At 63.5% G+C, this 224,340-nt stretch carries 227 protein-coding genes and 6 tRNA genes (2 of these 233 running past the window's edge); 145 read left to right on the plus strand and 88 right to left on the minus strand.

From position 1 onward, the window contains the following. Positions 1-207, minus strand: the 5' end (the start) of a protein-coding gene (locus LK12_RS08170) for a replicative DNA helicase (protein ID WP_039281928.1). 1,308 nt of this gene lie to the left of the window's left edge; 207 of the gene's 1,515 nt are visible here — the first part of the coding sequence; the start codon lies at positions 205-207; the stop codon falls past the left edge of the window. Between the two features lie 143 nt (positions 208-350). On the opposite strand from LK12_RS08170, the gene LK12_RS08175 reads away from it, so the two are divergent. The 3 genes from LK12_RS08175 (at position 351) to LK12_RS08185 (ending at position 1,997) form a co-directional block, all read left to right on the plus strand. Next, complete coding sequence (locus LK12_RS08175; RefSeq protein WP_039284961.1) at positions 351-833, plus strand: UPF0262 family protein; 483 nt, start codon at positions 351-353, stop codon at positions 831-833. 100 nt (positions 834-933) lie between these two features. Then, positions 934-1,569, plus strand: coding sequence for a glycoside hydrolase family 25 protein (locus LK12_RS08180; protein WP_407938134.1), 636 nt, complete (start codon positions 934-936; stop codon positions 1,567-1,569). Further along, a complete protein-coding gene (locus LK12_RS08185) occupies positions 1,566-1,997 on the plus strand; it encodes a cytidine deaminase (protein WP_039281931.1) in 432 nt (143 codons plus the stop codon). The genes LK12_RS08180 and LK12_RS08185 overlap by 4 nt, the downstream gene beginning before the upstream one ends. A gap of 40 nt (positions 1,998-2,037) precedes the next feature. Here LK12_RS08185 and LK12_RS08190 read toward each other — a convergent pair whose 3' ends face one another. The 3 genes from LK12_RS08190 to LK12_RS08200 form a co-directional block, all read right to left on the minus strand. Beyond that, entirely contained in the window at positions 2,038-3,189 is a 1,152-nt protein-coding gene (locus LK12_RS08190; RefSeq protein ID WP_039281933.1) for a M14 family metallopeptidase, read from the minus strand. Further along, on the minus strand, positions 3,186-3,809 hold the full coding sequence (locus LK12_RS08195; protein ID WP_197063499.1) for a DUF4136 domain-containing protein: 624 nt from the start codon (positions 3,807-3,809) through the stop codon (positions 3,186-3,188). The genes LK12_RS08190 and LK12_RS08195 overlap by 4 nt, the downstream gene beginning before the upstream one ends. Before the next feature lie 78 nt (positions 3,810-3,887). Continuing rightward, positions 3,888-4,607 carry a DUF4136 domain-containing protein gene (locus LK12_RS08200; RefSeq protein WP_039281935.1) on the minus strand — a complete coding sequence of 240 codons (720 nt, stop codon included), beginning with the start codon at positions 4,605-4,607 and terminating at the stop codon, positions 3,888-3,890. Between the two features lie 198 nt (positions 4,608-4,805). Between LK12_RS08200 and ykgO the strand changes: the two genes are divergently transcribed. From ykgO to LK12_RS08240, 8 genes are all read left to right on the plus strand, one after another. Continuing rightward, entirely contained in the window at positions 4,806-4,931 is a 126-nt protein-coding gene (gene ykgO / locus LK12_RS08205; protein ID WP_004210176.1) for a type B 50S ribosomal protein L36, read from the plus strand. Positions 4,932-5,027: 96 nt separating this feature from the next. Next, entirely contained in the window at positions 5,028-5,639 is a 612-nt protein-coding gene (locus LK12_RS08210; RefSeq protein WP_039281959.1) for an HAD-IA family hydrolase, read from the plus strand. Between the two features lie 151 nt (positions 5,640-5,790). Then, positions 5,791-7,227, plus strand: coding sequence for a circularly permuted type 2 ATP-grasp protein (locus LK12_RS08215; RefSeq protein ID WP_039281962.1), 1,437 nt, complete (start codon positions 5,791-5,793; stop codon positions 7,225-7,227). Beyond that, positions 7,227-8,177 carry an alpha-E domain-containing protein gene (locus LK12_RS08220; protein WP_039281965.1) on the plus strand — a complete coding sequence of 317 codons (951 nt, stop codon included), beginning with the start codon at positions 7,227-7,229 and terminating at the stop codon, positions 8,175-8,177. Before LK12_RS08215 ends, LK12_RS08220 begins: the two co-directional genes overlap by 1 nt. Before the next feature lie 13 nt (positions 8,178-8,190). After that, entirely contained in the window at positions 8,191-9,054 is an 864-nt protein-coding gene (locus tag LK12_RS08225; RefSeq protein WP_039281967.1) for a transglutaminase family protein, read from the plus strand. Between the two features lie 47 nt (positions 9,055-9,101). Next, the gene (locus LK12_RS08230) at positions 9,102-9,866 is read left to right on the plus strand and encodes a peptidase (RefSeq protein ID WP_039281970.1); all 765 of its coding nucleotides are present in this window, start codon (positions 9,102-9,104) and stop codon (positions 9,864-9,866) included. Positions 9,867-9,966: 100 nt separating this feature from the next. Beyond that, complete coding sequence (locus LK12_RS08235) at positions 9,967-11,226, plus strand: cytochrome P450 (protein ID WP_197063500.1); 1,260 nt, start codon at positions 9,967-9,969, stop codon at positions 11,224-11,226. Between the two features lie 14 nt (positions 11,227-11,240). Beyond that, the gene (locus LK12_RS08240; protein WP_156135432.1) at positions 11,241-12,431 is read left to right on the plus strand and encodes an acyl-CoA dehydrogenase family protein; all 1,191 of its coding nucleotides are present in this window, start codon (positions 11,241-11,243) and stop codon (positions 12,429-12,431) included. Positions 12,432-12,434: 3 nt separating this feature from the next. Here the strand turns inward: LK12_RS08240 and LK12_RS08245 are convergent, their stop codons facing one another. The 3 genes from LK12_RS08245 to LK12_RS08255 all read right to left on the minus strand — a co-directional run bounded on the left by LK12_RS08245 (position 12,435) and on the right by LK12_RS08255 (position 14,803). Further along, entirely contained in the window at positions 12,435-12,893 is a 459-nt protein-coding gene (locus LK12_RS08245; protein WP_039281974.1) for a nuclear transport factor 2 family protein, read from the minus strand. A gap of 4 nt (positions 12,894-12,897) precedes the next feature. Continuing rightward, positions 12,898-13,398 carry a nitroreductase/quinone reductase family protein gene (locus LK12_RS08250; RefSeq protein WP_052223282.1) on the minus strand — a complete coding sequence of 167 codons (501 nt, stop codon included), beginning with the start codon at positions 13,396-13,398 and terminating at the stop codon, positions 12,898-12,900. 118 nt (positions 13,399-13,516) lie between these two features. Continuing rightward, positions 13,517-14,803 carry a cytochrome P450 gene (locus LK12_RS08255; protein WP_039284972.1) on the minus strand — a complete coding sequence of 429 codons (1,287 nt, stop codon included), beginning with the start codon at positions 14,801-14,803 and terminating at the stop codon, positions 13,517-13,519. A 177-nt stretch (positions 14,804-14,980) separates the two neighbouring features. Here LK12_RS08255 and LK12_RS08260 point away from each other — a divergent pair, with 177 nt between their 5' ends. Together LK12_RS08260 and LK12_RS23790 are read left to right on the plus strand one after the other, a co-directional pair. Further along, positions 14,981-16,249, plus strand: a complete 1,269-nt coding sequence (locus LK12_RS08260; protein WP_039281976.1) for an amidohydrolase family protein — start codon at positions 14,981-14,983, stop codon at positions 16,247-16,249. A gap of 217 nt (positions 16,250-16,466) precedes the next feature. Next, on the plus strand, positions 16,467-16,907 hold the full coding sequence (locus LK12_RS23790; protein WP_156135433.1) for a hypothetical protein: 441 nt from the start codon (positions 16,467-16,469) through the stop codon (positions 16,905-16,907). 2 nt (positions 16,908-16,909) lie between these two features. Here the strand turns inward: LK12_RS23790 and LK12_RS08270 are convergent, their stop codons facing one another. Beyond that, positions 16,910-17,575 carry an extensin family protein gene (locus tag LK12_RS08270; RefSeq protein ID WP_039281980.1) on the minus strand — a complete coding sequence of 222 codons (666 nt, stop codon included), beginning with the start codon at positions 17,573-17,575 and terminating at the stop codon, positions 16,910-16,912. A 207-nt stretch (positions 17,576-17,782) separates the two neighbouring features. Here LK12_RS08270 and LK12_RS08275 point away from each other — a divergent pair, with 207 nt between their 5' ends. The 4 genes from LK12_RS08275 (at position 17,783) to LK12_RS08290 (ending at position 22,385) form a co-directional block, all read left to right on the plus strand. Further along, complete coding sequence (locus LK12_RS08275) at positions 17,783-18,916, plus strand: phosphoserine transaminase (protein ID WP_039281982.1); 1,134 nt, start codon at positions 17,783-17,785, stop codon at positions 18,914-18,916. Positions 18,917-19,029: 113 nt separating this feature from the next. Continuing rightward, positions 19,030-20,619, plus strand: a complete 1,590-nt coding sequence (gene serA / locus LK12_RS08280) for a phosphoglycerate dehydrogenase (protein ID WP_039281985.1) — start codon at positions 19,030-19,032, stop codon at positions 20,617-20,619. Positions 20,620-20,697: 78 nt separating this feature from the next. Further along, positions 20,698-21,822, plus strand: a complete 1,125-nt coding sequence (locus LK12_RS08285; RefSeq protein ID WP_039284976.1) for an ATP phosphoribosyltransferase regulatory subunit — start codon at positions 20,698-20,700, stop codon at positions 21,820-21,822. A gap of 62 nt (positions 21,823-21,884) precedes the next feature. Beyond that, positions 21,885-22,385, plus strand: coding sequence for a nuclear transport factor 2 family protein (locus tag LK12_RS08290; protein WP_039281988.1), 501 nt, complete (start codon positions 21,885-21,887; stop codon positions 22,383-22,385). 3 nt (positions 22,386-22,388) lie between these two features. Here LK12_RS08290 and LK12_RS08295 read toward each other — a convergent pair whose 3' ends face one another. Beyond that, a complete protein-coding gene (locus tag LK12_RS08295; RefSeq protein WP_052223284.1) occupies positions 22,389-23,252 on the minus strand; it encodes an alpha/beta hydrolase in 864 nt (287 codons plus the stop codon). A 190-nt stretch (positions 23,253-23,442) separates the two neighbouring features. Between LK12_RS08295 and LK12_RS08300 the strand changes: the two genes are divergently transcribed. Together LK12_RS08300 and LK12_RS08305 are read left to right on the plus strand one after the other, a co-directional pair. Continuing rightward, a complete protein-coding gene (locus tag LK12_RS08300; protein ID WP_039281991.1) occupies positions 23,443-24,732 on the plus strand; it encodes an adenylosuccinate synthase in 1,290 nt (429 codons plus the stop codon). Positions 24,733-24,736: 4 nt separating this feature from the next. Then, on the plus strand, positions 24,737-25,237 hold the full coding sequence (locus LK12_RS08305; RefSeq protein WP_039281993.1) for a L,D-transpeptidase family protein: 501 nt from the start codon (positions 24,737-24,739) through the stop codon (positions 25,235-25,237). Between the two features lie 159 nt (positions 25,238-25,396). Here LK12_RS08305 and LK12_RS08310 read toward each other — a convergent pair whose 3' ends face one another. Then, positions 25,397-25,642, minus strand: coding sequence for a hypothetical protein (locus LK12_RS08310; protein WP_156135434.1), 246 nt, complete (start codon positions 25,640-25,642; stop codon positions 25,397-25,399). 236 nt (positions 25,643-25,878) lie between these two features. Between LK12_RS08310 and LK12_RS08315 the strand changes: the two genes are divergently transcribed. Beyond that, a complete protein-coding gene (locus LK12_RS08315) occupies positions 25,879-26,145 on the plus strand; it encodes a hypothetical protein (RefSeq protein ID WP_039284981.1) in 267 nt (88 codons plus the stop codon). Positions 26,146-26,178: 33 nt separating this feature from the next. On the opposite strand, the gene LK12_RS24175 is transcribed toward LK12_RS08315, so the two are convergent. After that, complete coding sequence (locus LK12_RS24175; protein ID WP_082010433.1) at positions 26,179-26,346, minus strand: DUF1674 domain-containing protein; 168 nt, start codon at positions 26,344-26,346, stop codon at positions 26,179-26,181. Positions 26,347-26,400: 54 nt separating this feature from the next. Between LK12_RS24175 and LK12_RS08325 the strand changes: the two genes are divergently transcribed. Beyond that, entirely contained in the window at positions 26,401-27,636 is a 1,236-nt protein-coding gene (locus tag LK12_RS08325) for an RsmB/NOP family class I SAM-dependent RNA methyltransferase (RefSeq protein WP_039281996.1), read from the plus strand. Here LK12_RS08325 and msrA read toward each other — a convergent pair. Beyond that, complete coding sequence (gene msrA / locus LK12_RS08330; RefSeq protein ID WP_039281999.1) at positions 27,633-28,160, minus strand: peptide-methionine (S)-S-oxide reductase MsrA; 528 nt, start codon at positions 28,158-28,160, stop codon at positions 27,633-27,635. The two genes, LK12_RS08325 and msrA, sit on opposite strands and share 4 nt — an antisense overlap. A gap of 120 nt (positions 28,161-28,280) precedes the next feature. On the opposite strand from msrA, the gene LK12_RS08335 reads away from it, so the two are divergent. The 6 genes from LK12_RS08335 to LK12_RS08360 all read left to right on the plus strand — a co-directional run bounded on the left by LK12_RS08335 (position 28,281) and on the right by LK12_RS08360 (position 32,404). Then, positions 28,281-29,132: a class I SAM-dependent methyltransferase gene (locus LK12_RS08335; protein WP_039282001.1), complete on the plus strand. Its 852-nt coding sequence runs from the start codon at positions 28,281-28,283 to the stop codon at positions 29,130-29,132. A 14-nt stretch (positions 29,133-29,146) separates the two neighbouring features. Further along, a complete protein-coding gene (gene aguB / locus LK12_RS08340) occupies positions 29,147-29,998 on the plus strand; it encodes an N-carbamoylputrescine amidase (protein ID WP_039282004.1) in 852 nt (283 codons plus the stop codon). Positions 29,999-30,011: 13 nt separating this feature from the next. Further along, the gene (gene folK, locus LK12_RS08345) at positions 30,012-30,521 is read left to right on the plus strand and encodes a 2-amino-4-hydroxy-6-hydroxymethyldihydropteridine diphosphokinase (protein ID WP_039282013.1); all 510 of its coding nucleotides are present in this window, start codon (positions 30,012-30,014) and stop codon (positions 30,519-30,521) included. Positions 30,522-30,546: 25 nt separating this feature from the next. Beyond that, positions 30,547-30,622 (plus strand) — tRNA-Lys (locus LK12_RS08350). A gap of 133 nt (positions 30,623-30,755) precedes the next feature. After that, complete coding sequence (locus LK12_RS08355) at positions 30,756-31,733, plus strand: DUF7065 domain-containing protein (protein WP_039282017.1); 978 nt, start codon at positions 30,756-30,758, stop codon at positions 31,731-31,733. Next, positions 31,730-32,404 (plus strand): phosphotransferase-like protein, encoded by a 675-nt coding sequence (locus LK12_RS08360; protein ID WP_197063501.1) that lies wholly within the window; start codon positions 31,730-31,732, stop codon positions 32,402-32,404. Before LK12_RS08355 ends, LK12_RS08360 begins: the two co-directional genes overlap by 4 nt. Positions 32,405-32,467: 63 nt before the next feature. On the opposite strand, the gene LK12_RS08365 is transcribed toward LK12_RS08360, so the two are convergent. Next, the gene (locus LK12_RS08365) at positions 32,468-33,262 is read right to left on the minus strand and encodes an SDR family oxidoreductase (RefSeq protein WP_039282023.1); all 795 of its coding nucleotides are present in this window, start codon (positions 33,260-33,262) and stop codon (positions 32,468-32,470) included. A 276-nt stretch (positions 33,263-33,538) separates the two neighbouring features. Here LK12_RS08365 and LK12_RS08370 point away from each other — a divergent pair, with 276 nt between their 5' ends. From LK12_RS08370 to LK12_RS08390, 5 genes are all read left to right on the plus strand, one after another. Beyond that, positions 33,539-34,717: an FAS1-like dehydratase domain-containing protein gene (locus tag LK12_RS08370; protein WP_039282026.1), complete on the plus strand. Its 1,179-nt coding sequence runs from the start codon at positions 33,539-33,541 to the stop codon at positions 34,715-34,717. Positions 34,718-34,792: 75 nt separating this feature from the next. Further along, positions 34,793-35,299, plus strand: a complete 507-nt coding sequence (locus LK12_RS08375; RefSeq protein ID WP_052223285.1) for a nuclear transport factor 2 family protein — start codon at positions 34,793-34,795, stop codon at positions 35,297-35,299. Further along, positions 35,299-35,766: a pyridoxamine 5'-phosphate oxidase family protein gene (locus tag LK12_RS08380; RefSeq protein ID WP_039282028.1), complete on the plus strand. Its 468-nt coding sequence runs from the start codon at positions 35,299-35,301 to the stop codon at positions 35,764-35,766. The genes LK12_RS08375 and LK12_RS08380 overlap by 1 nt, the downstream gene beginning before the upstream one ends. A gap of 60 nt (positions 35,767-35,826) precedes the next feature. Continuing rightward, positions 35,827-37,602: a sensor domain-containing diguanylate cyclase gene (locus tag LK12_RS08385; protein ID WP_039282031.1), complete on the plus strand. Its 1,776-nt coding sequence runs from the start codon at positions 35,827-35,829 to the stop codon at positions 37,600-37,602. Positions 37,603-37,775: 173 nt separating this feature from the next. Then, entirely contained in the window at positions 37,776-38,825 is a 1,050-nt protein-coding gene (locus LK12_RS08390; protein WP_039282034.1) for an NAD(P)H-dependent amine dehydrogenase family protein, read from the plus strand. Here the strand turns inward: LK12_RS08390 and LK12_RS08395 are convergent. Both LK12_RS08395 and rlmN read right to left on the minus strand, forming a co-directional pair. Beyond that, positions 38,822-39,604, minus strand: coding sequence for an enoyl-CoA hydratase-related protein (locus tag LK12_RS08395; protein ID WP_039282037.1), 783 nt, complete (start codon positions 39,602-39,604; stop codon positions 38,822-38,824). The two genes, LK12_RS08390 and LK12_RS08395, sit on opposite strands and share 4 nt — an antisense overlap. 145 nt (positions 39,605-39,749) lie before the next feature. Further along, positions 39,750-41,012, minus strand: a complete 1,263-nt coding sequence (rlmN, locus tag LK12_RS08400) for a 23S rRNA (adenine(2503)-C(2))-methyltransferase RlmN (protein WP_039282040.1) — start codon at positions 41,010-41,012, stop codon at positions 39,750-39,752. A gap of 260 nt (positions 41,013-41,272) precedes the next feature. On the opposite strand from rlmN, the gene LK12_RS08405 reads away from it, so the two are divergent. Continuing rightward, complete coding sequence (locus LK12_RS08405) at positions 41,273-41,941, plus strand: outer membrane protein (RefSeq protein ID WP_039282043.1); 669 nt, start codon at positions 41,273-41,275, stop codon at positions 41,939-41,941. Positions 41,942-42,002: 61 nt separating this feature from the next. On the opposite strand, the gene LK12_RS08410 is transcribed toward LK12_RS08405, so the two are convergent. Next, positions 42,003-42,446, minus strand: a complete 444-nt coding sequence (locus LK12_RS08410; RefSeq protein ID WP_231568294.1) for a hypothetical protein — start codon at positions 42,444-42,446, stop codon at positions 42,003-42,005. Positions 42,447-42,562: 116 nt separating this feature from the next. Continuing rightward, on the minus strand, positions 42,563-43,543 hold the full coding sequence (locus LK12_RS08415; protein ID WP_082010499.1) for a TauD/TfdA dioxygenase family protein: 981 nt from the start codon (positions 43,541-43,543) through the stop codon (positions 42,563-42,565). 237 nt (positions 43,544-43,780) lie between these two features. Here LK12_RS08415 and sthA point away from each other — a divergent pair, with 237 nt between their 5' ends. Continuing rightward, the gene (gene sthA, locus LK12_RS08420) at positions 43,781-45,175 is read left to right on the plus strand and encodes a Si-specific NAD(P)(+) transhydrogenase (protein ID WP_039282128.1); all 1,395 of its coding nucleotides are present in this window, start codon (positions 43,781-43,783) and stop codon (positions 45,173-45,175) included. Positions 45,176-45,187: 12 nt separating this feature from the next. On the opposite strand, the gene LK12_RS08425 is transcribed toward sthA, so the two are convergent. The 3 genes from LK12_RS08425 to greB form a co-directional block, all read right to left on the minus strand. Next, complete coding sequence (locus LK12_RS08425; protein WP_039282130.1) at positions 45,188-45,394, minus strand: hypothetical protein; 207 nt, start codon at positions 45,392-45,394, stop codon at positions 45,188-45,190. Positions 45,395-45,489: 95 nt separating this feature from the next. Beyond that, complete coding sequence (locus tag LK12_RS08430; RefSeq protein ID WP_039282133.1) at positions 45,490-46,869, minus strand: aromatic ring-hydroxylating oxygenase subunit alpha; 1,380 nt, start codon at positions 46,867-46,869, stop codon at positions 45,490-45,492. A 109-nt stretch (positions 46,870-46,978) separates the two neighbouring features. After that, the gene (gene greB, locus LK12_RS08435; protein WP_039282136.1) at positions 46,979-47,464 is read right to left on the minus strand and encodes a transcription elongation factor GreB; all 486 of its coding nucleotides are present in this window, start codon (positions 47,462-47,464) and stop codon (positions 46,979-46,981) included. Positions 47,465-47,592: 128 nt separating this feature from the next. Here greB and LK12_RS08440 point away from each other — a divergent pair, with 128 nt between their 5' ends. Continuing rightward, positions 47,593-48,969: a glycoside hydrolase family 27 protein gene (locus LK12_RS08440; RefSeq protein ID WP_039282138.1), complete on the plus strand. Its 1,377-nt coding sequence runs from the start codon at positions 47,593-47,595 to the stop codon at positions 48,967-48,969. A gap of 13 nt (positions 48,970-48,982) precedes the next feature. Here the strand turns inward: LK12_RS08440 and LK12_RS08445 are convergent, their stop codons facing one another. Further along, positions 48,983-50,950 (minus strand): lytic transglycosylase domain-containing protein, encoded by a 1,968-nt coding sequence (locus LK12_RS08445; RefSeq protein WP_039282141.1) that lies wholly within the window; start codon positions 50,948-50,950, stop codon positions 48,983-48,985. A 103-nt stretch (positions 50,951-51,053) separates the two neighbouring features. On the opposite strand from LK12_RS08445, the gene dapA reads away from it, so the two are divergent. Next, positions 51,054-51,935: a 4-hydroxy-tetrahydrodipicolinate synthase gene (dapA, locus tag LK12_RS08450; protein WP_039282144.1), complete on the plus strand. Its 882-nt coding sequence runs from the start codon at positions 51,054-51,056 to the stop codon at positions 51,933-51,935. 18 nt (positions 51,936-51,953) lie between these two features. Here dapA and LK12_RS08455 read toward each other — a convergent pair whose 3' ends face one another. Then, positions 51,954-53,888 (minus strand): alpha/beta hydrolase family protein, encoded by a 1,935-nt coding sequence (locus LK12_RS08455; protein ID WP_039282148.1) that lies wholly within the window; start codon positions 53,886-53,888, stop codon positions 51,954-51,956. 228 nt (positions 53,889-54,116) lie between these two features. Here LK12_RS08455 and LK12_RS08460 point away from each other — a divergent pair, with 228 nt between their 5' ends. From LK12_RS08460 to recA, 5 genes are all read left to right on the plus strand, one after another. Beyond that, complete coding sequence (locus tag LK12_RS08460; protein ID WP_052223286.1) at positions 54,117-54,548, plus strand: nuclear transport factor 2 family protein; 432 nt, start codon at positions 54,117-54,119, stop codon at positions 54,546-54,548. 78 nt (positions 54,549-54,626) lie between these two features. Next, positions 54,627-55,109: an SsrA-binding protein SmpB gene (smpB, locus tag LK12_RS08465; RefSeq protein WP_039282151.1), complete on the plus strand. Its 483-nt coding sequence runs from the start codon at positions 54,627-54,629 to the stop codon at positions 55,107-55,109. Further along, a complete protein-coding gene (locus LK12_RS08470) occupies positions 55,106-55,708 on the plus strand; it encodes a DUF2062 domain-containing protein (RefSeq protein ID WP_039282153.1) in 603 nt (200 codons plus the stop codon). The genes smpB and LK12_RS08470 overlap by 4 nt, the downstream gene beginning before the upstream one ends. Further along, entirely contained in the window at positions 55,705-58,122 is a 2,418-nt protein-coding gene (locus LK12_RS08475) for a hybrid sensor histidine kinase/response regulator (RefSeq protein ID WP_039282156.1), read from the plus strand. The genes LK12_RS08470 and LK12_RS08475 overlap by 4 nt, the downstream gene beginning before the upstream one ends. 123 nt (positions 58,123-58,245) lie before the next feature. Beyond that, positions 58,246-59,316 carry a recombinase RecA gene (gene recA, locus LK12_RS08480; protein ID WP_039282158.1) on the plus strand — a complete coding sequence of 357 codons (1,071 nt, stop codon included), beginning with the start codon at positions 58,246-58,248 and terminating at the stop codon, positions 59,314-59,316. Between the two features lie 84 nt (positions 59,317-59,400). Here the strand turns inward: recA and LK12_RS08485 are convergent, their stop codons facing one another. Then, a complete protein-coding gene (locus LK12_RS08485; RefSeq protein ID WP_039282160.1) occupies positions 59,401-60,099 on the minus strand; it encodes a glutathione S-transferase in 699 nt (232 codons plus the stop codon). 167 nt (positions 60,100-60,266) lie between these two features. Here LK12_RS08485 and alaS point away from each other — a divergent pair, with 167 nt between their 5' ends. Both alaS and LK12_RS08495 read left to right on the plus strand, forming a co-directional pair. Further along, positions 60,267-62,915 carry an alanine--tRNA ligase gene (gene alaS, locus LK12_RS08490; protein WP_039284990.1) on the plus strand — a complete coding sequence of 883 codons (2,649 nt, stop codon included), beginning with the start codon at positions 60,267-60,269 and terminating at the stop codon, positions 62,913-62,915. A 35-nt stretch (positions 62,916-62,950) separates the two neighbouring features. After that, positions 62,951-63,883, plus strand: coding sequence for a glutaminase (locus tag LK12_RS08495; protein ID WP_039282163.1), 933 nt, complete (start codon positions 62,951-62,953; stop codon positions 63,881-63,883). Here the strand turns inward: LK12_RS08495 and LK12_RS08500 are convergent, their stop codons facing one another. Continuing rightward, positions 63,884-65,665, minus strand: coding sequence for a cation:proton antiporter domain-containing protein (locus LK12_RS08500; protein WP_039282166.1), 1,782 nt, complete (start codon positions 65,663-65,665; stop codon positions 63,884-63,886). It abuts the gene before it with no gap. A 137-nt stretch (positions 65,666-65,802) separates the two neighbouring features. Here LK12_RS08500 and LK12_RS08505 point away from each other — a divergent pair, with 137 nt between their 5' ends. The 4 genes from LK12_RS08505 to ligA all read left to right on the plus strand — a co-directional run bounded on the left by LK12_RS08505 (position 65,803) and on the right by ligA (position 70,853). After that, entirely contained in the window at positions 65,803-66,600 is a 798-nt protein-coding gene (locus LK12_RS08505; RefSeq protein WP_039282168.1) for an outer membrane protein assembly factor BamD, read from the plus strand. 160 nt (positions 66,601-66,760) lie between these two features. Continuing rightward, the gene (locus tag LK12_RS24610; protein ID WP_156135435.1) at positions 66,761-66,931 is read left to right on the plus strand and encodes a hypothetical protein; all 171 of its coding nucleotides are present in this window, start codon (positions 66,761-66,763) and stop codon (positions 66,929-66,931) included. A gap of 78 nt (positions 66,932-67,009) precedes the next feature. After that, complete coding sequence (gene recN / locus LK12_RS08510; protein WP_039282171.1) at positions 67,010-68,674, plus strand: DNA repair protein RecN; 1,665 nt, start codon at positions 67,010-67,012, stop codon at positions 68,672-68,674. An 88-nt stretch (positions 68,675-68,762) separates the two neighbouring features. Beyond that, complete coding sequence (gene ligA / locus LK12_RS08515; protein WP_052223406.1) at positions 68,763-70,853, plus strand: NAD-dependent DNA ligase LigA; 2,091 nt, start codon at positions 68,763-68,765, stop codon at positions 70,851-70,853. A gap of 59 nt (positions 70,854-70,912) precedes the next feature. Here the strand turns inward: ligA and sciP are convergent, their stop codons facing one another. Further along, complete coding sequence (gene sciP, locus LK12_RS08520; RefSeq protein ID WP_039282179.1) at positions 70,913-71,215, minus strand: CtrA inhibitor SciP; 303 nt, start codon at positions 71,213-71,215, stop codon at positions 70,913-70,915. A 223-nt stretch (positions 71,216-71,438) separates the two neighbouring features. Here sciP and LK12_RS08525 point away from each other — a divergent pair, with 223 nt between their 5' ends. Further along, positions 71,439-71,726 carry a PilZ domain-containing protein gene (locus LK12_RS08525; protein WP_231568295.1) on the plus strand — a complete coding sequence of 96 codons (288 nt, stop codon included), beginning with the start codon at positions 71,439-71,441 and terminating at the stop codon, positions 71,724-71,726. Positions 71,727-71,733: 7 nt separating this feature from the next. Here the strand turns inward: LK12_RS08525 and LK12_RS08530 are convergent, their stop codons facing one another. Both LK12_RS08530 and bla read right to left on the minus strand, forming a co-directional pair. After that, on the minus strand, positions 71,734-72,636 hold the full coding sequence (locus tag LK12_RS08530; RefSeq protein ID WP_039282185.1) for a 50S ribosomal protein L11 methyltransferase: 903 nt from the start codon (positions 72,634-72,636) through the stop codon (positions 71,734-71,736). Next, on the minus strand, positions 72,633-73,544 hold the full coding sequence (gene bla / locus LK12_RS08535) for a subclass B3 metallo-beta-lactamase (protein ID WP_052223287.1): 912 nt from the start codon (positions 73,542-73,544) through the stop codon (positions 72,633-72,635). The genes LK12_RS08530 and bla overlap by 4 nt, the downstream gene beginning before the upstream one ends. Before the next feature lie 151 nt (positions 73,545-73,695). Here bla and sdhC point away from each other — a divergent pair, with 151 nt between their 5' ends. The 6 genes from sdhC to LK12_RS08565 all read left to right on the plus strand — a co-directional run bounded on the left by sdhC (position 73,696) and on the right by LK12_RS08565 (position 80,826). Then, entirely contained in the window at positions 73,696-74,091 is a 396-nt protein-coding gene (gene sdhC, locus LK12_RS08540; RefSeq protein ID WP_039282190.1) for a succinate dehydrogenase, cytochrome b556 subunit, read from the plus strand. A 12-nt stretch (positions 74,092-74,103) separates the two neighbouring features. Further along, a complete protein-coding gene (gene sdhD / locus LK12_RS08545; RefSeq protein WP_039282193.1) occupies positions 74,104-74,490 on the plus strand; it encodes a succinate dehydrogenase, hydrophobic membrane anchor protein in 387 nt (128 codons plus the stop codon). Continuing rightward, on the plus strand, positions 74,490-76,298 hold the full coding sequence (gene sdhA, locus LK12_RS08550) for a succinate dehydrogenase flavoprotein subunit (RefSeq protein ID WP_039282197.1): 1,809 nt from the start codon (positions 74,490-74,492) through the stop codon (positions 76,296-76,298). Before sdhD ends, sdhA begins: the two co-directional genes overlap by 1 nt. Positions 76,299-76,526: 228 nt before the next feature. Continuing rightward, positions 76,527-76,925: a BlaI/MecI/CopY family transcriptional regulator gene (locus LK12_RS08555; protein ID WP_039282200.1), complete on the plus strand. Its 399-nt coding sequence runs from the start codon at positions 76,527-76,529 to the stop codon at positions 76,923-76,925. Then, positions 76,922-78,604, plus strand: a complete 1,683-nt coding sequence (locus LK12_RS08560; RefSeq protein ID WP_039282203.1) for a M56 family metallopeptidase — start codon at positions 76,922-76,924, stop codon at positions 78,602-78,604. The genes LK12_RS08555 and LK12_RS08560 overlap by 4 nt, the downstream gene beginning before the upstream one ends. Before the next feature lie 125 nt (positions 78,605-78,729). After that, positions 78,730-80,826 carry an oxidoreductase gene (locus LK12_RS08565; RefSeq protein ID WP_039282206.1) on the plus strand — a complete coding sequence of 699 codons (2,097 nt, stop codon included), beginning with the start codon at positions 78,730-78,732 and terminating at the stop codon, positions 80,824-80,826. A 25-nt stretch (positions 80,827-80,851) separates the two neighbouring features. Here the strand turns inward: LK12_RS08565 and LK12_RS08570 are convergent, their stop codons facing one another. The 3 genes from LK12_RS08570 to ypfJ all read right to left on the minus strand — a co-directional run bounded on the left by LK12_RS08570 (position 80,852) and on the right by ypfJ (position 83,633). Beyond that, complete coding sequence (locus tag LK12_RS08570; RefSeq protein ID WP_039282209.1) at positions 80,852-82,000, minus strand: alpha-hydroxy acid oxidase; 1,149 nt, start codon at positions 81,998-82,000, stop codon at positions 80,852-80,854. 40 nt (positions 82,001-82,040) lie between these two features. Then, a complete protein-coding gene (locus tag LK12_RS08575; protein WP_039282213.1) occupies positions 82,041-82,700 on the minus strand; it encodes a hypothetical protein in 660 nt (219 codons plus the stop codon). Between the two features lie 63 nt (positions 82,701-82,763). Beyond that, positions 82,764-83,633 (minus strand): KPN_02809 family neutral zinc metallopeptidase, encoded by an 870-nt coding sequence (gene ypfJ / locus LK12_RS08580; RefSeq protein WP_039282216.1) that lies wholly within the window; start codon positions 83,631-83,633, stop codon positions 82,764-82,766. Between the two features lie 239 nt (positions 83,634-83,872). On the opposite strand from ypfJ, the gene LK12_RS08585 reads away from it, so the two are divergent. The 4 genes from LK12_RS08585 (at position 83,873) to LK12_RS08600 (ending at position 88,805) form a co-directional block, all read left to right on the plus strand. Further along, entirely contained in the window at positions 83,873-85,348 is a 1,476-nt protein-coding gene (locus tag LK12_RS08585) for a M20/M25/M40 family metallo-hydrolase (RefSeq protein ID WP_039282220.1), read from the plus strand. Positions 85,349-85,459: 111 nt separating this feature from the next. Next, positions 85,460-86,917 (plus strand): IMP dehydrogenase, encoded by a 1,458-nt coding sequence (gene guaB / locus LK12_RS08590; RefSeq protein WP_039282222.1) that lies wholly within the window; start codon positions 85,460-85,462, stop codon positions 86,915-86,917. A gap of 156 nt (positions 86,918-87,073) precedes the next feature. Beyond that, positions 87,074-88,246 carry an RsmB/NOP family class I SAM-dependent RNA methyltransferase gene (locus LK12_RS08595; RefSeq protein ID WP_039282225.1) on the plus strand — a complete coding sequence of 391 codons (1,173 nt, stop codon included), beginning with the start codon at positions 87,074-87,076 and terminating at the stop codon, positions 88,244-88,246. A gap of 13 nt (positions 88,247-88,259) precedes the next feature. Further along, a complete protein-coding gene (locus LK12_RS08600) occupies positions 88,260-88,805 on the plus strand; it encodes a tetratricopeptide repeat protein (protein ID WP_039282228.1) in 546 nt (181 codons plus the stop codon). A 34-nt stretch (positions 88,806-88,839) separates the two neighbouring features. On the opposite strand, the gene LK12_RS24615 is transcribed toward LK12_RS08600, so the two are convergent. Further along, on the minus strand, positions 88,840-89,244 hold the full coding sequence (locus tag LK12_RS24615) for a hypothetical protein (RefSeq protein ID WP_156135436.1): 405 nt from the start codon (positions 89,242-89,244) through the stop codon (positions 88,840-88,842). Between the two features lie 329 nt (positions 89,245-89,573). Continuing rightward, on the minus strand, positions 89,574-90,056 hold the full coding sequence (locus LK12_RS08605; RefSeq protein WP_039282230.1) for an RNA pyrophosphohydrolase: 483 nt from the start codon (positions 90,054-90,056) through the stop codon (positions 89,574-89,576). A gap of 243 nt (positions 90,057-90,299) precedes the next feature. Between LK12_RS08605 and LK12_RS08610 the strand changes: the two genes are divergently transcribed. From LK12_RS08610 to LK12_RS08620, 3 genes are read left to right on the plus strand one after another with little or no spacing between them, the layout of a single operon-like run. Further along, entirely contained in the window at positions 90,300-92,246 is a 1,947-nt protein-coding gene (locus tag LK12_RS08610) for a 2-oxoacid:acceptor oxidoreductase subunit alpha (protein WP_039284994.1), read from the plus strand. Positions 92,247-92,249: 3 nt separating this feature from the next. After that, the gene (locus LK12_RS08615; RefSeq protein WP_039282234.1) at positions 92,250-93,293 is read left to right on the plus strand and encodes a 2-oxoacid:ferredoxin oxidoreductase subunit beta; all 1,044 of its coding nucleotides are present in this window, start codon (positions 92,250-92,252) and stop codon (positions 93,291-93,293) included. Positions 93,294-93,317: 24 nt separating this feature from the next. Then, positions 93,318-94,295, plus strand: a complete 978-nt coding sequence (locus LK12_RS08620) for a metal-dependent hydrolase (RefSeq protein WP_039282238.1) — start codon at positions 93,318-93,320, stop codon at positions 94,293-94,295. Here LK12_RS08620 and LK12_RS08625 read toward each other — a convergent pair. Then, entirely contained in the window at positions 94,243-94,998 is a 756-nt protein-coding gene (locus LK12_RS08625) for a phosphatase PAP2 family protein (RefSeq protein ID WP_052223288.1), read from the minus strand. The two genes, LK12_RS08620 and LK12_RS08625, sit on opposite strands and share 53 nt — an antisense overlap. A gap of 40 nt (positions 94,999-95,038) precedes the next feature. Between LK12_RS08625 and LK12_RS08630 the strand changes: the two genes are divergently transcribed. Then, the gene (locus LK12_RS08630) at positions 95,039-96,412 is read left to right on the plus strand and encodes a cryptochrome/photolyase family protein (protein ID WP_039282242.1); all 1,374 of its coding nucleotides are present in this window, start codon (positions 95,039-95,041) and stop codon (positions 96,410-96,412) included. Between the two features lie 101 nt (positions 96,413-96,513). After that, positions 96,514-97,809: an SAM-dependent methyltransferase gene (locus LK12_RS08635; RefSeq protein WP_039282244.1), complete on the plus strand. Its 1,296-nt coding sequence runs from the start codon at positions 96,514-96,516 to the stop codon at positions 97,807-97,809. A 7-nt stretch (positions 97,810-97,816) separates the two neighbouring features. On the opposite strand, the gene LK12_RS08640 is transcribed toward LK12_RS08635, so the two are convergent. The 3 genes from LK12_RS08640 to purF all read right to left on the minus strand — a co-directional run bounded on the left by LK12_RS08640 (position 97,817) and on the right by purF (position 100,421). Beyond that, positions 97,817-98,161, minus strand: coding sequence for a PilZ domain-containing protein (locus LK12_RS08640; protein ID WP_039285000.1), 345 nt, complete (start codon positions 98,159-98,161; stop codon positions 97,817-97,819). Positions 98,162-98,244: 83 nt separating this feature from the next. Further along, positions 98,245-98,964: an SDR family NAD(P)-dependent oxidoreductase gene (locus LK12_RS08645; RefSeq protein ID WP_039285003.1), complete on the minus strand. Its 720-nt coding sequence runs from the start codon at positions 98,962-98,964 to the stop codon at positions 98,245-98,247. An 8-nt stretch (positions 98,965-98,972) separates the two neighbouring features. After that, a complete protein-coding gene (gene purF, locus LK12_RS08650) occupies positions 98,973-100,421 on the minus strand; it encodes an amidophosphoribosyltransferase (protein ID WP_039282247.1) in 1,449 nt (482 codons plus the stop codon). 268 nt (positions 100,422-100,689) lie between these two features. Between purF and LK12_RS08655 the strand changes: the two genes are divergently transcribed. From LK12_RS08655 to LK12_RS08675, 5 genes are all read left to right on the plus strand, one after another. After that, positions 100,690-101,931 carry a lipoprotein-releasing ABC transporter permease subunit gene (locus LK12_RS08655; RefSeq protein ID WP_039285006.1) on the plus strand — a complete coding sequence of 414 codons (1,242 nt, stop codon included), beginning with the start codon at positions 100,690-100,692 and terminating at the stop codon, positions 101,929-101,931. Beyond that, positions 101,924-102,625, plus strand: coding sequence for an ABC transporter ATP-binding protein (locus tag LK12_RS08660; RefSeq protein ID WP_039282251.1), 702 nt, complete (start codon positions 101,924-101,926; stop codon positions 102,623-102,625). Before LK12_RS08655 ends, LK12_RS08660 begins: the two co-directional genes overlap by 8 nt. 83 nt (positions 102,626-102,708) lie before the next feature. After that, positions 102,709-102,993, plus strand: coding sequence for a hypothetical protein (locus LK12_RS08665; protein WP_039282254.1), 285 nt, complete (start codon positions 102,709-102,711; stop codon positions 102,991-102,993). 34 nt (positions 102,994-103,027) lie between these two features. Next, positions 103,028-103,615 (plus strand): hypothetical protein, encoded by a 588-nt coding sequence (locus LK12_RS08670; protein ID WP_407938135.1) that lies wholly within the window; start codon positions 103,028-103,030, stop codon positions 103,613-103,615. Further along, on the plus strand, positions 103,612-104,091 hold the full coding sequence (locus tag LK12_RS08675; protein WP_039282256.1) for a glutathione peroxidase: 480 nt from the start codon (positions 103,612-103,614) through the stop codon (positions 104,089-104,091). Before LK12_RS08670 ends, LK12_RS08675 begins: the two co-directional genes overlap by 4 nt. Before the next feature lie 21 nt (positions 104,092-104,112). Here the strand turns inward: LK12_RS08675 and LK12_RS08680 are convergent, their stop codons facing one another. Continuing rightward, positions 104,113-105,276 (minus strand): Yip1 family protein, encoded by a 1,164-nt coding sequence (locus LK12_RS08680; RefSeq protein WP_039282257.1) that lies wholly within the window; start codon positions 105,274-105,276, stop codon positions 104,113-104,115. A 175-nt stretch (positions 105,277-105,451) separates the two neighbouring features. Between LK12_RS08680 and dnaE the strand changes: the two genes are divergently transcribed. Both dnaE and LK12_RS08690 read left to right on the plus strand, forming a co-directional pair. Continuing rightward, a complete protein-coding gene (gene dnaE / locus LK12_RS08685; RefSeq protein ID WP_039282259.1) occupies positions 105,452-109,057 on the plus strand; it encodes a DNA polymerase III subunit alpha in 3,606 nt (1,201 codons plus the stop codon). 234 nt (positions 109,058-109,291) lie between these two features. Further along, complete coding sequence (locus LK12_RS08690) at positions 109,292-110,890, plus strand: long-chain fatty acid--CoA ligase (RefSeq protein WP_039282261.1); 1,599 nt, start codon at positions 109,292-109,294, stop codon at positions 110,888-110,890. Between the two features lie 45 nt (positions 110,891-110,935). Here the strand turns inward: LK12_RS08690 and LK12_RS08695 are convergent, their stop codons facing one another. The 4 genes from LK12_RS08695 to LK12_RS08710 all read right to left on the minus strand — a co-directional run bounded on the left by LK12_RS08695 (position 110,936) and on the right by LK12_RS08710 (position 115,543). Continuing rightward, a complete protein-coding gene (locus LK12_RS08695) occupies positions 110,936-111,214 on the minus strand; it encodes a hypothetical protein (protein ID WP_039282264.1) in 279 nt (92 codons plus the stop codon). A gap of 90 nt (positions 111,215-111,304) precedes the next feature. Next, positions 111,305-112,120 (minus strand): enoyl-CoA hydratase/isomerase family protein, encoded by an 816-nt coding sequence (locus tag LK12_RS08700; RefSeq protein ID WP_039282266.1) that lies wholly within the window; start codon positions 112,118-112,120, stop codon positions 111,305-111,307. Between the two features lie 150 nt (positions 112,121-112,270). Then, positions 112,271-114,157 carry an acyltransferase family protein gene (locus tag LK12_RS08705; RefSeq protein WP_197063503.1) on the minus strand — a complete coding sequence of 629 codons (1,887 nt, stop codon included), beginning with the start codon at positions 114,155-114,157 and terminating at the stop codon, positions 112,271-112,273. A gap of 315 nt (positions 114,158-114,472) precedes the next feature. Then, positions 114,473-115,543: a PA0069 family radical SAM protein gene (locus tag LK12_RS08710; protein WP_039285012.1), complete on the minus strand. Its 1,071-nt coding sequence runs from the start codon at positions 115,541-115,543 to the stop codon at positions 114,473-114,475. Between the two features lie 125 nt (positions 115,544-115,668). On the opposite strand from LK12_RS08710, the gene LK12_RS08715 reads away from it, so the two are divergent. From LK12_RS08715 to LK12_RS08730, 4 genes are all read left to right on the plus strand, one after another. Further along, positions 115,669-116,259 (plus strand): TetR/AcrR family transcriptional regulator, encoded by a 591-nt coding sequence (locus LK12_RS08715; RefSeq protein ID WP_039282268.1) that lies wholly within the window; start codon positions 115,669-115,671, stop codon positions 116,257-116,259. Positions 116,260-116,347: 88 nt separating this feature from the next. Next, entirely contained in the window at positions 116,348-117,199 is an 852-nt protein-coding gene (locus LK12_RS08720) for a TauD/TfdA dioxygenase family protein (RefSeq protein ID WP_039282271.1), read from the plus strand. Positions 117,200-117,467: 268 nt separating this feature from the next. Beyond that, positions 117,468-118,310, plus strand: coding sequence for a TauD/TfdA dioxygenase family protein (locus LK12_RS08725; protein ID WP_039282274.1), 843 nt, complete (start codon positions 117,468-117,470; stop codon positions 118,308-118,310). 187 nt (positions 118,311-118,497) lie between these two features. Next, complete coding sequence (locus tag LK12_RS08730) at positions 118,498-119,538, plus strand: transporter substrate-binding domain-containing protein (protein ID WP_231568297.1); 1,041 nt, start codon at positions 118,498-118,500, stop codon at positions 119,536-119,538. Here LK12_RS08730 and LK12_RS08735 read toward each other — a convergent pair. After that, on the minus strand, positions 119,535-120,635 hold the full coding sequence (locus LK12_RS08735) for an NAD(P)/FAD-dependent oxidoreductase (RefSeq protein ID WP_039282278.1): 1,101 nt from the start codon (positions 120,633-120,635) through the stop codon (positions 119,535-119,537). The genes LK12_RS08730 and LK12_RS08735 overlap by 4 nt on opposite strands. A 234-nt stretch (positions 120,636-120,869) precedes the next feature. Between LK12_RS08735 and LK12_RS08740 the strand changes: the two genes are divergently transcribed. The 3 genes from LK12_RS08740 (at position 120,870) to LK12_RS08750 (ending at position 123,322) form a co-directional block, all read left to right on the plus strand. Beyond that, positions 120,870-121,967, plus strand: a complete 1,098-nt coding sequence (locus tag LK12_RS08740) for an acyltransferase family protein (RefSeq protein ID WP_039282280.1) — start codon at positions 120,870-120,872, stop codon at positions 121,965-121,967. Positions 121,968-122,162: 195 nt separating this feature from the next. Beyond that, positions 122,163-122,573, plus strand: coding sequence for a DUF302 domain-containing protein (locus LK12_RS08745; RefSeq protein ID WP_039282282.1), 411 nt, complete (start codon positions 122,163-122,165; stop codon positions 122,571-122,573). Continuing rightward, a complete protein-coding gene (locus LK12_RS08750) occupies positions 122,570-123,322 on the plus strand; it encodes an MBL fold metallo-hydrolase (RefSeq protein ID WP_039282285.1) in 753 nt (250 codons plus the stop codon). Before LK12_RS08745 ends, LK12_RS08750 begins: the two co-directional genes overlap by 4 nt. 20 nt (positions 123,323-123,342) lie before the next feature. On the opposite strand, the gene LK12_RS08755 is transcribed toward LK12_RS08750, so the two are convergent. The 3 genes from LK12_RS08755 to LK12_RS08765 form a co-directional block, all read right to left on the minus strand. Further along, the gene (locus LK12_RS08755; protein WP_231568298.1) at positions 123,343-124,725 is read right to left on the minus strand and encodes a mechanosensitive ion channel family protein; all 1,383 of its coding nucleotides are present in this window, start codon (positions 124,723-124,725) and stop codon (positions 123,343-123,345) included. 242 nt (positions 124,726-124,967) lie between these two features. Continuing rightward, the gene (locus LK12_RS08760) at positions 124,968-125,636 is read right to left on the minus strand and encodes a hypothetical protein (protein WP_039282287.1); all 669 of its coding nucleotides are present in this window, start codon (positions 125,634-125,636) and stop codon (positions 124,968-124,970) included. Positions 125,637-126,042: 406 nt separating this feature from the next. Beyond that, a complete protein-coding gene (locus LK12_RS08765) occupies positions 126,043-127,272 on the minus strand; it encodes an NADP-dependent isocitrate dehydrogenase (protein WP_039282289.1) in 1,230 nt (409 codons plus the stop codon). Positions 127,273-127,407: 135 nt separating this feature from the next. On the opposite strand from LK12_RS08765, the gene LK12_RS08770 reads away from it, so the two are divergent. Then, positions 127,408-128,169, plus strand: coding sequence for a crotonase/enoyl-CoA hydratase family protein (locus LK12_RS08770; protein ID WP_039282292.1), 762 nt, complete (start codon positions 127,408-127,410; stop codon positions 128,167-128,169). A 62-nt stretch (positions 128,170-128,231) separates the two neighbouring features. On the opposite strand, the gene LK12_RS08775 is transcribed toward LK12_RS08770, so the two are convergent. Beyond that, positions 128,232-128,306 (minus strand) — tRNA-Val (locus LK12_RS08775). Positions 128,307-128,405: 99 nt separating this feature from the next. After that, on the minus strand, positions 128,406-128,780 hold the full coding sequence (gene cpdR, locus LK12_RS08780) for a cell cycle two-component system response regulator CpdR (RefSeq protein ID WP_039282294.1): 375 nt from the start codon (positions 128,778-128,780) through the stop codon (positions 128,406-128,408). Positions 128,781-128,930: 150 nt separating this feature from the next. Between cpdR and LK12_RS08785 the strand changes: the two genes are divergently transcribed. Next, positions 128,931-129,884: an N-formylglutamate amidohydrolase gene (locus LK12_RS08785; RefSeq protein WP_039282297.1), complete on the plus strand. Its 954-nt coding sequence runs from the start codon at positions 128,931-128,933 to the stop codon at positions 129,882-129,884. Positions 129,885-130,160: 276 nt separating this feature from the next. Here LK12_RS08785 and LK12_RS08790 read toward each other — a convergent pair whose 3' ends face one another. Both LK12_RS08790 and LK12_RS08795 read right to left on the minus strand, forming a co-directional pair. Further along, positions 130,161-130,931 carry a SapC family protein gene (locus LK12_RS08790; protein WP_039282300.1) on the minus strand — a complete coding sequence of 257 codons (771 nt, stop codon included), beginning with the start codon at positions 130,929-130,931 and terminating at the stop codon, positions 130,161-130,163. A 113-nt stretch (positions 130,932-131,044) separates the two neighbouring features. Next, positions 131,045-132,466: an FAD-binding oxidoreductase gene (locus LK12_RS08795; RefSeq protein WP_039282302.1), complete on the minus strand. Its 1,422-nt coding sequence runs from the start codon at positions 132,464-132,466 to the stop codon at positions 131,045-131,047. Positions 132,467-132,744: 278 nt separating this feature from the next. Between LK12_RS08795 and LK12_RS08800 the strand changes: the two genes are divergently transcribed. From LK12_RS08800 to LK12_RS23795, 3 genes are all read left to right on the plus strand, one after another. Continuing rightward, positions 132,745-133,194, plus strand: coding sequence for a hypothetical protein (locus LK12_RS08800; RefSeq protein ID WP_231568299.1), 450 nt, complete (start codon positions 132,745-132,747; stop codon positions 133,192-133,194). Positions 133,195-133,347: 153 nt separating this feature from the next. Further along, positions 133,348-134,694 (plus strand): DEAD/DEAH box helicase, encoded by a 1,347-nt coding sequence (locus tag LK12_RS08805; RefSeq protein WP_039282308.1) that lies wholly within the window; start codon positions 133,348-133,350, stop codon positions 134,692-134,694. Between the two features lie 46 nt (positions 134,695-134,740). Next, positions 134,741-135,553 carry a sugar phosphate isomerase/epimerase family protein gene (locus tag LK12_RS23795; RefSeq protein WP_082010439.1) on the plus strand — a complete coding sequence of 271 codons (813 nt, stop codon included), beginning with the start codon at positions 134,741-134,743 and terminating at the stop codon, positions 135,551-135,553. Here the strand turns inward: LK12_RS23795 and LK12_RS08815 are convergent. Then, the gene (locus tag LK12_RS08815; protein WP_039282311.1) at positions 135,550-137,850 is read right to left on the minus strand and encodes an ATP-dependent helicase; all 2,301 of its coding nucleotides are present in this window, start codon (positions 137,848-137,850) and stop codon (positions 135,550-135,552) included. The two genes, LK12_RS23795 and LK12_RS08815, sit on opposite strands and share 4 nt — an antisense overlap. 120 nt (positions 137,851-137,970) lie before the next feature. Here LK12_RS08815 and LK12_RS08820 point away from each other — a divergent pair, with 120 nt between their 5' ends. Then, positions 137,971-138,603, plus strand: coding sequence for a hypothetical protein (locus tag LK12_RS08820; RefSeq protein ID WP_039282313.1), 633 nt, complete (start codon positions 137,971-137,973; stop codon positions 138,601-138,603). A gap of 164 nt (positions 138,604-138,767) precedes the next feature. Next, complete coding sequence (locus LK12_RS24620; protein ID WP_156135438.1) at positions 138,768-139,031, plus strand: hypothetical protein; 264 nt, start codon at positions 138,768-138,770, stop codon at positions 139,029-139,031. A 67-nt stretch (positions 139,032-139,098) separates the two neighbouring features. Here the strand turns inward: LK12_RS24620 and rsmD are convergent, their stop codons facing one another. Both rsmD and LK12_RS08830 read right to left on the minus strand, forming a co-directional pair. Then, positions 139,099-139,644: a 16S rRNA (guanine(966)-N(2))-methyltransferase RsmD gene (gene rsmD / locus LK12_RS08825; protein WP_039282315.1), complete on the minus strand. Its 546-nt coding sequence runs from the start codon at positions 139,642-139,644 to the stop codon at positions 139,099-139,101. A 20-nt stretch (positions 139,645-139,664) separates the two neighbouring features. Further along, positions 139,665-140,597 (minus strand): pseudouridine synthase, encoded by a 933-nt coding sequence (locus LK12_RS08830; protein ID WP_039285021.1) that lies wholly within the window; start codon positions 140,595-140,597, stop codon positions 139,665-139,667. 126 nt (positions 140,598-140,723) lie between these two features. Here LK12_RS08830 and LK12_RS08835 point away from each other — a divergent pair, with 126 nt between their 5' ends. Further along, the gene (locus tag LK12_RS08835; RefSeq protein WP_039285022.1) at positions 140,724-142,022 is read left to right on the plus strand and encodes an AmpG family muropeptide MFS transporter; all 1,299 of its coding nucleotides are present in this window, start codon (positions 140,724-140,726) and stop codon (positions 142,020-142,022) included. Here the strand turns inward: LK12_RS08835 and LK12_RS08840 are convergent. From LK12_RS08840 to trpB, 3 genes are read right to left on the minus strand one after another with little or no spacing between them, the layout of a single operon-like run. Continuing rightward, complete coding sequence (locus tag LK12_RS08840) at positions 142,019-143,347, minus strand: bifunctional folylpolyglutamate synthase/dihydrofolate synthase (RefSeq protein WP_039282317.1); 1,329 nt, start codon at positions 143,345-143,347, stop codon at positions 142,019-142,021. The two genes, LK12_RS08835 and LK12_RS08840, sit on opposite strands and share 4 nt — an antisense overlap. Positions 143,348-143,349: 2 nt before the next feature. Further along, entirely contained in the window at positions 143,350-144,129 is a 780-nt protein-coding gene (gene trpA, locus LK12_RS08845; protein WP_039282320.1) for a tryptophan synthase subunit alpha, read from the minus strand. A gap of 2 nt (positions 144,130-144,131) precedes the next feature. After that, entirely contained in the window at positions 144,132-145,373 is a 1,242-nt protein-coding gene (gene trpB, locus LK12_RS08850; protein WP_039282322.1) for a tryptophan synthase subunit beta, read from the minus strand. Between the two features lie 45 nt (positions 145,374-145,418). Here trpB and LK12_RS25150 point away from each other — a divergent pair, with 45 nt between their 5' ends. Next, a complete protein-coding gene (locus LK12_RS25150) occupies positions 145,419-145,730 on the plus strand; it encodes a hypothetical protein (protein ID WP_231568300.1) in 312 nt (103 codons plus the stop codon). Between the two features lie 58 nt (positions 145,731-145,788). Here the strand turns inward: LK12_RS25150 and LK12_RS08855 are convergent, their stop codons facing one another. Continuing rightward, positions 145,789-146,430 carry a phosphoribosylanthranilate isomerase gene (locus LK12_RS08855; RefSeq protein WP_039282324.1) on the minus strand — a complete coding sequence of 214 codons (642 nt, stop codon included), beginning with the start codon at positions 146,428-146,430 and terminating at the stop codon, positions 145,789-145,791. 51 nt (positions 146,431-146,481) lie between these two features. Here LK12_RS08855 and LK12_RS08860 point away from each other — a divergent pair, with 51 nt between their 5' ends. Then, complete coding sequence (locus LK12_RS08860; protein WP_039282327.1) at positions 146,482-146,904, plus strand: DUF4019 domain-containing protein; 423 nt, start codon at positions 146,482-146,484, stop codon at positions 146,902-146,904. A 1-nt stretch (position 146,905) separates the two neighbouring features. Here LK12_RS08860 and LK12_RS08865 read toward each other — a convergent pair whose 3' ends face one another. From LK12_RS08865 to radC, 7 genes are all read right to left on the minus strand, one after another. After that, positions 146,906-147,664 (minus strand): SIMPL domain-containing protein, encoded by a 759-nt coding sequence (locus LK12_RS08865; protein WP_039282330.1) that lies wholly within the window; start codon positions 147,662-147,664, stop codon positions 146,906-146,908. 80 nt (positions 147,665-147,744) lie between these two features. Continuing rightward, a complete protein-coding gene (pyrF, locus tag LK12_RS08870; protein ID WP_039282333.1) occupies positions 147,745-148,422 on the minus strand; it encodes an orotidine-5'-phosphate decarboxylase in 678 nt (225 codons plus the stop codon). Positions 148,423-148,426: 4 nt separating this feature from the next. Beyond that, on the minus strand, positions 148,427-148,780 hold the full coding sequence (locus LK12_RS08875) for a lipopolysaccharide assembly protein LapA domain-containing protein (RefSeq protein WP_039282337.1): 354 nt from the start codon (positions 148,778-148,780) through the stop codon (positions 148,427-148,429). Positions 148,781-148,857: 77 nt separating this feature from the next. Next, on the minus strand, positions 148,858-150,171 hold the full coding sequence (purB, locus tag LK12_RS08880; RefSeq protein ID WP_039282340.1) for an adenylosuccinate lyase: 1,314 nt from the start codon (positions 150,169-150,171) through the stop codon (positions 148,858-148,860). A 97-nt stretch (positions 150,172-150,268) separates the two neighbouring features. Further along, positions 150,269-152,062 carry an SLC13 family permease gene (locus tag LK12_RS08885; protein ID WP_039282343.1) on the minus strand — a complete coding sequence of 598 codons (1,794 nt, stop codon included), beginning with the start codon at positions 152,060-152,062 and terminating at the stop codon, positions 150,269-150,271. Positions 152,063-152,220: 158 nt separating this feature from the next. After that, entirely contained in the window at positions 152,221-152,955 is a 735-nt protein-coding gene (locus tag LK12_RS08890; protein ID WP_039282345.1) for an NRDE family protein, read from the minus strand. Then, entirely contained in the window at positions 152,955-153,689 is a 735-nt protein-coding gene (gene radC / locus LK12_RS08895; RefSeq protein WP_039282348.1) for a RadC family protein, read from the minus strand. The genes LK12_RS08890 and radC overlap by 1 nt, the downstream gene beginning before the upstream one ends. A 53-nt stretch (positions 153,690-153,742) precedes the next feature. On the opposite strand from radC, the gene LK12_RS08900 reads away from it, so the two are divergent. The 9 genes from LK12_RS08900 (at position 153,743) to LK12_RS08940 (ending at position 160,878) form a co-directional block, all read left to right on the plus strand. Further along, positions 153,743-156,952, plus strand: a complete 3,210-nt coding sequence (locus tag LK12_RS08900) for an intermembrane phospholipid transport protein YdbH family protein (protein WP_039285024.1) — start codon at positions 153,743-153,745, stop codon at positions 156,950-156,952. Then, complete coding sequence (locus tag LK12_RS24180) at positions 156,949-157,254, plus strand: YnbE family lipoprotein (protein ID WP_039282351.1); 306 nt, start codon at positions 156,949-156,951, stop codon at positions 157,252-157,254. Before LK12_RS08900 ends, LK12_RS24180 begins: the two co-directional genes overlap by 4 nt. Then, entirely contained in the window at positions 157,254-157,655 is a 402-nt protein-coding gene (locus LK12_RS08910; protein WP_231568301.1) for a YdbL family protein, read from the plus strand. The genes LK12_RS24180 and LK12_RS08910 overlap by 1 nt, the downstream gene beginning before the upstream one ends. A gap of 285 nt (positions 157,656-157,940) precedes the next feature. After that, positions 157,941-158,261: an AtpZ/AtpI family protein gene (locus tag LK12_RS08915; protein WP_039282354.1), complete on the plus strand. Its 321-nt coding sequence runs from the start codon at positions 157,941-157,943 to the stop codon at positions 158,259-158,261. Positions 158,262-158,315: 54 nt separating this feature from the next. After that, positions 158,316-159,101, plus strand: a complete 786-nt coding sequence (locus tag LK12_RS08920; protein WP_039282356.1) for a F0F1 ATP synthase subunit A — start codon at positions 158,316-158,318, stop codon at positions 159,099-159,101. Between the two features lie 39 nt (positions 159,102-159,140). Next, positions 159,141-159,365 (plus strand): F0F1 ATP synthase subunit C, encoded by a 225-nt coding sequence (locus tag LK12_RS08925; RefSeq protein ID WP_008833283.1) that lies wholly within the window; start codon positions 159,141-159,143, stop codon positions 159,363-159,365. 102 nt (positions 159,366-159,467) lie between these two features. Further along, entirely contained in the window at positions 159,468-159,962 is a 495-nt protein-coding gene (locus LK12_RS08930) for a F0F1 ATP synthase subunit B family protein (protein WP_039282365.1), read from the plus strand. Next, positions 159,955-160,533, plus strand: coding sequence for a F0F1 ATP synthase subunit B family protein (locus LK12_RS08935; RefSeq protein WP_082010440.1), 579 nt, complete (start codon positions 159,955-159,957; stop codon positions 160,531-160,533). Before LK12_RS08930 ends, LK12_RS08935 begins: the two co-directional genes overlap by 8 nt. A 156-nt stretch (positions 160,534-160,689) precedes the next feature. Next, the gene (locus LK12_RS08940) at positions 160,690-160,878 is read left to right on the plus strand and encodes a flagellar FlbD family protein (protein WP_039282368.1); all 189 of its coding nucleotides are present in this window, start codon (positions 160,690-160,692) and stop codon (positions 160,876-160,878) included. On the opposite strand, the gene gloB is transcribed toward LK12_RS08940, so the two are convergent. From gloB to aroA, 5 genes are all read right to left on the minus strand, one after another. Further along, positions 160,875-161,633: a hydroxyacylglutathione hydrolase gene (gene gloB / locus LK12_RS08945; protein ID WP_039282371.1), complete on the minus strand. Its 759-nt coding sequence runs from the start codon at positions 161,631-161,633 to the stop codon at positions 160,875-160,877. The genes LK12_RS08940 and gloB overlap by 4 nt on opposite strands. Before the next feature lie 116 nt (positions 161,634-161,749). Continuing rightward, entirely contained in the window at positions 161,750-163,450 is a 1,701-nt protein-coding gene (rpsA, locus tag LK12_RS08950) for a 30S ribosomal protein S1 (protein ID WP_039282374.1), read from the minus strand. Between the two features lie 234 nt (positions 163,451-163,684). After that, entirely contained in the window at positions 163,685-164,314 is a 630-nt protein-coding gene (locus LK12_RS08955; RefSeq protein ID WP_039282377.1) for a (d)CMP kinase, read from the minus strand. Further along, positions 164,311-164,610: a CBU_0592 family membrane protein gene (locus tag LK12_RS08960; protein WP_156135482.1), complete on the minus strand. Its 300-nt coding sequence runs from the start codon at positions 164,608-164,610 to the stop codon at positions 164,311-164,313. Before LK12_RS08960 ends, LK12_RS08955 begins: the two co-directional genes overlap by 4 nt. Beyond that, positions 164,610-165,926 carry a 3-phosphoshikimate 1-carboxyvinyltransferase gene (gene aroA / locus LK12_RS08965; RefSeq protein WP_039285032.1) on the minus strand — a complete coding sequence of 439 codons (1,317 nt, stop codon included), beginning with the start codon at positions 165,924-165,926 and terminating at the stop codon, positions 164,610-164,612. Before aroA ends, LK12_RS08960 begins: the two co-directional genes overlap by 1 nt. A 205-nt stretch (positions 165,927-166,131) precedes the next feature. Here aroA and LK12_RS08970 point away from each other — a divergent pair, with 205 nt between their 5' ends. The 5 genes from LK12_RS08970 to rimM all read left to right on the plus strand — a co-directional run bounded on the left by LK12_RS08970 (position 166,132) and on the right by rimM (position 169,308). Next, positions 166,132-166,452, plus strand: coding sequence for an FYDLN acid domain-containing protein (locus LK12_RS08970; RefSeq protein ID WP_039282383.1), 321 nt, complete (start codon positions 166,132-166,134; stop codon positions 166,450-166,452). A gap of 144 nt (positions 166,453-166,596) precedes the next feature. After that, positions 166,597-166,672: transfer RNA gene (locus tag LK12_RS08975), tRNA-Ala, on the plus strand. 177 nt (positions 166,673-166,849) lie between these two features. After that, positions 166,850-168,310, plus strand: coding sequence for a signal recognition particle protein (gene ffh / locus LK12_RS08980; RefSeq protein ID WP_039282386.1), 1,461 nt, complete (start codon positions 166,850-166,852; stop codon positions 168,308-168,310). A gap of 29 nt (positions 168,311-168,339) precedes the next feature. After that, positions 168,340-168,783, plus strand: a complete 444-nt coding sequence (gene rpsP, locus LK12_RS08985; protein ID WP_039282389.1) for a 30S ribosomal protein S16 — start codon at positions 168,340-168,342, stop codon at positions 168,781-168,783. Between the two features lie 18 nt (positions 168,784-168,801). Next, on the plus strand, positions 168,802-169,308 hold the full coding sequence (gene rimM, locus LK12_RS08990; protein ID WP_039282392.1) for a ribosome maturation factor RimM: 507 nt from the start codon (positions 168,802-168,804) through the stop codon (positions 169,306-169,308). A 74-nt stretch (positions 169,309-169,382) separates the two neighbouring features. Here rimM and LK12_RS08995 read toward each other — a convergent pair whose 3' ends face one another. Further along, positions 169,383-169,619 (minus strand): hypothetical protein, encoded by a 237-nt coding sequence (locus tag LK12_RS08995; RefSeq protein WP_039282395.1) that lies wholly within the window; start codon positions 169,617-169,619, stop codon positions 169,383-169,385. Between the two features lie 107 nt (positions 169,620-169,726). Here LK12_RS08995 and LK12_RS09000 point away from each other — a divergent pair, with 107 nt between their 5' ends. The 4 genes from LK12_RS09000 (at position 169,727) to LK12_RS09015 (ending at position 172,478) form a co-directional block, all read left to right on the plus strand. Continuing rightward, positions 169,727-170,641 carry a LysR substrate-binding domain-containing protein gene (locus LK12_RS09000; protein ID WP_039282397.1) on the plus strand — a complete coding sequence of 305 codons (915 nt, stop codon included), beginning with the start codon at positions 169,727-169,729 and terminating at the stop codon, positions 170,639-170,641. Between the two features lie 55 nt (positions 170,642-170,696). Beyond that, positions 170,697-171,443: a tRNA (guanosine(37)-N1)-methyltransferase TrmD gene (gene trmD, locus LK12_RS09005; protein WP_039282399.1), complete on the plus strand. Its 747-nt coding sequence runs from the start codon at positions 170,697-170,699 to the stop codon at positions 171,441-171,443. Beyond that, the gene (gene rplS / locus LK12_RS09010; RefSeq protein WP_039282401.1) at positions 171,440-171,811 is read left to right on the plus strand and encodes a 50S ribosomal protein L19; all 372 of its coding nucleotides are present in this window, start codon (positions 171,440-171,442) and stop codon (positions 171,809-171,811) included. Before trmD ends, rplS begins: the two co-directional genes overlap by 4 nt. A gap of 394 nt (positions 171,812-172,205) precedes the next feature. Continuing rightward, on the plus strand, positions 172,206-172,478 hold the full coding sequence (locus LK12_RS09015; protein WP_039282403.1) for an HU family DNA-binding protein: 273 nt from the start codon (positions 172,206-172,208) through the stop codon (positions 172,476-172,478). Positions 172,479-172,591: 113 nt separating this feature from the next. Here LK12_RS09015 and LK12_RS09020 read toward each other — a convergent pair whose 3' ends face one another. Both LK12_RS09020 and LK12_RS09025 read right to left on the minus strand, forming a co-directional pair. Beyond that, on the minus strand, positions 172,592-173,431 hold the full coding sequence (locus LK12_RS09020; protein WP_039282405.1) for a hypothetical protein: 840 nt from the start codon (positions 173,429-173,431) through the stop codon (positions 172,592-172,594). A 40-nt stretch (positions 173,432-173,471) separates the two neighbouring features. Further along, on the minus strand, positions 173,472-174,290 hold the full coding sequence (locus LK12_RS09025; RefSeq protein ID WP_039282408.1) for a TrmH family RNA methyltransferase: 819 nt from the start codon (positions 174,288-174,290) through the stop codon (positions 173,472-173,474). Positions 174,291-174,459: 169 nt separating this feature from the next. Between LK12_RS09025 and LK12_RS09030 the strand changes: the two genes are divergently transcribed. From LK12_RS09030 to rpmE, 17 genes are all read left to right on the plus strand, one after another. After that, positions 174,460-174,545: transfer RNA gene (locus LK12_RS09030), tRNA-Tyr, on the plus strand. Between the two features lie 90 nt (positions 174,546-174,635). Beyond that, positions 174,636-175,385, plus strand: a complete 750-nt coding sequence (locus LK12_RS09035) for a phosphatidylserine decarboxylase (protein ID WP_039285034.1) — start codon at positions 174,636-174,638, stop codon at positions 175,383-175,385. Positions 175,386-175,471: 86 nt separating this feature from the next. After that, complete coding sequence (pssA, locus tag LK12_RS09040; RefSeq protein ID WP_082010501.1) at positions 175,472-176,254, plus strand: CDP-diacylglycerol--serine O-phosphatidyltransferase; 783 nt, start codon at positions 175,472-175,474, stop codon at positions 176,252-176,254. A 268-nt stretch (positions 176,255-176,522) separates the two neighbouring features. Then, positions 176,523-177,059 carry a VOC family protein gene (locus LK12_RS09045; protein ID WP_331454134.1) on the plus strand — a complete coding sequence of 179 codons (537 nt, stop codon included), beginning with the start codon at positions 176,523-176,525 and terminating at the stop codon, positions 177,057-177,059. A 710-nt stretch (positions 177,060-177,769) separates the two neighbouring features. Then, complete coding sequence (gene rpsB / locus LK12_RS09050; RefSeq protein ID WP_039282417.1) at positions 177,770-178,522, plus strand: 30S ribosomal protein S2; 753 nt, start codon at positions 177,770-177,772, stop codon at positions 178,520-178,522. Positions 178,523-178,636: 114 nt separating this feature from the next. Continuing rightward, entirely contained in the window at positions 178,637-179,560 is a 924-nt protein-coding gene (gene tsf / locus LK12_RS09055) for a translation elongation factor Ts (RefSeq protein WP_039282419.1), read from the plus strand. A 203-nt stretch (positions 179,561-179,763) separates the two neighbouring features. Further along, positions 179,764-180,306, plus strand: coding sequence for a carboxymuconolactone decarboxylase family protein (locus tag LK12_RS09060; RefSeq protein ID WP_039282422.1), 543 nt, complete (start codon positions 179,764-179,766; stop codon positions 180,304-180,306). A gap of 216 nt (positions 180,307-180,522) precedes the next feature. Further along, positions 180,523-181,245, plus strand: coding sequence for a UMP kinase (gene pyrH / locus LK12_RS09065; protein ID WP_039282426.1), 723 nt, complete (start codon positions 180,523-180,525; stop codon positions 181,243-181,245). Between the two features lie 3 nt (positions 181,246-181,248). Next, complete coding sequence (frr, locus tag LK12_RS09070; RefSeq protein ID WP_039282429.1) at positions 181,249-181,806, plus strand: ribosome recycling factor; 558 nt, start codon at positions 181,249-181,251, stop codon at positions 181,804-181,806. A gap of 34 nt (positions 181,807-181,840) precedes the next feature. After that, positions 181,841-182,527, plus strand: a complete 687-nt coding sequence (gene uppS, locus LK12_RS09075) for a polyprenyl diphosphate synthase (protein WP_039282432.1) — start codon at positions 181,841-181,843, stop codon at positions 182,525-182,527. Between the two features lie 33 nt (positions 182,528-182,560). Next, complete coding sequence (locus LK12_RS09080) at positions 182,561-183,319, plus strand: phosphatidate cytidylyltransferase (protein ID WP_039282437.1); 759 nt, start codon at positions 182,561-182,563, stop codon at positions 183,317-183,319. After that, positions 183,316-184,476 carry a 1-deoxy-D-xylulose-5-phosphate reductoisomerase gene (locus LK12_RS09085; protein WP_197063504.1) on the plus strand — a complete coding sequence of 387 codons (1,161 nt, stop codon included), beginning with the start codon at positions 183,316-183,318 and terminating at the stop codon, positions 184,474-184,476. Before LK12_RS09080 ends, LK12_RS09085 begins: the two co-directional genes overlap by 4 nt. A gap of 1 nt (position 184,477) precedes the next feature. Continuing rightward, positions 184,478-185,863 carry an RIP metalloprotease RseP gene (rseP, locus tag LK12_RS09090; protein ID WP_039282442.1) on the plus strand — a complete coding sequence of 462 codons (1,386 nt, stop codon included), beginning with the start codon at positions 184,478-184,480 and terminating at the stop codon, positions 185,861-185,863. 158 nt (positions 185,864-186,021) lie between these two features. Further along, complete coding sequence (bamA, locus tag LK12_RS09095; RefSeq protein ID WP_039282446.1) at positions 186,022-188,691, plus strand: outer membrane protein assembly factor BamA; 2,670 nt, start codon at positions 186,022-186,024, stop codon at positions 188,689-188,691. Between the two features lie 8 nt (positions 188,692-188,699). Then, complete coding sequence (locus tag LK12_RS09100) at positions 188,700-189,392, plus strand: OmpH family outer membrane protein (RefSeq protein ID WP_231568302.1); 693 nt, start codon at positions 188,700-188,702, stop codon at positions 189,390-189,392. A 19-nt stretch (positions 189,393-189,411) separates the two neighbouring features. Then, positions 189,412-189,864: a 3-hydroxyacyl-ACP dehydratase FabZ gene (gene fabZ, locus LK12_RS09105; protein ID WP_039282452.1), complete on the plus strand. Its 453-nt coding sequence runs from the start codon at positions 189,412-189,414 to the stop codon at positions 189,862-189,864. 124 nt (positions 189,865-189,988) lie between these two features. Further along, positions 189,989-190,216 carry a 50S ribosomal protein L31 gene (rpmE, locus tag LK12_RS09110; protein WP_039282456.1) on the plus strand — a complete coding sequence of 76 codons (228 nt, stop codon included), beginning with the start codon at positions 189,989-189,991 and terminating at the stop codon, positions 190,214-190,216. Between the two features lie 58 nt (positions 190,217-190,274). On the opposite strand, the gene LK12_RS24915 is transcribed toward rpmE, so the two are convergent. After that, the gene (locus tag LK12_RS24915; protein WP_039282460.1) at positions 190,275-190,622 is read right to left on the minus strand and encodes a PilZ domain-containing protein; all 348 of its coding nucleotides are present in this window, start codon (positions 190,620-190,622) and stop codon (positions 190,275-190,277) included. Between the two features lie 265 nt (positions 190,623-190,887). Between LK12_RS24915 and LK12_RS09120 the strand changes: the two genes are divergently transcribed. Beyond that, positions 190,888-191,436 carry a superoxide dismutase family protein gene (locus LK12_RS09120; RefSeq protein ID WP_039282465.1) on the plus strand — a complete coding sequence of 183 codons (549 nt, stop codon included), beginning with the start codon at positions 190,888-190,890 and terminating at the stop codon, positions 191,434-191,436. Positions 191,437-191,469: 33 nt separating this feature from the next. Here LK12_RS09120 and LK12_RS09125 read toward each other — a convergent pair whose 3' ends face one another. Beyond that, positions 191,470-192,102, minus strand: coding sequence for a prolyl hydroxylase family protein (locus LK12_RS09125; protein WP_039285038.1), 633 nt, complete (start codon positions 192,100-192,102; stop codon positions 191,470-191,472). Between the two features lie 178 nt (positions 192,103-192,280). Here LK12_RS09125 and LK12_RS09130 point away from each other — a divergent pair. From LK12_RS09130 to LK12_RS09165, 9 genes are all read left to right on the plus strand, one after another. Further along, a tRNA-His gene (locus LK12_RS09130) sits at positions 192,281-192,357 on the plus strand. Positions 192,358-192,464: 107 nt separating this feature from the next. After that, positions 192,465-193,196, plus strand: coding sequence for a heme ABC transporter permease CcmC (gene ccmC, locus LK12_RS09135; protein WP_039282468.1), 732 nt, complete (start codon positions 192,465-192,467; stop codon positions 193,194-193,196). Then, positions 193,196-193,336: a hypothetical protein gene (locus tag LK12_RS24920; RefSeq protein ID WP_197063505.1), complete on the plus strand. Its 141-nt coding sequence runs from the start codon at positions 193,196-193,198 to the stop codon at positions 193,334-193,336. The genes ccmC and LK12_RS24920 overlap by 1 nt, the downstream gene beginning before the upstream one ends. A gap of 2 nt (positions 193,337-193,338) precedes the next feature. Beyond that, a complete protein-coding gene (gene ccmE / locus LK12_RS09140) occupies positions 193,339-193,791 on the plus strand; it encodes a cytochrome c maturation protein CcmE (protein WP_039282470.1) in 453 nt (150 codons plus the stop codon). After that, positions 193,788-195,752, plus strand: a complete 1,965-nt coding sequence (locus LK12_RS09145; RefSeq protein ID WP_039282473.1) for a heme lyase CcmF/NrfE family subunit — start codon at positions 193,788-193,790, stop codon at positions 195,750-195,752. Before ccmE ends, LK12_RS09145 begins: the two co-directional genes overlap by 4 nt. Continuing rightward, positions 195,749-196,303: a DsbE family thiol:disulfide interchange protein gene (locus tag LK12_RS09150; protein WP_039282476.1), complete on the plus strand. Its 555-nt coding sequence runs from the start codon at positions 195,749-195,751 to the stop codon at positions 196,301-196,303. The genes LK12_RS09145 and LK12_RS09150 overlap by 4 nt, the downstream gene beginning before the upstream one ends. Beyond that, positions 196,300-196,734 (plus strand): cytochrome c-type biogenesis protein, encoded by a 435-nt coding sequence (locus LK12_RS09155; RefSeq protein ID WP_039282481.1) that lies wholly within the window; start codon positions 196,300-196,302, stop codon positions 196,732-196,734. The genes LK12_RS09150 and LK12_RS09155 overlap by 4 nt, the downstream gene beginning before the upstream one ends. Further along, entirely contained in the window at positions 196,731-197,393 is a 663-nt protein-coding gene (locus LK12_RS09160) for a tetratricopeptide repeat protein (protein ID WP_039282484.1), read from the plus strand. The genes LK12_RS09155 and LK12_RS09160 overlap by 4 nt, the downstream gene beginning before the upstream one ends. Before the next feature lie 115 nt (positions 197,394-197,508). Beyond that, a complete protein-coding gene (locus LK12_RS09165) occupies positions 197,509-199,476 on the plus strand; it encodes a potassium transporter Kup (RefSeq protein ID WP_039282487.1) in 1,968 nt (655 codons plus the stop codon). Here LK12_RS09165 and LK12_RS09170 read toward each other — a convergent pair. Next, positions 199,473-199,868 carry a nuclear transport factor 2 family protein gene (locus LK12_RS09170; protein WP_039282491.1) on the minus strand — a complete coding sequence of 132 codons (396 nt, stop codon included), beginning with the start codon at positions 199,866-199,868 and terminating at the stop codon, positions 199,473-199,475. The two genes, LK12_RS09165 and LK12_RS09170, sit on opposite strands and share 4 nt — an antisense overlap. Before the next feature lie 99 nt (positions 199,869-199,967). Here LK12_RS09170 and LK12_RS09175 point away from each other — a divergent pair, with 99 nt between their 5' ends. Together LK12_RS09175 and LK12_RS09180 are read left to right on the plus strand one after the other, a co-directional pair. Then, positions 199,968-200,924, plus strand: a complete 957-nt coding sequence (locus LK12_RS09175; RefSeq protein WP_039282494.1) for a TIGR03557 family F420-dependent LLM class oxidoreductase — start codon at positions 199,968-199,970, stop codon at positions 200,922-200,924. Positions 200,925-201,027: 103 nt separating this feature from the next. Continuing rightward, a complete protein-coding gene (locus tag LK12_RS09180; RefSeq protein ID WP_039282496.1) occupies positions 201,028-201,249 on the plus strand; it encodes a YrhK family protein in 222 nt (73 codons plus the stop codon). Here the strand turns inward: LK12_RS09180 and LK12_RS09185 are convergent. The 7 genes from LK12_RS09185 to LK12_RS09215 all read right to left on the minus strand — a co-directional run bounded on the left by LK12_RS09185 (position 201,246) and on the right by LK12_RS09215 (position 208,996). Then, complete coding sequence (locus tag LK12_RS09185; RefSeq protein ID WP_039285040.1) at positions 201,246-201,899, minus strand: inner membrane-spanning protein YciB; 654 nt, start codon at positions 201,897-201,899, stop codon at positions 201,246-201,248. The genes LK12_RS09180 and LK12_RS09185 overlap by 4 nt on opposite strands. Positions 201,900-201,910: 11 nt before the next feature. Continuing rightward, positions 201,911-202,879 (minus strand): signal recognition particle-docking protein FtsY, encoded by a 969-nt coding sequence (gene ftsY, locus LK12_RS09190; RefSeq protein ID WP_039282499.1) that lies wholly within the window; start codon positions 202,877-202,879, stop codon positions 201,911-201,913. Further along, positions 202,876-204,054: a MiaB/RimO family radical SAM methylthiotransferase gene (locus tag LK12_RS09195; RefSeq protein ID WP_039282503.1), complete on the minus strand. Its 1,179-nt coding sequence runs from the start codon at positions 204,052-204,054 to the stop codon at positions 202,876-202,878. Before LK12_RS09195 ends, ftsY begins: the two co-directional genes overlap by 4 nt. Then, positions 204,051-204,881 (minus strand): diaminopimelate epimerase, encoded by an 831-nt coding sequence (gene dapF, locus LK12_RS09200; RefSeq protein WP_039285042.1) that lies wholly within the window; start codon positions 204,879-204,881, stop codon positions 204,051-204,053. The genes LK12_RS09195 and dapF overlap by 4 nt, the downstream gene beginning before the upstream one ends. Positions 204,882-205,037: 156 nt before the next feature. Continuing rightward, complete coding sequence (locus tag LK12_RS09205) at positions 205,038-206,105, minus strand: hypothetical protein (RefSeq protein ID WP_039282507.1); 1,068 nt, start codon at positions 206,103-206,105, stop codon at positions 205,038-205,040. Between the two features lie 95 nt (positions 206,106-206,200). Continuing rightward, complete coding sequence (locus LK12_RS09210; RefSeq protein WP_231568303.1) at positions 206,201-207,922, minus strand: putative bifunctional diguanylate cyclase/phosphodiesterase; 1,722 nt, start codon at positions 207,920-207,922, stop codon at positions 206,201-206,203. Between the two features lie 138 nt (positions 207,923-208,060). Next, complete coding sequence (locus LK12_RS09215; RefSeq protein ID WP_039282510.1) at positions 208,061-208,996, minus strand: isopenicillin N synthase family dioxygenase; 936 nt, start codon at positions 208,994-208,996, stop codon at positions 208,061-208,063. An 81-nt stretch (positions 208,997-209,077) separates the two neighbouring features. Here LK12_RS09215 and LK12_RS09220 point away from each other — a divergent pair, with 81 nt between their 5' ends. The 3 genes from LK12_RS09220 to LK12_RS09230 all read left to right on the plus strand — a co-directional run bounded on the left by LK12_RS09220 (position 209,078) and on the right by LK12_RS09230 (position 210,218). After that, complete coding sequence (locus tag LK12_RS09220; protein WP_039282514.1) at positions 209,078-209,491, plus strand: EVE domain-containing protein; 414 nt, start codon at positions 209,078-209,080, stop codon at positions 209,489-209,491. A 127-nt stretch (positions 209,492-209,618) separates the two neighbouring features. Then, positions 209,619-209,801, plus strand: coding sequence for a CsbD family protein (locus tag LK12_RS09225; protein WP_039282516.1), 183 nt, complete (start codon positions 209,619-209,621; stop codon positions 209,799-209,801). 198 nt (positions 209,802-209,999) lie between these two features. Then, complete coding sequence (locus LK12_RS09230; RefSeq protein ID WP_231568304.1) at positions 210,000-210,218, plus strand: hypothetical protein; 219 nt, start codon at positions 210,000-210,002, stop codon at positions 210,216-210,218. A 6-nt stretch (positions 210,219-210,224) separates the two neighbouring features. On the opposite strand, the gene LK12_RS09235 is transcribed toward LK12_RS09230, so the two are convergent. Then, the gene (locus tag LK12_RS09235; RefSeq protein WP_039282521.1) at positions 210,225-211,538 is read right to left on the minus strand and encodes an MFS transporter; all 1,314 of its coding nucleotides are present in this window, start codon (positions 211,536-211,538) and stop codon (positions 210,225-210,227) included. Between the two features lie 118 nt (positions 211,539-211,656). On the opposite strand from LK12_RS09235, the gene pgsA reads away from it, so the two are divergent. Further along, positions 211,657-212,250, plus strand: a complete 594-nt coding sequence (gene pgsA, locus LK12_RS09240) for a CDP-diacylglycerol--glycerol-3-phosphate 3-phosphatidyltransferase (protein WP_039282524.1) — start codon at positions 211,657-211,659, stop codon at positions 212,248-212,250. Positions 212,251-212,269: 19 nt separating this feature from the next. Here the strand turns inward: pgsA and LK12_RS09245 are convergent, their stop codons facing one another. The 4 genes from LK12_RS09245 to LK12_RS09260 all read right to left on the minus strand — a co-directional run bounded on the left by LK12_RS09245 (position 212,270) and on the right by LK12_RS09260 (position 215,192). Further along, positions 212,270-212,776, minus strand: coding sequence for a GNAT family N-acetyltransferase (locus LK12_RS09245; RefSeq protein WP_039282527.1), 507 nt, complete (start codon positions 212,774-212,776; stop codon positions 212,270-212,272). Continuing rightward, the gene (locus LK12_RS09250) at positions 212,776-213,672 is read right to left on the minus strand and encodes a hydrogen peroxide-inducible genes activator (protein ID WP_039282531.1); all 897 of its coding nucleotides are present in this window, start codon (positions 213,670-213,672) and stop codon (positions 212,776-212,778) included. The genes LK12_RS09245 and LK12_RS09250 overlap by 1 nt, the downstream gene beginning before the upstream one ends. Next, the gene (gene rnd, locus LK12_RS09255) at positions 213,669-214,892 is read right to left on the minus strand and encodes a ribonuclease D (protein WP_039282534.1); all 1,224 of its coding nucleotides are present in this window, start codon (positions 214,890-214,892) and stop codon (positions 213,669-213,671) included. Before rnd ends, LK12_RS09250 begins: the two co-directional genes overlap by 4 nt. 72 nt (positions 214,893-214,964) lie before the next feature. Continuing rightward, the gene (locus LK12_RS09260; protein ID WP_039282537.1) at positions 214,965-215,192 is read right to left on the minus strand and encodes a hypothetical protein; all 228 of its coding nucleotides are present in this window, start codon (positions 215,190-215,192) and stop codon (positions 214,965-214,967) included. Positions 215,193-215,373: 181 nt separating this feature from the next. Between LK12_RS09260 and aspS the strand changes: the two genes are divergently transcribed. The 6 genes from aspS to LK12_RS09290 all read left to right on the plus strand — a co-directional run bounded on the left by aspS (position 215,374) and on the right by LK12_RS09290 (position 221,628). Then, the gene (gene aspS, locus LK12_RS09265; protein ID WP_039285047.1) at positions 215,374-217,200 is read left to right on the plus strand and encodes an aspartate--tRNA ligase; all 1,827 of its coding nucleotides are present in this window, start codon (positions 215,374-215,376) and stop codon (positions 217,198-217,200) included. Positions 217,201-217,336: 136 nt separating this feature from the next. Continuing rightward, positions 217,337-217,573, plus strand: coding sequence for an acyl carrier protein (locus LK12_RS09270; RefSeq protein ID WP_039282540.1), 237 nt, complete (start codon positions 217,337-217,339; stop codon positions 217,571-217,573). A gap of 128 nt (positions 217,574-217,701) precedes the next feature. Further along, the gene (fabF, locus tag LK12_RS09275) at positions 217,702-218,964 is read left to right on the plus strand and encodes a beta-ketoacyl-ACP synthase II (RefSeq protein WP_039282545.1); all 1,263 of its coding nucleotides are present in this window, start codon (positions 217,702-217,704) and stop codon (positions 218,962-218,964) included. Between the two features lie 15 nt (positions 218,965-218,979). Continuing rightward, positions 218,980-219,954 (plus strand): endolytic transglycosylase MltG, encoded by a 975-nt coding sequence (gene mltG / locus LK12_RS09280; RefSeq protein WP_039282549.1) that lies wholly within the window; start codon positions 218,980-218,982, stop codon positions 219,952-219,954. After that, entirely contained in the window at positions 219,951-220,499 is a 549-nt protein-coding gene (locus tag LK12_RS09285; RefSeq protein WP_231568305.1) for a 2'-5' RNA ligase family protein, read from the plus strand. Before mltG ends, LK12_RS09285 begins: the two co-directional genes overlap by 4 nt. Before the next feature lie 607 nt (positions 220,500-221,106). Further along, a complete protein-coding gene (locus LK12_RS09290) occupies positions 221,107-221,628 on the plus strand; it encodes a fasciclin domain-containing protein (protein WP_039282554.1) in 522 nt (173 codons plus the stop codon). Positions 221,629-221,820: 192 nt separating this feature from the next. Here the strand turns inward: LK12_RS09290 and LK12_RS09295 are convergent. Then, positions 221,821-221,897, minus strand: a tRNA-Met gene (locus LK12_RS09295). Positions 221,898-222,047: 150 nt separating this feature from the next. After that, positions 222,048-224,036: a BCCT family transporter gene (locus LK12_RS09300; RefSeq protein WP_052223296.1), complete on the minus strand. Its 1,989-nt coding sequence runs from the start codon at positions 224,034-224,036 to the stop codon at positions 222,048-222,050. Positions 224,037-224,138: 102 nt separating this feature from the next. Here LK12_RS09300 and LK12_RS09305 point away from each other — a divergent pair, with 102 nt between their 5' ends. Continuing rightward, positions 224,139-224,340, plus strand: partial view of a TorF family putative porin gene (locus LK12_RS09305; RefSeq protein ID WP_039282557.1) — the beginning only. Its footprint extends 698 nt past the window's final position; the window shows 202 of its 900 coding nt (coding positions 1-202); it begins with the start codon at positions 224,139-224,141; its stop codon lies beyond the right edge, outside the window.

A 224,340-nucleotide genomic window follows, 5' to 3' on the forward strand; every position in this document is an offset into this window, starting at 1 on the left:
GCGGTCGAGCAGGTTGAGGATGCGCTCGTAGATGCGGGCATGGACGGGCTCGAAGAAATGCTGCGGTCCAAGCTGGGTCTGCAGTTCCTCGATTACGCGGTTGTCGATCAGCACTGCGCCCAGAAACGCGGCTTCCGCCTCCACGTTCGAAGGAAGGGTACGCGCTTCGGATTCGGCAGTTTTTACGAGAAGGTCTTGCTGAGCCATAAGCGCGGTACCATGGTCTCGCCGGCCCGCACTCGCAAGCATGACGTGCGCCGATTTTATTCCACAGCTTGTGGATGGTGACGGGTCGCCCGTTCGTCGGGCTTGCCCGGGCGTGCTGCAAGCGCGTAAAGGCGGTGCGCATCATGGCGGACCCGCGCATCACCCATATCGAACTCGACGACGCGACCATTCTGTGGCGCAACGCCGATATCGAGCAGGAACGCCGTATCGCCATCTTCGACCTGATCGAAGACAACGTTTTCAAGCCCGTTCGCACTTTCGAAGCCGGTCACGAAGGCCCCTACCGCCTGCGGCTGTCCGTACGCGACGGGCGGCTGTCGATGGAGATCGCCAGCGAGCAGGGCGAACCACTGGAAACCCTTGTGCTGGGGCTGGCGCGCTTTCGCCGCCCGATCCGCGAGTATTTTGCGATCTGCGAGAGCTACTACCAGGCGATTCGCAAGTCGACGCCACAGGAGATCGAGACCATCGACATGGCCCGCCGGGGCGTCCACAACGAGGCAGCGGAATTGCTGCTGGAGCGGCTGGAGGGCAAGGTCGAGACGGACTTTCCTACGGCCAGGCGGCTGTTTACGCTGATCTGCGTCCTGCATATCCGCGGCTGAGGAGGGGGAATTGGCTCGGGGAGCTACCAGGGGCCGCAAGGCAGCAAGGATGCGCGGCGCTACCAGGCTGCGAATCCTGGGTCTTCTATTACTCATTGCGATGGTCTCCGGTGCATGGGGCTGGTGGCAATGGCACCACTGGTTGCCGGATCGCGGCACGTTTCCCGTGCAGGGCGTGGAGATCGGTGCAGACGATGGGGCGGTGAATTGGGCTTCGCTCAAGGCCATCGGCGCGGACTTTGCCTATATCGATGCCAGTGCCAGTGCATTCGCCCGCGATCCGCGCTTCGTCGAAAACTTCGATGCCGCGCGCGCGGCAAACATGCAGGTCGGAGCCGTCCACCGCTACGACCCCTGCCAGCCGGCCGAAAAGCAGGCGGCCAACTTCGTGACCACCGTCCCGCGCGATGCGTCCCTGCTTCCTCCCGTGGTTGAACTCGACATGCTGGCGGACGACTGCCCCGTGCGTGTCAGCGATGCCAAGGTGGAAAGCGAACTGATGACCTTCCTCAATCAGGTCGAGACTCATGCCGGCAAGCCGGTGATCCTCAAGGTCACTTCGCGCTTCGAGGATCGTTACGGCATCGCGCACAAGCTCGACCGCAACCTTTGGCTGGTCCGCGACCGCTTCATGCCCGCCTATGCCGGAAGGCCATGGACACTGTGGACTGCCAATACGAGCCTTGCCAACGAGATTGCGCAGGATGGATTGCGCTGGATAGTGGTGCAACCATGAACGAGAGCCAGCGAGATGCCCTGATAGCCGCGGCTCGCGAGGCCGCCGCCGGGGCCTATGCGCCGTACTCGCACTTCCATGTGGGCGCGGCCTTGCTCATGGCGGATGGTTCCATCGTCACCGGCGCCAATGTCGAGAATGCCAGCTACGGCCTCGCCCTGTGCGCCGAGACGGTCGCAGTCGCCAAGGTCCTCTCGGCGCCCGAGCGAGGCGCGCTCGAGGCCGTGGCAGTGACCGGAGGCGCCGCGGGTGCACCGGGCGAGGGAGCAACGGTGACGCCATGCGGACGCTGCCGTCAGATACTCAACGAAGTGGCGCAGTTGGGCGGCACCGATCCGGTAATCTGGTGCGACGGTGCGGAAGGCGTGTTGGAAATGCGCCTGTCGCACCTGCTGCCCTATGCATTCGGCCCGGCGAACCTCGACTGAGGCGTGACCTCGACAAGGCCAACCTGGCGCAAGCCCGCAATCAGGACCGCGCGCCGCTCTCGCGTTCGATAAGCCATTCAAGCAGTGCCCCCATGCAATCGCGGCCGAGTTGCTGCGAGCGCTCCGGGCTCCAGGCCTGCCGGCGGTCTGCTGCGGGATCGTGGTCCTTGAACGGCATTTCCAGCGTCATCGAGACACAGCCGAAACGTTCGGCCAGCTGGTTGGTCGACATCGCGAGGTTGCCCTTGCCCGGTCGCGCGACAGGATATCCCAGTTTGGTCTGGAAATCGGGCGTGCGCCGTTCCAGCAGATCGGCGAAGCGATTGTAGCCGGCGAGCTGCTCGTCCTTGAGCGAGGGAATGCCTTCGAAGCCGGCCAGGAATACCGCCGGAATCGCCTCGTCGCCATGAACGTCCATGGCGAAATCCACGCCGCTCTCGTCCATGGCATTGCGGATGGCCAGGACTTCGGGGGATTTTTCGGGGGTAGGGGTGTCCCATTCGCGGTTGAGGTTCGTACCCGCCGCATTGGTACGCAGATGGCCGCGCTTCGAACCGTCGGGATTGGCGTTTGGAACCACGTGCAGACGGCAACGGCGGCGCAATTCGCGTGCTGTCGAACTGGTGCGGTCGGTCAGGAGCTCGAGCGCGCCTTCCATCCACCATTCGGCCATCGATTCGCCGGGATGCTGGCGGGCATAGAGCCAAACCTGTGTTTGTCCCGCCCCCATTTCCAGGCAGTCGATCGGCTGGCCATCGAGCGTCGTGCCGAGGCAGCGATAGTCCACGCTGCTGGCACTGGCCATTCGGGCGACGAGGTCGTGGTGACGCTCCATCGAGTAGGGCGCGAAATAGGCGAACCAGGCGAGGTTGCCCGTGGGCTTGTAGCGGATCGTCAGCGAACCGCCGTCGCGCCCTTCGTCCCAATGGCTTTCCGCGCGGCCCCAGAATTGCCGGTCTTCCGATACGCAGGCGTTGTAGCCGGACCACCCCATCGGATAGGCCGAACCGTTGAGGCCTGTGATCACGAGCGTGATCGCCCGCCCCTTCGCGCCGCTGACGCGGAAATGGAACCACTGGAAGAAGTCGGAGTTGCGATCGCGCCGGATGGCAAGGCGGGCGGTTGTATCGTCGATGGAGAGGACTTCGATGTTGCCGGAATCGAAAGTTGCGCAGATCTGGATATCGTTCATTTCACCAGGATAGTTTCGCCGGACTCGCCCGGAAACCCCTTGAACAGGGCTTCCGTCATTTTCGCTGCACCCAGCGGCGTCTGTGCCAATGGCGAATCGGCGCGGACAGTGAAGCTGGCACGGCCTTCCCACAGGTGCCTTCCGCTGGCGCGTTCCATGATGGTGACCGCGATCTTCGTATCCACCTGCTCGGGCGGCGGTCCGGACAGATCTATGCCGACCCCGACGCCCACGCCTGATCCGTAGCTACCGGTGCTGCCGCCGACGCCCACCGAAACCGGGTTCGATCCGCGTTGCGGCTGATAGCGGTGGCGCTCCAGGCTCAGCACTGCGACCTGTTCGCCCGTGTCTTGTCCGGGGATTGGCTCGCTGTAGCCCAGCCGTGTCAATTCACGCATGACGGCATTGGCATAAGTGCGAAATTCCATGTCGTCGGCTTGTCCCTCGGCCGGTTCGACGTGGATGGTTCCCCCGCCCAGCATCGCGACATCCGGCGCGTGGAAGCGCGTGACCTCGACCGGCCCCACGGGAGAAACGCAACCGGGCAGAGCCACGGTGGCGGCAAGCGCCAGCAGGCTGAATGCCTTGCCGGAAAGACGCAGGAACGGGCGGTAAGTCATTGCATCCTCTCCAGTGCCGACGCGTAGCAGACATCTCGCGCCGGTGTGGCCCCTGCTTCAAGCGGATGCAAGCACTGCTCAACCCATCGGTGCGTCTGCGGGAACGACGCTACCCGCCCTTGGGAAGTCGTCGAAGAGGGTGTCGGCGAGTTTTCCAGCGATACGCGCGTCATTCCAGTCCTCGTCACCTTCGCGCGTTGCTATGCTCGCATAGCCTTCCCAGAGCACCTTTCCGCTCGCCTTGTCGGTGATGCGGGCATCGAGCCGGGTCGAGATCAGGGCCGGGCGGGGTTTGGAAAGGTCCACGTTGACGGCAAGGCCGTAGGCGGAGCCACGCGTGCCGACCGACATCGCTGCACTGCCGCTTACGGGATTCTTCTTTTCCTCGGCAGGGGCGAGGACCCGCCGGGCTATCTTCAGCGTCACCAGTTGGGCGTTTGCATCTCCCGAATGCCGGGTCTCGTACCCGGCGCCGATCAGTGCATCGACGATCGCCGCCTCGTAGGCGGCGCGCCGGCTCTCCTCGACCCAAGGGCCGTCGCCGGATTCGGATTGGACGGTGACGGGGCCCTGGCCGAGTCGTTCAGCCGCCCCTGCGACGACGAAGCGGCTGACATCGACGCGGCCTTCGCGTGGATCGCGATGGCGGCTGTCGGCGGCCGGTGCACGCATCGGGCTGTCCCAACCGGGGGAACGCCAGCCGGAGCCCCAGGGCCTTTCTTGCGCTTGCGCGAACGAGGGGACGAACAGCATGGTGGCCATGGCGGCGGTGAAGGCCGCATGTTTGAGCAATGTCATGAGTTTTATCGTTCTGTCCGAAAGTCGTGGTGTCGCGCCCGAATACAGCTTATGCGCCCGTTCGATTGCGGGCAGATGAATGAAGCCTTCGAATCCCGGTTTTCGGCTTCCCGCGCTTGACTTCGCAGGCCTGTGAGACTAACGGCCCCACTTCGAATTTCCGGCGGTCGGAAACCGCCCAGACAAACGAGACATACGATGAAGATTCGCAATAGCCTCAAGTCGCTCAAGGGTCGTCACCGCGATAACCGCGTGATCCGTCGTCGCGGCCGTACCTACGTCATCAACAAGACCAACCGCCGCTTCAAGGCGCGCCAGGGCTGATTCGGTTCGCCCATCCCCGTCGGAAACGGCGGGGATTCCAGGCGGACGGGCCATTGCGATGACGATCAGGCCCCCGCCATTCGCGGGGGTCTTGTCATGTCTGCCATTCGAGCTGTCGTTTTCGACGTGGGGCGAGTGCTTGTCCAGTGGGACATGCGCTGCCTGTTCGCCAAGCTGATCGACGATCCCGAGCGGCTCGACTGGTTCTGCAGCACGGTCGTAACCGAGGAGTGGCACTTCCAGCATGATGCCGGCCGCGACCTCGACGAGATGGTGGCGGAACGCAAAGCCGAATTTCCCGGGCACGACGACCTGATCGACGCCTACGCCACGCGCTTTCTCGAAACGATACCCGGCAATGTCTCCGGCAGCCACGAGATCGTGCGCGATCTGGCGGACCGAAAGATTCCGCTGTTCGCCATAACCAACTTCGCCAGTACGTTCTGGCGCCAGTTCCGCGCCACCGAACCGCTTTTCGACATGTTCGGCGACATCGTGGTTTCCGGGGACGAGAAGCTGGCGAAGCCCGATGCCAGGATTTTCGACCTTGCCGCGCGTCGCTTCGGGCATGAGCCCGGCGACATGCTGTTCATCGACGACAATGCCGCGAACGTCGCCGCCGCGCGGGACCTTGGCTGGCACGTGCATCACTTCGAGGATGCGGGTCGTCTTCGCGCGGACCTGCAGGCCCGCGGGCTGCTCGGTTAGGCGGGCGGCAAACTGCCTTCGGCGAAAGGTCGAAGAGTGAAATGGTCCGTTTCCATCGAAATTGTGCGCCGGCATTTTCTTTCGCAGTTGCAGCGTAAGTGCTTGGCAAGTCCCTTTCCATGTTGCATCACATGGTCAAACGGGAGTCACGATGACGGCTACGAGCACGAAGAATTTCGACGAAATGCTCAACGAGGACGGGTCTGTCCGCCCCGCCTATGCCGATTTCTGTAATTGGTACGATTCCCAGGACAAGAACTGGCTCAAGCGTCAGGATGCCGAGGCCGAACGTTTCTTTCGTCGCATCGGAATTACTTTCAACGTCTACGGAGACGAGGCCGCCGAGGAGCGGTTGATTCCGTTCGACATGATCCCGCGGATCATCACGGCGCGCGAATGGCGCAAGCTGACACGCGGGATCGAGCAACGGGTGAGGGCGCTCAACGCCTTCCTCCAGGATCTCTACCATCGCCAGGAAATCATTCGCTCCGGTCGCCTGCCCATGCAGGCGCTGCGCAACAATGATGCTTTCCTGACGCAGATGATCGGCTTCACGCCGCCGGGCGGCGTCTATACGCACATTGTCGGCATCGATCTGGTTCGCACCGGTCCCGACGAATTCATGGTTCTCGAAGACAATGCCCGTACGCCCTCCGGCGTGTCGTACATGCTCGAGAACCGCGAGACGATGATGGCGATGTTTCCGGAGCTGTTCACGCAGGTCCCGGTGTGCCCTGTCTCCGATTATCCGCGCCGTCTTGCCCGCTCGCTGCGGGCCTGCGCGCCGCCGGCCTACCAAGGGGGCAAGCGCCCCGTCGTGGCCGTGCTCACGCCCGGCATCTTCAATTCCGCCTACTTCGAACATGCCTTCCTGGCCGACCAGATGGGTGCGGAACTGGTAGAGGGGAAGGACCTTCGCGTGGTCGATGGGCGCGTGGCGATGCGCACGACCACCGGGTACAAGGCCATCGACGTGATCTATCGCCGCGTCGACGACGACTACCTCGACCCGCTCAGCTTCAATCCGAATTCGATCCTCGGTGTGGCCGGAATCATGGATGTCTATCGCGCGGGCGGCATCACCATTGCAAACGCTCCCGGCACCGGCATTGCCGACGACAAGGCGATCTACAGCTACATGCCCGAGATCGTCGAATTCTATACTGGTGAAAAGCCGATCCTCAACAACGTGCCGACATGGCGCTGTTCGGAGCCGGATGCCCTGGCCTATGTCCTCGACAACCTGAGCGACCTGGTGGTGAAGGAAGTCCACGGTTCGGGCGGCTACGGCATGCTGATAGGCCCGACCTCTTCAAAGAAGGAATTGGCCGCGTTCGAGGCCAAGTTGCGCGCCAAGCCGGAAAACTACATCGCCCAGCCCACGCTGTCGCTGTCGACCGTGCCCATCTTCAGGGATTCGGAATTGGCCCCGCGACATGTCGACTTGCGGCCCTTCGTTCTCGTTTCGCCGGAAGGCATCGACATCACGCCGGGCGGCTTGACCCGCGTTGCGCTCAAGAAGGGGTCGCTGGTCGTCAATTCGTCGCAGGGCGGCGGCACCAAGGACACCTGGGTACTGGACGAGTAATGCTGGGAAGAGCTGCCAACGGCGTCTACTGGATGAACCGCTACCTCGAGCGGGCGGAGAACACGGCGCGCCTGATTGACGTGGGGTTCCACCTTGCACTTACGCGCGGCGGCGAACGTCCGTCGGCGGAAGAGGAATGGAAATCGGTTCTGACCACCACTGGCCAGGTCGATGCCTATAGTGAGCTCTATTCCGATTTTTCCGGTCCGCAGGTGTTCAACTACCTGCTGCGCGACAAGGAAAATCCCGGCTCGGTTCTGCAGATGATCGATCTTGCCCGCACCAATGCCCGGGTGGTGCGGACCAGCATCACCAATTCGGTATGGGAAGCGACCAACGAAGGCTGGATGACGCTGCACGACCTGATGTCCCGGCCAGTACGGGAAAGCAATCTGGGCGAAGTGCTTTCCGCCATCCGCAGGCAGGCCATGCTGGTGCGCGGGGCGATGGAAAGCACGATGCTGCGCAATGAGGTGTTCAACTTCGCACGCATCGGCACCTTCATCGAGCGTGCCGACAATACGGCGCGCATCCTCGACGTAAAGTACTACGTGCTGCTCCCCTCGGTGGCCTGGGTCGGTTCGAGCCTCGATAACGTGCAGTGGGATACGCTGCTGCGCTCGGTGGCGGGAAACCGGGCCTACACCTGGCTCAACCCCGGCTCGATGGATCCCAAGGAGATCGCCCGCTTTCTGATCCTCGACGGGCAGTTCCCGCGCAGCCTGGTGTTCTGCTATGAAAAGCTGCGCAGCAACATGGCCGGGCTGGCCAAGGAATACGGCCATGAGGTTTCCGCCCACGAACTGCTGCGCGATGCCGGGGCCAGGTTGCACCAGATCACGATAGACGACATTTTCGAAGGTGGGCTGCACGAATTTTTGCAGGGCGTCATCGGCAAGACCATCGAGATCGGCAACGCCATCGCCGCCGACTACCGTTTCATCGAATAGGACCGGCTTACCCGTGCTTCTGACCGTAAAACACACCACGCACTACAGCTTTGCCGAGAAGGTTTATCACGGCCTGCAGCGGCTGCGGTTGAAGCCGAAATCCACCCATGGCCAGGAAGTCCTGGAATGGCGCATGGATCTGGTCGGCGCCAAGCCGGAGGCGGATTACGACGATCAGCATTTCAATCACACTGATCTGGTTTCGATCGAGCCCGGCGGACGCGAGGTCGTCGTCACTTGCCACGGAACGGTGCGCACCATCGACAACAACGGGGTCATGGGTACGCACAGCGGGCACATGCCCCTGTGGTGTTTCCTGCGGCCGACGCCGCTAACCCGCGCGGGTAACCGCGTGCGACAGCTGGTGGCATCGATCGATGCCGATCGCGAGAACACCCTCGATTTCCTCCATGCCCTGACGCGGGCGATCGGGGAGCAGGTGGAATATGTTCCCGGCACGACCGATGCCTCGACGACTGCCGAACAGGCGCTGACAGCGGGCCAGGGGGTGTGCCAGGATCACGCGCACATCTTTATCAGCGCCGGGCGCCTGCTCGACATTCCGATGCGCTACGTCGGGGGCTACCTGAAGATGGACGGACTCGTGGAGCAGGAGGCCGGTCATGGCTGGGCTGAGGCGCACGTGCCGGGGCTGGGCTGGGTCGGTTTCGACATTTCCAACGCCATTTGCCCCGATGAACGGTATATTCGCGTAGCCACCGGTTGTGACTATAGCGAGGCCGCCCCTGTAACGGGTATCGCCATGGGAGCTGGGGAAACCAGCCTCGATGTCCATTTGTCGGTCGACGAGAAACTGGTAGGAACGCAGAAGCAGTCCTCCGGCGGAGGCGGGCAACAACAGGCTCAGGGCGGCTGAGAGCCGCTTCCGCGCCGTAAGACGGGTTTGCAGGGGCTAGGTTTGCAATGACCTATTGCGTTGGCATGATGCTGGATCGCGGTCTCGTTCTGATGAGCGACACCCGCACCAACTCCGGCGTCGATAACATCTCCACTTTCCGGAAGATGTATCATTGGGAAATTCCCGGTGAGCGCATCATCGCCGTGATGACCGCCGGCAACCTTGCCACGACGCAGGCCGTGATCAGCCAGCTCGAGGAACGCAACAAGGCCCCTTCGGAGCGCAACAATTCGTTGCTCGAAGCGGATACGATGTTTCAGGTTGCGACGATCGTCGGCAACCTGCTGCAGGACACAATCTCCTCGCGCGCGGCCGATTCGGGGCAGAGCGCGGCGGCAGGTACATTCAATGCCACGATGATCGTGGCGGGCCAGATTGCCGGCATGGAGCCGCGTCTTTTCCTGATCTACCCCGAAGGCAACTTCATCGAAGCGAGCTTCGACACGCCCTTCTTCCAGATTGGCGAGACCAAGTACGGCCGTCCGATCCTGATCCGCGGTTACGATCGCGCGATGACGTTCGAAGCGGCGGTCAAGCTGATGACGGTCTCTTTCGATTCGACTCTCAAGGCCAACCTGTCGGTCGGCCTGCCGCTCGATCTTCTGGTGATCCAGCGCGACACGTTCACACCGCTCCACGAACGGCGGATCGATGGTACCGATCCCTACTTCCAGGCGGTATCGACCGGTTGGGGCGAGGCTCTGAGGCAGGCACTGGATGCTCTGCCGGACTACCAGATGGAGCAGGCCCTGCAGGCCGCCGCCGAATAAACAAACCGTTTGCGTGACGCACGCAACGGGGCGGTTCAGTGTTCCAGTCCTGACACTTTGTCTCCGTTGTACTTGTGATACACTGCGGCTCGTTGCGTGCATGCCGGCAAGCGGCAGTACGGTGGAGAGGGCTGCGCAGATGCAGGACATTACCGAACTCGATCTTTATTTTCTCGACTGGAACGCGCCGGGGTTCGCCGCCAATCCCTGGCCGGAATTCGAAAAGGCGCGGGAACGGCACCCCTGGCTGGCACGCACCGACCAGGGCTACGCGGTGTTCGATCTCAGGGCGATCCGTGAGCTCATGGTGCGCGACGATTCGCTGCGGCCTTCCTTCGACGGCATCGTCGATATCATGGAATGCCGTGGCTCGCCCTGGGGGCGCTTTGCCGAGGAACAGATGATTGCGCTGCCCGATCGGGAGCATCGCTTTCTGCGCGATACCTTCGCGCGCAAGTTCACGCCGCGCTATGCCAATCAGCTGCGCCCGATCATGCGCGAGACGATGGAGCGGCTGCTGGCCGATTGGGCGCCGCGCGAGAAGATCGATTTCGAGGAGTTCGCCTCCTACTACCCCATCGCGGTGACCGCGCAGATGGTGGGGGCGCCGCTTTCGGTAATCCCGGGCCTGCGCAAGTCGATGGAGACGATGGGCCTTGCCTTTTCCATGGACAAGACTCGCGTGCCTGACCTCGATGCCGCTTTCGAACATCTCGATGCCTTCGCGCACGACCTGCTGGCCAAACGCCGAGCAGAACCGCGAGAAGGAGCCGATGCGGACTTGCTCGACATGCTGATCGAAGCCGGTGCGCAAGGGAATGTCAGTGACCGGCAACTGGCCGATCTCATCATCTTCCTGTTCGTCGCGGGCTACGACACCTCGAAGAACGTGCTCACCTACATGATGCACCTGATGATCGAAAATCCTTCGATCTATGAGCGGTGTGCCAAGGATCTCGAATATTGCCGCCGCGTGGTCGAAGAGACGCTGCGAGTGTTCAATCCCAGTTCGGCGTTCCGGGCGACCACGAGCGACATCGAATACCGCGACGTGCGCATTCCCGCCGGCACCATGCTGTTCTTCAATCTCAACGTGGCGGGCCACGACGCGAGTCTTTTCGCCGATCCCGACCGCTTCGATCCTGACCGGCCGATCGTCGCCGAAAACCGGCACGTGGCATTCGGAATGGGCAAGCACATGTGTCTGGGACAGTACATTGCCCGTGCTCAGTTGCAGGAAGGCATCCATCTGGTTGCCCAGCACATGCGCGCGCCGCATGCTGACGGTGAGCCGGGCTGGCGGCCGTTCCCCGGCGTGTGGGGGATCAAGGGCCTGCCGATAGAATTCACACCGGCCTGAAGAGAGGAACCGAAATGGCAACCGTAATGGCGGAACCGGTGGAATCGCGCCCGGACGAGACGTGGCTTGAACGCATTCGCGCAATGGGGCCCGAGATCGACGCGGCGGCATCTGCGCACGAGACCGACAATGAACTCGATCCGCAAGTCGTGCGCATGATGGATGAGGCAGGTGTCTTCGCCATGATGGCGCCGCGCGAAGTTGGTGGCGCCGAAGCGCACCCTTCCGACCTGATCGATGTGATCGCGGAGCTCTCCTACTGGGACGGGTCTGCCGGCTGGTATGCCCATGCGGTGATGACAGGTGGTGCGGTGGCCGGCGCCTACCTCGGCGAAGGCGCCATGCCCGCGATCTTTCCTGACGGGCGCTATGCCCATGTCGCCGGGCAGGCAGCCCCGACCGGCAAGGCTGTGCGGGAAGGGGACGGCTATCGCATTTCGGGCCGCTATTCGTTCGGCTCGGGCAGCCCGCACGCGCAGTTCCTCGTAGGCGGTTATCTTCTGCAGGAGGGCGGCAAGCCGGTCATGAACGGGGCAGGGCAGCCGGTCATGCTCATCGGCATCGCCCCGCGCGAGACGGTTACCTTCATGGGCAACTGGGATGTGATGGGCCTGCGCGGCACCGGGTCCTACGATTACGTCGTGAACGAGCAGGTGCTGCACGAGGACTTCGTCCACAACACCAGTGCACCGGTGCAGCGGCGCGGCGGTACACTCTACCAGATGGGTTTCATGGCGCTGCCGTGTATTTCCCACGGCGCGTTCGCGATCGGCGCTACGCGCCGCGTGCTGGATGAATGGAAGGCCTTTGCCGCCAACCGCCGCCGTCCCGACGGCTCCACCATGAGCGATACCGCCACCTACCATCGCGACATCGCCATGGCCGAAGCCGATGCCCGCGCGGCCGAAGCCTACCTGCGTTCGACCTTCGACAAGATTTTCGATGCTGCGGGGACAGGAGCAGTTCCGGATCACCTGCGCCTCGACGGGCGGCTTGCGACCAGCCACGCCTACGTCGTTGCGATGCGCATAGCCCAGACGGCTTACGCCGCCTGCACGACGACGGTTCTCCGCAACGGCCATCCCCTCCAGCGCGCCTTCCGCGACATCTGCGCAGGCAACGCGCACTTCCTGACGGCGGAACAGTCGATCATCGATGCCGGAGCGGTGATAGCCGAAGTGGACGGCGCCGCACTGGTGTTCTGACGCCTAGAGGACAATGCGGTTGCGGAGCGTCTGCTCGTATCGCAGTCGCGTAAGGTGCACGGAGGTGAACCGCCATTGGCCGTCTTCGCGGCGATAGGTCTCGTGATAGTGGCCGTAGCCGCGGATCAGCGAATGGCCGTAGTCGACGATATCCTCCATCGCCCAGATTCCCCGCGCCTCGTTCTCGCCGACGACCTCGATTTCATAGGTGTGGCCGTGGTGGACGGTCTGCGCGACCACGTTCGGGGAGGAAACGTGGTCGCCGATGGCCTTGCGCCCTTCCAGCCGGGCTGATGGCGTGCGTTCGTCGGGAACGGGGACGGCGAGGTCGAATTCCAGCCAGGCATCCTCGGTGAATAGGCCCACGAAAGTGTCCCAGTCCTTGGTGTCGAAGGCGCGGAAATAGCGCGCCTTGAGCGCACGTATCGCGTCCCTGGCCAGCAGTTGCTCGATTTCGGTCATCGTTTCACGCCGCGTCTCTGGGAAACGGTGCGATCTCCGCAGTCGGCGAGAGCATGACGATGGGAATGGCGCGTCCCTCCGACGCGTTCTGGTAGTCCGCGTAGGGCGGATAGAGATGCTCCATGTAGGCCCAGACGGCGTCGCGTTCCGCGCCATCCGGTTCTCGCCAGCTGACTTCGAAAGCCTGCGTGGCGACTTGCATCCGTGCGCTTGGCCGCGCCGTGAGGTTGAGGTACCAGGCGGGATGCTCGGGGGCGCCGCCCTTGCTTGCCACTACCACCCATTCGTCGCCATAGATGCCGTAGATGAGCGGAGTGATGAAGCTGCGCCCGGACTTCCTGCCCGTCGTGCCCAGAAGCAGCGAGGGCAGAAGTCCGCGCGCGCCGGCGTGCCTGAAATCGACGATGTGCCCCATGGCGCCGCCTGAGCTCAGGTAAAGTGCCCGATGCTCGTTCACGAAATCCTGCGTTCGGGCGAGTAACTGCTCGGTGCCCTCGAAAGCCATTGTACCTCTCCCACGGTTTCCCGGCGAACCTCTGCGCCCACGGGCAACAAATCAAGCGCAGGAGGCGCGCGACCTTCAGTCCCGGACGGCAATGTGTTGGTGCAAAATCCGGCGGGAGCTAACGGTTCTGCACGTCCCACACGATCGGCAGGTTGCGGATCGAGAGCAGGCCCGGATACACGCTGGTATCGGCGCCCGGCTTCACCCGAAATTCGCCCGGAATCTTCTCGAACCACTTTTCCAGCAGGATGCGCAGTTCGCGTCGGGCGAGGTGGCCGCCCAGGCACGAGTGGACGCCGCCGACCAGCGTGAAGTGGCGGTTGCCCTTGCGGGTCGGGTCGAATTCGCGCGGGTTCTCGAAACGGGCTGGGTCGAAGTTGCCAGCTGGATTGAGGCAGGAAAAGCTGTCGCCCTTCTTCACCTGAATGCCGTGCCACTCGAAGTCCTTGGTCGCGGTGCGCGCCGAGGAAAGGATCGGCTGGGTGCGCAGGAATTCCTCGACCGCACCGTTGATCAGTGCCGGGTGTTCGCGAAGCTGCCGCTGCAGTTCGGGCTGCAGCGCCATGCGGCGGAACATCTGCGAGATCGTGGCCGCGACCGTATCGAGCCCGCCGAGCCAGAGGAACCAGACCATGCCGATCTTCTCGTCCTCGGTGAAGCGGCGTCCCTGGATCTTGCCGTGCACGATCGAACTGGTCAGGAACTCGTCGGGGTTCTTTTCCTTCTCGGCGATGAAGCTGCGCAGGAATTTCAGCACGCTCGAGAGCGCCCACTGCATCTTCTCGAGATTGCCCGAGTGCAGGATGTTCCATTCCCATTCGAGGAAGTCGTCGAACATCTCCTTGGGAAAGCCCATCATGCCCATGAAGATTCGCACCGGGAACACGCGGGCGAAGTCCCAGGCCATGTCGACCTCGCCCTTGTCGGCGATCTCGTCGATCATCTCGTCGAGCACCGCGCGGATGGTCGGTTCCATGACCCGGGTGATTGTGGCGGGGCCAAGGAACTGGGTGAGGAACAGGCGGTACTTCGAATGTTCGGGAGGGTCGATCGCCAACGGGATCGAGGGGAAGGTCTCGCCGATCAGGCGCTGGAATTCGGCCGTGCCCTTGTTCGAGAAATGCTCGTTGTCGGTATAGACGCGGTTGATGTCTTCGTAGTGGGTAACGACCCAGTTGCCGCGCTGGCCGCCGCTGATCGCGCCAAGGCCCTGTCGGCTCGGCGGGTTGAACAGCAGACGGGGAATTTCCGGTCCGGCCAGCCAGCCGCAGGGCTCGTAGGGATCCACGAGGTCGTTGGGGATCGAACCCATTGCGAAGGTGAGGTCGACAATCCGGTCCTTCGGCACGTTGTCGGGTGCGTCGAAGTCTACTCTAATGTCGTCAAGCGTCGGTGTTTGTGGCATCATCATCTCCCAGGTCCGAACATGCCCAAGCCGAAACCGGCAGGCAAGGACAGCGGACGCGTTGCAGTACTTGGGCGTTCCGCACGGGCGATTCATCGTGTCCGCGTTGGTCAACGCGATTGAATTACGTCGGCCCGGTTGCGAAATGAGACCCATTAATTTTTCGGGAGATTCTCAATGGCCGATGCAGACAGCAAGGAAATGCAGGAGTCCGCACGGAAATACTGGTCCGCTGAAGGGTATACCAAGGGCGGCGTTATCCGTGAGGTTGACTATTCGACCCAGTCGGGCGGGCTCGACCCCTCGCTCAAGGGTATCAAGATCGTCGATACCGACACCCACATCGTCGAACCGCCGACGCTGTTCACCGACCGCGCGCCGGCCGGCTACAAGGACAAGATGCCCTATGTGAAGCGCGATGCCGACGGCGTCGACCGCTGGTACATCGGCGACCGCAACTGCGGCACGCTGGGCGGCAACGTGATCCGCAAGGACAATAACAAGCTGCTCGGGCGACTGTCGTTCCCGACTCTGGAAGAGAGCCATGCCGGTGGTCACGAGATCGCGCCGCGTCTGGCCGCGATGGACGACATGGGCGTTTACGCGCAGATCTGCTTCCAGAACTCGGGCATCACCCAGGCCGGCATGCTGATGACGCTGGGCGATAACGATCTCGCTTTGCAGATCATGAAAACCTACAACGATTTCAATGCCGACTGGCAAAAGGAATCGGGCGAGCGTCTGTTCCCGATGGCGCACCTGCCGTTCTGGGACAAGGCCGAGCTTGAGAAGGAGGCCCGTCGCTGCATCGATATGGGCCTGCGCGGTTTCGTGCTGCCCGACACGCCGGAGCGCGTGGGCGTGCCCAGCTTCTATCACGACTACTGGACGCCGTTCCTCGAGATGATCGATGCGGAGGGCATTCCGCTCAACTTCCACCTCAATGCCGCGATCGACCCGAACACGCTCACCTGGGAAGGCTTCCAGTTCGAGCAGATCCTCTCGGTGGTCGCGACGATGTTCTCGATCGGCAACGCCGCTACGCTCGGCAACTGGATGGTGTCGGGCCGGCTCGACCAGCACCCGAATCTCAAGATCGGCTTGATCGAAAGCGGCATGGGCTGGGTGCCTTTCGCGGTCGAGGCGCTCGAGCACCAGTTCCAGGAAATGCTGCCCTCCAAGCGCGATGTGCTCAAGAAGCAGCCCTGGGACTATTTCCGCGATCACTTCATGTGCACCTTCTGGTTCGAGAAGGTGGCGCCCAAGCTGCTGCTGGAAACCATCGGCGTCGACAACGTGATGTTCGAAACCGACTTCCCGCACCCCACCTCGCTCTATCCGGGCGTGCAAGCGCACATCAAGAATGTGCTCGGCGGCTACGACTACGAAGTGAAGAAGAAGGTCCTGCAGGACAACGCGGCGCGCTTCTACAAGCTGCCGTTCTGATAATCGCCCGCTCCCGCGTGGGACGGGCGTAGTGAAACGGCCCCGGAAAGCTCACCCGGCTTTCCGGGGCTTCGCGACTCCTGTCGCGGATCAAAAACATGTGCACAGGTTTGGCTGGTTGCCTAACCGCCCCGCCGCAACCTGATAGAAAGCGCTCAATACCGCGAAAAAAGGGCGGGGGGTCGCGCAAGGCATGTTGGAAGGGTTTTTCAAAGGGTTGAACCGCATCGGCACCAAGCCGGTTACGGACGAATCCGTATTCGCGGGGCTGATGGTCCTGTTGCAGGGTCGGCAGACCTATCCGCTCGACTTGGTGGGGACCGGCCGCCGACAGGCGGAAATTTCCGCTATCCTGAAGCGGAGGTGTCGGAGCGAACGGCGGCACCGGGCTCTTGCGGTGCTGACGATTGATCCGCATGTGGCGCCGGGGCGACCGAATGTGGCGGCCCTGATCGAAGGCGCGCCGGTCGGGTACCTGCCCGGGTACCTGGCAACCCAGTACCGGGAGTGGCTGAAGTCCTGGAGTTTGTGTCGGGCCAGTGTCCATTGCCGCGCGCTCCTGCACATGGACCGGGTCGTGAGTGGCGGGGCACCGGGCGAATACCGGGTCAAGCTGGATATCGAAATGCCGTTCAGGATGACGACGATTCAGGCCTGATCTCAGCGACAGAAATTCCCACCGTCGGCCTCGAGATGGAAATGGTTGGCATGGGCCGAGTTGTAGTCGGGGCCCAGGGTGGTGCCGAACCGCTTGCAAGCGCTCGCGTGCACGATACGCAGAAACTGTCGTTCTGCGCGCGTGCCGTTGTTCCAGTCGTCGAGGACCGTGATGCGCCGACCATCGGCCAGGACGAAGGCGGAAACGTCGATGGCATTGGCGGTGGCATGGCCGGAACGGCGATTGGTACCGGCGACATTGCGGCAGTTGTAGCTTCCGAAGGTTTCTATTCTCACGACGCGGCTGCCGAGGATTTGTTCGGCGGCGCGGTCAACACCGTAGCGTGCCCAGGCGGCAAAAGTGCTCGCCATGTCGCATGTCACCGGGCCGAGATTGGTGAGACCGAGCGAGGCGCTGTCGCTGTGCAGGCTGGAGAGGCGGACGGTATCCACGTTGGTGCAGCCTGAACCGAAGTACTGGTCCGGCAGCGGCGTGAATGTGGCCTGCTGGGCGCCGAGTTCGGAGAGGCATTGCCGGAACTCCGGGCGCGGACTGAAGGCCGTGGTGGACTGGCGGACCGTCTGGCGGCGCGGGGCCTGCGCCTGCGGAATGTCGATGCAAGCGCTCAGCATGGAAACCAGAGGCAGGATGAGCAGGTATCTGCGCATGCCCGCAAATCTACCCAAGGAATGGTTAACAGAATCTGTCGGCAACTGCTTAACCAATTCCTAATCGGACCGAACCGTCGCGCGCCGCGCGGCATTCGTCCCGCCGTTGCCGAGAGTGCACATTGACAAAAATCCCCACGTCTCTAGATGCGGCTCCGGGCCACGCGGTCCCAACGCCGCGCGAGCTCTCTGCAAGGAGAGTCTTAAATGACTGATATTACGGTACCGGCGCGCAAGCCTGCGCGTCCGCATTTCTCGTCCGGTCCCTGCGCCAAGCCGCCGGGCTATTCCCCTGAAAAACTCGCCACCGATTCGCTGGGCCGTTCGCACCGCGCCAAGATCGGCAAGTCGCGCCTTGCGTACTGCATCGACCTGATGCGCGAAGTGCTGCAACTGCCCGACACCCACCGCATCGGCATCGTGCCCGGTTCGGACACCGGCGCCTTCGAGATGGCCATGTGGACCATGCTCGGCGCTCGTCCGGTAACGACGCTGGCCTGGGAAAGCTTCGGCGAAGGCTGGGTGACCGATGCCGTAAAGCAGCTCAAGCTCGATCCGACGGTCCTGCGCGCCGACTACGGCCAGCTTCCGGATCTGGGCCAGGTCGACTGGTCGAACGACGTTCTCTTCACGTGGAACGGCACCACCTCGGGCGTGCGCGTTCCCAATGGCGACTGGATTGCCGAGGACCGCGAGGGTCTCTCCTTCGCCGATGCCACCAGCGCCGTGTTCGCCTACGACATTCCGTGGGACAAGATCGATGTCGCCACCTTCTCGTGGCAGAAGGTGCTGGGCGGCGAGGGCGGCCATGGCGTGCTCATCCTCGGGCCCCGCGCGGTCGAACGCCTTGAAAGCTACACCCCGTCCTGGCCGCTGCCGAAGGTCTTCCGCCTTACCAAGGGCGGCAAGCTGACCGAAGGCGTGTTCAAGGGCGAGACGATCAACACCCCCTCGATGCTCGCTGTCGAGGATGCGATCTGCGCGCTCGAATGGGCGAAGTCGCTGGGCGGCCTCGAAGGCCTCAAGGCGCGTTCCGACGCGAATGCCGCGGCTCTCGACACAATCGTGAGCGAGCGCGACTGGCTTGGCCATCTCGCTGCCGATCCGGCCAGCCGTTCGAAGACTTCTGTCTGCCTCACCGTCGAAGGTGCGGACACCGACTTCATCAAGAAGTTCGCTGCCGTTCTGGACAAGGAAGGCGCGGCCTACGACATCGCCGGTTATCGCGACGCGCCAGCAGGCCTGCGCATCTGGTGCGGCGCGACGGTCGACACGGCCGATATCGAAGCGCTCGGCCCCTGGCTCGACTACGCCTACGCCACCGTCAAGGCTGCCGCCTGAAGTTGAACCGTCATCCCAGCGAAGGCTGGGATCGCGGGGCGCCTTGCGCGACACATCGCGTAAAACGCCTGCGATCCTGACCTTCGTCAGGATGACGAATTGAGAGATTCGTCATGACCACCAAGCCCAAAGTCCTCATTTCCGACAAGATGGACCCCAATGCCGCGCGCATCTTCGAAATCCGCGGCTGCGACGTCGACGTCATCACCGGTGAGACGCCGGAACAGCTCATCGCCCGCATCGGTGACTACGATGGCCTTGCCATCCGTTCCTCGACCAAGGTGACGCAGGAAGTCCTCGACGCGGCCACCAACCTCAAGGTCATCGGCCGCGCCGGCATCGGTGTCGACAACGTCGACATTCCCGCCGCCTCCTCGAAGGGCGTGGTGGTGATGAACACGCCGTTCGGCAACTCGATCACCACCGCAGAGCACGCCATTGCGATGATGTTCGCGCTCGCGCGTCAGATCCCCGAAGCCAATGCGCGCACGCAGGCCGGCGAATGGCCGAAGAACGCCTTCATGGGCGTGGAAGTGACCGGCAAGACGCTGGGCCTGATCGGTGCCGGCAATATCGGCTCGATCGTCGCCAGTCGCGCGCTGGGCCTGAAGATGAAGGTCGTCGCCTTCGATCCGTTCCTCACGCCCGAGCGCGCGGTGGAAATGGGCGTGGAGAAGGCCGATCTCGACACGCTGCTCGAGAAGGCGGATTTCATCACGTTGCATACGCCGCTGACCGACCAGACCCGCAACATCCTCAGCCGTGAAAACCTTGGCAAGACCAAGAAGGGCGTGCGCATCGTCAACTGCGCGCGTGGCGGCCTGGTCGACGAAGCCGCGCTCAAGGACCTGCTCGACTCTGGCCACATCGCCGGTGCCGCGCTCGACGTGTTCCAGACCGAGCCTGCCAAGGATTCGCCGCTGTTCGGCACGCCCGGCTTCATCTGCACGCCGCACCTGGGCGCCTCGACCAACGAGGCCCAGGTCAACGTCGCACTGCAGGTGGCCGAGCAGATGGCCGATTACCTCGTCAACGGCGGCGTTACCAACGCGCTCAACATGCCGTCGCTCTCCGCCGAGGAAGCGCCCAAGCTGCGGCCTTACATGAAGCTTGCCGAGCAGCTCGGCTCGATGGTCGGCCAGCTCACCCGCGACTCGGTTCCGCGGATCTCGATCCACACCGAAGGCGCTGCTGCCGAGCTCAACATGAAGCCGATGGTCGCTGCCGTCCTTTCCGGGTTCCTGCGCGTGCAGTCGGATTCGGTGAACATGGTCAATGCGCCGTATCTCGCCAAGGAGCGCGGGCTCGAAGTGCGCGAGGTCAAGACCGAGCGCGAGGGCGACTACCACACGCTGATCCGAGTCTCGGTAAAGACCGAGGCCGGTGAGCGCTCGGTCGCGGGCACGCTGTTCAACAATTCCGAACCGCGCCTGATCGAGATGTTCGGCGTCAAGGTCGAAGCGGAACTCTGCGGTCACATGATGTACATCGTCAATGAGGACGCACCCGGCTTCATCGGCCGTATCGGTACACTGCTGGGCGAAAACGCCATCAACATCGGGACCTTCAACCTCGGCCGCCGAGAAGCCGGCGGCGAGGCGGTGCTGCTGCTGTCGGTAGATGGCGAGGTGCCTGAAAGCGTGCTCAAGCAGGCGTGCGAACTGCCGGGCGTGAAGACGGTCAAGGCGCTGGGCTTCGCCTGACGCCCAGACAACGGTATCGGCGAGGTGAAGCCGCACCAATCGACTTCGCCCGCCGATGCCGTTATGGGCCCTGCCATCATGCCGGATACAGATCGCGACCTTTTGCCCGAGGGGCTGTGTGACCGCCTGCCGCAGCAGGCCTGGGCTTCCCAGCAGGTGCGCCGTGTGGCGCACGATGTACTTGCCAGCCACGGCTACGAGCGTGTGGAAACGCCGCTGCTCGAATTCGAGAAGTCGCTCGCGAGCCGCATGGCAGGCGTACAGGTGCGCCGCATGTTCCGCTTCGTCGATCCGGCTTCGCTGCGCCAGCTGGCGCTGCGTTCGGACATCACCGCGCAGGTGGCGCGCATCGCGGCGACCGGGTTGGCGCATGCGCCGCGCCCGTTGCGCCTTTCCTATTCGGGGCCGGTCGCGATCATCAAGGGCGACGGTCTTGATCCGGCCCGCGAGCGGTTGCAGATCGGGGCCGAACTGATCGGTACCGATTCCGTCGCTGCCGCTGCCGAGATCGTCGAAGTCGCCATCGAGGCCCTTCAGGCGGCGGGCGCGACCGGGGTTTCGGTCGACTTCACGCTGCCCGATCTCGTCGATACGCTCAGCGCGGAAGCATTGCCTCTCGCGGGGAGCCAGATCGAGGCGGTGCGCAAGATGCTCGATGCCAAGGATGCAGGCGGTCTGGTCGATTCCGGCGGCGCTGCCTACCTGCCTTTGCTGTACGCGGTCGGCCCATTCGACAGCGCTATCCAGCGGCTGGCCGAATTCGATGTCGACGACGTACTGGCGAGCCGCATCGCCGGGCTTCGCGAGATTGCCGGCCGCGTGGGCGGCAAGGCGCGGCTGACGCTGGATCCGTCCGAACGCCATGGTTTCGAATACCAGTCGTGGTTCGGTTTCACGATCTATGCCGAGGGGCTTTCGGGCAGCCTTGGAAGAGGCGGGGCCTACCGCATTCTCGGCCGCGCCGGCGAGGAGCCCGAGCCGGCGACGGGCTTTTCGCTTTATCCCGATCCGCTGGTCGAGGCTCTGGCAGCAGAGGCGGAAGGACCGAAACGACTGTTCCTTCCGCTCGGCCACGATCCGCAGGTGGCCGCGCGGCAGCGTGCGATCGGCTGGGCCACGGTGGCTGCGCTAAGCGAAAGCGACGATCCGATCTCGCTAGGATGCTCGCACCGCCTCGAGAACGGGGAAGCTATCCCGCTCTAGATGCGGGCTGTTCCTGACTGATTTTAGTTGGCACACTCCGCTCGGGAGAGAGGAGGACCATCATGCCCCAGTTCGCCGCTGCCGAAGCCGGCATAAGGCAATTGCATGCCCGCTATGCCGAGGCCGTGTGGCGCAAGGATCTCGATGCGTTCGGGGATTGCTTCGCCGATGAATGCGAGTGGCGCATCGCCGGCAACGTGTTGGAAGGCAGGGAAGGCATCGTCGCGGCATTCGCCGGCATCATCGACGATGCGCAACGCGTTTTCATGACCTTCCAGATCCCGATCATTTCGCTCGAAGGCACCAGCCGTGCCAGCGGGCGCACGATGGTAAGCGAGCAGTGCCGCTGGAAGAACGGACGCGCGAACCTCACGTTGGGCCGCTACTTCGAGGACTTCGTGCGCGATGACGACCGCTGGCGTTTTACCTGGCGGCTCTACCAGGTGCTCTACGCCGGGCCTCCCGATCTTTCCGGCACCTACTACGACGAGCCCGATTTCGGTGCGCCGCCGGTGATGCCGCCGCGCGATGCCATGCCGGCACCGACGCGCCGGCCCGCCTGACGTTCACTCGAGGATTTTCGCCAGCCAGCGGTCCACCACGGCCGTTGCCGGATAGTCGGGATTGCCCAGTTCCCGGTTGATCTTGGCATGACCGCGCAGCCCTTTGCCCGCAAACGTGTGGCGCTCCACCTGTGCACCCGCCTTGCGCAGTGCCGTTTCAAACTCGCGGGCTTGCGCGATCCCATCCTCGCGCTCCACGTGAAGCAGCAGAAACGCGGGCGCGTTGGGCTTGGCAGCCTGCATGCTGGGCGACAGGTCCCGCTGGCGCTGCGGTGCCTGCCCGAAGGCCTGCAGATACGTGGCGCGCATGAAGCGCCCGCTCTGGGCGATCTGGCGCGGTACGTCGTAGGCGGCGCCGTCGATCGGCACGATCCCGGCAATGTCGGCATAGGAGAGGCCTGCCTTGCGCAGATATTGCGGATCGGTGCCGACCAGCGCGGCAAGATGGGCCCCGGCACTGTGCCCCATCAGCACGACTTTGCCGCGGGCGATGCCGAGTCGATGCGAAGGGGCGAGCAGGGCGGCCAGGGCGTCGGCCACGTCCTGCGCCTGCTGTTCCACCGTGAAGTCGGGGACGAGGCGATAGTTGATCGTGGCGAAGGCATAGCCCTCGCCGGTGAAGTGCGGGGCCTTCCAGCGTCCGGTTGCATTTCCCTTGTCGCCCCGCTTCCAGCCGCCGCCGTGAACGAAGACGATGAGCGGAGCAGGACCCGCCGTTCCGCGTGCACGGGTGAAGTCGAGCTGCTGAAGGGCATCGGTACCGTAGGCAATGGTTTCGGTCTGCGACTGCCCGGGCGCGGCAGCGACCTGCGGAACGCTCAGAGCGATGGAAGCGGCGACTGCCAGGGCTGTAGCGGGACGAGGCATTAGGAGGCTCCGTGTCCTGATCGATCTCATCCGATATCGGCGACGTGGTGGCTCCGGGCAATGTTGAAGTTGTAGCGGCCCGATTCAGTGCAATGATATTGCCACAAATCGTCACCCGCGCCTTGCCCTTGCCGCCGTAGTCCCCTAGGGCGCGCGGCGGACTTCAAAACAGCAGTGAAAGCATCAAACGTTGGCCAACGTAACCGTTATCGGCGCCCAGTGGGGCGATGAGGGCAAGGGCAAGATCGTCGACTGGCTGGCAAGCCGCGCCGACGCCGTGGTGCGTTTCCAGGGCGGCCATAATGCCGGCCATACGCTCGTCGTCGGCGAGCAGGTCTACAAGCTCTCGCTGCTGCCTTCGGGCATCGTTACCGGCACGCTTTCGATCATCGGCAACGGGGTCGTGCTCGATCCCTGGCATCTCAAGTCCGAGGTCGAAAAGCTGCGCGGGCAGGGCGTCGAAATCAATGCCGACAACTTCGCGATTGCCGATAACTGCCCGTTGATCCTGCCCGTTCACCGCGAGCTGGACGGTCTGCGCGAGGCGGCTGCCGGCGCCGGCAAGATCGGCACGACCGGCCGCGGCATTGGTCCGGCCTACGAGGACAAGGTGGGGCGGCGCGCGATTCGCGTGTGCGATCTGGCGCACCTCGATGCGCTGGAACCGCAGCTTGATCGTCTTTGCGCCCATCACGATGCCCTGCGGGCGGGCTTCGGCCAGCCCAAGATCGACCGCGACTCGCTGCTCAAGGAGCTGGCCAAGATCGCGCCGTTCGTGCTGCAGTTCGCGCAGCCGACCTGGCGCCGTCTCAACAAGGTGAAGAAGGCGGGCGCGCGCATCCTTTTCGAAGGCGCGCAGGGCGTGCTGCTCGACGTCGATCACGGCACGTATCCCTTCGTGACCAGCTCGAACACCGTCTCAGGCACGGCTGCCAGTGGTTCGGGGCTCGGCCCTTCGGCCACCGGCTTCGTTCTGGGCATCGTCAAGGCCTATACCACCCGCGTCGGCTCGGGCCCGTTCCCGACGGAACTGGACGACGACACCGGGCAGCGGCTGGGTGAGCGCGGCCACGAATTCGGCACCGTGACCGGGCGCAAGCGCCGCTGTGGCTGGTTCGATGCGGTGCTGACGCGCCAGTCCTGCGCGATCTCGGGCGTGACCGGCATTGCGCTGACCAAGCTCGACGTGCTCGACGGATTCGAGAAAGTGAAGATCTGCACGGGCTACCGCCTCAACGGCAAGATCCTCGACTACTTCCCCAGCCACGCCGCCGATCAGGCCAATGTCGAGCCGATCTACGAGGAAATGGACGGCTGGAGCGGCACGACCGCCGGTGCCCGTTCATGGGCGGATCTTCCGGCACAGGCGATCAAGTACATCCAGCGCGTGCAGGAACTGATCGAAACCCCGGTCGCGCTGGTTTCCACCAGCCCCGAGCGCGAGGACACCATCCTCGTGCGCGATCCTTTCGCGGACTGATACGATGCGGTGGGGCGCGAAACTGGTCCCGCTGCTCCTGCCGCTCATGCTCGGCGCGGCTCAACCGGCCGCGCGGCTGACGCTGCCGCTGATCGACTTCGTGCGCATCGACAAGTCTGACAGGACGCTGGCCCTCTATGCCGAGGGGCAGTTGGTCCATGTCATCGATGGCATCCAACTGGGCGGGGCGCCCGTCGGCCCCAAGCGTTTCGAGGGCGACCAGCGGACTCCTGAAGGTCTCTACGAGATCGATTGGGCCAATCCGAACAGCAGCTACTACCTGTCGCTCCACATTTCCTACCCCAACGCCGCCGACGTGGCCTATGCCGAATCGTTCGGAAGATCTGCGGGCGGCATGATCATGATCCACGGCCAGCCCAACGCGCTGCCGGTCGGGCGCATACCCGGGGACTGGACCGACGGCTGCATCGCCGTGTCGAACGAGGAAATCGAAGCTCTGTGGGAAAGCGTTCCCGACGGAACGCCGATCGAGATCGTGGCCTAACCGGCAAATCCGGTCGGAAAGGGCCGAGTTGCGGAGGCAGCAGGCAAGCCATCTCCATTCTCCCACGGCAGGATGTCGCGGAAGTTCAGGCATGTCATCGATGGATGAGACAGGGTCATATCGAGTGCGGGGAGTGTCGGGGCGGCACCCGAAGCGTATTTAACCGGCTACCTTCCAGACGCCGTCATCCTCGCGCTGCAGTGCGCCCAGACGCTTCTGGCCTTGCCACAGGATCGCCTTCCTCCCGGTCCTTTCATTTTCCAGGATATAGAATGCTTGGTGAGCATCATCGGCCGTGAATTCAATTCTTTTCGGTTCTCCGAAACCGTCCTCGTCGAGTGTGATCGTAAATAATGGCATGTGGTCGCCTTTCATTTTTAGATTGCCGAAAATTACATAACTCATTTCGATGCATCTATAAAGTTAATCTGAAAAACGGCGTTATTGTAGAACTATGTTCTGTGTTTAATTGTATTAATATTGAGGTATCGTCCAATCTTGACTAGAGCCCATTCTTTCATGAAAATGAGTAGAATGAGTAAGGGATGCTGATTGAGGAGAAGGCCCTCTTTACGCCGGAGGAGCCAATACCTACATTCCCTCTGTCTGTTATCTTGAGTCCTGCCGAGGAGGTGCTTGACGTGAATGGGCTGACTCGCGAGCAACGTTTGCAGATCATGGTGACCGCCGAGGAACTGCAAGTGATCGATGACTGGCGTTTTGCCCGGCGCATGCCGACACGCGCGGCAGCGGTACGCGAACTTCTGAAGCGCGGTCTCGCGGCCGAAGGCTTCATAGAAGCTCTGCCGGGTGAGAAGTCCGAGAGCTTCGGCGTTCTCAAAGGCAATGGTTCGGGCATCGCCGGCGGCGACAGCGGGGAAGATCGGCGCGATCAGCCTGCGAGGTAATTGATCGTCGCGCGCTGCTTGAGCGCCGCCCAATCAAAAATCGATGGCAATGCCCTTTTTAACCCAGTCACCGTAGCGGGTAGGGGAGAGGCCGTCCGGATCCTGCTCGTCCTTCGCCGGCTGCGGCTCGGGCGCCGGGTCGTTGCTCCAGTGTGCAGGCTTCTTGAAGGTCTCGGGGCGTCTGGTGGCACGTTCGGTCATGTCCGCAATGTGGGGTGGGTGGCGGCAAATGGCAATGCGCTGTAGGGGGCGGCGATGGATATTCCCGGTCTTCCCGCGCGCCGCGCCGCGCTCAACCTTATCGATGCGGTTTTGCGGCGTGGCGAGACGCTGGACCAGGCGGCAGGAGTTGCCCTGGCCCGCGTGCGCGGTGACGCCGACCGCGCCCTGACCCGCGCGATCGCCGGTGAGGTCCTGCGCTGGAAGGCCGACCTCGATGCCCTGATCGACAGCGCCACCCGTCAGCGCCTGCCAGACGATGCCAAGCCGCGCGCCGTGCTCGAACTGATGCTGGCGCAAGTGCTGCGGCTGGAAACGCCGGCCCATGCGGTGATCGCCACCGGCCTGCCGCTGCTCGCAGGCGGGCCGCGCCGTCTGGCGCACGGCGTCTTCTCTACCCTGATGAAGCGGCAGGTTTCGCTGCCGGAAGTCCCGACCCTGCCGGCGCCGGTCGCGGAGCGCTGGGGGGATCGGGCGGAGGCCATTGCCGCCGGACTGGCCGCGCCGCCGCCACTCGATCTGGCCTTGCGCGATGCGGCACAAACCGCGCAGTGGGCCGATGGGCTGGGCGGCGTCTCACTGATGCCCGGCCATGTGCGCCTGCCGCGCGGGACGGCCGTCGAGCAACTCGAAGGGTTTCGCGACGGCGCGTGGTGGGTTCAGGATCTGGCGGCAAGCCTGCCGGCGCGGCTGCTCGGTAGCGGGAAGGGAAGGCGCGTCCTCGATCTCTGCGCCGCGCCCGGTGGCAAGACGTTGCAACTTGCAGCGGCGGGGTGGAATGTCACGTCGCTCGACATCAGCAAGCGCCGGCTGGAGCGGCTAAAGGAAAACCTCAAGCGGACCAGCCTTACCGCACACGTGGTACAAGCCGATGCGCTCAAGTGGGAGCCGGAGGCGGCTTTCGATGCCATTCTGCTCGACGCCCCGTGCACGGCGACCGGCACCGCGCGCCGCCACCCGGATGTGCTCCACCGCATCGGACCGCGTCAGATCGCGGAAATGGCTGAACTGCAGGCGGCAATGATAGACCGCGCCGCCGGCTGGCTGAAGCCAGGCGGCACGCTGGTCTATGCCGTATGTTCGCTGGAGCCGGAGGAGGGCGAAGCCATGGCCCGCACCGTCGCGCTCGAGCCCGCACCGGTCGCGGCGGGGGAACTGCCCGAAGGCCTGTTCCCCACGCCCGAAGGCTGGCTGCGCACCGATCCCGGAATGCTGGCCGAAGCGGGCGGGCTGGACGGCTTCTTCATCGCCCGCTGGCGGAAAGCAGGCTAACTTTTCACCTTGGCCTGAAAGCTCTTGCGCAGCTTCATCAGCTTGGGCGGGATCACGGCCAGGCAGTACGGATTGCGCTGGCCTTCGCCTTCCCAGTATTCCTGGTGATAGCCCTCGGCCGGGTACCATGTGGCCGGGCCCTCGATGGTGGTGACGGCCATCGCGCCGTTCTCGGCGTTCCAACGGCCGATCGCGGCTTCCGCCTCTGCATGCTGGGCATCGTCGAGCGGGAAGATGGCCGAGCGGTACTGCGTGCCCACGTCATTGCCCTGCCGGTTGAGCTGCGTCGGATCGTGCGTGCCCATGAACACATCGAGAACTTCGCCATAGCTGATCGTCTGCGGATCGTAGGTGAGCTTCACGGCTTCGGCATGCCCGGTCTGACCGGAGCATACCTGCTTGTATGTGGGATTCTCCACGCTGCCACCGATATAGCCGCTTTCCACGGTCTGCACGCCGATCACGTCGCGAAAAACCGCTTCGGTGCACCAGAAGCATCCGCCTGCCACAATTGCTGTTTCCATTATCTCTCATATCCTTGAGCCGGGGGATTTTGTCGCAAGATAGGTACAACTGTCCGGCTTGTCATTGGGTGCAGGGCGTCTAGTTTCCCATTCAGCCCCCATCTCCGTGGAGACTCGCACATGCGTCGTTTGCTTCTTGCCGTTTCATCCCTGCTTGGCTTGATTGCCGCCCCGATAGCGGCAGCCACGGGAGATTCAGCCCCCGATACCGAAGTGTGCGAGGGCTGCGAGGCCCTGCTGGAACTGGCTGCCGCCAACGACCTGCGCAAGGACGACCGCGCCCGCGACAAATACCGCAATCCCGTGGAAACGCTCTCGTTCATGCGCGTGACCCCGAGCATGAAGGTGGGTGAATACGCCCCCGGTGGCGGCTGGTATTCGCGCATGCTGGCGCTCTACCTGGGGCAGCAGGGGCACCTGACGGGCCTGTATTTCAATCCGGAGGTCGTGCCTTTCGACGGCAGCACGCTGGCGGATCAGGCAGCCGCCTTCCCCAAGAAGGTGACGGAATGGACGGGCATTCCGGAAAGCAGCGTTTCGGGCATGACGCTGGGGGCGATTCCCGACGAGGAAAAGGGCACTTACGACCGGGTGCTCGTCATGCGGATGATGCATAACGTCATGCGCTGGAACATCGCCGACAGCGAGATCAAGGCAATGCGCGACCTGCTCAAGCCCGGCGGCATGCTGGGCATCGTCCAGCACCGCGCCAAGCCGGATGCTCCCTATTCCTATGCCGATGGCGGCCACGGCTACCTGCGTGAAGCCGACATCATCAAGTTCATGGAAGTGAACGGCTTCGAACTGGTCGCGAAATCCGAGATCAATGCCAATCCCAAGGATAGCGCGAACTGGGACGAGGGCGTGTGGACCCTCCCGCCGACTTATGCCCTCAAGGAGCAGGACAAGGCCCAATACGCGGCCATCGGCGAGAGTGACCGGATGACTCTTCTGTTCCGCAAGCGGGACTGATAAGGGCGCGGCCCATGACAGACATTACCGTCGCCGCCCTGCAACTCGCTCTCGGTTCCAACGACGAAGGCGAGAACATCGCCGCTGTTTCCGCTCTGGTCGAGGAAGCGGCAGGCAAGGGCGCGCAAATCGTGCTTCCGCCCGAACTGTTTTCCGGCCCCTACTTCTGCAAGGTCGAGGAGGAGGAGCTTTTTTCGCTCGCCCGCCCGACAACAGAACACCCCTCGGTCCTGGCCATGCAGGCACTGGCCGAAAAGCTGGAAATCGCGATCCCCACCAGCTTCTTCGAGCGCGACGGACATCACTATTACAACACGCTCGCCATGATCGGCCCCGACGGTGCGATCATGGGCACCTACCGCAAGAGCCATATCCCCGACGGCCCCGGCTACGAGGAAAAGTACTACTTCCGCCCGGGCAACGACGGATTCAAGGTCTGGGACCTGTTCGGCAAGCGCATCGGCGTGGGCGTGTGCTGGGACCAGTGGTACCCCGAATGCGCGCGCGTGATGGCGCTGATGGGGGCGGAACTGCTGTTCTATCCCACGGCCATCGGCTCCGAACCCTACGACGCAGACCTCGATACAAGCCGCATGTGGCGCCGCGCGATGATCGGCCACGCGGTATCCAACTGCATGCCGGTGATCGCGGCCAACCGCATCGGCGTGGAGCAGGGGCAGGCCTTCTACGGCCACTCGTTCATCACTGACGAATGGGGCGACTACCTCGCCGATTTCGGCAAGGAGGAGACCGGCGTCCTGACTGCGACCATCGACCTCGCCCGCGCCGCCAAGCACCGCGCCGGCATGGGCTTCTTCCGCGATCGCCGCCCGCAGCTCTACACGCGCATCGCGCAGGACATCTGAGGCAAGACCGACCGTGGCCCGGCATCGCTACCTGATCGCGCTGGGCTCCAACATGCCGCATGGCCGGTACGGGGCGCCGCGAGCGGTGATCGCCGCGGCGCTGCAGGCCCTCGACCGCGGCAAGTCGCGGGTCGTTTCGGCTTCCCGCGTGATCGAAACGCCGCCGCTCGGCCCGTCACGACGCCGCTATGCCAATGCCGTTGCCATGCTGCGCAGCAATCGCGAACCGGACGAGATGCTGCACAAGCTGCAAAAGATCGAACGCAAATTCGGCCGCAGGCGCTGCGGCAGGGCATGGAGCTCGCGCGTGCTCGATCTCGATATCGTCCTGTGGAGCGGCGGCGCCTGGGCCAGCCATGGCGAGGAACCCAGCCTCGTCATACCGCACCCCCTGTTCCGCAAACGAACATTCGTACTGGGCCCCGCAGCGACAATCGCGGGGGACTGGTGCGATCCGCTCAGCGGATTGACGATAAGACAGCTATCAGCCCGCTTGACCAAGCCCCGTCCGGCCCCTAGGTGACGCTTCCACAGCCGTTTTCGGCAAGGGGCCCTTAGCTCAGTCGGTAGAGCAACTGACTTTTAATCAGTAGGTCGCTGGTTCGAACCCAGCAGGGCTCACCACCCCACAATTGCTTCGTCCCGGGCGGTATCGCTGGCTTGAAGCTGCGCAGATGGGTGGTTCGTTCTAATTCTCGCCTTTGCCTATCACTCTTGCAGTCCATAGCGTGGTTTCCCGTGTGATACGGGAGAGAGCATGAGCGCCGAATTGTCCGAAAGTCTCGACCACTTTTATCGCGGCGAGAGCGACGACCTGTACTGGACCGACAGTTCATGGTTTTCCTGGGCTATCCCTGAAAAGGACATCTGCGGTCTCGTCTGGACGCACTTTCGGCCCAACATGAACTGCCTGTGCGGCGGTCCGGCCATGTGGGATCTTTCCGGGCAGCATGTCTGGGAGTTTCCGTTCTTCGATTTCCAGACGATGCGCCGGCTGCCCGAAGGGCGCTACGCGGTGGATTACGACAAGTACGATTTCACCACGCCATGGTCGCTCTCGGTCAAGATGATCGAGCCGCTGCAGACCTATCGCATATCGTACGATCGCGCCGGTTTCAGGCTCGATCTGGAATTCAATGCGATTGCGCCGCCCAACATCATGAACAGGCCGAGCCCCGAACAGCTCAAGAGCGCCTTCAAGCTGCACTTCGAGCAGCCGGGGCGCATTCATGGCTTTGTCGAACTCGAGGGGGAGCGCCATGAGGTGGACACGTTCTCCATCCGCGATGGCGGCCACGGACCGCGGTTCATGGAGATGAGCCCGCCCGGCGGATACGCCTGGTCCACGGCGGACGAGAAGACCGGTTTCCATGTCCTTGCGCCGGGATCGGGGGAGGGGCCGCAATCGAAGGTGATCGGCGGCTATATCCTGCGCGACGGCGTGCTGTCGCCCACTGTGGACGGGGCTCGCCGGGTACTTGAGCGCTCGGGGCCCAGGCCCGAGGTCATCGAGGTCAAGGCGACGGATGAACTGGGGCGGGAACTGCATGCCATCGGGCGAGCGCAGGTGCCGGCCGAGTTCATGCTCTATCCCGACCGTGGGCAGTGGTGGACGCTTTTCAAGTGGGATTACGAAGGGGCGAGTGGGGCTGTCGGCGAGGATCAGGAATACTACGGCATTCACGAGTTCCGCAAATGGCATCGCGCCGGACCCGAAGGATGGGCAAAGCGGTGACGGGGCGCATCCTGCTGCTCACCGGTTCCACCGGGGCCGGCAAGACGACGACCTGCAACCTGCTAGTCGACCAACTCGAGGGGTTCTGGCTGCACTTCGGGATTGATCTGTTTCTGGGCCGCGTGGTGGCGCGCAAGTTCGTTGACGGCGGTTGCTGCTCGCACCAGGGCGTGCACGGGGCCCCCGACGATCCGGCCGATCCGGAAGGGCCGTGGCACCTCGACATGGGCCGCTATGGCCTTGATGCCATCCGCAGCTTTCATCGCATGGCGGCGGCCGCGGTACGTGACGGGCAGAACCTGGTTATCGATCATATCGCCACCGTAGATCCGCCGATACTGCAGGACTGCGCGGAGGTTTTCGCCGGCCTGCCGGTCTATTTCGTCGGCTTGAAGCCGCCGCCCGAAGTCAGCCCGCGCCGGATCGACGCACGCCTGGAAAGCATCGTCGCCTCGCTGGGGCGCGACCACGCCGTGCGCAACAGCGAGGCGAAGAAGCGGGTGGCGCAGTCGCTCTACGCGCAGATATTTGCCCACGATACGTTCGACCTGGTGATCGATACCGCGCGCCACCCGCCCGAGGCGGTCGCCGCGCAGATCATGGCGCAGATGCGTGACTGCCGGGGGCGCGCTTTCCCCGAACTTGCGCGGCGGTTCGCAGATCGGTCTTAGGCACGAAAAAGGGGCCGTGCCCCCCGACACGGCCCCCCGCACTGGGTAATTTCCCCCCGGTGCTTATTTCGGCGGCATGCGTATCGCACCGTCGAGGCGGATGCACTGGCCATTGAAATAGGTGTTGCGCGAAAGCTCCATCACGAGGCTGGCGAACTCTTCCGGCTTGCCGAGGCGGCGCGGGAAGGGAACGGCCTTGCCCAGGCCCTCGAAGACTTCGGGAGCCATGTCCTTGACACGTAGCATCGGCGGCGTTGCGAACGTTCCCGGCATGATCGCGTTGACGCGGATGCCCAGGTCCATGAGGTCGCGAGCCATCGGCAGGACCATGGCGTTCACAGCGCCCTTGCCGCCGCCATAGGCGACCTGGCCGATTTGACCGTCCTGCGCCGCGGCCGAAGAGGTCAGAATGATGCAGCCGCGTTCTCCGTCATCGTTCAGCGGCTCGGCATTGGCCATGCCCAGCGCCGCGATCGAGGCAATGCGGTAGGAGGCGGTGAAGATGCCCTCTGCCGACTTGGCGATCTGCTCCGTCGCGGTGCGCTTGTAGCAGTTGTTCTTCTTGTCCCAGGAGACGGTCTTGCCGCCGCCGGCAACCACGGCGCAGTGCACGACAATGCGTTCTTGGCCGTGGGCCTCGCGCGCCTTGGCGAAACCGGCTTCGACGCTTTCCTCGTCCAGGATGTTCACGTTGCAGAACACACCGCCGATTTCCTTTGCGAATTCCTCGCCGGCTTCCTCGCTGATGTCGAAGATGGCGACTTTCACCCCGGCGTCGGCAAGCGCTTTGGCGCTGGCACGGCCGAGGCCCGAGGCACCGCCGGTGACGATTGCGGCGATGGTGTTGTCGATTTTCACTGGCAAATCTCCCGGATGAGGCGAATCGAATTGGGGGCTTGGCTAGCCCAATCGGCACGCCAATGTCGAAACGCGGATGCTTGCACAGTGCAAGTATCGCCCGAGCGACAGCCTTGGTGCGCCGCTGTTCCGAGACGGCAATCGCGCTTGCACCGATTGACGATGAGCTTGCGCCTACGGGCAGGCAAGCCTTGGATGCTGCGCCGAAACAGCACAGCATTGCTAGGACACACATAGGGCGCGCTTTTAATGTCGCGCCGCGAATTGGAGAGAACCATGGCCGAAGGTGACGTGACTCTGGATACCAGCGATGTCGACAAGTGGGTCGGCAAGCCGATTATCTTCGCGGAGTTCTGGGATCCGTGCAACGCGACCGACATCCGACGCTGGGTCCAGGCGATGGACTACGCCAACCCGCTGCACTGGGACGAGAATTTCGCGCGCAACTCGAAGTTCGGCGGCATCGTCGCGCCGCAGAGCTTCACGGTCGCCATGGACTACGGCCACGGCTGCCACCCTTCGTGCGTGGGCAAGATCCCCGGTTCGCACCTGATCTTCGCGGGTGAGGAATGGTGGTTCTACGGCACGCCCGTCCGTCCCGGCGACAAGCTGACGCAGGAGCGCTCCTTCGCCGGTTACAAGTTGACCGACACGGCTTTCGCCGGCCCCACCATGTTTGCGGACGGCGATACCGTGCACCGCAACCAGCACGGTTCGCTCGTCGCCAAGGAGCGCGCGACCTCGATCCGCTACCTTGTCGACGAGGCGGCCAAGCGGAAGGTCTACGACAAGGAGAACCGTCCGCCCAAGCTCTGGACCAAGGAAGAACTGGACGAAGTCGCCAAGCTGCGCCTCGAATGGATCAAGTCGGGCCGCGACGGCATCTCGCCGCGCTTCGGCGACGTGCAGGTGGGCGACAAGCTGCCGCGCCGCGTGATCGGCCCGCACAGCCGCGTGACTTTCGCGCTGGAATGCCGTGCCCACCGTCAGAATATCTGGGGCACCTGGCGCTGGAACGTGCCTGAAGGCGTCCACGATCCGGCGACCGAGGATGCCGGGTTCGGCGAGGACATGACCTACGACTTCGAGGCCCGCAAAATCGACCCGCGCCACGGCGACGGCTTGTTCCATGGCCCTTCTTCCGGCCACATCAATGCCGAGAAGGGCGAGAAGGTCGGCATGGGCGGCGTCTATGGCTACGGCTCGTCGATGAACGCCTGGCACGTCGATACCATCGCCTACTGGGCCGGCCACGACGGCTATATCTGGCATTCCAAGACGCAGTTCCGCAGCCCCGCGTTCGAGGGCGATGTCACCTACGTCGATTGCGAAGTGATCGACAAGAAGGAGACCTCGGAATTCGGCATGCCGGTGGTTGTCGTCCAGTCGAAGATGACGACGCAGGACGGCTCGACGATCCTCAAGGGCACGGCGACGGTTTCGCTGCCGGTCTGACAGTGCGCGAAAGGCGGGGCCTGATGCCTCGCCGTTCCACCGCACCTCGCCACGCCAATGCGAAAGGGAGAGCGCATGGCCGACCGCGAAGACATTATCGAAGTGCTGAACCTCTACGGGTTCGCCATGGACACCCGCCGCTGGGACCTGTTCGACCGGGTTTTCACGGCCGATTGCGATGTCGACTACGGTCCGACGTCGAGCTGGCAGGACCGCGAGCAGTTCAAGACCGACTTCGGCACCTTTCACGAGCTGTTCGACGCGACCCAGCACGTGATGACCAATCATCTGGTGCAGGTGGACGGCGATACGGCTGCGGCCCATACCTATGGGAGTTGGCGGCTGATCCGCCACGCGGCCGGCGATCCGCCCGTCTGGGACGGCACCGGATACTATGACGATCAGCTTGTGCGGACCCCGGAAGGCTGGCGAGTCGCGAAGCGGACCTGCCGAGTCGTTTTCTGGACGGGCAACCCCAGGGTGCAGACGCCGATGGAGGACATGGTCTTCCAGCTTGACCTCGTGGCGCTTCACACGGAAGCTCGGGAAGACCGTCTCGAATTTCTGAAAGCGATCACCTGATGACCAAGCAACGCGACGCGATCCGCATGTCCGATGACGAGATCGCCGCGTTCCTTGAAGAGCAGCAGAACCTGCAGGTCGCGACAATCGGCAAGGACGGGGCGCCGCACCTCACAACCGTCTGGTTCGTGGTGCACGATGGTCACATACTGTTCGAGACTTACGGCAAGTCGCAGAAGATCGTGAACCTCAAGCGCGACCCGCGCCTCGCCGTGCTGGCGGAGGACGGCAAAACCTACGATACCCTGCGCGGCGTCTCCATCAACGGGACTGCGGAAATCATCGTGGACCAGCCACGCCGTACCGATCTCATGGAGATTCTGCTGGGCCATCACTTTCCCAACGTAACCGCCTCGGAGCTGCGTCTGATGAGCCAGCGCATGGCGGAAAAGCGAGTGGTCGTTTCTGTCACTCCCGTGAAGGTCGTCTCCTGGGATCACACGAAGCTGGCCGGCAAGGGACCGTGAGGCACAGTCCCTGACATAAGCGCAACGCCCTATTAACCGACGCCGTGGCAAAAGTTGGTGATGGTCGCCAAAAATGCCGGCATTGCCGACGCGCTGGAAAAGCGTTGCGACAATGCCATCACTGCTGTCGGAGGGTACTTCCTGCTCGCATGCGGGACGATCCTGCTCACCAGCAATGGACGCAATCATGCGACGATGTGGCCCGCCGATGCGCTGATCCTTGCACTTCTGTTACTGAATACCCGCGCCAATTGGCCCGCCATTCTGGCTGCCGGATGGGCGGCGAATCTCATGGCCAATGCGCTGGCACGCGGATGGGATCCGGGCCTGATTTTCTACGGCGGCATCAACATGGGGCAGACGCTGCTGGCCGCGCTGTTCATCTGCCGCAAGGGGCGACCACAAAACGTGCTCGCGGACAGCGCCACCGCGGTCCGTTTCGTCCTCTATGCGGGGATCGTGGCGCCCGCTCTCGGTGCATTGGCCGGATCGCTGGTCACGGCCTTGATCTTTGCCCAGCCCTTCGGAACCTCCTTCGTGCGCTGGTATGTCAGCAACGCCCTGGGGTTGCTGATCCTGACGCCGTTCCTGATGTCCTTGTTCGACGGCAGTTTCGTGCAGTACTTCAAGGAGCCCGTAAGGGCCGACCGCAAGGAAGTCGTTGGCCTGCACGTGCTGCATGTCGCCGTTACTGGCGCCGTGTTCGCTCAGAACATCGCGCCGACGCTGTTTCTGCCGGTGTCGACCGCGATGGCGCTGTCGTTTCGGCTGGGGCGCCTCGGAGCCATCCTCGGCACTCTGGCCATCGCCGTGATCGGCAGTCTGGCGACGTACCTGGGCCATGGACCGATCTCGCTCGTGCACTCGGGTGTCGATATCCAGGAATTCGTTTTGCAGTTCTACCTTGGCGTGATCCTCGCCACTACGCTGCCGGTCGCCGCGACGGTTTCCTCGCGCGCCCGGGCACTGCAGGATCTTACCGAGCGCGAAGAGGCCCTGCGCCTGATGATGGCCCACTCCTCTGACGGTATCGTCAGCTTCGACATGTCGGGTAAATGTCGCTGGGCAGATGGCCCGCTCGAGGCCTATCTCGGCGTGGAGCCCGGGGCGTTGGTCGGGCGCACGCTCGACGCGCTGTCGCTGCGCGCGCCGGCGCTCGCAGCGCGATTGCTGGAATGCGGCGCGGGCGGCGGCGAAGGTTCATCGTCTATTGAATTCTGTCCCATATTGCGTCCCCACCTGACGCTTGAGGCTTCGTTTGCCACCATGCGGCAAGATGGCAAGCCGGTCGGCACGGTCGTGACCTTGAGCGACGTGACGGGGCGCAAGGCTCGGGAAATTGCGACACGCTCGAAGGCGCAAGTCGACGATCTTACCGGTCTGCTCAATCGCTCCGGGTTCCAGAAGCGTTTGCGCGATGCCCTCGCGGACGAGCGGCGCACGGTCACGCTTGCCTTGGTCGACGTGGACAGCTTCGCTTCCATCAACGACAATTACGGCCATGGCGTGGGCGATGCCGTTCTCTGGGAGATTGCCCGACGTTTGAAAGCCAGTACCCGGACCGACGACGTGCTCGCCCGCCTCGGCGGCGACAGGTTCGCCGTCCTTCTGGGATGCGATCTGGAAACCGGATTGAAGGTCTGCGAGCGCATGGTCGAGACGGTACGCGAAAGTCCGGTGGTCAACGATGGGGCCGTGTCGGTACTGGCTTCGGTCCGGTGCGGTCTGGCTCAACATGCCCGTGACATGCGGCGTGAAGAAATTTTCGATGCTGCCGCGGCGGCGCTCGAGGATCTCAAACGCCGCGGGCGCAACGGTGTCGCCGTGGCGGCCTAGGTCAGGCCGCCTCTGTCATCGCGGCGCCTGATCGCGGAATTGCGTGGCGCTCAGTCTGTACGAGCTGGCAAGTACCGGAGAGCCTGAAGCGGGCCGATCCGGATTGCCCCCATCGCTGAAACGTCCGATCGCTGGCGGGCGGGGTTGTGCCCCGCATGTGGCGGGAGAGGACCATGACCGGGAAGCGGTATCGTATTGCGCAATGGGGGACGGGCAATGTCGGGCGGCGGGCGCTGGCAGCCGTCATCGAACATCCGCTCATGGACCTTGTCGCCCTGCGTGTCTTCTCCGGCGACAAGGCCGGGGTGGATGCGGGTGAGCTTTGCAACAAGGCGCCGACGGGGGTAGTCGCCGATCTCCATGCGGAGACAGTGATCGCTGCCCGGCCGGACTGCGTGATCTATTTGCCGAATCAGGCGGATATCCCGGACATGTGCCGTTTGCTGGAAGCGGGGATCAATATCGCCACGGCTTGCGTGGGCTTCAATCACCGCGACTCTCTGGAACCTGCCGATCGGGCTCGACTCGAGGCGGCATGTGCGAAAGGCGGGGCATCGCTCTATGCCACCGGGTCGAGCCCTGGCTGGATCACCGAACTCGTGCCATTCGCCTTGCTCAACATGCAGCGCCGGCTCGATCGGTTCATCATTACCGACTACGCCGACATGGCCTCACGCGATTCGCCGGACATGCTGGTCAATCGGTTGGGTTTCGGAACCGATCCGGCCACGCGCCCGACTGGCCGTCCTCTCGGCACCGCCACCAGCACTCCGCCGACATTTCGCGCGCTCGCCAGTGCGATCGGCCTGCCGCTCGACGACGTGACGACGACGATCGAATATGCCGTGGCCCGCAAGCCTGCAAAGATTGCCATAGGCACCATAGAGGCGGGGACGATCGGCGCTATCCGAATGGCGGTGAAAGGGTGGCACCGGAAAGAGGAAATCCTCACCCGCTATTCGCTGTGGTACGTTACCCGCGAGACCGAGCCGCAGTGGGAATACCGGGATTCCGGCTGGCGCGTCCAGGTGAAGGGGGATACCTCGCTCGATATCTCGGTAGGCTTCGATGTCACGCCAGAGGACTACCCGGCCTATTCGCCAGGGCTTACGGCCCATCCCGTGATCAATGCCGTGCCCTATGTCTGCGATGCCGCACCTGGAATACTGGAGACGGCAGATCTGCCGATGCTGGTGCCGGACCTCTCGCGAACGAGCGGCTAGCGTGCCTTCCAGACGGGAGGGCGCTTTTCGATAAAGGCTCGGATGCCTTCCCAGCCATCGTCGGAATTGATCCAGCGGCGGAAGGCCGGATGGTCCTCCTGTCCGGCCATGGCGGCCGCCAGTCCGGGTTGATCGATGCTCCATTCGGCGATTGCCTTGGTGGCTCTGACGGCGAGCGGAGCATTGGCGAGTATCTGGGAGCAGATCGCCTCGACTTCTGCTTCCAGGCTCTCGGGAGCCACCATCCTGCTCACAACGCCCATGGCCAGGGCCTCCTCGGCCTCGATGGACTCCCCGGTGAGGAGCGGCAACATCGCCCGCTTCATGCCCACCTGGCGCACGAGCCGATGGATGCCGCCTGCCAGCGCGATCATGCCCCGTCGTGGTTCGGGCAGTCCGAAACGCGCACGGCTGGAGGCAATGATGAGATCGCACGCCAGCGCGAGTTCGAAGCCTCCGCCCAGGCAAAGCCCGTCGACGACGGCGATTACCGGCTTGTCCAGATCGTAGCGTTCGGCCAAGCCGGCATAGCCCGTCTCCGCATAGGGAAGCCCGCGTTCGGGATCGAAAGCGGCCAGATCGCTGCCGACGCAGAATGCGCGCTCGCTGGCGCTGCGCAGGATGCATATGTGCAGGGTCGAATCAGCGGCGAACTTTTCGAAAGCCTCGTGCATGGCGGCATGCATTTCTGCGGTCACGGCGTTCAGCTTGGCCGGCCGGTTCAGCGTTATCGTGAATACCCCGCCATGCGCTTCCACCAGCACGTCTTGTGCGGCCATCCCCTTTTCCCCCGAATCTTGTTTGACACTTGTCTAATCCCGCCGGGGGTGCCTGCGCAATCCCGCAGACCTGCCGGCCAATCGTCACAGCGATCGGAAGGCGGATTTGTCTGCGGCATTCCAGTCTGACAGCGAGAGAAGGGCGTCAGCCCAGCGCCTTTTCCTTTTCGGCATAAAGCCGTTCGAGTTCGGCGCGGCTCTTCTTTTCGGCCGCGGTCTTGAGCTGGCCGCAGGCGGCATCGATGTCGCGGCCGCGCGGGGTGCGCACCGGGGCGGAAATGCCCGCCTCGAAGACGATGTTGGAGAAGGACTTGATCCGCTCGGGGGTCGAGCAGTCGTAGGCGGCGCCCGGCCAGGGGTTGAACGGGATCAGGTTGACCTTGGCCGGCAGCTTGTAGTGCTTGATCAGTCGGACCAGTTCGTGGGCGTCTTCGTCGCTGTCGTTCTTGTCCTTCAGCATCACATACTCGAAGGTGATGCGCCGGGCATTGCTGGCGCCCTTGTAGTCGGCACAAGCCTGCAGCAGTTCCTCGATGCCGTACTTCTTGTTGATCGGCACGATCTCGTCGCGCACGTCCTTGGTCACGGCATGGAGCGAAACCGCGAGGTTGACGCCGATTTCCTCGGCGCAGCGTTCCATCTGCGGAACCACGCCCGACGTGGAGAGGGTAATGCGGCGCTTCGACAGGGCAAGGCCGTCGCCGTCCATCACCAGCTTGAGCGCATCGCGCACATTGTCGAAATTGTAGAGCGGCTCGCCCATGCCCATCATCACGATATTGGTGAGCAGTCGCCCGTCGGCGGAGTAGCCGCCGTCCTCATCGACCAGGTCATCGTCCAGCGCGGCAAGGTCCGCCTGACCGGACTTGGGCCACTCGCCCAGAGAGTCGCGTGCCAGCATGACCTGGCCGACGATTTCGCCTGCGGTCAGGTTGCGCACCAGGCGCATGGTGCCGGTGTGGCAGAAACGGCAGTTGAGCGTGCAGCCCACCTGAGAGGAAACGCAAAGCGTACCCCGGTCCGCATCGGGGATGAAGACCATCTCGAAGTCATGCCCGTCCGCCGTGCGCAGCAGCCACTTCCGGGTGCCGTCGGTGGAATGCTGGGCCTCGACGATCTCCGGGCGGCCGATCACGAAGCGCTCTGCAAGCCAGGGGCGCATGGTCTTGGCGATGTCGGTCATCGCTGCGAAATCGGTGACGCCGCGATGATAGAGCCAGTGGAACACTTGCTTGGCGCGCAGCTTGGCGGCCTTGGTATCGAGTCCGGCTACTTCGAACAGTTCGGCAATGCGCTTCTTGGGCAGACCGATAAGGTCGACGCGGCCATCCTCGCGCGGGGTTACGTCGCGCGGGACGGGCACGGGGTCGATGTGCCCCGGGATCTGCATGAGTTTCGTGTCTGACATGATTGGCGGCCATATAGTGCAAGCCGGGCCATTTCGGAAGGGCGCACGATTGTTACGCGCGATGCGGGTATGCGCGAACGCCGGTTCGGGCCTTTCCGTTCCGACGATCCGGCGCTGCCAGAACGCGTTCCATCGCATGAGTGTGGCAGAAAAACATCAATAATTTCGTTGTGTTAGGTTAATGAAACTCCATTCGATCTTCGCGCATTCCACCGGTCCAAGCGGGCCTCGCCCGCCTATGGAGAAGATTGGAGTAAATCATGAAGAAGATCCTTGTCAGTCTCGCCGCCGGTAGCGCTCTTGCTGCAGTTCCGGCCATGGCACAGGATGCCGGCCCGGCTCAGTCGTTCGACGGCTTTCACGTTGAGGGCCTTGCCGGTTACGACATCACCAAGGCCGGCAGCAGTGTCGACGACGATGCCAACGTCGATAACGACCAGTCGATCGACGGCGCCCTGTTCGGCGTCGGCGCCGGGTACGACTATCGGATGGGCAACGTCGTCATCGGCCCCGAAGCCGAAGTGACCTGGTCGACCGCCAAGACCGAATTCACCAATGGCGATTTCGAGGGTTTCGGCATCGGTAACGTGAAGACCAACCGTGACCTCTATGTCGGTGCGCGGCTGGGCTACGTGGTGACGCCGCGGACCATGGTTTACGCGAAGGGCGGCTATACCAACGCCAAGTTCGACGTGCGCAACGGCGACGGGACGGTTGAGACCAATACCGATATCGATGCCGACGGCTGGCGCATCGGCGCCGGCGTGGAGCAGGCGGTCAGCAACAACGTCTTTGCCAAACTCGAATACCGCTATTCGAACTACGAGAAGGGCGAACTGGACTACACGGGCGACATTCCCGACGGCCAGCGCTTCGACCTCGATCTCGACCGGCACCAGATCGTGGCGGGCGTCGGCGTCCGGTTCTGATCGACCTCATACATACCGGAACAAGCGAAGGGCGGGGCCGCAAGGCCTCGCCCTTTTCGTTTCAGCGCAGTCGGGCGCAGCCGATGGCAGCAGCGTCCATGGCCGACGCCGCGCCCGCCAGTTGCCAGGTGTTGGAGAACCGGCGGCCTTTGGTATCGCGCGAATAGACGGTCAAGCGGGTGGCCGAGCGCATGGCCGCGACGATGGCGGCGTTGTCGCTATCCCCCTTGGGCCAGGCATCGCCGCCACCGCCGGTCAGCTCGATGCGTTCGCCGCCGATCCGCAGGACGATGGGCGCGCCGTCCGCCATCTTGCGCGAGAGGCGGAAGTGCACCTGATTGCGCGCGGAGCGCTTCGGCCACGTGCCGATGGCGGCATAGGGCTGGTAGTCGCGTTGCAGAGTGCTCGGCTCGGCCATGGCAATGGCATAGCACCGCGGCACAAGCGGATCGCGAAAGGCGCCCCAGTCGCCGTATAGGCCGAGGCTGTCGCGGGCCTGGGCCACGCCTGAAAAGGCGGCGGCGCCACAGATGATTGCAATCACACGAGCGAAAGGACCGGGCATGGCCGGTCTATAGGCGGACCATGCCCCTTATGGGAAGCGCGAGCGAAGCCAGCTTGTCAGGCGATCTCGCGTTCGACTTCACCGACCTTCTTGCCGTCCTCGAAGTAGCCGAGACCATAGTCGCCCTTGATCGTCGTACGCAGGGTCTGGCGTTCGTACTTGGCGTCGCAGCCTTCGACGGCATGGAGCATCCGGTGGTTGTCCCAGATCACCATGTCGGTGGGCTTCCACTCGTGCCAGTAGGCGCTGGTGCCTTGCCCGAGACGGTTGATCTCATGGGCGACGTCGTCGAGCAGGCGATCGCCTTCAGGATCCTCGTGGCCTTCAAGACCGACCGCCATCCACGGGCCATAATGCATCACCTTTTCGCCGGTTTCCCGCGTCCATATCGCGGGATGCATCGCGCGCGGAAACTTGGCCGCTTCCTTGAGCAGCTGCGGCGTCGTCGAATGCTCGGTGAGGGGCGTGAAGTTGACGCCGAACTTCATGCGAGAAAGGCGGGTGTCGAGCGTGTAGATGATGTTCTTGCCCTCGAGTGCATCGCGCAGTTCCCGGGGGAACTGGCGATAAAGCTCGATGCCGTCCATGAAGCCTGTCCGGCCGCCGACAGGCGCATTGATCGGGGCACGCAGCACGCCGGCATAGTTGAGTTCGTCGTTGTAGCAATGATCGAAGTGCCACGGCGAGTAGCGGGCGATCACTTCGCCATTCATCTCGACGAGGCCTTCGCCCTTGGCGACATCGTCGCTGGGCACGTAATGCATGTCGATGACGCCCTCGGCATGGTCGCCGGTTTCCTCGTCGCGCGGGGTGGTCGTGGTCGGATGGTCCTTGAGCGGGCCGAAGACCTTGCTGAGTTCCACCTGCATCCGTGCCGTCGGTTCCATGTCGCGGAAAACGATCAGGCCGCGTTGCACAAACAGGTCGCGCAACTGTTTGCGGACCGACTCGTCGGTCAGCGCTTCGCGGTCCAGACCCTCGACAACCGAGCCGAAGCTGAGGTTTTCGTCCAGATCCCTTACGGTAAATCCTGCCATTTCAAACATCCCGTCCATAGTGCGGATGGCTCCTGCCGACACGTGCGGCGGTCCAGCCTGCGGTCAATACTAAGCACGCTCAGCATATTGCCATGCTTGCCGAGCCCCGGCCAAGAGAAAAATTTGGAACGCAGGCATATCCTTGTTGCGTTGCAGCGCGGCACGCCGCACACTCGATGCGCTTGCGGAGGAGAGGGACCGACCGGCCGAAGGCGGGTCAGGCTTCCGGAGGCAGACATGGCGGGGCGTTACGAGTTCGTCGTTATCGGCAGCGGGCCTTCGGGTCGGCGCGCGGCCATTCAGGCTGCGAAACTGGGCAAGTCCGTCCTCGTGATCGAGGGGCGGATGAAAGTGGGCGGGGTGTCGGTGCACACGGGCACGATCCCCTCAAAGACGCTGCGCGAGACTGCGCTGAACCTGTCCGGCTGGCGCGAGCGCGGATTCTACGGCCGATCCTACCGGGTGAAGAAGGAGATCGGCAGTCAGGATCTGTCGATACGGCTGGGCAAGACGCTCGACTATGAAGTCGACGTGCTCGAGCACCAGTTCCTGCGCAACGGCGTTGCAACGATGGCGGGTTTCGCACGCTTCCTCGATCCGAACCGGGTGGTAGTGACTTCGCCCGACAGGAGCGAACTGATCGTGGAGGGCGAACGCTTCCTGATCGCTGTGGGTACGGTGCCGTTCCATCCGGAGAACATCGACTTCACCGATCCCGACATCATGGACAGCGACCAGGTGGTCGACGTCCCGCGCCTGCCGCGTTCGCTCACGGTCGTCGGCGCGGGCGTGATCGGCATCGAATACGCCACGATCTTTTCGGCGCTGGATGTGGCGGTGACGGTGATCGAGCCGCGCAGCAGCTTTCTCGATTTCGTCGACCGCGAAATCATCGACGAATTCGTTCACCAACTGCGCGACCGCGGGGTGACCTTCCGCCTCGGAGTGCCGGTGGAGACGGTCGAACGGGGAAGCGACGGGCGGGTCGTGACCAAGCTCAAGGACGGCCGTGCCGTGCGCACCGAAATGCTGCTTTACTGCGCCGGACGCATGGGCGCCACGAGCGATCTGGGGTTGGAGAAATGCGGATTGACCACCGATGCGCGGGGACGGCTCTCGATCAATCCGGACACCTATCAGACGGACGTCGAACACATCTATGCCGCCGGCGACGTGATCGGTTTTCCGAGCCTGGCCTCCACGTCGATGGAGCAGGGGCGGATCGCCGCCTGCCATGCTTTCGGCCTGCCCTTGCCGCCAGCACCGGCGTTCTTCCCTTACGGCATCTATGCGGTGCCCGAGATCTCGACCGTCGGCATGAGCGAGCAGGAGGTACGCGAACGGGGGATCAATTACGAGACCGGCATTGCCCGCTTCCGCGAGACCTCACGCGGGCATATCATGGGGCTGGAGCAGGGCCTGATGAAGATGATCTTCTCGAACAAGACCCGCCGCCTGCTGGGCGTTCACATCATCGGCGAGGGCGCGACCGAACTCATCCACATCGGGCAGGCGGTGCTTAACCTGAAAGGCACGATCGACTATTTCATCGAGAACACGTTCAACTACCCCACGCTGGCCGAGGCCTACAAGATCGCCGCCCTCGATGCCTGGAACCGCATGGCGCGGTGAAGCCCGGCCAATCTAGTCCTGCTTCTTCTCGTCGCTGAGCCGGACCGCGGTTCGCAGGCGCTTCGCGGTGCTCAGGGCCTTTTCCTGCTCATCACTGGAGCAATCTGCCTCGACCACGTCTTCAAGCCGGTCGGCAGCTTTGTTGATCATGCTTTTGAGTGCCTGGTTCTCGGCCTGTGTGTTGCCCAGCGCATGCCGCAGTTCGCGTTCGGAAGACATCGGAACCCCTCATCCTCGTGTGCCGCCAGCGTACTACACCGGCGGCACAACGCAAAGGTGACGGCCGTTCGATCCTCCGTTTGCGGCCTCTACCGTCAGAGATCCTTGGGATCGCCCGTGCCCATGTAGCGGGCGAGGTTGCGGTGCAGGCTGATTACAGCACCTTCGGCCTTGGGGTTGGGCACGTTGCCGGCATAGCTGCCCATCTTCATGCCCTTCTGCACGGCCGCCATGTTGGAAAAGTCCTGCAGCAGCACGTGCGGGAAGTCCGCCGGATCGGCATATTGCCACTGGGTGTCGGCCTCTTCTCCTTCCGGGTAAAGCTCGTAGACCGCGACTTCGAAGATGCACTTGTCCGGATCGCATCCATAGGGCCGCGCCTGGTAGCAGAGCATGTTGTTCACCGCGTGCCCGATCTGCTGGTTAGGGAAGATCTGCCACGAGGTGCCGCTGGCCGCGACATGAGCGGGATCGACCTCGGGCCAGACCACGCCGCGTTCCGCATCGATCTTGCGCGAGGTTTCCAGCCAGTAGCGCAGCACTTCGGCCGCCGATGTGCCTTCCGGCAGGACTTCCGGCAGCGTCTGCGCCACATCCACCAGCGTCTTGGTGGTGTTGGTGTTGACGCCTTCCCAGGTGTACTTCTGCATCATCGCCGTCGTGGTGCGCGGATCACCCGCGCCGAGGCGCAGCTTGGATGCGTTTTCCTTTGGGCCTTCGCCGGTGTCGTAGCCGATGTGGCTGTGCTTGCCCTGCGGGCGCCCCCAGCCGGTGAAGTCGCCGAACTCGGTGAATTCGGGGTGGGTGCCCGGGACGTGATAGGTCTCGTTGAAGGCCTCGAGCGCGACTTTCCAGTTGCAGTCGAACACCGTCCAGTTGCGCCAGCGCGGGCGCATGTTCTGGAGCTGGAAGGGATCGAGCATGGTCGCCGCCGGCTCCAGATAGTCGCGCAGCGGCTCGGCGTCGGGATCGAGGTTGATCCACACGAAGCCGCCCCAGGTGTCGATGTTCACTTCGCCCAGACGCGTCACGTCGTCGCAGAGCTTGGGGCCCCAGTCTTCCTTCGACTGGATATAGCTGGCCTTGCCGTCCAGCTCGAAAGTCCAGGCGTGGAAGCCGCAGACGAAGTTCATCCGCTTGCCGTGGGCATTGCGCTCGCCCTTGGGCGTGTCGACGAGGCGGCGGCCGCGGTGGGTGCAGACGTTGCGGTACGCCTTGATCTTGCCGTCCGCGCCGTTCGCGGCCTCGCCTTCGGCCACGCGCACGATCAGGACCGAGTCGTCGAGAATTTCGTAGGTGATGTAGCTGCCGACCTCGGGCAGGTCCTCCACGCGGCCTGCCTGAAGCCAGCACTTGCGCCACAGCTTGTCACGCTCGGCGCGGGCATAGTCTTCTGAAATATAGGCTTCTACCGGGATTACGACCGGTTCCGGGGTCGTTTCGGTGGTCGCTTCGACTTTGCTCAGTTCGTTCATCGTTCCGCTCCCGTGCGATGTCGCAAAGTGCCACTAATCAACAGCACTGTTTACTAGAAGCGGTGTACTCCCGTGTCTGCGGACAGAACTTTGATCGAACGCAAAGCTGTCAACTGTGCGGATATTCGATCGCCATCACTTCCCATTCCTTCTCGCCGGAAGGGAGGCGCACGGTCCTCAGGTCGCCGATGGCGGCCCCGCGCAGCGCGCGAGCAAGCGGCGCCCCCCAGCCGATACGACCTGCGGAGGCATCCTGTTCGTCGTCGCCAACGATAGTCACGGTCATGCGCTCGTCGTCCTCGTCGGCCAGTTCGACGGTGGCGCCGAAGAATACCTTGCCGCGCTCTTCCTGATGCGCCGGGTCGATCACGCGCAGCTTCTTCATCCGGCGTGCGAGGTGCGCCAGTTCGCGGTCGATCTCGCGCATGCGCTTGCGGCCATAGAGGTAGTCGCCGTTTTCCGAACGGTCGCCGTTGCCAGCAGCCCAGGAAACGATCTCCACGATTTCCGGGCGCTCCGTGCCCAACAGATGATCGTAGCGGGCGCGCAGCGCGGCCATGCCGGCGGGGGTTATCGGAGGACCTGCAGGTTTCATCGCGGCGTGTTTAGGGCGCGAGGGCAGGGCAGCCAAGGCTCGTCGCGTCTGCTCGACACTTCCGCAAGGTTGCATACCCTTTATTTGTCCGACAAATAAGGGGTGCCTTGGAGTTGAGGATACTGATTATGGCCATATCGCGTCGCAACATCCTGCTTGCCGCTGCTGCGGCGCCCGTCGCCACCTTGCCGCTTGCAGGGCCGGCTGAGGCCGCCAGCGGGAAAACGGGCGGGGCCCCTGCCGCAAATGCTGCCGGGCTCGCGCTGAAACCGCCGATGGGATGGAACAGCTGGAACAGTTTTGCCGGGACGATCGACGAGACGCAGGCGTTGGAGACCGCAGCAATCATGCGCGACCGCCTGCTACCCAGCGGCTACGACACCTTTACTGTCGACATCCAGTGGTACGAGCCGGAGGCAAAGGGCTACACCTACAACACGCACCCGGTGCCCTCGCTCGATGCGTATGGTCGGTTGACCCCGGCCCCCAACCGCTTCCCCTCCGCAGCCGACGGCAAGGGTTTCGCCCCCTTGGCCGAGAAGGTCCACGCCATGGGCATGAAGTTCGGCATCCACGTGATGCGCGGCATCGCTCGCCGGGCGGTGGAACTCAACCTGCCGATTCTGGGGACCGACCTTCGCGCCGCGGACATCGCGGATACAACGAGCACCTGCGCCTGGAATCCCGATATGTACGGCGTCGACATGCGCAAACCCGGCGCCCAGGAATACTACGACGGCCTGTTCCGCCTCTATGCTGCGTGGGGCGTGGACTTCGTCAAGATGGACGACATGAGCCGCCCCTATGACGCCCACGCGCCGGAGATCGAGGCCGCGGCCCAGGCGATCAGCCGTTGCGGAAGGCCCATCGTACTCAGCCTTTCGCCAGGGGAAACGCCGCTCCTGCGCGGCGATCATGTCCGCCGGCATGCACAGATGTGGCGGATTTCAGATGATTTCTGGGATGACTGGTCGCTGCTGGAAGCCCAGTTCACCCGGCTGGAGAACTGGACACCCTATCGGGCACCTGGCTCATGGCCCGATGCCGACATGTTGCCGCTCGGCCGTCTGGCGCTGGGCGACCGCGACACGCGCTTCACAACGGACGAGCAGCGCACCCTTATGACGCTGTGGTCGATCGCCCGTTCCCCGCTGATCATGGGCGGCGACCTGCGCTATCTCGACAAACCGACGCTGGACCTGCTGACCAATCCGGGTGTGCTGGCGGTGAACCAGGCGAGTACCGGCAATTGCCCCCACTATGTCGAGGATGGGATGAAGGCCTGGTCCGCTTGGAGCGAAGACGGCAGCGACCGCTATCTCGCCTTGTTCAACGTCACCGACGAGGCCCGTGAATGCGGAATTGCCTTGCGGCAACTGGGCATGGCGGGGCCTGTAGCGGTCTACGACGTCTGGCAGGGCGCCGAAATCGGCAACGAGGCGGAGAGGGTATCCAGCCGCCTCGCACCGCACGCATCGGCACTCTACCGTCTGCGGCGGACCTAAACCGTAATAAGGCCTAGCCGGGTTGCCGCTTGCCGGGCATCAGATGGGTGAGCTTGTTCGGGCCGCGGTAGTTCGACTTGTCCGGATATATCTCCTCGTAGACCACGGCGTTTTCCAGCACGCGCTGAACGTAGTTCTTGGTCTCGTAGATCGGGATCCGCTCGATCCAGTCGATCCAGTCGACGGCGCCGGTGCGCGGATCGCCGTTGGCGCGCAGCCACTTGTTCACGTTGCCCGGCCCGGCATTGTAGGCCGCCACGGCCAGCGGCGTGGCGCCGCCATAATAATCCATCATGCGGCCGAAATACCCGTCGCCCAGTCGGATGTTGTAGGTAGCGTCGTTGGTGAGGTCCGAAAGGCTATAACCCAGGCCCATCTTGCCGGCCTGCTCGCGTGCAGTTGCCGGCATGAGCTGCATCAGGCCGCGCGCGCCAGCGTGACTCATTGCATTCTGCGCAAACTGGCTTTCCTGGCGGGTCAGAGCATGGACCATGGTCCAGTTCGTGCCCGGTGGCGTCGGGATCAGCGGATAGGATATTTCGCCGAATTCGCCGAACCCGTCTTCATGCGCGCTCTGGCCGAGGATGACCGCCAGGTCGCGGCGGCCGATCTCCTGCGCAAGGTCCGCCACGAGCACGTGATCGGCCTCGGTCTCCGCCTGATCGGCAATCTCCCGGAAGAATTGCACGGCGGTTCGCCAATCTCCATCGCGCGCGACATCGCGCACGGCATCGACGATCGGCCGCTCCATGAAGGCCTTGCGTTCGGCCTTGGTCGGCACCGCCTTGGGCGAGGTGTCGAGGTTGGGAATGGGGCGCTTCAGTCTCTCGAGCGACAGTTGGCCGTAGAAATACTGCGGATATTGCGCCGCCATTTCGAAATAGCGGTTGGCCTCGGCAGTGTCGCCTGCCTTGGCCAGCGCGCGCCCGGCCCAGTAGAACCCCTTGGAGCGCGTTCCCGGCGTCTGTGCCGCCGCGCCGTAGCGATAGAACAGGGGCGCCGCCCGGCGCGGGTCCTGCTGTTCCCACAAGGCCTTGGTTCCGCCCAGCCAGACAAGCGAGGTGTAATCGTCGCGCAGGCGATAGGACATCTGGCTGATATCGGTGCCGGGCGCAAAGGCGTCGTCGATCGAACTGGCGATCTTTACCGCGCTCTCGGTGCTGGCCCCGCGGGCGGCCGTAAGCAGCTCCTTCACCCACTTTTCCGGATCGAGCACCGGCTCGCTCAGCAGGGGACGGTTGGCCAACAGGGTTATCTCGCCCGGCAAGTTGCCTGAACGCCGCGCCTGAACGGCGCGGTTGTAGACGTAGCCGGGATCCGACGCGACATGCGACGGCAGCGAGAGGCCCAGACTGCCCGGCGCCGAACCCTGCAACAATGCCAGCCGCTCCATGAACACATTGCGCTTCGCGCCGGAGACGAACGATATCTGGCGCTCCGCCTGCTGCGTCTCGCCCTGCCAGAGCAGGGCATTCATCCGGGCGTCGTGATCGGCCGGAGTCAGCACGTCGCGATAGAGCGACAGCAGCGTCGCTTCGGCATTCGGCGTCAGGCTGCCCCCACGCCATGCGGCGACGGCCTTGTCGCGGGCATCGAATCGGCGCACCGCGGCAAGCGCGGTGGCATAGCGTCCGGCCGCTTCACTGGTCAGCGGCGGATAGCGATCGAAGAAGGCGATGACCGTCGAGGGATCGGGTGATTCGCTGAGCAACGCTTTTTCCGCGAATCCGCGAATCTTCTCTTCGCGCGGATAGCCGGGGTAGGTGAGCAGGAAGCTGGCATAGGCCGAAAAGCCCATGCGATCATTGGCAACAAGCTGCTGCCAGCGGTCCACGGACTGGTGCACGGAAAGATCGTGCGACTGCATGGCGCGTGCACGCGCAACGTCCCATTGACGGCCATCTTCGCCCCAGGCCGGTGCTCCGAGGCTGATAAGGGAAACCGTCAGAAGCAGGGGAGAGACACGCAACATACTGGACATTGTGGAAGAAGGCTCCTTATCAGGCGCTGAACGTACTGGTCGATCCGGTGGGGCGAGGTCTCCGCTGGGGCCGGGTAATTGAATGTCAGCAGAGGTAAAGTCCATGTTCTCGGGGTCCATTCCGGCGCTTGTCACACCGTTTCGCGATGGCGCTTTCGACGAGCAGGCGTTTCGTCGTCTTGTCGATTGGCAAATTGAATGCGGCTCCTCGGCGCTGGTTCCCTGCGGTACGACCGGTGAGAATTCGACGCTTTCCAACGCCGAACATCACCGGGTGATCGAAGTCTGCATCGAACAAGCGGCGGGCCGCGTCCCTGTGATAGCGGGATGCGGAAGTAACGATACCATGAACGCGCTTCTCCACATGAATTTTTCGAAGAAGTCGGGCGCCGCTGCCGCATTGGTCGTTGCACCTTACTATAACAAGCCGAGCCAGGAAGGGTTGCTGGCCCACTTCTCCTATCTCGCCGAAAACAATGATCTGCCAATCATTTTGTATAACGTGCCGGGCCGGACCGTTACGGACTTGCGGCCGGAGACGGTCTGTGAACTGGCCCGCCGCTTTCCCGATACCTTCGTCGGCATCAAGGATGCCAGCGGAGACCTGGCACGGGTGACCGATCACCGCCGGGGCATCGGCAAGGACTTCTGCCAGCTGTCCGGCGACGACGAACTGGCCCTGCCGTTCAGTGCCGCCGGCGGAGTGGGCTGCATTTCGGTGACGGCGAATGTCGCGCCCAAGCTCTGCGCCGAGTTCCAGGCGGCCTGCGCGGCAAACGACCTGACGCTGGCGCGCGAGATCAACGACAAGCTCTACCCGCTCCATTACGCCATGTTCGAGGACAGCTCGCCGGGGCCGTGCAAGTACGCGCTGGCGCAGGTTCACGACTGGATCGAGAACGAACTGCGCCTGCCGCTGGTCCCCTGCAACGACGCTGCGCGCAAGGCCGTCGACGAAGCGCTGGTACACGCCGGGTTGCTCTAGGGCGCGACGCCCGGCGGATCACTTCGCCGGATTGTGCTTCTGGACGAAGGCCATGGTGGCCTGGAGCATTTCCTTGCGCGTTTCGGCACGCGAGAGCCAATGGTCCTCCTCCTTCAGCGTTACCAGCTGATAGGGCTTGCCTGCGTCCTTGAGTGAATCCGCCATCGCGGTGCTCTGGCGATAGGGTACGACCGTATCGTCCTTGCCGTGGATCAGCAGGATCGGCGCGTCGGCCTCACTTGCGTGCTTGCGTGGGGAGACGTCGTCGTAATGCTTGGGATCGCCCAGTTCCTCTTGCCAGAAATGGCGCGTCATGTGTGATCGGCCGCTTTCCCTGACCCGGGCATCGAAGAACATGTCTACGTCCGCAACCGGCGCCACAGCCACGACGCAGCGGTATATCCCGTGCTGGAGCGTGACGCCCGCCAGAGCGGCATAGCCGCCGTAGCTGGCGCCGACGATGCACGCCCGTTTCGGATCGGCGATCCCGCGCTTCACGAGTTCGGCCAGTCCGTCCGAGATGTCCGTCTGCATCTTGCGGCCCCATTCGCCGTAGCTGGCATTGCGCAGGGCATCGCCGCGCCCGGTCGAACCCCGGAAATTTGGCTGGAACACGGCATATCCCCGCGATGCGAATGCCTGAGCCCACCAGTCGAATCCGACTTCGTCGGCGGCGTGCGGGCCGCCATGCGGGAGCAGTATGACGGGCAGGTTCTTTGCTTCGCGTCCCGGCGGCAGGGTCAGCACGCCGTCCAGTGCGAGGCCATCGCTCGCGCTGTAGTCGACGCGGGAGATGGCCCCCACGTCCTTGCCCCAGATCAGGGGGCGTTCATCACCGATGGGATCGGCGCGGTGGTTGGCGACATCCACGAGGAACCAGGTGCCGCTGTCGCCATTGCCGTCGACCCGCAGGACCACCTTGGTAAAACCGCTGGTCCAGTCCATCAGGCGCGCGTTGCGGCCCGGGAAGGCACGAAATATGCGGCTGATGGCCGATTGTGCCGCCGGGTCGAACACTACCGTCTCGCCACTCTCATCGGCCTTGCGGTAGCCGAGCAAGCGGCCGGTCTCATGGTCGATGTAGAGCCGCTCGACCGGGACGTCCGCGAGGAATTCCGTTGGCGTGCCACCAGCCAGGGGGACCTCGAACCAGCGGTCGACTTCCTTATCGTCCCTGATTGAGTAGATGACGGTCGCGTTGTCCTTTCCGAAGCAGATCAGGCTTACGTTTCCATTCGGATCGACACCGCGTGCAAGTTCGTCCCCGCGGACGTTCTCGATGCTCCACTTGCCGTTGGTCTCGTTGATATCGAGCGTGGTTGCCACGGTGCCGACGACATCGACAAGCCAGTCGCGATAGTGGCCTTCACTCGGCGGCGGTGCGACTTGCCGCGGCGTGTTCTCGGGAAGGTCGACCGCGTAGAGCGTCGTCCTGCCGTGCCTGAAGCGCATGTTTCCGCCATATCCCGGATCGAGCGCGATACCGCCGAAGTAGCCGACCGTGCGCCCGTCGATACGGCGGATGCCATAGAAGCCACGGGTAGTGTCGGCGATGGTCCGGCGCCTTGAAAAGACCAGTTCGGGTTTGAAATCGCGGTTCAGGGAGACAATGATTGTGCCTGTCATCTCGTATTTCGAAACCGTGAAGGACGGACCGAGAGACACGGTCGCGGTGTTGGTGACGAGAACGGTCGAATCGTCGGCCCAGGAAACTCCGCGGACCTTCGTGGTACCTGCAGAGGAATTGACCAGCACGTCACCGCTTTCATCGACGACGACCAGGCGCATTTCGCCCTTGATGTTGCGGATCGCGGCGCTCTTGGTGCCATCGGGCGAAAGCGCGATGTCCTCGACGGACGGCAGATCGCCATAGGCTGCCAGTGGGATGGGCTCCTGGACCTTCGCCGCAAGCGTTGCCGGACTGCACACGAGCGCGAACGCGAGCATGCCCATTGCCCGTCGCTTGCATACCCCCACCTGTCTACCCCCCTACTGATTTACCCTGTCGAGGTCATGTTCGGAAAGGTCGCCTGCGACGCAAGTATTTTGCGATGGATTACAGGGAATTAATCGCCGTTCACCGAGCGGTTCAAGCGCCTGTTCCTCGCGATTTGCCTTGGCCTTCGGTCTCGTGAACAGTGTTCTGCAAATACGAATCGATTTGCGGGAGGAGAGAAGACGATGACGAGTTCGGCAGCCGCCACCTGGACTGACCGCGACGCCGTGACCGGCGAATATGCCAAGAAGGTGCTGGCCTATACCGATTGCATCAAGCGCACGGTCGAAAAGGCCAAGGAGCCCGGCTTCGACGAATCGGGATGGGATGAACTGGCCGCCATGCTCGATACGAAAAAATTCCGGCGCGTGGGCAACGACAAGGTCGACATGGGCTGGGACGTCTATCGCGGTCTGCTGATGATGTGGGGGACCACCACCGATTTCTGGGCGGAATTCCATCGCATCAGCGAAGTCGGTGATCGCGTCTATCTGGAATTGACCGAACACAACCATCCGCGCGGAGGCACGGAATCGGTCGTGAATTCCTGCACGGTCTACCAGTTCGACGATGCCGGAAAACTGGTCCACCTGGACATTTACCTGCAGCACGATTGACGCGCGGCTTGCTGCCGACGTCGTTCAGCGAATGGGCCGTTTTCTTTTGGCGCGTGTATCCCTACATGGCCCACCACCATGGCACGTCCGCAACATACGACATTCGACAAGGTCAAGACCGTCGCAGAGAACCGCAAGGCCCGTTTCGACTACCATATCGAGGACAAGTACGAGGCGGGGATTGCGCTGACCGGAACGGAGGTGAAGAGCCTGCGTTTCGGCGAGGGCTCGATCGCCGAATCCTATGCCGAGATCAAGAACGGCGAATGCTGGCTGGTCAATGCCAACGTGCCCGAATTCAGCCACGGCAATCGCTTCAACCACCAGCCCAAGCGGCCGCGCAAGCTGCTCCTGCACGAACGGGAGATCGCCAAGCTGCAAGGCGCGGTGGACCGCAAGGGCATGACGCTGGTGCCCCTGTCGATCTATTTCAACAGCCGCGGCCGCGCGAAGGTCGAACTTGCTCTTGCCAAGGGAAAGAACGCGGCGGACAAGCGGCACACCATCAAGGAGCGCGACTGGAAGCGCGATCAGGCACGGATTCTGCGGGACAATCGATGAGCACGATCTTTACCCGCCTGTCCCGCTGGTTGCACCGCCAGATGCCGACACACGAGCAGCTCGAGGCCAATCGCTTCACGGCATCGATCGCGCGTCGGCAGGAGCTGTTTCGGTTTACCCGTCGATCGGTTCCGCGCGGGGTCGCGGTCGGTCTGCTGGTGGGAATCTTCGCCCTTATTCCGGGCGTGCAGATTGCCGGGGCCGCGCTCCTGTGCGTGCCCTCGCGCGGTAACATCCCGATTGCGGCGGCGATGACGTTCCTTTCGAACCCGGCGACCACGCCACTGATTCTCGCCGCTTCCATCTGGGTGGGCAACCTGCTCGGCTATCACGCCGACCTGTCGACGTTCTATGCGCTCTACGAACGCAGCGCCGGCCTGGCCGACTGGTCGCACTGGTTGCTGTCCGATGCGGCGCCGGCGTTGCTTATCGGTCTCTTCGTGATCTCCACGGTGGCAGCGGCAATCGGATACGTGCTGGCCGCATGGTTCTGGCGCTTCTGGATCGGTCGCAAGCACGTGGCCCGCAGGATGCGCTGGCATCAGCGCCGCGCCGAGGCGCCGCCGCCCGATTCCGCCGGATCGGATACCACCGCATGAAGCCATTGCCGGAGCGGAAAGGGCGCCTGCCCGATGCGATGATCATCGCTCTCGCTCTGTTCGTGAGCGCCATTCTGGTCTGGCTGGTGGCCGGCGATACCGTCCTCACGGCCGTGTTCGTCGCCTCCATGCTGGTGTTTGCCGCGCTGGCGTGGATGATTTCCAGCCGCCGCCGGCCCGCGCCCGAGCCGGAATTCGCACTGCCTGACTGGTCGGTGACGGTCGCCGCCATCGACCGCCCCGATGTGGCCATCTCGGTGACCGATCGGGCGGGACGCCTGACATGCGCCAACGCTGCGCACGAATCGTGGTTCGGTGTCGCTACTGCGCCGCCGCGTCTTCCGGTCGATGCGGCCTCGCTCGAAAGCCTTGCCGATGTGACCCGGACCGCCTGGCGAGACGGCATGGGCCGGGCCGAGGTTGCCGGCACGCACGGCGAGCGATGGCAGGTGGAAGTGGAGCGGTCCGGCCGGGGCGACGACTTTCTGGTCTGGCGCATCGCGCCCGTGGATGCCGTCGACCTCGTGGCCGACCTGGTCGGCCATCTCGACGGCAAGCTCGGGCGGGGGCTCGCGAACGCCGGAATTGCCGCCGCGCTGGTCGATCCCGATGGCATGATCCGCGCTGCCAGTACCGGTTTCGCCTTGCGGGCCACCGGTGACGAACTGGCCGACATGACCGGCCAGGATTTCGTCGCACTGCTCAGCCAGGACGAAGGCGAACGGATCGGCTGGGCGCGCGATGCGGGGCGTGGCACCGCGCTCGTGCTCTATCACGTGCCGGTGGCAGATCCCGATCTGCCGGGAGAACCCGATCCCAACACCACCCCATCGCTCATGCTGGTCGTAGAGGCCGGGCAGGGCATCGGCGCCAGTGCCGGCGGGACCGCTGCGGCCCCGCACCTCGAGGCCTTGCTCAGCCAGTTGCCCCTCGGCCTTGCCATGGCTGATCGTGACGGTCGCCTGCTGTTTGCCAATCCCGCCTTCATGCGGGCAGCCGGGCGCGAGGGCCAGCTGCCGCCGACCTATCCGACCGACCTCGTCGTCAGGGAAGACAAGCGCGCGCTGAGCGAGGCGATCCGCCGTTTCGCGCAGGGGCCTGCCACCGCCGGCGACATCGCCATTCGGCTTGCGGCCCAGCACGACGATCCGGTCTCGCTCAGCCTTGCGGGTGTGCGTGGCCTCGGCGAAGCGGCCGTGCTGCTGGGACTGACCGATACTTCGGAGGAAACACGACTCAAGCGGCAGGTCGCTCAGGCCACCAAGATGCAGGCGGTGGGCCAGCTCGCGGGCGGTGTCGCGCACGATTTCAACAATGTTCTTACCGCGATCCTGGGTACCTGCGACCTCATGCTGATGCGCCATACGCCGGGCGATTCCGACTACGACGACATCCAGCAGATTCGCGCCAATTCGAACCGCGCGGCCTCGCTCACGCGCCAGCTTCTCGCGTTCTCGCGCCAGCAGACGCTGCGGCCCGAAGTGCTGCAGCTTCCCGATGTCGTTGCCGATGTCTCGCAGATGCTGCGCCGCCTGATCGGCGAGAAGATCCAGCTCGTCGTCACCCACGACCGCGATCTCGGCGCGGTGCGCGCGGACCCGACGCAGCTCGAACAGGTCATCGTCAATCTGGCTGTGAACGCACGAGATGCCATGCAGTCGCGCGGAGATGGCTCGGGCAAGCTCACGCTGGCCACGCGCAAGGTCACGACGACCGACGTGCGCGCCATGCGCAGCGAGATCATTCCGGCGGGCGAATATACCGCGCTCATCGTCGAGGATACCGGCGGCGGCATTCCGCCGGAGCATCTCGGCAAGATCTTCGAACCCTTCTTTACCACCAAGGAGCAGGGCAAGGGTACCGGCCTCGGCCTCTCGACGGTCTACGGCATCGTCAAGCAGTCGGGCGGTTTCATCTTCGCCGAAAGCGAAGTGGGCAAGGGCACGCGGTTCATCGTCTACCTGCCGGTCCATCACGTTGCAGCGGGCAGCGCCCCCGAACCGGTGGCGGCCAAGGAGGAACCTGTCCCGAGCAAGTGGGCCGGCGGCGGCCGTATCCTGCTGGTGGAAGACGAGGATCCGGTACGCATGGTGGCCGAACGCGCGCTGTTGCGGCAGGGCTACGAGGTGACCAGCGCGCGCGACGGCGAAGAGGGACTGGTCATGGTCGAGGAGGGCGGCCAGTTCGATCTCGTCGTATCGGACGTGGTCATGCCGTCGCTGGACGGCCCGGCGATGGCCCGCGAGATCCGCAAGCTGGCACCCGAACTGCCCGTGCTGTTCATGTCCGGCTATGCCGAGGAGCAGCTGCGCAAGGAAATCGGCATCGCCAACGCCTGGTTCATGCCCAAGCCCTTCTCCGTGCAGCAGCTTTCCGAGAAGGTCGGCGAGGTCCTGGCCCGCACCGCGAAATAGCGGCCCGAATTAAAATTGGGAAAACTCCCGTTGTTCCCCCCTTGTTCACCGAGAACAAATGCGATACATCGCTTGCCGTGACGTTGACCTTTCCGGTCAGACCGGTAGCAAAGGGGAAGTGAAATGGCTGCTCAGCTCAAGCTGATCCAGGAAGGCAAGGACAAGGATTCGATGGACCGTCAGAAAGCGCTAGAAGCAGCGCTCGCCCAGATCGACCGCGCGTTCGGCAAGGGCTCGGCAATGAAGCTGGGCTCCAAGGAAACGATGCAGGTCGAAGCGATTTCCACCGGTTCGTTGGGGCTGGACATAGCGCTCGGCGTCGGCGGCCTGCCGAAGGGCCGCGTGATCGAAGTTTACGGCCCGGAAAGCTCGGGCAAGACCACGCTGGCACTGCACGTGATTGCCGAAGCGCAGAAGGCCGGCGGCACCGCAGCCTTCATCGATGCCGAGCACGCGCTCGACCCGGTCTATGCCCGCAAGCTGGGCGTCGATATCGATGAACTGATCGTTTCGCAGCCCGACACCGGTGAGCAGGCGCTCGAAATTACCGACACGCTGGTGCGCTCGAACGCGATCGACGTGCTGGTGGTGGACTCGGTTGCCGCGCTGGTCCCCCGTGCCGAGATCGAGGGCGAGATGGGCGACAGCCACGTCGGCCTGCAGGCCCGTCTGATGAGCCAGTCGCTGCGCAAGCTGACCGGTTCGATCAACCGCTCCAAGTGCATGGTGATCTTCATCAACCAGCTGCGCATGAAGATCGGCGTGATGTACGGCAACCCGGAGACGACGACGGGCGGCAATGCGCTCAAGTTCTATGCGTCGGTCCGCCTCGACATCCGCCGCACCGGCCAGATCAAGGACCGCGACGACATCATCGGCAACGCGACCCGCGTAAAGGTGGTGAAGAACAAGGTCGCGCCGCCGTTCAAGCAGGTCGAATTCGACATCATGTACGGCGAGGGCATTTCCAAGATCGGCGAAATCCTCGATCTCGGCGTCAAGGCCGGCATCGTCGAGAAGTCCGGTTCGTGGTTCTCCTACGATTCGATCCGCATCGGGCAGGGCCGCGAAAACGCCAAGACCTACCTGAAGGAAAACCCGGAAGTGTGCGAACGCCTCGAAAAGGCGATCCGCGGCCAGACCGAAGGTCTTTCCGAAGAGATGATGGTGGGCCCGTCGGCCGAGGACGAATAGGCCTTCCATCTGGAAGAAACGGAGACGCCCGGCCCTTGCGCCGGGCGTTTTCCTATCCGGGGCTCGCGTGGATATCGTGCTGGTTCAACCCACGACCGCGCGCAGCGACCTTTCGATTTCGCCGCCGCAATAGCTATCACCGTAATCCTCACGGGCTTGCTGCTGCAGGGCAGCGAGGCGCGCGTCGTTCTGCATGCGTTGGACAAGCGCCGCCGTACAGGGCGCGGTTTCGTCCAGCATCTGCGCGATCGAGGCAAACCGTTCGCCCATGGTGGACCACAAGGTCGCGGTGACAACATCGGCAACGCCGGCCTCGCCGGTGCCCAGCAAAAAGCCCCGGTCCGCTTCCAGGCCATGGCGCTTGCCGGTCACCTCCCAGATCGCCATCCAGCGCTTCAGGCGCGGCAGGAATTCCTCCCACTTTTCCTGCGTCCACATCTCGCGGCCGCCGTCGAGCGTGATTTCGTCGAGCACGTCGTTGGCATCGTTGGTCACTTTGGCGGTCATTGCGCGCGTTTGCGGGTTGCCGGGAATGAGATTCAGGCAGTCTCCCAGATAGAGCGCGATGGCGGGCATCTCGGCGAGGGCGAAGTCGTTGCTCTTGTCGACCAGTACCGGTGGCCCCATGAACGGCACCGGCTGTTCCCGCGGCTCGGCCCCCATTATCTCGCCGATTTCGCCGGCATCATGCTCGATCCATCGCTTTCCGGCGAAGGCGAGAATCGCGCGGATGAATTGGCCGCGAAACGGCGCGGGCCAGTAGTACAGGTCGAATTCGGCCATTGTCGTTCGCTCCTTCCGTACGTTGGAGGTACAACTAGGCAACGGCTGCCCGGCCGATGCGCTCCGCCCCGTGACGTGGGGGCAGGGGCCATTCATCGCAATTCCCGAACAGTCTGACTGCAGCTTGTAGCTTGCCGACCTCGCGTACGTGGCTTATCGGCGCCAACATGCAGACGACGAACGAGATCCGCCGGTCCTTCCTCGATTACTTCGGCTCGCAGGGCCACGATGTGGTGCCAAGTGCACCGCTGGTGCCCTACAACGATCCGACGCTGATGTTCGTGAACGCCGGGATGGTGCCGTTCAAGAACGTCTTCACGGGCCTCGAGAACCGCGCCACGCCGCGGGCGACATCCTCGCAGAAGTGTGTGCGCGCCGGCGGCAAGCACAACGACCTCGACAACGTCGGCTATACCGCGCGCCACCACACCTTCTTCGAGATGCTGGGGAATTTCTCCTTCGGCGACTACTTCAAGGAACAGGCGATCACCCACGCCTGGACCTTGCTGACCAAGGAATGGGGGCTTCCGGTCGAGAAGCTGCTCGTCACCGTCTATCACACCGACGATGAGGCGTTCGACCTGTGGAAGAAGATCGCGGGTCTGCCCGAGAGCAAGATCATCCGCATCCCCACCAAGGACAACTTCTGGGCGATGGGCGATGACGGCCCGTGCGGCCCGTGCTCGGAGATCTTCTTCGATCACGGCGACCACATCTGGGGCGGCCCTCCGGGATCGCCGGAGGAAGACGGCGACCGCTTCATCGAGATCTGGAACCTTGTGTTCATGCAGTTCGAGCAGGAGGCGGGCGAGATCGTCGGAGATCTTCCCAAGCCCTCGATCGACACAGGCATGGGGCTCGAGCGCATTTCCGCCGTCATGCAGGGCGTTCACGACAATTACGACATCGACACCTTCAAGGCGCTGATCGCTGCCTCGGAAAGTCTCACCGGCGTTGCGGCCGAGGGCGATACCCAGGCGAGCCACCGCGTGATTGCCGACCACCTGCGTTCTACCAGCTTCCTGCTCGCCGACGGCGTGCTGCCGTCCAACGAAGGCCGCGGTTACGTCCTGCGCCGCATCATGCGCCGCGCCATGCGCCATGCGCACCTGTTGGGGGCAAAGGATCCGCTGATGCACCGTCTGGTGCCCGCGCTGGTGGCGGAGATGGGCCAGGCCTATCCCGAACTGGGCCGCGCGCAGCCGCTGATCGAGGAAACGCTGGAGCGCGAGGAAGTGCAGTTCCGCCGCACGCTCGCCAATGGCCTCAAGCTGCTCGACGAAGCTACGGGCGGGATGGGCGAGGGCGGCGAACTGCCCGGCGAGACCGCCTTCAAGCTCTACGACACCTATGGCTTCCCCTATGACCTGACCGAAGACGCGCTGCGCTCGCGCGGGATTACGGTCGACAAGGATGGCTTCGATGCCGCGATGGCGCGCCAGAAGGCAGCCGCGCGTGCGGCGTGGAAGGGCTCGGGGCAGGCGGCCGACAGCGAAGTCTGGTTCGACATCGCCGAGCGCGAAGGCGCCAGCGAGTTCACCGGCTACACCTCCACCAGCGGCGAGGGCCGCGTGGTCGCGCTGGTGGTGGACGGCAAGGAAGTCGAATCCGCCAAGGCGGGCGACGAGGTTACCGTGCTGACCAACCAGACGCCTTTCTACGGCGAATCGGGCGGCCAGGTCGGCGATGCCGGCACGATCAGCGGCAAGGGATTGAAGATCGCGATTGCCGACACCTCGAAGCCGCTCGGCCGCCTCCACGCGATGACCGGCAAGGTCGAGGAAGGCGCGATCAAGGTCGGCGACGTCGTCAACCTTGTGGTGGACGTGGAACGCCGCGATGCGATTCGCGCCAACCACTCGGCCACGCACCTGCTCCATGCGGCGCTGCGCAACCGCCTCGGCGATCACGTCACGCAGAAGGGGTCGATGGTCTCCGCCGACCGTCTGCGCTTCGACTTCTCGCACCCCAAGGCGCTGTCTGAAGAGGACATTGCCGCCATCGAAGCAGAAGTGAACGCGGAAATCCGTGCGAACGAGGCGGTGCTGACGCGCCTGATGACGCCCGAGGATGCGATCGAGGCGGGCGCCATGGCGCTGTTCGGCGAGAAGTACGGCGACGAGGTCCGCGTGCTTTCGATGGGGCGCACCTCGGGCGACCGCACCTATTCGGTCGAACTGTGTGGCGGCACGCACGTGCGCGCGACCGGCGACATCGGCGTGTTCCGCATCGTTTCCGAAAGCGCGGTCAGCTCGGGCGTGCGTCGCATCGAGGCGCTGACCGGCGAAGGCGCACGCCAGTGGCTGGTCGGTCGCGAGGATGCGCTGAAGAACGCCGCGGGCCTGCTGCGTACGAATCCCGAGGACGTCGAAACCCGCATCGCCGCGCTGCTCGACGAGCGCAAGAAGCTCGAACGCGAACTGGCCGATGCAAAGAAGGCCCTGGCGCTCGGCGGCGGCGGCGCCGCTGCGTCCGGTCCGGCCGACGAGGACGTCAACGGCGTGACCTTCTCCGGTCAGGTGCTCGAGGGCCTCGATCCCAAGGAATTGCGCGGCCTGCTCGATCAGGCCAAGCAGCGCATGGGCTCGGGCGTCGCGGCGATCGTGGCGGTGAACGAGGGCAAGGCCTCGATCGCCGTCGGCGTGACCGACGATCTCAAGGACAAGGCGAGCGCCGTGGACCTCGTCCGCGCGGGCGTTGCGGCGCTGGGCGGCAAGGGCGGCGGCGGCCGTCCCGACATGGCGCAGGGCGGCGGTCCCGATGGCTCTAAGGGCGCCGAGGCTATTGCAGCGGTGAAGGCGGCGCTGGCAGGGTAAGCTCCCGCGGCCTTCCGCAAGGGGGAGGTTTTCCATTGGGTTCGATTGCCGCCATCGTCGCCGAAATTGCCGAGGAGATGCGCGGTCACGAGCATCGCGGCAAGGTTGCGGACTACATCCCGCCGCTGGCCTGCGTGCCCGATAGCAAGTTCGGCATGGCTGTCGTGCTGCACGACGGAACCGTGCACGTCGCTGGCGATGCCGACGAGCCGTTCTCGATCCAGTCGATCTCCAAGGTTTTCGCGCTGACACTGGCGCTGGGTGCCGTCGGCGACCAGCTCTGGGCCCGGGTCGGCCGCGAGCCATCCGGTTCGGCGTTCAATTCGATTGTCCAGCTCGAGACAGAGCACGGCATCCCGCGCAATCCCTTCATCAATGCCGGCGCGATCGTCGTGTGCGACGTGCTGCTCGGCCGGCTCCAGCCGCGCGAGGCAATCGGGCAGATGCTGCGTTTCGTGCGCATGGTTGCGGGCCACGAGGGCATCGTCATCGACGAAGCCGTGGCGCGGGCAGAGCAGGACACGGGCTTTCGCAACATGGCGCTCGCCAACTACATGCGGGCTTTCGGTAATGTCCATGCGCCGGTGGAACTGGTGCTGGGCACCTACTTCCACTTCTGCGCGCTGAGCATGAGTTGTCGTCAACTGGCGCTGGCCGGGCGCTATCTGATGGACGACGGTCGTACGGAAGGCCATTCGGTGATCTCCGCGCGGCGCGCGCGGCGCATCAATGCGCTGATGATGTCCTGCGGGCACTACGACAATTCCGGAGACTTCGCCTACCGCATCGGCCTGCCCGGAAAATCGGGGGTCGGCGGCGGCATCCTTGCCGTGGCGCCGGGGATCGCCAGCATCGCCGTGTGGTCGCCGGGCCTCAATCCCAGCGGCAATTCGCACCTCGGGCAGCTTGCGCTGGAGCGGCTCGTGCATCGCACCGGCTGGTCCGTGTTCGAGCCGCGCGGCGGGTGATCAGACCTCTTCCGGCTGGCCGAGCTGGCCGGACTTGAGTGCAGGTTTCTCCTTCAGGCCGCCTTGCTCCATGATGATGTCGCGGAACTCGTCGCGCTTCTCGTGGATCGAGGCGATCACCGGGCCCATGGCCACGCCGGTTTCGACGAGGGCCGCTTCGGAAAGCTGCAGCGAGCTTTCCAGGGTCTCCGGAACCGCGTGGGTGGCGCCGGCGCGATAGAGCTGGGCGGCATGGTCGGCATCGCGGGCACGGGCGATTATCGGCAGGTCGGGAAACTGGATCCGCAGCTTCCGCACGATCCGCTGGGCGATGACGGGCTGGTCCATGGTGAGGATCACGGCGGAGGCGTGAGCGGCGCCGAGGCGCAACATGGCGTCCCCCCTGCCGGCATCGCCGAACGTCACGGCATAGCCCCGGCGGCGGCCTTCGGTGACGAAATCGGTGTCGCTGTCGACGGCGATGTAGGACCGGCCATGCTTTACCAGCATGTCGGCCACCAGCCGTCCCACGCGGCCGAAACCGACGATGATCGTGCGCGGCTCGTCGGCGTCTTCCCTGGGCTCGGCCGAGACGTCGATGCTTTCCACCTGCCGGGCCATGATCTTGCCCGCCATCGAAAGCAGCGGGGTGACGGTAAGCCCGATAGCGGTGACGATTTGCCAGAACTGGGCGGTCCCGGACTGGATGAGCTGGGCCGAGGCCGCGGCGGTCAGCACGATCAGCGTCGTTTCGGAAGGGCTCGACATCAGGATCCCCGTCTCCGTCGCGGTGCCGCGTCGCGCGCCCATCAGCCGCAACAGCACGCCCGTGACCGCGGCCTTGAGCAGGATGACGCCGACCGTGGCGACGAGGATCGACCCGAGGTTTTCCCACACTACCTGGATATCGATGCTCATGCCGATGGTGATCAGGAAGACCCCCAGCGCGAGACCCTTGAAGGGTTCGGTGATCTGCTCGACTTCGGAATGGTATTCGGTCTCTGCGATCAGCAGCCCGGCAACCAGCGCCCCGACGATGGGGGAGAGCCCGGTGGCCGCTGTCGCCAGCGACGCAAGAATCACCACCAGCAGACTCGCGGCCAGGAACAGTTCCGGGCTCTTGGTGCGCGCGGCTTGGGCGAAAAGCGGCGGGAGCAGGTAACGGCCGAAGACGAGCAGGGCGATCACTGCGGCGCTGCCCCAGCCGAGCGTGTGCAGGAGGTTGCCCATGCTGTCGCTGTCGGCATGCGGGGCCAGGGCGCCGAGCAGGAAGATGATCGGGACCAGCGCGATGTCTTCGAACAGCAGCATCGAGAGTGCCGCGCGTCCCACCGGGCTCGCGGTATTGGTGATCTTGAGCACGAGCGCGGTCGAGGACAGCGACAGCGCGAGGCCGAGCGCCAGCGCGCCCGCGAACCCCTGGCCGATGGCGGTCAGGATGAAGGTGAGCGAAGAGCCGATGACGATGAGTTCGAGCGAGCCCAGCCCGAAGACCATGCGGCGCATTTCCCACAGGCGGCCGAACGACAGCTCCAGGCCGATCGAGAACAGCAGCAGGATGATGCCGAATTCGGCGAATACCTCCAGCCCGTCGGGATCGGTTATCGTGACGTAGGACAGCCAGGGATGGTCGAAGACGTGGCGCCCCAGGCCGAACGGGCCGACCAGCAGGCCGACGAGAATGAATCCGATCACCGGGGTGATCCGGAAACGGTTGAATACGGGAATCACGATGCCTGCCGCGCCCAGTATGACCAGGGCGTCGGACAGGACGGGGGAATAGAGATCGCTGCTGCCGGCCATGTCCGGTCACTATGGCATGATGCGCGGGTTTGTCATCCGCCGGATTCTACGCTTGGGGAAAGGGCTTGGGGACAGGCGGGGCCTTCCGGTGCAACTTCACTTGGCGTTCAGCATCGTGCTGTCTATAGACCCTCGCCATGTTCGAACGTTCGCGACTGAAAACCGCCCTCCTTGCCGCCGCCACCGGGGCACTCGTTCTCACCGCTGGCTGTGCCGGGCGCGGTGGCAAGAACAAGGACACCGCCTATGTCGCGCGCGACGTCGACACGCTCTATGCGGCGGCGAAGAAACGCCTCGACGAGGGACGCACCAAGCAGGCGGCCGCCCTGTTCGACGAAGTCGAGCGCCAGCATCCCTATTCGCCCTGGGCCCGCCGCGCGCAATTGATGAGCGCCTTCAGCTATTACGCTGCGCGCGATTACAACAAGGCGATCCAGTCGGCACAGCGCTTCCTGTCGATCCACCCCGGCAACAAGGACGCGCCCTACGCCTACTACCTGATCGCGATCAGTTATTACGAGCAGATCAGCGACGTGACGCGCGACCAGAAGACCACCGAGCAGGCCAAGCAGGCGCTGACCGACATCATCCGCCGCTATCCGACGACGAGCTATGCCGCAGACGCCAAGCTCAAGCTAGACCTCGTCAACGACCACCTCGCCGGCAAGGAAATGACCATCGGTCGTTTCTACGAGCGCAGTGGCAAGTGGCTCGCCGCCACGCTGCGCTTCCGCAATGTCGTCGACAACTTCCAGACCACCAGCCACACGCCCGAAGCGCTGTATCGTCTGGTCGAGGGCTACCTCTCGCTGGGTATCCCCGATGAGGCCCAGAAGGCGGCAGCGGTGCTGGAAGCCAACTATCCCCAGAGCAAGTGGTACGCGCGTGCCTACAAGCTGATGGAGAAGCACGCGCCGGAAAACGTCGCGGCCTGATTTTCGGGCTGGTTTTGGCAAGGCGATGGCGAGTGGGTGAAATGCGCCTGCTAGGCCATTGTGCTGCCTTCAGGTTTACCACTCCGATACCTATTACCCTTTAAAGTCCAAGAGCGGGGTCATGATTGCCCCGACCTCGCCTGAAAAGGCCGGTCGACATTTGGTCGCGAGGGGACAGGCCATGGATGGCGACAAGTTCTTCGGCACCCGCAAGCGTCGCCCCGCGCGCCGCAGCGCCCGGCGTTGGCACTGGGAACTTGAGACCATTATCGCGATACTGGTGGTGACGTGGCTGCTGGGCATGATCCAGCTCGTTCATACCATCGGCTGACACCCGATCGCATCGGTGTCTACAACGCGCGAAGCGGGGTGACGGCGGCATCGCTCTTCGCTAGAACGCTTCGCGAACATGCTGAGCCGGCTTTACATCCGAAATATCGTCCTGATCGAGGCGCTCGATCTCGATTTCGCCACGGGCCTTGGAGTGCTCACCGGCGAGACCGGCGCGGGCAAGTCGATTCTGCTCGATGCGCTGGGTCTTGTGCTCGGCAACCGCGCCGACAGCGGGCTCGTGCGGGGGGGAGAAGACCGGGCGACCGTCACCGCCAGCTTCGATTTTGCAGCCCTGCCCGAAGCGGTGCGCCGGGTCGTCGACGAGGCGGAACTGGAAATCGAACCGGGCGAACCGCTCATCCTCAAGCGCCAGCTCAAGGCCGATGGCGGCTCCAAGGCCTTTCTCAACGACCAGCCGGTCGGCGTGGCTCTGCTGCGCGAGATCGCCCCGGCACTGGTCGAGATCCACGGGCAGCACGACGATCGCGGTCTCGTAAATCCGCGCGGACACAAGGCCCTGCTGGACCGCTTTGCCGGCGGGGACGTGGCTGGCGTCGAGGCCGCGTGGAAAGACTGGCGCGCGGCGCGCGATGCACTCGAGACGGCGCGGGCGCAGGTGGAAAAGGCAGCCGAGGACCAGGACCTGCTGCTGGCGCATCTTGCCGAGCTTGATGCGCTCACGCCCGAACCGGGCGAGGAAGCGCAACTCGCGATGGCTCGCGCGGACATGCAGAAGGGCGAAAAGCTCACGGACGATCTTGCCGCGCTCCAGCACTTGTGGAGCGGGTCCGATTCGGCGCTTGCCGGCTTGCGCGGAGCCGCCCGTCGGCTCGACCGGATCGCCGGCGAGCATGAATTGCTAGCCGAGGCGCTTGCCGCGCTCGACCGGGCCGTGATCGAAGCGGGCGAAGCCGAGGAAAGACTGGAACGCGCGGCAGAAGCGCTGGCGTTCGATCCTGCCGAACTCGACCGGATCGAGACCCGCCTGTTCGATCTGCGCGCGGCGGCGCGCAAGCACGATTGCCAGGTCGATGACTTGCCCGAGAAGATGCAGGAAATGCGCCTTGCCCTCGATGCTATCGAAGGCGGCACCGAACATCTGGCGCAACTGGAAAAGGCGGCGGAGCAGGCCGGCCACGTCTATCGCGAGCGGGCCGAGGCCTTGCATGACCTGCGCCGCGCCGCCGCCAAACGGCTCGATGTCGCCGTGGCGGGAGAGCTGGCGCCGCTCAAGCTCGATGCCGCGCGGTTCCAGACGTCGGTCGTGCGGCTGCCCGAAGAACGCTGGGGCACGCAGGGCATGGATGCAGTGGAATTCCTCATCAGCACCAATCCCGGCGCCGATTTCGCCCCGCTCGCCAAGATCGCCTCGGGCGGCGAACTTTCGCGCTTCATTCTCGCGCTCAAGGTGGCGCTGGCCGAAGAAGGCGGCGCAGCGACAGTGATCTTCGACGAGATCGACCGCGGCGTGGGCGGCGCCGTCGCCAGCGCCATCGGCGAGCGCCTGGCACGGCTTGCCGGCGGCGGACAACTGCTGGCGGTCACCCACAGCCCGCAGGTCGCTGCACGTGGGACGCGGCACTACATGATCGCCAAGTCCAGCGAGGGAACGGTCACGCGGACGTCGGTCGTGATGCTCGATGAAGGGGCTCGGAAGGAAGAAATCGCCCGCATGCTGTCGGGGGCCGAAGTGACCGACGAGGCGCGGGCCCAGGCGGACAGGCTGCTGGAGGGCGTGTGACGGGGCTCGGCAATTCGGCGTCGACAGCCCCCTTTCTGGAGAGGAGTACGTGGTGAATATCTCCGAAGCGGAAGCCGCCAATGAGTTGATGCGGCTGGCGCGGCAGATTGCCCGGCACAATCGGCTTTATCACGCCGAAGATGCCCCCGAGATATCCGACGCCGAATACGATGCGCTGGTGCGGCGCAATGCGGAATTGGAGGCAGCTTTCCCGCATCTGGTTCGGCAGGACAGCCCTTCGAACGCGATTGGGCACGAAGTCGCCGCCTCGCCCCTCTCGAAAGTGACGCACGAGGTTCGCATGATGAGCCTCGACAATGCCTTTACCGACGAGGAAGTGGAGGAGTTTGTTGCCCGCGTGCGGCGATTCCTGGCGCTGTCCGCTGACGAGCCGGTGGCGATGACGGCGGAAGACAAGATCGACGGACTTTCGTGCTCGCTGCGCTACGAGAAGGGCAAGCTGGTGCGTGCGGCCACCCGCGGCGATGGTCAGGTTGGTGAGGACGTGACCCCCAATGTCGCCCACATCGACGACATCGTTCAGGAGCTGCAGGGAAAAGACGTGCCCGACGTCTTCGAGGTGCGCGGCGAGGTCTACATGGAAAAGGCCGCGTTTCTCGCGTTGAACGAGCAATTGATGGCGGATGCCCGGGCCCAGGCCGAAGCGAAGGGAGAGGCTTTCGACGAAATGAAGGTCCGCCAGTTCGCCAATCCCCGCAATGCCGCTGCCGGCTCGCTGCGGCAGAAGGACGCCAGGGTCACGGCGCGGCGCCCCTTGCGGTTCTGGGCGCACGGCTGGGGAGCGGTGTCGGACCTGCCCGGCGAGACGCAGCACGAAGTGATCCGCAAGATCGAGTCCTGGGGGCTGCCGGTCTCGCCGCAGTTTCGCAGGTGCAGTTCGCTGGACGAGATGCTGGAAGCCTATCGATCCATCCGCGAAGGGCGCCCCGATCTGCCCTTCGAGATCGATGGCGTGGTGTACAAGATCGACCGGCTCGACTGGCAGCAGCGTCTCGGCTTCGTTGCCAAGGCGCCGCGCTGGGCACTGGCGCACAAGTTCCCGGCGGAGCGCGCCGAGACCATTCTCGAATCGATCGATATCCAGGTCGGTCGCACTGGCAAGCTCACGCCCGTGGGGCGCCTCAAGCCGGTGCTCGTGGGCGGGGTCACCGTGACCAACGTCACGCTGCACAACCGCGACGAGATCGCACGTCTCGGCGTGCGACCGGGGGACCGCATCGTCCTGCAGCGGGCGGGCGACGTGATCCCGCAAGTGGTGGACAATCTCACGCGCGACGAGCAGCGTCCGGCATTCGCGTTTCCCGACCATTGCCCCGAATGCGGTTCGGAAGCCGTGGCGGAGGAAGGCGAGGTTGACGTGCGCTGCACCGGCGGCCTCATCTGTCCGGCCCAGCGCACGGAGCGGCTGAAGCATTTCGTCAGCCGCGCGGCGCTCGATATCGAGGGGCTCGGCGAGAAGACCATAGACGAATTCTTCGCCAAGGGCTGGCTGGAAAGTCCGGCCGACATATTCAGGCTGAAGAACCGGCGGGACGAGATCCTTGCCCTCGAGGGCTGGAAGGACAAGTCTGTGGACAACCTGTTGAGTGCTGTGGAAAGCAAGCGCGAGCCCGACGCGGCGCGGCTCCTGTTCGGCTTGGGAATCCGCCATGTCGGGGCAGTCACAGCGCGTGACCTGATGAAACGCTTCGAAACCCTCCCGGCACTGCGCGAAATCGCGGAACTGGCGCATGCCAAGGAAGGCGAGGAGAGGGCGCAGGCCGCGAGCGAGGCCTATTCCGAACTGGTGTCGATAGACGGCATCGGTCCGGTCGTGGTCGAGGCACTCGGCGACTTCTTCCACGAGGATCACAACAAGCAGGTCTGGGACGACCTGCTCGGCGAAGTCTCGCCGCCGCCCTACGTCGTGGAAACGAAGGACAGCGCCGTGGCGGGAAAGACCGTCGTCTTTACCGGCAAGCTTGAAACCATGAGCCGGGACGAGGCCAAGGCACAGGCGGAGCGACTGGGCGCCAAGGCCGCCGGTTCGGTTTCGGCCAAGACCGATCTCGTCGTGGCCGGGCCCGGGGCCGGATCGAAACTCAAGAAGGCCGCGGATCTCGGCATTGACGTGATCGACGAGGCGGCGTGGGCGGAAATCGTCAAGGCTGCTGGCTGACGGGAGCTGTCAGCGCGGCCTGTCCTCTTTCCGCCCATTCTCCCCCGACGAGCGGACGATCAGGAAAAGCGCCCCTGGCGTTCGTGCACCTGCCGGTAGTGCTGGACCCGAGTGGCGCGCAGGCCGGCCATGCCTTCACGATCGATGGCCCTTTGCCACGAGGCCAGTTCTTCCAACGTCAGGCCATAGCGTTCGCAGGCTTCGGCAATCGTCAGCAAACCGCCGTTGACGGCTGCGACGACTTCGGCCTTTCGCCTCACGACCCATCGCGACGTGGACGGTGGTGGCAGATTCTCTTCCCGCAACGCCTCGCCGAGTGGACCGATGACCGTATCCGGACGATCAAGATCAGACTGAAACATGGTTGGTCTCTCAAGACTGTTGATGCCAACCCCCCTTACTCACGGATTCTTGCCGTAAATCGTTAATGCCGGCTCACTCGGCATGGTTAACAGAAAATTGCCGGGCGTCCGTTAAATATCTGAAAATAAATGAAAAGAGGACGGATAAATAGTTTCGGAATTCATTTACGGCCCATTTACCTCCTTTAATTACTCTTCCGGATGGACACGTACCGGCATCTGGATGGGGACCATGGCCTCGGACATCAGCGACGATTCTCCGTATTCGGCGGCAGTCGCCAGGCATGTCTCCGAGGACGGATGCCAGTTCGTCTTCAACGAGACGCGCGTGGCCCCGGGGCAGCGCTTTCGTTTCAAGCTTGCCGATTTCTCGCCCGTCATCGGCACGGTTCGCTGGGTGGTAGGCGATCACGTGGGCTTCGCGTTCGATCGTCCGCTCTCCCGGGACTGCCAGGAGGCCCTGCAAAATCACTGCCGCGACGTCCACGGCCTGGAGTTGTTCCTGGCCTGAGCCGATCCTACTTGCGGCGTTTCCGCATCCAGAGGATCGACCAGTCGCCATTGACGAGCCGCGCGGCCAGTCTCAGGCCCGCTCGGCGGCAGGCGGAGCGCACCGCGGCTTCCTGCGTTTCCAGCAGGCCGGCGAGCAACAGGTGCCCGCCCGGGACAAGCGCGGCGCCGAAGTCCGGGGCCAGCGACACCAGCGGGCCGGCGAGGATATTGGCCATGATGAAATCGTAGGGGCCGCGCGCGGCCAGCAGCGGGTGATCCATGCCGTCGGCGATCGTCATCACGAGCTCGCCGTTTCGCGATCCCATGCGCACCCCGTTCGCGCGGGCATTGGCTTCCACGACATCGGCGCAGACCGCATCGATGTCGCTCGCGGTGGCCAACGCGCTGGGCCACAGGGCGAGGGCGGCGAAGGCGAGCAGCCCCGTGCCGGTGCCGATATCGGCGCAATTGCGCACCACCGTGCCTTGCGCCTTCATGTGCGTAAGCATCGCCAGGCACCCGGCCGTGGTGGCGTGCTGCCCTGTACCGAAGGCCTGACTGGCCGGGATGGTAAAGTCGATCAGGCCCGGCTCGTTGCTCGCCGGATGCTCGGGCGTGTGGACGTAGAAGCGCCCCGCGCGGATGGGTTCGAGGTTCTGCTGGCTGGCCACGAGCCAGTCGGTGTCCGGCAGTTCCTCGACGGTAAATTCGGGTGCCTCGCCGGCAAAAAGCGCGGCCAGGGCATCCTTGTCGGCCTGCGTGGGTGCGCGAGAGAGCCAGGCTTCGAGCTGCCAGTCGTCGGGCCGGTCCTCGGCCACTTCGCTGCCGGACAGGACGATTTCCGGATCCCAGTCGAGCGCGTCTTCATGCGCGACGAGGGCGGCTTCGATGACCTCGCGAGGGGCGAGGGCGGTCAGTTTCCAGCTCATGGGGTCTCGGTCCCGGCTTCCTTAGCCAGACGGTCTTCGATGCGTTTCCTTGCGGTGGCGGCATAGTCGGTACAGGCTGAAGCCGCGACCAGCGGAGCTTTCCCGGCGAAGCGGGGCATCATGCCGCTTGCCGAGGGATGCGGCGTCAGCAGCACATCGCAGGGCAGGGCGCCGATCTGCTCCAACCCGAGGTCGATCTGCGCAACGCGGTCCGGGTGATCGGAAAAGCGATACGCATCTGCGGAAATGGTCGTGGCACTGTCGGCATAGGCGATCATGCGGCAGGTGAAGTCTGCAGTGCACGATTGCCATGTCCAGCTCGTCGAGCCCGGCGAGTGCACCGGCGTGGCATGGGCCGTCACGGCGAGATTGCCCGCGACCACGCTGTCGCCGTCTTCCAGCACCTTGTCGACGGCGACCGGTGCGAAGCCGTCGGTAATGTCATGCTGCGGATCGTCCAGCGAAGGCTCGCCCGATTCGAGCAAGGCGGCGGCAGGCCTGAGTGCGGCGATTTTCGCGCCGGTAGCTTTCTGGAGTGCGGCCAGGGCGCCGACGTGATCGAAATGCTCATGGCTCGAGACGATCCAGCGCACGTCTTTGGGCTGCAAGCCGAGCCTGGCAATGTTCGAAAGGACCAGCGGCGCAGCATCGGGCATGCCGCCGTCGATCAGGACGTGACCGTCCTCGCCGGTTATCAGGATTGCGGCAATCCCGCAGGTACCCACGTACCAGGTGTTCCCGAAGACATGGGCCGGCGGAGCGGGGTCCAGCCATCCGTCCTTGCCGGAACAGGCCTGGGCCAAATCCGCGGTGGTGAAGGTCTCTGCCGCTGCGGGCTGGGCCTGTGCGGAAGCTGCGCTCGCCGCTAGCAGTGCGGCCAGCAAAAGAGGCTTGGGGGCGCGACTCATGGCTCTCGCTTTACGCCTCGCCGCCGCGATAGGCCAGACGGCCCTAGCACTAACTCGCGTTGCGGAACTTGCACCATGCGACGATTTGGCTAAGGGGACAACGACGAGGGCAGCCCTTCACGCTGCCGCAGGCAAGGGGATTCGCAAGAGCATGGCTACCGCCGGCACCAAGAACCGACCGCTTTCGCCCCACCTCCAGATCTGGCGCTGGGGCCCGCACATGTTCGTTTCGATCCTGCACCGCGTGACCGGCAACGGTCTTGCCGTGGCGGGTCTGGGCGTTCTGCTGTGGTGGCTGGGTGCGCTCGCAAGCGGCCCCGATGCCTATGCGACTTTCGCCTGGGCCATGACGACACCGATCGGCTATATCGTTCTGGTGGGTATCTCCTGGGCTTTCTTCACCCACATGATGAGCGGCCTGCGGCACTTCGTGCTCGACGTGGGCGCCGGGTTCGAGCTCAACACCAACAAGGTCTGGTCGATCCTTTCGCCGGTCCTGGGCGTTCTGCTCACCGCGGCCTTCTGGGCGCTCCTGCTGCTTCGCTGAGGGACGGAAAAAATGGGTAATGGAACTTCCATCGGCCGCGTTCGCGGCCTCGGCTCGGCCAAGGGCGGCACGCATCACTGGCTGATCCAGCGCTTCACCGCCATCGGCAACCTCTTCCTGGTGCTGTGGCTGGTCGTCTCGATCGTGCTGCTGCAGGACCTGTCCTACGCTTCGGTTGCCGATTGGCTGTCGAACCCGGTCCCCGCCGTGGCGATGATCCTCCTGCTCGTATCGACCTTCTGGCACGCGCGCCTCGGCATGCAGGTCATGATCGAGGACTACGTGCATGAGCATGCGAACAAGTTCGCCTGCATTGTCGCCCTGAACCTTGCCGCATTCGCAGGCGCCGCTTTCGGCGTGTTCTGCGTCGTCCGCCTCGCGCTGGGAGCCTCCGCCTGATGTCCGCGCCCGCCTACAAGATCATCGACCACACTTACGACACCGTCGTCGTCGGCGCCGGCGGCTCGGGCCTGCGCGCCACGATGGGCTCTGCCGAAGCCGGCCTGAAAACGGCCTGCATCACCAAGGTCTTCCCGACCCGCTCGCACACCGTTGCGGCGCAGGGCGGCATCGCCGCTTCGCTCAAGAACAACACGCCGGACCACTGGACCTGGCATATGTACGACACCGTCAAGGGGTCGGACTGGCTGGGCGACCAGGACGCCATCGAATACATGGTGCGCGAAGCGCCTGCGGCGGTCTACGAGCTGGAGCACGCCGGTGTGCCCTTCAGCCGCAACGCAGACGGCACGATCTACCAGCGCCCGTTCGGCGGCCACATGCAGAACATGGGCGAAGGCCCGCCGGTGCAGCGCACCTGCGCCGCGGCCGACCGTACCGGTCACGCCATGCTCCATGCGCTCTACCAGCAGTCGCTGAAGTACGCCGCGGACTTCTACATCGAATACTTCGCGATCGACCTGATCATGGAGAACGGCCAGTGCCGCGGTGTGATCGCCATCTGCCTGGACGACGGCTCGATCCACCGCTTCCGCTCGCAGGCCGTCGTGCTCGCGACCGGCGGTTACGGCCGCTGCTACTTCACCGCGACTTCGGCCCATACCTGCACCGGTGACGGCGGCGGCATGGTGCTGCGCGCGGGCCTGCCGCTGCAGGACATGGAATTCGTGCAGTTCCACCCGACCGGCATCTACGGCGCCGGCGTTCTCATCACCGAGGGCGCGCGCGGCGAGGGCGGGTATCTCACCAACTCCGAAGGTGAGCGCTTCATGGAGCGCTATGCCCCCTCGGCCAAGGACCTCGCCTCGCGCGACGTCGTCAGCCGCTCGATGGCGCTCGAAATCCGTGAAGGCCGCGGTGTCGGCCCGAACAAGGACCACATCTTCCTGCACCTCGATCACATCGATCCCAAGGTTCTGGCCGAGCGCCTGCCGGGCATCACCGAATCGGGCAAGATCTTCGCTGGCGTCGACCTTACCCGTCAGCCTCTGCCGGTGGTTCCGACCGTCCACTACAACATGGGCGGTATCCCGACGAACTATCACGGCGAAGTCGTCACCATCGGTGCAGACGGCAATCCGGAAACCGTGGTGCCGGGCCTCTTCGCCGTCGGCGAGGCGGCCTGCGTCTCGGTCCATGGCGCGAACCGCCTCGGCTCGAACTCGCTGATCGACCTCGTGGTGTTCGGCCGCGCCACCGGCCACCGCCTCAAGGAACTGGTCAAGCCCGGCGTCTCGCAGGCTGAACTGCCCAAGGACTCCGCGGATCTGGCGCTTACCCGCCTCGATCACTTCCGCAACGCCAAGGGCGGCTCGCCCACAGCGGAAGTTCGCACGGACATGCAGCGCACCATGTCGCAGCACGCAGCGGTGTTCCGCACCGACGAACTCATGGTCGAAGGCAAGGAAAAGCTGGCCAAGACCTACGAGCGCATGCAGGACATCCACGTGTCCGACAAGGGCCTGATCTGGAACTCCGATCTCATCGAGACGCTGGAGCTGGACAACCTCATCGCTCAGGCCACCGTGACGCTCCACGGCGCCCAGAACCGCAAGGAAAGCCGCGGCGCCCACGCGCACGAGGACTTCCCGAACCGCGACGACGCCAACTGGATGAAGCACACCGCAGCCTGGTTCGACGGCTGGGGTGGCAAGGGCGGCGAGGTTCGCCTCGGCTATCGTCCGGTGCACGAATACACGCTCACCGACGATGTCGAGTACATCAAGCCGAAGGCACGCGTGTACTAAGATCATCCTCACGTGGCTTGGCCGCTTCAACGCGGTCGTCACGTGCTGGTTTTCCATGGCCGCCGGCGTTTTTGTGCGCCGGCGGCTTTCTTTTTCCGATATATCCCGATCCGAAGTGCCGCTGCCGTCCGTGACCCCATTCGACGAACGGCAATCGGCAGCGGACCAACGACATGGCCTTAATCCGGCGTTCATGTTTACAAGCGTAGTCGATTACATACGTAAACGATGGAGAAGCGCGTGGCGGGCACACCGGACCAGCCGGACCGAATTTCCGAAGCCGAGCAGGCCGTGATGGAGGCGCTGTGGCAGCGTTCTCCGCTTACGGCGCAGGAAGTGTGCGAGCATGTCTGTGCCGAGCGCGACTGGAGCCTCAACACGGTCAAGACGCTGCTCTCGCGGCTGGTGGCCAAGCAGGCGGTCGCGACGCAGCCGGACGGCAAGCGTTTCCTCTATTCGCCCCGTATCGCCCGGTCCGACTATCTGGGCACCGAAAGCCGCCGTCTGGTGGACCGCCTGTTCGGCGGCCGTGCGGCGCCGCTGTTCGCGCATCTTGCCCAGTCCGAAGGGCTGACCCCTGATGACATCGCCGAAATCGAGGCCCTGCTGAAGGAGCTGAAGTCATGATCGAATGGCTGACCGATACGCTCGTGATGACGGGCGCGCTGCTGGCGCTGGTCCTTCTGGTCCGCAAGCCCGTGGGGCGCTGGTTCGGACCGCACGCGGCCTATGCGCTATGGGCGCTGCCGATGATCCGGCTGGTGCTGCCGCCGCTGGCGCTGCCGCGCAATCTCCTGCCGCTGCCGAAGGTCTCGATCGAGCCGATCGTTGCCGGCGCGACCACGGTAGAGCCGGTCCGTGTCGGGGCCGCTTCGGTGATGACGGCGCCGGTGGATCCGGCTCCGGTCGTCGTCGCCGAGCCGGGTTTGCTGGCGCAGGTGCCGTGGACCACGGTTTTGCTGACGGTATGGCTGCTGGGCGTGTTGGCGTTCCTGGGCTGGCGCACGTGGAACTACTTCACCATGCGCCGCGAACTGCTGGCTGAGGCGCGGCTCGTGGCCCATGCCGAGGGTGTGCGCATTGTCGAGACTCCTGCCGCTGCCGCACCGCTGGCCTTCGGCGTGTTCGACAAGGTCGTGGCGCTGCCGAGCGGCTTCCTGGCGAATACCGACTCGGAAAGCTCGGACTTCGCGATTGCCCACGAACTGGAGCATCACGCGGGCAACGACCTGCTGGCGATCATCGTCATGCAGCCGCTGTTCGCACTGCACTGGTTCAATCCGCTGGCCTGGGCCGCATGGCGCGCGCTGCGTGGCGATCAGGAAGTTGCCTGCGATGCCCGTGTCGTGGCTGGCCGTGACCGCAGCATCCGGGCCCGCTATGGGCAGTTGATTGCCTCCTATGCCGCCGGGACCCGGCTTGCACTGGCCGCGCCGATGGCCGGACCGCTGACCGGCGACAAGCCGATCATCCATCGCCTCAAGGCGCTGGCCCACAAGGATGTCACGCCCGCCCGGCGTGTGCTGGGACGCAGCCTTTTCGCCATGGCCATCGTCGCGGTCCCCGCCACTGCCACGGTCAGCTATGCGGCGATGGATGAGCCCGGCAATCTGCAAGCAGTTGCCGTGCCGGAGGCGCCTGCAGCGCCGGCCGCCCCCGCTGCGCCGGAACCGCCCGCCGCCCCCGAACCGCCGCGATGGAACGCATCCGAGGCCGAAATTCCCGCACCTCCGGCCCCTCCGGCTCCGCCTGCCGCGCCCGATCACAAGACGGTCTGGATCCACAAGTCCGGGAATCGGGATGCCGAGCGCAGCGCGGCTTTTGCAGAGCGCCAGGCGGCCCAGGCGGAACGCCGTGCGGAACGGGAACAGCGTCAGATGGAACGACAGGTCGAACGCCAGGCCGCTGAGGCCGAGCGACAGGCAGCTCAGGCCGAGCGGATGGCAGCCGAAGCCGTCGCTCGCGCGCCCAAAGTGGAGGAAACGGTGACCCGCGACGGCAAGAAGGTCATTCGCATCGTCCACAAGACCGGGGACGGCAAGCGCGAGGTGAAGCAGGAAATGGTGCTGGAAGACGATTGTCCGGCAGACAGTCCGCGCTCCACGCGTGATCGCTCGCAGTCCCGGACGGTTATCTGTACCGGCGTGCCCAAGGTCGCAATGACGGCCACGATCAAGGCACTCAAGTCCGCCCGTCAGGCCATCGTATCCGAACGCGACCTGGGGGAAGAGGAGCGGGCGCAAATCCTTGCCGATCTCGACAGCGAAATTGCCGACGCCTTCAAGGAAATGCACGAAGCCAACTGAACTGCAGCGTTTCGAGCAAAATTTAGCACCGGGATCGTTTCATGGTCCCGGTGCTTTCGTTTTTGGCAGTTGCGCATGGGTTTTGGCAATCATATCCTACCCGAAAATCCGGGAGGGATCTGAACGTGCATGCAAAATACCCCGCGGTATTCTCCCCTGTCCAACTGGGGCCGGTCGAATTGCCCAACCGGTTTTTCTTCGCGCCTCACGGCTCTGCGCTTTCCGCAGGCACCAAGCCCGCCGACGATCTGGTGGCCTATAGCGCCGAGCGCGTGAAGGGCGGCGGGTGCGGCCTCGTGGTCGTGGCCCTGGCCATGCACGAGCGCGGTCGCACCCGGCAGCCCAGCCCGCACGAGGCGGTCAACATCCCTGCCTTCCGCGTGCTGACCGATGCGATCCATGATGCGGGAGGCAAGATCTTCGGCGAGCCGTTCTACCACTGGATCGGCGCCGGGTACTGGCAAGTGTTCAGCCCGCCTGCGCCTGCGATGGCGCCGTCGGTGCGGCAGTTCGGCCATGGCGGTCGGGCGCACTCGACGCGGGCCATGTCGCGCGACGAGATCGCCCGCATGATCGAGGCCACGCGCGTCACGGCCGCGAACATGGCCGAGGCGGGTTTCGACGGGATCATGCTGCACGTTAGCCACGCTGCATTGATCCAGCAGTTTCTCTCGCCCTGGTTCAACGAACGCGCCGACGAATACGGCGGTTCGCTGGAAAACCGCATGCGCTTTCTGGTCGAGAGCCTGCGCGCCGCGCGCGAGGGTGGTGGGGAGCAGTTCGCCGTGGGCCTGCGCCTCAATTGCGATGAACAGCTGGAAGGCGGCTATGGCCCGGACACGGCGCGCGAAGTTGTCGCGCGTCTCGTCGAGCAGGGGCTGATCGACTACATCGATCTCGACGTCGGGCTGGAGCCGCAGCAGTTCCGTCATGGCATGCCCACAGGCTTCGAGCCGGGGCAATACTATCGTCCCTGGGTCGAAAAGGTGCGCAGTGCGGCGGGCGATGTGCCGGTGCTGTCGGTGCTGGGCAACGTGACCGACATGGCGCAGGCAGAGGCAGCATTGCAGGCGGGCGCATGCGACGTGATCGGCGCGGCGCGCCAGCTCATTGCCGAGCCGGACTTCGTTCAGAACGCGCGGGAAGGGCGTGAGGATCGCAGCCGCACCTGTATCGCCTGCAACTGGTGCACGGCAGCCGGCGGCGACGGTGCGCAGGGCTGCGCGATCAATCCCGCGTCCTACCGCGACCGGATCTGGGGGCGGCACAGCTATGAGCCGGCGGCCCACCCCAAGCGCGTCGTCATAGTCGGCGGTGGCCCGGGCGGCATGGAAGCGGCGCGTGTCGCGGCGGAGAAAGGGCACCGTGTGACCCTGTTCGAGGCCCGCGATGTCCTGGGCGGGGCCCTGGCGCTCTGGGCCGATCTGCCGGGACGCGAGCACTACCGCGCGGCTATCGACTGGTGGCAAAGCGAAGTCGCCCGTCTGGACATCGATGTACGGCTGGGCGCAGCGGCCGATGAAGCGGCGGTGCTCGCTGAAAAGCCCGATGCGGTCATCGTGGCGACCGGTGCCAGCTACAGCCCCGGCGGCCGCTCGATTACCTATGATGGTGATATACCGGGCTCTGATTTGCCGCATGTCGTGCGGCCCGAAGACGTGCTGCTTGGCGGAAGGCGGCCAAATGGCAAGGTCTGGATCTTCGATGCCGAGGGCTATCACACCGGCACCGGCATCGCCGAAATGCTGGCCACGAACGGCGCCGAGGTGAACTTCGTGACCGCAGGCTATTCGCCCGTCTCCGCGCGCAACACCGACAACTGGGAGGAATACTATATCGTCGGCCGGATGAAGCGCGCCGGCGTGAAACTGGTCCCCTCGCACTGGGTGAGCAGCATCGGCGAGCGCACGGTGACCTTGCGTGATGTGCACACCGGAGAGGAGCGACGCGAAGTTGCCGAGGCGGTGGTTCTGGCAACGGGCCGGGTACCGCAGGATAGTCTGGCGCGGGCACTGGAAGGAAAGGTACCGCAGCTCTTTACCATCGGCGATGCGCTGTCGGCGCGGATGCTCGCGGCGGCAACCTACGAGGGCCAGAAGTTCGCGCGCGCCATCGGCGAGTCGGACGGTCCCGCATCGTTCGCAGAGGCGTGGTTTTCGCCCGACCCTCTCTCCGTCGTGCCGTTCCCGGCCGACGTCGAGCGACCCGCCCCGGCAGCCTGATGGCCGTCGGCCGGGAACGGCATCACTAGCGCCAGCGCAGCCGTTCTCGGGTGAGCTGGTCGACGCTGGTCACGCCCATCAGCTTCATGTCGCGTTCGATCTCTTCCTTCAGGATCGTGATCGCGCGTTCGACGCCCGGCTGCCCGGCCGCGGCGAGCGCGTACAGGTACAGCCTTCCGCCCGAGGCGCAGGTGGCGCCGCTGGCCATCGCTTTCAGGACATGCGTGCCGCGCCGCACGCCGCCGTCGCAGATGATCTCTATCTGTCCGCCGACGGCATCGGCAATCTCGCGCACCTGGTCGAAGGGTGCGCGGCTGCCGTCGAGCTGGCGGCCCCCGTGGTTGGAGATCATGATCGCATCGGCGCCGATTTCCACCGCGCGGCGCGCGTCCGCCACGCTCATCACGCCCTTGAGGCAGAAGGTGCCGCCCCATTCCTCGCGGATCTGCGCCGCCATCTTCCAGTCGAGCGACTGGTCGAGCATCTCGGTGAAATAGCGCTGGATGCTCATCGCCTCGCCGGTGCCGGCGCTGACATGGGTGTCGAGGTTGGGCAACGCGAATTTCTCGCGAAACACGTAATCGAGCGCCCAGCGCGGCTTGAGCGCGTAGGACAGCAGCGAGGAGGGCGTGAAGCGCGGCGGCGAGGAAAAGCCCGAGCGCAGGCACCGCTCGCGCTTGCCGCCGACGATGGTGTCGACCGTGAGCGCGATGGCATCGAACTTGGCCGCCTGGCAGCGCTCGATCATCGAGCGATTGAGCCCCTTGTCCTTGTGCACGTAGAGCTGGAACATCTTGGGATTGTCGCCCATCGCGCCGATTTCCTCGATCGACACGGTGGCAAGGCTGGATATCCCGAACCACAGATTGAACTTCTGTGCCGCCCGCGCCACGGCGCGTTCGCCCTGCCAGTGAAATACCCGTTGCAGCGCCGTGGGCGAGAGGATCAGGGGCAGGGCGCTCTTGCGGCCCATGACCGTCAGAGAGGTGTCGATCGTCTCCACGCCTGCAAGCACATCAGGCACCAGATCGACATCGTCGAACGCGGTCGTGTTGCGGCTCTTGGTCAGTTCGTCGTCGGCCGCACCGTCGATGTAGTCGAAGACGGGCCAGGGCAGACGCTGCTTCGCAAGGCGGCGGAAATCGGCGATGTTGTGGCAATCGGACAGGCGCATGGCGTGCCTTTAGCACGCCGTCCGTCTGCTGCAATCGCGCCTAAGGTATAGGCTGTACGACGGGTTCGGAAACGTACGGAACCCCCTGGTCGGTCTTTTCGACGTCGTCATCCTTCTCGTTCTTCTTGTCGCGCTTCTTATCGCCCACGGGCTCCTTGCCTTGCGCGCGGAGTTCTTCCAGCCGGGCCTGAACGACCTGTGGCGGCGCGGGAGAGGCGGGATACTTGCAGCCGCGGGCTTCGCCCACGCCCTTAAGGAAGCCGCGCCGCGTCAGGCCGGCCTGGATCGCCGCATTGACCCTGCGATCCTGATCGTTGGCACCGGAAACTTCGCGGATGAGCCCGCGGAAGGGGATGAACGAGGTGACCAGCCATTTCGCCACGCGTCCACTGCTGATGCGGTCGCGTTCTTCCTGGGGCAGATCGATGTCGGGACCGAGAACCTGGTCCAGTTCGACGATGGCCGCGGAAAGCTGCCGGCACTTGTCCAGCCCGTGGAGCGTGTAGGGCTGCCCGACCGCGGCGGTGAGCACCGGCGGAATTTCGTCGTCACGCCCGACGTTGAGGTCGGTGATCGGTGTTCGGGCGACGTCGCCCATGTCCGGATCGTTGTCGGTGATCGGTTTGTCCGGCTGGCGGGCCCCTGCCGGCATGGCGAACAACGAGGCCGTGACAGCAGCACACAACAAGGCGCGTCTCATCCTGATACCCTCCTGTCCGGCCCCTGACTGCGGACGGGATTTTCCGCCGTCCCGAGCCGAATTTCAGCTCATATCTTCAAACGTATCGCAGGCATCTGCGTTCCCTGTTTCGAGCCCGCGCTCGAGCCATTTCATGCGCTGGGCGCTCGATCCGTGGGTGAAGCTCTCGGGGCTGACCCGCCGTCCGGCGTTACGCATCAGCGCATCGTCGCCGATCGCGCTCGCAGCGGTGAGCCCTTCCTGCAGGTCGCCGGGCTCGATCAGGTCCTTGTGCATTCCCGCCCATACGCCGGCATAGCAATCCGCCTGCAGTTCCATGCGCATCTGAAGCGCATTCGCCTGCGATGGATTGCGTTGCTGTTCGCGGCGCACCTGCCTGTCGAGGCCCAGCAGGTGCTGGACATGGTGGCCGTATTCATGCGCCACCACGTAGTATCGGGCAAAGTCGCCGCGAGCGCCGAGTTGCCGGTCGAGCTGGTCGTAGAAACTGGTGTCGATGTAGATGCCCTGGTCGGCGGGGCAGTAGAAGGGCCCCATGGCGCTCTGCGCTGTGCCGCATCCCGACCGGTCGACGCCATCGTAGAACCGTAGCATCGGCTGTTCGAAGGCAATGTTCGCTGCATCGAATTGCGATTTCCACGTGCCGTTGAGCGAATCCAGCGCGTTGCAGGCTTCGAGCGCATAGGCGTTGGCCGTGCAGACCTGCGTGGCATCGGTCGAGGCGTCCTGCCGAACCGGCGCCGTTTGCGGCTGTTGCTGAACGCTCTCGATCGTTCCCAGCATCTGTCCCGGATCGATCCCGAAGACGACGGCGCCGATCAGGACCAGCGCCAGGGTGCCACATCCCAGCTTGGCTCCGCCACCGCCAGGCAGCCGACCACCGCCCCCGCGGCTGACGCGAATGTTGTTGGGATCGAATCGCTTCAACCGCATCTGTGGGCGTCCTTTCCGCGTGGCGCCGGGGATATTGCCTGCCACGTGAGTGGCCGGCAATAAATACGCGGAGCGATGGACGGTTCCCCGGCGCGGTCCGAGCGCGCCGGCGTGCTGCAAGGATATCACAGCGCCGCTGGAAGTGTGGCAAGTTGCGCTTTTCTCAAGCACGCCGCGAATTCGTCGTATATAGAACGGATTCGATGATTTCGGGTCTGGTGGAACGGTTTAGGTGGTCGGTGGGGCTGGCGTCTCTTGGCGCGCTGCTCCTTTCAGCGTCCGTTCCGGCGCTGGCGCGGACCAGTCGTGCTGACCGTGAACTGGAATCCCGGCTACTTGCGCATATCCAAACGCTTTCCAGCGACGATTTCGATGGCCGCGAACCCGGCACCGAGGGCGAGGCCAAGACGCTGCGTTATCTCGGGCACGAATGGTACGGCATCGGTCTCGTCTCCGGCACCAACGATCCCGGCCACGAATGGTTTGCGCCCGTCACGCTGGTGGCGCGGGAACCGGCCGCATCGAGTGCCAGGTTCATGCGCAAGGGGTATCGCACCGTGATCTCGCCCGACGATGTGCTGGTGCTGACCTCGGGAAAGCGCAGCCTCGTGCGCAACGCGCCGCTGCTGTTCGTGGGCCGCGCGCGGGGACTGGACTTCACCCGCAACGAACTTGCCGGCCGGGTTGCGGTCGTGCTCGACGGCGACACGCCCGACAGCGAGCGGCAGAACGAGCTGCTGGCAATGGGCGCATCGGCGGTGCTGACCGTGCTCGACGGCGAGCGCAGCATTGAATCGGTCGTCGCGCGCCGCCAGCGTTCGGGCTATGCCCTGGCCAACGACGCCTTGGGGGGCGATCTTGAGGCATTCATCAGCCGTCAGTCCATGGACATGCTGCTCAAGGGAACGGCGCATTCGCTCGACGATCTGGAGCAGGCCGCCGCCAGCCCGGACTTTTCGCCGATCACGCTCGACGTCACCGCTTCGCTTGAGGCAGCGACGCGCGAAACGACGATCCACACGCACAACCTGATCGGCAAGCTTCCCGGAAAACACCCCGAGGAAGGTGCGGTGCTGTTCGTGGCGCATTGGGATCATTTCGGCGAGTGTGGTGAGCCGACGTCGGAGGACCGCATCTGCAATGGAGCAATAGACAACGCCAGCGGGGTGGCCGCGCTGACCGAAGTCGCGCGACGCCTTGCCAAGGGGCCGCAACCGGATCGCGATATCTATTTCCTGGCTACGACAGCGGAGGAACTGGGGCTGCTGGGTGCCCATGCCTTTGCGGAGAACCCGCCGATTCCGCTCGACCAGATCGTGGCCGCCTTCAACATCGATTCCAACGCCATCGCCCCGCGCGGCACGCCGTTCGCCATTGTCGGGCGCGGGATGACGGGGCTCGATGCGGACATCGAAAAGGTCGCCAAGGCCGAACACTTCAAGCTGACCAGCAGCGACGAGGCCAACGAATACGTGAGGCGGCAGGACGGCTGGGCGCTGCTGCAGCACGATATCCCGACGGTCATGGTGACCACGGCCTATGGCGACATCGACCGCATGCGGGATTTCTTCGATTCGGATTATCACCGGCCGAGCGACGACCTCTCGCACCTGAGCCGTTCGCTCCAGCTGGGAGGAGAAGTCGAGGACGTGAAAATGTTGACCGCTCTGGGTCGCTGGTTCGCCGATCCCAGGAAGGTGCCGTCGGACATGTAGCGCTAAGCGGCGAGTTCTCTGCCGGAATAGGCAAACTCCCCCTAGCCCAATCCCCTCGGCTTGATTACATGGGCCGCCACGATTCTCCCCGCAAAGGCATTGGTGGCAAACATGGATATCCAGCTCGGACTTACATTTGACGACGTGTTGCTGCGTCCCGCGAAGTCCGACATCGTACCCACCCAGGCTGATACGCGTACGCGCCTGACCCGCGAGATCGGGCTCAACGTTCCGGTCATTTCCTCGGCCATGGATACCGTGACCGAAGCCGACATGGCGATCGTCATGGCCCAGATGGGCGGGATCGGCGTGCTCCACCGGAACCTGACCATCGAGGAGCAGTGCGCGGCGGTGCGAGCGGTGAAGCGCTATGAAAGCGGCATGGTCGTCAACCCGATCACGATTGCGCCCGACGCCACGTTGGGCGAGGCGCAGACGCTGATGACGGCGAACCGTATCAGCGGCATTCCCGTGGTCGAGGCTTCGGGCAAGCTGGTCGGCATTCTCACCAACCGCGACGTGCGCTTTGCCGACAACCCCTCGCAGCCGGTCCGCGAACTGATGACGCGCGAGAACCTCGCGACCGTCGGCCTTGGCGTGACGCAGGAAGAGGCGCGCCGCCTGCTTCACCAGCGCCGCATCGAAAAGCTGCTGGTCGTGGACAATGCCTTCCACTGCGTCGGCCTGATCACGGTGAAGGACATCGAGAAGGCCGTGACTTATCCCGATGCCACCAAGGATGCCGCCGGACGCCTGCGCGTGGCCGCGGCGACCACGGTGGGCGACAAGGGTTTCGAACGCACCGAGGCGCTGCTCGCCGCCGAATGCGACGTCGTCGTGATCGATACCGCGCACGGCCACAACAAGGACGTGGCGCTGGCCGTCGAGCGGGTGAAGAAGCTTTCCAATTCGGCGCAGGTGATTGCCGGCAACGTCGCGACCGGCGCCGCGGCCCGCGCGCTGATCGATGCCGGGGCGGACTGCGTTAAGGTGGGCATCGGCCCGGGCTCGATCTGCACCACGCGCATCGTCGCCGGTGTCGGCGTGCCGCAGCTCACCGCGATCATGGAAGCCGCCGAAGAGGCCGACAAGTCGGGCGTGCCGATCATCGGTGACGGCGGTCTGCGCACATCGGGCGATGCCGCCAAGGCGCTTGCCGCCGGCGCCTCGACGATCATGGTCGGCTCGATGCTGGCCGGTACCGAGGAAGCGCCCGGCGAGACGTTCCTCTATCAGGGCCGCGCCTACAAGTCGTATCGCGGCATGGGCTCGGTCGGCGCGATGGGTCGCGGCTCGGCCGACCGCTACTTTCAGGGCGACATCAAGGACCAGATGAAGCTGGTTCCCGAGGGCATCGAGGGCCAGGTCGCCTACAAGGGCCCGGCTAAGGACGTGATCCACCAGCTCGTTGGCGGCATCAAGGCGGCGATGGGCTACACCGGCGCCGCGACGATCGAGGATCTGCGCAAGAATTCGCAGTTCATCCGCATTACCAATGCCGGCCTGAGCGAAAGCCATGTCCACGACGTCGCCATCACTCGCGAGGCACCGAACTATCCTTCGCGGTAAAGTGACGGCAAGGCGCTACTCTCCCCTCCCGCAGGCGGGAGGGGCAGCGAGACTTGGTCTTGCTGAGCAAGGCCTAGTCGCAGGCGGGTGGGCTTCCCGGCATGATCGGTCTGGCAAGCCCACCCCCGGCCCCTCCCGCTTGCGGGAGGGGAGAGAATGACCCCCGCCGCCCGCGTCCAGGCCGCCATCGACGTGCTCGACCTCGTGATCGAGGCGGCGCGCAGCAATGGCGCGCCCGCCGATCGCCTGATTGCCGACTGGTTCCGCCCGCGCCGCTTTGCCGGCAGCGGAGACCGCCGCGCCGTGCGCGAACTGGCCTATCGCGCGATCCGCGTCTGCGGCGAAATTCCCGAAAACGGCCGCGCGGCCATGCTGCAGGTCGCCGCACAGGATGAGCAGGTTGCGGCCCTTTTCGACGGATCGCGCCATGCGCCCGCGCCGATCGAGCCGGGCGAACCGGTGGCGCAAGCCGGTATTGCGCCGCGCTGGCTGATGGAGCGGCTGGCGTCGAGCGGCATCGCGGAAGATGAAGCCGCGGCCTTGTTGGAGCGCGCGCCGCTCGACATTCGTGTGAACACGTTGCGGGCAGGGCGGCTTTCGCTGCCCGAAGGGGCCGAGCGCACCGTGGCCGCCAATGGCTGGCGCTATCCGCCCGAAACGCGGATCGAGCAGAGCGACGCGTACAAGGCTGGCGCCATCGAAGTGCAGGACACCGGCTCGCAGCTGACTTGCGAAGCGGTGGCGGCTGCTTCCGGCGAGACCGTGATCGACCTGTGCGCCGGGGCAGGGGGCAAGACGCTCGCTCTGGCCGCCGCCATGGAAAACCGGGGCGCCTTGATCGCCTGCGACACCGACCGCGCGCGCCTGTCACGTCTTGCACCGCGTGCGGAGCGTGCGGGCGCCACGGAAATCGAGACCGTGCTGCTCGATCCAGGCCGCGAGATGCAGGCGCTCCAGCGCCTTGCCGGCAAGGCCGATGCGGTGCTGGTCGACGCCCCATGCTCCGGGACCGGCACGTGGCGGCGCAATCCCGAAGCGCGCTGGCGGCTGACCGAGCGGCAACTGGCCCGCTACGTCGAGACCCAGGCGCGCCTGCTGGATGTCGCCGCTGCTCTCGTGCGGCCGGGCGGACGGCTGGTGTTCGTCACCTGTTCGCTGCTGGATCAGGAAGGCGCATCGCAGGCCGAACAGTTCCTGGCACGCCATGCCGGATGGCAGGCGCAAGTGCCGACGCTTCCTGCCGGCGCGCCGCGAGGACCCGGCCTGCGGCTGTCACCGTACCGTGACGGGACAGACGGGTTTTTCGTCGCACGCTTCGTCTTGCTGTGATAGCGTGCCAGCCATGATGAGGACGAAACCCTCGGTCAAGGACTTGCTGATGCGTTACACGCCTGTTGCCGTTGCCCTTTCCCTGATTGTCGCCGTTTCTTCCAGCGTTTCCTATTCCGAACCTTCCCGCGAACTTGATCCGCGGGCGCAGATGTTGCTCGGCGAAGGTCGCGCTGCTGTTTCGGCAGGCAATTACAACGACGCCATCGACGCTTTCGAATCGGCGCTTACCGTGGAGCCGGGCAGCACCCATGTCCTTCTCGCCCTGGCCGACGCGACCCGCCGCGAAGGTCTGCAGGGCAAGGCGCTGCACTACTACCGGGTCGCGCTGAACGACGATCCGCGCAATCTCGCTGCGCTTGCCGGCGAAGGCATGGCCCTTGCGGAAAAGGGCGCGACCGAAAAGGCCAGCCGCAATCTCGCACGTCTGGAGACGCTGTGCGGCAAGGACTGCAGCGAGACCAAGACGCTCGCAGCCGCCATCGCCAAGGGCCCCTCGCAGCAGCGCGTGGTGACGGCTGAGGCTGTCACGCCGAAGCCGGTGGTGAGCGAGAACTGACGTTTCGTTGACCGGCTGGATGTCGGCTCAAAATTCAAGTTTTGAATAATTGCTCCCACCAGCCCGCGCTGTTTCGGCTCAAGCCGGACGGTTCGAAGACCACAGTGACATGACCGCCCTCGGGTTTTCCATGAAAGCCCTTAAATGCTGTCAGGGCCTCTACAATAATGCTGTCGGTCGCCGTTTGACTGAGACCTGCAAGGCATCCGCGTATTGGCTGAACGAGATAAATTGCTGGCTTGTACGCGTCAGGATTTCGTCTGCGCCATTCGTCAACGAAATCCTGCTCCCATGCGGTCGAAAACGATATTCCATGCCCGTCTGAGGCGACGATTTGCCAATTTTCGATTCCGTCTGGCCCACCGCCAAATGAGAACAGTTCCAATCCTCTTTGAACGTCTAGGGTTTTCCCGCTCACTGGGCTGCCGACAAATGCCATGGCCTACATGGGTAGCTTAAAGATTCGTCAATAGGAACCTCGGCTTACCCTCGCTCGACTTTTCGGATGCTTGGTAGGTCGCTAGACCTGAACGAATGCCGCCGATCCACTTGTCCATTCTTCGTCATTCCCGCGCAGGCGGGAATCCAGAGACCCCAATGGTCCAATCAAAAGCAGACGGGTGCTTTAATTCTGTCGCGATAGCGCGCTGGCGCGAGAACAAAACGTCGCCTGCAGGTGCATGCACACGCCACGTGGCGAGACTGCGACTGGATTCCCGCCTGCGCGGGAATGACGAATGTTGGCGGGTGTTGTAGCCCGCCGCCCCGTCAGATCAGTTCGCGAAACTCTTCCAGCACCGTGCGGTAGACCCGCTTCTTGAAGGGTACGATCAGATCCGGCAGCAGTTCGGCCTCGACCCATTTCCACTCGCAGAATTCCGGCGGGTTGTGCGCCTTCAGGTTGATGTCGGCATCGCTGCCGTCGAAGCGGCCGAGGAACCAGTGCTGGCGCTGGCCGCGGTATTTCCCGCCCCACAACTTGCCCATCAGTTCCTCGGGCAGGTCGTAGAGCAGTTCCTCGCGCGTGCGGGACAGAAACGTGACGTGCTTTTCCGTCACGCCGGTCTCTTCCCACAGTTCGCGATGCGCCGCTTCCTGGATATCCTCGCCTTCGTCCACGCCGCCCTGCGGCATCTGCCACCAGTCACCTTCGCGGTTGTCGATTCGCTTGCCTACGAAAACCTTTCCATGCGGATTTACGAGCATGACGCCCACGCAGGGGCGATAAGGCAGGGATTTGACGTCTTTCATCTGAAGGCACGATTCCTAAATGTATTGGGATGGCGCAAGGCGAAAATCGGCGTTGAACAAACCGGTGAGCGGCGCATGGTGCCGAGAATGGCCCAACGCTGTGCTCTTGACTAGCTTGTTTTATGGTTCTCAAGGCGGAATGTCAGGATTGTTCCCCTGAGAGATTTTCTAAGTTGCGTTGGGGAGCCCGGGCCCGCAGGGGGATAAGACAGCAATATCGGCACTTTGCCGAAGAGGATTATGATGGCGACAATCACAGCCGAGCACGAAACCGAGGCTTCCGTTCAGGACACCGCGCCGGAAGCGGTCGTCGTGCGCTTCGCGGGCGATTCCGGTGACGGCATGCAGCTTACCGGCGGCCAGTTCACCCTGTCGACCGCGCTCGCAGGCAACGACCTGGCGACCTTCCCGGACTTCCCCGCCGAAATCCGCGCGCCGCAGGGCACGCTTTTCGGCGTCTCCGCGTTCCAGATCAATTTCGGCTCGCAGGAAATCACCACGGCCGGCGACGCGCCGGACGTGCTGGTGGCGATGAACCCCGCCGCGCTGAAGGTGAACGTGCAGGCGCTCAAGCCCGGCGGTCTGGTGATTGCCGACACCGGTGAGTTCTCGAAGCGCAATCTGGACAAGGCGAAGTACGAGACCAACCCGCTCGAGGACGACAGCCTTGCCAAGTGGGACGTGCTGGCCTTCGACATTTCCGCGCTGACGCTCGAGGCGGTGAAGCCCTTCGGACTCGGCAACAAGGAAGCGCTGCGCTGCAAGAACATGTGGACGCTGGGTCTTGCGCTGTGGATGTTCGACCGCGACCGCCAGCCGCTGGTCGACTGGCTGAAGAACAAGTTCGCCAAGAACCCGGTTCTGGCCGATGCCAACATTGCCGCGCTCAATGCCGGCCATGCCTATGGCGAGACCGCCGAACTGGCCGGGCCGCTCAAGAAGCTGCACGTCGATCCGGTTCCGTCCGAACCCGGCCTCTACCGCACGATCACCGGCGCCGAAGCCGTGTCGCTCGGCCTTGTCGCCGGTGCACAGCTTGCCGATCTGCCGATGTTCTTCGGCGGCTATCCGATCACGCCGGCCTCGGCGATCCTTCACAACCTCGTGAAGATGAAGGAATTCGGCGTCACCACTTTCCAGGCGGAAGACGAGATCGCGGCGATCTGCGCTGCCATCGGTGCGTCCTATGCCGGTCAGCTGGGCGTTACCTCGTCCTCGGGACCGGGTATCGCGCTCAAGGGTGAGGCCATGGGCCTTGCCGTGATGACCGAGCTGCCGCTCGTCATCGTCAATTCGCAGCGCGGCGGCCCGTCCACCGGCCTGCCGACCAAGACCGAGCAGTCCGACCTCTATCAGGCGGTCTATGGCCGCAACGGCGATGCCTCGCTGCCGGTAGTGGCCGCCCGTTCGCCTGCCGATGCGTTCGAGTGCGCCATCGAGGCGTGCCGCATCGCGGTGCAGTTCATGACCCCGGTCATGCTGCTGACCGACGGTTATATCGGTAATGCCTCCGAACCGTGGAAGGTGCCCGATCCGGCCTCGTTCGAGCCGTTCCCGGTCTCGTTCCTCGAAAAGAACAACAACCCCGATGGCAACGTGCTGCCCTTCAAGCGCGATGCCCGCGGTGTGCGTCCGTGGATCAAGCCCGGCACCGAAGGCCTGATGCACCGCATCGGTGGCATCGAGAAGGGCATCGATACCGGCAACATCGACTACGCGCCGCAGGTTCACCAGGCCCAGACCGACGCCCGCAAGGCCAAGGTCGATGGCGTTGCCGCCGCGATCCCGCCGCAGGACGTGTGCCTGGGCGAAGAGAGCGGCAAGCTCGCCGTCGTCGGCTGGGGCTCGACCTTCGGGCCGATCCACCAGGCCGTGCGCCGCGCCCGCCGCAAGGGCATGGACGTTTCGCACATCCACGTCCGCCACGTCTGGCCGCTGCCCGGCAATCTGGGCGATCTGCTCAAGGGTTTCGACAAGGTGCTCGTGCCCGAGATGAACACCGGCCAGTTCAAGACGGTGCTGCGCGACCAGTTCCTCGTGGATGCCACGCCGCTCAGCAAGACCAGCGGCCAGCCCTTCGCGATCGCCGAGATCGAGGAGGCCATCGCCAGCTATTTCGACGGCGTGCCCGGCCATGCCGAGGGCGAAGTGCCCGTCAACGAAACCCAGCTCCCGAACCCGGAGGCTTGAGCCATGAACGACATGACCCCCATCGAAACCACGCTCAAGGACTGGGAATCGGACCAGGAAGTCCGCTGGTGCCCGGGTTGCGGGGACTACGCGATCCTCAAGGCCGTGCAGCGCACGCTGCCGATGATCGGCGCCGACCCCAAGAACACCGTGTTCGTTTCGGGCATCGGCTGCTCCAGCCGCTTCCCGTACTACGTCGAGAGCTACGGCTTCCACACGATCCACGGCCGCGCCCCGGCCTTCGCGACCGGCATCAAGCTCGCCAATCCGGATCTCGACGTCTGGCTGGTGACGGGTGACGGCGACGGCATGTCGATCGGCGGCAACCACACGATGCACGTCCTGCGCCGCAACGTGAATTGCCAGATCATGCTGTTCAACAACGAGATCTACGGCCTCACCAAGGGCCAGTACTCGCCGACCAGCCGCACCGGCACTAATTCGCCTACCAGCCCGGTGGGCTCGGTCGACCGTCCCGCGCTGCCCTGCGCCTTCGCGCTTGGCTCGGGCGCGCGCTTCATTGCTCGCGGCTACGACGTGTCCAAGGATCTTCCCGAGGTTCTCAAGGCGGCCCATGCCCACCAGGGCGCGGCCTTCATCGAGATCTTCCAGAACTGCATCGTCTACAACAAGGACCGCTTCGACGACTTCACCCAGAAGAAGGTCGCCGACGAGACGCAGGTGTGGTGCAACGACGGGGAGCCGCTGCTCTTCGCCAAGGGCACCAAGGGCCTCGCGCTCGACTGCGACACGCTTTCGCTCAAGGTGGTCGATGTCGTCGATGGCGACTGGAAGGCGGCGGGCGTGGCGGTTCACAACGTCAAGAACCGCGGTCTGGCGCACATGCTGGTGGAAATGCCTTTCGGCCCGTTCCCGATGGCGCTGGGCGTGATCTACGACGATCCGCGTCCCACCTTCGAGGGCGCCGTCGTGGCCGAACGGGCCAAGCTGATCGAAGGCAAGACCGCCGATCTCGGCAAGCTGCTCGCCAAGGGCCAGACCTGGACGGTGGAAGAAAAGGATGCGGCCCACGGGCTGATGGACTGACCAAGACCCGGGTGAGCTGCATCCTTGGATAACCTCACCCACAGTCTTGTCGGCTGGGCGCTCGCCGAAACGGGGTTGAAGCGCCGTACCCGCAAGGGGCTGGCCGCGTGCGTCCTCGCGGCCAACATGCCCGACATTGATGTGTTCTTCGGCTGGGCCCCCTGGGCGCCGCTGGCGATGCATCGCGGTTTCACCCATGGACTGGTGGGCGGTGTGCTGGTCATGCCGCCGCTGCTCGCCGCCTTGTTCTGGCTGCTCGACCGCTGGCAGGTCCGGCGCGGGGCGGTGTTCAAGAGCGGTCTGTCGATGCACTTCGGCTGGCTGCTGGGTCTCTGCTATCTGGGGGCGCTGACCCATCCGCTCCTCGATCTGCAGAACATCTACGCGATCCAGCTTTTCTCCCCGATGACTGAGCGCTGGTTCCACACTGACGGCCTGTTCATTGTCTCGCCCTGGTTGCTGGTCGCGCTGGCGGCCGGCATTGGCTTTTCCCGCGCCCGGGAGAAGAAGGGCGGGGCAGGTTCCGGAATCCCTGCCCTCGCGGCTCTGGCCGGTGTCGTGGGCTTCATAGCGCTCAATATCGGCATCTCCGCCTTTGCCTGGAACGCGCCGATGCGCGGAGCGCCTCACGCGAGACCGGACCGCGTGTTCGCCGGGCCCCAGCCGCTGTTCTTCTGGGAGCGCGACATGGTCTGGCGTGAGGATGGCATGGTCGTCCACGGTCGCTATGATCCGCTCTACAGTCTCTACACGCTGCTCGATTACGGGCCGGCGCAGCCCGACAACATGGCCGATCCGCTGGTACGCCGCGCGGCCCGGGCCCGCCCCGATATCGAGAAGTTCCTGTCGTGGTCGCAAATGCCCATGGCGCAAGTGGAGCGCGGGCGCTGCACGGCGAAGGTTGTGTTCAGCGATGCCCGCTTTTCGGGCCCGGCCATGCGCAACGGCTTTACCCGCTCGGTGGTCCTGCCTGTTTCCGGGCCGGGCTGTCCGGCTCGCTGATCCGCTCGGCCTGGTCGACCGCGGCGCGGGCAGGGCGATAGAGCAGGGCGCTGGCCAGGAAGGCCCATCCGGCACCGCCGAACCAGCCGGCTATCACGTCGCTCGGCCAGTGCACGCCGAGCCACACGCGACTCCACGCGATGGCCATGCTCGCCACGACGGCCGTGCCGATGATCGTGAAGCGCACCGACTGGCGGCGGCTGAAAGCGGCGAAGGCCAGCGCCATCGCGATGTAGACCACGGCGGAATTGAAGCTGTGGCCGCTGGGAAAACTGTTGCCGCCGGCGATCGCCAGGTGCGGCACGATTTCCGGCCGGGCGCGGCCGACAAGCGCCTTGATCGCGCTGTTGACGATCCAGCCGCCGACCACGGTGAGCGCAAACAGCGCGGCCTCGCGCCTGAGCTTCAGGAACAGCAGCGCCACCGCGGCCCCGAGGGCGAAAAGGTTTCGCAGCAGGACACCGCCTAGCGCGGTAACGTCGCGCACCATTTCCAGCACCCGCTTGGAACCGGAGGGGCGCAAGTCGCTGTCGCGCCAGAAAAGCAGACCGGTCTTGTCCACCGTCGTGGTGTGCCCGGTGGTGACGGCCCAGACGACCACGGCGAATACGACCCAGCACAGCGCGGCGACCGCCAGAGCCTTGGTCGGGTCGATGCGAAAGCCGCGGGGAGGGAGCTGGACTGTTTCTGCGTTGAGCACCATCGGTTAGGGAACGCGGTGTCGAAGGAGGTGTTCCGAAGTCATGAGTTCTCCCGTCATCGTCTGGTTGCGGCGCGACCTGCGCTTGTCTGACCAGCCTGCCATTGCCGAAGCCGCCAGCAAAGGCCCGATAATCCCCGTCTACGTTTTGGACGACGAGACGCCGCGCCACCGGGTCATGGGCGGTGCCTCGCGCTGGTGGCTGCATCATTCGCTGGCCAGCCTCGATGCGACGTTGCGGGAGAAGGGGTCCCGCCTGATCCTGCGGCGCGGCAAGTGCGAGGATGTCCTGCCCCGGCTCATGGAGGAAACCGGCGCGTGCGAGGTCCATGCATTGCGCCATTACGAACCGTGGTGGCGCAACGCAGAGAAGGCGGTCGCGAAGAAGCTGACGCTGTGTCTGCATCACGGCAACTACCTTGCCCCGCCGGGATCGGTGACAACCGGCTCGGGCTCGCCCTACAAGATCTTCACGCCGTTCTGGCGGGCGCTCAACGAAAGGATGCCCCCGCCCGAGCCACAGCGCCGCCCGCAGGCAATCGCGGCGCCCGATCGCTGGCCGAAGTCGGACGATCTCGACGACTGGAACCTTCTTCCGACCAGGCCCGACTGGACCGGCGGTCTGCGCGACACGTGGGAGCCGGGCGAGGAGGGCGCCAAGAAACGCCTGCGCGCCTTCAAGGACGAGGCTGCGCGGTACGAGGGGCAGCGCAATCTTCCGGCGGTCGAGGGCACGTCCATGCTCTCGCCGCACTTGCATTTCGGCGAAGTTTCGCCCGCGCAGGTCTGGCATGCGGTCAGCAGCGAGGGGGGCACGGTGTCGACGTTCCTCGGCGAATTGGGCTGGCGCGACTATGCGCAGAATGTGATCCTGCAGTTCCCGGACTACGGCACCAAGTCGCCGCGCGACAATTTCGATTCGTTCCCCTGGCGCTCGGGCAAGGCCGCGCAGCAGGATCTGCGGGCGTGGCAGCAGGGGCGCACCGGCTATCCCATCGTCGATGCCGGCATGCGCCAGCTCTGGCACACCGGCTGGATGCACAACCGTGTGCGCATGATCGCGGCGAGCTTTATGATCAAGCACCTCCTGATCGACTGGCGCGAGGGAGAACAGTGGTTCTGGGATACGCTGGTCGATGCCGATTATGCTTCGAATGCCGTGAACTGGCAGTGGACCGCCGGATCGGGAGTCGATTCCAACATGTTCGTACGGATCATGGCGCCGCTTTCGCAGTCGGAGAAGTTCGACGCTGCCGCCTACATCCGCGAATGGGTGCCGGAACTGGCGGATTTGCCCGACGGCGAGATTCATGATCCCAGCCCCGTCTGCCGGCCGGACGCCTATCCCGATCGGCTGATAGAACACCGGGCGGCCCGCGAGCGGGCCCTCGCGGCCTGGGACAAGGCCAAGGGTTAGCAGGCGCGGCGTCAGCAGACCGTTGTGCGTACGCGTTTCGCCTCGAGACAAACTCCGGTGATACCATTGCCCGGAGCGCCGTTCCGGTTAATAAAGCACACATGAACGCGCATCTGCCGGGCAGGGGAGAGGAACTCGTAGCCGGTGGCCGGGCCATCGGGGTCGGGCCGCAGTGGCTGGCCCGTCTGTGGGCAGGCGGCGTGGACAGGATTCTCGACCGCATCGATGCGGGCCTGGCCCGGGGCTCCATCCAGGCGACACTTCCCGGCGGCATCACCCGCCTTCTCGGGGGCCGGGCTCCGGGGTTTGGGGCTGTCGTCGAGATCAAGTCCTGGCGCGCATTGCTGAGACTGGCGACGGCCGGATCGGTGGGCTGGTACCAGGCCTGGGAAGCCGGGGAATGGGAAAGCCCGGATCCGGTTCCGCTCTTCGCGCTATTCATGGAAAATGCCGTCACTCTGGGCGACGTCGGGCGATCGCGCGGCCCCTGGCGGCTTTTCACCGGGTTCCTTCACTGGCTTCACCGCAACACCCGCTCCGGTTCGCTGCGCAACATCCACGCGCATTACGACCTGGGCAACGACTTCTACGGGGCCTGGCTGGGCGATACGATGATCTATTCGAGCGCCCTCTATTCCGCCGTCGGCGAGAAGCGTCCCAATGCCATGACGCAGTTCGTGACCGAACTCGACGCGGCCCAGTCGGCAAAGGTCGACGCGATCGCGGGGCGGCTGGATCTTCATCCCGGAGACGAGGTTCTCGAGATCGGTTGCGGCTGGGGGACGCTGGCTGCCTTTGTGGCGGAAAGCGCCGATGTCCATGTCGATGCGATCAGCCTGTCCGACGAGCAACTCGCCTTCGCGCGCGATCGCTGGAAAGTGCACGCCGGCAGCGTCGATTTTCGCAAGCAGGATTACCGGGATGTCTCGGGCAGCTACGATGCCGTGGTGTCGGTCGAGATGGTCGAGGCGGTCGGGCGCCAGTACTGGCCTGACTTTCTCGATAGTGTTGCCCGCAACCTCAAGCCGGGCGGCCGGGCGGCGATCCAGTACATTGCCATGCGTGAAGAGATATTCTCAGGTTACGCGAGAAGCGCCGATTTCATCCAGACCTTCATCTTTCCCGGCGGCATGCTCATCCACGAAGGCGAGTTTCGCCGCCTCGTAGAGGAACGCGGTCTCACCTGGGAGGATCGCCATGGTTTCGGTCAGGACTATGCGCGAACCTTGCGTCAGTGGCGGGCCAATTTCGACCAGGCCGTGGAGGAAGGCCGCCTCCCGGCGGGCTTCGACGAGCGCTTCGTGCGGCTCTGGCGCTTCTACCTGATGTATTGCGAGGGCGGCTTCCTGGGCGGCGGCATCGACGTGGCGCAGGTCACCCTGAGGAAGGCCGGCTGACGCTCGGTCAGGGATGAAAGTGGCCGTCTCCGCGCCAGCGCGCCAGGATATTGTCGAGCACGATGGGAGAGAGCAACCTTTCGAAGGCGGCGCCGATGTGCCCGCTTTCCCACCACACGACCTTGGCCGGGAGCGATTCCATGCCGGGCAGAGTGAGCCAGCAATAGGTCCCCGGATGGATGCGCGAAATCGCCGTGCACGAAAAGCCGGATAGCGACAGATCGCGCACCACGGTCTGGAAGCCTTTCGCCCCGGACGCGCGCATCGTGGCAGGTATCGAGATCTTTACGCGCGGCGCACTACGGTCTTCCTGCGCGGCCGCTGCGTATTTTTCCTCTTGGCTGTGGACCATCATGACTGAGTCCCGTCCATCTGCAGCATCGTCCCATGATGCCAAATTCGGTAAAAAGATCGCAGCCAGCGGTTACTGTCGGCTTACCGGGCTTGGTTAACGGATTCCCGGTGCCCCGTGGAAAATTGTTCACCAAGCAGCGCTACCAGCCGCTCTGCGACCACTTCCGGCGGCTTGACCGATTCCGGGGCCTCGCCCGGGTAGGCACGCGCCCGCATGTCGGTCCGCGTGGCGCCCGGATTGACGATGGCGACGCGCACCTTCGAGACATTGGCGGTCTCCTGCGCATAGCAGTCGAGCAGCACTTCGAAGGCGGCCTTGGTCGCGGCATAGGCGCCCCAATACGCGCGCGGCTTTGCCGCCACCGTTGAAGTCATGCCCACGACGCGCGGATTGTCGCTCTTGCGCAGCAGTGGATCGAGGTTGGCGATCAGCGCCTGCGTGGCCAGGACATTGGTGGTCAGTGCCTTGTTGAAGGCATTCTGGTCGATATCGGCCACCGAAGTCAGTTCGGGCAGGATGGCCGCGTTGATCACCAGGATGTCGAGCTTGCCCCAGCGCTGGGAGATCGCGGTGGCAAGGCGGGCGATCCCGTCCGGCTCGACCAGGTCCACCGGGGCGATCGTGGCGGAGCCACCGGCCTTGTAGATCTGCTCCTCGACCGCCTCGAGCGCGGTGGTGTTGCGTCCGGTCAGGACGACATGCGCGCCTGCCGCGGCAAGGGCCATCGCCGTCGCCGCGCCGATGCCCTTGCTCGAGCCGGTGACGAGGGCGACCTGCCCCTCGAATGCCTTTTCGTTCATGCCGTCGCTCACGCCGCGTTGAGTTTCGTCAGCGAGCGCTCGGTGAAGTCGGTCAGCTTGGTCGGGTAGTCACCCGAGAAGCAGGCGTCGCAGAATTGCGGGCACTTCTTGTCCCGCTTCTCTTCGCCCACCGCGCGGTAGAGACCGTCGATGGAAACGAAGGCAAGGCTGTCGGCCTTGATGAAGTCGGCCATCGCCTGTGTGTCCATCGTCGCCGCGAGCAGCTTGGAGCGTTCGGGCGTGTCGACGCCGTAGAAGCAGGAATGCTCGGTCGGCGGACTGGCGATGCGCATGTGCACTTCGGCGGCGCCGGCATCGCGCATCATCTCGACGATCTTCTTCGAGGTCGTGCCGCGCACGATCGAATCGTCGATGAGGATGATGCGCTTGCCTTCGACGATGGCGCGGTTGGCATTGTGCTTGCGCTTCACGTCGTTGTGGCGGTTCTGTTCGCCCGGCTGGATGAAGGTGCGGCCCACGTAGTGCGAGCGGATGATGCCCAGTTCGAAGGGAATGCCCGATTCCTGCGCATAGCCGATCGCGGCCGGCACGCCGCTGTCCGGCACCGGGATCACCACGTCGGCGTCGGCAAAGGCTTCCTTGGCGAGTTCGACGCCGATCTGCTTGCGCACGGCATAGACAGAGCGGCCGTCCATGACCGAGTCGGGCCGGCTGAAATAGACATGCTCGAAGATGCACGGGCGCGACGAGGGCGTACCGAACGGACGGTGGCTGGAAATCGTGCCCTTGTGGTCGACCTGGACCAGTTCGCCCGGTTCGACCGCGCGGGTGAACTCGGCGCCGATCACGTCGAGAGCGACGGTTTCCGATGCGAACACGGTGGCATCGCCCAGGCGGCCCATCACCAGCGGGCGGATGCCGAGCGGATCGCGGCAGGCGATCATGCCTTCGTTGGTCATGCAGATCAGCGAATAGGCGCCCTCGACCATGCGCAGCGCATCGATGAAGCGATCGAGCAGGGTGGGGTAGCGGCTGGTCGCGACGAGGTGGATGATCACCTCGGTGTCGGAGGTCGACTGGAAGATCGAGCCCTTGGAGACGAGATCGCGCTTGAGCGCCATCGCGTTGGAGATGTTGCCATTGTGCGCGATGGCGAAACCGCCCGCAGCAAGATCGGCGAACAGCGGCTGCACGTTGCGCAGACCCGAGCCGCCGGTCGTGGAATAGCGCACATGGCCAGAGGCCATGGTGCCGGGCAGGGCATCCAGTTCCGTCTGCGAGAACACCTGCGCCACGTGGCCGATGCCACGGTGCGAGTGGAACTCGCGGCCGGAGAAGCTGGTGATGCCCACCGCTTCCTGTCCGCGGTGCTGCAGGGAATGGAGCCCGGCTGCGGCGACATTGGCCGCATCACTGGCTCCGATCACGCCGAATACACCGCACTCTTCGCGCAGTTTGTCCCCGTCGGCGTCACGAAAGGGATGAGTAAAGTTCATGGATTTGTCCGGCCCGCTGGCGCCTCAAAACGCCCGCGCATTTGGAAGGGATTGCCTCCAATTGCAAGGGGGGAAAGGGACCGATTCCGGACCTGGATTGACGATGGCGTGGATTCGTGACGCTGGGATGACGGTCCGAGGCGGCGGGAACCGTGCGCTCGCCGCGCAGTTTCGGCATCTCCCTGCGGTCGCTGCCGCCGCGGGTTGCCAGCCCCGTTTCAGGTCCCTAATGCCGCACCATCCCACCGATCACAGACGGACCCGTCGCTTGATCCTTTCACCGTTCGAATGGACCATCGCCAAGCGCTACATGCTTCCCGGCAAGGGAGAGCGATTCATTGCGCTTGTCGCCGGTATCAGCCTTGTTGCCGTCATGCTCGGCGTGTGGGCGCTGGTCATCGTCATGAGCGTCATGAACGGCTTTCGCGCCGAACTGTTCGACAAGATCGTGGGTCTCAACGGCCACGCGATCATCCAGGCCTACGGCGGCCGACTCGAGGACTGGCAGGACGTGCTCAAGGAAGTGAGGGCCACTCCGGGCGTTACCCGTGCCTCGCCGCTGATCGAACAGCCGCTGCTCGCCAGTTTCAACGGCCGGGTCGAGGCGATCCTCGTGCGCGGAAATACTGCCTCCGACATCGAGCGGCTTCGCGACAAGGTCCAGGCGGGCAATCTCGACGAATTGAAAGTGGGCGGAGACAACGTCGCCATCGGCTCGCAGCTGGCGCAGAATCTCGGCGCGCGGGTCGGCGACGTCATCACGGTCATCAATCCGCAAGGGCGCTCGACACCGTTCGGTACGGTGCCGCGCCAGATCGCCTACCGGGTCGCGGCGATCTTCGAGATCGGCGTCTACGACTACGACAGCGCCTTCGTCGTCATGCCGATTCCCAATGCGCAGACGCTGCTGCTCACCGGCGATACGATCGGCATGATCGAGGTGACCACCAACGATCCCGATCACGTCGACAGGATACTCGCTCCCTTGCAGCGCAAGCTGGCCGGGCGCGCGATCATCAACGACTGGAAGACCATCAACGCCTCGCTGTTCGAGGCGCTGGCGGTCGAACGGGTCGTGATGTTCGTGGTGCTGTCGATCATCGTGCTGGTGGCCGTCTTCAACATTCTCTCCTCGCTGATCATGCTGGTACGCGCCAAGACGCGCGACATCGCCATCCTGCGAACGATGGGGGCGACGCGCAGATCGCTGCTCAAGGTCTTCGTCACCACCGGCTTCTGCATCGGGGCGCTGGGCACCGTGTCGGGCCTCGCGCTGGGTCTTGTCTCGCTCTATTTCCGCCAGCCGATCGTCCACGGGGTGGAGCGCATGACCGGCCAGAACCTGTGGGATCCCTCGATCCGGTTCCTGACCGAGCTGCCCAGCCGCCCCGATCCGGTCGAGATCGCCGTGATCTGCATCATGGCCCTCGTCTTCAGTTTCCTCGCCACGCTCTACCCGGCGTTCAAGGCGGCAAGCACCGATCCCGTTCAGGTCCTGCGCTATGAGTGATCCGGTTATCAATCCCATGCGCGCCGAGGCCGTCGTGCGGCTGACGGACGTCACGCGCAGCTTCGAGCAGGGCGGCGTCACCATCGACGTGCTGCGCGGGGTGAACCTGGCCGTGGCGCCGGGCGAGATCGTGGCCCTGCTGGGCCCCTCCGGCTCCGGCAAGTCGACCATGCTGCAGGCGATCGGGCTTCTGGAAGGCGGCTTCGGCGGGCGGATCGAGATCGCCGGCATCGACGCCTCGAACCTGGGAAAGAACGACCGTGCGGCGGTGCGGCGCGACCACATCGGCTTCGTGTACCAGTTCCACCACCTGTTACCCGACTTCAATGCCATCGAGAACGTGGTCCTGCCGCAGCTGATCACCGGCAAGCCGCGGGCAGAATGCGAGGCGAGGGCGAAGGAGCTGCTCACGGCTCTCGGCCTCGGCCAGCGGCTCGAGCATCGGCCCAGCAAGCTTTCGGGCGGCGAGCAGCAGCGCGTGGCGGTGGCCCGCGCTCTCGCCAACCGGCCGCACCTGGTCCTGGCCGACGAACCGACCGGAAACCTGGACGAGGCCACGGCCGATGTCGTGCTGCGCCAGTTCCTCTCGCTGGTGCGCGAAGAGGGCAGCGCGGCCCTGGTGGCGACGCACAACGAGCGGCTGGCGGCACAGATGGACCGTGTCGTCCGCTTGCACGATGGCGTGTTGGCGTAGAGACTTCGTACTGGAATTTGCGTTGATTTTGCGGTTTGCAGTATCCAAATCGCTAGAAAAGTATTGAATGAAAGGACCCGGCGATGAGCGATACCCCGTCCACTATCCAGAACGAGGACGGCGCCCCCAAGGGCTTCGGCTGGAGCGATTCGGCTGAATTGCACAAGTGCGAGGACGGAGGCGGCCTGTTTCACCGCTTCAAGACCATCCGGCGCGGCACGATGGCTGAACTGATCCACTTCGTGATGGATCTGCCCGAAGAGAAGCGGCAGGACTACGCGATCCAGAAGGACGGCGACCGCACTTTCAAGATCGGCGAGATTCGCAGCCTCTACCGTCGTTCGGACTTTCCTACCGGCCAGGTGTGATTGCGCCATGGACGAAACGACCGAATAAGGCATGGTGATCGGCGCTCTCGTACTTGCAGTCATGCAAGGCGCCCCTGCTGCAGGGGGTGCGCCCGAGCCTGCCGCTGTTTCGGCCCCGTTTCCGCCTCCACCGGGCGCCAAGCCCAATGCTCCCGTCTGCGTGTCGCCGGAGCAGGCCGCTTTCGACTTCTGGGTGGGTGACTGGGACGTCTATCCGCGCGGCAAGGACAAGCTGGTCGCGCATAGCCGGATCGAGAAACTCTATGGCGGCTGCGCGATTCGCGAGAACTGGATGCCGGTCAGCGGCGCCAATGGCGGCAGCCTGAACAGCTACGATCCCGAGACCGGCAAGTGGCACCAGACCTGGGTGGCCTCGAACCCGGGACGGGTCGAGTTCGAAGGCGGTCCGCAGGGCAATGCCATGGTTCTCACTGGCCTGTGGCCGGAGGTGCTCGGACCGGGCCGGGATGCGCTCGTGCGCATGACCTACACGCCGCTCGACGACGGGTCCGTGCGCCAGTTCGGCGAGGCTTCCGAAGACGGCGGCAAGACCTGGCAGCCCAATTTCGACTTCGTCTACCGCCCCCACGCGGCGCATCCCGCCGGCTCAGAGACACCGTGAAGACCATAGCCGACTTTTCGGCCAGGCTTCCCAATGGTGAAGCGGTCAGTCTCGCCGACAGGCTCGGCAAGGTGTTGCTGGTCGTCAACACGGCCAGCAAGTGCGGCTTCACGCCGCAATACAAGGGTCTGGAAGCGCTCTGGCGCAAGTATCGCGACCGGGGCTTCGAGGTCATCGCCTTCCCTTGCAACCAGTTCGGACGGCAGGAGCCGGGCGGCGCCGAAGAAATCGCGAGCTTCTGCGATGTGAATTTCGGCCTGTCTTTCCCGCTGATGGGCAAGGTCGAGGTGAACGGCGCCAATGCCGATCCGCTCTACGAGTGGCTCAAGGCGCAGGCGCCGGGCGTGCTCGGCAGCAAGGCGATCAAGTGGAACTTCACCAAGTTCCTGATCGACCGCGACGGCAAGGTGGTCCGCCGCTACGCGCCTACCGAAAAGCCGGAAAATCTCGAGAAGGACATCGAGGCCCTTCTCTGAGATTTTCCCATTTTCGCCGGTTCAATCCACCAGGTCTTCGAGGTCGTCCGGGTCGATTTCGGCGACGGCAGCCTTGAGTTCCTCTATGCTGTTGGCCGAACCTTCGGCTTCGACGAGGAAGCGGTTGTCCACCATGCGCCCGAACTTGCCGCGCTGGGTCTTTCGGTTCCACGATTCGGACTGCATCTGGCCATCGACCGTGCCGGTCTTCTCATAGCTGTCCGCGTCCTCCTTCGACTGCTCGAAGCCCATCGCCGAGCCCATCGCCGCGACCGCGCCCATGCCGTGGAAATCGGCGATCTGCAGCGTGAAGGTCTTGTCGTCGGCGGAGTACTTGGCTTCCGCCGAAGCCCCCATCGTGCCGGCGCCGACCGTTTCCATCGAGGTCCGGGTGTAGGGGCCGATGGATTCGGGCAGCAGGTCCTTGAGTTCGGATACCGGGACCGCCTTGGTCTTGCCGCTGGCGGCGTCTTCCATCTGCTTGCCCATCTGCTCGAGCTTGCCCGTGTCGACCGAGCCGACGCCGGGGATCGAGATCGTCCCGTCCATGCTCGATTCCTCGGACGACGAGGAGAACATCGCCGGGCCCGCGAACATGCCGACGACCGAAGCGGTGAGGGCAGAGGCGATGAAGCCCAGCACGAGCGCGCAGACGACGGTGACGGCAGTGTATCCAAGGACCTTGTCCGCCGGCACCTTCATCAGTTCGGGCGCACCGACGTAGAACAGGTAGAGGCTGTACAGGCCGACGATCCCGAGTACCGAGAGAGCCGGGAGCAGACTGAAGATACCTGCAAGCCAGCCGGCGGTCATGCTGTAGGCTACCAGCTTGAACGCCGCCGTCTTGTTCTCGATGCCGGAGAACTTGGGCGCAAGCAGGTTGGCGATCCAGGCAATGATGAACACGCTGATGATGGCCAGGACGTAGCTCACGATGGCGGACGTAAGGCCGGTCATCAGGCCGGGCCGGAAATGGACGAACAGCGCGCCGTATCCGAACAGTTGTCCCCCGATAAAACTTGCCACAGGGCCAATTGCCGCGAGCGGCAGGACGTAACTCTTCAGAATACTCGCGGTCGATTCCGATTCAGCCGCAATGACGGGCCATTCCGCCTTCGGTTTCAGGATGATGGCCTTGGCGCGTTCGACCAGCGGCTTGCCGCCGGTTGTCGTACCGGTCTCCATGATTTGCCCTCCTCTTCATTGGTCTTCCCAAGAGCAGGGAAACATATTGTCAGCCTCTTGAAAAGCAGTGCTTTTGGTTGAAGTCGCTCCTCCAACCCGATTTTGCCGGCTTTACCCCCGGCTTTTGGCGCGGTGGACTTGATTGCCGACAAGGCAGGCGCATAGATTTCCGGGCATGCCGTTCGCTCCTTTCGTTCCGCTTCGCATCTTTTCCAGCTTCACCATGCTCGACGGTGCGATCGATCCGAAGGCGGCTGCCAAGCTGGCCAAGGCGCGCAACTTTCCGGCCGCCGCCATCTGCGACCGCAATGGTCTCTATGGCGCCCCGACGTTTGCGCAGGCCTGCATGGACGTGGGCGTCCAGCCCATCGTCGGCACTTATCTGGCCATAGCCCGGCCCGGTGCTGCGGTGCAGGGGCAGGACTTCCCGATCGACTGGCTGGCGCTGTTTGCCCAGAACGAGCAGGGCTGGCTCAACCTGTGCCGCCATGTCAGCCGCGCTCACCTCGACCGGCCGCTGGAACTCGATCCGCACGTCGGGCTGGAAACGCTGCGGGGGTACACCGATGGCCTGATCTGCCTCACCGGCGGCAACGAGGGCGCCCTGGCCCGGCTCTTCGCCGACAGGCAGGGCGAAGCGGCGGAGCGCTATTGCGACGAACTGGAGGCCCTGTTCGGCGATCGCCTCTATATCGAGATCACCCGCACCGGCGAGCCCGAGGAAGACGCGAGCGAGGAAGACCTGATTACGCTCGCCTATGCGCGTGACATTCCGCTGGTGGCGACCAACCCCGCGCAGTTCGCGGAGAAGACCTTCCACGCCGCGCACGACGCCATGCTGTGCATCGCCCATTCGACGCAAGTCGACGCGGCGGAACGGCCGCGCTCTTCGTCCGAACGCTGGGTAAAGCCGGTCGAGGACATGGAGGAACTGTTCTCCGATCTGCCCGAGGCCATGGCGAACACGCTCGTCGTCGCCCAGCGCTGCGCCTTCGCGCCGCCGCGCCGCAAGCCGCTGCTACCCAGCCTCGCCGGCGATATCGAGGGCGAGCAGCGGATGCTGGTCAACGACGCCCGCGCCGGCCTTGCCCGCCGCCTCGTGCCCTACTGGCCCGAGGTTACCGAAGCCGAACTGGATGCCGTGCTCGCGCTCGACGACGCAGATCGCCGGGCTGCCTACGAAAGCACGCTGCAGGAAAAGGGCGTCACAGAGGACTTCCTCGACTATGCCAAGCGGCTCGATTTCGAGACGCAGATCATTATCGGCATGGGCTTTCCCGGCTACTTCCTGATCGTTGCCGACTTCATCAAGTGGGCCAAGGACAACGGCATTCCGGTGGGGCCGGGCCGTGGCTCGGGTGCCGGCTCGCTGGTCGCCTGGGCGCTGACGATTACCGACCTCGATCCATTGAAGCTCAACCTGCTTTTCGAACGCTTCCTCAACCCGGAACGCGTTTCGATGCCGGACTTCGATATCGACTTCTGCGAAACCCGGCGCGGCGAGGTTATCCGCTACGTCCAGCGCAAGTACGGGCACGATCACGTCGCGCAGATCATCACCTTCGGCAAGATGAAGGCCCGCGCCGTGCTGCGCGACTGCGGGCGCATCCTGCAGATGGGCTACGGCCGTGTCGATGGGCTGTGCAAGATGGTCCCGAACCATCCCACCGATCCGTGGAACCTCACCGAGGCGCTGCACGGCCGCAAGGCACATGGCGTCACCAAGGACCCGCCGGTCGCCGAATTCCGCCGCGAATACGATACCGATCCCGAAGTGAAGCGGATGGTGGACCTCGCCGTCCAGCTCGAAGGCCTGCCGCGCAACTCCTCAACCCACGCGGCGGGCGTCGTCATCGGCGACCGTCCGCTTTCCGAACTCGTTCCGCTCTACCGCGATCCGCGTTCCGACATGCCGGTGACGCAGTTCGACATGAAGCACGTCGAGGATACCGGGCTCGTCAAGTTCGACTTCCTCGGGCTCAAGACGCTCTCGGTGCTGCGCAAGGCGACCGACCTGCTCGAACGGCGCGGGATCACCATCGATCTCTCCGCGCTCAAGTGGGACGATCCGGGCGTCTACGAGTTGCTCAAGCGCGGCGACACGGTGGGCGTGTTCCAGCTGGAATCGGAAGGCATGCGCCGCACCCTGGCGGCCGTGAAGCCGACCAACTTCGGCGACATCATCGCGCTCGTTTCACTCTATCGCCCGGGCCCGATGGACAACATCCCGCTCTTCGGCCGCCGCAAGAATGGGCTGGAGGAGATCGTCTACCCGCACGAGAAGCTCGAGCCGATCCTCTCCGAGACCTACGGCATCTTCGTCTACCAGGAACAGGTCATGCAGGCCGCGCAGGTCCTGGCCGGCTACTCGCTCGGCGGCGCGGACATGCTGCGCCGCGCGATGGGCAAGAAGAAGAAGGAGGAGATGGACAAGCAGCGCGAGATCTTCGTCAAGGGCTGCAAGGAGGTCTCCGGGATCGAGACGGCGAAAGCCAACGAGCTGTTCGACTTGATCGACAAGTTCGCCGGCTACGGCTTCAACAAGTCACACGCCGCCGCCTACGCGCTGCTCGCCTATCATACGGCATGGCTGAAGGCGCATTACCCGCACGAATTCTACGCCGCGTCGATGTGCTTCGACATGCACCAGTCGGAAAAGCTGGCGATCTTCGTCGATGACGCCCGGCGCAACGGCATCGAACTGGCCGCGCCCGACATCAATCGCTCCGAGGCCGAGTTCACGGTGGAGGAAACGGCCGAGAGCCACGCCGTGCGCTATGCGCTCGCGGGCCTGCGCAATGTCGGCGAAAAGGCGATGGACATGATGGTCGCCGAACGTCAGGCCAATGGCAGGTTCGCCGATCTCGACGACGTGTTCCGCCGTGCACCCGCCGGTTCGATGAACCGCCGCCAGCTGGAAAGCCTCGCCGCCGCCGGCGCCTTCGACAGTCTCGAGCCGAACCGCGCCAAGGTGCTCGCCAATGCCGATACGCTGCTGGCCGAGGCCGACCGCTCCTCGCGCGAGCGCAATTCGGACCAGAACAGCCTGTTCGGAGGCGACGACCATGCCGAACAGGGCTTGCGCCTCGTCGAGGCCGAACCGTGGAGCCGCATGGACCAGATGGCGAAGGAACGCGAAGTCTTCGGCTTCTACTTCGCCGCCCATCCGGTCGAGCAGTTCCGCCACGTGGCCTCGGCCAACGGCGCGCGCACCTACACCAGCCTCATGGCGGGCGGCACTGGTGGGGGCCGGACGGGCGCGGTCATGGCGGCGATGGTGGAGAACGTCCAGAAGCGAAAGACCCGCAAGGGCAAGGACTTCGTGATGGCCGATTTCTCCGACTCCACAGGCAACTTCTCGGCCTCGTGCTTCGAGGAAAGCCTGGTCGAGAACTTCGTGAAGTGGGCCCGGGAAAGTGCTTGCGTCCTGCTCAACGTCGAACTCGACAGCCCGAGCCCGGACGAGCCGCCGCGCGTCACCGTGCGCGGGGCGCGGCCGCTCGCCGAAGTCACGGCCAGCGCGCGCATGCTGCTCAAGCTGGAAATCGACCGGATCGAGGCGGTGCAGGAACTGGCGCTGCTGCTGCGTCCCGGAACGCCGGGCGCGGGCGAGATCATCGCGACCCTCAAGCTCGACGGCGGGCGTACCCAGAAAGTCCGGCTGGGCCGCGATTTCGCGCTCGACGGCGAATTCGTGGAGCACCTTGCCAATGTCGACGGCCTGACCATCGGCGAATTCAAGGCCAAGCGCGGCCCGGAACGAATGCAGCGCGCCGCCTAGCCGGGGCATCCCCGGCGGCGTGAATACCGGCAACGGCGGGTGGTGTCATGCCATGTCCGCGTCGACCGGAACGGGGCCCCTTCTGCGATACTCTGTGTGCCCTACGAAGAACACGCCGTGTCGCGTCTGGACAATTAAATTGCCCGGGTCCCGTTTTACAAATTAACCATAGATGATAACCATTTGAGTGTAGCAGTGCACATATAAGCGCCCGGTTGGCGGAGGAGATGCACGATGCTTGGGACGATGCAGGACTGGGAGCTGCGCGTATCCGCGCTGGTCGACCATGCTGCTCGCGAACATCCCACCCGCGAAATCGTTACTCACTGGGCCGATGGCCGGCGCACGCGCACCAATTGGCGCGATGTCCGCCGCGATGCCCGCAAGGTGGTCCAGGCGCTGCGGCGTCTCGATATCTATCCCGGCGACCGCGTGGCCACCTTGGCGATGAACCACGGGCATCATCTGGTCAGCTGGTTCGGGATTACAGGGGCGGCCTGCGTCTTGCATACCGTCAATCCGCGGCTTTTCGAAGACCAACTCGAATACATCGTCAATCACGCGCGCGACCGGGTCCTGCTATACGATGCGGCGTTCCAGCCGATCGTAGACCGGATGAAAAGCCGGTGGCCCACCATCGAACATTACATCTGCTTCGACTCCGGGGACTGCGCGCCTGCCTTCGAGGACTGGATCGCGGCGGAGAAGGGTGATGCCGTGTGGAGCCCGGGCGACGAGCGCCAGCCCTGCATGCTGTGCTATACGAGTGGCACGACCGGGCACCCCAAGGCCGTGCTCTACACGCACCGTTCGAACGTCCTGCACACTTTGGTGACGATGGCCCCGTCGTGCCTCGGGCTGGAGGCGCGCTCGTGCGTACTTCCGGTGGTGCCGATGTTCCACGCCAACAATTGGGGCCTGCCCTGGTCCAGCGCGGCAACGGGCGCGAAGATGGTCTACAGTCAGGTCAACGATCCAGCCGTGCTCTGCGATCTGATGAATGCCGAGGGGGTGACCCATGTCGGCGGGGTGCCGACGGTGTGGTTCTCGCTGTTCCAGCACCTCGATGAAACCGGCGCCGAGATGCCGCCCATCGAGGTTGCGCTTTCGGGAGGTTCGGCAGTGCCCGCCAGCGTCGTGGAGCGCCTCATGCGCTCGGGCGTGCGCGCGATGCAGGCCTGGGGCATGACCGAAACCTCGCCGATAGCGACCGTGACCTGGGAGCCGCCCGAATGGGCCGACATGAGCTTCGAGGAACAGGTCGCCTACAAGAGCACGCAGGGCCGGGGCATCTGCGGCAGCGAAGTGCGTATCGTCTCGCTTGACGACCATGCGCGGGAATTGCCGCGCGACGGTACAACGTCGGGCGCCTTGCAGGTGCGCGGGCCCTGGACGGTCAGGCGCTATTTCGGTGAAACCGACGATGCCGTCGGGGCGGGGCAATGGTTCGACACCGGCGATGTCGCGACGCTATCCCCGGAGGGCGTCTTGCGTCTGACCGACAGGACCAAGGACGTGATCAAGTCCGGCGGTGAATGGATAAGCTCGGTCGAACTCGAAAACGCCGCCGTCGGGCATTCCGACGTGCTCGAGGCGGCTGCCATCGGCGTTTCCCATCCGCGCTGGGGCGAGAGACCAATCCTGATCGTGGTAAAGCGCCCGGGAGCGGACCTGTCCGGGGAACAATTGCGTGAATTCATGGCATCGCGCGTCGCCAAGTGGTCGTTGCCCGATGCCGTCGAATTCGTGACGGCCATTCCCCACACCGGAACCGGCAAGATCAGCAAGAAGGACCTGCGCGTCCAGTACGGCGACTACAAGCTTCCGGAATAGGGGAAGGGAACGGGGGCCCGATGGTGCGGACGCCCCGCCTGCGAATCAGTTTGAATTCACTTTTTCGGCAGCGCTCTGCGCGGCGTTGCCAACCTTGGAGGCGGCATTGCCTACGTCGCTGGCAGCCTTGGCGATGGCGTTGTTCTTGGCATTCTCGCTCGTGGAATTCATGCCGAAAAGGTACATCGCGCCGATCACGGCCACCAGCAGGACGATGGCCATCAGGATGCCGACGCTGCTGCTCGACTTCTCCCGGACCACGGTGGTGTGCACAGTTGCCGGCGCCTCGGCCGGATGTTCACTTATTTTCGTTTCGTCAGCCATTCGATCTGACTCCTGTCAAATTGGCGATTGGCGGAGAAAACGCCTGTTGTCCCCTGCGGTTCCGGCCGCCCCCGCGAATGTCGACGTCGATCAGCGGTCCCGGTACTGCGGTTTTCTCTTTTCGCGGAAGGCAGAGACCCCCTCGGTAAAGTCCTCGCTCATCAGCATCATCACCTGCTGGCGGTTTTCCACCGCCATGGCATCCGAAAGCGAGCGTGCATCGAGATTGCGGTTGAGCGCCTCCTTGGTCAGGCGCAGACCCATGGGAGCATGCGCGGCCATTTCCTCGGCCAGCGCCAGCCCCTTGTCCAGCAGGTCCTCGGCAGGGACGACTTCGCTCAGCAGGCCGCTGGCGAGTGCCTTTTCGGCCACCATGAAGCGCCCGGTGAGGATGTATTCCGAAGCCACAGATGCGCCGACCAGCCGAGGCAGGAAGTAGCTGCAGCCAAGGTCGCACCCGCCAAGACCGACCTTGATGTAGGCGGCATTCATCTTGAGGTTCGGCGCGCCATAGCGCACGTCGCTGGCCAGCAGCATCGAGAAGCCGGCCCCGCAGGCGGCCCCATGACCGAGGCCGATGATCGGTTGCGGACAGGCGCGCATCAGTTCGAGAAGACCGGCCAGCGCGCGCTGCAGCCGCCAGTAATGCTGCAACTCACCGCGCGATCCGTCGTTGGTCCATCCGGCAAGATCTAGTCCGGCGCAAAAGGCGCGGCCCTCTGCGCGCAACAGCACCACGCGCACGTCCAGACGGTCGGCGAGTCCAGCGAAATAGTCGCGCAGCGAGAAGGTCAGGCTCTCGTCGAGAATGTTCAGCGTTTCCGGCCGGTTGAGTGTGACGATCTCGATCGCACCGCGCCGTTCGATCGCGATGGGCTGTTCGCCCGGGCTTGCCGCTTCTGACACCTCGTTCCTCCTGCGCTGACAGATATCAATCCCGGCCATAGAGGGCCGCGGGCGCCGGCGCCAATCATGGCGCGGCAATCGTGCTTGACGCTAAGCCGTGCGAAGCCGTGCCGCGCCTCGCCACATTGTCATTTCGGGCGCCGCCCGCCATCATTCCGGCGTGGCGAAAGGCTTCATCTCTTTCAGAATGAGATCGGCTCCGTATCCGGCAAAATGCGAATTGTCGCGCATCAGCAGATTCCCGTTGCGGTAAGCCAGGCAACGGCCATCTCGGCATAATGGCTTGTAGGGGTTGTAGAATTCGTCCGCTCCCGCCGCGGCCTTCAGCCGACTGTTATAGCCGGGAGAATTGCGTACCGGCGCATAGAAATCCTTCACCGGCGGGTTCCTGCCGGCGAGGCGGATCTGCAGAAATTGCGGGTTGCTCATGGCAAAATCGGGATTGTCGCCGATCAGGGCCACGTCGACCCCTTTGCTCTCGAGCCAGGCCACGGTTTTCGCCAGCCGGCCCAGGCCGATCCCGTTCTCGTCGAGAACCCGCTCCCAGTACGCCGACAGCACGACCCGATCGATATCGAAGCGGTCGATTATTTCTCCGACATGGTCGTTGTTGGCGCGGCAATGCGGGCGCATCGGGAAATCCGTGTCGCGGATGGGAGCGCAACCGGCCGAGGCGAACAGCAGCACCGGACCGTCGACACCGCCCCGGCCCTCCATGATCGAACCGGCATAGTGATTGGCGTGGGAATCGCCCCACAATAGCGTGGTGGGACCGTCCCCTTCCGTCGTCAGGAAGCACTCCTTGCCGCGCCAGTTCTCGAAACCCTCTTTGAGAAAGCAGCCCTTGGTATTGACTGTCTGCTGGTCGTCCCGGGCCAGTTGCATCGACAGGTCGCCGAATCGCTGCGGCAGGCCCTGCGTGGCGAAGGCGGCCAGCCCAACCAGCCCGAAGACCGATGAGCCGGCGAAGGCGCTGCTGAATATGAACTTGCGCGAAAAGCGGCGGCGCGATCGGAAAGGGCGCTCGACGAAGCGCCAGGAAGCCCAGCCGAGCGCGATGCTGGCGGCGAAGATCGCCACCTTTTCCGCCAGCGTTGGTTCGCGCAGCAGCATGTACTGCGTGAACGAGATGATCGGCCAGTGCACCAGATAGAGCGAGTAGGAAATCAGGCCGATGCCCACCATGGGCCGGACCGATAGGACGCGACCGACAAGCGTGCGCCTGTTGCGGCCGGCATGGATGATCGCGGCCGTGCCGACCGTTGTCGCGATGGCGTTCCAGGCGGGAAAGGCGGCATTTTCGTCCAGCAGGAAGAATGGCACCATCAAGGCCAGGATGCCCGCGGCTGCCACTATCTGCGCGGTCATGCCGTCCCTGATCCGCGGGACGATATCGAGCGCCAGCACCGAACCGATCATCAGTTCCCATGCCCGCGTGTGCGGCAGGTAGTAGTTGCCGGAGGGATCGATGAACGCCCATAGGCAACTGCACGCAAAGGAAATCCCCAGCACCACGAGCACCGCCTGCTTCACATGGTCGCGCGCCCATTTGTTGAGCAGCAGCAGTAGCGGGGGGAACCCGATGTAGAACTGTTCCTCGACCGCCAGCGACCAGGTGTGCAGCAGCGGTTTCATCTCCGCCGGCGTGGCGAAGTAGTCGGTCTGGTGCCAGAACAGGAGGTTGGAACTGAAAGCTATCGAGGCGACGATCGCGGCGCCCAGGTCGCGCAGGTCATCGGGGGTGAATATGGCCATTCCCACGATCGACACGGCCAGCAGAACCGCCAGCAAGGCGGGATAGATGCGGCGCAGCCTGCGCTCGTAGAAGCCCAGGATGGTGAAGCCGCCCTCGGCGATTTCGCGGCTGATGATCGTCGTGATGAGATAGCCCGAAATCACGAAGAACACGTCGACGCCGGCAAAGCCGCCGGGCAGGATCGCGTGATCGAGATGGAACAGCAGGACCGAAAGGACGGCGATGGCGCGCAGGCCATCGATGTCGGGCCTGTAGGCGGGGGCCGCATGCGAGGATGGCATCGGCATCATTCCGCCCTGGGCGCGGCCTTGCGAGCTCAACTGTGAATCCGCGATAGTAATGATCCTCGCAAGTCGGCCAGCGAGAGCCGCATCATCGATTTCTCATGCGCAAGCACGAAACAGCTGTTGGGCAGGTCGCTGAAGTGAAGATTGAAATGTGGGTGTCGAGATTCGGATCGGTAAAGTGTATTACGCTCGGCTTGGCGGTGCGGTTCCATCTTTCGGGCGGAGCAACCGGCCCGCCCTGAAAAATGAAATCAACATCTCCGTGCGGACCATCGCTTGGACGTCCCCGACCGCCTTCAGCAAGACACGCTAAAGTAGCGAGAGTTGGCCGTCGAGCGCAGGGCGCCGAAAGTTCGTCCAATCGAGGTCTATGTCGGGCCGTTCGATGCCGAGGCGCCTTGCCGCAACGCGGAATCGGCGGCGGAACAGGTCTGCCCACACGCCCCGCGGCTTCATGCGGGTGAAAAAGTCGGGATCGTTGTCGCGTCCCTCGCGCATCGACCGGATGGTGGCCATGACCTTTCCGGCGCGATCGGGGAAATGCGTCTCGAGCCATTCGCGGAAGAGCGGGGCCACTTCGTGCGGCAGGCGGATCATGATCCACATCGCCGAGCGGATGCCGACAGCCGCAGCCTCGGCAAGGATGCCTTCCAGGAAGCTGTCGGTGATCGAAGGGATGACCGGCGCGATCGAAACGTGAGCGGGCACGCCGGCCTCGACCAGCCGGCCCAGGGCCGCCATCCGCTTTGCCGGCGCCGCCGCGCGCGGTTCGAGCAGGCGCGAGAGATGCGGGTCGAGGCTCGTCACCGAAATGCCGACCGAGACCAGCCGGTGGCGCGCCAGTTCCTGCAGCAAATCGAGATCGTGCAGCACACGGTCCGACTTCGTGGTGATCGTCACCGGATGGCGCGTTTCCAGGCACAGCTCGAGCACCTTCCGGGTGATCCGGTAGTGTCCCTCGATCGGCTGGTAGGGGTCGGTGTTGGTGCCCATGGCGATGGGGGCAGGGCGGTACCCCGGCTTGGCCAGCGTCTTGCGCAGCAATGCGGCAGCCTCGGGCTTGGCGAAGAGCCGGGTTTCGAAATCGAGCCCCGGCGAAAGGTCGTGGTAGGCGTGGGTGGGCCGCGCGAAGCAGTAGATGCAGCCGTGTTCGCAGCCGCGATAGGCGTTGACCGAACGGTCGAAGGGGATGTCGGGTGACCTGTTGAACGAGAGGATCGAGCGCGGGTGTTCTTCGGTCACGGTGGTTGCGGGATGGCGCGGCGGACCGTCGATGGCCTCGATGCTGTCCAGCCAGTCCCCGTCGCTTTCGCGCGCAGGCAGGTTGAAGCGCGCGCTGGCCGCGTCGTTCGTTGCACCTCTGCCCTTGATCGCTGCCATGCGGTCATAGAACATAAACAGAACACTTCGTCAATCGGTAGTGGCGGCTATGCCCTTCCGGTCATGTCGGGCTTGGTTGATCTTCGCGAGCGCGCCCCGTAGGTCTGGGGCTGAAGGGAACGATCATGGCAAGTGCAACGCGCAGGGTAGGGGCCGAAACGTCCGCCACCCGGGCGCTCATTATCGACGCGACCGCGCAGCTTATCCGCGAGCAGGGCTATGCCGCGATCAGCACGCGGCGCGTGGCTGCGCGTGCGGGGCTGAAGCCGTCGCTGGTGCACTACTACTTCCCCACGACCGACGACCTGCTTGTCGAGGTTTCCCGCCACGGTGCCGACCAGAGCGACCGGATGATCGAGGAAGCCCTGGCCTCGGACGATCCGCTGCGCGCCTTGTGGGACTTCTTCATGGATACCAGCCGCACCGCGATGGCGCTGGAATTCATGGCCATGGCCAATCACCGCGAGGCGGTGCGCCGGCACATGGCCGAGCACAGCGAGGCGATGCGCCAGCGACAGGTCGAGATCCTCAGACATATTCTGGGCAAGCGAATCGAGCGGCTGGAAGGCTTCGATCCTGCCGGTTTGAGCCTGGTCCTGGCCGGGATCGGCCGCGCCATCGTCATGGAAGAGGGGCTGGGCGTGAAGACCGGCCACGCCGAGGCCCGCCAGATCGTCGAGACATGGCTGGAGAAACTTGCGCCAGATCAAAGCTAACACGGCCCGACCGGAGTCATGGCTCTGCCGAAGGGGCTGAACTGGTGTTCAGCATGCAGCCCCGCAGATCATTCTGGGAGTTCCTGCCATGGCCGACGTTATTGAAAAGACCCGCCTGAAGTTCGAGCGCATCAAGCCGAAAGTGGGAGCGCGGATTCTCAATTCCAAGGATGAGATCCTCTCCGGCGAACTGTCCGACGAGATTCGCGACCTGCTTGAGGAAGTCGGCGTGCTGGTCTTCCCGCAGATTGATTTTACCGACGATGAGCAAGTGAAGTTCACCAACTCGGTCGGTGGCAACGCCCGGGAAGTCCGCGGGCAGGAAGTGTTCCCGATTTCGCTGGATCGCTCGGTAAACCAGGAAGCGGTCGAATATCTCAAGGGCTCCCTGTTCTGGCACGTCGACGGCACGATGAACGCCGTTCCCATCCGCGGGTCGGTACTGTCGAGCAAGGTGCTGCCGACCTGGGGCGGCAATACCGAGTTCGCCAACTGCTACACCGCCTACGAGGACCTGCCGCAGGAGACCAAGGACAAGATCGACGACCTGCGCGTCGTCCATTCGATGTGGAATTCGCAGCTCTATCACTGCCCCGAGCCGACGCTTGCCCAGCTCGAAGACTGGATGAGCAAGGGCGAGGGCGGCAAGGGCGAACGCGAATTGCCGCTGGTCTACAAGCATTCCTCCGGGCGCAAGTCGCTGATCCTCGGCAACACCGCCGAGCGGGTTGTGGGCATGTCCAGCCAGGAAAGCGCCAAGCTGCTGCACGGCCTGCGTGAGCACGCCACCAGCGAACCCTATCACTATGCGCACGAGTGGACCTTGGGTGACGCCGTGATGTGGGACAATACCGGCACGCTCCACCGCGCCATGCCCTACGATCCGGATTGCGGGCGCCTGCTGCACCGCACGATCATCAAGGGCGAAAGCTGGGGCTGACGCGAGAGACCCCCCGCCTGCCTCGCCACCGGCAAGGCAAAGCGAAGATGGCCGCCGCAGCGATGAGTTGCGGCGGCCATACTCATTTCGGCCCGGTGTACCTATATAGGCCTGAACTCTCCGTCCACATTTGCGTTCTCAAGAGAGGCATTCGTGGCACGCGTGGCTCGACCGGTCATGTGGATCGCACTGGCCCACTTGACGGGCGGCGCATGTTGACGAAAATTTGGAAACGCAGTTCTCGTCCCTGAATCTCGGAGTATTTGCAATGTCGGTCGCCACCCAGACCAAACTTCGTACCGAACACGTCAAGCCGAAGATCGGCAGCCGGATCCTCAACAAGAAGGAGGAACTTCTGTCCGGCGACCTTGCGGACGAGATCCGTGAGGAGCTCGAAGCGCGCGGGGTCCTGGTATTTCCCGGAATCAATTTCACCGAGGACGAGCAGATCGCCTTCACCAGGACGCTTGGCGAATACGCGTCCGAGAATCCCGACGGGTCGGTGAGCAAGATCACGCTCGACGTGAAGGAAAACCCTTCGGCGGCGGAATATCTCAAGGGGTCGCTCTACTGGCATATCGACGGCACCCGCAACGAAGTGCCGATCCTCGCCTCGTTGCTCTCCTGCAAGGTGCCGAGCCCCAAGGGCACCGGCAACACCGGTTTTTCGAACACCTATGCCGCCTATGAAGAGCTCAGCGATGCCGACAAGGCGAAGTATGACGATCTCAAGGTCGTCCATGCGCCCTGGGCCTCGCTTTTCTATTACGAACCGGAGCCGCCGCTGGCCAAGATCAAGGGCATGCAGGCGATCGGCGAAAAGGTGCTGCCGCTGGTTTGGGAGCACAAGTCGGGCCGCAAGTCGCTGGTGCTCGGCTGCACCGCGCATCACGTGATCGGTGTCGATCACCTCGAGAGCGCGCAGATCATCCACGGGCTGCGCGAATGGGCCACGCAGCCGGATTTCACGTACAGCCATGAATGGGAGCCGGGCGATCTGGTGATCTGGGACAACACCGGCACGATGCACCGCGCCGAGTGGTACGATCCCAACTGCGGTCGCATGATGCTGCGCACGAAGCTCGAGGGCGAGGAGCCCTGGACGGTGTAAGCCGCGCTTCATCAAGCCGAATGCGAAAGGCCCGCCCTTCCTTGGAAGCGGCGGGCTTTTTGTTATGCTTGGAGCTCGCGGCCCGAAAACCGGGGCGTAGCGCTATGTCGAAACGAGGAGAAGAATCCTGCCCAAAACTTTGAAATTACTGGCCGCTCTCCTTTCGTTTCTACTTGCCGCGTTGGCCTTGCCCGCGGGGCAGGCCGCCGCTCAGGACAGCGCCGGAGACGGGCAGGGCGGGATGGTCGTGGCCACGCGGGAAGCCCCGCCCTTCGCGATGAAGGGCAAGGATGGCGAATGGCACGGCATCGCGATCGACCTGTGGCGCTCCATCGCCGCCGATCGGGGGCTCGACTATCGCTTTGCCGAGACCGACCTCGATTCGATGATCGATGGCGTGGCCGATGGCCGCTACGACGCCAGCGTCGGCGCGCTGACGATCACGCCCGACCGCGAGGAAAAGGTCGATTTCACGCAGCCCTTCTACACCACCGGTTTCGGTATCGCCGTGCGCAAGTCGCCCACGGCCTGGCTTTCGCTGGTGCAGAACTTCTTCACCTGGAGCTTCTTCAAGGCGGTGCTGGCGCTTTCGGCGTTGCTGCTGCTGGTCGGCTTCCTGTTCTGGCTGGCCGAGCGCAAGCACAACACGGACGAGTTCGCCAACAGCGCCAGAGGCGTGTTTTCGGGCTTCTGGTTCTCGGCCGTGACGATGACCACGGTGGGCTATGGCGACAAGGCGCCGCGCACTGTTGCCGGCAAGGTCATCGCGCTGGTCTGGATGTTCGCCGCGATCATCATCATTTCCACCTTCACCGGCATGATCGCCTCTTCGTTGACGGCGGGACGGCTGGCGGGGGCCATTTCCGGCCCCGACGATCTCGACAGCGTCACCGTGGGCTCGATCAGCGACACGGCGACGGACGAGTGGCTCACGCGCGAGCGCATTGCCTTTTCCGGCTATCCCTCGGTCGAAGCCGGGCTCAAGGCCCTGCACGACGGGAAAATCGACGCCTTCGTCTACGACGCGCCGTTGCTGCGCTATCTCGTGCGGACCGGCGATGCAAAGGACCTGCGCCTGCTGCCGGGGAGCTTCGGACGGCAGGACTACGGCATTGCGCTGAGGCAGGGCAGCCCCATGCGTGAGCCGATCGACATCGCCCTCCTGCGCCAGATCCGCAGCAGCGAATGGCATGAGGGCCTTGCCCAGACGCTGGGCCAGCGCGACTAGGATCGCGCTCCCAGGAGCGAGGCCACCCGTGCCGCAATCGCCAGCGAAGAGGTGAGGCCGGGGGATTCGATACCGAACAGGTTTACCAGCCCGGGTAGGCCATGGTCGGCTTCCCCCTGCAGAACGAAGTCTGCCGTTTCCATGCCAGGCCCGTAGAGCTTGGGACGTATGCCGGCATAGGCGGGCTGCAGGCGGTCTTCCTCGACCTCGGGCCAGATGCGGCGCGCGGCGGCGACGAACTCGGGCTTCAGGCCCGGATCGACGGTGTAGTCGATGGCATCGACCCAGTGGATGTCGGGCCCGAAGCGCGCCTGTCCGCCCAGGTCCAGCGTGAAATGGGTGCCCAGGCTCGCCGGGCCCGGTACCGGATAGATCAGATGCGTGAACGGCGCTCGCCCGGTGTAGGAGAAGTAGCAGCCCTTCGCGAGGAACAGCGGCGGCACGAGGTCCGGATCGAGCGCCTCGATCGTTCGCGCCAATGCCTGGGCGCCCAGTCCCGCCGAATTGACGAGGATCGGCGCGGCCACCCGCGTTTCGCCGACCTGTACAGTCCAGCGCGGCCCGTCTCTTGCGATCGAGTCCACCGGCGCCTCGCCCACCAGCATCGCTCCGTGCGCCTCGGCCTCGCCGAGCAGGGCGAGCATCAGTTCGTGCTGGTCGACGATGCCGGTGGAGGGCGAATGGACCGCGCCGGCGCAGGTCAGCTCGGGTTCGATGGCCCGGGCCTCGGCCGGCCCGATTCGCTCGAGGTCGTCGACACCGGCAGCGGCGCCGTGGGCCATCACCGCATCGAGCGCAGGCAGCTCATCGTCTCGGGTGGCGATGATCAGCTTGCCGCAGCGCCGGTGGGGAACGCCGCGCTTCTCGCAGAACGCGTAGAGCAGATGCCGCCCTTCGACGCAGAGCTGCGCCTTGAGCGATCCCTCGGGATAGTACAGCCCGGCGTGGATGACGCCGCTGTTGCGCGAGGATGTGACCGTGCCGAACTGCCGTTCGCGCTCGAGGATCATGACCTCGTGGCCGGCCAGCGCCAGTTCCCGCGCCACGGCCAGTCCGACCACGCCTGCCCCCACAACGATCGCGCCGACTTCGTCCATGGCCCCTTGTTAGCGCATGCAGCGCGCCATTGAAGGCCTATCGCGCATCATCCGTCGCAGCCGGCAGCCGCGCTGCATGGAAGGGCGAGGAGCGCCGGCATTCGCGCGGCGCACCGCCTGCGGTCCGCAGTATCGGGCGTGGGTATTATTGATTACCTACGACGGCCCATTGCCGTGACGGCATGATCGGAGTCAGCCTGAGGTGACCTGTGCCGTTCCGCAAAGGAGTGCTCAATGCCTTCTGCGACCGACCTTCAGACATCCCGTGGCCCGTCTTCCGGAGCCCGCTATGAATGGGTCGATGCTCTTCGGCTTGTTGCAGCGGTCGCGGTGTTTGTACAGCATTCGTTTGAAAGTTCAGGATTAACTTTTCTCAATGCGATTCCGCCCGCCATTTCGCCGGGGGTGTTCGGCGTCGTCCTGTTTTTCCTGATCAGCGGTTTCGTGATGCCCCTGTCGGCCCGCGGATCGTTCAATATCCCGCAATTCGCATTGCGCCGTATTTTCCGGATCATTCCCGGTGTGCTGTTCTGCTATGCCCTCCTGCTGATCGTTCCCTCGCTGGTGCCGCCACATCACCTGTCGTGGCTGTGGACGGCAGGCTGGAAGACCTGGGCGGCCAATCTGCTCCTCATCCAGGACTACGTGGGGGCAAAGGCGTTCCTCGGTGTCACCTGGACCCTGAGCCTCGAATTCGCCTGGTACGGACTGTTCGCGCTGTGCTGGCAGTGGCGCGGAGAGCGTTCCATCGACCTGCTCTGCAAGGCGGCAACCGTGCTGATGGTTCTCGTCACGGTAGTCTCGCTGATACTCGAGCATCGTGCGCCCATGGGCCGCCTGGGCATGATCTATGCCGCCATTATCGGGGCGCAGAGCTACCGCTGGATCGGAGGCGCGATCTCGGGGAAGCGCATGGCCGCGTGGGCGGCGGTGTTCCTGCTGGTGATGATGTTCGCCAATGTCGTCGCGTTCGGATATTTCACCAATCCGAGAATTACCTTTGCCCAATCGTTCTGGCCCTGGCTGATCGCACCGGCAATCTACTTTGCCGGGGTGGTGCTGGCCGGCCGCCGCGAAACCGGCCGCGTCACGGCCGTCATGGCCCGCTTTGGCAAGGTGAGCTTCTCGATCTACATGCTCCACTCGATCGCGCTCGGCGGCACGTTCTGGATCGAGGACGACATCCTTCGGATCGTGACGGCACTGGTCGTCACGCTGCTGGCCAGCTTCGTGATGTATCGTTGGGTGGAACTGCCGGGAATCGCAATGGGCCGCCACCTCGCCAGGCGCGTCGGCGATCGGTGGAACCGGAGGCAACGAGCCTTCACGTAGGCGCGGGGCGCGCGCTCGGGCGAAGCGCGGCGACCCCATGAACGCGATGATGATCGTCGACGCGTGATGCATCGCCGCCGGGCGGCGAATCCGCCAAGGAACCAGAGCCAGTCGACGTCCGTTCTGCCTTGCATGGTCTTCTGCTAATGGAACGTGGCGGGACCGGCAAGGAAACGGAAAACACAGGATATTCCCATGGCTTACTATATTTCCACCAGCCTGGACCTCCCCATCGCCGATGCGGCCGAACGCGTGGAGGCGGCGCTTTCGAAGGAAGGTTTCGGTGTTCTCACCCGGATCGATCTTGCCAAGACGCTCAAGGAAAAGATCGGCGAGTCCTTCCACCCCTACCTGATCCTCGGCGCGTGCAATCCCAAGCTCGCATTCGAAGCGCTCCAGGCGGAGGACAAGGTGGGGACGATGCTGCCATGCAATGTCGTCGTGCAGGAAACCGGGCCGGGACGGAGCGAGGTGGCGGCAATCGATCCGGTCGCCTCGATGCAGGCCATCGACAATCCGACACTGAAGGCGGCCGCCGAACGTGTCCGTGAAAAACTGGCGGCGGTGGTTGGGTCTCTGGGCGGCACGCAGGATGGCTCCCCATGATTTTCCGCCAGCTGTTCGAGCCCGAATCGTCGACCTACACCTATCTGTTCGGCAATAGGGAAACCGGTGAGGCCTTGCTGATCGACCCGGTTCTGGAAATGGTCGAGCGCGATCTTGAGGCCGTGCAGGAACTCGGTCTTGCCCTGGCCTACACGCTCGAGACCCATATCCACGCCGACCATGTCACATCGGCGTGCCGGCTGCGCAGCCTCACCGGCTGCAAGGTGGCCTATCCGTCCATGGACGACCTGCCGTGCGCGGACATAGGCGTCAGCGAGATGGCGCCGCTGAGCATGGGTGCGATCTCGTTCCATCCGCTCTACACCCCCGGCCATACCGAGACGCATCATTGCTACCTCGTGGACGTGCCGGGGGCGATTCGGGTGTTCACCGGGGATGCATTGCTCATCGACGGATGCGGCCGCACCGATTTTCAGGGCGGCGACTCCGCAGCCCTCTACAGGTCGATCCACGACAAGCTCTTCAGCCTTCCGGCGGACACGCTCGTCTTCCCGGCGCACGATTACCAGCAGAGGCGTGTGAGCACCGTGGCCCAGGAACGTGATCGCAACGCCCGTCTGGGGAGCGGGCGCTCCCTGGCCGATTTCCAGCGCATCATGTCCGAACTCGACTTGCCCTATCCGAAGCGGATCGATGTCGCGGTTCCGGCTAACCGCCTGTGCGGGGACTGTCCCGAAGAGGACTACATCCGGCTGCAAGAGCCGGAAGGGCCTTCCATGCAGGGCTAGGTGGCGGGCAGGCCCGGCAGCTATTCCACCGGGCGCCGGGAATCGAGCAGATCCTTGCGGGCCTCGGGGGCCTCCTTGCGTTCCTTCTCGACCATTTCGGCAATGACGGCATCGGGCGCGATGCGCTCGGTCGACTCCTCGATCTTGACGGCTGCCGCTGGGCGCTTCGCTTCCGCGGGTACGGCCGCATCGGTCACGTTGCGCAGCGGCAACGGCATGTTGGGATCGAAACGCAGGCGATAGATTGGCTCGGGCAGGCCGAAACCGGCTGCTTCCAGGGTGTTCTTTACCGCGGGAATGGCCTTGCTGCGTGCCTTGTACCAATCGGTCTTGTCCTGATCGACCCAGCCCAGGAACTTGATGATGATGTTCGAATCGCCGACCTGTTCCAGCCGGGCGCTGGGGGGCGGGTCCTTGAGAACGAAGTCGAGATTCTCGAGCGCCTCCACTCCCAGGTGGCGGGCCGTCGTCGGGTCGGCATCGGCATCGATGCCGAGCTCGAATTCGAAGCGCCGTTGGGGATTGCGCGTGTAGTTGAGGATCACGGCCTTGAAGACCATGCTGTTGGGAATGCGCAAGTGGTTGCCGTCGAGTGTCATCAGCACCGTGGCGCGGCTGGTCAGGCGGATCACGCGACCTTCGTACTGGTCGATCACCACCCAGTCGTTGGCGCGGAACGGCTGGCGCACGGACAGCATGATCGAGGCCACGTAATTCTCGATGGTATCGCGCATGGCAAAGCCGAGCGCGATGCCGACGATGCCCGCGCCGCCCAGGACCGCGCCGAGCAATCCTCCCGCACCGATCATCTGCAAGGCGATGACGATGCCGCCGATCACGAAGACGAAGCGGATCGCGCTGGCAATCAGTTCGGCGAGGAACGTATTCGGCGCCAGCCGCCGCCACAGCCATGTCGAGGACGCCAGGACATAGCCGATCAGGGCGATGATCAGCGCCACCACCAGTGCCGCCGCAATGAGCGGCAGCATCTTCACGAAGTTGGCGACCTTGTCCGAAAATCCTCCCAGCGACTGCACGCTGTCCTCGACCGAGAGGCTGCGCTCGATCCTGTTCTCCACCGTCACCACACCGACGATACGCGAGGCGATCTGCTCGGCGCGGTCGATATCTTCGGGGGTCGGGACCTTACCTTGCAGGGTCACCACGCCCTGCCGCACCGAGACGGACACGTTCTGCAGCGCCGGTACGGCGGCGAAGATTCCCTCGATGCGCCGCGCGATCCGCTCGTCCGCTCCTTCGACGCTGGTGTCGCCGATGGTCTGAGCGGGGGAAGCGGCGGGCGAGGCTGCCGTCTGGGCGGGCGGGTCGGGCAGGACCGCTGCCGAGGCCGGGAGGAGAGCCGCCACCCAGAACGAGAGCACCGTCGCCATTACGGCCAGCAAGCGTAATCCTTGGCCCGGGTGTGCGGCGCGGACACGTATCGCCTTGCTGACTTCCGATCCCACGCCCACTGCCATCCTCTGCCTAGCCTGTACCCGGGCGAAGATGGTGGCGTTCGGGCCTTCGTGTCAAACCGAATAGGACCTGACAACCGAAGCATGGGCCTGTCGGCTACGCGAAGGCCAGGCCGGGGATCTCTACGCTTGGCCTTGCGGCGATCAATGCTGGGCAGGTTTCCGGGAGCTTATGCTTCCGGAGGCAATTCGCCGGCCTTCTTCGCTGCCACCAGATCGTCCCACGTCGCCCAATCCACGGAATGTCCGGGGTAGGCTACGGTGTCGAACGGCCAGTCTTTCTGGATCCATTGGGTAACCCAGTTGTAGAGTTCGGTTTCGAAACCTGCGTCGTATTCGGCCTCGGTCACCCACATTCTGACCATGGCATCGTATCCTTTGACCGGGCTCGGATAGACATAGACGCAACCCCGCTCGCGAAGACCATCAGGGGTGAGTACGGCATAGGCAAAGGACGTGCGCTGCTCGAACCTGCCTTGCTCGGTTTCCATGTCCAGCATGGCATCGGCATCCGAAATATCCGGGTGGGGCCAGGCGGTGCTGCGGCTGAAAGTCTTCTGCAAGTGTTCGATGGACGACATGTACGCGTCGAAATCGATCTTCACCAAAGCGGGCCCCAGCGGCACGAGCTTGAAACCATTCGCTTCGACCGATGTCGGCACATCGAAATCTGCCGGAACGAACTGGGCCTTTGCCTCCAATGCCGGGGTGTCTTGAGGCGCAGACGCTGCTGCCTCCGAAAGATTGCCGGGTTGTTGGGATGCCCCCGCAAGCGCCGGGCCGTTGGCCGTTGTCAACATCGTCAATGCAAGCCCCGCGCCGGTGATCCGCAACTTCATCCCGCTACCTCCTCGAACCGAGCATACCGCCCGCATGCGCCCGAGGACCGATGTAAGCAGTGATTTTGCAGTGCAGCAAGCGCGATCATGACATGGCGCCCAATAACCGGTTGTCCCGCGCCTGCGTCTTCCCTCTCCGCCATTTTCCTACATGACCCACGCCTGCCACACTGCGCGCGGCATCTGTCTTGCCGTGCTCCTTGAACCGTTCAGATCCTTCCTTCAGCCCCTCGCGGGGGTGTGAAGTTATGCGTCGTGCAGCACCCTGAAAAACAAGGCCTTTATTGAAGTCACCATGGCTGGAGTGGGCGAAGTTTGAAAATTGAAGTTTGCCGGGCGGCCGCTCACGAAAAAGCCCCCTCCCGTCGCCGGAAGGGGGCCTTTGAAAGCCTTGGGGGCAGGGGGCTCAGCCGAGGCCCTGCTTGGCCATTTCCTTTTCGAGGTTCTCGACGATGGCCTCGAAGAACTGTTCGGTGGTCATCCAGCTCTGGTCAGGGCCGATGAGCAGCGCGAGGTCCTTGGTCATCTTGCCTTCCTCGACGGTCTCAATGCAGACGCGCTCGAGCGTTTCGGCGAAGGCCGTCACGTCGGGGGTGCCGTCGAACTTGCCGCGATAGGCGAGGCCGCGGGTCCAGGCGAAGATCGAGGCGATCGGGTTGGTCGAGGTCGCCTTGCCCTGCTGGTGCTGGCGGTAGTGGCGGGTGACGGTGCCGTGAGCGGCTTCGGCCTCCACGGTCTTGCCGTCGGGCGCCATGAGGACCGAGGTCATCAGGCCCAGCGAGCCGAAGCCCTGCGCGACGGTGTCGGACTGGACGTCGCCGTCGTAGTTCTTGCAGGCCCAGACGAACTTGCCCGACCACTTGAGCGCCGAGGCGACCATGTCGTCGATCAGGCGGTGTTCGTAGGTGATGCCGGCCGCCTTGAACTTCTCGGCGAAGCCTTCGCTATCGAACACTTCCTGGAACAGATCCTTGAAGCGACCGTCGTAGGCCTTCATGATCGTGTTCTTGGTCGACAGGTATACCGGCCACTTGAGGTTGAGGCCGTAGTTGAACGATGCGCGCGCGAAGTCGCGGATCGATTCGTCGAGGTTGTACATGGCCATGGCGACGCCTGAGGACGGGAAGTCGAACACTTCCTTGTCGATCACCTTGCCGTCTTCGCCTTCGAACACGAGGCGCAGCTTGCCGGGGCCCGGGATCAGCGTGTCGGTGGCGCGGTACTGGTCACCGAAAGCGTGACGGCCGACGACGATCGGGTCGGTCCAGCCCGGAACCAGGCGGGGCACGTTGCTAATCACGATCGGCTCGCGGAAGACGACGCCGCCCAGGATGTTGCGGATGGTGCCGTTGGGCGACTTCCACATCTGCTTGAGGTTGAATTCCTCGACGCGGGCCTCGTCGGGCGTGATGGTCGCGCACTTCACGGCAACGCCAAATTCCTTGGTGGCGTTGGCGGCATCGACGGTGATCTGGTCGTCGGTCTCGTCGCGCTTCTCAACCGAAAGGTCGTAGTACTTCAGGTCGATGTCGAGATACGGGAGAATGAGCCGTTCGCGGATCCACTGCCAGATGATCCGCGTCATTTCATCGCCGTCCATCTCGACGACGGGGTTTACAACCTTGATCTTTGCCATTCGCGAAAGCTCCCCTGGGGATGAGAATTTGGGCGTCTCTTAGGCACGGTAGATGCGCTTAGCAAGGCAAGTATCGGCTTTACAGGCCGGGTTCGGGCGGCCAGCCTGACACAAATCGCAGGGAGGAAGGATCGAATGAGCGAACAGGTCTTGGTCGAAGCGCGCGGCGGCGTGCTGGAAGTGACGATCAACCGGCCCGAGCAGCGCAACGCCATGACGAAGGCGGCGGCACAGGCAATCGCGGCGGCGATGGACCAGCTCGATGCGGATGCGGACCTGCGCTGTGCGATCCTGAGCGGGGCAGGGGGCACCTTCTGCGCGGGCATGGATCTCAAGGGGTTCCTGCGCGGGGAACTGCCGGTCGACGAGCGCGGCGGTTTCGGCGGCATCACCACCTGGACGCCGAAAAAGCCGGTGATCGCGGCGGTCGATGGCTACGCGTTGGCAGGCGGGATGGAGTTGGCCTTCGCCTGCGACCTCATCGTCGCGCACGAAGATGCGAAGTTCGGCATCCCGGAGGTGAAGCGCGGTCTCGTTGCTGCCGGGGGCGGGGCCGTGCAGCTTCCCCGGATGCTGCCGCGTCCGCTGGCGATGGAACTGGCGCTGACCGGCGACCCTATCGGCGCCCGGCGTGCGCACGAGCTGGGTCTGGTCAACCGCCTGTCCCGGGGCCCCGCCCTCGAGACCGCGCGCGAACTGGCGGAAACCCTCGTGGCCAACGGGCCGCTGGCGATCATCGCCACCAAGGGCATCGTGCGCGATTCGTGGCTCTGGCCGGTGGAAGACATCAACACCTATCAGAATCCCTACATCGCTCACATCTTCACCTCGGAAGACGCGAAGGAAGGCGCGCGGGCCTTCGCCGAGAAGCGCAAGCCGGAGTGGAAAGGCGAATAGAGCGCAAAACGTAGAAAACCCGCCGTTTTCGCGGCGGGTTTCAAGACACTGGCGTCATGGAATGGTGGGCGTAGCTGGGATTGAACCAGCGACCCCTACGATGTCAACATAGTGCTCTACCACTGAGCTATACGCCCATTCCTTTCGAGCCTCCGAACGTGTGTCCCGCTCGGAGGACTGGCCCTTTAGCGTCGACATTTTGTCGATGCAAGCGACTTTGGACAGGAAATTCGAAGTCAGAGCTGGGCGTGGGCGCTCAGGCCGAACACGCGCTGCACTTCCATCACGATATCGCGCAGGTGGAAGGGCTTGGACAGCACCTTTGCCTGCGGCGCTTCACGGCTTGCGCGCAAGGTCACCGCGGCGAAGCCGGTGATGAACATGACCTTTGTCATGGGCGAGACCTCGGCACAGCGCTGGGCCAGTTCGATGCCGTCCATCTCGGGCATCACGATGTCGGAGAGGAGCAGATCGAACTCCTCGGATTCGAGATAGGGCAGGGCTTCACTGCCGCGATCGACGGCGACCACATCGTACCCGGCGTTCTCGAGTGCCCGCGCGAGATAGGTGCGCATGGCTTGGTCGTCTTCGGCTAGGAGGATGCGGATCATCGCTTCAAATCCAATTCGTTGCGTGTGGCTGCGACTGCGTTTCTGAGGATACCCATAACCCTTCCTGAGTTAATTTTCTCGTCCGGATTCAGCATTGACCGGTAACGGGACGCTTTGACTCGACAAGATGAAACGGCCAGCTTTGCAGTCATGGCCGAAACTTGGGATGAGAGCGATTCGCAAACCGAGCGTGGCGGGTGGATCCCCGGTGCGCAGGGGATTGCGGCGTTCACCCTTCATGCGAACGAGCCATCGGCCATTCCCGTCCTGATCGCCGTGCCGCATGGCGGCAGAGCTTACCCGCTGGCACTTTTGCGCGACATGCGTCACGCCGAATCCGTCGCCTTGCGGCTGGAAGACCGTTACGTGGATCGTCTCGCTCAGGGCATCGCCCGGGCAACCGGCGCCAATCTTCTGATTGCGAATGCGCCTCGGGCGATGATCGACCTCAACCGGGCTCCCGACGATGTCGACTGGGAAATGTTTTCGCGCGCGGGACGACCCGAAGGTCCCTTGCCGCTACCTAGCCGCCGGGTGCGCAGCGGTCTCGGTCTCATCCCGCGACGCCTTCCCGGTGCTGGCGATCTTTGGCGGCGGCGACTGGAGCGGGCTGAACTCGACCAGCGCATCGCGGGCATTCACCAGCCCTACCATGCAGCTCTGGCGAGCGCACTTTCGGCCCTGCGCGAAAGGTGGGGGGCGGCGCTGCTGATCGATCTGCACTCGATGCCGCCGCTTTCGGGAAGGCTTGGCGTGGCGCCGCCGGAAGTCGTGGTCGGAGACCGCTTTGGCGCAACCTGCCATGGAAGCTTGATCGCGACCGCCTTTGCACAACTTGCAGCGAGTGGACGGGAGGCCGCGCACAATCGACCGTATGCCGGCGGCTATGTGCTGGAGCGACACGCTGATCCTCGTGGTGGCGTCCATGCACTGCAAATCGAGATCGACAGAAGTCGTTATCTCGATCCCGGCCTCTCGGAGCCCGGAGCGGGAATAACGGCCATGGTAGAGGATTTGAGCGTACTGGTCCGGCGATTGGCCGCGCTTGTGTCCGAAATCGGGCAGGAGGCGAACGGAAAGGGGTGGCCGCTCGCCGCGGAGTAAGCCCGGGCCCGTGTTCGCAGGATCCATTAAAAAACCACCCCGCGCATCGCGCGAGGTGGCCAAGGTTCAGGGAGGAGGTGCACGATGTGCACCAACCTGACCGGGCCATGAGGGTAGCGCCGACCAGGCAAAGCCAACATACGCATGCCCGGGCCGACATTCAAGCGATTCGTTGATGCAAAACGGAGGCGTTTTGTCCAGCCCTGCGACGTTATCGCCAAAAGATTGGGCGGAAGTGTGACAAATTGGCCATAACCTCCGCCCTTGCCTTTGAAATCAGGCGTTTGCCACAGGTTGGGGCATCTTGCCCTGGGCCATCTGGCGACCGAAGAGGTCGCGAACCAGTTCGAGCGAGAATAGGTGGGAATAGATAAGCGGCAGCATGCCGTTTTGGTTCCACTGGCGCAGAACATCGCCGCGCACTTCGCGCAGCTTGTTCTCGTCGACCATCTGAAAGCCGCGATAGTTGAACGGCTGGCCGTTGCCGGTGTCGATGTTGAGCTCGCCGTCCATCAGCAGGTCGTGCTTCTTGAGGTCGGCCATGAAATTGGCGGTCTTGTTGCCCGCAACCTCGAAGTTCTCGCAGAACTTGAGCATGTTCTTGGTCGTCTCGGTCGGCTCGGCGCCGTCGAACAGGTCCTCGCCTTCATCGATTTCGCCGACAAGCCCGCTCGTGGGGTCGACGCACAGCGACAGTTCCTCCGCCTCCGGACGCAGCTTCGCGAGCATGAAAGGATAGCGGCGGGCGTAGGCCGGCACGTATACCGGCGTATTCAGCGTACCGTCGTCATCGACGAAGACATTGATGCCTTCGTTCATGCCCATCAGTGCGAGCGGGATGGGATTGTCGCCTGCGGTGAAAATGATCGGGAAGTTGCGCTGCGCCTGCGGGAACTCTTCCACCGTTAGCGGAATCGAGTTCACGCCTACCAGCCAGGTGGCCTTGTCGGTGGAGCGGGTCTTCCAGTTCGCATGCTGCTGCGAATTGAGCGGAATGAGGTCCTTGTAGAACAGGGGCAGGGCAGGATTCTGCGGCGCGGTCGCCATTTTATAATCTCCGCGGATAGGGCTCTTTAAAATCGTGGCGCCGCTTTAGAGGCTGGTTCGGGACCGCGCAAGCGCAGTACCTGCCCGCTTCGGGGATTTCGGCACCCAGTGCATCATACCAGTTTGCCGGGGTTCAGAAGTCCCTGCGGGTCGAGTGCGTTCTTCACCGCGCGCAGCATGGATAGGGCGACGGGATCGCCGAGTCGTACCAACTCGTCGCGCTTGAGCTGGCCGATCCCATGCTCGGCGCTGATCGATCCGCCCCACTCGGTCACCAGGTCATGTACGCGCCTGCTGATCGCCTTGCCTTCGGTCTTCTGCCAGGCCAGCCCGTCGGTAACGTGTGGGGCAATGATGTGGTAGTGGACGTTCCCGTCGCCGAGATGCCCGAATGCGACGGCCTCGGTTCCCGGCCATTCCGCCTCGATCATCGGCGCGGTGGTTTGGACGAAATCGGGCATCTTCTCTACCGGAACGGAGATGTCGTGCTGGACGGCGGGGCCGCGTTCGCGTTCGGCCGGGGCGACCGACTCGCGAAGCAGCCAGAACGCCTCGGCCTGCGCTTCGCTGGTCGACATGGCCGCATCTTCGACCAGATCCTTGTCGAAGGCTGCGGCCATCATCCCTTCACACCGCTCGCGCAAGGTCGCTGCGGATGAGCGGTCCGCGACCACCTCGATGAGTGCGTGCCAGGGGTGGCTTTCCACCAGGGGAGGCCGTGCGGACGGGAGGTGCTTGAGCACGGCTTCGAGGCACGCCTGCGGCATGACCTCGAAGCCCTCGAGCGCGTCGCCCGCCATATCCTCGCAATGAAGCAGCAAGCTGCGCGCAGCGCCGAGCGAAGAGACGCCTGCCCAGATGACCACGCGATCGGCGATTGCCGGCATCAGCTTGAGCGTTGCTGCCGTCACGATGCCCATGGTGCCTTCCGAGCCGATCAGCAGTTGCTTGAGATCGAAGCCGCGGTTGTCCTTCTTGAGCGGGGTGAGCATCGAGAAGACCTGTCCGTCGGCAAGCACGGCCTCCAGCCCGAGCACGAGCGCGCGCATGGAGCCATGGCGTAGCACCTGGCAGCCTCCCGCATTGGTCGAAATCAGGCCGCCAACGGTCGCTGACCCTTTTCCTCCAAGGGTGAGGGGAAAGCGCAGGTCTTTTTCTTCGACGGCCTCGTGCAACGTCTGCAGTACCACGCCCGCTTCACAGGTGACCCGCCGGGCATCGGCATCGATGTCACGTATCGTATTCATGCGGCGCAGCGAAAGCAGAATGGCGTCGCCTGTTTCATCCGGCGTTGCACCGCCGGACATGCCGCTGTTGCCGCCCTGCGGGACGATCGGAACGCCGTGGGCTGCACACAGGCGAACCAACTCGGCGAGCTCTGCGGTGCTGGCCGGCGACGCCATGGCGCAGGCCTGGCCGGAATATCGGCCACGCCAGTCTGTGAGCCAGGGGGACATGAGCTCGGCGTCGCGCGTCAGGCCGCGCGGGCCCAGGCGGGCCGCGGCATCTTCAAGGAATTGCGTTGAGGTCGTCATGCTCTTCCTATGGCACAGACCGTAACGTGTTTCATCCCACCAACCTGTCGAGTTAAGCGGTGGTTCAAGGTCTTGTCGTAAGTCTTGGGGATCGGCATGGCCGTATTCCGGGGACTTGCTCAAGAATGAATCTCGCTGCCGCTCTTCTCTATCCGATTGCCTTGCTGCTGCCTGCGGCCGGTGCCGTCGATAGCGAATCGAAAGCCGACGATCAGACCAGCCAGTCCCGGGCCGATGTATCTTCGCCCCATTTCGCCTGGCCCGACGTTCCGCCACGTGTGCTGACGCCGGAATGGCCCTTTGCCGTCCGTATGTTGCAAAGCGTGGAGCCGCAGCCCGGTTGGCAGGTGCATATCGAACAGCGCGTGCAGATCCGCATTTCGCCCCGGGCACCGGCGCCGATGCCCCCGGACATGTTCGTGGGCATTCCGGAAGACGATTTCAGCGTGCATTTCAGCGAGCGGAAAATCGGTAAATGCCTGCCTGTCGCAGGCATAGCGGGCGTCCGGCCGGACCGGGGAAATCGCCTGCTCCTCTATATGCGGGACCGCAGGTTGATCGCCGCAGAGTTGGAGCGGTCCTGTCGGGCGCGCGACTTCTATTCGGGTTTCTACCTCGCGAAGACCTCTGACGGGAAACTGTGCGTCGATCGCGACACGCTGCTTTCGCGCAATGGAATGAATTGCAAGCTGACCCGCGTCCGGCAACTCGTCCAGACCGAACGCTGATCGTTCCGAACGCCAGGGCGGGAATTCCTTGACTTTGATGCCCTCTTGCGCATAGGGCGCGCGCAATCGCGCCAACGGTTTCGCAATGGGATATGCATTCCAGCCCGACACCGGAAACGTGCGAACAATCTTATTTCCGGAAATCTACTGCCTATGAGTTTTGCCGATCTCGGCCTGTCTGATGAATTGCTGCAAGCGGTTGAATCCGCGGGCTACACCGAACCGACTCCGATTCAGGCGCAGGCGATCCCGCCGGTCCTGATGATGAAGGATCTGATCGGCATTGCCCAGACGGGCACCGGCAAGACCGCCAGTTTCGTGCTTCCGATGATCGACATTCTCGCGCATGGTCGCCGCCGCGCGTTGATGCCTCGCTCGCTCATCCTGGAGCCGACCCGCGAACTGGCTGCGCAGGTTGCGGAAAACTTCGAGAAGTACGGCAAGAACCACGACCTCAAGATGGCGCTGCTGATAGGCGGCGTTCAGATGGGCGATCAGGTCAAGGCGTTGTCCGAAGGCGTCGATGTGCTGATCGCCACGCCCGGGCGTTTGATGGACCTTTTCGAGCGCGGCAAGATTCTGCTTACCGGCTGCGAACTCCTGGTCATCGACGAGGCCGACCGCATGCTCGACATGGGGTTCATACCCGATATCGAGAGCATCTGTGCCAAGCTGCCGACGAACCGCCAGACAATGCTCTTCTCGGCGACAATGCCGCCGCCGATCAAGAAGCTGTCGGACCGGTTCCTGTCCAACCCGAAATACATCGAGGTCGCGCGGCCGGCGACGACGAACATCAACATCGCCCAATACAAGGTTCCGGTAAGCCCGCGCAAGAAGCGCGAAGTTCTCCGCCACCTTCTGCGCACCGATGACGTTTCGACGGCAATCGTGTTCTGCAATCGCAAGACGACGGTGCGGGAACTGGCCAAGAGCCTGAAAAAACACGGCTTTGCTGCGGGGGAAATTCATGGCGACATGGATCAACCGGCGCGCATCGCCGAACTGGAGCGGTTCAAGGACGGCCAGGTGAATATCTTGTGCGCTTCCGACGTGGCTGCACGCGGCCTGGACGTGAAGGGCGTCAGCCACGTGTTCAATTTCGACACGCCCTGGCACCCGGACGACTATGTCCACCGCGTCGGGCGAACCGGCCGCGGCGGGGCCAGCGGACGCGCCTTCACGTTCGTCACGCCGGACGATGCCGAGGCTGTCCAGAACGTCGAAAAGCTGACCGGTGGCGAAATCCCTGTGTTCGAGTTTGCCGACGAGCAGCCTGCAGAGGCTGTCGAGGAAAAGCCCAAGGGCAAGCGGCCGCAACGTGCCAAGAAGGTTGAGGGCGCGGACCGTGCCGAGCGTGCACCGCGCAAAGAAACCACCGAAATGCGTTCGGAAGAACCGCGCAGGGAACGCCGCCCGCGCCGTTCCGAGCCCGAACCGGCCGACGATGGCTGGAATGGCCCCGTTCCTGAGTTCCTCAAGGTTTCCGCTCTGGCCTGAACGAAACGCCGCGACACATCTCGGTTCCAGCGTTTAGGATGGAACCATGACCTTGGCCTCCGTTCATCCTCGCGTTTCGGTCAGCGTAGTGTCAGCGATGCGCTGGCCCGTTGCCCGGACACTGGATTTCCTCTCTGGCATGGGCGTTGGCGCTGTCTCGCTGACTGCCGCGCGTCTTGGCGATCCACCGGATGAGGTGATCGACCTGGTGCGGGGCAGTGGCATGACGGTGGCGTCGGTTGGAGCCGGCGGTGCTTCATTGATCGACGATGCCCAGGCAACGCTGGGTCATCTGCGCCCGCTGATCGACGCCGCGGTCGCCCTGAAATGTCCTTCGGCTTTTACTGTGTCGGGGCCGGCTCCCGAGCACATGCCCACCGATGAAGCCTTCGACCGGCTGGTCGCGATGCTGGGGCTGGCCAACGGCTATGCAATTCAAAACGGCGTGCGACTGGGCGTGGAGCACAACTCCGTCGCCAATCGCGAACTGGGCTTCGTGAGTTCGCTGGCTGCGGCGTGCGAACTGGGCGAGCGCGCGGATCTTGGCGCGGTAGTGGAGCTGCAGAACTGCTGGCACGAACGCGATCTGCCGCGGCTGTTTCGCGCGCATCACGAACGGTTCCTCATCGTCAACGTCAGCGATTTCCGGGTGGGTGAAGATCTGAAGTTCAATCGCCGCGTGCCCGGTGACGGCTCCATCCCGCTTGAATGGCTGATCGGCGAACTGCTGGAAGCCGGCTATGCCGGGTACTTCGACATCGAGTTCCTCGGACCGGCCATCGAGGCGGAAGGATACGGGACGGCAATCGCGCGCAGCGTGGAATGGCTGTCCGAGCGTCTGACGCGCTGGGGAGCCTAGTCCGCAGCCTTTACGAAACTGTCGAGCACGCGCTTGCGGCCGGATTTCTCGAATTCGATCTCCAGCTTGTTCCCTTCCTGCTCGGCAATCGTGCCGTAACCGAACTTCTCGTGGAACACGCGCGCGCCGATCGTAAGATCGGTGCGCGGCTTGGCGGCAAAGCTGGCGGCGCTGCGCGTGCTTTCGGCAATTCGGCGCGGCTTGGGATCGAATTGCTGCCGCGCCGCACGTTGCCATCCAGGGCCACGCGTGACGGTGCGGGCGGGCTGAGCGCGGGCTACATCGGCGAAAGGATCTGCATGTTCCGACCATTGCGCGCGCCACAGCGAAGCGCCCCCGGACAGAGTGGTCTCGCTGTCGACGTGATCGTCCGGGAGTTCCGCAATGAAACGAGAAGGGATCGAACTGGTCCACTGGCCGTAGATGCGACGGTTGGCGGCATGCAGGATCGTGCATTTCCGGCGCGCGCGGGTGATTGCCACGTAGGCGAGCCGGCGTTCCTCCTCAAGGCTCGCGAGCCCGCCTTCGTCGAGCGAGCGCTGAGAGGGGAACACGCCTTCTTCCCAGCCGGGCAGGAAGACGTGGTCGAATTCCAACCCCTTGGCCGCGTGCATGGTCATGATCGTGACCTTCTCCTCTTCCGAGGCGGCCTCGTTATCCATCACCAGGCTGACGTGTTCGAGGAAATCGCCGAGGCTTTCGTATTCCTCCATGGCGCGGGCAAGTTCGGCGAGGTTCTCCAAGCGCCCCGCGGCTTCGGCGGTCTTTTCTGCCTGCAGGGCATCGGTGTAGCCGCTTTCGTCGAGCACCGTGCGCATGAGGTCGGCCGGGTTCTCGGTTTTCTCGAGTTCGCGCCAGCGGGCGAAGTCGCGCATCAGGGAGAGGAAGGTGTTGCGGGCACGGGCGGGGAGTTCGTCGGTATCCACGATCTCGATCGCCGCCGCCGCCAGCGGGATCGACCGGCGCCGGGCCAGCAAGTGCAGCTTTTCCAGCGCTTTGGCGCCAAGGCCGCGCTTTGGTGAATTGTAGATGCGTTCGAAGGCGAGATCGTCGGCCGGCTGGGCGATCACACGCAGATAGGCCAGCGCGTCGCGGATCTCGGCGCGTTCGTAGAACCGAAATCCGCCTATAATCCTGTACTTGAGTCCGATACTTATGAACCGGTCTTCAAATTCGCGGGTCTGGTACTGGGCGCGCACGAGGATGGCGATCTGATCGAGCGGGGCGCCTTCGCGTTCGAGCCGTTCGATATCGTCGCCGACCCGGCGGGCTTCCTCGGGCGCGTCCCATACGCCAATGACCCGCAGCTTGTCGCCGGGATGCTTCTCGGTCCAGAGCGTCTTGCCGAGGCGCTGGCTATTCTCGTTGATGAGGCCGGAAGCGGCGGCGAGGATCTGCGGGGTGGAGCGATAGTTCTGCTCCAGTCGGATCACCTTGGCTCCAGGAAAATCCTTTTCGAACCGCAGAATATTGGCAACTTCTGCGCCGCGCCATGAATAGATCGACTGGTCGTCGTCACCCACCACGCAGATGTTCTGGCGGCCTTGCGCCAGCAGGCGCAGCCACAGGTACTGGACCTGATTGGTGTCCTGATACTCGTCCACCATCACGTATTTGAAACGCTGCTGGTACTGCTCTAGCACCTCGCGGTTGGTGCGCAGGATGTTCAGCATATGCAGCAGCAGGTCGCCGAAGTCGCAGGCGTTCAGCGCTTTCAACCGGTCCTGATAGAGCCGGTAGAAATGCTGGCCCTTGCCATTGGCATAAGCCTCGTTTTCGCCGGCATCGAGATCCTGCGGGTTGAGGCCGCGGTTCTTCCAGCGGTCGATGCAGCCGGCCAGTTGGCGGGGCGGCCAGCGCTTTTCATCCACGCCTTCCGACTGGATGAGCTGCTTGAGCAGACGGAGCTGATCGTCGGTGTCGATGATCGTGTAATTGGATTGCAGCCCGACCAGTTCGGCATGACGGCGCAGCATCTTGGCGGCAATCGAGTGGAAGGTGCCGAGCCACGGCATGCCTTCGACTGCCGGCCCGATCAGGTGCCCGACCCGTTCGCGCATTTCACGCGCCGCCTTGTTGGTGAAGGTGACGCAGAGGATTTCACTGGGCCATGCAAGCCGGGCCCGGACGAGGTGCGCCAGGCGCCGCGTGAGGGCGGAAGTCTTTCCGGTACCAGCCCCGGCCAGCATCAGGACGGGGCCCTCGGTCGTGAGTACGGCGTCGCGCTGCGGCGCGTTCAGTCCGTCCAGCAAAGGGTCATGGGCGTCGGATGGCAGGGAGTCTTGCTGGTCGTTCACCCGCGAACAACTAGGGAACGGACAGACGCTGCGCAAGGTCGCTTCGTCGCAAGCATGGAAACATTGGCCGGGCCGGTTCGTCGGTCAAGCGACATCACAACCAGCGACGGAGAGTGATCTATGCGTAAGTTGCTTCTGAACGGTACTGCCGTGTTTGCCTTGGCGGTCGCGCCCGCTGCGGTTCTCGCGCAAGGTGCCGATGCCCAAGTTTCCGGCGAGGCCCCGATGGATGCCTCGATGCAGTCGGATGCGATGGAACCAGCCGACGGCATGGTTGATGCGCCCACCCTCAACGCCGATCAGCAATCCGCCTATGATGCTCTGGCACCGAGCCAGCAGACCGAATACGAATCGTGGCCCAACAAGTACAAGGTCTATTATTGGACGCTGACGCCCGAACAGCAGGAGGGCTACTGGGCCTTGACGCCCGACCAGCGCGGCAGGATCTACGACATGACGCCCGAGCAACAGGCGCTGGCTTGGAAGTCGGTGGTACAGCAACTGGCAGGCAAGGTGCCTACCACTCCGCCAGGCCAGGCCAATCCTCCAGGAACCGGCATGCCGACCAGGGGCGTGCCCGATCCCGAAACTGCGAGTCAGGACGTCCCTCCCGCAATGCCGGCCGATGAAAGCTACCAGGGCGGCCCCTACGAGGGAGCACTGACGCCGCCGCCAGCTTCGGCAATGAACAAGGACTATCCGGTCTGCACCAGGGAAATTCAGGACAGTTGCCGCAATCCCAGCGGGATCTGATCCCATGAAAACCCGCCACGAGATGGGGCGTCAGGGAACTGACGCCCTTTTTCTTGGCATCCGCACACATGTCTCAATTTGTCACAGGTGCGCGTTGTGGGGAACTCTTGGCGGGGGTGTCGAATTGAATCGGTAACAGGACGAACAAAATAGGAGGCTGAATCATGAATTTCAGACCGATTTCAATTATTGGCGCCGCTGTTGCTCTTACCGCAGGAAGTGCCGCCATGGCTGCGCCTGCAGAAGTTGTCTCCCGTGATTCCAACGGGCAGGCGGCTGTAGTGCGCGTGGACGGTGAGTCATATGCCGTTTGCGATGAAAGTCGTCATGACGACTGTATCAATCCCCGCGCTGCTGGGCTGAATTGGGGCGATCGGCCGCTCGATTACTGGCCGGGCAAGCCTGCGAGCGAGATGCAGGGCTCATAGATCGTCACGACATGACATATTCGCGATAGGGGCGCCGGTGATCCGGCGCCCTTTGCGATTCTGGTCCTCAGCCTTCGCGACGAAGAATGTGCACGCGGGCTTTGCCGACGTCGCGAACGGCTTCTTCGGCAAAGCCCTTGATCGAGACCGCTTCGGGCTTCGCCGTCTCGAGGCTCACCCACGTAGACTCGCCGATCCACCCCAACCGCGCGAGTTTGTCGATCGCCACGCAGCCGGCCCCGGTGTCATAGGGCGGATCGAGAAGAACGAGATCCAGGGGTTCCTTTGCCGGTCCCAGGGCAAGCGCGGAACTGGCCCTGACCTCGGAGCGAGGCTGGGCATGAAGATTGGCGATGTTGCGCCTGATCGCGCGGATTGCCGCCGCATCCTGATCGACAAAAAGACAGTGCGCCGCGCCGCGCGAAAGGGCCTCAAGACCCAGGGCTCCCGAACCGGCAAAGAGGTCGGCAACCCTGAGGCCCTCGAAAGTTCCCAGGCGACTGGCGAGCATGGAAAACAGCGTCTCGCGCGTGCGGTCTGCGGTAGGCCTGGTGGCATCGCCCTCGGGCGCAACGAGCTTGCGGCCGCGCCATTCCCCGGCGATGATGCGCATGCCCGTGCCGGAGCCTTTCCTCAAGGCCGGTCTCCCGCAGGCTTGTTGCCGGCAAGGGACCGGCGGAAGGTTTCGAGGTCGCGAGCCGCGATTTCTACGGCCGCGCCCTTGGGCAGGTCATCAAGGGCGAAAGGGCCATATCCTACGCGGATGAGACGGCTGACTTTCAGGCCCAGATGCTCCAGAACACGGCGCACTTCGCGGTTCTTGCCTTCGGTCAGGGTCATCTCGATCCACTGGTTGCGACCGGTCCTGCGCTCCATGTTGGCGTCGATCTTGCCGTAGCGCACGCCATCGATCTCGATACCGTCGATCAGCTCCTCGAGCTGTTGCTGGGTAACATCGCCGAAGGCACGCGCACGATAAGTGCGGGGTACGCCCGTCGCTGGCAGTTCAAGCTGGCGCTTAAACTCGCCGTCGTTGGTGAGCAGCAGCAGGCCCTCGGTACTGAAATCGAGGCGCCCGACGGGCATGACGCGTCCGGCGCCGGCGGGAAGCGCATTGCGCAAGGCAGTGTAGATCGTCGGACGCCCGGCAGGATCGCGCTCGGCCGTGATCAGCCCGGCAGGCTTGTGGAAGGCAAAGAGGCGAGTGGCCTCCGGTTCCTTCACCGGCTTGCCGTCGACGGTGACGCCTTTCAGGCTGGTGAGCACGGTCGCGGGCGTCTCGATCAGATCATCGCCTAGCTTTACCCGGCCTTCCGCGATCATCCGCTCGGCCTCGCGGCGGCTGGCGACGCCTGCGCGGGCCAGCAGCTTGGCGATCCGGTCGCCTTCGCGGTCCTTGGGACGCGGCGGGGCTGCAGGCGCTTTCGGAGCCTTGTTTACGGAGCGTGGCCTGCCGGTCTTGCTGGCGCCACGCGAGGAGCTGCCGCGGTCGGGGCCTTGCGAGGGGCGCCCCCGAGACGGACTGCCGCGCCGCGAGCCGCCCGATTTGTGAGGTGGTCTGGACATTTGCGGCGCCATACCTGTTGATCGCGGCTTCATCCAGCCTTCCCATCGCTTCGTGCGACGCTAAGTTGGCGGTTTGATTTCGGGGAGAATGGCGTGAGCGCCGAAAATACCAGCAAACGGCGTAGCATCGGGGCTTCGATCGAGCCCTACCTCGAAAAGGAATCCCTCGCGTCCTTCTTTCTCGGGGTCTCGTCCGGATACCCCTTTGCACTGCTTGCCGCCACGCTCACCTCGAGGTTGGCGCAGGACGGTATCGACAAGTCGACGATCACCGCCTTCACGCTGGCGTTCTTCGTCTACAACCTAAAGCCGTTCTGGGCCTGGGTCGTCGACGGCGTGAAGATCCCCGTTCTGGTCCGAATGGGCCAGCGGGTCTCGTGGATGATCGTGATCGGCCTGTTCGTGATGGCGGCGACCGTGAACCTCGCGCTGGTGAACCCGTCTCCCGACAACATCGGGCCCACTGTGCTCGCGGCGGTGTTGTTGGGTCTGGCAGGGGCCAGCTTCGACATCGTCATCGACGCTTTCCGGATCGAGACGCTCAAGCCCTATCAGCTCGGGACGGGCTCGGGCATGAGCCAGTACGGCTGGCGTATCGGCGCTGCCGCTGCCGGTGCGGTGGCGCTGGTGCTGGCGGCGCGGTTCGACTGGCATGCCGCTTATGCAGCCTGCGCCGTCTTCGCGCTTCCTGCGATGATCACCGCGATCGTGATGGGCGAGCCCATCCGGCATCAGGTTGTACATGAAAAGCGCGAACTGTCGGAAGTCTGGACCTCGATCACCGGCCCTTTTCAGGAGTTTTTCCGGCGCAATGGGGCATTCCTCGTGCTGCTGTTCATTCTGGTCCACAAGATCGGCGATACGTTGGCCAACCTGACGTTCCGCCTGCTGTTCAACGACCTCGGCTTCACCAACGACGAAATCGCGCTCTATGACATTGGTGTGGGCTTCTGGGCGCTGATCATCGGCGTATTCGTCGGCGGCGTGATCTACGCGCGGATGGGGCTCAAGCGTTCGGTGCTGATCGCGCTAGTGCTCATGGCCGTTTCCAACCTCAGCTTCGCGATGCTGGCAGCGGCAGGGCATAGCAACCTCGGGATGGCCGGTGCCATCGGGTTCGAGAACTTCGCGAGTGGGTACGGCGGTGTCGTGGTCGTCGCCTATTTCTCGGCGCTATGCGACCTGCGCTTCACCGCTGCGCAATATGCGTTGATCTCGGCAGGCGCGAGCATTGTCGGGCGTTTCCTGACCGGCACTACTGCTGGCTCGCTGATCGAGATGATGGGCTACGTGAACTTCTACCTGCTCACGACTGTCGCCGCGTTGCCGGGCATCGTTCTGTTCTGGTGGATGATGCGCGCCGGCCTTGTCGACGATGCGATGGGCACGGCGGGCGAAGTCGGCGAGGGCGACGCGCGGGATTAGTCCGGCAGTTCGTCGTTCTCGCGCAAAACACTCCCAGCAAGGTACAGCGAACCGGCGATCAGCACGCATTCGCCCTCGGCCGGCTCGATCCGCGTGAGCGCTTCGGCCACGCTGCCTGCAGCCGAGGCTTCGGGCGTGAAGATGTGATCGAACGCCGAGGCTTCATGGCACGCATGCCCGGGCACCGGGACCACCGTCACGCTGGCGAGGCGATCCGCCAGTGGCGCGATCAGGGCGTTCGGGTTCTTGTTCGCCAGCATGCCGATGACGAGGTGGATGTGCGGGCGGCGCTCGCGGAAGTGCAGCGCTAGCGCTTTCCCTGCATCGGGATTGTGCCCGCCATCGAGCCAGCATGGCGTACCGGACGGCAGAAGCGCGGTCAGCGGTCCTTCACCCAGACGCTGCAAACGGGCCGGCCAGCGCGCCGATCCCATGGCTGCTACCAGAGCGGCGTCGGGTACGCTGAGCGCGTCCTGATGACGCAGCATGGCAATGGCGAGGCCGGCATTGACCGCCTGGTGCTTGCCAGCCAGCGCGGGGAGGGGGAGGCTGAGAGAGCCTTTGTCGTCGCGATAGACAAAGCCGCTCTTGGTAGGGCCGATGGACCAGTCGCGCGTGCGGCGAATGACCTCGGTGCCGACTTGCAGCGCCTTTGCGTCGATGGCCTCGTTCATGCCGAGATTGTAGTCGAGCGTGACCAGTGGCGCGCCGGCCTTGGCGATCCCGGCTTTCTCGAAGGCGATCCGGATGTGCGGTTCCTTGGGGGCTTCGGGATCGGGCGAGAGCAGGAAGGCCTCGTGATCAATCCCGAGCGAGGCTATGCCGCAGACAGTAGGCGTCTCGATCACATTTGTGGCATCGAAACGGCCACCGAGCCCGACTTCGATCACGCAGGCTTCGGCCGGTATCCGCGCAAAGGCGAGGAAGGCGGCTGCGGTGGAGACTTCGAAGAAGCTGGCGCCGATGCCGGACGCCTCGGCTTCATCGAGCACTTCCGCCAAAAGGTCCGCCAGCATCTCGTCGGAGATGAGCGTGCCGGCCACCCGGATGCGCTCGTTGAAACGGACGAGGTGGGGGCTGGTGAAGACGTGAACACGGTGCCCGGCCGCTTCCAGAGCGGCGCGCAGGAAGGCGCAGGTCGATCCCTTGCCGTTGGTGCCGGCGACGTGGAACACGGGCGGCAGGCTGCGCTGCGGATTGCCAAGCCGGTCCAGTAGCGCGCGGATGGTATCGAGCCCCAGCCGTCCCTGCGGAACGGAAAGGGCGTCCAGGCGGTCTAGCTGGGCCTGTACGCGCGGATCGTCCGATACCGCGAAGTCGCCCACCTTCAACGCGCCGAATGCACCGCTTCGGCCAGCGCCGAGGTCAGCTCCTTGAGCGGCCCTGCGGCCTTGTCTCCGTGCTCCTTGACGAGATCGACCAGCGCCGATCCAACGACCACGCCGTCCGCAACCTTGGCGATCGAACTGGCCTGCTCGGGCGTGCGTACGCCGAAACCGACGGTAACGGGAATGTCGCTGGCGGCCTTGAGCTTGGCCACGGCCTCTTCGATCGAGCCCTGTGCGGCCTGCTGCATGCCGGTAATGCCGGCGACCGAAACGTAATAGAGGAAGCCCGAGGACCCTTCGAGCACGGCGGGAAGCCGCGCGGCATCGGTGGTCGGCGTGGCGAGGCGGATCAGCGACACGCCTGCGTCGCGCAAAGCGGGGCCGAGTGCGGCATCCTCTTCGGGCGGAATGTCGACGCAGATCACGCCATCGACGCCGGCCTTGGCGCACTCGGCGGCGAACCATTCGGGGCCGCGGATGGTCATCGGATTGGCATAGCCCATCAGCACCAGCGGAACCTGAGGGTGACGCTGGCGGAACTCGGCAGCGTAGCGGAAAATGTCCGCCGTACGCGTGCCCTTGCCGAGCGAGCGCAAGTTGGCTTCCTGAATGGCCGGACCGTCCGCCATGGGGTCGGTGAACGGCATGCCCAGCTCGATCACGTCGGCGCCGCCTTCGACGAGCGCGTCGAGGTTGGCGGCGGTGTCGCCGTCACCACCGGTGATGAAGCAGACGAGGGCGGGGCCCTTGGAGAAGGCCATTTCGAAACGGGTCGACATTTTCAGAGCTCCACCCCCAGCGCCTCGGCGACGGTGAAGATGTCCTTGTCGCCGCGGCCCGACACGTTGACGACGAGGATCTTGTCTTCGTCCATCTCGGCGGTGAGCTGGGGCAGGGCGGCGAGGGCGTGGGCACTTTCCAGGGCCGGGATGATGCCTTCGAGCGCACAGCATTGCTGGAAGGCTTCCAGCGCCTGATCGTCGGTGATCGGCACGTAGCGCACGCGGCCGTTTTCATGCAGCCACGAATGCTCGGGGCCGAGACCCGGATAGTCGAGGCCTGCGCTGATCGAGTGCGCCTCGGTAATCTGGCCGTCCTCGTCCTGCAGCAGGTAGGTCTTGTTGCCGTGGAGGATGCCCGGCTTGCCGCCGGTGAGGCTGGCGGCGTGCTGTCCGGTCTCGATGCCATGGCCTGCCGCCTCCACGCCGACCATCGCCACTTCGGGATCGTCGAGGAAGGGATGGAACATGCCGATCGCATTCGATCCGCCGCCGACGCAGGCGAGAACCATGTCGGGCAGGCGGCCTTCGGTCTCAAGCATCTGCGCCCTGGTTTCGGTGCCGATCACGCTCTGGAAATCGCGCACCAGCTCGGGATAGGGGTGCGGCCCGGCGGCGGTGCCGATGATGTAAAAGGTGTCGTGGACGTTGGCGACCCAGTCGCGCAGCGCCTCGTTCATCGCGTCCTTGAGCGTCTTCGCGCCCGATTCCACCGGCACCACTTCGGCGCCGAGCAGCTTCATGCGGAACACGTTGGGCTGCTGGCGGGCGACGTCGGTCGAGCCCATGTAGATGACGCAAGGAATGCCGAAGCGCGCGCAGACCGTCGCGGTGGCCACGCCGTGCTGGCCGGCGCCGGTTTCGGCGATGATCCGGGTCTTGCCCATGCGGATCGCCAGCAGGATCTGGCCGATGCAGTTGTTGATCTTGTGCGCGCCGGTGTGATTGAGGTCTTCGCGCTTGAAGTAGATCTTCGGCCCTTTGCCCTCAGGCGCGGCCCCACGGAAATGCTCGGTCATGCGTGGCGCGTAGTAGAGCGGGCTGGGGCGGCCGACGAAGTTCTTCAGAAGATCATCAAACTCTTCCTGGAACGAGGGGTCTTCCTTCGCCTTGCGGTACTCTTTCTCCAGATCGAGAATGAGCGGCATCAGCGTTTCGGCGACATAACGGCCACCGAACGTGCCGAAGTGACCGGTCGAGTCCGGCAGCGAGCGTAGCGAATTCACGGGCGGTTGAGCAGTCATGCATGCGCGCTTGGCAGAGCCGCCTTCGCTTGTCCAGACGCCCTTTTGGACACCATTCCGCTTCGGCAATCGACGAATGTCGTTGGCAGGCCGACCAAGTCCTTCGTCTTCGACGAGCGGAGATTGGCGCGGTCACCGAAGAAGCATAGAGAGCGGCGCATCAAGACAAGGCCGGAAAAGAGCTCCGATCTTAGTCAACAATACTGTTTCAAGGAATGTAAAATGAACCGTCTTACCAGTCTTTCCGCCGCCGCTTTGGCCGTATTCGCCATGTTCGGTATCGCCAACGCCGCTGTCAACGATGCGCAGGCAAATGCTTTTGCAGCCTATTCGGCACAGCAGGTCCATCGCGCCTGAACCCAGGCATCCTGATGGACGCAAAGGGGCGGTCCGCATCGCGCGGCCGCCCTTTCGCTTATGTGCGGCGTACGGCCGCGCAGAAGGCGGCGATCCTGTCTTCGTCCTTCACGCCCGGGGCGCTTTCGACGCCGGACGAGGTATCGACCAGCGGTGCCTGCGTTATGGCGAGGGCTTCGGCGACGTTGTCCGGCGTCAGGCCGCCGGCCAGCCCCCATGCGGTCGCGCCTTTCCAGCCGGCAACGAGGCCCCAGTCGAAACTGAGCCCCATGCCGCCGGGCAGGGCGCCTGTGGGGGTCTTGGCATCGAACAGCAGCATATCGATAGCACCTGCATAGGCTCGGGCGCGTTCCACGTCGTCGGCGCTGGCTACGGGGAGCGCTTTCCAGACCTTCCGTCCGAACCGCGCGCGTAGCTGTGCCGCACGCTCCGGGGTTTCCTTGCCGTGAAGCTGGAGGACATCGAGATCGGCAGCCTCTACCGCCTCGGCAAGCGTCGCATCGTCCGCATCGACGAACAGCCCCACTCTCGCGATTCGGCCTTTGGCGCGTTCGGCCAGTTCCGCCGCTTGCGCCGGAGAGACATGGCGCGGGCTCTTGGGAAAGAACACGAAACCGGCATGGTCGGCACGCGCCCGGATCGCGGCTTCCAGAGCCATTGGTGTGCTTATGCCGCAAATCTTGATCGCCGCTGTTGGCATCGGTGTGTTCTTGCCTAGATTGCGGTCCCCAGCTGTTGGAGAGGGACCGAAATGAACCGTCTGGCGCGCTATCTAGTGCCATTTGCCGCGGCTGCAATGCTTGCGGGCTGCGGCGTGAAGGAGTCCTTCAAGGACGCGTCAAAGGAAGTCGCGCAGTTTCATGCCGCTCTCGATGCCGGAAAATGGCAGGGCCTTTGGGCCGGAGCCAGTCCCGAACTGCGCAATGCGACCACGCGCGAGAAGTTCGGCAAGCTGCTCGACGCCGTGCACAGCAAGCTGGGCAAGGTCACGGCGAGCGAGCAGGTCGGCTGGAATGCGAACGCCACGACGGGCGGTACGTACCTGACACTGACGATGCGCACGACCTTCGAGAAAGGCAGCGGCACCGAGCGGTTCGTCTATGGCAAGGACGACGAAGGCGAGCTCAAGCTGGTCGGCTACAACATCCAGTCTCAGCACATGATGCTGAACTGAATTAGGGCGCGAGTTCGAACTGAACGGTCACGTTGACGTTCATTTCCAGCTCGCCGGCGGCGACCGGGGGCGGCGCGGCGGCGTCCATCTTTTCGGCGCGCGCGTACATGACGGGGCTGGGCGTGTAGCCACCGCTCTCGCTGATCGAGACGATGCCGACCACCCGCAGGCCTGCGGCCTTTGCGTAGAGATTGGCACGTTCGCGGGCCTTCTTCATTGCCTCCATACGAGCCTCGTCCTGAGCCTCGTCAGGTTCGCTCAGGGCGAAATTCGGGCCGTTGACCTGGTTGGCGCCGGCCTTGACGAGCGCATCGATCACCTTGCCCATGTCCTCCAGCTTGCGCTGGCGCACCGAGACAGTGTTGGTGGCGCGATAGGCGACGATGCGCTGCTCGCTGTCGTCGTAGCTGCCGTCGGGCTGGCGCTTGGGCTGGGCGTAGATCGGGCGCAGGTTGAGATTGCTGGTCTGGATGTCCTTGTCGGCAATACCGGCTTGCTTGAGGGCGGCCATCACCCGGTTCATCTGCGCCGAATTGGCCGAGAGCGCTTCGCTGGCCGTCGTGCCCTGCGTGGTAACGCCGGCGGAATAGCGAGCCATGTCAGGCGTGCGCGTGGACGAACCCTCGGCCGATACGGTCAGCAGAGTGTGGCCGGTCTGGATCGTCGGAACGGGGCTTGTCTGCTGGGCTACCGCGGCGGGAGCGGCGACTGCGAGGCTCGTTCCAAGAGTGAGGGCGGCAATCAAGGGCAGGCGTTTCATCGGCAGCTCTCCATCTCGTTCGAATGTCACAACGACCTGGATTGGAGCAGGTTGCCCGGGCCTGAACCGGGTGGCCCTCTTCAGAGCGTGGCTTCGATCGCGCGTGCTGCTGCCAGCGGATCCTCGGCGCGGGAGATCGGGCGTCCGATTACCAGAACGCTGGCGCCTGCATCGCGCGCCTGGCGAGGTGTGACCGTCCGTTTCTGGTCGCCGTTCTTGCCGTTGTCCGGACGCAGACCGGGAACGACAAAAAAACCGTCCTTCCACTGACTGTGGACGGCGCCAATCTCGTGGCCGGAGCAGACAATGCCATCGAGCCCTGCAGAATGCGCAAGGTCGGCGAGCCGCAGCGCCTGCTCATGGGACGAGCAGGGAACGCCTGTAGAGGAGAGATCGTCATCGTCCAGACTGGTAAGTACGGTCACCCCGACGACCTTGGTGTTCTCGCCCGCGGCGGCCTTTGCATCCTCCATCATGGCACGGCCACCGGACGCGTGGACGGTGACGATGGCCGGTTCCAGAACGTGGATCGCCTGCATCGCCGCCGCAACCGTGTTGGGGATGTCGTGCAGCTTGAGATCCAGGAAGATCGGGAGGTGCAGCTTGTGCAATTCGTGCACACCGTGATGGCCGTGGGCGCAGAAGAATTCGAGTCCCAGCTTGATCCCGCCGATGTGGCCCGCGACCTTGCGAGCGAGCGCCTCGGCAGTGTCAAGGCGCGGCATGTCCAGAGCGAGGAAGACGGGATTGTGATTCATGGAGTCAGCCTTCGGGCGAGCTTGTGGGTGACGGCGCTTCATTCGAAACACCTTCGGTAGTGGAGGGAACGTCGGCGTGTGCATTGATCGAAGGCATGGAACTGGCCCTCAGCGAATTTTCCAGGGTCGCGATCCGCCGCCCCATGCGCCAGCGTACCGCTCGCAGGTATAGCCATACAGGAACCGCGCCCAGCAGGAAGAACACCAGCGCAATCACGCCGACGGGCCATTCGAAGTGAATGTAGTTGCCACCTTCGAGCGGCCAGAAATTCACTGGCACCTTGGTCCAGTTCATGGCGATGAAAGCAACCAGGATCGCGGTAATGGCAACCCATACGACAGTGCGAATGATGTTCATTCTTCCTCCTGCTTCCCTCGCGGTCTGGGCGCGATGCTAGGATGGAATGCCGGGCAAGGGAAGACCGGCAGGCCGGCTCAAGCCCCGAACACCCTCTCGAAGATCGTGTCGACATGCTTGAAGTGGTAATCGAGGTTGAACTTATCCTCGATGACGTCGGCGGGCAGGGCGGCGGCGACATCTGGATCGGCCTTGAGCAGTTCCATGAGGCTCAGTTGCCCATCCGATTCCCAGACCTTCATCGCATTGCGCTGGACGAGGCGGTAGCTTTCATCGCGGGTCAGGCCAGCCTGGGTGAGCGCCAGCAGCACCCTCTGCGAGTGGACGAGGCCGCCCATCCGGTCGAGGTTCCTCTGCATACGCTCGGGATAGACCAGTAGCTTGTCGATCACGCCGGTCAGGCGTGCCAGGGCAAAGTCCAGCGTGATCGTCGCATCCGGCCCGATGAAGCGTTCCACCGAAGAGTGCGAGATGTCGCGTTCGTGCCAGAGCGCAACGTTCTCCATCGCGGGCATGGCATAAGAACGGATAATGCGCGCTTGACCGGTGAGGTTTTCCGTGAGCACCGGGTTGCGCTTGTGCGGCATCGCGCTCGAGCCCTTCTGGCCCGGAGAGAAATATTCCTCAGCCTCCAGCACTTCGGTGCGCTGCAGGTGACGGACTTCGACGGCGAGACGCTCGATCGAACTGGCGATCACGCCTAGTGTCGCGAAGAACATGGCATGGCGATCGCGCGGGATGACCTGCGTCGAGACGGGCTCGATTTCGAGACCCATCTTCTCCGCGACATAGTCTTCGACCGCCGGATCGACATTGGCGAAGGTGCCCACTGCACCGGATATTGCGCAGGTCGCGATCTCTTCGCGCGCGGCGACCAAGCGCTTCCTGGCCCGGGCGAATTCGGCGTAGGCTTCGGCCATCTTGAGGCCGAAAGTGACCGGTTCGGCATGGATGCCGTGGCTGCGGCCGATGGTGGGGGTGTACTTGTGTTCTTCCGCGCGGCGCTTGATTGCCGCGAGCAGCGCGTCGAGGTCTTCAAGCAGGATATCGGCGGCGCGTGCCAGCTGGACGTTCAACGTCGTGTCCAGCACGTCCGAGCTGGTCATGCCTTGGTGCATGAAACGCGCTTCCGGCCCAACCTGCTGGGCAACCCAGTCGAGGAAGGCGATGACGTCGTGCTTAGTGACTGCCTCGATCGCATCGATGGCCTCGACGTCGATTTTCGGGTCGGTCGCCCACCAGTCCCACAGAGCCTTGCCGGCGCTGGCCGGTACAGTGCCCATTTCGCCCATCTTGACGGCGGCGTGTGCCTCGATCTCGAACCAGATGCGATAGCGCGATTCCGGTTCCCAGATCGCAGTCATTGCCGGGCGGGCATAACGGGGGACCATGTTCGACTCCTTGCAGATCTAGACGCGCGAGAGCCGCTAGGCGCGGGGGGCGCGAAAGGCAAGGGCAGTCGGCTTTGGATTCGGCTCGAAAGGCGCCTCAAAAGGGCCAGATCATCGGAATCATGATCAGCGTTGTGACGGAGACAATGAGTGTCAGGGCAAAACCGTACTTGTAGAAGTCGGTGAACTTGTACCCTCCGGCGCCGTAGACCAGGGTATTGGTCTGGTATCCGATCGGGGTAAGGAAGCTGGCAGAAGCCGCGAACATGACTGCGACCACGAAGGGGCGGGGGTCCACATGCAACGCCTGGGCGAGGCTGATCCCTATCGGCGTGACGACCACCGCAACGGCGTTATTGGTCACGAGTTCGGTAAGCACGAGGCTCAGCAGGTAGATCGCGACAAGCCCTGCATAGGGCCCCATCGTACCCAACCAGGGCGTGGCCAGGGTTACGACCGCCTCGACGAGGCCGGTCTTTTCGAGCGCCGTACCGATGGAGAGCATGGCGACGATGAGGACGATGATCCGCCAATCGACGGCCTTGAACGCCTCGTCTGCCTCCACGCAGCGCATGCCCAGCACCACAGCGACGCCGAGTATGGCCAGGCCCGCAAGCGGCATGAGATTGAAGGCGGCGGCGATGACGACGCCGATCATTGTTCCCACCGCGATCCATGCCTTATTGCGGCGAAAACCGCGCACCGTCGGCTCGGCGATGTTGACCAGTTGCTGGTCCTCGACGAGGCGCTGCAAGTCGTCGGGCGCGCCCTCCATCAGGATCGTGTCACCGACCTCGAGCGGGACGGTCTCATAGCGTTCCTCGAGATTGGTGCCTTTACGGTGCAGGGCGACCGGGTACACGCCGTAGCGACGTCGCAAGCGAAGGTCGGCCAGTTTATGGCCGATGATTGCGGCGCCCGGCGCCAACAGGGTTTCGACCATTTTCGAATTGCGAGCCGAAAGCTGGACGAGGTGGGGATCGTGGGTGGAGGTCGCGGTCAGGGCGTGTTCGCCGCGTTCCTTGATGGTCATGAGGTCCGCGGCCGAGGTGCGCATCACCAGGATGTCACCTTCTTCCAGTATGCAGTTGTCGAAGTCCCGGCGCAGGGATTCGTCCCCGCGCAGCACGTCGACCAGCCTCCGTTCGGGCCGCGCAAACAAGTCGATCTCTTGCGGATTGCTGCCGATGTAGGGCGATTCCGCTTCGATGAATACCGAAACGACGAAGCGCTTATTGTCGTTGGTCGGCGTCAGCGCGGCGACGGTATGGCGTTCCGGAAGGAGGCGGTGCGATGCCGCCAGCCATATAACCCCGATCACCGCCACCACCATGCCGACCGGCGCGATCTCGAAAATGGAAAAAGGCGCGAGACCGGCCTTTCGTGCCACGCCATCGACGAGAATGTTGGTTGACGTACCGAGCAACGTCACCGTGCCGCCCAGGACGGCAGCAAAGGAGATCGGCATCAGGAGTTTCGAAGGGATGATATCGAGCTCCTTTGCCAACGTCATGCCAACCGGGATCATCATCATGACCAGGGGCGTGTTGTTGGTGAAGGCCGACATCGCGGCGATGACGGCCAGAAATATGGCGATCGAAATCGCCGGTCTCGTCTTGCCTATTCCAGTGATGCGTCCCGCCAGGAAATCCAGGGCGCCGGTCCGGACCATCGCCGAGGATATGATGAACATGCAGGCGATCGTGAGGGGGGCCGGATTGCTCATCGCCGCGAGTACATCGTCCGTGGCGAGCACACCCAGCACAAGCAATACGGCGACCAGCACCAGCGCGACCACTTCCGGTGCAGCCAGTTCCAAGGCAAAGGCCGAAAACAACAGGATCAGGAGAACGCCCATGACGGCAGGCGAACTCACATCAAATCCCAGCATCACGATCTTCGAAACCCCCTCGTTGCGTAACGGTAACGCCAGCGCACCGAGTTAGCGGCAATTGCGCGACAAGCAAGCGTGACTTGTCTACCAATACGGTTAGAAATTATTTGGGAGGTCTGCACGCGAAATGGGCCTCATTTCCAACACGCAGGGCATTACGTAACCGGCCACGTAAAGCAGATGGATTGCTCACCGACGACGTCTCCAGCTTCGGAAAAACTTCTCTCCGTGATGCGGCCCGTGCCGCTGCGGGCGATTGCGAGGACAGTGCTGCAACGCGTGCCGTAGTTCGGATCGCGAATGAATATTGGCGCGAAGCGGGCCTCGGGACCGCCTCCTGTCGGTGAGGTGATCTCGGGCGGCCGATCATTGCGCAACGCATCCATCAGCGGTGCGAAATCGGAGTCTCCATCCCTCAGCCATCGTTCCAGCGCCCTTTGCAGTTGCATTGTCTTGGGCCAGGGGACGTCGAAGCCACCGTTCGACAAGCCATGTATCCCGGCCGAAAGAACCCTTCGTTCCAGCCTGGGATGGTTGGTCAAAAATGTTGCCTTGCTATCGTCTACAAATACCAGGTTGAAAGGATTCATGGCAGCCATGTCATGCGGTACGCTGCCCGCCAAAAGGTCGGTGACCAACCGTCCGCGCGATGGTCTGCCGGGTTGAGGCCCTTCCGGGACGCGAAAGTTGGTGACGAGCGCGAACCGGCCGGCTTCGGTCAGACCGAGCCATGTACCACCGCCGGAGATATCGGTTCCGGCGATGATCCCGGACCCATCCGACCAGCGCGCCAGCGGTGCCGCGGGGCGAGCATGGAATTCATCGCGGTTTCCCGCGCAAACGAGCAGCCAGTCAGGATGCGCGTCCCAGGCGACGGCGGCAACGCACATTAGATGAGCCCTTTCGCCTTGAGGCTGACGTGGCCTTCGCGTCCGATGATCACGTGATCGTGTACGGTTATTCCCAAAAGCCGTCCGGCCTCGGCAATGCGGTTGGTGATGTCGATATCGGCACGGCTCGGATCGGGGGAGCCGGAGGGGTGATTGTGCACGAGTATCAGGGCCGTCGCACCGATATCGAGCGCGCGCCGGATGACCTCGCGTGGGTGGATCGCCGCTTCATCGATCGAGCCTTCACCGACCAGGTCGTCCAGCACCAGCATGTTTCGGGCGTTGAGGTAGAGGACACGCACGCGTTCGACAGTCAGGTGCGCCATGTCGATGGTCAGGTAGTCTATCAACGCCTGCCATGAACCGATGATCGGCGCTTCACGTACCTTTTCGCGAGCCAGCCGCGTTGCGGCCACGCGGACGAGCTGCAGCGCCACCGTCGTTGCTTCGCCCATGCCGGGGTGGGCTGCAAGCGTACGCGGATCGGCCTGCAGGACTCCGGCCAGCGATCCGAAGCGTTGCAACAGACTGCGCGCCAGCGGCTTCATGTCCCGGCGCGCGACTGCCTGGGTCAGGAGAAGCTCGATCACTTCGTGATCGGCGAGGGCGTCCTGACCCCCGTCCAGCAGGCGCTTGCGGAGTCGCTTGCGGTGCCCGCTGGCGTCCTGAGTCTTGTCGTCGGCACGAAGCTCGGGCGCAGCGCGTTCATCGAAGAGAGGGGTATCTTCAGGCATAGAGTGCACAAACAATTGCCTTTCCCGAGCAGCCAGCGCAAGGGATGGAGCGGATGGCGCAAGAGCAGGACCAGCCCAACAGTCCCGATTTCACGGCGGACGAGACCGGCACGGCGCCCGTGCGCCGGTGGCGCTGGCGCGTTATCCTGCTCGCTCTGGCGGTAGTGCTGGTGGTCTTGCTGGGCTCTGTCTGGGTCATGCGCAAGGACATCGCCGACAACCTGATTTCGGGCCAACTCGATTCGCTGGGGCTGCCTTCGAAATACGAAATCACGTCGATTGGCCCGTCCGAGCAAGTTGTGCGAAATCTGGTCATCGGCGATCCGCATCACCCGGATCTGACCGTGGACGAGCTGCGCGTGGCCACCCGGCTCCATTGGGGGCTGCCCGGACTTGGCCGCATCACGGTCGTCCGACCGCGGCTCTATGGCAATGTCCGCCATGGCAAGGTGAGTTTCGGCAGCCTGGACAAAGTGCTGTTTACCGGGAAGGGCGGCCCCTTCGAGATGCCGGGACTCGATGTTGCAATCGTCGACGGTCGCGCCCTCGTCGAAACCGATGGCGGCCGCATCGGGGTCAAGCTAAAGGGGGCGGGGCCCCTGCGTGACGGCTTCAAGGGCGAACTGGCGGCGGTTGCGCCCGAATTGGTCCTGGCCGGCTGCAAGGCGCGGCGCGTCAGCGTTTACGGCTCTCTCTCGACCGCGGCGCAAAAGCCGCATTTCCAAGGCCCCCTCCGTCTGCAGCATCTGACCTGCGAGAAGCCGGACCTCGCCATTGCCCGGGCAGGGCTGAGTCTGGACGTCACTGTCGACAAGACACTCGACGGCGCAGAAGGCAAGCTCGGCCTCAAGACCGGTGCGGGACGCCTGGCGCAAAATCGTCTTCAGGGTGCCTCGGGTACCGCTGATTTCACGTATCACGGGCGGGCTCTCAATGCGCGCTATGATCTGACCGCGCGGGGTGTGATGATGCCCCAGGCCAGGCTGGCGAGCCTGTCCTTCGACGGTCGGGCGCGGTCCGTGGAGGGATTCTCCCGTTTCGACATCGAAGGCGATCTCGGCGGCAAAGGCATCACGCTCGGCCAGGAGATTGACCGGGCACTGGCAGATGCGAGAGACGCGGGAGCGGGGACCATGGTCGCCCCGCTGGCCGGGCGGATGCGGCTTGCACTGGCCGGGGAATCCCGCGGAAGCACGTTGTCCGCCAATCTGATCGTCCGTCGCACCGATGAAGGGCTTAGCGTGGTCGTGCCGCGCGGATCGCTGAGAGGTGGCAGCGGCTCGTCGTTGCTTACCATTTCGCGCGTTCAAGCCATGTTTGCGGACGGCGACGTGCCGCGGATTACCGGAAACTTCGCTACCGGCGGCCGCGGATTGCCCAGGATCTCCGGTCGGATGGAGAGCGGGCAGCGCGGCAGACTGGCCATGCACATATCGATGCCGGAATACAGCGCCGGTGGTGCCAGTATCGCATTGCCACAACTTTCGCTGGTGCAGGACACCAATGGAACGCTTGCATTCCGGGGGCGTGCCGGCGTCACCGGCGATCTGCCCGGCGGGCGCGCGGAAAACCTCGTGCTGCCCATTGAAGGTCGATGGTCGGCAAACGGGGCGCTGGCAATGTGGCCGCGGTGTACCCAGGTCACTTTCGATCGCCTGCAATTCGCGAATCTCAAGCTGGACAAGCGTAGTCTGCCGGTCTGCCCGGCCTCAGGCGGTGCGATTGTCCGCAGTGACGGGTCTGGCATGCATATCGCTGCGGGAGTTCCGTCGCTGGATCTTGCCGGCCAGCTCGGGGCGACGCCCATTCGAATCGGCAGTGGCCCCTTGGGCTACGCGAAGAATGGCGACGAACCCGGCGCGATCAGCGCTAAGGCGCTCGATATCGAACTCGGCCCGGCGGAAAGCGCATCGCAATTCCTTATTGCGGACCTGGATGCGACCGTCGGAGAGAGTATAGGCGGATCGTTCGACGGTGCCGATATCGGGCTTTACGCCGTCCCACTCGACATGAAACAGGCTGCGGGAAGCTGGGGTTATTCGGGCGGGATCCTGAGCATCGGCGATGCCAGCTTCGTTCTCGTCGACCGGCAGAAGGCTTCCCGGTTCAAGCCGATGATCGCGCGTGACGCCAATTTGCGCCTGCACGATAATATCATCACGGCGCAGGCCCTCATCCGCGAACCGGATAGCGACCGGGAAGTCGTTCGCACCGCCATTGTCCATGACTTGTCCACCGGAACGGGCCATGCGGACCTGACCGTCGACGGCATCCGGTTCGATGACAAGCTGCAGGCCGATGCGCTTTCGAGCCTCGCTCTGGGTGTGGTTTCGAATCTTGAGGGCAAGGTTCGCGGATCGGGACGAATCGACTGGAACAACCAGGGCGTGTCCAGCCGCGGCTCCTTCTCCACGGATAGCCTCGATTTCGCTGCGGCGTTCGGTCCGGTCAGGGGGCTATCGGGCAAGATCGTGTTCACCGATCTGCTCGGGCTTGTCACTGCCCCCGATCAGATCCTGCACATCGCCTCGGTCAACCCGGGTATCGAGGTTACGGACGGAACGTTCTCGTTCGAAATGAAGCCGGACTATTATCTGCAGATCAATGGCGCGCGGTGGCCTTTCATGAGCGGCACCCTGGTGCTGGAGCCGGCCCACATGAAGATCGGCGTCGCCGAGACGCGCTATTACACGCTCAGGGTCATCGGCCTCGATGCCACGACGTTCGTGCGGCACCTCGATCTGTCGAATCTCAATGCCACCGGCGTCTTCGATGGCCAGTTGCCGCTGATCTTCGACGAGAACGGTGGAAGGATCGAGAACGGACACCTCGTTTCCCGCCCTCCCGGTGGCAATGTCGCCTATGTGGGCGAACTGACCTACAAGGACCTGTCGGCCATGGGCAATTTCGCTTTCGATACGCTCAAGTCCGTCGACTACAAGAGCATGGAGATCACGCTGGGAGGCGAACTGGCGGGCGAAATCATTACCCGTGTCAGTTTTACCGGACTGAGCCAGGGCGTGGGGGCCAAGCGGAATTTCCTGACCAAACAGGTCGCCAAGCTTCCGATCCGCTTCGTGCTCAATATCAAGGCTCCGTTCTTCAGCCTCTTTGCGCCGCTGCGATCGCTTTACGACCCTTCCTATGTGACCGATCCCCGCACGCTCGGTCTCATCGGCACCGACGGGCGTCCCAAGATACTCGGGCAGCAGGATATTCCTGCCGCTGCCATTCAGCCTTCAGTCAGCGAGAATAATCCATGACGGTATGCGAATTGACCGGAGGTGTTCCGGCTGCAAGAAATCCCGCGGAGTCAGGACGGGGGACGATTGTTGTGCAGCAGGAAGTCGGAAGGTCCGGCAGGCGCGCCGTTCGCGCTGTTTTGAAGCATGCGCCGATGTTGGTGACGGCAGGCGCGATCGGCATGCTGGGGGGATGCGTCAATGTCGCCGCCCCGGACAAGCCCATCGTTATCGAGCTGAACATCAATATCCGGCAGGAAGTCTTCTATCGTCTTGACGCCCAGGCGGCCAAGACCATCGAAGAGAACAAGGACATTTTCTGATGACCAGGTTGTCGATGAAGAGTTTGAAGTCGGTTGCAGCGGCTGCTGCAGCAATGCTGCTGGTAACAGGACCTGTTGCGCTTCATGCCGAAGGACGCAGCCCCGAATACGCCGCCGCGCGCGCGGCCGGGCAGGTCGGCGAGCAGCAGGACGGATATCTTGGTGTGGTCGGCAATCAGCCTGCGTCGGTCGTCGCCATGGTGCGCGACATCAACAACAAGCGTCGCGCCGTCTACACCGAGGGGGCCACGGCATCGAAGAGCACGGTGCAGGAATATGCGACCGCGACGGCGTGTCGCCTTCTTGCCGACACCAAGCCGGGGGAAAAGTATCAGGCGCCCGACGGCTCCTGGCAGACTCGCGGCGCATCGATGCCGCCGCGCCCGTCCGGTTGTAAGTGATTGCCGCAGCACGGGTTGCCGAACACACCGCGATTCGTCCTATTGGGCCGGTCGATAGCCATGTCGACCGGCCCTTTTCTGTTTGCATCGCCATCACGTTATCGCGGACGTGAAGGCCGGCGGCGCCGCGAACCTGTCACCACATACGCGATGGTCTGTCGCCAAGATTTGCAGTGCAGCACGCGGCATGGTTGACTCGGGAAAAGCCGCAACCTAAGGGGGCGGCGCCCTGGACAGGCAGCCGTTGAGCGCGTCACTCGTTCCTGTGTCAAAGAGGAGCCTGACATGAACGACGAGCCACCTGCCCGAGACCCTGTTGGCGAGGATGCGCGGATCGACGCGCTCGATGAAAGGCTCAAGGCCCTTCGAGAGCGGGAAGAGAAGCGTAACCAACCGGCGGCAAGCGCGGAAACGGACGAGAATTATCGTCTGGGGAACCGGGTGTTGTCGGAATTGCTGGGGGGTGTTGCGGGTGGACTGTTTCTCGGTTGGGTGATCGATCACTTCGCCGGAACGTCACCCTGGGGTCTGTTGGTAATGTTGTTCTTCGGAATCTTCGTTGCCTTCAGGAACATTATCCGGATTTCGAACCGGCGTCCTGACTGACCCAAGGGGGGTGGGAAGGGACGCTGTTGTTCAGTAGGCGACAGGGATATTCGCGTGGCAGCCGAAGGCAAGGTCGACCCGATGCACCAGTTTACCATCCAGCCGTTGTTCGGCTCGGATGGCTGGAATATTGCCGGCTATAACGTCGCGTTCACTAACAGTTCGCTGTGGATGGCAATCGCGGCGGTCCTCCTGCTCGTTTTCGTCGCCGGCGGCGCCAAGCGCCAGCTCGTGCCCGGCCGCTGGCAGATGGCGGTGGAGACATTCACAGGATTCGTGGACGGCATGCTGGCCGCCAACGTCGGTCCCAACGGCAAGAAGTATGTGCCCTACATCTTCTCGCTATTTATGTTCATCCTTTTCGCCAATTTCCTTGGCCTCCTGCCGATCGGTGTGCTCGGACTGCACCCGTTCACGTTCACCAGCCACTTCACGGCGACGGGCGTGCTTTCGATCCTGTCGTTCTCGATCGTGATCATCGTCGGCTTTGCCAAGCATAAGCTGCACTTCTTCTCGCTCTTCGTGCCGCACGGCACGCCCGCTCTGATGATCCCGGCCATTTTCGTGGTCGAGTTGATCTCCTTCCTGGTGCGTCCGTTCAGCCTCGGCCTGCGTCTCTTCGTTGCGATGATGGCCGGTCACGTTCTGCTCGAAGTGCTTTCCAGCTTCGTCATCAGCTCGGGCAATGCCAACCTTGGCCTTTTCGCCATCGCCGGCCTGCCCAGCTTCATCCTGATGATCGGCATCTGCGCTCTCGAACTGCTGGTGGCCGGTATCCAGGCTTACGTTTTCGCTCTTCTCACTTGCGTCTATCTCAATGACGCCGAGAACCTTCACTGATTTTACAGCCAATCGAGTTTTCCAAAGGGAGTTTTTGAAATGGACGCAGAAGCTGCAAAGCTGCTTGGTGCTGGTTTCGCCGCTATCGGCGCTGGCCTCGCTTCGATCGGCGTGGGCAACGTTTTCGCCAAGTTCCTCGAAGGCGCGCTGCGCAACCCGGGCGCCGCTGACGCCCAGCAGGGCCGCCTGTTCATCGGCTTCGCCGGTGCCGAGCTTCTGGGCCTGCTCTCGTTCGTTATTGCCGCGCTGCTGATCTTCGCCTGATCGCAACGCAGTTCCGTTCGGCCGAACCGCTCTGACCCTTTGGTAGAGCGGTTCGATCGGCGGAGCGAAATTTTGACGGCCACCACGAGACAGGGCTGACCAATGCCTCAGATCGCACAGCTAGCCGCGACCTATTCCAGCCAGATTTTCTGGCTGCTGATCTTTTTCGGTTTCACCTTCTTCGCCGTCGGGCGGGGCATGGTGCCGAAAGTGATGGATACGGTGGCGCAGCGTGACAAGCAGATTGCCGACGACCTTCTCGCCGCGGAGCGTGCTCGCAAGCAGGCTGACGAGGAAGAGGATGCGTGGCGCCAGCGTGAAAACGCCAACCGTGCCCAGGCTCAGGCCCTGATTGCTGAAGCACGCAGCAAGGCTGCTGCTGCTACCGAAGAGCGCCTGGCTGCTGCCCAGGTCCTGATCGACAGCAAGCTCGCGGAAGCCGAAAACCGTATCGCCGAAGCGCGCAACTCCGCTGCGGCAGAGATCGAAGACGTCGCTGCCGACGCCACGCGCGATATCGTCAGCCGCGTCGCTGGCCTTTCGCTGGACGACTCTGCCGTGCGGTCCGCTGTGAAGGAGAACCTGGTCCATGGCTGAGGCTGCGCACAACATGGCCGTTGAAGGGGCGACCCTGACCGGCACAGAAGCTGGCGAGACCCACGCGACGGTCGAGCATCATGCCGAGCCGGCGCTGCTCGGTATCGCTCCACCAGTAGCGGTGGTGAGCACCTCGATGATCGTGCTGCTGGCCATCGCGGTGTGGAAGGGCCTGCCCGGCATGCTCACCAAGGGGCTCGATTCCCGCATCGCGGAGATCAAGGCCCAGCTCGAAGAAGCAAAGACCCTGCGCGCCGAGGCCGAAGCCCTGCGCAAGGAGTATGCCGACAAGATCGCCAATGCCGAAAAGGATGCGGCCTCGATGCTCGAGCATGCCCGCCACGAGGCAGAAGCAATCGTCGCCAAGGCCGAGCAGGACACTGCCGATGTCATCGTGCGCCGCGAAAAGATGGCGCAGGACAAGATCAGTGCCGCCGAACTCGCCGCGGTCACGGACCTGCGCAACCAGGCTGCTGCTGCCGCGGCCGCTGCCGCCAGGGGGTTGATCGCCGCCAATCACTCGGCGGATGCCGACAAGACGCTGGTCGACCAGGCTATCGCCGGTATCTGATTTACCGCTCTTCGGTTCGCCGATGGAGCACCAAAAGAGCCCTCGTCATTTGACGGGGGCTTTTTGCGTTTCCCTCTGCCCGCCTGAACATGTCGCGCTGGCTTCCCGCAGCGGAAGCGCTAGGCTCGGTTGCACAACGGCAAGGAGAGGTGATTCATGTTCGTGAAGTTGACCGGGTCTGATCGCACGTCGACCGTAATCAACGCTTCGCAAGTCACCTTCGTCACGCAAGTTGCGGACGGGACCCGCATCCGTTTCGGCGAGGGGCGCAGCGTAACAGTCGTTGAGCCGCTCGACGAAGTGATGGAGCGGCTCAACCGGACATTGTCCTTCCCCGATACCTAGAACGAATCCTTGGCGCTCCTCAGCGCCGCAAACGTCGCCACCGCGTCACCGCCGCCCCAGCGGGCCTGCATGTCGGGATCGTCGGCGCGCAGGAATGGATTGGTCTTGAGTTCCCGTTCGAGCTTGGCCGGCACCGTGGGCAGACCTGCCTGCCGCCAACGCTCGATGTCCTCGGCATAGGCGGCGAGGTCGGCGTTGTCGGGGTCGGCGTGCAATGCGAACCGGAGGTTGGCCTGCGTATATTCGTGGGCGCAATAGATCATGGTTTCGGGCGGCAGTGCCTTGAGACGCTTGAGGCTCTCCCAGAATTGCGGGGGCGTGCCCTCGAACATCCGCCCACAGCCCAGGGCGAAGAGAGCATCGCCGACGAAGGCCATGCAGGCGCCGGGCAGATGATAGGCGACATGGCCCATGGTGTGCCCGCCGACGCCTATGACGGCCGCCTTGCGGTCTCCGATGGCAACCGTGTCGCCGTCGGCGACGGTGCGGTCGATCGCGGCGATCTTGTCGGCTTCGTCGGCCGGCGCAGTGATCGTGCAGCCGGTGACAGCCTTGATCGCTTCGTTGCCGCCGGCATGATCGGGATGCCAGTGCGTGTTCCAGATCTGGGTGATCTGCCAGCCCTTGCCGCCAGCCTGGCGCAGGTATTCGTCTGCATCCGGCGTATCGATGCAAACGGTTTCCTCGCTCTCCGGATCATGGAGCAGGTAGCCGTAGTTATCGGACAGGCATGGGAACTGGTGGACTTCGAGCATCGATCTCTCCTTGCTTCCTATGTAGCCATGTTGCGCCAAAGCAAAAGCCCGCCCGGATCGCTCCGGACGGGCCCTTGGTGATTTGTTTGCGGTGTCCCCGAAGGGACGGCGCAAGATCAACGGTTCTTGAGCGCCTCGCCGAGGATGTCGCCGAGCGACGCACCCGAATCGGACGAACCGTACTGTTCGACCGCTTCCTTCTCTTCGGCGAGCTGACGCGCCTTGATCGAGAAGTTCGGCTTCTTCGAACGGTCGAAGCCGGTGACCATGGCGTCGATCTTCTGGCCGACCTGGAAGCGGTCCGGACGCTGCTCGTCGCGGTCGCGGCCGAGGTCCGAGCGCTTGATGAAGCCGGTCGCGCCGTCTTCGCCAGCCTGCACTTCGAGGCCGCCGTCGCGGACTTCGAGAACGTTGACGGTGACGACTTCACCGCGACGCAGGGTGCCGCCGGTAGCGGCACCTGCTGCCGGAGCGCCACGCTCAAGCTGCTTCATGCCGAGGCTGATGCGTTCCTTCTCGACATCGACGTCGAGAACGACAGCCTGGACCTGCTCACCCTTGCGGTGCAGCGCCAGCGCGTCTTCGCCCGAGATGCCCCAAGCGATGTCCGACATGTGGACCATGCCGTCGACGTCGCCGTCGAGGCCGATGAACAGACCGAACTCGGTCGCGTTCTTGACTTCGCCTTCCACGGTCGAGCCAACCGGGTGCTTTTCGGCGAAGGCTTCCCAGGGGTTCTGCTGGGCCTGCTTGAGGCCGAGCGAGATGCGGCGCTTGTCGGAGTCGACTTCCAGCACCATGACTTCGACTTCCTGCGAGGTCGAGACGATCTTGCCGGGGTGGACGTTCTTCTTGGTCCAGGACATTTCGGACACGTGGACGAGGCCCTCGATGCCCGGCTCCAGCTCCACGAATGCGCCGTATTCGGTGATGTTGGTGACCGTGCCGGTGAGCTTGGCGCCGACCGGGTACTTGACCGCTGCACCTTCCCACGGATCGCTCTCGAGCTGCTTCATGCCGAGCGAGATGCGCTGCGTGTCGGTGTTGATGCGGATGATCTGGACCGTGACGGTGTCACCAATGTTGATGACCTCGCTCGGGTGATTTACGCGCTTGTAGCTCATGTCGGTGACATGGAGCAGGCCGTCGATGCCGCCGAGGTCGACGAAGGCGCCGTAGTCGGTGATGTTCTTGACGACGCCGTCGATCACCTGGCCTTCGCTCAGCTTGTCGATCAGTTCGCTGCGCTGTTCGGCGCGGGTTTCCTCGAGGACCGCGCGGCGCGAAACGACGATGTTGCCGCGGCGACGGTCCATCTTGAGGATCTGGAAGGGCTGCGGCATGTCCATCAGCGGAGCGACGTCGCGCACCGGGCGGATATCGACCTGCGAGCCGGGCAGGAAGGCAACGGCGCCGTCGAGGTCGACAGTGAAGCCGCCCTTGACGCGGCCGAAGATCACGCCTTCGACGCGCTTGCCTTCGCCAAATTCGTTTTCGAGCTTGTCCCAGGCGGCTTCGCGGCGGGCGCGGTCGCGGCTGAGCATCGCTTCGCCTTCGGCGTTCTCGACGCGGTCGACATAGACTTCGACTTCGTCGCCGACCTTCAGGCCGTGCTCGTCTTCACCGCGCGCGAACTCGCGCAGCGGCACGCGGCCTTCGCTCTTGAGGCCCACGTCGATGACGGCCTTGTCGTTCTCGATGGCGGTGATGGTGCCCTTGACGACGCGGCCTTCGAAGCCGTCATCGGCGACGCCGCCGAGCTGTTCGTCAAGCATTTTCGCGAAATCGTCGCGAGTCGGATTGGCAGAAGTAGCCATTATTTCAGGTCTTTCCTGTTCAACGATTTTTCCGGCCAGGCGGTTGTTTCCGCCGGTCTTTCCTCCGCCTCCGCACCATTGCATCGACGGGCCAAAAGGGCCGAACTGCCGCAGGCGCCGGACGCGGTCTGCGGCGTTCTCGAGCCGCAAGGGCCTTCGAACCGGCGCGCCCTACGCGCGTACGGGTGGAAATGCAAGGGAAATGGCGCGCAAACCGGCGGTGATCTGCCGTCGTCAGCTTCGACCGGCAAGCAGGGCGTCGACGGCCGCGATGGCCGCGGCAATGGCTTCTTCGCGCCGCAGGTTCGAGGTTTCGATCACCAGTGCATCTTCGGCGATTGCCAGTGGCGAGTCCTTGCGGCTGCGATCGCGCTTGTCGCGGGCCGCCAGGTCCGCGGCAATTTCCTCGATGGACACGTTGCGGTCCTGGTCGAGCATTTCGCTGTGGCGCCGCTCGGCTCGAGCTTCGACACTGGCGGTCACGAAGAGCTTTGCGTCGGCCTCAGGCGCGATCACGGTGCCTATGTCCCGCCCGTCGAGAATGGCGCCTCCGGGTTGCGTCGCAAAGCTGCGCTGGCGTTCGTAGAGGGCCTTGCGCACGTCGGGATGGATCGAAACGCGGCTCGCCAGTCCACCGGTCGCTTCGGAACGCAGTTCGGGATCGTCCAGCATGCTGTCGGGAAAGGTGCAGGCGGCCAGGGCGTCTTGGGGATCGTCGGGATCGCCGCCGTTGAGCGCGCATTGGCGTCCGACCGCACGGTAAAGCAGCCCGGTATCGAGATGCGGCAGCCCGAAATGGGCTGCGAGCGCCCGTGCGATCGTGCCTTTGCCTGAAGCGGTCGGTCCATCGACGGCAATGATCATGTGCGTGCCTCTGGTTCGTTATGCCGGGCGTTGCAAGAACCTTGGCGTCGTGCCCGGAACGCCTTGGCAAGGCCCCAGATCGCAATCGCCGCCCAGAATCCCTCCAGAACCAGCGAGGGCGGGTTCATGTTCACCAACAACGACACGGTGAGAAGACAGGCACCCAGCAGATTGACGCCGTGCTGCACGAAGGGATTGGGCCGCACCCGACCGGTGATGTAGGCATAGACGAAAATGATACAGGCCATTCCTGCAAAGCCGAAAATGTTTGCGGTCTCATGAGATAGCGGCAGCATCACGATACCAGTCCGTCCAGCATCGTTTCGAATGCGGGGAAGCTGGTGGCGATGGGACGGGTATCGTCGACTTCCACGCCGTTGCGGCTCGCCAGTCCGGCGACGGCCATCGACATGGCGATGCGGTGGTCGAGATGGGTTGCGATGGGGCCGTTGGTACCGGGCAGGGGATCGCCACCGGTGCCGGTGATCACGAGACCGTCCTCGCGCTCGTCAACGCGCGTTCCGGCGGCCGCGAGGGCGGCGGCCATCACGGCTAGGCGATCCGATTCCTTCACGCGCAGTTCGTCGAGGCCGCTGGTCGTCGTCACACCATCGGCAAGCGCGGCAGCAACGAACAGAGCGGGGAATTCGTCGATCATGCTGGGTGCGATGGCAGGGTCGACCTCGATGCCCTTGAGTGCGGAGTGCTTCACCAGCAGGTCGGCTACCGGTTCGCCTCCGACTTCGCGGATGTCCAGCTCCTCGATATGGCCGCCCATCTGGCGCAACACGTCGATCAGGCCCGCCCGGGTGGGATTGAGGCCGACGTTCTCGATCACAACTTCGCTGCCGGGTGTGACAAGCGCGGCCACCAGGAAGAACGCCGCCGAAGACGGATCGCCGGGAACGTCGATCACTTGCGGCTTCAGTTCGGCTTCGCCCTGAATGGTGATGACGCGCGTGCCGTCGGGCTCGGTCGTCACGTCAAGGTGTGCACCAAAACCGCGCAACATGCGCTCGGAATGGTCGCGGGTGGGAACCGGCTCGATCACGGTCGTCATGCCCGGCGTATTGAGGCCGGCAAGCAGGACGGCGCTCTTCACCTGCGCCGAGGCGACGGGAAGGCAGTAGGTGATGGGCACGGCCGGGCTTGCGCCCTTCAGGATCAGCGGCAGGCGGCCGCCTACACTGGCCTCGAAACTGGCGCCCATTTGCGAAAGAGGATCGATCACCCGGCCCATCGGGCGCTTCGAAAGGGACGCATCGCCAACGAAGGTCGCAGTGATCGGGTGGCTGGCGACCACGCCCATGAGCAGGCGTGTCGAGGTGCCCGAATTGCCCATGTCGAGGGACCCCTCGGGTTGGAGCAGGGAGCCCACGCCGACGCCGTGCACGGACCAGGCGCCTTCGCCGGTGCGTTCGACCGTGGCGCCCATGGCCCGCATCGCCGCTGCCGTGGCGAGCACATCCTCGCCTTCGAGAAGGCCGGTTACGCGCGTTTCGCCGACAGCCAGGGCGCCGAGCATGATCGAGCGGTGGCTGATCGACTTGTCGCCGGGCACGCGAATCCGTCCCTTGAGCGCTCCTGCAGGCAGGAAACGGCGAGGGCGCATGGCGGAATCGGCAGCGTGGCTCACGTGGCGGGCTTTCGTTCAAGGAGAGGCCGGAAAATCGCGCGGCTTTTGACAGCGCGGGCGGCCTATGGCAAGGCGCGCGCCCTGATGCGATCCCGACGCTTGATTTTGCGGCCGGGCCTTACCATCAATACAGGAATTTTTACGCCCTTACCCATCCGGGTAGGCAAGATGAGGACAATTCATGGCCAAGCCTGAGTGGGGCGCCAAGCATGGCTGCCCGAAATGCGGCACCCGCTTTTACGATCTGGGCAAGGACGACCCGGTAACCTGCATCGAGTGCGGATACGAGTGGCATCCCGAGCCGGTGCTCAAGTCGAAGCAGCCGATTCCCTTCGAGGAAGTTCAGAAGAAGGAAACGGCCGAGACCGAAGACGATGATCTGGCCGATGACGATCTGGACATCGACGAGGACAGCGATTCGCCCGACAACGACGTCGACCTCGGTGGCGACGACGATCTCGGCATCGGCGGCGGCAAAGACGACAACGATCGCGACGAGTAAGTGGTTGGGTGGCGTCCGGTAAAAGTCGGGCGCCACCAAATTCCCTCTTGCCAACCGGGAAAGCCGCTACTAGAGGGCGGCCTCCCAAGCGCAAGCAAGGGACGAGGATCGAACCTCCCAGGCTCGATCCGGATGAAATGGCACGGGGCCGTAGCTCAGCTGGGAGAGCGCTACAATGGCATTGTAGAGGTCAGGGGTTCGATCCCCCTCGGCTCCACCATTTCGCAAGCATGGTGATATTTGCTACAGGCCGATCGGTTTCGACCTGAAGCAAATCTCACCATACTCTAAGGACTGGATTTCCGGTTCTTTGGGGGTGATATATCGACACGCTGGCTGACGAGGTTTCGTCCGCCGGCGTTTTTGGCGTTTTGTGCGTCGTAACTGGAGTTAGTGCATGTTCGACAGCCTTTCCGATCGTCTCGGCGGCGTGTTCGACAAGCTGCGTGGTCGCGGCGCGCTCAAGGAGCAGGACGTCCGCGACGCCATGCGCGAAGTGCGCATCGCGCTGCTGGAAGCCGACGTGGCGCTGCCGGTGGTGCGCCGATTCATCGACCAGGTTACCGAAAAGGCGATCGGTCAGTCGGTGCTGCGCTCGGTCACCCCCGGCCAGCAGGTCGTCAAGATCGTCAACGACGCGCTGGTCGAGATGCTGGGCGGCGATACGACGCCGGAGCTCGATCTCAACGCTGCGCCGCCGGTCGTGATCATGATGGTCGGCCTGCAGGGGTCGGGCAAGACCACCAGCACCGCCAAGATTTCCAAGTTCCTCAAGGACAAGCAGGGCAAGAAGGTCATGATGGCCTCGCTGGACGTCAATCGTCCGGCGGCGCAGGAACAGCTGAAGGTACTGGGTGAGCAGGTCGGCGTTGCCACGCTGCCGATCATCCCCGGCCAGCAGCCGACCGAGATCGCCACGCGTGCGCTGCAGTCGGCCAAGCTGCAGGCCGTGGACGTGCTTCTGCTCGATACCGCAGGCCGTCTCCACGTCGATCAGCAGCTCATGGACGAGATGAAGGCGGTTTCCGCCATTTCGTCTCCGCGTGAAACGCTACTCGTGGTCGACTCGCTGACGGGTCAGGATGCGGTCAACGTCGCCCAGAGCTTCTCCGGCGAAGTCGACCTGACCGGCGTGGTGCTGACCCGGATGGATGGCGATGCGCGCGGCGGTGCGGCGCTTTCCATGCGCGCCGTCACCGGCAAGCCGATCAAGTTTGCCGGTACCGGTGAGAAGCCTGAGGCCATCGAGGTCTTCCATCCCAGCCGCGTTGCCAACCGCATTCTCGGCATGGGCGACGTCGTCAGTCTCGTCGAGAAGGCGGCCGAGAGCGTTCAGGTCGAGGAAGCCGAGGCGCTGGCCAAGCGCATGGAGCAGGGCAAGTTCGACATGAACGACCTGCGCATGCAGCTCAAGCAGATGCAGAACATGGGCGGCCTGGGCATGCTGGCGAACATGATGCCGGGCATGAAGAAGGCGAAGGCGGCGATGGCGGCCTCCAACATGGACGACAAGGTGCTGGTGCGCATGGACGCGATCATCGGTTCGATGACGCCCAAGGAACGCACCAATCCGGCACTCCTCAATGCCAAGCGCAAGATCCGCGTCGCCAAGGGGTCCGGCACGCAGGTCCAGGACATCAACAAGCTGATCAAGATGCATCAGGAAATGTCCAAGGCGATGAAGCAGATCAAGAAGATGGGCGGCCTCAAGGGCCTCGCCGCGATGTTCGGCAAGGGCGGCCTCGATGGCGCCATGCCGGGTCTCGGCGGGCAGGGCCGCGGTCCTGGGGCGGGCGGATTGCCCGGTCTCGGCGGCGGAGGCAGCCAGCCCGATCTCAGCAAGTTTCTGAAAAAGTGATTTCAAGAGTTTGATAGAAAGGTAGAAAAATGTCCGTTGCTATCCGTCTTTCGCGCGGTGGTGCCAAGAAGCGCCCCTACTACAAGATCGTCGTTGCCAACTCGCGCGCTCCGCGTGACGGCAAGTACCTGGAGCAGATCGGTACCTACAATCCGCTGCTCGCCAAGGATGACGAGAACCGCGTGAAGCTGAATGAAGATCGCGTGAACTACTGGCTCGGCGTCGGCGCGCAGCCAACCGACCGTGTTGCCCGCATGCTCGACAAGGCCGGCATCAAGGAACGCACCCCGACCAACAACCCGCAGAAGGGTGAACCGGGCGAGAAGGCAAAGGATCGCGCCGAGGAGCGCGCCGAGAAGCTGCGCGAAGCCGAAGAGGCTGCCAAGGCCGCTGCCGAAGCGCCTGCTGCTGAAGAAGCGCCGGCTGAGGAAGCAACTGCCGAGGAAAGCACCGAGGAATCGACCGAGGCCTAAGCCCGGAGATTTTGCGGTATGGCTACCGACAAGCCCGTCACACTCGCAGCCATTACCGGCGCGCATGGGGTGACGGGCGAAGTCCGCCTCAAGCTGTTCGGAGAAGGCGTGGCCGCGCTCAAGCGCTACCGCGCCTTCAACGATTCAGCGCTGACGCTGAAAAAACTGCGGGACGACGGCAAGGGCGGGGCCATCGCCCGCTTCGAGGAAGTGCCGGATCGCACGGCTGCTGAAAAGCTGCGTGGCACGGCCCTCACGGTGCCGCGCTCCGCCATGCCGGACCTGGCTGAAGGCGAGTATTATCACGCCGACCTGATCGGCCTCGCCGCCATATCGGACGAGGGTGAAGACCTCGGCACGTGTGTTGCGGTCGACAATTTCGGTGCCGGTGATGTGATCGAGATCGAAAGACCCGCCGACGAGAACGGCAAGAAGCGCAAGTTCATGGTGCCCATGACAGCCGACGCGGTGCCTGAATGGAATGATCAACGTCTGGTCGTAGCGTCAGCCTTCGCGCAGGATTGACGTGCAGCGGCCTTTGAGCCCCTATCGGCCTGGTCCCAGGCTGATCTCCAGCCACGAGATGCGGGCGCTGCATGTCAGCAGCACCGTATTGGCTCATAAACTCCGGTTTTTGCCGCAATCCGATCGACGCAGGCCAGCGGCGTTTCCGGGGCGGTCGTGGTGTGATGGGTGTCACGCTTCGAATTTGGTCTCCGCATCTTGTTGATGAGCCGCCGCAGGGCGCTGGCTGCCTTGCGAAAGGCGTGATCGAGATCGGCCGAAAAGCGGCTGTGGCCGGCGGTCCATTCCCGCATGAAGTGTTCGTCCTGCATGGTTGTGTTCCTTTTGCTCATCGAATGGGCATGATGTGCAGCGGAAACGTACCGGCGACCAACAAAAGCTCTGGCTGTAGGTATAAGTAGGGCTTATGAGGTCCGGCATGGACCGCCTTCCTCCCCTGAGCGCCATTCGCGCCTTCGAGGCTGCCGGAAGGCACGAAAACTTTTCCCGGGCCGCGGAGGAACTCGGGCTGACGCAGGCGGCTGTCAGCTATCAGATCCGTCAACTTGAAGATCGCGTGGGGCGGTCTCTTTTCGTCCGCGATAAGGGGCGCGTGCGTCTGTCGGAAAGCGGCCAACGACTGCTCCCGTCCGTGACATCCGCCTTTGCTGCCATGAGCGACGCGTTTGCCGCCCTGCGCAGCGAGGATGACGACGTCCTGGCTGTCAACACGTCGACCTCGCTCGGCGCAACCTGGTTGAGTGGCAGGATCGGCCGCTTTCAGCTGCGGCACCCGGAACTGGCAGTGCGCCTTTCACTGGCCAACGAGATCGTCGACCTTGCCGCATCGGGCTACGACGTGGCGATTCGCGGTGGCATGGGAAAATGGGACGGACTGCGGGCGGATTTTCTCTTCCGTCAGCACCTGACGCCGATATGTGCTCCTTCCTATCTGCAACGGCACCGTCTCGATTCACCGGAGGATCTGCTGACCGCCGAGCGGATCACGCCCAACGATGGCTGGTGGGCCGGGTGGTTCGCGGCCGCGGGGTTAGGCTCGCCACCGCCCTCTCGCAGGGGCGTGGCGATGGACAACCAGTTGCAGGAGGCCAGCGCGACGCTTGGTGGATACGGCATTTCGCTGATGTCTCCGTTGTACTGGCGGGCCGATCTCGAAAGCGGTCGGCTAGTGCAGCCTTTCGAGACGCTCTATTACCCCGGGACGGCGCAGTGGCTGGTGCATTCCGAATCACGCGTCGGCGTGCGCAAGATCGAACGCCTGCGCGAGTGGCTGCGCGAGGAAATGGCATCGGATCGCGACTTTCTGCCAAACGAGGTATGGGAGCCGATCTGAGATTATTCCGGCCAGTGGCCTTGTTAGCGGCGCAAATTTCGGCTTTGCGGCGCATATGACTTTCGCCGCCACCATCCTCACGCTTTACCCGGAGATGTTTCCCGGTCCGCTCGGTGTATCGCTGGCGGGCAGGGCGCTTGCCGACGGCAAGTGGTCGATCACACCCGTGCAGATCCGCGATTTCGCGACGGACAAGCATCGCACCGTGGACGACACGCCCGCCGGCGGCGGTGCCGGCATGGTCCTCAAGGCTGACGTTCTCGCGAGTGCCATCGACCATGCTCGCAGGCATAGTCCCGATGCGCCCGTGCTGGCGATGACCCCTCGCGGAAAGCCGATCACGCAGGCGCGTGTCCGGGAACTCGCCGCCGGCCCGGGCGTCACTATCCTGTGCGGTCGTTTCGAAGGATTCGATGAAAGGATATTCGAGGGGAGAGACGTCGAAGAGGTCTCGGTCGGCGACATCGTGCTCTCGGGCGGAGAACCGGCGGCGTTGATGCTGTTAGACGCTTGCATTCGCCTGCTACCCGGCGTAATGGGCGCGGCTTCAAGCGGGGCCGAGGAGTCGTTCGAGGACGGTCTTCTCGAGTACCCGCACTATACCCGACCTGTCGAATGGGAAGGGCGCACGATCCCTGAAGTGCTGCGATCGGGGGATCATGCGAAAATCGCTGCCTGGCGGAAACAAAGGGCGGAGGAAGATACACGGTTACGCAGGCCGGACCTTTGGGAGCGCCATGTCGGTGCTCGGGACCAGTCTGCCTCTGGCGCGCGGCACAGAACGAAGGACTTGGGTTCATGAACCTGATTCAGCAGATCGAGGCCGAGGAAATCTCCAAGGCCGGCAAGGATATCCCTGCATTTCGTCCGGGCGACACCGTCCGCGTCGGCGTGAAGGTCGTTGAAGGAACGCGCAGCCGTGTGCAGTACTTCGAAGGCGTGTGCATCGCGCGTTCGAACCGCGGCTTCAATTCGAACTTCACCGTGCGCAAGATCAGCTTCGGTGAAGGCGTTGAGCGCGTATTCCCGCTCTACTCGCCGAACATCGATTCGATCGCCGTCGTCCGCAAGGGCGTCGTGCGTCGCGCCAAGCTGTACTACCTGCGTGGCCGTACCGGCAAGCGCGCCCGCATCGCCGAGCGTCGCGACGTCAGCGAAGCCAAGGGCTGAGCTGCAGCCATCCCATAAGGGATGCAGAAGGAGGCGGTTCGATTGCGAGCCGCCTTTTTCATGTCCGCAGGTCTAACGGCGTGTCAAACCCGCCGTCGCCCAAAGTTTTTTCCCCGAATCGCGCCGTTATCCGTCGGCTCGGCTCACGGAACGGATGCTGCGATGCGGCGTAATCGTGGTAGCGCCGAGTCGGCGCTTTGCGCAACGCTGTATGTTGCGTTGCACAAAGCCGATTCTGCAGAAGAATAGCGGAAAAACGCGATAAACTGCGGATTTGGCGGTGGTTTAGCCCTTGCCACCGACGTCAAAACCCGCTCAATTCCGTGCCCATTCCGAGGCGATTCAAAATATCCCATCACAACCGAATTTCACTGAAAGGTAGGGGGTTCCCAGCATGAACAAGAACGATCTCATCAGCGCAGTTGCCGATTCCAGCGGTCTGACCCGTAGCGACGCGACCAAGGCGGTCGAAAGCGTGTTTGATGCCGTTACCGGCGCGCTGAAGAAGGGTGATGAAGTCCGCCTGGTAGGCTTTGGCACGTTCTCGGTTGCCAAGCGCAAGGCTTCGACGGGCCGCAACCCGCGCACCGGCGAGCCGATGGAAATCAAGGCTTCGTCGCAGCCGAAGTTCAAGGCCGGCAAGGGTCTCAAGGACGCCGTCAACTAAGGTTGCCTTGCGGCCTGTAGCGCCTCGCAGGCCACAACGAAATCGCCGCGCCAATCGTAACGATTGGCGCGGCGTTTTTCGTTTGGAGCGTCCGCATCGGTTCCGGGCGGCGCTCAGGGTTCCATTTTCAGCAAGGCCGTTGGCGCCGCCTTGATGCGGGGATTCACGTTCCAGAGCAGCGTCTGTCCGCCGGGTGCCGCTTTGGGGCCTTCGTCGGTATTGTTCGCGAGGATGGACGCATCGGTCAGCACGGTGAAGGTGCCGTCCGCGTCGGCCGTGACCCCGTCGTCATCCGATTTGCTTTCCTTGGCCATGCCGGACATCATGCCCGCCATGGATGCGGATCCGCTTGGCGGACCGAAGCCGGGGGCATCGATGCGGACTGTCCCGTCTTTGCGCAACGAGACCTGCACGAAGGCGTTGCTCATGGGAAACTCCTCCATGGTCGGAAAGACGAAGTCGCGATCGAGCGCGCCCGAAACGGAGAAATCGACGTCGAACTTGCCATGGCCGACGTACTCGACCCTGTTCCACCCGGCTTGGCGGCTCAGTTTCTCGGCCATGGCCTTGCCTGCTTCTGGATTGCTGGGGTCCATGCCGCCCATCATCATCTGCGCTGCCTGAGCCTCGCTCTTTTTCTTGGCAGATTGCTCCTGTGCCCATTGCGTCTTCTGCTCGGCGATCTCAGCCTCGGAACATTCGCGTTCATCGTAGGTGTCTTCGTCGTGGCAGGCCTCGGGCTCGAAGGCCTTCTTCTTGTCCGCCTCCATCATCGGCACCATGAGGATTTCGCCGGTGTAGCGGAATGAGAAGGTGCGGTCCTTCCGCACATTCAATTCCGAGGAGAACTTGCCAGGGGCGAAGATGCAGGCGGCAGCCAGCAGAGACAGTCCCATCACGGCCAGGCCGGCCAGCACCTTGCGATAGAAGCTCGTTTCGGTTCGTGTCTGCATATTCCCCCTGCTTTGTTGCCCTGAGTGAGTGGCACCCTTCCTACACTATTTCGCGCATCGCTGCCGCGTAGAGTGCAATCGCTGCAGCGTTGCTGACATTGAGGCTTTCCATTTCACTGCTGATTGGCAGGCGGGCGATGGCATCGCAATGCTGGAAGACATTGTGGCGCATGCCTTCTCCCTCGGCGCCGAGAACCAGCGCTACCGGCCCGGTGGGCAGGGCTTCCGCCAATGTCGACTGACCTTCGCCGTCGAGGCCGATCCGCCAGTATCCGGCTTCGGCGATCTCCTCCAGCGCGCGGGCGAGGTTCACTACCCTGACCCAGGGCAACGTTTCGAGCGCGCCTGACGCCGACTTGGCTAGCACACCCGATTCGGGCGGGGCGTGGCGATCCTGCGTCACCAATGCACAGGCATCGAAGGCCTTGGCCGAGCGCATGATCGCGCCGACATTGTGGGGATCGGTGACCTGGTCGAGGACGACGACCGGACGCGCTGGATCGCCATCCAGCACATCGGCCAGAAACAGGTCGTCCAACGGCTCGCATTCGAGCACGAGCCCCTGGTGTGGCGCGTCGCGGGCCACGAGCCGGGCAAGGTCCGCAGCTTGCGCCCATTCGACCGGGAAATCGGAAGGCAGCTCGCCGTCGAGCGATTCGACGCCTTCGCGTGTGGCCCACAGCTTGCGATGGGTGCGGTTCGGGTTCTTCAGCGCTGCCTCGACTGCATGACGGCCCCAAAGGCGCACCATCCCCGAACTGGCCCGACCGCTGCCCCTGCCGTTCTTCATCCGGCCCGCGCGACCGCGCAAGGCTCGTGCTGGACGTCCGCCCTCCCGGGTTTCGTCGCGCTTGCTCATCGATTGTCCTTTCAGTGAAAAATGTGGCCCCGCTTTGGCAGCGACCCCATTGACAGGCAAGGCTCGGTTCGGCAAAGGCGCGGCTCCTCGGCAACGGGGGCTTCTTTCGGAGCTCCAAACAACGCCGGCATTCCCCTTCGGGATGAGCCGGCAAGCCAGCAACTGGTGTGGACAGGTGGCCGAGTGGTTAAAGGCAGCAGACTGTAAATCTGCCCGCGCAAGCGTACGTTGGTTCGAATCCAGCCCTGTCCACCACCAGCTTTCCAGACACGGACATGACTGCCTCGGCGGGTGCCGCGATCGGGCGGCATTGCGGTCCCTGATCGCAGGCACTAGATGAAGCCGATGGCATCAGAAATTCTCGATAATCAAGGTCGCGGTGAAGCATCGTGGCAATGGCCCTCCATTCATGCCGAGGGGCGCAAGTTCGGTGCCATCGCCGGCGGCGTGGCCCTGATCGGCTGGCTGCTGTTGGGGCCTTGGGTGGGGTGGCCTCTCGCGGTCCTGACGCTGTGCGTGCTGGCATTCTTCCGCGATCCTGTGCGTATTACCCCCCAGGACGATCGCGCGATCGTCGCGCCGGCTGACGGTTTGGTGACATTGATCGGCAAGGTGCCGCCGCCGCGCGAGTTGACCGTGGACGACGGTTCCGGTTCTGCGCCGATGCCGAACGTGCCGGTAACACGGATATCCATCTTCATGTCGGTGTTCGACGTGCACATCAATCGCGCGCCGATCGGCGGAACAGTCAAACGGGTGATCTATATCCCCGGCAAGTTCGTGAATGCCGATCTGGACAAGGCGAGCGAGGAAAACGAACGCCAGCATGTACTGCTCGAACGCAGCGACGGCACCCGCATTTGTTTTACGCAGATCGCCGGGCTGGTGGCTCGTCGAATCGTGCCTTTTATCAAGCCCGGGGACATTATCGCCGCGGGACAACGAGTCGGATTGATCCGTTTCGGCAGCCGCGTCGATGTCTATCTTCCGGCGGGCGTAGAACCGCGCGTTCTGATGGGTCAGAAGACGATTGCCGGTGAAACGGTACTGGCCGAGCTGGGCGCGGCGCCGCAGATCGAGGGCATTGCCCAGTGAGTTCCGAATCGAGCTACGGATCGCCTCCTGAGCCGGATGGTTTTGCAGAAGGCCGCAGCAGGCGCCGCCTCGCGCGAGGCCTGTCGATGCGGGCGATCGTGCCCAACGCGATTACCGCGGCAGCACTCTGTTCCGGCCTGACGGGCATTCGCTTCGCCATCGGCGGGGACTTCGAACGCTCGGTACAGGCCGTCATTCTGGCCGGCCTGCTTGACGGGATCGACGGGCGGGCGGCCAGACTACTGAAGGCGCAGACCCGCTTTGGCGCCGAACTCGATAGCCTTGCCGATTCCATTTCGTTCGGCGTGGCACCGGCGCTGATCGTCTATCTGTGGAGCTTGCACCAGCTGCCCAGCATTGGCTGGATAGCGGCGCTCGCCTTTGCAATCTGCTGCGTGCTGCGGCTTGCCCGGTTCAATGCCCGTCTGGATATGCTGGATCAGCCGCACAAGCAGGCCGGCTTCCTCACCGGTGTTCCCGCCCCCTTGGGAGCGGGACTTGCGTTTCTGCCGATGTATCTGTGGATTGCCAGCGATGTGCCGGAATTTGCCAATCCCATCGTCGTGAGCGCTTGGATGGTGCTGATTGCGTTCCTGATGATTTCCAGCTTGCCGACTTTGAGCTGGTCCCGCTTGCGCCCCCCCAACAGCCTGCGGTTGGGCATGATCGCCCTTGTCGGGCTTACCGTGGCCGCCTTGCTGACCGAACCGTGGTTCACGCTTGTCGCGATCACCATTGCCTATCTGCTACTGATCCCCATGGGTCTCGTGACCTACGCCAGGGTCAGGCGGCAAGCGCCATCCCCGGCCACGCCAGACCCTGAGGCTGAGCGGTTTGACGAGCAGGGCGCACCGCTCGGTCCTTCCTGACGGTCGCAGCGCCGAGATCCGGCAGCCGTTCGGTCGAGGTCCAGCATAGCGTCAAGGTTTCGGGACAGGCTTTCCACTGCGCCCGGAGCGCCCGTGCGCCCGGGCCGTATTTCCGCCAACTGGCAATGATCATTCCCGTCGAGGCCAGCGCGGCAAGGGCGAAGAGACAAGCGGCGAATGCAGTCATGACGGATCCTTTCGAGCCAGCGCCCACGGCTTGTCGGCAAGTCGGTGGACAGCTTGTGGAAAACACGAATTCGTTCTATCAATGTTCCAGTTAGCCTTTGTTCGCTTTTTGTTCTATCGCTGTCAAGCGCAAATTAAAACGATCGATCCGCATCCGTCCGGGCTTGGCGCGATAGGAGCCGTTTTTGGCTGGTGGCGAAATTCATGCGGCAGGCAGGCAGGCTGCACGAAGCGAGATGGTCTCATGGCAAAAATTACCGGGCTGGGCGGCGTCTTCTATCGGGTGAAGGATCCGGAAGCGACGCGTGCCTGGTATCGCGACGTCCTGGGCATCGACGGAGAGTACGGGCCAATACTGCCGTGGGCGCAGGAGAAGGGGGAATCGCCTTATTCGCTGATCAGCCATTTCGCCGATGAAAGCTATATCCGGCCTGGAACCGGCGGGTTCATGATCAACTTGCGGGTCGACGATCTGGACGCCTTCGTGCGTTCCTTACGACAAAAAGGTGTCGATGTTCTGAATTCGGTAGACAGGGGGTATGGCAAATTCGCCTGGCTGCTCGATCCCGATGGCATCAAGATCGAGCTTTGGCAGCAGTGTGCAGCGCCTCCGGGTTAGTTGACGCGCTCACGAGATGCCGATCAAGCACTAAACTCAAGCGGCGTTGCGGTGCGCACGTGGATAGTGATGCAGCCGATGCGTTATGGGTTTCGGCCGCAAGCGCCGGCGCAGGCGACGCGGTAGCGGTGGAACAGGATTCCCCGAAGTCGGTCTGCGGCGTGAATGTGCGAAATCGACGAAGATATGGTGTTCGGGCCGCGTATTGGCGAAGTCCGCTCTGAGGTGCGCGATGGCCGGTAGGGCATGCTTGATGCTGCTGTAGATGACGAAAAGCGCGACACAGGCAGCTACGGCAAATAGCAGAGGTGGAATGACACTCATCCTGTGTCTCCTTCGGCTAGTAATGTCGCCGGCGAACGCGGACTGGTTTCATTCCGATAATCAAGAAACGTTCCAGGCAATGTTCGTTAGTTAAAATTCATGCCGGCTTGATTGATTTAATCGGCTGCGGGCACAGGGTTCCCCGAAAACCTCTGCAATCTGCCGGATTTGACGGAAAAAGCGACGAGACGGCTGCGCTGAGCGGTAAAAGGGGGCTGGATTTATTGCGGCATTGGGTCTAAGGGCGGCCCCGCCGAGAAGAGCGGTCCGAATTCGCGGAGCGCTCGATGCGGCAAATCCACATGGAAAGCGCACATACCGGTGCCGCAGCGGGCTGATCCGCACGGTTCCTGCTTTCCAGAGGCATAACCGGAAAGGAAATCATTATGGCGGCTCCTGTCGTCACCATGCAGCAGCTTATCGAAGCCGGGGCCCACTTCGGCCACCAGACCCACCGCTGGAATCCGCGGATGAAGCCGTACATCTTCGGCGCCCGCAACGGCATCCACATCATCGACCTGTCGCAGACCGTGCCGCTCATGGCGCGCGCGCTCGACTTCATCTCGGCCACTGTCCAGGCCGGCGGCAAGGTGCTGTTCGTCGGCACCAAGCGCCAGGCGCAGGAGCCGATCGCCCAGGCTGCCAAGGCTTGCGGCCAGCACTTCGTCAATCACCGCTGGCTGGGCGGCATGCTCACCAACTGGAAGACGATTTCGCAGTCGATCAAGCGCTTCAAGGCTCTCGAAGAGCAGCTTTCGGGCGACACTGCCGGTCTCACCAAGAAGGAAGTGCTCCAGCTTACCCGTGAACGCGACAAGCTCGAGCTTTCACTCGGCGGTATCCGCGACATGGGCGGCATTCCCGACGTGATGTTCGTGATCGACGCCAACAAGGAAGACCTGGCGATCAAGGAAGCCAACGTGCTCGGCATCCCGGTCGTCGCCGTGCTTGACACCAACGTGAACCCGCAGGGCATCGCCTTCCCGATCCCGGGCAACGACGACGCCAGCCGCGCCGTGCGCCTCTACTGCGAGGCGGTCGCGCAGGCTGCGACCAAGGGCGGCCGCGAAGCGATGGCCGACAGCGGCGCAGACCTGGGCGCCATGGACGAGCCGACCGAGGAAGCGGTCGAGGCCTGATCGGCCCGGCAACGACGTTTCGTCATGGAATTGTCGCGCGCCGGGTCCACAGGGCCTGGCGCGCACCCATATTGATGGCCGCAAATGGCCTCACCAACCAAGAGGATTTGAGCGATGGCTTACACCGCCGCTGACGTGAAGAACCTGCGCGAGCGCACCGGCGCCGGCATGATGGACTGCAAGAAGGCTCTCGATGAGTCGAACGGCGACCTCGAGGCTGCCGTCGACGCGCTGCGCGCCAAGGGCCTGGCCGCTGCCGCCAAGAAGTCGAGCCGCACCGCGGCCGAAGGTCTGGTCGGCGTGGCCGTCTCGGGCACCAGGGGCGTTGCAGTCGAGGTGAACTCGGAGACCGACTTCGTTGCCAAGAACGAGCAGTTCCAGGACTTCGTGCGCAAGACTACCGAAGTCGCGCTGGGCGTGTCCGGCGACGACGTCGAGGCGCTCAAGGCTGCGGCCTATCCCGGCGGCGGCACCGTGGCCGAAGCACTCACCAACAACGTCGCCACCATCGGCGAGAACCAGCAGGTTCGCCGCCTGAAGACGGTCGAGGTCTCCAATGGCGTGGTCGTGCCGTACATGCACAATGCCGCCGCACCGAACCTCGGCAAGATCGGCGTCCTCGTCGCGCTGGAATCGGAAGCTCCCGCCGACGTTCTGGAATCGCTTGGCAAGCAGATCGCGATGCACATCGCCGCTGCTTTCCCGCTGGCTCTGACGGCCGACGATCTCGATCCCGAGCTGATCGAGCGTGAGCGCAAGATCGCACAGGAAAAAGCTGCCGAATCCGGCAAGCCCGAAAACGTGCAGCAGAAGATGGTCGATGGCGCGATTGCCAAGTACGCCAAGGAAAACGCTCTGCTCAGCCAGGTCTTCGTGATCGACAACAAGACCCCGATCCAGCAGGTCGTGGACGCTGCAGGCAAGGAAGCCGGCGCCAAGATCGTTCTCAAGGACTATGTGCGCTTCCAGCTCGGCGAGGGTATCGAGAAGGAAGAGTCGGACTTTGCAGCGGAAGTGGCGGCTGCCGTCGCGGGCTGATCTTTCAGCCGTTTCCCTTGCGAAACGAAAAAAGGACGGGCCGGAAAGCGACGAGCTTTCCGGCCTGTTTCGATTCGGCGTTCGCGAGCTCGGGCTGTCACTTGCGCTAGGAGTCCTTCAATTGACACAGGCTCGAAGGAGCGTAGCCTTGATGATGGCTAAGGACCGCTCGCGACAAGAGCGGCCGAGAGGAGAAGGCAAGCATGAGAGTTGATCTCGAATCCCAGCCGGGCAACCCTATTCCCGATCTGTCCACCCGCTACGCACCAGAAATCATCGAGGCCGGGGCCGGATTTTCAATGGCGCCCTATCGCCATTCGAAACTTCCCTTGCGCCTGTTCGAAGCGTGCCGCGTTGCGACGGCAGTCATTAACGGATGCACGGTGTGCATGAACTGGCGTGCGCAAAGGGACCTTCGCCTGCTCGGTGTCGAAGAAGGCGTCATCAATCAGGAGGACGCGCCGGACGAGGCGATGTACCAGGCTGTCCTGTCTGACGATCTCTCCGTGCTCAGCGAGCGCGAACGCCTCGCTGTCCGCTATTCCCAGCGCATGGGCACCGATCCGCGCGGCCTCGCAGCGGACGAGGCCTTCTGGGCCGACCTCAAGGCCGTGCTGAGCGACGAGGAGATCGTCGATCTCACGTACAGCACTGCCGCCTGGATGGCGCTTGGCCGCGTGACCCACATTCTGGGCATCGATGCGGCCTGTACAATCGGAGGGCCGCTCGAAAGCGAAGCGGCCTGACGGCAAGCTGGCCGGAAATTGTCGCGATACCCGATCCGGAGACGGGTTGGCCTTGCGTAGACCGGTTAAGGGCTATGCGACCGCTCGTGGCCTGGAAAAGGCGAGGGTTGTCGAGTGAGCGCAATCGACTTGCTGACTTCCACAAGCTCTCCCCTTGGCAACTTGCGCGCGTCCTCCTAAAGCCGCACCACCATTCCCCCCAGGAGACCGTGCGGCATGTCATCCTCCCCCTACAAACGCGTCCTTCTCAAGCTGTCGGGCGAAGTGCTTATGGGGAGCCAGCAGTTCGGTATCGATCCTGAATTCGTCGCCGAACTGGCCAAGGAAGTGAAGGCGGCCAAGGAGACAGGCCTCGAGATCTGCCTTGTCATTGGCGGCGGAAACATCTTCCGCGGCATGGCGGGGGCAGCCAAGGGCATGGACCGCGCGCAAGCCGACTACATGGGCATGCTGGCCACGGTGATGAACGCGCTGGCCATGCAGAACGCCCTCGAGCAGGTCGGCGTGCAGACGCGCGTGCAGTCCGCTGTGCAGATGGATCAGGTCTGCGAACCGGTGATCCGCCGCCGCGCCGAACGTCACCTCGAGAAGGGGCGCGTCGTGATCTTTGCTGCGGGGGTCGGCGCCCCGTATTTCACTACGGATTCCGGCGCAGCCTTGCGCGCTGCCGAAATGAAGTGCGATGCCCTGCTCAAGGGGACCAGCGTCGATGGTGTCTATGACAGCGATCCGAAAACCAATCGGGACGCCAGACGTTATGAATCAGTCGATTACGACACTGTTCTGGCTGATAACCTGAAGGTCATGGATGCCTCGGCCGTGGCACTGTGTCGTGACAACAATATTCCGATCGTCGTGTTTTCGATCCGCGAACAGGGCAACCTCGCCCGGGTACTGGGCGGTGAGGGAACTATGACGATTGTCCAGAAAGGAGCCTGAACCATGCCCAAGTACGACAAGGACGATCTCGAACGCCGCATGAAAGGCGCGGTTGAGTCGTTCAAAGGCGATCTTGCGGGCCTGCGCACCGGGCGTGCGTCGACGCAGTTGCTCGATCCCGTGCAGGTCGAAGTCTATGGCGCGATGATGCCGCTGAACCAGGTCGCCACCGTCTCGGTTCCCGAGCCTCGTCTGATCTCGGTGCAGGTGTGGGACAAGTCGAACATCGGACCGGTGGAAAAGGCTATCCGCTCGGCGGGTCTCGGCCTCAATCCGATCAACGACGGCAATACGCTGCGCCTGCCGATTCCCGACCTGACCGAGGAACGCCGCAAGGAACTGGCCAAGCTGGCCGGGCAATATGCAGAGAAGGCGCGGGTCTCGATCCGCAATGTGCGTCGCGATGGCATGGAAGCGCTCAAGGCGGACGAGAACAAGAAGGAAATTTCCGAGGACGAAAAGAAGCGCAGCGAAGGCGACGTCCAGAAGCTGACCGACGAGCAGATCAAGGCGGTCGACGATGAACTGGCGCGCAAGGAAAAGGAAATCCTCAACAAGTGAGGGTTATGCACGTCCTTGCAATGAGTGAGATGTAATGAGCAGTGACGCGCCTCGCGCACGCCACGTCGCCATCATCATGGATGGCAATGGACGCTGGGCCAAGAAGCGTCGTCTGCCGCGTGCGCTAGGGCATCAGCGCGGCGTGGAGGCGGTTCGCAAGGTCGTGCGCGGCGCGCGAGAGTTGGGGCTCGAAGCGCTGACGCTCTACGCCTTCTCGACCGAGAACTGGCGCCGGCCGGAGGAAGAAGTCACCGACCTCATGAGCCTGATGAAGCGTTTCATCATCTCCGACCTCGACGAGTTCGCCGAGGCAGGTGTGCGGCTCAAGATCATCGGCGACTACACGGCCTTCAAGCCCGATGTCGTCGAACTCGTCGACAAGGCCGTGAATCGTACATCGGGCAATTCGGGGACAACGCTCGCCGTCGCGCTCAATTACGGATCCCAGGACGAGATTGCGCGTGCTGCTACCAAGGCGGCGGCCAAGGGGCCGATCACGCCTGAAACGATTTCCGCCGAACTCGATACGGCCGACATGCCGCCGCTCGACCTGCTCATCCGAACGTCAGGTGAAGTGCGGCTTTCCAACTTCCTGCTCTGGCAGGCAGCCTACGCGGAAATGTACTTCACCGACGTGCTCTGGCCGGACTACACGGCCGAGCATCTTAAGGAGGCACTGGATGCCTTCGCATCGCGTGAGAGGCGCTATGGCGGACGTTGAACAAGCCCAGTCTGCGGCCCCGGTGAGGGTGCCATGACTGAAGGGAAGTCCGATCTCGGCGTTCGCGTGGTTTCGGCCGCGGTCATGGTGGCGGTTGCCGGTGCTGCCTTGCTGCTCGGGGGCGCCGTATGGATCGCTTTCGTGTGCGCCGTCGCGGTTGCCGTCCTGTGGGAATGGGTCAAGCTGGCAAGAGCTGGCACGCAAAGCCCGGCCGAACGGGGTATCTGGAATTTCGCGGGAATGCTTTACGTAGGTATGGGGGCGGCAATGCTGCTCTTTCTTCGCCATCCCTCGTTCACCCTGGCTCCCCTGCTGACGGTGCTCGCCAGTGTCGTTGCAGTCGATGTTGGGGCCTACTTCACCGGGCGGACATTTGGCGGCCCCAAGATTGCGCCCGCCATCAGTCCTTCGAAAACCTGGTCGGGGCTCGCAGGGGGCGCCATGGGAGCGACACTCGCGCTCTTTGCTGCAGCAATGCTCTGGCAGAAGGGCGCCATCTGGTTGACCAAGGCCGGCTTCGTCGCCGATGGGCCGTCGTGCTTCGGCATGCAGCCCTGCTGGTATCTGGAGGCCGGGACGATACCGCTTTTTGCCACGTGCCTGATGACGGGAATCCTGCTCGCTATTTGTGCCCAGGCCGGTGACTTCTTCGAAAGCTGGATGAAGCGTCGCGCGGGCGTGAAGGATTCGGGCAATCTGATACCCGGACACGGCGGTGTCTTCGATCGGGTCGACGGGCTGCTTGCAGTCCTTTTCGTTCTTGCCCTCATGCTGCTGTTTCAACCGCGATGACGGGCCTGCGTAGCCTTTCCGTTCTGGGCGCGACGGGCTCGGTCGGTGCATCCACGCTGGATCTCGTTCGCCGTGAACCGGAAGCCTGGCGGCTGGTGGCACTGACGGCGCATTCCAATGCCACCGAACTTGCCCGTCTGGCCCTGGAGTTTTCCGCTGAGATTGCCGTCGTCGCGGATGAGGCCCGACTTCCGGAATTGCGCGAGGCCCTGGCCGGTACGGGAATTGCGACTGCCGGCGGCCCTGCCGCCCTGGTGGAAGCGGCGGCGCGCGGAGCCGACGTGACGGTTGCCGCCATTGTCGGATGCGCCGGTCTCGCCCCGACCATGGCGGCGATAGAGCAGGGTGGCGTCATCGCGCTCGCCAACAAGGAAGCTCTCGTTTCGGCCGGGGAGGTCATGACGGCCGCCGTTGCCAGGCATGGCGCAACGTTGCTGCCTGTCGATTCGGAGCACAACGCGATCTTCCAGTGCCTGCAGGGCAACAATACGGCCCATGTGCGCTGGATCACGCTGACAGCGAGCGGCGGGCCTTTTCGCGACTGGTCCTGGGAGCAGCTCAGCGCCGCGACCCCGGCGCAGGCGATCAAGCATCCCAACTGGGACATGGGGGCCAAGATCAGCGTCGATTCGGCCACCATGTTCAACAAGGGGCTGGAACTGATCGAGGCGCATCACCTGTTTCCGGTCGGCCTCGACCGTTTGCGCATCATCGTTCACCCGCAATCCATCGTCCATTCGATGGTCGAGTATCGCGACGGCTCGACGCTGGCGCAGCTTGGGCCTTCGGACATGCGCGTCCCGATCGCTTCGGCACTCGCCTATCCCGAGCGAATGGACACGCCGTGCGCGCCGCTCGACCTGGCCGCCATCGGCGAATTGACTTTCCGCACGCCGGACGAGGATCGCTTCCCGGCCACGCGGCTGGCGCGGGAAGCGGCGCAGGCCGGCGGTGCCATTCCTGCCGTGCTCAACGCCGCGAACGAAGTGGCCGTTGCGGCATTTCTCGCCGGTCAGATTTCGTTCACCCGGATTGCGGCACAAGTGGAAGACGTGCTCAATGCCTATATGCCCGTTGCACCCGCATGCCTGTCCGACGTCCTTGCCGTCGACGGCGAGGCGCGTGAGCGGGCGCGGCAACTGATGGAGGCTGCCTGACTTGACCGGATCGCCCAACCTGCTGACGACGATATTCGCATTCCTTCTGGTGTTGGGGCCGCTGGTCCTGATCCACGAGCTGGGGCACTATCTTGTCGGCCGCCTGTTCGGTGTGAAGGCCGATGCCTTTTCGGTGGGCTTCGGCAAGGAAATCGCCGGTTGGACCGACAAGCGCGGCACGCGCTGGAAGCTTTCGGCACTTCCGCTGGGCGGTTATGTCCAGTTTGCCGGCGACATGAATCCCACCAGCGCGCCTTCGGCGGCGGATGACGGCCTTACGCCCGAGCAGAGGGCGCATACCTTTCACGTAAAGCCCTTGTGGCAGCGCACATTGATCGTATTCGCCGGGCCTGCGACGAACTTTCTGCTTTGCGTGGCCATTCTCGCGGCGTTCGCCTTCTTTAACGGACGGGTCGTGGCCAATCCCACAGTCGCGGACTTCTCCGAGAATTCGCCGGCGCAGGCTGCTGGCATGGAGATCGGCGACCGCATCGTCGCCGTCGATGGCGACGCCATCGACAGTGCGACGGAAATTCCCAAGCATGTCGCCTATTACGCCGGCAAGACGCTTCCCGTGACTGTCGAGCGCGATGGCCGCAAGCTGGTTTTGCCGGTCACGATCGCCAGTGAGCAGGTCAGCGACGAATTCGGCAACACGGGCACGATCGGTGTTATCGGCGTTGAATTTGCCACTCCCGTGATCGGCGGTTTTTTCGGAGATTCGCCGGCTGAGCAGGCCGGAATGCTGCCGGGCGATCGGATCGTTGCCATAGATGGCGCGGACGTTCGCAGCTTTGGCGACATTCCCGAATTGATTCAGCCGTTCCCGGGCAAGCGCGTGACGATCACGGCGCTTCGCGAAGGTGAGGCCCGCGTTTTCCCCGTCACCATCGGTTCGGTGGAGGCAACCGGACCCGACGGGCGTCAGGAGAAGATCGGTCAACTCGGCATCCGTGCGGGCTATGGCGATGTCGTACCGGTCGGCCCCGCCGAAGCCGTTCAGCTGGGGGTTTCGCGCAGCTTCACGATCATGGGAACGATGGTTACCGGCATCCGCCAGATTTTCACGGGCGACCGCTCGGTGAGAGAGCTGGGCGGTCCGATCAAGATCGCTAAGTATTCGGGTGAGCAGTTCAGTTTGGGCTGGGAGTCTTTCGTCGGTTTCGTGGCCCTGATCTCGATTAACTTGGCATTCATCAACCTCCTGCCAATCCCTGGCCTCGACGGCGGGCACCTGGCTTTCTACGCGGCCGAAATGGTCCGTCGCAAGCCGCTGGATGTGCGCAGTCAGGAGTGGGCGATCCGCACTGGCGTGGCTTTGGTTCTCGCGCTCATGCTGTTCGTAACGGTCAACGATCTGGTGTCTCTGCCGATTTTCGGGGGATAGCCTGGAGGTTTTATCCAACGATCACAATCTCGCCGGGTTTGGCTGCTTGATCGCAGCCTTTCCATCGGGCAGATGGCTGCGATTGCCTTCCGGGCGAACGTTTGGCTTGCCCGGCCGGTTTGGTTCATCGCGAAAGCGAAAACGGGAAATTGCGTAGAATGATGGGATGGGAAATGGTTCGCAGCACGGATGCCCGGTGTGCGTCGCAGCTTGCGGCAGTGCTTCTTGGGACCACGATCCTGGCGGGAATTCCCGAAGTCGCTTTTGCCCAGGAGGCGGGGCAGAACCCTGAGTCCGCTCCCGCCGGCGAAGCCGGACAGACTCTTGCGCCGGCCCCTCAGCAGACGATCAAGTCGATTCAGGTCACGGGCTCCGAGCGGCTCGAGCCGCAGACGGTGATTTCCTATATCAACCTGCGTATCGGCCAGCCCTATTCGAAGGCGGCCGCCGACCAGGCGCTCAAGGATTTGTATTCCACCGAGCTGTTCAAGGACGTCCAGATCACCAACAACGACGGAAACGTCGTTATTGCCGTGCAGGAAAACCCGGTGGTGAACCGCATCATCCTGGAGGGCAACAAGCGGATCAAGGACGACAAGATCCTGCCCGAGATCAAGGTTGCGCCGCGTCAGATCTTCACGCGGTCCAAGATCCGTGCCGACGTGGCCCGTATCATCGAGCTGTACAAGCGCCAGGGGCGCTATGCGGCGACGGTCGAGCCCAAGATGGTCATGCTCGACCAGAACCGCGTCGACATCGTCTTCGAGATCACGGAAGGGCCCAAGTCCAAGGTCCGCCAGATCAACATCATCGGCAACGAGCATTTCTCAGACGGCAAGCTGCGCGGCGAGATGGTCACCAAGGAAGCGCGCTTCTTCCGCATCTTCAGCTCGAGCACCAGCTACGATCCCGATCGCATGGCCTTCGACCAGCAGAAACTGCGTCAGTTCTACCTGACGCAAGGTTATGCCGATTTCCGGGTCGTTTCCGCCGTTGCCGAACTGACGCCCGACAAGAAGGATTTCATCATCACGTACGTGGTGGAAGAGGGCAAGCGGTACAAGTTCGGCGACGTGAAGGTGGAAAGCCAGCTTCGCGATTTCGATGGCGAGAAGCTCGCCAAGAACCTGCCGATGCACGAGGGCGACTGGTACAATGCCAAGCTCGTCGAGGATACGATCGACAGCCTGAACGAGACAGCCGGCGCTTTCGGTTACGCCTTTGCAGACGTGCGTCCGGAGTATGATCGCAACAAGGACGACCTCACCATGGGGATCACGTTCGTGATCCAGGAGGCTCCGCGCGTCTACGTCGAACGGATCGATATCAACGGCAACACGCTCACGCAGGACAAGGTGGTCCGCCGCGAGTTCCGCCTTGCCGAGGGCGATGCCTTCAACTCGCTGCAGGTCAAGCGGTCGACCAACCGCATCAAGTCGCTCGGTTACTTCCAGGAGAAGTTCGAAATCGAGCAGAAGCCGGGCAGCGGCGAAGACCGCATTATCCTGGAAGCCAATGTCGAGGAAAAGCCGACCGGCGAACTCCAGCTTTCGGCTGGCTTCTCAAGCCTCGAAAGCTTCATTTTCCAGGCATCGGTGCGGCAGCGCAACTTCCGCGGCCGCGGCCAGACTGTCGGTCTGTCGGGCAGCTATTCGCGCTATTCCAAGAGCGTGCAGGCTAGCTTCGTCGAACCCTACGTATTCGACAAGAACGTTTCGCTCGGCGTCGACATCTACCGCCGCGATTACAACAGCTTCAACTATTACAACTCCAACCGCAACACGACCTACAAGCAGGCGACGACGGGCTTCCAGGTTCGTGCCGGTGTGCCTTTGACCGAGTACATCACGGCGATCGGCCGCTACACGCTGAATTACGATGACGTGTCGCTGAGTCAGAACCAGTTCTATTCGATCGACGAAGACGGAAACTACACCTGCGATCCGCTGCGCGCGGGCCGGTATCTGTGCGACGCTCTCGGCAAGCGTTTGAGCTCCATTTTGGGCCTGTCGCTCGTCTATGACACGCTCGACAACCGTGTGCGCCCCTCCCGCGGCGAAACCGCCTCCATCAACGTCGACGTGGCCGGTCTGGGCGGTGATGTGAAGTATGCCCGCCTGCGCGCCAATGCTGCGAAGTACTGGCCCCTGGGCGGCGGTTTCATCTTCTCGCTTTCCGGCGAAGGCGGCGCGATCAAAGGGTGGGGTGGCGACAACGTTCGTCTGACCGACCGTTTCTATCTTGGTGAACCGCAGATCCGCGGTTTCGGCATTCGCGGTGTCGGTCCGCGTGTGATCCGCCAGTACCTGAGCCAGGATGAAAACGGCGATTACACCGTTGAAAACAACAAGTCCGACGATGCTTTGGGCGGCAAATATTACTACATGGGCCGCGCCGAGCTTGAGATTCCATTGGGCTCGGGCGCTCGTGAAATGGGTTTGCGCCCCTCCATATTCGTGGATACCGGTGCTGTCTGGAGCATCAAGCAGCCCGATCTTACCGATTGCGCCACCGGGTGCTTCATCGGTACCCGCGATAGCGACGGCAACCAGTTGTATTATCCGGCCAATGCTGACGGAACATACGACACGACAACTACGACCGTCGATGCCCAGACCAATGGCCTCGACAATCAGGCCGTTGGATCCACTCAGTACTTCACCGAGCGTTTCGTCGGCGATACCTGGAAGCCGCGTGTCGCGGTTGGCTTCGGCGTGAATTGGAACTCGCCATTCGGCCCCTTCCGTATCGATATTTCCAAGGTCCTGCTCAAGCAGGACGGCGACGATACCAAGACCTTCACATTCAACGTGGGAACGCAATTCTAATGAAAAAAATGATCAAAACCGTCGCGCTGGGCTCGGCCATGGCGCTCGCTACCGTTGCAGCGCAGCCGGCCCTGGCCGCGAAGTCCGCTCCGGCCGCACCGTCCGATGGCGGAACCATCATTCCGGGGCTGGCCGTTGCCAACCTGGATGCCGTGGTGGCCAATTCCAATGCCTACAAGACGGCCGAACAGCAGCGCGAAACGACCTACAAGGCGCAGTACGACCAGGCCAAGGCGCGCAATGACCAGCTCACTGCTCAGATCAAGCCGATGGTCGACAAGTTCAATGCCGACCGCCAGGCCGCCAATCCCAATCAGGCATCGCTGCAGCAGCAGGCCGCTGCAATCCAGCAGCTTCAGGAAAAGGGCAAGGCCGAGCTCCAGCAGATTCTGCAGCCGGTCGCCATGTCGCAGGCCTATGTTCAGGAGCAGATCGAGGACAAGCTCAACGACGCCCTCAAGGCTGCGATGAAGAAGCGCAATGTCTCGATGGTCCTGTCTCCCGATTCGGTCATTGCTTTCAACGGTGCCGCCTATAATCTCAATCAGGACATCCTGAACGAGCTGAATACGGCCATTCCGTCCGCGCAGCTGGTCCCGCCGTCGGGCTGGGAACCGCGCCAGGTTCGCGAAGCGCGGGCCCAGCAGGCTGCCGCCGAGGGTGCGCAGCAGAGCACCAGCACGCAGCCGACCGGCCGCTGATAGGGCGCGAGTACCGGGCATGAGCGACAACACCGAACTGGAATACGACACCGCGAAGATCCTGGCGGCGCTTCCGCACCGCTATCCGATGCTGCTGGTCGACCGGGTGGCTTCTCTCAGCGAAGAGGAGATCCACGCGGTCAAGGCCGTCAGCTTCAACGAGGACTTCTTCCAGGGCCATTTTCCGGGTCGGCCGATCATGCCCGGCGTTCTCCAGATCGAGGCGCTGGCACAGGCTGCGGGTATCCTCGCGATCGAGAGCCTCGGACTCGCCGGGACCGGCAAGCTGGTCTATTTCATGGCGATCGAAGAGGCCAAGTTCCGCAACCCGGTCACGCCCGGTCACTTGCTCGATCTCCGGGCCGGCTTCGTCCAGAAGCGCTCGCGAGTGTGCAAGTTCTGGGGCAAGGCTTCGATCGGCGACAAGGTGACCTGCGAGGTCAATTTCACCGCGATGATCGCGGATAGCTGATCTCCGCGGACCGGCTCCCGGTGCGAAAGTCCGCAGACCCTTGCATTTCCGCCCGCCCGGCGCTATGCGCGCCGCTTTCCAAGGCAGGCCGGTTGGAACCGGCCATATGCAGAGAGACACGACAATGAAGGCCGACACGCATCCCGATTATCACATGATCACGGTCCAGATGACCGACGGCAGTACCTTCCAGACCCGCTCGACCTGGGGCAGCGAAGGTGACACGCTGGTTCTGGAAGTTGATCCGACCTCGCACCCGGCCTGGACGGGCGGTACCCAGCGCGTCAACGAAGGTGGCCGCGTGGCGCAGTTCAACAAGCGTTTCGGTGGACTCTCGCTCAAGAAGAAGTGAGCGCCCGGGTCATCGCCCAACAAGAAAAAGGCGGTCCGAAGGGACCGCCTTTTTTCGTTCAGGCTTCCAGGCCGAAGTTCATCAGTTCGTACCATTCGGTGCGGTCCGGGGGAACGGCACGCAGGAATTCCATTCCCGCGGCTCTGCCCCGAACCCAGCGAACGATTGCCGGCAGCATCGAATCCTCGCCCATGCCCACGGACACGAACGCTCCCTGACGCAGATCATCGCTGTCAGTCTGAACGCAGCACCCGTGTAGCGATACGTCGGCGAGTAGCACTGCGTGCCGGCCGCCCCGTGACGTCTCAAGCGTGGCTTCGAAACGGGTGACATGGCGCTCTTCGCGGCGGCGGTCGTCCAGAGCGTCCTGATTGCTGGCGTAGAGTCTTCCGATAGGTGCGTTCACGGCTTTCCCCGTCTCTGGCGTGCGTGGAGTGACGCGTATTGTCGACCAATAGAGGTTAATCGACGCCCACGAGACAGCCTTGCCGATACGGTAACCATGTTTTTCGCCATCGGATTTGCCTTTCCGCTGCACAGGATTAGGTTCTGAAGCCATCGAACCGAGAGCCGAAGGGGGCTGGGCCAACGCACGCCCTACCTGCGGAAATCGACCGACCGCGACGTCAAGCATCGCATGGGCCGCCGAGGCTCCGAAAAGGAGAAGCGTAATGATCCGAACAGTTCCTATCGCCGCCGCTTGTGCTTTGGCCCTGACCGCATCGGCCGGGCTTGCGGAAGATCATGCGGCGCCTGCGGCAGGCAAGACGGTTCACGCCAACGTGATCGGACAGGACGGCCAATCGCTGGGCATGATTACCTTGCAGCAGTTGCCCACGGGTGTGCTGGTGTCCACCGACATCAAGGGCCTGCCGGAAGGCGAACACGGTTTTCATTTCCACGAAAAGGGCATCTGCAACCCCGCTGAAGGCTTCAAGACTTCCGGCGGCCATTTCGCCGGCGGAGACCACAAGCACGGCCTGATGGTCGAAGGCGGGCCGCACGCAGGCGACATGCCGAACCAGTACGTCGGGCCGGACGGCGTCCTCAAGGAACAGGTCTTCAACACCGGGGTCACCCTGACACCGGGTCCGAAGTCACTGCTCGACGCGGATGGTTCGGCGTTGGTGATTCACGAAGGCGCAGACGACTACATGAGCCAGCCTTCGGGCGCGGCAGGTAGCCGGATAGCTTGCGCCGTGATCAGCCCCGGCGAATAGGCACGCGGCTGGCCACGGGACGCATGATCTGCCTCAACCCCAGGGGCGTTCACGATACCATTGGGTGATGACGTACTTGCGTCCCGCGCGCACTTTCATGGCGTGATGCAGTGTCGCGGCGTTCAGCGATCCGTCCGGCTTGCGGTTGTTCCATGCGATCAGCTTGCCGCGTTCGGGTTGAATCGTCTTGTCGATGGCACGAAAGCGCGTGGCGCCGCCCGCGTTCACGTTGTTGAGGTAGACCATGAATGTCCAGGTGCGCTGTCCTGACACGGAGCAATAGGTTTCATAATCCGCGCTTTGCGGTTCGAAATAGTCGGTATGGGCCTTGAACTGCTGACCTACCTCATAGCGCTGCCCCTGAAGCGGTTCGGCGTGGGCTGGGTCGATGCCCGAGAACCGCGACAGCTTTTCAGCGAGCGCGGCCACCGCCGGATGCTGGGGAGACAGGTCGCAGGTCGAACTGGTGCGGAAGGCATCGTCGCCGTTGCTGTCGGCCAAGGTGGAGGGGCGGTGCTGGGATTCTATGATGGTCACGAGATCGTCGCATTCTTCGGCACCGAGAAAGTCGCGCATGATGAACAGGTCCAGACGTGATGAAGGGAAGCGCAAAACGCCTGCTTGGGAAAGCAGTCGTGCCGCCGATGATTCGCCTGGACCTGTCATGCCGCCATCCATAGCGACGGTCCGCGAGCGAGAAAATTGCGCGAGTTCGGCCTCGATCCGATTTTTTGCTTTGCAAGAGCGGCCGCCATGTGCAAATGCGCCCTCCCGCGCATCGGTTGTTGCACCCAACGGCCCTTGCAAGACAGGACGCGCCTCCAAGGAAGGCGCGCATGGTGTGGCGATCGTAGCTCAGTTGGTTAGAGCGCCGGTTTGTGGTACCGGAGGTCGTGGGTTCGAACCCCATCGATCGCCCCATTTTCTTCCCATCACGGCATCCGGCCCCAATTCGCGGGTGAGAAGCGGCAGACATTGCCGTTCAGACCCTTGCTCCTTTCGTATCTGACTTTAGAAGCGCGCCTGTCATGCACGGCTTTGCCAATCCTGCCCGATTTCTGCGCATCGCACGATGGCTCATGCCGCTCTGCATGGGGACGGGCATCGTCGTGGCATTAGCCGCGCTGGGCTGGGGGCTGTTCGCGGCGCCTGCGGAGCGACTGCAGGGGGAAACCGTGCGAATCGTCTACCTGCATGTGCCGGCCGCCTGGCTCGGCATGGCGGGGTGGATGGGCATAGCCGTTGCCAGCTTTACCGAACTGGTATGGCGCCATCCGCTCGCGGGAATCGCTGCGCGGGCCTGCGCTGTTCCCGGTGCCGTTTTTACGGCCGTTTGCCTGATCACCGGCTCGCTCTGGGGCCGCCCCGCCTGGGGAACCTGGTGGGTCTGGGACGGCAGGCTTACCAGCATGCTGGTGCTGTTGTTCCTCTACTTCGGGTGGATGGCCCTTTCGCAGGCGAGTGAGGCTTCGGACGGCGGCCAGAGCCGCGCGCCGGCCATCTTCGGCCTCGTGGGGGCGGTGAACATCCCCATCATCCACTATTCGGTGACATGGTGGAACAGCTTGCACCAGCCGCCCAGTATCACCATGGGCAAGTCCGCCATGTCCGCCGCATTCCTGTGGCCGCTGCTCTTCGCCATGCTAGGTTTTACGCTGATTTTCGCGGGGGTCGTATTGGCGCGCATGCGGGCCATTCTTGCCAATCAGCAGGCCGAGGCCCGGCTTCGCCGCAAGGCCCTGGCAGAGGGAGACCTGTAATGCGCGAGGCATTGGATCCCTGGACGTTCGTCGTGGCTTCCTATGCGATAGGGGTCGGCGCGACAGCCGCGATGGTTACGTGGTCGCTGATGGCCATGAAACGCGCTGAAAAGCGCCGTGACGAGGCGAGGAAACGCTGAGCATGGCTATCAAGGCAAAGCACCAGCGTCTGGTTCTGCTCGCGATTGCACTCGTCGTGCTAATCGGTGCCGCACTCCTTGCCGCCTGGGCCCTGCGCAATCAGGCGAGCTACTTCTATGTGCCCAGCGAAATCGTTGCCGATCCGCCGTCGCCCGACCGCGCAGTGCGCCTTGGTGGAATGGTCGAAAAGGGCTCGCTCAGGACAGAGCCGGACGGCGTGACAATCGCCTTCGCGGTCGAGGACGGCAATGCGCGCGTCCCGGTGGTCTTCAAAGGTATCGTTCCGTCGCTCTTCGTGGAAGGCTCGGGCGTTGTTGCCGAAGGAAAGATGGCGACAAACGGCACTTTCGTGGCCGACAATCTCCTGGCCAAGCATGACGAGAACTACGTGCCGCGCGAAATGCAGAACATGACGGACGCGCAGGCCAGGAAAGTGGTGGCGGAAACCAAATGATCGCCGAACTTGGCCTTGCCGCCCTGTGGCTGGCTGCTGCCCTGGCGGCGCTACAGCTCGTTTCGGGAGTACTTGGGCTGACCGAGCGCGGCTCTGTGCTGGGCGGTGTCGTGCGCCCCGTGGCCGTAGTGCAGGGGGTGCTGGCGCTTGTTGCTTTCTGCTGTCTGATCTATGTCTTCGCGGTCACCGATCTTTCCGTGAAGTTGGTGGCGCTCAATTCGCATTCGATGAAGCCGCTGGTCTTCAAGATTGCCGGCGCGTGGGGCAATCACGAAGGCTCCATGCTGCTGTGGGTCACGGTGATGGGCATGGCCGGTGCATTCGTGGCGCTGGTCGAAAGGCGGCTGCCTGAACCGACCATGCTGGCGACGTTGGCGGGGCAGGCCTTCGTATCGCTCGGTTTCTATGCCTTCCTGCTCATTTCTTCCAACCCGTTCGAGCGCCTCTCGCCGGTGCCGGCTGAGGGCAACGGTCTCAACCCGCTGCTCCAGGATCTGGGCCTCGCGTTCCACCCGCCCACGCTATACCTCGGGTATGTCGGCCTCTCGATCGCTTTCAGCTTTGCCATCGGCGCCTTGGTCACGCGCGAGGTCGGCCCCGCCTTCGCGCGAGCCATGCGGCCCTGGGTCCTGGGCGCTTGGATTTTCCTGACCATCGGCATCACTGCCGGGTCCTACTGGGCGTATTACGAACTCGGCTGGGGCGGCTGGTGGTTCTGGGACCCGGTCGAGAATGCCTCGCTGATGCCCTGGCTCGCTGCAACGGCACTGCTCCATTCCGCCAGCGTGCTGGCGTCGCGCAACGCCTTGCGGGCCTGGACGGTCATGCTGGGCGTAGTGGCGTTCTCGATGTCGATGATCGGTACGTTTCTGGTTCGCTCCGGGATCCTTACCAGCGTCCATGCCTTTGCAGTCGATCCAGAGCGCGGCACGTTCATTCTCGGTCTGCTGGCGATCAACATCGGCGGCGCGCTGACGCTGTTCGCACTGCGGGCGTCGACGGTGACAGAAGGCGAACGCTTTGCGCTCGTCAGCCGCGAGGGTGCACTCGTGTTCAACAACGTGATGCTCTCGGCCATCCTGGGCATCGTGCTGTTCGGCACGCTCTATCCGCTTCTTGCGGAGGCCATGGGCGCCAAGGTTTCGGTGGGGCCGCCTTATTTCAATCCCATGAGCGCGCTTTTCGCCATTCCGATGCTGATCGTGCTGGCGGTCGGGCCGCTGTTGCGCTGGCGACGCGACAAACTCGCGCGCGTCGGCAAGGCCCTGATTATCCCGGTGATGCTGGTGGTGGCAGCCGGAATTGCACTCGTCGCGATCGGCGGTGTCCCCTTGCTGCCGTTCCTTGGCCTTGCTCTTGCGGTCGGCCTGGCCTGGGCCAGTGTCCTTCCGCTGCGTGACCGCAACCTGCGGCGCACGCCGCTGCCGGTATGGGGCATGGTATTCGCCCACTTCGGCATTGCCGTGGCTCTGTTCGGCATGAGTTGCGAGAGCGCTTTCAATGTCGAAAAGCTGGTGGCGGTCAGGGTCGGCGATGTCACCGAAGTGGGGCCGTGGGGCGTGAAGCTCGACACGATCGAGCCGGTCGCGGGGCCCAACTGGACGGCACTCGAGGCCCGGCTGCTGGTGCGCTACGGCCCGGACGGCAAGGTGACGCGCATGTTGCCCCAATCGCGCAGCTTCTGGGCTCCGCCGCAGCAGACCAGCGAATCCGCCTTGCTGACGCGATGGAATGGGCAGTTGTATGCCGTTCTCGGAGGAGAAGCCGAAGATGGGCGCTGGCAGTTGCGCTTGTGGTGGAAGCCTTTCGTGCCGCTTATCTGGATCGGCGGATTGTTGATCGCCTTTGGCGGCCTGCTGGCGCTGATTGGCCGCGTGGCCAGCGACGTGCGCCGTCTCATAGCGAAGGACAAGATCGCCTATCGTCATGAGCGCAAAGCCCAGCTAGGACTGAGGCCATGAGCGATCTGCCCGCCCACAAGCCTCGGCGCTGGGTGATCTGGCTGCCGCTGGCCTTGTTCCTCGGCTTCATTGCACTCGTGTTGATCGGCCTCTTGCGCCCTGCCGACAGGAATGTCGCCAGCGCCCTGGTCGGAAAGCCGATGCCGGCGTTCGATCTGCCACCGGCCCTGCCGGGGCGTCCGGGACTGAACAGCAAGGTGCTCACCAACGGTACGCCGCATCTCGTCAACATCTTCGCAAGCTGGTGCGTGCCGTGCCGGGTGGAGGCTCCGCAGCTGGCCGCGCTAGCCGAGGCCGGTGTCCCCATCGAGGGAATTTCGGTGCGCGACAGCACCGAAAACCTGCAGGCCTTCCTTGACGAAAACGGCGATCCCTACCAGCGGATCGGCGCGGACGACGACGGCAAGGTCCAGCTCTCACTCGGGTCGTCCGGCGTACCGGAAACCTACGTGATCGATGGCAAGGGCAAGATCGTCTATCAGCACATCGGCGAGATCAGGCCTGAGCATCTTGGCCTGTTGCTCGACAGGCTGAAGGAAGCGTCGCGGTGACGCGCTCGTTGCTCTCCCTGCTTCTGGCTATCGGACTGGGGACGGCATTGCCTGCGCTCGCGCAGGAAGAACAGTCGACCGCTCCTTACGCCTATCGTCAGCTCGACAATCCTGCGGAGGAGGAAAGGGCGCAGGCGCTGATGGAAAGCTTGCGCTGCCTCCAGTGCCAGGGACAGTCCATCGCCGATTCCGACGCGCCGATTGCCGGGTCCATGCGCTCGCTCGTGCGCGAACGCATCGCGGCGGGCGAGGATCCGGAAGCGATCCGGTCATGGCTCATTGAACGCTATGGTGACTACGTGAGCTATGCGCCCAGGATCACCAGCCTGACCTGGCCGCTTTTCGCCGTCCCCCTGGTGCTGGTGCTGCTGGCCTTTGCCCTGCTGCGGCGCAGGTTCGGCGCAAAACAGGATGGCGGAGCGGACGCATGACCTGGGTTTTCGTCATTGTCCTCGCCGTGATCGCTTTCGGGCTGATCGCTTTCGTCTTCAAGGCACCACGTGGCACGCTCGAGGCGGTCGCTGCAGCGCTGCTGCTCGGCATTGCGGGCTATGTCACCCAGGGCTCGCCGGCCATGCCCGGCGCACCGAAAGCCGCTGCCGAGCCGGTGTCTGGCGATTCCGGATCGCTCGTAGAGGCGCGCCTGAAAGTTACCAACAAGGGCATCCCGCCGAACAATCAGTGGGTGGTCATCGCCGATGGTCTGGCGCGGAACGGCCGCTATGCCGATGCCGCACAGGTTCTGCGCGGGGCGACCGAGAAGGACCCGAACAATTCCGAAGCCTGGTTGGCCATGGCCAACGCGCTGGTGGCCCATTCGGAAGGGGTGCTCACGCCGGCGGCGATCTATGCCTATCGTCGGGCAGCCAATTCCGATCCCAACAGCCCCGGGCCGCCGTTTTTCTTCGGTCTGGCGCTTCTGCAGAACGGCAAGGTGGGTGAGGCCCGGTCGCTCTGGGCGGATCTCCTGGAGCGTGCACCCAAGGACGCAGCCTGGCGAGCGCCGCTGGCGCAGCAACTGCAGAGGCTGGACGCGGTGCTGTCGAATCAGGTGGGCGCTACCCCCGATTCGCCTGCGTCCCAACCTTGAACCGGCGCTTAAAACACAAATTTAGCAACATTGCTTGGTCCTGCGCATGCTGCTAACGGCCACAACCTTGCCGCAGATGCGAAATGGGCCTGCGAATCCATGACGGGGCGCTCGAATGAGTGATGCAACATCGGATACGGCTGACGGCCCGACGTTTATCGATCCGGCCACGGCCTCGGCGACACAGGCCTATGGCGGGCATGGCGGGCATGGCTCGGGAAATGTCGCCAAGCTTGCCTTCGGTGCTGTCGGCGTCGTTTTCGGCGACATCGGTACCAGCCCGATCTACGCATTCCGCGAAACGTTTGTCGGTCCCCACCCGCTGGCAATCGACCAGTTGCACATTCTCGGCGTCGTCAGCCTGATTTTCTGGTCGATGACGATGGTCGTCTCGATCCAGTATGTCGGTGTGTTGATGCGCGCGGACAACAAGGGGCAGGGCGGCAGCCTCGCCCTTGTCGCGCTGATTTCCGGCGCCATCAAGAAGCAGCGATTTAACGGGGTTGTAGTCCTGCTCGGTGTCTTCGCGACATCGCTTTTCTACGGCGATTCCATGATTACGCCGGCGGTTTCTGTGCTGTCCGCCGTGGAGGGCCTGACAGTGGTCCAGTCGAATCTGGCGCCGTTCGTCCTACCGATCGCGCTGATCCTGCTGATCGGTCTCTTCGTCCTGCAGAAAAGCGGAACGGCCAAGGTCGGTGCCCTCTTTGCGCCGGTGATGGTCATATACTTCGGCACCCTTGCCGTGCTCGGCATCTATCATCTGGTACAGATGCCGGGCGTGCTCGTGGCGCTGAACCCCTGGTACGCGGTGCAGTTCTTCCTGACCGACAAGATGCTCGGCTTCCTGGCCCTCGGTTCGGTCGTGCTGGCGGTTACGGGCGCCGAGGCGCTCTATTCCGACATGGGGCATTTCGGCCGCGGACCGATGCGGCTTTCCTGGTTCGGTTTCGTGATGCCGTGCCTACTGATCAACTACTTCGGCCAGGCCGCCATGATCCTGGGTCTCGACGATGCCGCCGCGGCGGAGGCCATGGAGAACCCGTTCTTCAACCTCGCGCCCGATTACCTGCGCCTTCCTCTGGTGATCCTTGCGACGTGCGCGACATTCATCGCCAGCCAGGCCGTCATCTCGGGTGCGTTCTCGATCACGCACCAGGCGATGCAGCTCGGCTTCATCCCGCGGCTCTCGACCCGTCACACCAGCGAACACGAAGTCGGGCAGATATACATCCCCTTCGTGAACTGGGCGCTGATGACGGGCGTGATCACGCTGGTCTTCGTGTTCCAGAACTCATCGAACCTGGCGTCGGCCTACGGTATCGCGGTGACCGGCGCGATGCTGATTGATACTTGTTTGATGGCTGTCCTGCTGATCGTGCTGTGGCGCTGGAAGCTGTGGCTGGCGATCCCGGTCATCCTGATGTTCTTCTTCGTCGATGGCGCCTACTTCGCTGCCAACGCCACCAAGATCGCCGACGGCGGCTGGTTCCCGCTGATGATCGGCGGCGTCGCCTTCACCCTGCTGACGACCTGGAACAAGGGCCGCAAGCTCATGCGTGACCGCATGACCGAGGCGGCCCTGCCTCTGAACGTCTTCGCCAAGAGCGCCCATGGCAGCGCCGCGCGCGTTCCGGGTACCGCGATCTTCATGGCGTCCAGCAACGTCGGTGTTCCATCCGCGCTGCTCCACAACATCAAGCACAACAAGGTACTGCACGAGCGGGTCGTGGTGCTGACAGTAGAGATCCGCGATGTGCCCTATGTCGAGCCATCGGAGCATTACGAGGTGATCGATCTGGGGCAGGGCTTCTATCGCATGACGCTGCGCTATGGCTTCATGGAAGAGACCGACGTGCCGCATGCGCTGGCCCATGCCCCGATGTGCGGGGCGCCGTTCGAGATGATGAAGACCAGCTTCTTCCTCTCGCGCCAGACGCTGCTGGCCTCCGAGAAGCCGGGCATGGCGATCTGGCGCGAAAAGCTGTTCGCGTGGATGATGCGCAATGCGGCCAGCGCTATGGAATTCTTCCGCCTGCCGACCAACCGCGTGGTGGAACTGGGCAGCCAGCTGGAGATCTAGTCTCCGGCGGCCTCCATGACCGCCAGCGGGTTGAGGTATTCGGTGTGTTCCACGATCACGCCGTCCCGGATGCGCACGAAGATCACGTAGCTGTTCCGATAGGGCTTGCCGTTGGCCATCGTGGTTTGAGCATTGGCCGTGACCACGAGCAATTCGGGATCCTCGGTGCGCAGGATCACCTTGTCCGAGAAGACAAGCGGCTCGCGGCCTTGTGCTGAAGCCTGCAAGGCGGCCTGGGCGGCTTCTCGGCCTGCAAACGCATTCGGCAGACCCGGTGGCATAAATGGCAAGCGCAAGACGAAGTCTTCCGCTACGCCTCCCGAATAGCCCTCGAAATCGCCTTGCGGCATGTGCGCAAGCCAGTCTTCCATCTGCGCGACGACGTCGTTCATCGCTGCTGCCTCCCGTAGCGTCCCTTCAAATGGGGCCGTGCCGTGAACCATCGTGTCACTTGGGCATTGCTAAGGACAGACGCGAGATTGGAGCAAAACATGGCATTGTTCGGATACAAGCTGATGACCGAGGAGCACGGACCCAAGGCGCTGGTGGAAAACACATTGGCTGCCGAAAAGGCCGGGTTCGATTTCGTCTCGATCTCCGATCACTTTCACCCGTGGCTTGAATCGCAGGGCCATTCTCCCTTCGCCTGGAGTGTGCTGGGCGCCATCGCCCATGCCACGAGCCGCATCGACATTACCACCGGCCTGACCTGTCCGATCATTCGCTACCATCCGGCCCTGGTCGCGCAGGCAGCAGCGACAATCGCGATCATGAGCGACAACCGCTTCAGCCTCTCGCTCGGAGCGGGGGAACGGCTCAACGAGCATGTCACCGGGGCCGCTTGGCCCTCCACGCCGGTTCGTCACGAGATGCTGGCAGAAGCCATCGATATGATGCGGCTGTTGTGGGACGGCCGGTTGCACAGCTTCGAAGGCCAGTTTTTCGACCTCGATCATGCCCAGCTTTACGATGCTCCGCAGGAACCGATCACGGTGACCGTGGGCGTGAGCGGGCTGAAGTCTGTGGGGCTGGCCGCCGAGAAGGCCGATGGCATCATGGCAACCGCGCCTGATGCCGACCTGATCACCCAGTTTTCCGAAAAGTCAGGCAGGTCGGGGCCGGCCTATGGCGAAGCCGCGCTCGCCTGGGCCCCCACGGAAGAGGAAGGCCGCCGGATCGCCCATGAGCGGTTCCGGTTCAGCGCCTTCGAATGGGCCGTGAACAGCGAACTGCGCGACGTGCAGGGCTTCGAAGCGGCTACGAAGTACGTCCGCCCTGAGGACCTTGCCGACAGCATTCCGGCGGGCCCCGATCCGGAGGTGCATCTGGCCGCAATACGCAAGTGGATCGATGCCGGGTTCGATCACGTCGTTCTGGTAGGGCCGGGCGACGATCAGGCGGGCTTCATCCGCTTTTGCGAGACTGAGTTATTTCCCAGGCTCCGTTGAGCGTGCGGAGCGACACGGCCCAGAATTTGATCATAAAAGCAGAGGCTTGCGTGGATCATTTCACGTGCCTGTGCGCTTGATGTGGTGAAAGGAGACGTTCGTCATGCCTCATCCCATCCGCACGCTGGTCAACGACTTCCGCTGGATTCACCTGGCGGTTGGACTATCCGGCAACACGCTCTTCTTCCTCGGGAGCATCCTGTTTCTCCCGGCATTCGAGCCGTGGAAGACATTGGCCGTGTGGATGTTCATTGTCGGTTCGGCCCTGATGCTGTTCGGTTCGCTGGGCGAGCTGCTCAAACAGGTGCTCCAGCCCAATTCCTAGTCATGCGGCGGGTTTTCGATCAGCTCTTCCTTGGCCTCCTCGCCCATCCCGTGCTTCAAAACCATGGGGAGCTGCGAGAAGGTGAAGACGAAGGACAGGACGGTGAAGCCCCAGAGCTTGGCCTGCAGCCATGCTTCGAAACTGACCGTGTAGACCAGAACGGTGTTTAATGCGGCCAGGAAGAGGAAAAACCACGCCCAGTTGCGCGATAGCTTCATCCAGCCCTCTTCGTTCAGCCCTTCGAATGCGGACTGGAGGAGGTATTTGAGCATCGCCTTGCCGCGCCAAAGCCCGAAGAACAGCACGCTTGAGAACATCAGATAGACGGCAGTGGGCTTGATGCGGATCCAGAAATCGTTGTGGAAGATGACCGTCAGCGTGCCGAAACCGAGGATCAGCACCGTCGTCAGCCACAGCATGGGCGATACGTGGCCGAGGCGCCACTTGGAGATGCCGAGCGCCACGACCGTCGCGATCATGAAGGCGATCGTGCCCTTGATCACCGCAGCCACTGTCGCCAGCGAACTGCTGTCGCCCGGCGGCGAATAGTACTTGTAGGCCAGGAAGAAGACGAGCAGCGGGCCGAAATCGACGACGAGGTTGACCCAAGAACTCTTGGGCTTCTCGGGCTGGTCTGCTTGTTGGGTCATGCTCTCGCTCATTAGGCAATTCCGGCGATGACGCGGGCCAGAAGGTCCGGGTTGAAGGGGCGCAGGTCGTCGATCTTCTCCCCGACGCCGATGGCATGAATGGGCAGGCCGTATTGCTCGGCCGCCGCGACCAGCACACCGCCGCGGGCGGTGCCGTCGAGCTTGGTCATGATCAGGCCGGAAACCCCCGCCACTTCCTTGAAGATCTCGATTTGCGAGAGGGCATTCTGGCCATTGGTGGCATCGAGAACCAGCACCACGTCGTGCGGTGCCTCGGGATTGAGACGGCCGAGGACGCGGCGGATCTTGGCCAGTTCGTCCATCAGTTCGCGCTTGTTCTGCAGGCGGCCGGCGGTGTCGACAATCAGCGCGTCGATGCCCTGATCGGTCGCCGCCTTCACGGCATCGAACACCACGGAAGCCGGATCGCCACCTTCGGGGCCCTTGACGATGGGAACGCCCAGTCGCTCGGCCCAGACCGCGAGTTGGCCGATGGCTGCGGCGCGGAAGGTATCGCCGGCAGCCAACATCACTGCATAGTCCTGTTCCTGAAACAGGTGGGCGAGCTTGGCGATCGTGGTCGTCTTGCCCGATCCGTTGACGCCGATCACCAGAATGACTTGCGGGCGCGGGAAGGCGACCACGTCGAGCGGCTTGGCGACCGGTCGCAGGATCTCGGCTATTTCGCGTGCGACCACTTCCATGATCGCGCGCTCATCGGCGTCACGCTCGAAACGCTCTTCGGCAAGGCGCTCGCGGATGCGGGCCGCAGCGCGCGGGCCGAGGTCGGACATGATGAGGGCGTCTTCGATGTCGTCGAGTTGGGCATCGTCGAGGCGCGCTTTGCCGACGATGCCGGCGAGGTTACCGGTCAGCCGCTCGGACGTCTTGCGAAAGCCGCCGAAAAGGCGGTCGGACCATTCGCCGCCATCTCCGGGCTCGGCAGCCTCGTTCTCGGGCGTGGGGCCCTCGGTACTCATGCTTCCAATATTCCTTCGACTACCCTTGCAGGCGTAACGCGGATCAGTGCGCCGGGCTGCGTGCCGGCGGGGAGGCGCACGGGGGCGAATGTCTCCGCATGGCCGGTTCCGCCTTTCTCGGCGAGCACCCATAGCGGTTTGCCGGTTTGCGCGGCAAGCCAGTCCGCGCGCACCTGTGCCACCTTTGCCCGCAATTCCGCGGCCCGCGCCTTCACCAAGGCGGGATCGACTTGCGGCATGCGGGCGGCAGGCGTGCCGGGGCGTGGCGAGAAGGGAAACACATGGCCATGGACGACCCGGGCCTGCTCGATAATCGAGAGGTTGGCCGCGTGGGCTTCCTCGTCCTCGGTAGGGAACCCGGCGATGAGGTCAGCTCCGATGGCGATCTCCGGGCGCCGTGCGCGCAGCCGCTCCACCAGCGAGAGCGCATCGTTGCGGCTGTGACGGCGCTTCATGCGTTTGAGGATCAGGTCATGCCCGTGCTGCAGGGAAAGATGCACATGTGGCATCATCCGCGCCTCATCGGCGAGAAGGCCGAACAGCGCATCGTCCACTTCGGCTCCGTCGATCGAGGACAGGCGCAGCCGGGGCAGGGCGGGAAACTTCGCGAGGATCGCTTCGCACAGCGCGCCCAGGCGCGGGCTGCCGGGCAAGTCGACGCCCCAGGATGTAAGATCGACGCCCGTCAGCACAATCTCGTTCACCCCGGTATCGAGGTGGACAGCGACATCCTGCAGCACATCCGCAACCGAATGCGATCGGCTGGGGCCGCGGCCCTGCGGGATCACGCAGAAGGTGCAGGAATGATCGCAGCCGTTCTGCACCTGCACGAAACCGCGCGTGTAGCCGCGCTTTTCGCACGGAGCCGGAGTCGTGGGAACGTTCCATGCACGCGGATCGAGCTTGGCAGTGTTCGCCACGAGACCATCGACTTCTGGCATCGATCCCAGCATTTCGCGCTCTACCTCGGCCGCGCAACCGGTGACGATCAGCCGCGCATCGGGTCGCGCCCGGCGGGCGCGGCGGATGGCCTGACGGGTCTGGCGCACGGCCTCGCTGGTGACGGCGCAGGAATTGACGACCACGAGGTCTTCGGCGGTGCCCAGCATGGCGCGCATCGCCTCGCTTTCGGACAGGTTGAGGCGGCAGCCGAGCGAGTGAACTTCGACGGTCAATCCGCGCTCCCGGCGGTGAGGCCGTAGTCTGCAGGATCGAAGCTGCCGCGAAAGCTCTCGGTGGCGGGGCCGGTCATGACGATCTCGCCGTCCTCGCGCCACTCTATCTGGAGCGGCCCTCCGGGAAGGGTGACGGTCACCTTGCGGTCGACCAGCCCGCGGGTCATCGCCCCGACCGCGGTGGCGCAGGCGCCGGTGCCGCAGGCGCGTGTCAGCCCGGCGCCGCGCTCCCAGACGCGCAAGCTGATGGCGTCGCGCGCAGTGACGGCGGCGACATTGACGTTCACGCGCTCGGGGAACACCGAATCCGTTTCGATCAACGGACCGAGGCGCGCCATGTCGACGGCGTAGGGATCCGCCACGAAGAAGATTACATGCGGATTGCCGACGTTGACGGCTACCGGATTGGCGAGGTCTTCCCAGGCGAGCGGCATCGTGCGGGTGTCCATGGCATAGGCCAGGGGAATGGCGTCCCAATCGAACCGGGGCTTGCCCATTTCGACGGCAATCCCGCTTTCTCCAGGTGTGGCAGAGATCAAGCCGCCAAGCGTCTCGATTCTTGCCGAGTCGCCGTGCAGCAGGCCGACGGCCCGGGTCGCATTGCCGCAAGCTTCCACTTCGCTGCCGTCGGCGTTGAAGATACGCATGCGAAAATCGCCGCTCTCGGACGGCTCGATCACGATCAACTGGTCGCAACCGATGCCGGTGTGCCGGTCGGCCAGTGCCGTGGCAAATGCGGCGTCGATCGGAGGCAGGGATTGGACGCGCGCGTCCAGCACGACGAAGTCGTTGCCGAGTCCATGCATCTTGGTGAAGTCGATCCGCATGGCGCGCGATCTAGGTGCTGCCGGCTCCAAGGTCCAGAGGAATGCTGGACATTGCCAGGTGGCGGCAAGGAACTTCACGCCTTGGGGTTCGGCGGCGGCGACCGACATCGCATTTCCGGCCAAGGCGACATAAAGGGCGTTACCTTCGTGGGAGCGTTACGTCGGCGCGGCTCGATACTGAAAGCTTCCGGACATGGCCGTTTTGCCATCCCCGTCCACCGAGGGCAGTTCCTGCGCGATCGACAAGTTGCGCAGCACCCCTTCGAATCCCGTCTTGTCGCTTCCGCTGCGCCAGCTCTTGACGACTGCCACGGTCCGATCGCCCGCGGGTACGAAGGCGTAGGATGTGCCGGCTCCCTCGGCCTGCTCGACAACCCTGAACCCATCCTTTCCGGCAAGGCTGGAGGGTTCGATCAACGCTTGCGGAACCGTGTCGCGAAGCGAGGAAATCGTGCGATCGAGTACGGCAAACGCCAGCCCGGCTTCCTTGTCTGCGTTGCAGGTCTGCGTTCGTCCGGATTGGCCGTATCGGCAGGCCTTGTCGCCAAGCTTTGCCGCGCGCGCCCAGGGGATCAGTTTCCTTGCCTCGATAGCGCGGGAGTGTTTGCCAGGAAGGGAGATCGTCGCCTCCGTCAGGGCAAAACGGTCCGGCTTGAATTCGTAGGTAAGCGGCCCGGCCCGTTCCACCATCAAGAGGCCGTCGAGCGCATGCCCTGCCTGTCGTTCCAGTTCGGCATCGTTTTCGGGATAGTCGAACCGGACGGTCACCACGCGGCCGCTGGCCCTTGCCAGTTCGACGAAGGTGCGCCGGCCGTCATCGCCTTTCGACATCGCTTGCCAAGTTTGCGGCGAAGTGCGTTCCTGCGTTTCCAGGGTCAGGCCCCGGGTGGCTTTCGCGATCTGCTCTGAAAATGTCGCGCCCATGTTGTGGCGGCCCGAGATCCGCATCGTCGCCCTTTCTCGAGTGAAGACGCGTCCGTCCCCGTTCTGCGGGGCCGGCTGTGCAGCAAATCCCGGAGGTATCCCGATGGCGAAGGCGAACCGCTCGTTGCGGTACTGGCGCCATTCGTCGGCTGGGCGGCTGAGCGCCGTATCGTCATCGTTGCCGGACGGATCCGTTTCGGGTGCGGTGGACGCAGACCCGGTTTCGGTGTCCGTCGGTGTGGCCTCTTGCGAACAAGCTGCCAGGGCCGCGACTGCCACCAGGAGAGCAAGTTGTCTCATGCCTTGGTCAAGGCTTGAAAGAGGGCACTTGTTCCTGAAATTTCTGTGGGAAAGGGGGCTCTGCCCCAGGCCTTGTCAGCAAAGCGTGGCCGTTGCTACGCATTGCTTGCGCGCTTCGGCGCCTCAACCGTTTCGACGGCTTTCATTACTTCGCTATCCACGGTCTCCGGCTTGCCTGGTACTGGTAGGGGATCCTGCACCATGAACGGAGGCTTCCCGGAAGTGCTGCCCAACTCGGCCAGCCACTTGGTGACTTCGCTGGCCGGACGCGGGCGGCCGTAGAAGTAGCCTTGTCCCTTGATTGCACCGTACTGCATGAGGTGTTCGAGAACCTCGCCCGTTTCGATGCCTTCGGCAGTTACCGGCAGTTCGAGTCCTTTACCCAGCATGGCGATCGCGTGAACGATCGCTGCATTGTCCTTGTTCTCGATCATGCTGGTTACGAAGCTGCGGTCGATCTTGATGCGATCGAAGGGCAGGCTGCGCAGTTGCGCGAGAGAGCTGTAACCCGTGCCAAAATCGTCGAGGCTGATCTTGATGCCCTGGTTCTTGAGGCTGGTGATCAGCGAACGTGCCTGGGCGACGTTCTGGTGAAGACAGCTTTCGGTGATTTCGATTTCCAGGCGGTGCGGGGGGAAATTCGCTTCCACCAGCAGGCGCAGCAGTTTTTGGGAGAACCACGGATCGCGCAACTGCATCGGCGAGATGTTGACTGCCAGCGTGAGCCGGGAGTCCCATGCCTTGGCGTCCTCGAGTGCCTGGCGGATGACGCTTTCGGAAAGGTCGCCGATCGCACCTATGTCTTCGGCCACGGGGATGAAGATTTCCGGAGAAACAATGCCGAACTGGGGCGAATCCCAGCGCGCGAGCATTTCGAAGCCGGTCAGTTCACCCGTCTGCACATCGATCTGCTGTTCATAATACGGCACGAATTCGCCGCGCGGTATGCCCTGGCGTATGCCGTTCTCGAGCTCGGTGCGGAAGCGCATTTCATCAGCCATCAGGCCCTCGAACCAGAAGAAGTCGTTCCGGCCCTGACGCTTGGCGTGATACATGGCGATATCAGCCATCTCCAGCATCGCGTGCGCATCGGGACGCTTGCCGTCGATGCCGGGAACGTCGGACCGGGAAAGGCCGATCGATGCCGTCACTTCTATGCTGATCGCGTTGATTTCCGTGCTTTCGCCGATGGCCTTGACCAGCGCGGAAGCCGTTTGGTTCAGCGCGTCGCTGCGGGACGTGTCGAACACGAACGCGGCAGCAAACTCGTCGCCGCCGATGCGGCCCAGCATTGCATCCTTCGGCAGGGTCATGCTGATCCGGCGCGCACATTCGCGCAGTAGCATGTCGCCGGTGCTGTGGCCGTTGAAGTCGTTCACCTGCTTGAAATTGTCGAGGTCGATCATCATCAGGGCCACGGCCTTGCCGCTTGCCGACGCGCTTTCGATCAGCCGGTCGACCCCTTCGTTGAAGCTGCGACGATTGAAAAATCCGGTCAGCGGATCGGTCTCTGCCAACTGCCGGGCCTGCTTTTCGGCGACCTTGCGAAGCTGGATTTCTTCACAGAGCTGGCGATAGCGGCTCCAGCCGAAAATGATGATCGCAATATTCAACAGGAATGCGTTGAGGATGAAATTGTCGGGACCGGGGCCCTGTTCCAGCAGCGAGTCCACCACGGAAGGCGCGACTTCGCTGCCGGTAGCGACAAACAGAAGTATCGCCGCCGTGACGATGCCAAGCGCGACAACATCGATCTGGCGACGGTTGTCGCCTGCTTCTTCTCCGGTTGTTTCGTGTCCGGATAATGCTGCCTTCACCCGAAAGCTCCCTTGGCCTGTCCACCCAAGGTGCATTTTTGAACGGTTGTTCTGAAATTTCCGTTAAATAGCGGAAGTCCGTAGGGCGAAATTAACCGGGCCCGATCACCGGGGCTTAATTGGCTGGCGCCGCGCAGTTCAGCTCTTGAGGCCGATTTCCTTCAGTCGCTCCTGCAAATAGTCGTCTGCGGTGATCGATTCCGGATATCGATCCGGGTTGTCCGCCGAAATGCATTCGGGAAGCGTCTCAAAGCGGAAATCGCTGCGCAGATGAAGAAAGAACGGCATCGAATAACGGCTGTACCTGGCCCTGTCGCCGGAAGGATTACGGACGCGGTGCGTGGTGGATGGCAAGACGTGGTTGGTCAGCCTCTGCAGCATGTCACCGATATTGATGACCATTGCGCCCTCGGGTGGTGCAACGGTAAGCCACTGGCCGTTCTTGCCGAGCAGTTCCAGGCCCGCTTCCTGCGCCCCGAGCAGCAGGGTGATGAGATTGATGTCCTCGTGCGCACCGGCGCGTATCGCTCCACCCGCACCTTCGGCGACGGGCGGATAGTGCAGCAACCGCATGACCGAATTGCCGTCCTCGATGGCCGGATCGAACCAGTGGGCGTCCAGCCCAAGGTCGACCGCGATGGCGGCGAGAATCTCGGCGCCGGTCTTGTCGAACTGCTCGTAGAGCCGGGTAAACGTTTCGCGGAAACCGTCGATTTCCTCTGGCCAGACATTGGGCGGCATGGTGCCTGCGAGCGTCGAGCCCTCCGGCAGGTCGCGGCCGATATGCCAGAATTCCTTGAGATCCTTTTCGGTGGCGCCTTTCGCGACTTCGGTGCGGAACGGGGTGTAGCCGCGTGCGCCGCCCTGACCGGGGTTGAAATACTTCATCTTGGTTTCGACCGGCAGCGCGAAGAACTGCCTGGTCAGGTCCCAGGCCCGCTCGATCAGATCCGGATCGATGCCATGATCGCGGATCATGGCAAACCCGAAGGTGCGAAAGCTGTCTCCGATCAAGGGAGACAGCCTGTCCCGTTCCGTTTCGAGGCTCAGGACGGGAATTTCAGCAAGGTCCATGGTGGTGGTGCAATCCGTTATGAATCGTTTATGCGACGCCTTTAGGGAATTCGGTCCAAAATCGAAATGGAAAGGCAACGCATGTCTGAGCGCTACTGGCTGATGAAGTCTGAACCGGACGCGTACAGCTGGGACGATCTCGTGGATGAAGGCGAAGGAACCTGGGACGGCGTGCGCAACCACCGCGCCGCAAACAACCTGCGGGCCATGCAGGTGGGCGACGAGGCATTCTTCTACCATTCGAACATCGGACGCGAGATCGTCGGTATCATGAAGGTAAGCGAAGCGGGGCTTGCCGATCCATCCGATCCCGACGGCAAGTGGGCGGCGGTCAAGGTGAAGCCCGTTCGCAAGCTGGCAAACCCGGTCACGCTCAAGCAGATCAAGGCAGATCCCGATCTTGCCGAAATCGAGCTCATCAAGCTTTCGCGGCTGTCGGTTGCCGTGATTACGCCGGACGAGTGGAAGCACATTATCGCCATGTCAGAAGGGTGAAGGCTCCCGGGTAACGGGTCGAGCGGACCCCTGGACGGGGTGGCCGGCCGGAACCGAGCCCCGGCGCGGCGTGTTTCTCCCATGAAGGCGGCAGAAATCTCTGCCCCGTTTAAAATGGAGAGAAATCATGGGTGAACTCAAGGACACCGCAAAGGGCCTCGGAAACGAGATTGCCGGCAATGCCAAGCAGGCGGCGGGCGAAGCAAAAAACGATCCGGACAAGAAGGCCGAAGGCCAGGCGCAGGAGACCAAGGGCGAGGTCCAGCAGGGCGTCGGAAAGGCGAAGGGTGCTGCCGGGGATCGGATCTGATCTGAAAAAAATCGATGCCACCATATGCATCGAACCGACAAGGGCCGCCGAAAGGCGGCCTTTTTTTGCAGAAAATCCGTACCTTGGCTGCCGCGTCGTGGAAGCTTGCCAACTGTCCGGCGTCCCGTTTTGGGATGAGCCGTGCGCGGCGCTTGTCGAAATTGTAAACAAAACCTTAAGACGTGCTTTATGAAAAAGATGACACGTCGCTCTCTAGTGCTTTCGCAGGAATCGGCCGGACATCCTTTCCGCAGGTCCTTGCCGGCCCATGTCTTCACCGAACCTCTCGGCATTGATGCGGAGGAAGATGAAAACGCGCGCGCCGCGGAGCGCTGGCGAATGGCCGGTGGCGATTGGCGCGGTTTTCTGACGGCCTATTGCGCGAGCTTTGTCGCCATCATCGTTTTCATTGCGTGACCGCGTTCAGGCGGTCAGGGCAGCGCGCTCGGCCCTGAACAGCAGGTAGCCGAGCCAGGCTGACGCACCGCAGCTCAGCGCGACCACCAGCAGTTGCCGGACGACAGGCAGGCCGGCCATGGTCATCGCCTCGGTAACGACGGCGCCCATGACCATGGCTCCGGAATTGACGATGTTGTTGGCGGCGACAGTGCGGGCGGTCTGCGACTTGTCGACGAAAGTCGTGAGAAATGCATAGAGCGGCACCACGAACATGCCGCCGCAAATGGCTATTCCCAGAAGCGTGAGCAGCAGGGGAATGGCAAGCGGTTGGACCACGAAGGTGGCGACATCCATCAGGTCTTCCGGTCCGTTGTGCGGCGGCCAAAGCGCGCAGACTTGCTGGAAGGCCACGAGGCATGCGCCCATGCCGATCACGGAAATCGGCGACCACCGCGCCGACACCGTACCCTTCAGCATGGCGTTGATCACCATCGAACCGATCGCGACGCCCACCGAGAAGATCACGAGAAACAGGCTCGCAACCTGCTTGCTGGCCATCAGAATGTTCTTGGCGAGCGGCGGGAACTGGATGAACAGCACGGTGCCGATGGCCCAGAAAAAGCTTATGGCGCAGATCGCAAGGAAGACACGGCGATCCTGCATCGTCGTGCGTACCAGCACGACTGACGAACGGATTACATGGAAATCGAGCGCTTCGACCTTTCCCAGTGGAGGCGCGGGGGGCACCTTGCTCCCGGCCAGGAATCCCAGAGCCGCCACCGCGACCACCGCGACGGCGGCAGCCTGCACGCTGATCCAGCCCGCCACGATGGTCCCGGCCAGCACGGCCAGATAGGTTCCCGCCTCGACCAGGCCGGTACCTCCTAGCACTTCCCCCCGTTGCAGGTGCTGGGGCAGGATTGCGTACTTGATCGGTCCGAAGAACGTCGAATGGATGCCCATGGCGAACAGGGCAGCGAGCATGAGCGGAATGGCCAGCGCGTGAAGGGCCACGCCCTGCCACGCAAGGACCAGTCCCGCGCCGCCGACCAGCATAATGCCGATTTCGCAGGCCTTGATGATGCGGATCAGCCTCGCCTTGTCGCGCATGTCGGCGAGTTGCCCCGAAAGCGCCGAGAGCAGGAAGAACGGGATGATGAAGATGGCTGAGGCGAGGGCACTGAAGCGGGCTTCCTGCGCCTCGGAGTGGTAGACCTCGTACACGACGTAGAGGATCATCGCGTTCTTGAACAAGTTGTCGTTGAACGCGCCGAGCAGCTGGGTGACGAACAGGGGAAGGAAGCGTCGGGCCCGGATCAGTTGGGTCGTCGTGGTCATGTCGGGTTTGTAACCGGCCTGCCTTTCGTTGCGGCGACACTTAATGCGGTAGGCGGGGGGCACAACCCCCGATCGGCACTTTATTCCATGCTCGCTTCAAGGCTATGGGCAGGGCGTCATGCTCACCCTGCCAAATATCCTGACCCTTTCCCGAATCTTCGCTGTGCCGCTGCTGGCGTTCCTGCTGTGGTGGCCCCACTGGGAGTTCGGATACGGCCTCGCTTTCGGGCTCTACTGCCTGATGGGGATTACCGACTATTTCGACGGCTATCTCGCGCGGTCCAGCGGGACCGTGTCGAAGCTCGGCATTTTTCTCGACCCGATCGCGGACAAGATCATGGTCGCGGCAGTGATTCTCGTCCTCACTGCACAAGGCATCCTGCGCGGTCCCTATGTCGGGGACATGCATGTCATCGCCGGTCTGGTGATCCTCGTTCGCGAGATCGCGGTCTCGGGGTTGCGGGAGTTTCTCGGGCCCTTGCAGGTCTCCGTTCCGGTGAGCAAGCTGGCCAAGTGGAAGACGGCGTTCCAGATGATTTCGCTGGGCGCCCTGATCCTCGGCGCGGCGATGCCCTGGTGGAACGTGCTGCTCGGTGGATTGGAGGTCAATGTCCCCCATGCCGTGGGCTTGACCACCCTGTGGGCGGCCGCTGTGCTGACGCTGATCACCGGATGGGACTACCTGCGGGTCGGCCTCAGACACATGGATTGAGCGTGCGGCCTGCGCCACGTCAGACGGGGCAAGGCAGGCGATAGACGTTCCGGCACAGGCCATCGGGGAACCGCTCGCGCGCGATGACTTCCCCGCCCAGTTTTTCGACCAGACCGCGGGCAGCATGGTTGGCGTCGCTCATGTGCGTTTCCACCAGCGGCCAGCCCAGTTCACGATAGCCGAAGGCGACCGCTGCGCGGGAGGCCTCAAGGGCAAAGCCCCTGCGCCGGGCGGCGGTTACGACCCACCAAGTCAATTCGGAACGGGGATAGCCCTTAGGCCACCATAGACCGCATCCCCCGATCGTCTCGTTGCCGTCTTTCGTCACCAGTGCCCAGCGCCCGTAGCCGCGCAAGTGCCAATGCCCGATGTCGGTTGCCAGGACGCGCCACGCCGCATCGGCAGGCAATGGGCCGCCATAGAAGCCGGATGCTTGCGCGTCGGCAAAGAAGTCGCGGTAGACGGGATAGTCTTCGGCCTGCGGACCGCGCAGGACCAGCCGGTCGGTCTCGATTGTCGGGATCATCAGCCTGCGCGTAGTTCGTCCGCGAGCATCCGGAATTCTTCGGAACGCGGAGAGTTCTTGCGCCAGACCAGGGCAATCTCGCGGTTCGCATTGGGCGAGAGCAGGGGGCGTGCCACGACATTCGTGCCATTGAGGATGCCGGCATCCAGGGCCATTTCCGGCAACATCGTGAGACCGAGTCCGTTATCGACCATCTGCACCAGGGTATGCAGGCTCGTCCCTATCATCGTCGCGCTCGCACGCAGTTCCGGCCTGTTGCAGGCAGCGAGGGCGTGATCCTTGAGACAGTGTCCGTCCTCGAGCAGCAGCAGCCGGTTCTCGTCGATGAGCTCGGGCGAGACTTCCTCCGGCGGGTTGCGCGGATCGTCGTGCGGGAAGGCGACGAAGAAGGCGTCCAACTCGATCGTCTCGCGTTCAACTTCGCCGGTGGCATAGGGAAGGGCGAGCAGTACGCAGTCGGCGCGGCCGTGGTGCAGCGACTCGATCGCCTGCTGGCTGGGTTCCTCGCGGAGGAACAGCTTGAGATTGGGGCGCTCGCGGCGCAGCCGAGGCAGCATGCGCGGCAAAAGGAAGGGGGCGATCGTCGGGATGACGCTCATGCGCACTTCGCCCGAGAGCGGCTTGCCACTCGACTGGACGAGTTCTGACAGTTCCTCCGTCTCGCGCAGGATACGGTGGGCCTTCGCGACGACCTGATTGCCCAGCGGCGTGAATCGAACCGCACGCTTGGTGCGCTCCACAAGTGTTACGCCCAGCAGCGATTCCAGGTCACGCAGACCCGCGGAAAGCGTGGACTGGGACACAAAGCAGCCCTCGGCGGCGCGGCCGAAATGCCCATGCTCGTGCAGCGCAACCAGATACTGCAGTTGCTTGAGCGTAGGCTGGTAGACGGTCATTGGGCGCTTTGGTCGTCCGGTTGATCTGCTGGTTCCGCGTCGTCTGCCTTGGCATCGTCGACGTGGGTCATCTTCAGCTTGCCGTTTTCCACCGCGAAGGCAAGCTTGCCTTCGACGAGTTCGAGTGCATCACGGCCGAAGACCTCGTAGCGCCAGCCCTGCAGGATCGGCAGGTTCTTGCGCACACCGGCGGCAAGCATCTCCATCTCGTCACTGCGGGTCAGCAGGCGGGCGGCTACGTCGATCTCGCGCGAGCGGATCTTGAGCAGCAGCTTGAGCAAGTCGGCCACGAGCGCGCCTTCCTTGCCCAGAGGAGCGCCGCGGCCGCCACGTGGCGGCATTTCATCGTCGGGCAGCGGCTGGGCCTTGCCGATGGTCGCCATCAGGCGCTTGCCGATCTCGTTGTCCTTCCAGCCCTGCGATAGCCCGCGTACCTTGGCGAGGTCGGACTGCTGCTTGGGAGGGTGGCTGGCGAGATCGGCCAGGGTTTCGTCGCGAGCGATGCGGCCGCGCGGGATATTCTTGCCCTGCGCCTCGTGCTCGCGCCATTCCGCGATGGCCTTGAGGCGTCCCAGCATCTGCGGATTGCGGCCGGCGGCCTTGATCCGCTTCCACGCCTGCGTGGGGTCGTTGCGGTAGTTATCCGGATCGGCGAGCTTCTCCATCTCTTCGTTCAGCCACGCCCCGCGACCGGTTTTCATCAGGCGCTTGAGGATCTTGGGAAAGATCTTCGAGAGGTGGGTCACGTCGCCGATGGCGTAATCGATCTGCCGATCGGTCAGCGGCCGGCGCGACCAGTCGGTGAAACGTGCGCCCTTGTCGACAGTGATGCCCAGCCATGATTCGACGAGGTTGGAGTAGCCAATCTGTTCGGACTGGCTGATCGCCATCATCGCGATCTGCGTATCGAAAATCGGATGCGGCGTGCGGCCGGTGAAATTGTAGATGATCTCGACGTCCTGACCGCCGGCGTGGAAGACCTTCAGGACGTCTTCATTGTCGGTGAGCAGGTCGAGCAGGGGCGTGAGATCGATGCCTTCGGCCAGCGGGTCGACGGCGGCGGCTTCCTCCGTGTTGGCGATCTGGACCAAACAGAGTTCGGGCCAATAGGTGTTTTCGCGCATGAACTCGGTGTCGACGGCGACGAATTCCGACTTGGCGAGACGTGCGCATAGATCTGCGAGGTCATCGGAGGAGGTTATCAGCGGATGAATTTTCATTGAGCAGGGGCGTTACGCCTAACCGGTCAGGGGATCAACGTCCGCGTTGGCGTTTGACTACAGCGTAGGCCGTCAGTGACGGCGGAGAAGCCGTTGCAGCAGGCTGGGCTTTTCCATGGCGGCCAGTTGGGCAATGCTTTCGGCGGTGACGAGGCGGCGGCGCAATTGCCTGCCGGATGTGTGCGAACACGCCGTTTCCGGTGCGCTTGTATCGTCGCAATTGCCATCTTCGATTATGCTGTCGAGACCGAGGTGGAATTCGTCTTCCACCAGTGAGTCCAGCTCGGCTTCTGCCGACATTCTTCAACTCCAGGAGACCCAATGAATCAGGTCTAACCGCTAAGGGTTTATTTGGAGTTACCGTGGCTGCTGCACGGTTCGGGCGAAAGCGAGCGGAAAACGGCGGCTGGAAATCCTCGCGGCACTCGACTAGGGGGCACGGCTTGCACATCCGTTATCAGTGAAGAAGCGCGAAACCGCCATGACTCATCCCTATCGCTCCCACACCTGCGGCGCCCTCAAGGCGGCGGACGTCGGCCAGACTGTCCGGCTCTCGGGCTGGGTGCACCGCAAGCGTGACCACGGCGGTGTTCTCTTCGTGGACCTGCGCGACCACTACGGCATTACCCAGGTGGTGACCGACGCTGACAGCCCGGCGCTGGAACTGCTTGATTCGCTGCGCCTGGAAAGCGTCGTCACGATCGAGGGCAGCGTGAAGGCGCGGACACCGGAAACGGTGAATCCGAACCTGCCGACCGGTGAGATCGAGGTCTACGCCCGTTCCGCCACAGTTCTTTCGAAGGCCGAGGAACTGCCGATGCCTGTGGCGGGAGAGCAGGAATATCCGGAAGATATCCGCCTCAAGTACCGTTTCCTCGACCTGCGCCGCGAAACGCTGCATGCCAATATCGTCACGCGCACGAAGATCATTTCGGACATGCGCCGGCGCATGGAAGACATCGGCTTCACCGAATACGCCACGCCGATCCTCACGGCTTCGAGCCCCGAAGGCGCGCGCGACTTCCTGGTTCCCAGCCGTATCCATGCCGGCAAGTTCTATGCCCTGCCGCAGGCCCCGCAGCAGTACAAGCAGCTGCTGATGGTCGCTGGCTTCGACCGCTATTTCCAGATCGCCCCGTGCTTCCGCGACGAGGACCCGCGTGCCGACCGTCTGCCGGGCGAGTTCTATCAGCTCGACCTCGAAATGAGCTTCGTGACTCAGGAAGAGATCTGGGACACCATGGAGCCGGTGATCCAGGGCGTCTTTGCCGAATTTGCAGCAGGCAAGCCGGTGACGCCAGCCGGTGAATTCCGCCGCATCCCCTATGCCCAGGCGATGCTCGACTACGGGTCGGATAAGCCCGACCTGCGCAATCCCGTCCTGATCAAGGACGTTACCGAGCACTTCAAAGGCTCGGGCTTTGGCATCTTCGCTGGCATCGTCGAAAACGGCGGCGTGATCCGCGCGATCCCGGCGCCGGGCGCCGGCGCGGGCAGCCGCAAGTTCTTCGACGAGATGAACAACTGGGCGCGCGCAGAGGGCTTCTCCGGTCTCGGCTACATCAATATCAAGGACGGCGTCCCGGGCGGCCCGATCGCCAAGAACCACGGCGAGGAAAAGACGGCCGCGTTGATCGAGGCACTCGGACTGGAAGCCAACGACGGCGTCTTCTTCGCCGCCGGCAAGGAAGATCAGGCCGCGAAGCTCGCCGGACTTGCCCGCACCCGCGTGGCCGAACAGCTCGTCCTGATCGACAAGGACCGTTTCGACCTGTGTTGGATCGTCGACTTCCCGTTCTATGAGTGGGACGAAGACAACAAGAAGGTCGATTTCGCCCACAATCCGTTCTCGATGCCGCAGGGCGGGATGGAAGCGCTGACCTCGCAGGATCCGCTGACGCTCAAGGCCTATCAGTACGATCTCGTCTGCAATGGTTTCGAAATCGCCTCGGGCTCGATCCGTAACCAGTCGCCCGAACTGATGGTGGCCGCCTTCGAGAAGGTCGGCCTGTCCAAGGCCGATGTCGAGGAGCGCTTTGGCGGGCTCTACCGCGCCTTCCAGTACGGCGCACCGCCGCATGGCGGCATGGCCGCGGGTGTCGACCGCATCGTCATGCTCCTGTGTGGCGCCGTGAACCTGCGCGAAGTGGCGCTGTTCCCGATGAACCAGCGCGCCGAAGACCTGCTCATGGGGGCGCCTTCGCCGGCCGAATTGCGGCAACTGCGGGAATTGCACCTGCGCGTCGTCGAGCCGCAGAAAGCGGCTTCCGCGACGCCGGGCCATGTCGTCGCGCCCGACGCCGGATGAATGGACGGGCGGCGCCGGGGAATTCTGCCGATTTCCCCTCCGCCCAAAGTGCAGCGTGGCACTTGCCAGCACGCGCGCCAGTCATTAGGGCGGCTGGCGAAGAATTATCCTCCGAGTTTGTGAAGGGGTCATTAGAATGAGCGATACCGCCGATCGGGTTAAGAAGATCGTCGTCGAACACCTGGGTGTGGAAGCCGACAAGGTTACCGAGGATGCCAGCTTCATCGACGATCTGGGCGCCGACTCGCTCGACATCGTCGAACTGGTCATGGCTTTCGAGGAAGAGTTCGGCGTCGAGATCCCGGACGATGCGGCCGAGAAGATCAGCACCGTCTCCGATGCCATCAAGTACATCGAAGAGAACAAGGGCTGAGCCAGGCCCTGCGCCGCTGAACCGTCGCCCGGTCATGTACCGGGCGCGGCAAAGTGCGCAGACTTGAATTGAATTCGACAGGCTCGACCTCTAAGGGGGCGGGCCTGTCGCCGTTTCGGAGAGCTTGAATGCGTCGCGTTGTCGTAACCGGACTTGGTCTCGTTACCCCGCTTGGTGGTGATGTCGAGACTTCCTGGGCCAATATCCTTGCCGGCAAGAGCGGGGCGGGCCCGATCACGAAATTCGATGCTTCGGACCAGAAGTGCCGCATCGCCTGCGAAGTGAAGCCGGCCGACCACGAATATGGCTTCGATGCCAACAAGCGCGTGGACCACAAGGTCCAGCGGCAGGTCGATCCCTTCATTGTCTTCGGTATAGATGCCGCCGGTCAGGCGATCGAAGATGCCGGCCTCCTCGACATGAGCGAGGAAGAAAAGGTCATGGCGGGCTGTTCGATCGGGTCGGGTATCGGCGGTCTGCCGGGTATCGAGAGCGAATCGCTGGTGCTCGACAGGAAGGGGCCGGGCCGCGTGAGCCCGCATTTCGTACACGGACGCCTGATCAACCTCATTTCGGGCCAGGTCTCGATCAAGTACGGCCTAAAGGGTCCGAACCACGCCGTCGTTACCGCGTGCTCGACCGGCGCCCACTCGATCGGCGACGCTGCGCGCATGATCAAGGACGGCGATGCCGATGTCATGCTCGCGGGCGGTGCGGAATCGACCATCTGTCCGATCGGCATTGCCGGTTTCGCGCAGGCCCGCGCGCTCTCGACCGCTTTCAACGACGAGCCGACCAAGGCCAGCCGCCCTTATGACCAGGCCCGTGACGGCTTCGTAATGGGCGAGGGCGCCGGCGTTGTCGTGCTCGAAGAATATGAACACGCCAAGGCGCGCGGCGCCAAGATCTACTGCGAAGTGATCGGCTACGGCCTTTCGGGCGATGCCTATCACGTTACCGCCCCGCACCCGGAAGGCGACGGCGCTTTCCGCTCGATGGCGATGGCCCTGCGCAAGGCCGGCGTCGAGCCCAAGGACATCGACTACATCAACGCCCACGGCACTTCGACGCCGCTCGGCGATGAGCTGGAACTGGGCGCGGTGCGTCGCCTGTTCGGCGATGCCATCGACAGCGTCTCGATGAGCTCGACCAAGTCGGCCATCGGCCACCTGCTCGGCGGCGCCGGCGCGGTCGAATCGATCTTCTGCATTCTCGCGCTGCGCGACCAGATCGTGCCGCCCACGCTCAACCTCGATAACCCGAGCGAGAGCTGCCAGGGCGTCGATCTCGTGCCGCACAAGGCGAAGAAGCGCGAAGTGCGCGCCGTCCTGAACAACAGCTTCGGGTTCGGCGGCACCAACGCCAGCCTGGTGATGCGCAAGCTCGACTGAGGCCGGGGCAGGGCGATGATGTCCCGGCGCGGGTGCATTCTGGCTGCGGTTCTAGCCGCAGCCGCCGTGCTGGCCATAGGGGTGTTTTTGGGCGGCTGGTTCGGCTCCGGTCCGCTGGAGAAGGATCGCAGCTTCGTCGTCCCCAACGGCGCCAGCCTTACGGCCGTGGCTGAACGCCTGGAAGACAAGGGCATCATTCGCTCCGCAGACGGCTTCACCCTGCGAGCGCGCATTTTCGGCGGCGGCAGCGCCATCAAGGCCGGCGAGTTCCGCATTCCGGCGCACGCCAGCCCCAGCCGCGTCTTTTCGATCATCTGCAGCGACGACGTCATCCGCCGTTTCGTAACCATCCCCGAGGGTATGCCCTCGATCATGGTACAGGAACGGCTGATGGCGACGCCGGAGCTGACCGGCGAGGTCGCTGTACCCGAGGAAGGCTCCGTGCTGCCGGATAGCTACGCCTTCCAGCGAGGCGAGACGCGCGAGGCGGTACTTCGCCGTATGCAGGCCGCGATGAGCCGCACGCTCAAGGAACTTTGGGCCAAGCGCGCACCCGATCTCGTGGTGAAGACACCCGAAGAGGCCGTGATCCTCGCCTCGATAGTGGAAAAGGAAACCGGCAAGCCAGAAGAGCGCCGCATGGTGGCCGGACTTTACTCCAACCGGTTGAAGCAAGGCATGCTGCTCCAGGCTGATCCCACGATCATCTATCCCATAACCAGGGGCAAACCGCTTGGACGCCGCATCCTCCAATCGGAAATCCAGGCAGTCAACGACTACAATACCTACACGATGGTCGGCCTGCCCAAGCAACCAATCACCAATCCCGGCAAGGAGTCGCTGGAGGCTGTGCTTCACCCCGCCAAGACCGATGCGCTTTACATGGTCGCGGACGGATCCGGCGGCCATGCCTTCGCGACTACGCTGGAAGAGCACAACGCCAACGTCGCGAAGTGGTTTGCCATTCGGCGTGAACGCGGCGAATTGTGATCGGCCCGACCGTTGACTGGAAAGCGACCGGACCGAGAAAGCCCGGCGCGCCGCTGCTGATCACGGCGGAGTTACCGCCCGATATTCTGGCCTGGACCGACTCCTTGCGGCGCGAACACTACCCGCCCGAGCGCAATCGGCTCCGGGCCCATGTCACCCTGTTTCATGCATTGCCGCCGTCGGTCGAGGAGGAGCTCGTACAGGTCCTCTCGGACCTTGCACGCAATCCGGCGCCGGAAGCCAGGATTGATGGCATCATGAAACTGGGCAGGGGGACGGCGTTGGCCGTCCAGAGCCCGGAAATGGTGATACTGCACGCCATCATCGCCGAGCGCATGCACGGCCTTCTCACTGATCAGGATTCGCGGCCGCTGCGCCTGCACGTGACGATCCAGAACAAGGTGAAGCGTGAGGAAGCGCAAGCCCTGCAAGCGCAACTGGGCCCGGAACTGCGGCCCGTTTCCTTCCGCTTTCGCGGCTTCGGTCTCTATGCATGGGAGGACGGGCTGTGGCGGCCGATTCGGCTCCTCGCATTTCGCGGCTGAACTGAGGGAGCGTGGTAGCAAAGTAGGCTCCGTCCCTCGACAGGCGGGCATTTGACGCGATTTTCTCAGTGGGGGGCGATGGACAATCGTTTCTCAAGGTCGATTTGCCTTTGCCTTGGGCTGGATTGATCCCCCGTTCGCGGGAGTTGGGCCGGGATAAGCTGATTTCGGGCACGCAGAATCTGTCGATATGCGGATAGCCATCGACGCCGGACAGCGACCTTCAAATTTGGCAATCGAGCGCCCCCGTACATGCGCTTGTGGGACTGCGATGCCTTAGAACAAATGCCCCTAGGGACAGGTTGTTGCCACCCCACCTTGCGCGCATCTTTGCATTCATGGCTCACCAAAAATGGAAATAGGAGAATGCAATGCATTTGCCTGAAGACGAGCATAAATATTCTCCAGAAAATGTGAGAGGCGGAAGCGAGGAGTATGTTGTTCGATACGTCCTTGGCGTGAGTCTCTGTCTGGCAATACTCAGCCTCAGTGCAATATGGATTTCCAGTGCCTTGGCGCTGTCGTGATCGAGACCTGTATCGAATCCCCAGCCTCGCCAGTCCCGCAAGGGCCTTAATCCGATATCCCCCGCAAAGGAGAAAACGTGATGAAACCGTTTTTCGTTATAGCCTCGGCGATCGCCCTCACAGCAACCACCCCTGCACTTGCCGATCATCATCGCAGTTCGACCATCGTCGAAACAGCCATCGCCTCGCCCCAGCATGAAACGCTGGTGGCCGCGGTCAAGGCCGCAGGTCTGGTCGATACGCTTGCCGGTCAGGGACCTTTTACCGTTTTCGCACCCACCGATTCCGCGTTCGCTAAACTTCCCGAAGATACCGTCGCGACCCTGCTAAAGCCGGAAAACGTAACGACACTGCGTTCGGTTCTGACGTATCACGTGGTGGCTGGCAAAGTTTCCGCCTCTGAACTGATCGGCATGATTGACGAAAATGGAGGCTCAGCACAGCTGAAAACCGTGCAGGGCGCCTTGCTGACCGCCAGCTTGTCGGACGGAAAGGTCATCCTGACTGACTCTGAGGGCGGCACGGCTTCCGTAGTCCAAGCCGATCTGAAAGCTTCGAACGGCATTATTCACGCAACAGACACCGTATCGATGCCGGGCTGACGTTTTAAAACGATGCCACGACAACACGAATGGCATCATCCATTCTGGTGGCGGGGCGGCAATTGCAAAATGCCGCTCCGCTCTTTTGCTTGCAGGTTTTCCCAGAACGGAAGTCGCGCGCTTTTTAGGTCAGGTAAACGCGGACAAAGGGCATCGAGCCCCGACCCAATTCGAAGAATAAACGAAGGAAAATGGTAGCGGAGGAGGGACTCGAACCCCCGACACGCGGATTATGATTCCGCTGCTCTAACCGGCTGAGCTACTCCGCCACACCAAGGTCCTCCCCTTTGCGGGAGGGCTCGATCAGGTGCACCGGGTGGCCGGTGCAGGCCGCGTCCTTTAGGGGGGAGGGTGCTTGCGGTCAACACCGAAAAAGCACCTCCCATCCCATTCGCAGCGATGGCCCGTGAAAAGCCGCGTTACCCCAGGTTTCGGACATGCCGGAAGTGGGCGTAACGGTTCAGCAGATCGTTGATGACCTGGTCGCTACCGAAGCCGGTAACGTCGTGCGGCTGGTCGCCTTCCGAGGAGTGGGCAATGGCACGGAAGTGCTTCCGTCCGCCTTCCGGGCCGCCCCGTTTTTCCGCCCAGGCAAAGCTGGGGGCGCTGAAGCCTCTCACGCGGATCGTATAACGGAAAGCGCCGAGTTCACCGTGCGGGACGCTGAAGGAGAGGCTGTCGTCGCTTTCGCTGATAACAGGCTCCATGCCACTGTTCTTCATCTGGCTCGCCACGGCCTCGAGGGCAGGATGCGCCGTTTCCGACAGGAAGCGGGAAATATCACCCTTGCCGTAGTGATGGACGATGCTCGTCAAACGCTGCTGCCATGTCATGCCGACCTCCGAAATGGCATCTTCTGCTATCGAGAAGTCGATGGCGGTACCGCCGCTTTCGGACCGCAGCGCCTTCATCAGGCCATAGCAGATGAAGACCATGACGACTGAGAACGGTAGGGCGCTTGCAATGGCCGCGGTTTGGAGCGCCTGCAGACCGCCTGCGATGAGCAGCACGGCGGCGACGAGACCGGCACTGACAGCCCAGAAGATTCGCTGCCAAACGGGTGGGCTTTCTGCGGCGCCCGATGTGATCATGTCGATCACCAGGGCACCGGAATCGGCCGAGGTGACGAAGAACGTGACAACCAGCAACGTCGCGATCCCGGAACTGATGGTGGCGATCGGGAGTTGCTCGAGCGTCTCGAACAGGGCGACCGGCATGTTGTCGGCCACTGTTTCCGCGATCGGCGCCGAGCCGCTCAGGTCGAGCGTGATGGCGGTATCACCGAACACGGTCATCCACAGGAACGTGAAGAGGACCGGCACCAGTAGCACGCCGATAATGAACTCGCGGATCGAACGCCCCCGCGAGATGCGGGCGATGAACATGCCGACGAAGGGCGACCAGGCGATCCACCAGCCCCAGTAGAACAGGGTCCAGTTGGCCAGCCAGGGATTGGGCTCATAAGCATACATGCGGAACGTGCGCGGGACGACAGCCCCCAGATAGGACCCGATGTTCTGCATGAAGGCCTGCAGCAGGAACACGGTGGAGCCTGCGAAGAGCACGAATGCCAGCAGGGCCACGGCCAGGATGATGTTGAGTTCCGAAAGGCGCTTGATGCCCTTGTCGAGGCCCATGACCACCGAGAGCGTTGCCAAGCCGGTGATCACGGCGATGAGTACCAGTTGGACCAAGGTGTCCGACGGAATGCCGAAAAGGTAATTGAAGCCCGCGTTGACCTGCAGCACACCCAACCCGAGCGACGTCGCGACGCCGAACATCGTGCCCAGCACCGCAAAGATGTCCACGGCGTGGCCGATCGGACCGTTGATGCGCCTGCCGAGCAACGGATAGAGCGTCGACCGGATGGTCAGGGGCAAGCCGCGTCGGAACGAGAAATAGGCGAGCGCGAGGCCGACGATGATGTAGATCGCCCAGGCGTGAAGACCCCAGTGAAAGAACGTCAGGACCAGCGCCTGTCGAGCAGCGTCGACAGTGCTGCCGTCGCCGACCGGGGGCGAGGCGTAGTGCTGGATGGGTTCGGCGACGCCGAAAAAGATCAGGCCGATGCCCATTCCGGCGCTGAATAGCATCGCGAACCATGAAATGTAGCTGTATTCGGGTTCGCTCTCGTCCGGTCCGAGCTTTATGTCCCCGTACCGGCTTACCATCAGGAACAGCACGAAGATGAGGAACCCGGCAACCGCGCCGATATAGAACCAGCCAAATTCTTCCACGATCCAGGATTGAACATGGCCGAATACCCGGGCCGCCTGATCGGTGAAAACAACACCGTAAAAGGAAAAGGCGAGGATCAGCGCTGCCGAGATGAAAAATACCGGCGGATTGACCTTTAGCCAGCTTCCTTTTCCCAGCGGTGCTGACTCGGTCAGAACCGGATCGGTCATTGTTGCCTCCTGATCAGATCTTGCGGGTGCCCCTCATGATGGAACGACTCCGGCCTTGTCGAGTTTCGTCTTCATCAAATGAAATCCGATTGGGGATAGAATGTGAGACGTTTCCTGCCGGGGATCGCGCTCGCTTTTGGTGCCTTTACGCCGGCCATGGCCCAGGACACCCCGCCCGAAAGCAGTGCCAGCCCAACGCCTGACCCACTGGTCGACGAAGCCGAAAAACCTGCCGACCGAGTTTCGGTCGACGTCGGGGCGGCGCTTGTCAGCAAATATATTTCGCGGGGGATTGGCTTCGCCG

Origin of the sequence: Novosphingobium malaysiense (genome assembly GCF_000802225.1) — a bacterium.
GTDB lineage: Bacteria > Pseudomonadota > Alphaproteobacteria > Sphingomonadales > Sphingomonadaceae > Novosphingobium > Novosphingobium malaysiense.

Coding starts and splice junctions, on each gene's coding strand:
- LK12_RS08530 (WP_039282185.1), bottom strand. CDS start 72,636: ATGAGCTGGAAACTGACCGCCCTCGCCCCTCGCGAGGTCATCGAAGCC.
- LK12_RS09060 (WP_039282422.1), top strand. CDS start 179,764: ATGAGAGTTGATCTCGAATCCCAGCCGGGCAACCCTATTCCCGATCTG.
- LK12_RS24920 (WP_197063505.1), top strand. CDS start 193,196: ATGCGCGAGGCATTGGATCCCTGGACGTTCGTCGTGGCTTCCTATGCG.
- fabZ (WP_039282452.1), top strand. CDS start 189,412: ATGAGCGACAACACCGAACTGGAATACGACACCGCGAAGATCCTGGCG.
- LK12_RS09245 (WP_039282527.1), bottom strand. CDS start 212,776: ATGATCCCGACAATCGAGACCGACCGGCTGGTCCTGCGCGGTCCGCAG.
- LK12_RS09000 (WP_039282397.1), top strand. CDS start 169,727: ATGGACCGCCTTCCTCCCCTGAGCGCCATTCGCGCCTTCGAGGCTGCC.
- recA (WP_039282158.1), top strand. CDS start 58,246: ATGGCTGCTCAGCTCAAGCTGATCCAGGAAGGCAAGGACAAGGATTCG.
- LK12_RS08715 (WP_039282268.1), top strand. CDS start 115,669: ATGGCAAGTGCAACGCGCAGGGTAGGGGCCGAAACGTCCGCCACCCGG.
- rpsA (WP_039282374.1), bottom strand. CDS start 163,450: ATGGCTACTTCTGCCAATCCGACTCGCGACGATTTCGCGAAAATGCTT.
- LK12_RS08890 (WP_039282345.1), bottom strand. CDS start 152,955: ATGTGCGTTGCCGCCGTCGCCTGGGACGCGCATCCTGACTGGCTGCTC.
- LK12_RS08215 (WP_039281962.1), top strand. CDS start 5,791: ATGACGGCTACGAGCACGAAGAATTTCGACGAAATGCTCAACGAGGAC.
- LK12_RS09220 (WP_039282514.1), top strand. CDS start 209,078: ATGTCTGAGCGCTACTGGCTGATGAAGTCTGAACCGGACGCGTACAGC.
- ligA (WP_052223406.1), top strand. CDS start 68,763: ATGCGGCTGGCGCGGCAGATTGCCCGGCACAATCGGCTTTATCACGCC.
- LK12_RS08830 (WP_039285021.1), bottom strand. CDS start 140,597: ATGTCCAGACCACCTCACAAATCGGGCGGCTCGCGGCGCGGCAGTCCG.
- LK12_RS08190 (WP_039281933.1), bottom strand. CDS start 3,189: ATGAACGATATCCAGATCTGCGCAACTTTCGATTCCGGCAACATCGAA.
- LK12_RS09165 (WP_039282487.1), top strand. CDS start 197,509: ATGAGTGATGCAACATCGGATACGGCTGACGGCCCGACGTTTATCGAT.
- LK12_RS09175 (WP_039282494.1), top strand. CDS start 199,968: ATGGCATTGTTCGGATACAAGCTGATGACCGAGGAGCACGGACCCAAG.
- ffh (WP_039282386.1), top strand. CDS start 166,850: ATGTTCGACAGCCTTTCCGATCGTCTCGGCGGCGTGTTCGACAAGCTG.
- LK12_RS08475 (WP_039282156.1), top strand. CDS start 55,705: ATGAAGCCATTGCCGGAGCGGAAAGGGCGCCTGCCCGATGCGATGATC.
- LK12_RS08710 (WP_039285012.1), bottom strand. CDS start 115,543: ATGGCAGCGATCAAGGGCAGAGGTGCAACGAACGACGCGGCCAGCGCG.
- LK12_RS09015 (WP_039282403.1), top strand. CDS start 172,206: ATGAACAAGAACGATCTCATCAGCGCAGTTGCCGATTCCAGCGGTCTG.
- LK12_RS08735 (WP_039282278.1), bottom strand. CDS start 120,635: ATGGACGAAGTCGGCGCGATCGTTGTGGGGGCAGGCGTGGTCGGACTG.
- LK12_RS08500 (WP_039282166.1), bottom strand. CDS start 65,665: ATGGCCGGCAGCAGCGATCTCTATTCCCCCGTCCTGTCCGACGCCCTG.
- LK12_RS08240 (WP_156135432.1), top strand. CDS start 11,241: ATGGCAACCGTAATGGCGGAACCGGTGGAATCGCGCCCGGACGAGACG.
- pgsA (WP_039282524.1), top strand. CDS start 211,657: ATGCTCACCCTGCCAAATATCCTGACCCTTTCCCGAATCTTCGCTGTG.
- LK12_RS08865 (WP_039282330.1), bottom strand. CDS start 147,664: ATGAAACGCCTGCCCTTGATTGCCGCCCTCACTCTTGGAACGAGCCTC.
- LK12_RS09125 (WP_039285038.1), bottom strand. CDS start 192,102: ATGACAGGTCCAGGCGAATCATCGGCGGCACGACTGCTTTCCCAAGCA.
- LK12_RS08255 (WP_039284972.1), bottom strand. CDS start 14,803: ATGCCACAAACACCGACGCTTGACGACATTAGAGTAGACTTCGACGCA.
- LK12_RS08455 (WP_039282148.1), bottom strand. CDS start 53,888: ATGGGCATGCTCGCGTTCGCGCTCGTGTGCAGTCCGGCAACGCTTGCG.
- LK12_RS08995 (WP_039282395.1), bottom strand. CDS start 169,619: ATGCAGGACGAACACTTCATGCGGGAATGGACCGCCGGCCACAGCCGC.
- LK12_RS08725 (WP_039282274.1), top strand. CDS start 117,468: ATGTCGGTCGCCACCCAGACCAAACTTCGTACCGAACACGTCAAGCCG.
- rimM (WP_039282392.1), top strand. CDS start 168,802: ATGGCTACCGACAAGCCCGTCACACTCGCAGCCATTACCGGCGCGCAT.
- LK12_RS08940 (WP_039282368.1), top strand. CDS start 160,690: ATGTTCGTGAAGTTGACCGGGTCTGATCGCACGTCGACCGTAATCAAC.
- alaS (WP_039284990.1), top strand. CDS start 60,267: ATGCAGACGACGAACGAGATCCGCCGGTCCTTCCTCGATTACTTCGGC.
- LK12_RS08600 (WP_039282228.1), top strand. CDS start 88,260: ATGATGAGGACGAAACCCTCGGTCAAGGACTTGCTGATGCGTTACACG.
- LK12_RS08470 (WP_039282153.1), top strand. CDS start 55,106: ATGAGCACGATCTTTACCCGCCTGTCCCGCTGGTTGCACCGCCAGATG.
- LK12_RS09120 (WP_039282465.1), top strand. CDS start 190,888: ATGATCCGAACAGTTCCTATCGCCGCCGCTTGTGCTTTGGCCCTGACC.
- guaB (WP_039282222.1), top strand. CDS start 85,460: ATGGATATCCAGCTCGGACTTACATTTGACGACGTGTTGCTGCGTCCC.
- LK12_RS23795 (WP_082010439.1), top strand. CDS start 134,741: ATGACCTTGGCCTCCGTTCATCCTCGCGTTTCGGTCAGCGTAGTGTCA.
- rlmN (WP_039282040.1), bottom strand. CDS start 41,012: ATGTCAGACACGAAACTCATGCAGATCCCGGGGCACATCGACCCCGTG.
- LK12_RS09150 (WP_039282476.1), top strand. CDS start 195,749: ATGAGCGATCTGCCCGCCCACAAGCCTCGGCGCTGGGTGATCTGGCTG.
- rpsB (WP_039282417.1), top strand. CDS start 177,770: ATGGCGGCTCCTGTCGTCACCATGCAGCAGCTTATCGAAGCCGGGGCC.
- LK12_RS08175 (WP_039284961.1), top strand. CDS start 351: ATGGCGGACCCGCGCATCACCCATATCGAACTCGACGACGCGACCATT.
- LK12_RS08625 (WP_052223288.1), bottom strand. CDS start 94,998: ATGGTGCTCAACGCAGAAACAGTCCAGCTCCCTCCCCGCGGCTTTCGC.
- aguB (WP_039282004.1), top strand. CDS start 29,147: ATGACAGACATTACCGTCGCCGCCCTGCAACTCGCTCTCGGTTCCAAC.
- LK12_RS08445 (WP_039282141.1), bottom strand. CDS start 50,950: ATGTCCAGTATGTTGCGTGTCTCTCCCCTGCTTCTGACGGTTTCCCTT.
- LK12_RS08370 (WP_039282026.1), top strand. CDS start 33,539: ATGGCCGAAGGTGACGTGACTCTGGATACCAGCGATGTCGACAAGTGG.
- rnd (WP_039282534.1), bottom strand. CDS start 214,892: ATGAAAATTCATCCGCTGATAACCTCCTCCGATGACCTCGCAGATCTA.
- LK12_RS08395 (WP_039282037.1), bottom strand. CDS start 39,604: ATGGCCGCACAAGACGTGCTGGTGGAAGCGCATGGCGGGGTATTCACG.
- LK12_RS08900 (WP_039285024.1), top strand. CDS start 153,743: ATGGCGCAAGAGCAGGACCAGCCCAACAGTCCCGATTTCACGGCGGAC.
- LK12_RS09160 (WP_039282484.1), top strand. CDS start 196,731: ATGACCTGGGTTTTCGTCATTGTCCTCGCCGTGATCGCTTTCGGGCTG.
- LK12_RS08230 (WP_039281970.1), top strand. CDS start 9,102: ATGACCTATTGCGTTGGCATGATGCTGGATCGCGGTCTCGTTCTGATG.
- aroA (WP_039285032.1), bottom strand. CDS start 165,926: ATGCGCCCTCGCCGTTTCCTGCCTGCAGGAGCGCTCAAGGGACGGATT.
- LK12_RS08720 (WP_039282271.1), top strand. CDS start 116,348: ATGGCCGACGTTATTGAAAAGACCCGCCTGAAGTTCGAGCGCATCAAG.
- purB (WP_039282340.1), bottom strand. CDS start 150,171: ATGGTCCCCCGTTATGCCCGCCCGGCAATGACTGCGATCTGGGAACCG.
- LK12_RS08250 (WP_052223282.1), bottom strand. CDS start 13,398: ATGGCTTTCGAGGGCACCGAGCAGTTACTCGCCCGAACGCAGGATTTC.
- LK12_RS08415 (WP_082010499.1), bottom strand. CDS start 43,543: ATGGCAGGATTTACCGTAAGGGATCTGGACGAAAACCTCAGCTTCGGC.
- LK12_RS08855 (WP_039282324.1), bottom strand. CDS start 146,430: ATGCCAACAGCGGCGATCAAGATTTGCGGCATAAGCACACCAATGGCT.
- LK12_RS08970 (WP_039282383.1), top strand. CDS start 166,132: ATGGCCAAGCCTGAGTGGGGCGCCAAGCATGGCTGCCCGAAATGCGGC.
- LK12_RS08310 (WP_156135434.1), bottom strand. CDS start 25,642: ATGAGTTATGTAATTTTCGGCAATCTAAAAATGAAAGGCGACCACATG.
- LK12_RS09250 (WP_039282531.1), bottom strand. CDS start 213,672: ATGACCGTCTACCAGCCTACGCTCAAGCAACTGCAGTATCTGGTTGCG.
- LK12_RS08785 (WP_039282297.1), top strand. CDS start 128,931: ATGGCCGAAACTTGGGATGAGAGCGATTCGCAAACCGAGCGTGGCGGG.
- LK12_RS08405 (WP_039282043.1), top strand. CDS start 41,273: ATGAAGAAGATCCTTGTCAGTCTCGCCGCCGGTAGCGCTCTTGCTGCA.
- LK12_RS08195 (WP_197063499.1), bottom strand. CDS start 3,809: ATGACTTACCGCCCGTTCCTGCGTCTTTCCGGCAAGGCATTCAGCCTG.
- dapA (WP_039282144.1), top strand. CDS start 51,054: ATGTTCTCGGGGTCCATTCCGGCGCTTGTCACACCGTTTCGCGATGGC.
- LK12_RS08615 (WP_039282234.1), top strand. CDS start 92,250: ATGAACGACATGACCCCCATCGAAACCACGCTCAAGGACTGGGAATCG.
- LK12_RS08200 (WP_039281935.1), bottom strand. CDS start 4,607: ATGACATTGCTCAAACATGCGGCCTTCACCGCCGCCATGGCCACCATG.
- LK12_RS24175 (WP_082010433.1), bottom strand. CDS start 26,346: ATGACCGAACGTGCCACCAGACGCCCCGAGACCTTCAAGAAGCCTGCA.
- LK12_RS08630 (WP_039282242.1), top strand. CDS start 95,039: ATGAGTTCTCCCGTCATCGTCTGGTTGCGGCGCGACCTGCGCTTGTCT.
- pssA (WP_082010501.1), top strand. CDS start 175,472: ATGCGGGCGATCGTGCCCAACGCGATTACCGCGGCAGCACTCTGTTCC.
- frr (WP_039282429.1), top strand. CDS start 181,249: ATGCCCAAGTACGACAAGGACGATCTCGAACGCCGCATGAAAGGCGCG.
- smpB (WP_039282151.1), top strand. CDS start 54,627: ATGGCACGTCCGCAACATACGACATTCGACAAGGTCAAGACCGTCGCA.
- sdhD (WP_039282193.1), top strand. CDS start 74,104: ATGGGTAATGGAACTTCCATCGGCCGCGTTCGCGGCCTCGGCTCGGCC.
- ypfJ (WP_039282216.1), bottom strand. CDS start 83,633: ATGCGGTTGAAGCGATTCGATCCCAACAACATTCGCGTCAGCCGCGGG.
- LK12_RS08745 (WP_039282282.1), top strand. CDS start 122,163: ATGGCTTACTATATTTCCACCAGCCTGGACCTCCCCATCGCCGATGCG.
- LK12_RS08295 (WP_052223284.1), bottom strand. CDS start 23,252: ATGCCTCGTCCCGCTACAGCCCTGGCAGTCGCCGCTTCCATCGCTCTG.
- LK12_RS08795 (WP_039282302.1), bottom strand. CDS start 132,466: ATGACGACCTCAACGCAATTCCTTGAAGATGCCGCGGCCCGCCTGGGC.
- LK12_RS09025 (WP_039282408.1), bottom strand. CDS start 174,290: ATGAGCAAGCGCGACGAAACCCGGGAGGGCGGACGTCCAGCACGAGCC.
- purF (WP_039282247.1), bottom strand. CDS start 100,421: ATGAACTTTACTCATCCCTTTCGTGACGCCGACGGGGACAAACTGCGC.
- LK12_RS08610 (WP_039284994.1), top strand. CDS start 90,300: ATGGCGACAATCACAGCCGAGCACGAAACCGAGGCTTCCGTTCAGGAC.
- LK12_RS08770 (WP_039282292.1), top strand. CDS start 127,408: ATGAGCGAACAGGTCTTGGTCGAAGCGCGCGGCGGCGTGCTGGAAGTG.
- LK12_RS09290 (WP_039282554.1), top strand. CDS start 221,107: ATGAAACCGTTTTTCGTTATAGCCTCGGCGATCGCCCTCACAGCAACC.
- LK12_RS09180 (WP_039282496.1), top strand. CDS start 201,028: ATGCCTCATCCCATCCGCACGCTGGTCAACGACTTCCGCTGGATTCAC.
- LK12_RS08875 (WP_039282337.1), bottom strand. CDS start 148,780: ATGAACATCATTCGCACTGTCGTATGGGTTGCCATTACCGCGATCCTG.
- mltG (WP_039282549.1), top strand. CDS start 218,980: ATGATGTCCCGGCGCGGGTGCATTCTGGCTGCGGTTCTAGCCGCAGCC.
- sthA (WP_039282128.1), top strand. CDS start 43,781: ATGGCGGGGCGTTACGAGTTCGTCGTTATCGGCAGCGGGCCTTCGGGT.
- LK12_RS08380 (WP_039282028.1), top strand. CDS start 35,299: ATGACCAAGCAACGCGACGCGATCCGCATGTCCGATGACGAGATCGCC.
- cpdR (WP_039282294.1), bottom strand. CDS start 128,780: ATGATCCGCATCCTCCTAGCCGAAGACGACCAAGCCATGCGCACCTAT.
- LK12_RS08645 (WP_039285003.1), bottom strand. CDS start 98,964: ATGAACGAAAAGGCATTCGAGGGGCAGGTCGCCCTCGTCACCGGCTCG.
- LK12_RS08570 (WP_039282209.1), bottom strand. CDS start 82,000: ATGCGCCTGTCCGATTGCCACAACATCGCCGATTTCCGCCGCCTTGCG.
- LK12_RS08690 (WP_039282261.1), top strand. CDS start 109,292: ATGCTTGGGACGATGCAGGACTGGGAGCTGCGCGTATCCGCGCTGGTC.
- LK12_RS08740 (WP_039282280.1), top strand. CDS start 120,870: ATGCCTTCTGCGACCGACCTTCAGACATCCCGTGGCCCGTCTTCCGGA.
- LK12_RS08640 (WP_039285000.1), bottom strand. CDS start 98,161: ATGGTCCACAGCCAAGAGGAAAAATACGCAGCGGCCGCGCAGGAAGAC.
- ccmC (WP_039282468.1), top strand. CDS start 192,465: ATGCACGGCTTTGCCAATCCTGCCCGATTTCTGCGCATCGCACGATGG.
- LK12_RS08285 (WP_039284976.1), top strand. CDS start 20,698: ATGCCGGATACAGATCGCGACCTTTTGCCCGAGGGGCTGTGTGACCGC.
- LK12_RS08180 (WP_407938134.1), top strand. CDS start 934: ATGGTCTCCGGTGCATGGGGCTGGTGGCAATGGCACCACTGGTTGCCG.
- pyrH (WP_039282426.1), top strand. CDS start 180,523: ATGTCATCCTCCCCCTACAAACGCGTCCTTCTCAAGCTGTCGGGCGAA.
- tsf (WP_039282419.1), top strand. CDS start 178,637: ATGGCTTACACCGCCGCTGACGTGAAGAACCTGCGCGAGCGCACCGGC.
- LK12_RS09225 (WP_039282516.1), top strand. CDS start 209,619: ATGGGTGAACTCAAGGACACCGCAAAGGGCCTCGGAAACGAGATTGCC.
- LK12_RS08760 (WP_039282287.1), bottom strand. CDS start 125,636: ATGAAGTTGCGGATCACCGGCGCGGGGCTTGCATTGACGATGTTGACA.
- LK12_RS09045 (WP_331454134.1), top strand. CDS start 176,523: ATGTTCCAGTTAGCCTTTGTTCGCTTTTTGTTCTATCGCTGTCAAGCG.
- bamA (WP_039282446.1), top strand. CDS start 186,022: ATGATGGGATGGGAAATGGTTCGCAGCACGGATGCCCGGTGTGCGTCG.
- rpmE (WP_039282456.1), top strand. CDS start 189,989: ATGAAGGCCGACACGCATCCCGATTATCACATGATCACGGTCCAGATG.
- LK12_RS09100 (WP_231568302.1), top strand. CDS start 188,700: ATGATCAAAACCGTCGCGCTGGGCTCGGCCATGGCGCTCGCTACCGTT.
- LK12_RS08325 (WP_039281996.1), top strand. CDS start 26,401: ATGGATATTCCCGGTCTTCCCGCGCGCCGCGCCGCGCTCAACCTTATC.
- LK12_RS08505 (WP_039282168.1), top strand. CDS start 65,803: ATGTTCGAACGTTCGCGACTGAAAACCGCCCTCCTTGCCGCCGCCACC.
- LK12_RS08220 (WP_039281965.1), top strand. CDS start 7,227: ATGCTGGGAAGAGCTGCCAACGGCGTCTACTGGATGAACCGCTACCTC.
- LK12_RS08605 (WP_039282230.1), bottom strand. CDS start 90,056: ATGAAAGACGTCAAATCCCTGCCTTATCGCCCCTGCGTGGGCGTCATG.
- LK12_RS09230 (WP_231568304.1), top strand. CDS start 210,000: ATGACACGTCGCTCTCTAGTGCTTTCGCAGGAATCGGCCGGACATCCT.
- LK12_RS08575 (WP_039282213.1), bottom strand. CDS start 82,700: ATGAGACGCGCCTTGTTGTGTGCTGCTGTCACGGCCTCGTTGTTCGCC.
- LK12_RS08935 (WP_082010440.1), top strand. CDS start 159,955: ATGGCTGAGGCTGCGCACAACATGGCCGTTGAAGGGGCGACCCTGACC.
- pyrF (WP_039282333.1), bottom strand. CDS start 148,422: ATGAATCACAATCCCGTCTTCCTCGCTCTGGACATGCCGCGCCTTGAC.
- ftsY (WP_039282499.1), bottom strand. CDS start 202,879: ATGAGTACCGAGGGCCCCACGCCCGAGAACGAGGCTGCCGAGCCCGGA.
- LK12_RS08695 (WP_039282264.1), bottom strand. CDS start 111,214: ATGGCTGACGAAACGAAAATAAGTGAACATCCGGCCGAGGCGCCGGCA.
- LK12_RS08665 (WP_039282254.1), top strand. CDS start 102,709: ATGAGCGATACCCCGTCCACTATCCAGAACGAGGACGGCGCCCCCAAG.
- recN (WP_039282171.1), top strand. CDS start 67,010: ATGCTGAGCCGGCTTTACATCCGAAATATCGTCCTGATCGAGGCGCTC.
- LK12_RS08430 (WP_039282133.1), bottom strand. CDS start 46,869: ATGAACGAACTGAGCAAAGTCGAAGCGACCACCGAAACGACCCCGGAA.
- LK12_RS09300 (WP_052223296.1), bottom strand. CDS start 224,036: ATGACCGATCCGGTTCTGACCGAGTCAGCACCGCTGGGAAAAGGAAGC.
- aspS (WP_039285047.1), top strand. CDS start 215,374: ATGACTCATCCCTATCGCTCCCACACCTGCGGCGCCCTCAAGGCGGCG.
- serA (WP_039281985.1), top strand. CDS start 19,030: ATGACCACCAAGCCCAAAGTCCTCATTTCCGACAAGATGGACCCCAAT.
- LK12_RS08560 (WP_039282203.1), top strand. CDS start 76,922: ATGATCGAATGGCTGACCGATACGCTCGTGATGACGGGCGCGCTGCTG.
- ccmE (WP_039282470.1), top strand. CDS start 193,339: ATGGCTATCAAGGCAAAGCACCAGCGTCTGGTTCTGCTCGCGATTGCA.
- LK12_RS08260 (WP_039281976.1), top strand. CDS start 14,981: ATGGCCGATGCAGACAGCAAGGAAATGCAGGAGTCCGCACGGAAATAC.
- LK12_RS08270 (WP_039281980.1), bottom strand. CDS start 17,575: ATGCGCAGATACCTGCTCATCCTGCCTCTGGTTTCCATGCTGAGCGCT.
- LK12_RS09020 (WP_039282405.1), bottom strand. CDS start 173,431: ATGCAGACACGAACCGAAACGAGCTTCTATCGCAAGGTGCTGGCCGGC.
- LK12_RS24615 (WP_156135436.1), bottom strand. CDS start 89,244: ATGGCATTTGTCGGCAGCCCAGTGAGCGGGAAAACCCTAGACGTTCAA.
- LK12_RS09260 (WP_039282537.1), bottom strand. CDS start 215,192: ATGTCGGCAGAAGCCGAGCTGGACTCACTGGTGGAAGACGAATTCCAC.
- LK12_RS08440 (WP_039282138.1), top strand. CDS start 47,593: ATGGCCATATCGCGTCGCAACATCCTGCTTGCCGCTGCTGCGGCGCCC.
- LK12_RS08915 (WP_039282354.1), top strand. CDS start 157,941: ATGAACGACGAGCCACCTGCCCGAGACCCTGTTGGCGAGGATGCGCGG.
- LK12_RS09235 (WP_039282521.1), bottom strand. CDS start 211,538: ATGACCACGACGACCCAACTGATCCGGGCCCGACGCTTCCTTCCCCTG.
- LK12_RS08805 (WP_039282308.1), top strand. CDS start 133,348: ATGAGTTTTGCCGATCTCGGCCTGTCTGATGAATTGCTGCAAGCGGTT.
- LK12_RS08460 (WP_052223286.1), top strand. CDS start 54,117: ATGACGAGTTCGGCAGCCGCCACCTGGACTGACCGCGACGCCGTGACC.
- LK12_RS08245 (WP_039281974.1), bottom strand. CDS start 12,893: ATGACCGAAATCGAGCAACTGCTGGCCAGGGACGCGATACGTGCGCTC.
- LK12_RS09035 (WP_039285034.1), top strand. CDS start 174,636: ATGGCATCAGAAATTCTCGATAATCAAGGTCGCGGTGAAGCATCGTGG.
- LK12_RS08355 (WP_039282017.1), top strand. CDS start 30,756: ATGAGCGCCGAATTGTCCGAAAGTCTCGACCACTTTTATCGCGGCGAG.
- LK12_RS09185 (WP_039285040.1), bottom strand. CDS start 201,899: ATGACCCAACAAGCAGACCAGCCCGAGAAGCCCAAGAGTTCTTGGGTC.
- LK12_RS09080 (WP_039282437.1), top strand. CDS start 182,561: ATGACTGAAGGGAAGTCCGATCTCGGCGTTCGCGTGGTTTCGGCCGCG.
- radC (WP_039282348.1), bottom strand. CDS start 153,689: ATGCCTGAAGATACCCCTCTCTTCGATGAACGCGCTGCGCCCGAGCTT.
- LK12_RS08820 (WP_039282313.1), top strand. CDS start 137,971: ATGCGTAAGTTGCTTCTGAACGGTACTGCCGTGTTTGCCTTGGCGGTC.
- LK12_RS09205 (WP_039282507.1), bottom strand. CDS start 206,105: ATGAGACAACTTGCTCTCCTGGTGGCAGTCGCGGCCCTGGCAGCTTGT.
- greB (WP_039282136.1), bottom strand. CDS start 47,464: ATGAAACCTGCAGGTCCTCCGATAACCCCCGCCGGCATGGCCGCGCTG.
- bla (WP_052223287.1), bottom strand. CDS start 73,544: ATGAGTCGCGCCCCCAAGCCTCTTTTGCTGGCCGCACTGCTAGCGGCG.
- dnaE (WP_039282259.1), top strand. CDS start 105,452: ATGCCGTTCGCTCCTTTCGTTCCGCTTCGCATCTTTTCCAGCTTCACC.
- LK12_RS09270 (WP_039282540.1), top strand. CDS start 217,337: ATGAGCGATACCGCCGATCGGGTTAAGAAGATCGTCGTCGAACACCTG.
- LK12_RS08860 (WP_039282327.1), top strand. CDS start 146,482: ATGAACCGTCTGGCGCGCTATCTAGTGCCATTTGCCGCGGCTGCAATG.
- rpsP (WP_039282389.1), top strand. CDS start 168,340: ATGTCCGTTGCTATCCGTCTTTCGCGCGGTGGTGCCAAGAAGCGCCCC.
- rsmD (WP_039282315.1), bottom strand. CDS start 139,644: ATGCGCATCATCGCCGGGGAATGGCGCGGCCGCAAGCTCGTTGCGCCC.
- LK12_RS08635 (WP_039282244.1), top strand. CDS start 96,514: ATGAACGCGCATCTGCCGGGCAGGGGAGAGGAACTCGTAGCCGGTGGC.
- LK12_RS08210 (WP_039281959.1), top strand. CDS start 5,028: ATGTCTGCCATTCGAGCTGTCGTTTTCGACGTGGGGCGAGTGCTTGTC.
- uppS (WP_039282432.1), top strand. CDS start 181,841: ATGAGCAGTGACGCGCCTCGCGCACGCCACGTCGCCATCATCATGGAT.
- LK12_RS08790 (WP_039282300.1), bottom strand. CDS start 130,931: ATGGCGACCGCGCCGCAGAATCCTGCCCTGCCCCTGTTCTACAAGGAC.
- LK12_RS08660 (WP_039282251.1), top strand. CDS start 101,924: ATGAGTGATCCGGTTATCAATCCCATGCGCGCCGAGGCCGTCGTGCGG.
- LK12_RS08525 (WP_231568295.1), top strand. CDS start 71,439: ATGGGGACCATGGCCTCGGACATCAGCGACGATTCTCCGTATTCGGCG.
- msrA (WP_039281999.1), bottom strand. CDS start 28,160: ATGGAAACAGCAATTGTGGCAGGCGGATGCTTCTGGTGCACCGAAGCG.
- LK12_RS24620 (WP_156135438.1), top strand. CDS start 138,768: ATGAATTTCAGACCGATTTCAATTATTGGCGCCGCTGTTGCTCTTACC.
- trpA (WP_039282320.1), bottom strand. CDS start 144,129: ATGTCGACCCGTTTCGAAATGGCCTTCTCCAAGGGCCCCGCCCTCGTC.
- LK12_RS08185 (WP_039281931.1), top strand. CDS start 1,566: ATGAACGAGAGCCAGCGAGATGCCCTGATAGCCGCGGCTCGCGAGGCC.
- LK12_RS08925 (WP_008833283.1), top strand. CDS start 159,141: ATGGACGCAGAAGCTGCAAAGCTGCTTGGTGCTGGTTTCGCCGCTATC.
- LK12_RS08385 (WP_039282031.1), top strand. CDS start 35,827: ATGGTCGCCAAAAATGCCGGCATTGCCGACGCGCTGGAAAAGCGTTGC.
- LK12_RS08390 (WP_039282034.1), top strand. CDS start 37,776: ATGACCGGGAAGCGGTATCGTATTGCGCAATGGGGGACGGGCAATGTC.
- ykgO (WP_004210176.1), top strand. CDS start 4,806: ATGAAGATTCGCAATAGCCTCAAGTCGCTCAAGGGTCGTCACCGCGAT.
- fabF (WP_039282545.1), top strand. CDS start 217,702: ATGCGTCGCGTTGTCGTAACCGGACTTGGTCTCGTTACCCCGCTTGGT.
- LK12_RS08555 (WP_039282200.1), top strand. CDS start 76,527: ATGGAGAAGCGCGTGGCGGGCACACCGGACCAGCCGGACCGAATTTCC.
- LK12_RS08765 (WP_039282289.1), bottom strand. CDS start 127,272: ATGGCAAAGATCAAGGTTGTAAACCCCGTCGTCGAGATGGACGGCGAT.
- LK12_RS08305 (WP_039281993.1), top strand. CDS start 24,737: ATGCGGTGGGGCGCGAAACTGGTCCCGCTGCTCCTGCCGCTCATGCTC.
- LK12_RS08955 (WP_039282377.1), bottom strand. CDS start 164,314: ATGATCATTGCCGTCGATGGACCGACCGCTTCAGGCAAAGGCACGATC.
- LK12_RS08910 (WP_231568301.1), top strand. CDS start 157,254: ATGACCAGGTTGTCGATGAAGAGTTTGAAGTCGGTTGCAGCGGCTGCT.
- rplS (WP_039282401.1), top strand. CDS start 171,440: ATGAACCTGATTCAGCAGATCGAGGCCGAGGAAATCTCCAAGGCCGGC.
- LK12_RS08705 (WP_197063503.1), bottom strand. CDS start 114,157: ATGCCATCCTCGCATGCGGCCCCCGCCTACAGGCCCGACATCGATGGC.
- LK12_RS08680 (WP_039282257.1), bottom strand. CDS start 105,276: ATGGAGACCGGTACGACAACCGGCGGCAAGCCGCTGGTCGAACGCGCC.
- LK12_RS08275 (WP_039281982.1), top strand. CDS start 17,783: ATGACTGATATTACGGTACCGGCGCGCAAGCCTGCGCGTCCGCATTTC.
- sdhC (WP_039282190.1), top strand. CDS start 73,696: ATGGCTACCGCCGGCACCAAGAACCGACCGCTTTCGCCCCACCTCCAG.
- sciP (WP_039282179.1), bottom strand. CDS start 71,215: ATGTTTCAGTCTGATCTTGATCGTCCGGATACGGTCATCGGTCCACTC.
- LK12_RS08290 (WP_039281988.1), top strand. CDS start 21,885: ATGCCCCAGTTCGCCGCTGCCGAAGCCGGCATAAGGCAATTGCATGCC.
- LK12_RS08885 (WP_039282343.1), bottom strand. CDS start 152,062: ATGCTGGGATTTGATGTGAGTTCGCCTGCCGTCATGGGCGTTCTCCTG.
- LK12_RS08375 (WP_052223285.1), top strand. CDS start 34,793: ATGGCCGACCGCGAAGACATTATCGAAGTGCTGAACCTCTACGGGTTC.
- trmD (WP_039282399.1), top strand. CDS start 170,697: ATGACTTTCGCCGCCACCATCCTCACGCTTTACCCGGAGATGTTTCCC.
- LK12_RS08425 (WP_039282130.1), bottom strand. CDS start 45,394: ATGTCTTCCGAACGCGAACTGCGGCATGCGCTGGGCAACACACAGGCC.
- LK12_RS24180 (WP_039282351.1), top strand. CDS start 156,949: ATGACGGTATGCGAATTGACCGGAGGTGTTCCGGCTGCAAGAAATCCC.
- LK12_RS09215 (WP_039282510.1), bottom strand. CDS start 208,996: ATGGACCTTGCTGAAATTCCCGTCCTGAGCCTCGAAACGGAACGGGAC.
- LK12_RS08595 (WP_039282225.1), top strand. CDS start 87,074: ATGACCCCCGCCGCCCGCGTCCAGGCCGCCATCGACGTGCTCGACCTC.
- LK12_RS09085 (WP_197063504.1), top strand. CDS start 183,316: ATGACGGGCCTGCGTAGCCTTTCCGTTCTGGGCGCGACGGGCTCGGTC.
- LK12_RS08485 (WP_039282160.1), bottom strand. CDS start 60,099: ATGGCCGAATTCGACCTGTACTACTGGCCCGCGCCGTTTCGCGGCCAA.
- LK12_RS08335 (WP_039282001.1), top strand. CDS start 28,281: ATGCGTCGTTTGCTTCTTGCCGTTTCATCCCTGCTTGGCTTGATTGCC.
- dapF (WP_039285042.1), bottom strand. CDS start 204,881: ATGCGGATCGACTTCACCAAGATGCATGGACTCGGCAACGACTTCGTC.
- gloB (WP_039282371.1), bottom strand. CDS start 161,633: ATGCTCGAAGTCCACCAGTTCCCATGCCTGTCCGATAACTACGGCTAC.
- LK12_RS08960 (WP_156135482.1), bottom strand. CDS start 164,610: ATGCTGCCGCTATCTCATGAGACCGCAAACATTTTCGGCTTTGCAGGA.
- LK12_RS08930 (WP_039282365.1), top strand. CDS start 159,468: ATGCCTCAGATCGCACAGCTAGCCGCGACCTATTCCAGCCAGATTTTC.
- sdhA (WP_039282197.1), top strand. CDS start 74,490: ATGTCCGCGCCCGCCTACAAGATCATCGACCACACTTACGACACCGTC.
- LK12_RS09170 (WP_039282491.1), bottom strand. CDS start 199,868: ATGAACGACGTCGTCGCGCAGATGGAAGACTGGCTTGCGCACATGCCG.
- trpB (WP_039282322.1), bottom strand. CDS start 145,373: ATGACTGCTCAACCGCCCGTGAATTCGCTACGCTCGCTGCCGGACTCG.
- LK12_RS09145 (WP_039282473.1), top strand. CDS start 193,788: ATGATCGCCGAACTTGGCCTTGCCGCCCTGTGGCTGGCTGCTGCCCTG.
- LK12_RS08235 (WP_197063500.1), top strand. CDS start 9,967: ATGCCGGCAAGCGGCAGTACGGTGGAGAGGGCTGCGCAGATGCAGGAC.
- LK12_RS08750 (WP_039282285.1), top strand. CDS start 122,570: ATGATTTTCCGCCAGCTGTTCGAGCCCGAATCGTCGACCTACACCTAT.